The 162,742-nt window shown below is 72.0% G+C and carries 150 protein-coding genes and 10 pseudogenes; 82 read left to right on the forward strand and 78 right to left on the reverse strand.

Annotated elements, in window-relative coordinates:
* From ABTX60_RS27750 to ABTX60_RS27770, 5 genes are all read left to right on the forward strand, one after another.
* Window positions 1-555, forward strand: a 555-nt coding sequence (locus tag ABTX60_RS27750; protein ID WP_352099742.1) for an alpha-glucosidase C-terminal domain-containing protein, incomplete at its 5' end; no start/stop codon positions are given.
* Entirely contained in the window at window positions 552-2,270 is a 1,719-nt protein-coding gene (gene treS / locus ABTX60_RS27755) for a maltose alpha-D-glucosyltransferase (protein WP_352099743.1), read from the forward strand. The genes ABTX60_RS27750 and treS, both read left to right, overlap by 4 nt.
* A gap of 28 nt (window positions 2,271-2,298) precedes the next feature.
* Window positions 2,299-3,669, forward strand: coding sequence for a maltokinase N-terminal cap-like domain-containing protein (locus ABTX60_RS27760; RefSeq protein WP_352099744.1), 1,371 nt, complete (start codon window positions 2,299-2,301; stop codon window positions 3,667-3,669).
* Window positions 3,670-3,672: 3 nt separating this feature from the next.
* On the forward strand, window positions 3,673-5,880 hold the full coding sequence (glgB, locus tag ABTX60_RS27765) for a 1,4-alpha-glucan branching protein GlgB (protein WP_352099745.1): 2,208 nt from the start codon (window positions 3,673-3,675) through the stop codon (window positions 5,878-5,880).
* Between the two features lie 110 nt (window positions 5,881-5,990).
* Complete coding sequence (locus ABTX60_RS27770; protein ID WP_352099746.1) at window positions 5,991-7,079, forward strand: glutamate--cysteine ligase 2; 1,089 nt, start codon at window positions 5,991-5,993, stop codon at window positions 7,077-7,079.
* A 27-nt stretch (window positions 7,080-7,106) separates the two neighbouring features.
* Here ABTX60_RS27770 and ABTX60_RS27775 read toward each other — a convergent pair whose 3' ends face one another.
* The gene (locus ABTX60_RS27775; RefSeq protein WP_352099747.1) at window positions 7,107-7,340 is read right to left on the reverse strand and encodes a DUF6480 family protein; all 234 of its coding nucleotides are present in this window, start codon (window positions 7,338-7,340) and stop codon (window positions 7,107-7,109) included.
* 151 nt (window positions 7,341-7,491) lie between these two features.
* Between ABTX60_RS27775 and ABTX60_RS27780 the strand changes: the two genes are divergently transcribed.
* Together ABTX60_RS27780 and ABTX60_RS27785 are read left to right on the forward strand one after the other, a co-directional pair.
* The gene (locus tag ABTX60_RS27780) at window positions 7,492-9,390 is read left to right on the forward strand and encodes an AMP-dependent synthetase/ligase (protein ID WP_352099748.1); all 1,899 of its coding nucleotides are present in this window, start codon (window positions 7,492-7,494) and stop codon (window positions 9,388-9,390) included.
* A gap of 117 nt (window positions 9,391-9,507) precedes the next feature.
* The gene (locus ABTX60_RS27785) at window positions 9,508-9,942 is read left to right on the forward strand and encodes an ATP-binding protein (RefSeq protein ID WP_352099749.1); all 435 of its coding nucleotides are present in this window, start codon (window positions 9,508-9,510) and stop codon (window positions 9,940-9,942) included.
* A gap of 68 nt (window positions 9,943-10,010) precedes the next feature.
* Here ABTX60_RS27785 and ABTX60_RS27790 read toward each other — a convergent pair whose 3' ends face one another.
* The gene (locus ABTX60_RS27790) at window positions 10,011-10,382 is read right to left on the reverse strand and encodes a PRC-barrel domain containing protein (RefSeq protein WP_352099750.1); all 372 of its coding nucleotides are present in this window, start codon (window positions 10,380-10,382) and stop codon (window positions 10,011-10,013) included.
* Between the two features lie 346 nt (window positions 10,383-10,728).
* Here ABTX60_RS27790 and ABTX60_RS27795 point away from each other — a divergent pair, with 346 nt between their 5' ends.
* The 9 genes and pseudogenes from ABTX60_RS27795 to ABTX60_RS27835 all read left to right on the forward strand — a co-directional run bounded on the left by ABTX60_RS27795 (window position 10,729) and on the right by ABTX60_RS27835 (window position 20,338).
* Window positions 10,729-11,130, forward strand: coding sequence for an STAS domain-containing protein (locus ABTX60_RS27795; protein ID WP_352099751.1), 402 nt, complete (start codon window positions 10,729-10,731; stop codon window positions 11,128-11,130).
* Window positions 11,131-11,394: 264 nt separating this feature from the next.
* On the forward strand, window positions 11,395-12,282 hold the full coding sequence (locus ABTX60_RS27800) for an STAS domain-containing protein (RefSeq protein ID WP_352099752.1): 888 nt from the start codon (window positions 11,395-11,397) through the stop codon (window positions 12,280-12,282).
* The gene (locus tag ABTX60_RS27805; RefSeq protein ID WP_352099753.1) at window positions 12,279-12,698 is read left to right on the forward strand and encodes an STAS domain-containing protein; all 420 of its coding nucleotides are present in this window, start codon (window positions 12,279-12,281) and stop codon (window positions 12,696-12,698) included. Before ABTX60_RS27800 ends, ABTX60_RS27805 begins: the two co-directional genes overlap by 4 nt.
* A complete protein-coding gene (locus ABTX60_RS27810; protein WP_352099879.1) occupies window positions 12,698-13,138 on the forward strand; it encodes an anti-sigma regulatory factor in 441 nt (146 codons plus the stop codon). Before ABTX60_RS27805 ends, ABTX60_RS27810 begins: the two co-directional genes overlap by 1 nt.
* Window positions 13,138-13,611, forward strand: a pseudogene (locus ABTX60_RS27815) (anti-sigma regulatory factor); the annotation flags it as partial. The gene ABTX60_RS27810 and the pseudogene ABTX60_RS27815, both read left to right, overlap by 1 nt.
* A 417-nt stretch (window positions 13,612-14,028) precedes the next feature.
* A pseudogene (locus tag ABTX60_RS27820) lies at window positions 14,029-14,700 on the forward strand (SpoIIE family protein phosphatase); the annotation flags it as partial.
* Entirely contained in the window at window positions 14,697-16,424 is a 1,728-nt protein-coding gene (locus ABTX60_RS27825; RefSeq protein WP_352099754.1) for a PP2C family protein-serine/threonine phosphatase, read from the forward strand. The pseudogene ABTX60_RS27820 and the gene ABTX60_RS27825, both read left to right, overlap by 4 nt.
* Before the next feature lie 217 nt (window positions 16,425-16,641).
* Window positions 16,642-18,012: an NAD(P)/FAD-dependent oxidoreductase gene (locus ABTX60_RS27830; RefSeq protein WP_352099755.1), complete on the forward strand. Its 1,371-nt coding sequence runs from the start codon at window positions 16,642-16,644 to the stop codon at window positions 18,010-18,012.
* 82 nt (window positions 18,013-18,094) lie between these two features.
* Window positions 18,095-20,338: an FUSC family protein gene (locus ABTX60_RS27835; RefSeq protein WP_352099756.1), complete on the forward strand. Its 2,244-nt coding sequence runs from the start codon at window positions 18,095-18,097 to the stop codon at window positions 20,336-20,338.
* A 52-nt stretch (window positions 20,339-20,390) separates the two neighbouring features.
* Here ABTX60_RS27835 and ABTX60_RS27840 read toward each other — a convergent pair whose 3' ends face one another.
* The 7 genes and pseudogenes from ABTX60_RS27840 to ABTX60_RS27870 form a co-directional block, all read right to left on the reverse strand.
* Window positions 20,391-20,825 carry a hypothetical protein gene (locus ABTX60_RS27840; protein ID WP_352099757.1) on the reverse strand — a complete coding sequence of 145 codons (435 nt, stop codon included), beginning with the start codon at window positions 20,823-20,825 and terminating at the stop codon, window positions 20,391-20,393.
* A gap of 28 nt (window positions 20,826-20,853) precedes the next feature.
* On the reverse strand, window positions 20,854-21,690 hold the full coding sequence (locus ABTX60_RS27845) for a DUF1206 domain-containing protein (protein WP_352099758.1): 837 nt from the start codon (window positions 21,688-21,690) through the stop codon (window positions 20,854-20,856).
* A 348-nt stretch (window positions 21,691-22,038) separates the two neighbouring features.
* Entirely contained in the window at window positions 22,039-22,500 is a 462-nt protein-coding gene (locus ABTX60_RS27850) for a hypothetical protein (RefSeq protein WP_352099883.1), read from the reverse strand.
* 9 nt (window positions 22,501-22,509) lie between these two features.
* Window positions 22,510-22,572 (reverse strand): annotated as a pseudogene (locus tag ABTX60_RS27855) (hypothetical protein); the annotation flags it as partial.
* 202 nt (window positions 22,573-22,774) lie between these two features.
* On the reverse strand, window positions 22,775-23,038 hold the full coding sequence (locus tag ABTX60_RS27860; protein WP_352099759.1) for a DUF5133 domain-containing protein: 264 nt from the start codon (window positions 23,036-23,038) through the stop codon (window positions 22,775-22,777).
* Between the two features lie 30 nt (window positions 23,039-23,068).
* Window positions 23,069-23,932, reverse strand: a complete 864-nt coding sequence (locus ABTX60_RS27865; RefSeq protein ID WP_352099760.1) for a SigB/SigF/SigG family RNA polymerase sigma factor — start codon at window positions 23,930-23,932, stop codon at window positions 23,069-23,071.
* 199 nt (window positions 23,933-24,131) lie between these two features.
* A complete protein-coding gene (locus ABTX60_RS27870; protein ID WP_352099761.1) occupies window positions 24,132-24,566 on the reverse strand; it encodes an ATP-binding protein in 435 nt (144 codons plus the stop codon).
* A 269-nt stretch (window positions 24,567-24,835) separates the two neighbouring features.
* On the opposite strand from ABTX60_RS27870, the gene ABTX60_RS27875 reads away from it, so the two are divergent.
* The 3 genes from ABTX60_RS27875 to ABTX60_RS27885 all read left to right on the forward strand — a co-directional run bounded on the left by ABTX60_RS27875 (window position 24,836) and on the right by ABTX60_RS27885 (window position 27,340).
* A complete protein-coding gene (locus ABTX60_RS27875) occupies window positions 24,836-25,057 on the forward strand; it encodes a hypothetical protein (RefSeq protein WP_352099762.1) in 222 nt (73 codons plus the stop codon).
* Window positions 25,058-25,126: 69 nt separating this feature from the next.
* Window positions 25,127-26,596 (forward strand): aminotransferase class I/II-fold pyridoxal phosphate-dependent enzyme, encoded by a 1,470-nt coding sequence (locus ABTX60_RS27880; RefSeq protein WP_352099763.1) that lies wholly within the window; start codon window positions 25,127-25,129, stop codon window positions 26,594-26,596.
* A 288-nt stretch (window positions 26,597-26,884) separates the two neighbouring features.
* Window positions 26,885-27,340: a cyclic nucleotide-binding domain-containing protein gene (locus ABTX60_RS27885; RefSeq protein WP_352099764.1), complete on the forward strand. Its 456-nt coding sequence runs from the start codon at window positions 26,885-26,887 to the stop codon at window positions 27,338-27,340.
* Window positions 27,341-27,353: 13 nt separating this feature from the next.
* Here ABTX60_RS27885 and ABTX60_RS27890 read toward each other — a convergent pair whose 3' ends face one another.
* A complete protein-coding gene (locus tag ABTX60_RS27890; protein WP_352099765.1) occupies window positions 27,354-28,646 on the reverse strand; it encodes an MFS transporter in 1,293 nt (430 codons plus the stop codon).
* A gap of 83 nt (window positions 28,647-28,729) precedes the next feature.
* Complete coding sequence (locus tag ABTX60_RS27895) at window positions 28,730-29,347, reverse strand: LysE/ArgO family amino acid transporter (protein WP_352099766.1); 618 nt, start codon at window positions 29,345-29,347, stop codon at window positions 28,730-28,732.
* Window positions 29,348-29,416: 69 nt separating this feature from the next.
* Between ABTX60_RS27895 and ABTX60_RS27900 the strand changes: the two genes are divergently transcribed.
* Window positions 29,417-30,316 (forward strand): LysR family transcriptional regulator ArgP, encoded by a 900-nt coding sequence (locus ABTX60_RS27900; protein ID WP_352099880.1) that lies wholly within the window; start codon window positions 29,417-29,419, stop codon window positions 30,314-30,316.
* 4 nt (window positions 30,317-30,320) lie between these two features.
* Here ABTX60_RS27900 and ABTX60_RS27905 read toward each other — a convergent pair whose 3' ends face one another.
* Window positions 30,321-31,028, reverse strand: coding sequence for a TetR/AcrR family transcriptional regulator (locus ABTX60_RS27905; protein ID WP_352099767.1), 708 nt, complete (start codon window positions 31,026-31,028; stop codon window positions 30,321-30,323).
* Window positions 31,029-31,133: 105 nt separating this feature from the next.
* On the opposite strand from ABTX60_RS27905, the gene ABTX60_RS27910 reads away from it, so the two are divergent.
* Together ABTX60_RS27910 and ABTX60_RS27915 are read left to right on the forward strand one after the other, a co-directional pair.
* The gene (locus ABTX60_RS27910; RefSeq protein WP_352099768.1) at window positions 31,134-32,351 is read left to right on the forward strand and encodes a saccharopine dehydrogenase family protein; all 1,218 of its coding nucleotides are present in this window, start codon (window positions 31,134-31,136) and stop codon (window positions 32,349-32,351) included.
* A gap of 103 nt (window positions 32,352-32,454) precedes the next feature.
* Window positions 32,455-32,709: a WhiB family transcriptional regulator gene (locus ABTX60_RS27915; protein ID WP_352099769.1), complete on the forward strand. Its 255-nt coding sequence runs from the start codon at window positions 32,455-32,457 to the stop codon at window positions 32,707-32,709.
* Between the two features lie 122 nt (window positions 32,710-32,831).
* On the opposite strand, the gene ABTX60_RS27920 is transcribed toward ABTX60_RS27915, so the two are convergent.
* Window positions 32,832-33,275, reverse strand: coding sequence for a DUF6098 family protein (locus ABTX60_RS27920; RefSeq protein WP_352099770.1), 444 nt, complete (start codon window positions 33,273-33,275; stop codon window positions 32,832-32,834).
* Window positions 33,276-33,430: 155 nt separating this feature from the next.
* Between ABTX60_RS27920 and ABTX60_RS27925 the strand changes: the two genes are divergently transcribed.
* The gene (locus ABTX60_RS27925; RefSeq protein WP_352099771.1) at window positions 33,431-33,781 is read left to right on the forward strand and encodes a DUF488 domain-containing protein; all 351 of its coding nucleotides are present in this window, start codon (window positions 33,431-33,433) and stop codon (window positions 33,779-33,781) included.
* A 30-nt stretch (window positions 33,782-33,811) separates the two neighbouring features.
* On the opposite strand, the gene ABTX60_RS27930 is transcribed toward ABTX60_RS27925, so the two are convergent.
* Together ABTX60_RS27930 and ABTX60_RS27935 are read right to left on the reverse strand one after the other, a co-directional pair.
* Window positions 33,812-35,485: an FAD-binding dehydrogenase gene (locus ABTX60_RS27930; protein WP_352099772.1), complete on the reverse strand. Its 1,674-nt coding sequence runs from the start codon at window positions 35,483-35,485 to the stop codon at window positions 33,812-33,814.
* Between the two features lie 16 nt (window positions 35,486-35,501).
* Window positions 35,502-36,140, reverse strand: a complete 639-nt coding sequence (locus tag ABTX60_RS27935; RefSeq protein ID WP_352099773.1) for a TetR/AcrR family transcriptional regulator — start codon at window positions 36,138-36,140, stop codon at window positions 35,502-35,504.
* A 118-nt stretch (window positions 36,141-36,258) separates the two neighbouring features.
* On the opposite strand from ABTX60_RS27935, the gene ABTX60_RS27940 reads away from it, so the two are divergent.
* From ABTX60_RS27940 to ABTX60_RS27950, 3 genes are all read left to right on the forward strand, one after another.
* Window positions 36,259-36,882 (forward strand): alpha-ketoglutarate-dependent dioxygenase AlkB, encoded by a 624-nt coding sequence (locus ABTX60_RS27940; RefSeq protein ID WP_352099774.1) that lies wholly within the window; start codon window positions 36,259-36,261, stop codon window positions 36,880-36,882.
* A gap of 114 nt (window positions 36,883-36,996) precedes the next feature.
* Window positions 36,997-37,743, forward strand: a complete 747-nt coding sequence (locus ABTX60_RS27945; protein WP_352099775.1) for an MBL fold metallo-hydrolase — start codon at window positions 36,997-36,999, stop codon at window positions 37,741-37,743.
* A 41-nt stretch (window positions 37,744-37,784) separates the two neighbouring features.
* Window positions 37,785-39,017: a DUF4032 domain-containing protein gene (locus ABTX60_RS27950; protein ID WP_352099776.1), complete on the forward strand. Its 1,233-nt coding sequence runs from the start codon at window positions 37,785-37,787 to the stop codon at window positions 39,015-39,017.
* A gap of 13 nt (window positions 39,018-39,030) precedes the next feature.
* Here ABTX60_RS27950 and ABTX60_RS27955 read toward each other — a convergent pair whose 3' ends face one another.
* The gene (locus ABTX60_RS27955) at window positions 39,031-39,912 is read right to left on the reverse strand and encodes a universal stress protein (RefSeq protein WP_352099777.1); all 882 of its coding nucleotides are present in this window, start codon (window positions 39,910-39,912) and stop codon (window positions 39,031-39,033) included.
* 184 nt (window positions 39,913-40,096) lie between these two features.
* Here ABTX60_RS27955 and ABTX60_RS27960 point away from each other — a divergent pair, with 184 nt between their 5' ends.
* The 4 genes from ABTX60_RS27960 to ABTX60_RS27975 all read left to right on the forward strand — a co-directional run bounded on the left by ABTX60_RS27960 (window position 40,097) and on the right by ABTX60_RS27975 (window position 46,602).
* Window positions 40,097-41,773: an NAD(P)/FAD-dependent oxidoreductase gene (locus tag ABTX60_RS27960; RefSeq protein WP_352099778.1), complete on the forward strand. Its 1,677-nt coding sequence runs from the start codon at window positions 40,097-40,099 to the stop codon at window positions 41,771-41,773.
* The gene (locus ABTX60_RS27965; protein WP_352099779.1) at window positions 41,770-43,215 is read left to right on the forward strand and encodes an ATP-binding protein; all 1,446 of its coding nucleotides are present in this window, start codon (window positions 41,770-41,772) and stop codon (window positions 43,213-43,215) included. The genes ABTX60_RS27960 and ABTX60_RS27965 overlap by 4 nt, the downstream gene beginning before the upstream one ends.
* Window positions 43,212-43,565: a UBP-type zinc finger domain-containing protein gene (locus ABTX60_RS27970; RefSeq protein ID WP_352099780.1), complete on the forward strand. Its 354-nt coding sequence runs from the start codon at window positions 43,212-43,214 to the stop codon at window positions 43,563-43,565. The genes ABTX60_RS27965 and ABTX60_RS27970 overlap by 4 nt, the downstream gene beginning before the upstream one ends.
* Window positions 43,566-43,677: 112 nt before the next feature.
* On the forward strand, window positions 43,678-46,602 hold the full coding sequence (locus ABTX60_RS27975; RefSeq protein WP_352099781.1) for a helix-turn-helix transcriptional regulator: 2,925 nt from the start codon (window positions 43,678-43,680) through the stop codon (window positions 46,600-46,602).
* 115 nt (window positions 46,603-46,717) lie between these two features.
* On the opposite strand, the gene ABTX60_RS27980 is transcribed toward ABTX60_RS27975, so the two are convergent.
* Entirely contained in the window at window positions 46,718-47,971 is a 1,254-nt protein-coding gene (locus ABTX60_RS27980; RefSeq protein ID WP_352099782.1) for an SGNH/GDSL hydrolase family protein, read from the reverse strand.
* A gap of 213 nt (window positions 47,972-48,184) precedes the next feature.
* On the opposite strand from ABTX60_RS27980, the gene ABTX60_RS27985 reads away from it, so the two are divergent.
* The 5 genes from ABTX60_RS27985 (at window position 48,185) to ABTX60_RS28005 (ending at window position 54,408) form a co-directional block, all read left to right on the forward strand.
* Complete coding sequence (locus ABTX60_RS27985; RefSeq protein ID WP_352099783.1) at window positions 48,185-48,862, forward strand: AIM24 family protein; 678 nt, start codon at window positions 48,185-48,187, stop codon at window positions 48,860-48,862.
* Window positions 48,863-49,034: 172 nt separating this feature from the next.
* Window positions 49,035-50,090, forward strand: a complete 1,056-nt coding sequence (locus ABTX60_RS27990; protein ID WP_352099784.1) for a tetratricopeptide repeat protein — start codon at window positions 49,035-49,037, stop codon at window positions 50,088-50,090.
* A gap of 251 nt (window positions 50,091-50,341) precedes the next feature.
* Entirely contained in the window at window positions 50,342-51,322 is a 981-nt protein-coding gene (locus tag ABTX60_RS27995; RefSeq protein WP_352099881.1) for a polyprenyl synthetase family protein, read from the forward strand.
* A gap of 125 nt (window positions 51,323-51,447) precedes the next feature.
* Window positions 51,448-52,407, forward strand: coding sequence for a threonine/serine dehydratase family protein (locus ABTX60_RS28000; protein ID WP_352099785.1), 960 nt, complete (start codon window positions 51,448-51,450; stop codon window positions 52,405-52,407).
* A 333-nt stretch (window positions 52,408-52,740) separates the two neighbouring features.
* Entirely contained in the window at window positions 52,741-54,408 is a 1,668-nt protein-coding gene (locus ABTX60_RS28005) for a serine/threonine protein kinase (protein WP_352099786.1), read from the forward strand.
* On the opposite strand, the gene ABTX60_RS28010 is transcribed toward ABTX60_RS28005, so the two are convergent.
* Window positions 54,400-55,851, reverse strand: coding sequence for a serine hydrolase domain-containing protein (locus ABTX60_RS28010; RefSeq protein WP_352099787.1), 1,452 nt, complete (start codon window positions 55,849-55,851; stop codon window positions 54,400-54,402). The two genes, ABTX60_RS28005 and ABTX60_RS28010, sit on opposite strands and share 9 nt — an antisense overlap.
* 72 nt (window positions 55,852-55,923) lie before the next feature.
* On the opposite strand from ABTX60_RS28010, the gene ABTX60_RS28015 reads away from it, so the two are divergent.
* Window positions 55,924-56,895: an LLM class F420-dependent oxidoreductase gene (locus tag ABTX60_RS28015; protein ID WP_352099788.1), complete on the forward strand. Its 972-nt coding sequence runs from the start codon at window positions 55,924-55,926 to the stop codon at window positions 56,893-56,895.
* Here the strand turns inward: ABTX60_RS28015 and ABTX60_RS28020 are convergent.
* Window positions 56,792-57,487 (reverse strand): hypothetical protein, encoded by a 696-nt coding sequence (locus ABTX60_RS28020; protein ID WP_352099789.1) that lies wholly within the window; start codon window positions 57,485-57,487, stop codon window positions 56,792-56,794. The two genes, ABTX60_RS28015 and ABTX60_RS28020, sit on opposite strands and share 104 nt — an antisense overlap.
* Window positions 57,488-57,647: 160 nt before the next feature.
* Between ABTX60_RS28020 and ABTX60_RS28025 the strand changes: the two genes are divergently transcribed.
* The 3 genes and pseudogenes from ABTX60_RS28025 to ABTX60_RS28035 form a co-directional block, all read left to right on the forward strand.
* Complete coding sequence (locus ABTX60_RS28025; RefSeq protein ID WP_502992413.1) at window positions 57,648-58,676, forward strand: hypothetical protein; 1,029 nt, start codon at window positions 57,648-57,650, stop codon at window positions 58,674-58,676.
* A gap of 62 nt (window positions 58,677-58,738) precedes the next feature.
* Complete coding sequence (locus ABTX60_RS28030; protein ID WP_352099791.1) at window positions 58,739-59,164, forward strand: SsgA family sporulation/cell division regulator; 426 nt, start codon at window positions 58,739-58,741, stop codon at window positions 59,162-59,164.
* 82 nt (window positions 59,165-59,246) lie between these two features.
* A pseudogene (locus tag ABTX60_RS28035) lies at window positions 59,247-59,801 on the forward strand (DUF2238 domain-containing protein); the annotation flags it as partial.
* 78 nt (window positions 59,802-59,879) lie between these two features.
* On the opposite strand, the gene ABTX60_RS28040 reads toward ABTX60_RS28035, so the two are convergent.
* Window positions 59,880-60,377, reverse strand: coding sequence for a DUF6328 family protein (locus tag ABTX60_RS28040; RefSeq protein ID WP_352099792.1), 498 nt, complete (start codon window positions 60,375-60,377; stop codon window positions 59,880-59,882).
* A 147-nt stretch (window positions 60,378-60,524) separates the two neighbouring features.
* Between ABTX60_RS28040 and ABTX60_RS28045 the strand changes: the two genes are divergently transcribed.
* The gene (locus ABTX60_RS28045) at window positions 60,525-60,893 is read left to right on the forward strand and encodes a hypothetical protein (RefSeq protein ID WP_352099793.1); all 369 of its coding nucleotides are present in this window, start codon (window positions 60,525-60,527) and stop codon (window positions 60,891-60,893) included.
* A 9-nt stretch (window positions 60,894-60,902) separates the two neighbouring features.
* Here ABTX60_RS28045 and ABTX60_RS28050 read toward each other — a convergent pair whose 3' ends face one another.
* A complete protein-coding gene (locus ABTX60_RS28050; protein WP_352099794.1) occupies window positions 60,903-61,886 on the reverse strand; it encodes an aldo/keto reductase in 984 nt (327 codons plus the stop codon).
* Window positions 61,887-62,025: 139 nt separating this feature from the next.
* Here ABTX60_RS28050 and ABTX60_RS28055 point away from each other — a divergent pair, with 139 nt between their 5' ends.
* Both ABTX60_RS28055 and ABTX60_RS28060 read left to right on the forward strand, forming a co-directional pair.
* On the forward strand, window positions 62,026-63,750 hold the full coding sequence (locus ABTX60_RS28055) for a cholesterol oxidase substrate-binding domain-containing protein (RefSeq protein WP_352099795.1): 1,725 nt from the start codon (window positions 62,026-62,028) through the stop codon (window positions 63,748-63,750).
* Between the two features lie 224 nt (window positions 63,751-63,974).
* Window positions 63,975-64,067: pseudogene (locus ABTX60_RS28060) on the forward strand (IS5/IS1182 family transposase); the annotation flags it as partial.
* Here the strand turns inward: ABTX60_RS28060 and ABTX60_RS28065 are convergent.
* The 3 genes from ABTX60_RS28065 to ABTX60_RS28075 all read right to left on the reverse strand — a co-directional run bounded on the left by ABTX60_RS28065 (window position 64,066) and on the right by ABTX60_RS28075 (window position 67,407).
* Entirely contained in the window at window positions 64,066-65,097 is a 1,032-nt protein-coding gene (locus ABTX60_RS28065) for a S66 peptidase family protein (protein WP_352099796.1), read from the reverse strand. The pseudogene ABTX60_RS28060 and the gene ABTX60_RS28065 sit on opposite strands and share 2 nt — an antisense overlap.
* A gap of 214 nt (window positions 65,098-65,311) precedes the next feature.
* The gene (locus tag ABTX60_RS28070; protein WP_352099797.1) at window positions 65,312-65,920 is read right to left on the reverse strand and encodes a TetR/AcrR family transcriptional regulator; all 609 of its coding nucleotides are present in this window, start codon (window positions 65,918-65,920) and stop codon (window positions 65,312-65,314) included.
* Entirely contained in the window at window positions 65,917-67,407 is a 1,491-nt protein-coding gene (locus ABTX60_RS28075) for an MFS transporter (protein WP_352099798.1), read from the reverse strand. Before ABTX60_RS28075 ends, ABTX60_RS28070 begins: the two co-directional genes overlap by 4 nt.
* Window positions 67,408-67,825: 418 nt before the next feature.
* Between ABTX60_RS28075 and melC1 the strand changes: the two genes are divergently transcribed.
* Together melC1 and melC2 are read left to right on the forward strand one after the other, a co-directional pair.
* The gene (melC1, locus tag ABTX60_RS28080) at window positions 67,826-68,194 is read left to right on the forward strand and encodes an apotyrosinase chaperone MelC1 (protein WP_352099799.1); all 369 of its coding nucleotides are present in this window, start codon (window positions 67,826-67,828) and stop codon (window positions 68,192-68,194) included.
* Window positions 68,195-68,226: 32 nt separating this feature from the next.
* Window positions 68,227-69,048 carry a tyrosinase MelC2 gene (gene melC2 / locus ABTX60_RS28085; protein WP_104786365.1) on the forward strand — a complete coding sequence of 274 codons (822 nt, stop codon included), beginning with the start codon at window positions 68,227-68,229 and terminating at the stop codon, window positions 69,046-69,048.
* On the opposite strand, the gene ABTX60_RS28090 is transcribed toward melC2, so the two are convergent.
* Together ABTX60_RS28090 and ABTX60_RS28095 are read right to left on the reverse strand one after the other, a co-directional pair.
* A complete protein-coding gene (locus ABTX60_RS28090) occupies window positions 69,049-69,762 on the reverse strand; it encodes a ribonuclease H family protein (protein ID WP_352099800.1) in 714 nt (237 codons plus the stop codon).
* Between the two features lie 42 nt (window positions 69,763-69,804).
* Complete coding sequence (locus ABTX60_RS28095; RefSeq protein ID WP_352099801.1) at window positions 69,805-70,602, reverse strand: VOC family protein; 798 nt, start codon at window positions 70,600-70,602, stop codon at window positions 69,805-69,807.
* A 165-nt stretch (window positions 70,603-70,767) separates the two neighbouring features.
* Between ABTX60_RS28095 and ABTX60_RS28100 the strand changes: the two genes are divergently transcribed.
* Both ABTX60_RS28100 and ABTX60_RS28105 read left to right on the forward strand, forming a co-directional pair.
* On the forward strand, window positions 70,768-71,667 hold the full coding sequence (locus tag ABTX60_RS28100; protein WP_352099802.1) for an SGNH/GDSL hydrolase family protein: 900 nt from the start codon (window positions 70,768-70,770) through the stop codon (window positions 71,665-71,667).
* Window positions 71,668-71,684: 17 nt separating this feature from the next.
* Window positions 71,685-72,575, forward strand: a complete 891-nt coding sequence (locus ABTX60_RS28105; protein WP_352099803.1) for an aminoglycoside phosphotransferase family protein — start codon at window positions 71,685-71,687, stop codon at window positions 72,573-72,575.
* Between the two features lie 48 nt (window positions 72,576-72,623).
* Here ABTX60_RS28105 and ABTX60_RS28110 read toward each other — a convergent pair whose 3' ends face one another.
* Window positions 72,624-73,106 carry a VOC family protein gene (locus ABTX60_RS28110; RefSeq protein WP_352099804.1) on the reverse strand — a complete coding sequence of 161 codons (483 nt, stop codon included), beginning with the start codon at window positions 73,104-73,106 and terminating at the stop codon, window positions 72,624-72,626.
* A 123-nt stretch (window positions 73,107-73,229) separates the two neighbouring features.
* Between ABTX60_RS28110 and ABTX60_RS28115 the strand changes: the two genes are divergently transcribed.
* From ABTX60_RS28115 to ABTX60_RS28125, 3 genes are all read left to right on the forward strand, one after another.
* Window positions 73,230-74,435: an epoxide hydrolase family protein gene (locus ABTX60_RS28115; protein WP_352099805.1), complete on the forward strand. Its 1,206-nt coding sequence runs from the start codon at window positions 73,230-73,232 to the stop codon at window positions 74,433-74,435.
* 136 nt (window positions 74,436-74,571) lie between these two features.
* Complete coding sequence (locus tag ABTX60_RS28120) at window positions 74,572-75,213, forward strand: ATP-dependent Clp protease proteolytic subunit (RefSeq protein WP_142166043.1); 642 nt, start codon at window positions 74,572-74,574, stop codon at window positions 75,211-75,213.
* A complete protein-coding gene (locus ABTX60_RS28125) occupies window positions 75,213-75,815 on the forward strand; it encodes a ClpP family protease (RefSeq protein WP_352099806.1) in 603 nt (200 codons plus the stop codon). Before ABTX60_RS28120 ends, ABTX60_RS28125 begins: the two co-directional genes overlap by 1 nt.
* A 22-nt stretch (window positions 75,816-75,837) precedes the next feature.
* Here ABTX60_RS28125 and ABTX60_RS28130 read toward each other — a convergent pair whose 3' ends face one another.
* Window positions 75,838-76,251: a helix-turn-helix domain-containing protein gene (locus tag ABTX60_RS28130; protein ID WP_352099807.1), complete on the reverse strand. Its 414-nt coding sequence runs from the start codon at window positions 76,249-76,251 to the stop codon at window positions 75,838-75,840.
* A 214-nt stretch (window positions 76,252-76,465) separates the two neighbouring features.
* On the opposite strand from ABTX60_RS28130, the gene ABTX60_RS28135 reads away from it, so the two are divergent.
* On the forward strand, window positions 76,466-77,353 hold the full coding sequence (locus tag ABTX60_RS28135; RefSeq protein WP_030844182.1) for an RNA polymerase sigma factor SigF: 888 nt from the start codon (window positions 76,466-76,468) through the stop codon (window positions 77,351-77,353).
* A gap of 145 nt (window positions 77,354-77,498) precedes the next feature.
* Here the strand turns inward: ABTX60_RS28135 and ABTX60_RS28140 are convergent, their stop codons facing one another.
* Window positions 77,499-77,963 carry an ATP-binding protein gene (locus ABTX60_RS28140; protein WP_352099808.1) on the reverse strand — a complete coding sequence of 155 codons (465 nt, stop codon included), beginning with the start codon at window positions 77,961-77,963 and terminating at the stop codon, window positions 77,499-77,501.
* 188 nt (window positions 77,964-78,151) lie between these two features.
* Between ABTX60_RS28140 and ABTX60_RS28145 the strand changes: the two genes are divergently transcribed.
* From ABTX60_RS28145 to ABTX60_RS28155, 3 genes are read left to right on the forward strand one after another with little or no spacing between them, the layout of a single operon-like run.
* Window positions 78,152-78,292, forward strand: a complete 141-nt coding sequence (locus ABTX60_RS28145) for a hypothetical protein (protein ID WP_352099809.1) — start codon at window positions 78,152-78,154, stop codon at window positions 78,290-78,292.
* On the forward strand, window positions 78,289-78,873 hold the full coding sequence (locus ABTX60_RS28150; protein WP_352099810.1) for a PRC-barrel domain-containing protein: 585 nt from the start codon (window positions 78,289-78,291) through the stop codon (window positions 78,871-78,873). Before ABTX60_RS28145 ends, ABTX60_RS28150 begins: the two co-directional genes overlap by 4 nt.
* On the forward strand, window positions 78,870-79,286 hold the full coding sequence (locus tag ABTX60_RS28155) for a PRC-barrel domain-containing protein (protein WP_352099811.1): 417 nt from the start codon (window positions 78,870-78,872) through the stop codon (window positions 79,284-79,286). The genes ABTX60_RS28150 and ABTX60_RS28155 overlap by 4 nt, the downstream gene beginning before the upstream one ends.
* A gap of 60 nt (window positions 79,287-79,346) precedes the next feature.
* Here the strand turns inward: ABTX60_RS28155 and ABTX60_RS28160 are convergent, their stop codons facing one another.
* Window positions 79,347-80,519, reverse strand: a complete 1,173-nt coding sequence (locus tag ABTX60_RS28160) for a DUF6777 domain-containing protein (RefSeq protein ID WP_352099812.1) — start codon at window positions 80,517-80,519, stop codon at window positions 79,347-79,349.
* 179 nt (window positions 80,520-80,698) lie between these two features.
* Here ABTX60_RS28160 and ABTX60_RS28165 point away from each other — a divergent pair, with 179 nt between their 5' ends.
* Window positions 80,699-81,997: a streptophobe family protein gene (locus tag ABTX60_RS28165; protein ID WP_352099813.1), complete on the forward strand. Its 1,299-nt coding sequence runs from the start codon at window positions 80,699-80,701 to the stop codon at window positions 81,995-81,997.
* A 9-nt stretch (window positions 81,998-82,006) separates the two neighbouring features.
* Here the strand turns inward: ABTX60_RS28165 and ABTX60_RS28170 are convergent, their stop codons facing one another.
* Genes ABTX60_RS28170 through ABTX60_RS28185 form a run of 4 tightly spaced genes read right to left on the reverse strand, consistent with a single transcriptional unit; the run spans window position 82,007 to window position 87,055 of the window.
* Window positions 82,007-83,002 carry a serine/threonine-protein kinase gene (locus ABTX60_RS28170; RefSeq protein ID WP_352099814.1) on the reverse strand — a complete coding sequence of 332 codons (996 nt, stop codon included), beginning with the start codon at window positions 83,000-83,002 and terminating at the stop codon, window positions 82,007-82,009.
* Complete coding sequence (locus ABTX60_RS43305; RefSeq protein WP_502992411.1) at window positions 82,999-84,240, reverse strand: hypothetical protein; 1,242 nt, start codon at window positions 84,238-84,240, stop codon at window positions 82,999-83,001. The genes ABTX60_RS28170 and ABTX60_RS43305 overlap by 4 nt, the downstream gene beginning before the upstream one ends.
* Window positions 84,241-84,249: 9 nt before the next feature.
* The gene (locus ABTX60_RS28180; RefSeq protein WP_352099815.1) at window positions 84,250-86,589 is read right to left on the reverse strand and encodes an FHA domain-containing protein; all 2,340 of its coding nucleotides are present in this window, start codon (window positions 86,587-86,589) and stop codon (window positions 84,250-84,252) included.
* A gap of 55 nt (window positions 86,590-86,644) precedes the next feature.
* Window positions 86,645-87,055, reverse strand: coding sequence for a hypothetical protein (locus ABTX60_RS28185; protein ID WP_351642770.1), 411 nt, complete (start codon window positions 87,053-87,055; stop codon window positions 86,645-86,647).
* Window positions 87,056-87,391: 336 nt separating this feature from the next.
* Here ABTX60_RS28185 and ABTX60_RS28190 point away from each other — a divergent pair, with 336 nt between their 5' ends.
* Together ABTX60_RS28190 and ABTX60_RS28195 are read left to right on the forward strand one after the other, a co-directional pair.
* The gene (locus ABTX60_RS28190; RefSeq protein WP_352099816.1) at window positions 87,392-87,775 is read left to right on the forward strand and encodes a nuclear transport factor 2 family protein; all 384 of its coding nucleotides are present in this window, start codon (window positions 87,392-87,394) and stop codon (window positions 87,773-87,775) included.
* Window positions 87,776-87,859: 84 nt separating this feature from the next.
* Entirely contained in the window at window positions 87,860-88,147 is a 288-nt protein-coding gene (locus ABTX60_RS28195; RefSeq protein ID WP_352099817.1) for a DUF1905 domain-containing protein, read from the forward strand.
* A gap of 82 nt (window positions 88,148-88,229) precedes the next feature.
* Here the strand turns inward: ABTX60_RS28195 and mgrA are convergent, their stop codons facing one another.
* Entirely contained in the window at window positions 88,230-89,222 is a 993-nt protein-coding gene (mgrA, locus tag ABTX60_RS28200) for an L-glyceraldehyde 3-phosphate reductase (protein ID WP_352099818.1), read from the reverse strand.
* A gap of 117 nt (window positions 89,223-89,339) precedes the next feature.
* On the opposite strand from mgrA, the gene ABTX60_RS28205 reads away from it, so the two are divergent.
* From ABTX60_RS28205 to ABTX60_RS28215, 3 genes are all read left to right on the forward strand, one after another.
* Window positions 89,340-90,257 (forward strand): LysR family transcriptional regulator, encoded by a 918-nt coding sequence (locus tag ABTX60_RS28205; protein ID WP_352099819.1) that lies wholly within the window; start codon window positions 89,340-89,342, stop codon window positions 90,255-90,257.
* A gap of 67 nt (window positions 90,258-90,324) precedes the next feature.
* Entirely contained in the window at window positions 90,325-91,821 is a 1,497-nt protein-coding gene (locus tag ABTX60_RS28210; protein ID WP_352099820.1) for a carotenoid oxygenase family protein, read from the forward strand.
* Between the two features lie 97 nt (window positions 91,822-91,918).
* The gene (locus ABTX60_RS28215; protein WP_352099821.1) at window positions 91,919-92,434 is read left to right on the forward strand and encodes a mycothiol transferase; all 516 of its coding nucleotides are present in this window, start codon (window positions 91,919-91,921) and stop codon (window positions 92,432-92,434) included.
* Here the strand turns inward: ABTX60_RS28215 and ABTX60_RS28220 are convergent.
* Window positions 92,416-93,495, reverse strand: coding sequence for an adenosine deaminase (locus tag ABTX60_RS28220; RefSeq protein ID WP_352099822.1), 1,080 nt, complete (start codon window positions 93,493-93,495; stop codon window positions 92,416-92,418). The two genes, ABTX60_RS28215 and ABTX60_RS28220, sit on opposite strands and share 19 nt — an antisense overlap.
* 42 nt (window positions 93,496-93,537) lie before the next feature.
* Window positions 93,538-93,930: a VOC family protein gene (locus ABTX60_RS28225; RefSeq protein WP_352099823.1), complete on the reverse strand. Its 393-nt coding sequence runs from the start codon at window positions 93,928-93,930 to the stop codon at window positions 93,538-93,540.
* A 129-nt stretch (window positions 93,931-94,059) separates the two neighbouring features.
* Here ABTX60_RS28225 and ABTX60_RS28230 point away from each other — a divergent pair.
* From ABTX60_RS28230 to ABTX60_RS28240, 3 genes and pseudogenes are all read left to right on the forward strand, one after another.
* Window positions 94,060-94,422, forward strand: a pseudogene (locus tag ABTX60_RS28230) (tautomerase family protein); the annotation flags it as partial.
* Between the two features lie 7 nt (window positions 94,423-94,429).
* A complete protein-coding gene (locus ABTX60_RS28235; protein WP_352099824.1) occupies window positions 94,430-95,296 on the forward strand; it encodes a GNAT family N-acetyltransferase in 867 nt (288 codons plus the stop codon).
* Window positions 95,297-95,391: 95 nt separating this feature from the next.
* Complete coding sequence (locus ABTX60_RS28240) at window positions 95,392-95,850, forward strand: pyridoxamine 5'-phosphate oxidase family protein (RefSeq protein ID WP_352099825.1); 459 nt, start codon at window positions 95,392-95,394, stop codon at window positions 95,848-95,850.
* Window positions 95,851-95,857: 7 nt separating this feature from the next.
* On the opposite strand, the gene ABTX60_RS28245 is transcribed toward ABTX60_RS28240, so the two are convergent.
* The 4 genes from ABTX60_RS28245 to ABTX60_RS28260 all read right to left on the reverse strand — a co-directional run bounded on the left by ABTX60_RS28245 (window position 95,858) and on the right by ABTX60_RS28260 (window position 99,845).
* A complete protein-coding gene (locus ABTX60_RS28245; protein ID WP_352099826.1) occupies window positions 95,858-96,766 on the reverse strand; it encodes an oxidoreductase in 909 nt (302 codons plus the stop codon).
* Between the two features lie 41 nt (window positions 96,767-96,807).
* Window positions 96,808-98,175 (reverse strand): phosphoinositide-specific phospholipase C-related protein, encoded by a 1,368-nt coding sequence (locus ABTX60_RS28250; protein ID WP_352099827.1) that lies wholly within the window; start codon window positions 98,173-98,175, stop codon window positions 96,808-96,810.
* A gap of 69 nt (window positions 98,176-98,244) precedes the next feature.
* Entirely contained in the window at window positions 98,245-99,135 is an 891-nt protein-coding gene (locus tag ABTX60_RS28255; RefSeq protein ID WP_352099828.1) for a glycoside hydrolase family 19 protein, read from the reverse strand.
* A gap of 272 nt (window positions 99,136-99,407) precedes the next feature.
* Complete coding sequence (locus ABTX60_RS28260; RefSeq protein WP_352099829.1) at window positions 99,408-99,845, reverse strand: MarR family winged helix-turn-helix transcriptional regulator; 438 nt, start codon at window positions 99,843-99,845, stop codon at window positions 99,408-99,410.
* A gap of 79 nt (window positions 99,846-99,924) precedes the next feature.
* Between ABTX60_RS28260 and ABTX60_RS28265 the strand changes: the two genes are divergently transcribed.
* Window positions 99,925-101,034, forward strand: a complete 1,110-nt coding sequence (locus ABTX60_RS28265; protein WP_352099830.1) for a substrate-binding domain-containing protein — start codon at window positions 99,925-99,927, stop codon at window positions 101,032-101,034.
* 67 nt (window positions 101,035-101,101) lie between these two features.
* Window positions 101,102-102,151, forward strand: a complete 1,050-nt coding sequence (locus tag ABTX60_RS28270; protein ID WP_352099831.1) for an acyl-CoA dehydrogenase family protein — start codon at window positions 101,102-101,104, stop codon at window positions 102,149-102,151.
* On the opposite strand, the gene ABTX60_RS28275 is transcribed toward ABTX60_RS28270, so the two are convergent.
* The 5 genes from ABTX60_RS28275 to ABTX60_RS28295 form a co-directional block, all read right to left on the reverse strand.
* Window positions 102,148-103,341 (reverse strand): serine hydrolase domain-containing protein, encoded by a 1,194-nt coding sequence (locus tag ABTX60_RS28275; protein WP_352099832.1) that lies wholly within the window; start codon window positions 103,339-103,341, stop codon window positions 102,148-102,150. The two genes, ABTX60_RS28270 and ABTX60_RS28275, sit on opposite strands and share 4 nt — an antisense overlap.
* 103 nt (window positions 103,342-103,444) lie before the next feature.
* Window positions 103,445-104,596, reverse strand: coding sequence for an LLM class flavin-dependent oxidoreductase (locus ABTX60_RS28280; RefSeq protein WP_352099833.1), 1,152 nt, complete (start codon window positions 104,594-104,596; stop codon window positions 103,445-103,447).
* 45 nt (window positions 104,597-104,641) lie between these two features.
* Window positions 104,642-105,196, reverse strand: coding sequence for an NADPH-dependent FMN reductase (gene ssuE / locus ABTX60_RS28285; RefSeq protein WP_352099834.1), 555 nt, complete (start codon window positions 105,194-105,196; stop codon window positions 104,642-104,644).
* Between the two features lie 189 nt (window positions 105,197-105,385).
* Complete coding sequence (locus ABTX60_RS28290; protein WP_350710819.1) at window positions 105,386-105,469, reverse strand: putative leader peptide; 84 nt, start codon at window positions 105,467-105,469, stop codon at window positions 105,386-105,388.
* 168 nt (window positions 105,470-105,637) lie between these two features.
* The gene (locus ABTX60_RS28295; protein ID WP_502992414.1) at window positions 105,638-105,802 is read right to left on the reverse strand and encodes a DUF8839 family protein; all 165 of its coding nucleotides are present in this window, start codon (window positions 105,800-105,802) and stop codon (window positions 105,638-105,640) included.
* A 238-nt stretch (window positions 105,803-106,040) separates the two neighbouring features.
* Between ABTX60_RS28295 and ABTX60_RS28300 the strand changes: the two genes are divergently transcribed.
* Window positions 106,041-106,481, forward strand: a complete 441-nt coding sequence (locus ABTX60_RS28300) for an SPW repeat protein (RefSeq protein WP_352099836.1) — start codon at window positions 106,041-106,043, stop codon at window positions 106,479-106,481.
* A 370-nt stretch (window positions 106,482-106,851) separates the two neighbouring features.
* Here the strand turns inward: ABTX60_RS28300 and ABTX60_RS28305 are convergent, their stop codons facing one another.
* Window positions 106,852-107,628, reverse strand: a complete 777-nt coding sequence (locus tag ABTX60_RS28305; protein WP_352099837.1) for a GNAT family N-acetyltransferase — start codon at window positions 107,626-107,628, stop codon at window positions 106,852-106,854.
* 148 nt (window positions 107,629-107,776) lie between these two features.
* Between ABTX60_RS28305 and ABTX60_RS28310 the strand changes: the two genes are divergently transcribed.
* Window positions 107,777-108,262, forward strand: a complete 486-nt coding sequence (locus ABTX60_RS28310) for a nucleoside deaminase (RefSeq protein WP_352099838.1) — start codon at window positions 107,777-107,779, stop codon at window positions 108,260-108,262.
* Between the two features lie 158 nt (window positions 108,263-108,420).
* Window positions 108,421-109,155 (forward strand): class I SAM-dependent methyltransferase, encoded by a 735-nt coding sequence (locus tag ABTX60_RS28315; RefSeq protein ID WP_352099839.1) that lies wholly within the window; start codon window positions 108,421-108,423, stop codon window positions 109,153-109,155.
* A 10-nt stretch (window positions 109,156-109,165) separates the two neighbouring features.
* Here ABTX60_RS28315 and ABTX60_RS28320 read toward each other — a convergent pair whose 3' ends face one another.
* A complete protein-coding gene (locus ABTX60_RS28320) occupies window positions 109,166-109,843 on the reverse strand; it encodes a chaplin (protein ID WP_352099840.1) in 678 nt (225 codons plus the stop codon).
* Window positions 109,844-110,140: 297 nt separating this feature from the next.
* On the opposite strand from ABTX60_RS28320, the gene ABTX60_RS28325 reads away from it, so the two are divergent.
* Both ABTX60_RS28325 and ABTX60_RS28330 read left to right on the forward strand, forming a co-directional pair.
* Complete coding sequence (locus ABTX60_RS28325; protein ID WP_352099841.1) at window positions 110,141-111,709, forward strand: alpha/beta fold hydrolase; 1,569 nt, start codon at window positions 110,141-110,143, stop codon at window positions 111,707-111,709.
* A 50-nt stretch (window positions 111,710-111,759) separates the two neighbouring features.
* Complete coding sequence (locus ABTX60_RS28330) at window positions 111,760-112,854, forward strand: baeRF3 domain-containing protein (RefSeq protein WP_352099842.1); 1,095 nt, start codon at window positions 111,760-111,762, stop codon at window positions 112,852-112,854.
* 32 nt (window positions 112,855-112,886) lie between these two features.
* On the opposite strand, the gene ABTX60_RS28335 is transcribed toward ABTX60_RS28330, so the two are convergent.
* Window positions 112,887-113,390, reverse strand: coding sequence for an SMI1/KNR4 family protein (locus tag ABTX60_RS28335; protein WP_352099843.1), 504 nt, complete (start codon window positions 113,388-113,390; stop codon window positions 112,887-112,889).
* 378 nt (window positions 113,391-113,768) lie between these two features.
* Here ABTX60_RS28335 and ABTX60_RS28340 point away from each other — a divergent pair, with 378 nt between their 5' ends.
* Window positions 113,769-115,178, forward strand: coding sequence for a PP2C family protein-serine/threonine phosphatase (locus ABTX60_RS28340; protein WP_352099844.1), 1,410 nt, complete (start codon window positions 113,769-113,771; stop codon window positions 115,176-115,178).
* A 5-nt stretch (window positions 115,179-115,183) separates the two neighbouring features.
* On the opposite strand, the gene ABTX60_RS28345 is transcribed toward ABTX60_RS28340, so the two are convergent.
* Window positions 115,184-116,677 carry a DNA-binding protein NsdB gene (locus tag ABTX60_RS28345; RefSeq protein ID WP_352099845.1) on the reverse strand — a complete coding sequence of 498 codons (1,494 nt, stop codon included), beginning with the start codon at window positions 116,675-116,677 and terminating at the stop codon, window positions 115,184-115,186.
* A 232-nt stretch (window positions 116,678-116,909) separates the two neighbouring features.
* On the opposite strand from ABTX60_RS28345, the gene ABTX60_RS28350 reads away from it, so the two are divergent.
* On the forward strand, window positions 116,910-118,049 hold the full coding sequence (locus ABTX60_RS28350) for an aminoglycoside phosphotransferase family protein (protein ID WP_352099846.1): 1,140 nt from the start codon (window positions 116,910-116,912) through the stop codon (window positions 118,047-118,049).
* Between the two features lie 66 nt (window positions 118,050-118,115).
* Here ABTX60_RS28350 and ABTX60_RS28355 read toward each other — a convergent pair whose 3' ends face one another.
* The 8 genes from ABTX60_RS28355 to ABTX60_RS28390 all read right to left on the reverse strand — a co-directional run bounded on the left by ABTX60_RS28355 (window position 118,116) and on the right by ABTX60_RS28390 (window position 124,989).
* The gene (locus ABTX60_RS28355; RefSeq protein ID WP_352099848.1) at window positions 118,116-118,613 is read right to left on the reverse strand and encodes a glycosyltransferase family protein; all 498 of its coding nucleotides are present in this window, start codon (window positions 118,611-118,613) and stop codon (window positions 118,116-118,118) included.
* A 118-nt stretch (window positions 118,614-118,731) separates the two neighbouring features.
* Window positions 118,732-119,469 carry a CGNR zinc finger domain-containing protein gene (locus ABTX60_RS28360; protein ID WP_352099849.1) on the reverse strand — a complete coding sequence of 246 codons (738 nt, stop codon included), beginning with the start codon at window positions 119,467-119,469 and terminating at the stop codon, window positions 118,732-118,734.
* 40 nt (window positions 119,470-119,509) lie between these two features.
* Window positions 119,510-120,415 carry a universal stress protein gene (locus ABTX60_RS28365; RefSeq protein ID WP_352099850.1) on the reverse strand — a complete coding sequence of 302 codons (906 nt, stop codon included), beginning with the start codon at window positions 120,413-120,415 and terminating at the stop codon, window positions 119,510-119,512.
* 159 nt (window positions 120,416-120,574) lie between these two features.
* Window positions 120,575-120,817, reverse strand: coding sequence for a DUF397 domain-containing protein (locus ABTX60_RS28370; RefSeq protein ID WP_104786506.1), 243 nt, complete (start codon window positions 120,815-120,817; stop codon window positions 120,575-120,577).
* An 82-nt stretch (window positions 120,818-120,899) separates the two neighbouring features.
* Entirely contained in the window at window positions 120,900-122,066 is a 1,167-nt protein-coding gene (locus tag ABTX60_RS28375; RefSeq protein ID WP_352099851.1) for a thiolase family protein, read from the reverse strand.
* On the reverse strand, window positions 122,063-123,133 hold the full coding sequence (locus ABTX60_RS28380) for a thiolase family protein (protein WP_352099852.1): 1,071 nt from the start codon (window positions 123,131-123,133) through the stop codon (window positions 122,063-122,065). The genes ABTX60_RS28375 and ABTX60_RS28380 overlap by 4 nt, the downstream gene beginning before the upstream one ends.
* The gene (locus ABTX60_RS28385) at window positions 123,130-124,071 is read right to left on the reverse strand and encodes a Zn-ribbon domain-containing OB-fold protein (RefSeq protein ID WP_352099853.1); all 942 of its coding nucleotides are present in this window, start codon (window positions 124,069-124,071) and stop codon (window positions 123,130-123,132) included. Before ABTX60_RS28385 ends, ABTX60_RS28380 begins: the two co-directional genes overlap by 4 nt.
* Before the next feature lie 117 nt (window positions 124,072-124,188).
* Entirely contained in the window at window positions 124,189-124,989 is an 801-nt protein-coding gene (locus ABTX60_RS28390) for a crotonase/enoyl-CoA hydratase family protein (protein WP_352099854.1), read from the reverse strand.
* A gap of 173 nt (window positions 124,990-125,162) precedes the next feature.
* On the opposite strand from ABTX60_RS28390, the gene ABTX60_RS28395 reads away from it, so the two are divergent.
* Both ABTX60_RS28395 and ABTX60_RS28400 read left to right on the forward strand, forming a co-directional pair.
* Window positions 125,163-126,782: an acyl-CoA synthetase gene (locus ABTX60_RS28395; RefSeq protein WP_352099855.1), complete on the forward strand. Its 1,620-nt coding sequence runs from the start codon at window positions 125,163-125,165 to the stop codon at window positions 126,780-126,782.
* Window positions 126,783-126,898: 116 nt separating this feature from the next.
* On the forward strand, window positions 126,899-128,776 hold the full coding sequence (locus ABTX60_RS28400) for an alkaline phosphatase family protein (RefSeq protein WP_352099856.1): 1,878 nt from the start codon (window positions 126,899-126,901) through the stop codon (window positions 128,774-128,776).
* Here the strand turns inward: ABTX60_RS28400 and ABTX60_RS28405 are convergent.
* The 5 genes from ABTX60_RS28405 to ABTX60_RS28425 form a co-directional block, all read right to left on the reverse strand.
* Window positions 128,748-129,461 carry an alpha/beta fold hydrolase gene (locus ABTX60_RS28405; RefSeq protein WP_352099857.1) on the reverse strand — a complete coding sequence of 238 codons (714 nt, stop codon included), beginning with the start codon at window positions 129,459-129,461 and terminating at the stop codon, window positions 128,748-128,750. The genes ABTX60_RS28400 and ABTX60_RS28405 overlap by 29 nt on opposite strands.
* Before the next feature lie 74 nt (window positions 129,462-129,535).
* On the reverse strand, window positions 129,536-130,369 hold the full coding sequence (locus ABTX60_RS28410; protein WP_352099858.1) for an alpha/beta fold hydrolase: 834 nt from the start codon (window positions 130,367-130,369) through the stop codon (window positions 129,536-129,538).
* 90 nt (window positions 130,370-130,459) lie between these two features.
* Window positions 130,460-131,113 carry a serine hydrolase domain-containing protein gene (locus ABTX60_RS28415; protein WP_352099859.1) on the reverse strand — a complete coding sequence of 218 codons (654 nt, stop codon included), beginning with the start codon at window positions 131,111-131,113 and terminating at the stop codon, window positions 130,460-130,462.
* The gene (locus tag ABTX60_RS28420; protein WP_352099860.1) at window positions 131,110-131,562 is read right to left on the reverse strand and encodes a serine hydrolase domain-containing protein; all 453 of its coding nucleotides are present in this window, start codon (window positions 131,560-131,562) and stop codon (window positions 131,110-131,112) included. The genes ABTX60_RS28415 and ABTX60_RS28420 overlap by 4 nt, the downstream gene beginning before the upstream one ends.
* A gap of 296 nt (window positions 131,563-131,858) precedes the next feature.
* A complete protein-coding gene (locus ABTX60_RS28425; protein WP_352099861.1) occupies window positions 131,859-133,361 on the reverse strand; it encodes an acyl-CoA synthetase in 1,503 nt (500 codons plus the stop codon).
* A gap of 186 nt (window positions 133,362-133,547) precedes the next feature.
* On the opposite strand from ABTX60_RS28425, the gene ABTX60_RS28430 reads away from it, so the two are divergent.
* Entirely contained in the window at window positions 133,548-135,986 is a 2,439-nt protein-coding gene (locus ABTX60_RS28430; RefSeq protein WP_352099862.1) for a penicillin acylase family protein, read from the forward strand.
* 166 nt (window positions 135,987-136,152) lie between these two features.
* On the opposite strand, the gene ABTX60_RS28435 is transcribed toward ABTX60_RS28430, so the two are convergent.
* Together ABTX60_RS28435 and ABTX60_RS28440 are read right to left on the reverse strand one after the other, a co-directional pair.
* The gene (locus ABTX60_RS28435; RefSeq protein ID WP_352099863.1) at window positions 136,153-137,703 is read right to left on the reverse strand and encodes an acyl-CoA synthetase; all 1,551 of its coding nucleotides are present in this window, start codon (window positions 137,701-137,703) and stop codon (window positions 136,153-136,155) included.
* Complete coding sequence (locus ABTX60_RS28440) at window positions 137,700-138,827, reverse strand: NAD(P)H-dependent flavin oxidoreductase (protein ID WP_352099864.1); 1,128 nt, start codon at window positions 138,825-138,827, stop codon at window positions 137,700-137,702. Before ABTX60_RS28440 ends, ABTX60_RS28435 begins: the two co-directional genes overlap by 4 nt.
* A gap of 149 nt (window positions 138,828-138,976) precedes the next feature.
* Here ABTX60_RS28440 and ABTX60_RS28445 point away from each other — a divergent pair, with 149 nt between their 5' ends.
* The gene (locus ABTX60_RS28445; protein WP_352099865.1) at window positions 138,977-140,758 is read left to right on the forward strand and encodes a serine hydrolase domain-containing protein; all 1,782 of its coding nucleotides are present in this window, start codon (window positions 138,977-138,979) and stop codon (window positions 140,756-140,758) included.
* A 4-nt stretch (window positions 140,759-140,762) separates the two neighbouring features.
* Here ABTX60_RS28445 and ABTX60_RS28450 read toward each other — a convergent pair whose 3' ends face one another.
* The 3 genes from ABTX60_RS28450 to ABTX60_RS28460 all read right to left on the reverse strand — a co-directional run bounded on the left by ABTX60_RS28450 (window position 140,763) and on the right by ABTX60_RS28460 (window position 145,543).
* Window positions 140,763-142,340 (reverse strand): phytoene desaturase family protein, encoded by a 1,578-nt coding sequence (locus ABTX60_RS28450; protein ID WP_352099866.1) that lies wholly within the window; start codon window positions 142,338-142,340, stop codon window positions 140,763-140,765.
* A gap of 61 nt (window positions 142,341-142,401) precedes the next feature.
* Window positions 142,402-144,633, reverse strand: coding sequence for a serine/threonine-protein kinase (locus ABTX60_RS28455; RefSeq protein ID WP_352099867.1), 2,232 nt, complete (start codon window positions 144,631-144,633; stop codon window positions 142,402-142,404).
* A gap of 61 nt (window positions 144,634-144,694) precedes the next feature.
* On the reverse strand, window positions 144,695-145,543 hold the full coding sequence (locus tag ABTX60_RS28460; RefSeq protein WP_352099868.1) for an oxygenase MpaB family protein: 849 nt from the start codon (window positions 145,541-145,543) through the stop codon (window positions 144,695-144,697).
* Window positions 145,544-145,715: 172 nt separating this feature from the next.
* Here ABTX60_RS28460 and ABTX60_RS28465 point away from each other — a divergent pair, with 172 nt between their 5' ends.
* A complete protein-coding gene (locus ABTX60_RS28465; protein ID WP_352099869.1) occupies window positions 145,716-147,227 on the forward strand; it encodes an ABC transporter substrate-binding protein in 1,512 nt (503 codons plus the stop codon).
* Between the two features lie 5 nt (window positions 147,228-147,232).
* Window positions 147,233-148,990 carry an ABC transporter permease subunit gene (locus ABTX60_RS28470; RefSeq protein ID WP_352099870.1) on the forward strand — a complete coding sequence of 586 codons (1,758 nt, stop codon included), beginning with the start codon at window positions 147,233-147,235 and terminating at the stop codon, window positions 148,988-148,990.
* Window positions 148,991-149,107: 117 nt separating this feature from the next.
* Here ABTX60_RS28470 and ABTX60_RS28475 read toward each other — a convergent pair whose 3' ends face one another.
* The 8 genes from ABTX60_RS28475 to ABTX60_RS28510 form a co-directional block, all read right to left on the reverse strand.
* The gene (locus ABTX60_RS28475; protein WP_352099871.1) at window positions 149,108-151,480 is read right to left on the reverse strand and encodes a glycoside hydrolase family 65 protein; all 2,373 of its coding nucleotides are present in this window, start codon (window positions 151,478-151,480) and stop codon (window positions 149,108-149,110) included.
* Window positions 151,477-152,352 (reverse strand): universal stress protein, encoded by an 876-nt coding sequence (locus ABTX60_RS28480; protein ID WP_352099882.1) that lies wholly within the window; start codon window positions 152,350-152,352, stop codon window positions 151,477-151,479. The genes ABTX60_RS28475 and ABTX60_RS28480 overlap by 4 nt, the downstream gene beginning before the upstream one ends.
* Window positions 152,353-152,510: 158 nt before the next feature.
* The gene (locus tag ABTX60_RS28485; protein ID WP_352099872.1) at window positions 152,511-153,188 is read right to left on the reverse strand and encodes a helix-turn-helix domain-containing protein; all 678 of its coding nucleotides are present in this window, start codon (window positions 153,186-153,188) and stop codon (window positions 152,511-152,513) included.
* A gap of 22 nt (window positions 153,189-153,210) precedes the next feature.
* Window positions 153,211-154,284 (reverse strand): zinc-dependent alcohol dehydrogenase family protein, encoded by a 1,074-nt coding sequence (locus ABTX60_RS28490; RefSeq protein WP_352099873.1) that lies wholly within the window; start codon window positions 154,282-154,284, stop codon window positions 153,211-153,213.
* A 953-nt stretch (window positions 154,285-155,237) separates the two neighbouring features.
* Window positions 155,238-155,609 (reverse strand): VOC family protein, encoded by a 372-nt coding sequence (locus ABTX60_RS28495; protein WP_351368425.1) that lies wholly within the window; start codon window positions 155,607-155,609, stop codon window positions 155,238-155,240.
* Window positions 155,610-157,202: 1,593 nt separating this feature from the next.
* Window positions 157,203-158,084: a helix-turn-helix transcriptional regulator gene (locus ABTX60_RS28500; RefSeq protein WP_352099874.1), complete on the reverse strand. Its 882-nt coding sequence runs from the start codon at window positions 158,082-158,084 to the stop codon at window positions 157,203-157,205.
* Window positions 158,085-158,153: 69 nt separating this feature from the next.
* A complete protein-coding gene (locus ABTX60_RS28505; protein WP_352099875.1) occupies window positions 158,154-158,948 on the reverse strand; it encodes an SDR family NAD(P)-dependent oxidoreductase in 795 nt (264 codons plus the stop codon).
* Window positions 158,949-159,154: 206 nt separating this feature from the next.
* Window positions 159,155-159,409: a hypothetical protein gene (locus ABTX60_RS28510; protein WP_352099876.1), complete on the reverse strand. Its 255-nt coding sequence runs from the start codon at window positions 159,407-159,409 to the stop codon at window positions 159,155-159,157.
* 521 nt (window positions 159,410-159,930) lie between these two features.
* Between ABTX60_RS28510 and ABTX60_RS28515 the strand changes: the two genes are divergently transcribed.
* The 3 genes and pseudogenes from ABTX60_RS28515 to ABTX60_RS28525 form a co-directional block, all read left to right on the forward strand.
* Window positions 159,931-160,617, forward strand: coding sequence for an HAD-IA family hydrolase (locus ABTX60_RS28515; RefSeq protein ID WP_352099877.1), 687 nt, complete (start codon window positions 159,931-159,933; stop codon window positions 160,615-160,617).
* Window positions 160,618-160,624: 7 nt separating this feature from the next.
* Window positions 160,625-160,800: pseudogene (locus ABTX60_RS28520) on the forward strand (IS5/IS1182 family transposase); the annotation flags it as partial.
* A 3-nt stretch (window positions 160,801-160,803) separates the two neighbouring features.
* A pseudogene (locus tag ABTX60_RS28525) lies at window positions 160,804-161,625 on the forward strand (alcohol dehydrogenase); the annotation flags it as partial.
* Window positions 161,626-161,767: 142 nt separating this feature from the next.
* Here the strand turns inward: ABTX60_RS28525 and ABTX60_RS43310 are convergent.
* Window positions 161,768-162,004: pseudogene (locus tag ABTX60_RS43310) on the reverse strand (hypothetical protein); the annotation flags it as partial.
* On the opposite strand from ABTX60_RS43310, the gene ABTX60_RS28530 reads away from it, so the two are divergent.
* Window positions 161,945-162,133, forward strand: a complete 189-nt coding sequence (locus ABTX60_RS28530; RefSeq protein ID WP_352099878.1) for a hypothetical protein — start codon at window positions 161,945-161,947, stop codon at window positions 162,131-162,133. The pseudogene ABTX60_RS43310 and the gene ABTX60_RS28530 sit on opposite strands and share 60 nt — an antisense overlap.
* Window positions 162,134-162,327: 194 nt before the next feature.
* Here ABTX60_RS28530 and ABTX60_RS28535 read toward each other — a convergent pair whose 3' ends face one another.
* Window positions 162,328-162,585: a hypothetical protein gene (locus ABTX60_RS28535; protein WP_033314328.1), complete on the reverse strand. Its 258-nt coding sequence runs from the start codon at window positions 162,583-162,585 to the stop codon at window positions 162,328-162,330.
* A gap of 80 nt (window positions 162,586-162,665) precedes the next feature.
* Between ABTX60_RS28535 and ABTX60_RS28540 the strand changes: the two are divergent.
* Window positions 162,666-162,742, forward strand: a pseudogene (locus tag ABTX60_RS28540) (IS5/IS1182 family transposase); the annotation flags it as partial.

A 162,742-nucleotide genomic window follows, 5' to 3' on the forward strand; every position in this document is an offset into this window, starting at 1 on the left:
GCCTTCGAGGTCCGGGCCGTGCTCGCCGCGACGCTGTCACCGTCCTGGGGCATCTACTCCGGCTACGAACTGTGCGAGAACACCCCGCTCAGGGAAGGCAGCGAGGAATACCTCGACTCGGAGAAGTACCAGCTCCGCCACCGTGACTGGGAAGCCGCCGAACGCGAGGGCCGCACCCTCGCCCCGCTGCTCACCCGGCTCAACACCGTCCGGCGCGAGCATCCCGCGCTGCGCCGGCTCAGGAACCTCCGCTTCCACCACACCGACAACAACGAAGTCCTCGCATACAGCAAGCGCAGCGGCTCCGATGTGGTCCTGGTGGTCGCCAACCTCGACCCGCACCACACCCAGGAGGCCACGGTCTCGCTGGACATGCCGCAACTCGGCCTCGACTGGCACGAGTCGGTGCCGGTGCGCGACGAGCTCACCGGCGAGACCTACCACTGGAGCAGGATCAACTACGTGCGGTTGGAGCCGGGGCGGGCTCCCGCTCACGTCTTTCACGTCGCGTCTCCGCCCGCCGCGCACGCGAACGGAGGGGCAGAGACATCATGACCGTGAACGAGCCCGTGCTGGACACCTTCGAGGACACTCCGGCGAGGGACCGCGACCCGGAGTGGTTCAAGCGCGCCGTTTTCTACGAGGTGCTCGTCCGCTCGTTCCAGGACAGCGACGGCGACGGTGTCGGCGACCTCAAGGGCCTCACCTCCAAGCTCGACTACCTCCAGTGGCTGGGCGTCGACTGCCTGTGGCTGCCGCCCTTCTTCAAGTCGCCCCTGCGCGACGGCGGCTACGACGTCTCCGACTACACGTCCGTGCTCCCCGAGTTCGGCGACCTGGCCGATTTCGTGGAGTTCGTGGACGCCGCCCACCAGCGCGGCATGCGCGTGATCATCGACGTCGTCATGAACCACACCAGCGACCAGCACCCGTGGTTCCAGGAGTCGCGCAAGGACCCCGACGGGCCCTACGGCGACTACTACATGTGGGCCGACGACGACAAGGGCTATCCGGACGCGCGGATCATCTTCGTCGACACGGAGACGTCGAACTGGACCTTCGACCCGGTGCGTGGCCAGTACTTCTTCCACCGCTTCTTCTCCCACCAGCCGGACCTCAACTACGAGAACCCGGCCGTGCAGGAGGAGATGATCTCCGCCCTGAAGTTCTGGCTGGACCTGGGCATCGACGGCTTCCGGCTGGACGCGGTGCCCTATCTCTACGCGGCCGAGGACACCAACTGCGAGAACCTGCCCGCCACGCACGCGTTCCTCAAGCGCGTCCGCCGCGAGATCGATGCACAGTATCCGGACACGGTGCTGCTGGCCGAGGCCAACCAGTGGCCCGAGGACGTCGTCGACTACTTCGGCGACTACGCGAACGGCGGCGACGAGTGCCACATGGCGTTCCACTTCCCGGTCATGCCGCGCATCTTCATGGCCGTACGCCGCGAATCCCGCTACCCCGTCTCGGAAATCCTGGCCAAGACCCCGGCCATCCCCTCGGGCTGCCAGTGGGGCATGTTCCTGCGCAACCACGACGAGCTGACGCTCGAGATGGTCACCGACGAAGAGCGCGACTACATGTGGGCCGAGTACGCCAAGGACCCCCGCATGCGCGCCAACATCGGCATCCGCCGCAGGCTCGCCCCGCTGCTGGACAACGACCGGCACACCATCGAACTGTTCACCGCACTGCTGCTGGCCCTGCCCGGTTCGCCGATCCTGTACTACGGCGACGAGATCGGCATGGGCGACAACATCTGGCTCGGCGACCGGGACGCCGTGCGCACGCCGATGCAGTGGACACCCGACCGCAACGCCGGCTTCTCGACCTCCGACCCGGGCCGTCTCTTCCTGCCCGCGATCATGGACCCGGTCTACGGCCACCAGGTGACCAACGTCGAGGCGTCGATGTCGTCGCCGTCGTCGCTGCTGCACTGGACCCGCCGGATGATCGAGATCCGCAAGCAGAACCCGGCGTTCGGACTCGGCTCGTACACCGAGCTGCCCTCCTCCAACCCCGCCGTGCTGGCGTTCCTGCGGGAATACGAGGACGACCTGGTTTTGTGCGTCAACAACTTCGCGCGGTTCGCGCAGCCCACGGAGCTGGACCTGCGCGAGTTCGCGGGCCGGCACCCGGTGGAGCTGTTCGGCGGGGTCCGCTTCCCGGCCATCGGCGAGCTGCCGTACCTGCTGACCCTCGGGGGCCACGGCTTCTACTGGTTCCGGCTCACCCGGGTCGCCTCCCGCATCGGCCGGCGACTGTGAGCCAGCGCCGACGAAAGGAGGCGTGACCATGCCGAAGACCGCATTCCTCCACCCCGACCTCCGGCGTCTGGCCGAGCCCATGGAATCGCTCGGCGGGCTGCTGCGCGAGTGGCTGCCCCGGCAGCGCTGGTTCGCGGGCAAGGACCGGCCGGTCACGGAGCTCGGCCTGCTGTCGATGACCGAGCTCTTCCCGGGCTGTCTGCATCTGCTCATCCACGCCGGACACGCCGGCCACACGGGCGTGCCCTCGCCCGGCGGGGCTCCCCCGGCAGGCGACTGCTACCAGCTCCTGCTCGGCGTACGGGAGCACCCGTCGCCGCGGCTCGGGCGGGCGCTCATCGGACGGGTGCAGGAGGGGCCGCTGGCCGGGCTGACGGTGTACGACGCGCTGCACGACCCCCGTTCCGCCCAGCTCCTGCTGAACCGGCTGCGGCAACCGGGCACCGCGGGCCCCCTGCGCTTCGACTGCGACCCGGACCAGCAGGTGCCCGCCGGACTGGTGCCGCGGCTGCTGGACGCCGAGCAGTCCAACTCCTCGCTGGTGTACGGCGACGAGTACATCCTGAAGGTCTTCCGGCGCATCCAGCCGGGCGTCAACCCGGACCTGGAGGTGCCCGGTGCCCTGGCCCGCCAGGGCTGTCATCGCGTTCCGGCCCCCGTGGCCTGGTTCCAGACGAGGCATCCGTTCAGGGCCACCCTCGGCGTGCTCCAGCCGTATCTGCGGGACGCCTCGGACGGCTGGACGCTGGGGCTGAACGCACTGACTTCCGGGGACGACTTCACGGTCCAGGCGCGTGCGCTGGGCGGAGCCACCGCGGAGGTGCACCTCGCGCTGGCGTCGGCGTTCCCCTTGGGCGGGCCCGGGGAGAACGGGCAGACGGCGGCCGCGATGACCGAGCGGCTGGACGCCGCCGCCCACTGCGTGCCCGCGCTGCAGCCGTTCGTGCCGGGCCTGCGGACCGCGTTCGCCGCCCTCACGAGTTGCGACCCGGGGCCGCCCGCCCAGCGGATCCACGGCGACCTGCACCTCGGTCAGGTGCTGCGGGCCGGGCGCGAGTGGTTCGTCATCGACTTCGAGGGCGAGCCGTCCCGGCCGCTCTCCGAACGGCGCAGCGCCCACTCCCCGGTGCGGGACATCGCCGGGATGCTGCGTTCCTTCGACTACGCCGCCCGGCAGCGCCGCCCCTGGCGCCCCGAGTGGGCCCGGCGCTGCCGCGAGGCCTACTGCGCGGGCTATGCCGCCCGCGCCGGCTGGGACCCCCGGAAGAAACACGGACTGCTCCGCGCCTATGAGACGGACCGGGCCGTGTACGAGGTGCTGTACGAGGCACGGCACCGCCCCGACTGGCTGCCTGTACCGATGGCGGCGATCGAGCGCCTCGCCGTGAGAGGAGACTGAGCCGTGGCCCTGCGAGACACCTCAATCCCGGAGCCGTCCGGCCCGGTCCCGAGCACGACCGCGCCCGCCCTGAGCCCGCAGGACCGGGGGCGCCTGCTGGCGGGAGCCCACCACGATCCGCACGCGCTGCTGGGCGCCCACCCGGTGCCGGGCGGGGTCGCGTTCCGGGCGCTGCGTCCCTTCGCCCGCGCGGTGAGCGTGGTCATCGGCGGCAGGCGTACGGCCCTCGCCTCGGAGGGCGACGGCCTCTTCTCGGGCGTGCTGCCGCTGGACGCGATCCCCGCGTACACGCTGCACGTGGCGTACGAGGAGGGTGAGCAGGAGACGCACGACCCGTACCGCTTCCTGCCGGCGCTGGGCGAGCTCGACCTGCACCTGATCCGCGAGGGCCGCCACGAGCAGCTGTGGCAGGCGCTTGGCGCACAGCCCATGACCCACGAGGGCGTGAGCGGCACCCGGTTCACGGTGTGGGCGCCGAACGCGCAGGGTGTGCGGGTCGCCACGGACTTCACCCACTGGGACGGGACACAGTTCCCGATGCGGTCGCTGGGCGCCTCGGGCGTGTGGGAGCTGTTCCTGCCGGACGTGGGCGAGGGAACGCCGTACAAGTTCGAGATCCACTCCCGGTACGGCCACCGCTTCCTCAAGGCCGACCCGATGGCCCGGCGCTGCGAGGAGCCGCCCAACACGGCGTCGATCGTGACGGCCTCGCACTACGAGTGGGGCGACACCGAGTGGATGGCGCACCGCGCCGACACACCCGTGCACGAGGCGCCGTTCTCGGTGTACGAGGTGCACCTGGCGTCGTGGCGGCCGGGGCTGACCTACCGGCAGCTCGCCGAGGAACTCCCCAAGTACGTCAGGGACCTGGGCTTCACGCACATCGAGCTGATGCCGGTCGCCGAGCACCCCTTCCACGGGTCGTGGGGCTACCAGGTCACCGGGTTCTACGCCCCGACGGCCCGGCTCGGCACGCCGGACGACTTCCGCTTCTTCGTCGACGCCTGCCACCGGGCCGGCCTCGGCGTGATCATGGACTGGGTGCCGGCGCACTTCCCGAAGGACGACTGGGCACTGGCCCGGTTCGACGGGGAACCGCTCTACGAGCCGGGCGACGACCGGCGCGCGGAGCACCCGGACTGGGGCACGTACGAGTTCGACTTCGGGCGCACCGAGGTGCGCAACTTCCTGGTCGCGAACGCCGTGTACTGGTGCGAGGAGTTCCACATCGACGGCCTGCGCGTGGACGCCGTCGCCTCGATGCTCTACCTGGACTACTCCCGCGAGGACGGGCAGTGGGAGGCCAACGCGTACGGTGGCCGGGAGGACCTGGCGGCGATGCGGTTCCTGCAGGAGATGAACGCGACCGTGTACCGGCGCGCTCCCGGGGTGGTGACCATCGCCGAGGAGTCCACCGCCTGGGGCGGGGTGACCCGGCCGACCGACACCGGCGGGCTCGGCTTCGGCCTGAAGTGGAACATGGGCTGGATGCACGATTCGCTGGAGTACATCGCCCACGAGCCGGTGCACCGCAAGTACCACCACCACGAGATGACGTTCTCGATGGTGTACGCCTACAGCGAGAACTATGTGCTCCCGATCTCGCACGACGAGGTCGTGCACGGCAAGCAGGCCCTGGTGTCGAAGATGCCCGGCGACTGGTGGCAGCGGCGCGCCACGCACCGGGCCTACCTCGGCTTCATGTGGGGCCACCCCGGAAAGCAGCTGCTGTTCATGGGGCAGGAGTTCGCGCAGGGGGCCGAGTGGTCGGTGGAGCACGGCCCGGAGTGGTGGCTGCTCGACGACGGGTACCACTCCGCGGGTGACCACCGGGGCGTGCGCGATCTGGTCCGTGACCTGAACGCCGCGTATCGGGCGACGCCGGCGCTGTGGCAGTGCGACACCCGCCCGGAGGGCTTCCGGTGGGTGGCGGTGGACTCGGCGGACGACAACGTCTTCGCCTTCCTCCGCTACGACGCCGAGGGCCGTCCGCTGCTGGCGGTGTCGAACTTCTCCCCCGTCGTCCGGCAGGACTACGGCCTCTGGGTGCCGGGGGACGTCGTCGCCTGGGAGGAGCGCCTCAACACCGACGACACGCGCTACGGCGGCAGCGGCGTGACCAACCCGGATCCGGTCAAGCCGGAGGACGGATGTGTCCGGATCACGTTGCCTCCGCTGGCCACGGTGTGGCTGACGCCGTTCGCCGTGTGAAGTCCCGCCGTCCCACCAGGTGTCCCACCCGCTGATAGGGGCACTGGGGGTCGTACCACCGGGAGCACCCGGTGGTACGACGCGGCAGGGCACAGAAGGGCGGGCATCAGGTGCGCACCGTGGGAGTGGAGGAGGAACTCCTCCTGGTCGATCCGGAGACCGGTGAACCGCGGGCGCTGTCCGCAGCGGTACTCGCCCGGGCGGAGAAGGACGACGCGGATCAGGACGTTTTTGAGAAGGAACTCCACGAGCAGATGCTGGAGTTCGCGACCCATCCGCAGTCGTCCATGGAGAGCCTGCGCGAGGAGATCGTCCGCTGCCGCAAGGAGGCCGCCCGGCACGCGGGGGAGATCGGCTGCACCGTGGCGGCGCTCGCCACCTCACCGCTGCCGGTCAGCCCCGCCGTCAGCGTCAACCGGCGCTACCAGTGGATGGCGGACCAGTACGGCATCGCCACCCGCGAGCAGCTCGTCATGGGCTGCCATGTCCATGTCTCGGTCGAATCCGACGACGAGGGCGTCGCGGTCGTCGACCGGCTGCGGCCGTGGCTGCCGGTTCTGAGGGCGCTCAGCGCGAACTCGCCGTTCTGGCAGGGCAAGGACACGGGGTACAGCAGCTATCGCAGCCGGGTGTGGCTGCGCTGGCCGTCGGCCGGTCCGACCGAGATCTTCGGCTCGCCCGAGCGGTACCACCGTCTGATCGCGGACATGGTGGCCACCGGTGCCCTCCTCGACGATGGAATGATCTACTTCGACGCGCGGCTTTCGCAGCGGTACCCGACGGTGGAGCTCCGCGTCTCGGACGTCTGTCTGCACTCCGGCACGGCCGTGCTGATCGCCACGCTCGTCCGCGGACTGGTCGAGACCGCCGCGCGCGAGTGGCGGGAGGGGCGTGAGCCGCTCGGCCACAGTGTCAGCCTGTTGCGGCTGGCCGACTGGCAGGCCGCCCGGTCCGGCCTCTCGGGCGAGCTGCTGCACCCGGCGACCATGCGGCGCATGCCCGCCGAAGCCGTCGTGCGTGCCCTGCTGGACCACGTCGAGGAGGCCCTCGACGGCACGGGCGACCTGGAGCGGGCCCGGGCCGCGTGCGACGAGCTGCTGCGAGACGGCAACGGCGCTCAGGTGCAGCGCGCGCTGATGGAGCGCACGGGGAGCCTGCGGGACGTCGTCACCGAGTGCGTCCGCCACACGCAGTCGTGAGGCGTCCCGGCTGTCACGGGTAGGGGGTCAGAGGATCAGGACGAGGGCGTAGGCCAGGAAGAACGCCGCGATCAGCACCGTGACGATGATGATCACGGCCAGCGGGGCCTTGGACCAGCCCTTGGTCGGGTTGTGGGTCTCCCGGGGCAGCGTCTCCGGCATGCTGCTCTCCGCGGGTGGGGTCTCGCCCGGCGGTACACCGCCGCCGGGCTCCAGACCGGTGGTGCGTTCGGGTTCGGGATCGGGACTGATGTGAGTCATGCCACCCGGGTCCCCCGATCACGCCGAGATCACCAGTGGGTCGACTTCCGTATTTTCCGACCCCGAAGGGTCTCGACTCGACTACATTCGAGCACCGCCGATGACGGTACCCGTCGGCAATGTCACACCCCGTACACGTCAGGAGCAGTGCATGCGCGACCTCGCCCTCGCTCCCCCGGCCGTGGCGCCCCTGACCGGCGGGCTCGCCGACAGCGTCTTCGAGACGGCGGACCGCGAACCGGCCCGGCCGATGCTCGCCCGGCGGGCCGACCCCGCCGCCGCGACCTGGGAGGAGGTGACGGCGATCGAGCTGCGCGACGCGGTGGTCGACGTGGCCAAGGGGCTGATCGCCTCCGGGATCGCGCCGGGCCACCGCGTGGCGATCATGGCGCGCACCCGGTTCGAGTGGACGGTCCTGTGCTACGCGCTGTGGGCCGTGGGCGCCGAGGTCGTCCCGGTCTACCCGACGGCCTCACGCGATCAGGTCGAGTGGATCCTGCGGGACGCCGGCTGCGTGGCCGTGGTCGTGGAGGACGAGCAGGGCGTCATGACCGTCGGCTCGGTATGCGCCACGCTGCCGCTGCTGCGGCACGTCTGGCAGCTGGACGCGGGCGCCCTCGAGGAGCTCACGGTGCGGGGGGAGTTCGTCCCGATCGCCACGGTCGACTCGATGCGCCGCATCGTGCTGCCGGACTCCACGGCCGTCATCGCCTACACCTCGGGCACCTCCGGCCATGCCATGGGCTGTGCGCTCAGCCACCGCAATCTGGCCGGCCCCTGCGACACGCTGCTGACGGGCTGGGGGCACACGGCGGCGCCGCGCGGGGAGCAGGGCTCCGTGCTCGCGTTCCTGCCCTTCTCCCACGTCTACGGGCTGATGATCCAGGGGCTGTGCGTGCGCGGCGGGCTGTTGATGGGGCACCAGGCCGATCTGAGCGGGGAGGCGCTGGCGTCGGCGCTGCGCTCGTTCCGGCCGACGTACCTCTACGCGGTCCCCTCGGTCCTGGAGAAGATCTACAAGAACTTCCTGCGCACGGCGCAGCAGGGGGGTCACGGCGCGTTGTTCGAGCGGGCCGCCGAAACGGCCCGGGACTTCGCCGCGGCCCTGGAGCGCCAGCGACTGGGCCGTGGCCGCGGACCCGGCTTCGATCTGCGGCTCCAGCACGCCCTGTACGAGCGGACGGTGTACCGCAGGCTGCGGGCGGCACTGGGCGGCCGGGTGCAGCGGGCGACGTCCGGCGGCTCCCCCCTCAGCCGCGATCTCTCCCTCTTCTACGAGGGCATCGGCATCTACGTGCACGACGGGTACGGCCTGACGGAGACCTCCGGCGGGGTGACGATGCAGCCGCTGGGCCGGGAGAAGTCCGGCACGGTCGGGCAAGCGCTGCCGGGCACCGAGATCCAGGTGGCCGAGGACGGGGAGATCCTGGTGCGCGGCCCGTCGGTGTTCCAGGGGTACGTGGGCGACCAGGCCGCCACCCGGGCCGCCCTGCGCGGTGGGTGGCTCGCCACCGGGGACCTCGGGCTGCTGGACTCGGAGGGCTATCTGACGATCACCGGCCGCAAGAAGGACATCATCATCACCAGCAGCGGCAAGAGCGTCGCCCCGCTGGCCCTGGAGCAGCGGCTGCGGATGCATCCGCTGATCCACCAGGCGGTGGTCGTGGGGGACAACCGGCCCTGCGTCGGAGCCCTGATCACGCTGGACCCGGAATTCCTCGCGCACTGGCGGGCCGGACTGGCCCTGCAGGGCGAGATGCGGGAGGCGCGGGAGGAGAACGCGCTGCGGGAGGAGGTCGCCCGGGCCGTGGCCGCGGCCAACAGCGTGGTGTCGCCCGCGGAGTCGATCCGGGTGTTCCGGGTCCTGCCGGAGGCGTTCGACGTGACCAACGGGCTGCTGACGCCGTCGATGAAGCTGCGGCGGGACGAGATCGTGCGGCACTACGCTTCCGAGATCGACTCGATGTACCAGTCCCGCAGGCGTCCCGGACGGCCGAGTGCCCCGGCCGAACCGTCGAGCTGGGACGATTCCGACAATGTGTTCCGCTGAGCGTGCGCCGGGACGCGTAGGCCTCGCCCCCTCGGGAACACGCAACAGTGGCGACGCAAGAGAAAGGACGACAGCCCTGACGACAGCCGTAGCTGACGCCCGGGCCGGAAAGGCGATATGTCAACCGAGCCGCGTGGGGACGATGCCCTGACCTCCGAGGAGATCCCGAGCCGCACGAACACCTTCGTGGGCGAGCCGCATGATGTGACCGGTGCGCGCTTGGCCGCGGAGGAGTTCCTCCGCGATCTGGCGCGCTCCTCCCCGCCCTCTGCCCCCGAGTACTGGGACGACATCCTGCTGGTGGTGACGGAACTGGCCGCCAACGCGGTGCAGTACGCCCCCGGGCCGTTCGCGCTGCGGATGCGCCGGACCTTCGACGGGGTGCATGTTGTTCTGCACGACACCAGCACCACCGAGCCCGCCCCCCGCCCCTTCGATCCGCGCAGCGGCGGCGGAGGCATCGGCTGGCACCTCGTCCACACGCTGTGCGACCAGGTCAGCGTGGTGGCCGACGACCGGGGCAAGGACGTGCATGTGTTCATGCCCTGGTGAGCCGGGAGAGTCACGGGCGCGAGGCGCCCGTGACCGGCTCGGACCACGGCCGCCCCGGCCGTGGGGTCTCAGACCGTGGCCGTCTCGCGCGGCGGCAGCCGGTCGTAGTAGTCACCCACGGCCCGGAGGTACTCCCGGTCCCTCGTCTCGCTGTCTGTCTGGAAGCGGGGGGCCGCCTTGGCGTCCGCCCTGCTGCAGGCCAGTGTGACCTTTCTCCCCTGGGTGTCGACGCCCGTGACGACTCCGGCCGGCACCAGGACGCTGCGGCCGAACACCCAGACCCCGGTGTCGACGACCAGGTGCCGCATGGCGTGCGGGGCGGCCTCCCGGTCCACGTGCCCGATCGTGCCGTCGGTCGCGGCGACGGCGAAACCGGTCAGGTCCTGCTCCTCGGTGTGACCGCTGTCCGGCGCGTACGACCAGATTCTGTCGATGGCCACGCTGTTCCATCCTCCCTGGCGATGTGCTGATCGCGATGTCATCGGGCGGACTCCCGCGCCCACCCCGTTCCACAGCAGCAATTACCCTGCTGCCGCAAGCGCATTCGGCGCACAGGCCTGCTACCGCACAGGACTTCCGGCAGCCGGTCCCGGCGATGTTCCGTCGAGGGGGCATGGAGAGTGGTTTCCGGGGTAATCGCGGGGGCGCGGTGACATCCGAAGCCCGTCAGTGAAGGGAGGCACATGAGAAACGGCATTCGAGTCCGGAGAACGACCGGGTTCCCCTCGCACCGCGGTCATCCCCAGAGGTGACCAGCCCAGGCCGTAGCACTTGTTGGAGGTATCCGTGCCCCTCGCCCAGAACCCGCTGTCCGTGGAAGTCGAGCTGCCCCGGGAGGACGTGGCCCTGATCACGGTCGACGGCTACCTGGACGTCGACACCGCGACCGAGTTCCAGGCCCATCTGGCCAACCAACTCCACCACGGCCGACGGCACTTCCTGCTCGACCTCTCGTCCGTACCCTTCATGGACTCGTCCGGGATGAACATCATCCTGCGGGTGTACCAGGAGACCCGTAAGACCGAGGGCAGTGTGCACGTCATCAGTCCGACGCCGGCCGTGCGGCGCATCCTCGATCTGACCGGTGTCAGCATCACCGTGCCGATATCGGAGAGTGTCGACGAGGCCCTGACCCGTGTCGACGCAGGACCGGAGTACCCCGAGGAGCCGGGGGGACAGAGCCTCTGACGGCCGGAGTGCCCCATCGGGCCCGGCGCCGGGGAAGATCGGCGGCCCGGCCTCGCTCCGCCCTGCCCGCACGATGGCTCACCCCTCGCACACTCGGCGACGGCGGCCCCCAACCGCCGTTCGCCCGGACCGGATCACTTGCCCGGGAGCAGGTGTCGTGCGAGGTCGGCGCATGGTTAGAGTTGTCGCCCGGCAAGTGTCACATCGCCGTCTCGTTGCCAGAAGCGGGCTCGGTCGACGCAACGCGGATGAGGAGAGAACCAGGTGCCGGAGCACGAAGCGGACGGACAGCTCGCGACGCCCACCCACGAGGTCAGGGACTTCCTGCACCGCCGGCGTGAGCAGATCGCCCAACGGTGGGCGGACGAGGCCCTGTTCCGCACCGTGTTCACCGTCTCGCGCGACGAGGCGGTGGAAGCGAGCAAGGCCGTCGTGGACGCGCTGGCCCAGGTGGCCGACTCGGAGCAGGTGGAGGACCCGGACGCCGCGGGATTCAGCGGGGTGCGCGAGCAGCTGGCTCGGATGGGGGCGGCCCGCTCGCGAGCGGGGTTGTCCAACACTCAGGTCTCCAGCGAGCTGGCCGCCCTGCGTCCGCCCGTGGAGAACCTACTGGCCGCGGATCTGGAGCAGGCGCCCCTCGAGCACCTGCGGGCGTGTTCCACCGCGCTGACGGTACTCATGGGCACCCTGCGCTTGGTGGCCATGCAGACGGCGCTCAGCGAGTGGCAGGCGCTCAGCGACCGGCAGCGGCTGCAGCTGATGGAGGTGGCCACGCCCGTCATCCGGCTGTGGGACGGCATCGTGGCCGTGCCGCTCATCGGCACCCTCGACAGCGCCCGCAGCCAGATCGTGATGGAGACGCTGCTGAACGCCGTCGTCGACCAGCACGCGCGGTTCGCGATCCTCGACATCACCGGGGTGCCGACGGTCGACTCGCTGGTGGCGCAGCACCTGATGAAGACGGTCGCCGCGGCGCGCCTCATGGGCGCCGAGTGCATCGTCTCGGGCATCCGCCCGGCCATCGCGCAGACCATCGTGCATCTCGGCCTGGACCTGGACGTGATCACCCGCGCCAGCCTCGCCGACGCGTTGGGGTACGCCCTGCACCAGCTGGGCGCGGACATCGTGAAGCCGGGCGCGGGTCAGCGGTGAACGACGCGTACCCCCGTCCCGCGACCGGCCATGTGCCGGTGCTCCGGATCGGCGACGTCCTGCTGGTGACGCTCCAGGGGGACCTGCACGACAGCACGGCGCAGCAGCTCCAGCAGGACCTCGCCGAGACCATCTCCCGTACCGGCGTGCGCGGGGTCCTCATCGACATCTCCGGTGTCGAGATCGTCGACTCCTTCCTCGGCCGGGTGCTGGCCGAGATCGCCGCACAGGTCAAGCTGCTGGCGGCGCGCACCGTGGTGGCCGGGATGCGCCCGGCGGTCGCGATCACCCTGGTCGAACTGGGTCTCACGCTGCCGGGGCTGAGCACCGCGCTCAGCACCGAGGCGGGCATGGAGCTCCTCGCGCAGCAGGCCCCGGCGCCCCGCCCCGGCAGCCCGCGTCAGGAGAGTCCGTGATGCACACCGCCTCGGGCGTGGAGGCCTGCTTGCCCATCCGGTCGGACCTGGACCTGGTGTGGGTGCGACAGCACGTACGGCAGGCCGCTGCCCGGCTCGGCTTCGGGCTGGTCGACCAGACCAAGCTCCTCACCGCGGCCAGCGAGCTGGCTCGCAACACCCTGGTGCACGGCGGTGGCGGACAGATGGAGGCGAGGCGGGTCGGCGGTGCGGGCGTGCAAGGGCTGCAGCTGGCCTTCACCGACGAGGGGCCTGGCATCGCCGACCTGGACCTGGCGCTGAGCGACGGCTACACCTCCGGCGGCGGTCTGGGCATGGGTTTGAGCGGTGCGCGGCGCCTGGTGCACGATTTCGACATCGACACCACGCCGGGCTCGGGCACCACGGTGCGGGTGACGTGCTGGGTGGGACGGCCGCCGCGTCCGCGCGAGGGGGTCTGATGCCCCGCGTGTGGGACGTGCCGGTGCGCGACTCGACCCGGGTGCGCGACGCACGGGTCGCGGCGGAGGGCGCTGCCGCGCTGGCCGGGCTCGACGAGCGGCGTACCGCTGCGGCCGCGCTGGTCGCGACCGAGCTCGCCACGAACCTGCTGAAGCATGCCGAGGGTGGTCAGGTACTCATAGACGTCGTGGCCCCGCCGGTGCTGCGGGAGGGGCTGTGGGGGTCACGGGTGGTGCAGATCGCCGCGGTCGACCACGGCCCGGGCATCTCCGACGTGCCCGCGGCGCTGCGTGACGGCTTCTCCACCTCCCGCTCGCTCGGCGCCGGCCTCGGCACGTGTCTGCGCCTCTCCGACGATTTCGCCCTGCACAGCGTCCCCGGCCGCGGCACGGTCGCGGTGGCCCGCGTGAGTTCGACGCCCCGGGCCACCGAGGGACCGGCCGGGTCCGGGGGCCGGGCCGCCGCAGGGGGACAGTGGCCCGGCGGTTCCCCGCCGTTCGGCACGGTGGCCTGCGGCGCCTCGACGGGCCACGCGCCCGAGCCGGCCGCTGCCCCCGGTCACCCCGGACAGGCCCCTTCGATTCCCGGCGGTCCCACGCGACGGGCCGACCCCGCCCGGGGGACCGACCTCTCGCTCCGCGCAGCCCCCGGCCACGACCTCCCGGCAACCGGCACACCGGGGACCAGGACGACACCTCCCCATGGCCGGGCCGACGCCGGTGCGCCGGGGGACGACGGCGCGTCCCGGACAGCACCGGGCCACAGTCTCGCGGACTCCGGTACCTCGGAGACCGACCCGGCCCCCCGAACCCCCGCAGCCCACGGCCTCGCGGACGCCCGGGCCGCCGGCGGTGATCCCTGGACGAGTCCAGGAGAGCGCCGCGGGGCGACGGCCCCCGGTCTTGCGGCCACCCGGGTCACCTCCCCGCAGAGCCGTTCCTTGCCGGTTTCCGGGGTGCGGGCCGGTGGGGTGAACATCCCCTACGGCGGAGCCGAGTACTCGGGGGACGCCTGGGCGTGGGTCCGGGCCGGGGGCCGGGTGACGTTGATGCTGGCGGACGGGCTGGGGCACGGGCCGGAGGCCGCCCGGGCCTCGTCGGCTGCGGTCACGGCGCTGTACCGCTGGGCTCACCTGTCCCCCGCCGAGTCGCTGCACCGGCTGCACGACGCGTTGCGGGGCACACGGGGCGCGGCCGTCGCGCTGGCCCAGCTCGACCTGGCGGCCGGGCGGCTGCGGTTCGCCGGCATCGGCAACGTCGGGGCGCGACTGCGCACCGACGGCACCTGGCGCCCCCTGCTGTCGCGGCCCGGCATCGTCGGGGTCCACCGGCCCGGCACCCTCCGCGAGGAGGAGGCCGACTGGGTGGGCGACCCGATACTCATCCTGCACACCGACGGCCTGCCCAGCCGCTGGACGCCGCCGTCCGACCCCGGTCTGCCCGCCACCGACCCGGCCGTGACGGCCGCCGTGACGATACGTGACGCCAGCAGTCCCGCCCGGCCGGTGCGGGACGACACCGCCGTGGCCGTGCTGACCTCGAACCCGCCGGAACGCCCATGATGCGCACTTGGCAGATCACCACCGTCACCGACGCGGCCCGCGCCCGCATCTCGCTCGCGCGCCTGGCCGCCGCGTACGGTGTGCCCACCGTCGAACGGACCCGGCTCGCCGCCGACCTCAGCGCCCACCTGCGGCAGTGCCTCACCAAGGGCGGCACCTGGCGGCTCACGATGGACCTCGCGGGCTCCCCCGCCGAGGAAGGCCTGCTGCACGTCGTGGTGACTCCGTCGCCGGAGGCGTGCGCCGCCGGGGAGCCGCTCTGGGAGGTCACGGTCCCCTGTCCCGAAGCGGCCGAGGCCACCGAGGACGGCACCGTCCCCGACGACCCGGCGGCCCTGTCGGAGGCCCTGCTCGGCGCCGACGAGGACACGGCCGTGGTGCTGGACAAACTCACCGAGCAGGAGGACCTGGTCTCCTTCCACCGCGAGGAGCTGCACCAGACCAACCAGGGCGTCCTCGCCCTGCACGCCGAGCTGGACGCGGCCGGGCGGGCCCAGCGGGAGGCCTTCGCCGCCGAGCGCAGCGCCCGCAACGAGGCGGAGAGCGCCCGGCGCCGGCTGACGTTCCTCGCGGACGCGAGCGCGGTGCTGACGGCGTCGCTCAACCACGAGGAGATCGTGCGCCGGCTGCCGGACCTGCTGGTGCCGGAGTACGCGCGCAGTGTCGACGTCTGGCTGTTCGACCACGAGGAGGACAAGCACCGCTCGGCGCCGCATCCGGCCGCCGCGGTGGTCGCGGCCCGCACCGGGCGGCCCCAGTACGCCGCCGACCATCCCGGCAACCTGCCCGGTGTCGAGGACCAGCCGCCGTCGGCCCTAAATCCCGGACGGCCGTTGCTGTGCGTGCCGCTGCCGACGCGGCGGGCTCCACTGGGGATCCTGACGCTCTCGCCGCCCGGGGAACGCTGGGACCCGGACGACGCGGTGATGCTGATCGAGCTCACCCGGCGTGCCAGCATCGCGATCGACAACGCCCGGCGCTTCGAGCACAACCGCGACATCGCCGAGACGCTGCAGCGTGCCCTGCTGACGGATCTGCCTGCCACGCCGGGACTGAGTCTGGCGGCACGCTACCTTCCGGCCACCCACGGGCTGAACATCGGCGGTGACTGGTACGACGCGTTCCCCCAGCGGGACGGCGGCCTCATCACCGTCATCGGCGACGTGACCGGACACGGTCTGCACGCGGCGGTCATGATGAGCCAGCTGCGCACCGCGCTGCGGGCGTACGCCGTCGACGGCGACAGCCCCGGCCGGCTGCTGACCCGGCTGCACCGGTTCCTGCACCATCTCCAGCCGGATCTGTACGCCACCGCCGTCATCGCCCGGTTCCACCCGGACGAGCCCACGCTGACCTGGGCCGCCGCGGGGCATCCCCCGCCGGTGCTGCGGCTGCCCGACGGCACCGTGCGCACCCTCGACGCCAAGCCCGGTGCGATGCTCGGCATCCCGCTCACCCAGGAGATCGCCGACCACACGGAGGACCTGGAGCCCGGCTCGACCCTCGCGCTGTACACGGACGGGCTGGTGGAGCGGCGCGCCCAGGGCATAGACCCCGGGATCGAGCGGCTGGCCACGGCACTCGGCGGGTTCCGGTCCGCGGAACTGGACGCGGACCTGGAGGGTTCGGCGGACCGGCTGCTGCATCCGCTGCTGAGCGATTCGGAGCGGGACGACGACGTGTGTCTGTTGCTGTGTCATGTCCAAGGAGGCGTGGACTCCTGACGGCGGGTCCGGCCGTCCGGGTGTGCACGCGTTCTTCACTCCCACCCGGTGCTTTTCGGCCAGGGTGCGGGCATGGTGGTGATCGACGCGTTCGTCTGCCTGCCGCGTCCGGCTGGCGCGCCGGCCGGAGACACGGTGGGATCGAAAGGGTGCGAACCAGCGATCCAGGGGCAGTCGGAAGGCGTTCGAGGCAGACCGCCTGGAGCCGCAGAAAGGGATGAACACCGTGACACGACCCAGGATCCTGGTGGTTGGCGCAGGCTTCGCCGGCGTGGAGTGCGTCCGCCGTCTGGAACGGAAACTCTCCCCGGACGAGGCGGACGTCACGCTCGTGACGCCGTTCGCCTACCAGCTCTACCTCCCGCTGCTCCCCCAGGTCGCCTCCGGTGTGCTGACGCCGCAGTCGATCGCCGTCTCCCTGCGCCGCAGCAAGAAGTACCGCACGCGCATCATTCCGGGCGGCGCCATCGGCGTGGACCTGAAGTCCAAGGTCTGTGTCATCCGCACCATCACCGACGAGATCGTCAACGAGCCGTACGACTACATCGTGCTGGCGCCCGGAAGCATCACCCGGACCTTCGACATCCCGGGGCTGACGGACCACGCGTTCGGGATGAAGACGCTCGCGGAGGCGGCGTACATCCGTGACCACGTCATCTCGCAGCTGGACCTGGCCGACGCGAGCCAGGACGCCGCGGAGCGGGCCTCGCGGCTGCAGTTCGTGGTGGTCGGCGGCGGCTACGCGGGCACCGAGACGGCGGCGTGCCTGCAGCGGCTGACGCACGCGGCGGTCAAGCGCTACCCGCGCCTTGACCCGAGCCTGATCAAGTGGCATCTGATCGACATCGCACCGAAGCTGATGCCGGAGCTGGGCGACAAGCTCGGCAGCAGCGCGCAGGAGATCCTGCGCCGGCGGGGCATCGAGATCTCCCTGGGCACCTCCATCGCCAAGGCCGGACCCGAGGAGGTCACCTTCACCGACGGACGGGTGATCCCGACCCGCACGCTCATCTGGACCGCCGGGGTCGTCGCCAGCCCGCTCATCGCCACGCTCGGGGCGGAGACCGTCAAGGGCCGGCTCGCGGTCGCCCCGGAGATGAACCTGCCGGGCGACGACGGGGTGTTCGCGCTCGGCGACTCGGCCGCCGTGCCCGACCTGGCCAAGGGTGACGGGGCCATGTGCCCGCCCACCGCGCAGCACGCCCTGCGGCAGGGCAGGCACGTCGCCGAGAATGTCATCGCGTCGCTGCGGGGCCAGGCGCTGAAGCCGTACGTGCACAAGGACCTCGGGCTCGTCGTCGACCTCGGCGGCACCGACGCGGTCTCCAAGCCGCTGGGCATCGAACTGCGCGGGCTGCCCGCCCAGGCCGTGGCCCGCGGCTACCACTGGTCGGCGCTGCGCACCAACGTGGCCAAGACTCGGGTGATGACGAACTGGCTGCTCAACGCGGTCGCCGGTGACGACTTCGTACGGACGGGGTTCCAGGCCCGCAAGGCCGCGCGGCTGAAGGACTTCGAGTACACCGACGCCTATCTGACGCCGGAGCAGGTGCGGGAGCGCGTCGTGGGGTCCGGCGGGCCGGAGTAGGACGGCCCGGACGGGAGCTTCCGCTCGCGGCATGTCATGCTGAGATACGGATCTTGGTGTGAGCAGGGAGAGAATGCGGCGGGTGAGGGCAGCAGGACGCGCGGTGCGGGCACGACTGCGGGACCGGATCGCAGCGTCCGACCCCGGACTGCTGCGTCTGACGGCCGGGTTGCGAACGGTCGGCGCGATCGCCCTCACCCTGGCCGTGCTGTCCCTGCTGCGGGCCGATGTGCACCTGCTGGTGGCGGGGGCCATGGCGGCGATGGTCGCCACCTTCGCCATCCGCGAGAAGCAGCTCGGTCCGCAGGCGGTGACGCTGGCCCTGGGACTGCCGGTGGCCCTGGCCTCGGTCTCCCTGGGGGCGGTCCTCAACACGCGTGTCGTCGTCGGTGACGCGTTCTTCGTCGTCCTGATTTTCTGTGCGGTCTACGGCCGCCGGTTCGGCGACCGGGGCACCGCGCTCGGGCTGATCGGTTTCCAGATCTACTTCCTGTCCCTGTTCGTCGGCGCCACCCTCGCCACGCTGCCCGCGCTGTGCGGTGCCATGGCGGTGGCGTTCTGTTCCAGTGCGCTGATGCGCTTCGCGGTCGTCCCCGCGACGCCCACGGGTGTGCTGCTGCGGCTGCGCCTGGCCTTCCGTGCCCGGCTGGCCCAGCTGGTGTCCGCGCAAGCAGAACTCCTCGACGCCTCCGCGGACGAGATGGACAAGGCGCTGCAGGCCTTGCGCGAGGGGACCGCCCGGCTCCACGAGACGGCGATGATGATCCAGGGACGGCTGGAGGAGGGCACCCCGGACGAGTCGGCGGCACGGCTGGTGCAGCGCAGGATCGCGGACGCCGAGATCGCCGCGGAGCGGCTCGGCCTGCTGCTGCTGACCGCCCGCACCGCCGAACGGGCCGACACGCTGACCTTGCACCTGCCGGGCGCGCCCGTCCCGTCGCTCACCGGGCCGGAGATGCCGGACGAGGCGGGCGCCACGCTGCGCCGCGATCTGCGGGCGCTGCACGCTCTGGTGCTGCGGGCCGGCAGCGGCGACACCGGCACCGGCCTGGCCCATGTGCGCAACCGGCTCCTCGGCTACCGGGACGAGGAGAACCTGCCGCCCGCCTCGGCCGCCGTCCAGGACGTCTTCCGCGGCATCGGCGAGTCGGCCCGCTCGGTGCTCGGGCTGCGGATCGCCTTGGACGGCCCGCAGGACGAGTCGGACGACACCCCCGCAACGGCCCGCTCCCGCGAGGAACTGGACGCCGAGGACGCGGCGATCGACGGCGGCGGCGAGGAGCCGACTCCGGAGGAGCAGACGGGGCTGCAACGGCCCACCACGCGTGCGGCCGTGCAGGTCGCCGTCGGGTCCGCGCTGGCCATCGTGGGCGGCGAGCTGCTGTCGTCGCAGCGCTGGTACTGGGCGGTGCTGACGTGCTGGATCGTCTTCCTCAACACCGCCTCCACGGGCGAGATCCTGGTCAAGGGGTACCGGCGGCTGCTGGGCACGGTGTTCGGCGTGGTGGCCGGGATCGTGCTGGCGGGGCTGGTCGGCAACCACACCTGGACGGCGTTCGCCCTGGTCCTGGTGCTGATCTTCGCGATGTTCTACTCGGCGCCCCTGTCGTACACCCTGATGTCGTTCTTCGTCACCGCGATGCTGGGGCTGCTCTACACGCTGCTGCACACCTACAGCCTCGACGTGCTCGTGCTGCGCATCGAGGAGACGGCGCTCGGCGCGGCCTGCGGGGTGGTCGCGGCGGCGCTGGTGCTGCCGGTGCAGACGGACCGCCGTACGAACGAGCTGCTGGGGACCGTACTGGAGCGACTCGCCGAGGTCACCGAGGCCGCGGTCGGCCAGCTGAGCGGCGGACCCGCGGACGAGCTGCTGGACAAGGCGCGCGATCTGGACCAGTCGCTGGCCGATCTGCGGGCCGCGACCCAGCCGCTGATCCACCCGGTCACACCCCTGCGGACGCGGCGGAACACGGCCCGCTACGTGGTGGCGCTGCTGGAGACGTGCGCGTATCACGCACGGACACTGGCGGCGACCGCCGAACTGCTGCCCACGCATCCCTCGATCGCGGCGGATCCGCGACTGCGGGGGGCCGCCGGGCGCACGGTGCGCAACATCGAGACGATCGCGGCCCGGGTGGCCGACGAGCACGCGGTCGCGCGGGTCGAGACCGGGCCGAGCATCGCCTCCCTGCTGGGATCCGACGCCGGCACGCCGCGCTACGGCCGCATCACCGACCGCGTGCTGCGGCATCTGGAGCGGCTGGACGAGGCCGTGGTGGGTCTCGCCCGGCCGCTGGACGTGCCGGTGGCGGAGCCCAAGGGCTGAGGGCCGCCAAGGGGCGAGAGCCCTCCGGGGAGGACCACGGAGCCGCCGCCCGTCAGAAGTCCGTGGGCAGCCCGCTCACCTCGGCGATGCCCCGCAGCTCCTCGGTCTGCCTGTGCCGGTCCCGGATGTAGTCGGCTATCTCGCCGAGGCGGATCGGGTCGGACGCGGTGGTGGCGTCCGTGACGATCCTGACCGGGCCGGTGTCGTCGACGTCGAGTTCGACCACCTCGTTGTCGAGGCGGCCGGTGACGGCGGTGGCGATGACGAGCGCCACCTCGTCACGGACCTCCTGGGGCAGTTCGTCGTCGCCCCCGGAGTCGAGCGCGAAGTCGAGGCTGGACAGGCGTTCCTCTTCGATCGCCTCCAGGACGGGTTCCACCGCGCGCATCAGCAGGCGGTAGTCCTCCGTGTCCATCCGGATGCGCAGGAGGTCCAGGTACATGTCCACGGGCCGGCCATCGCCATGCGGAATCTCGGAATCGCTCATTGGCATCGTGTTCCCCACGAAACGCGGCTCAGACGCGCCGCCAGCGGGCCATGGCGAAGGAGAACACTCCGAAGAGCACCAGCCCGGCCGCGACGCACACCAGCAGCCAGGGGCCGAGCGGGGTGTCGGCGAAGGTGCGCAGGGTGTCGTCCAGGCCCTTGGCCTTGTCGGGTTCGTAGTCGACGGCCGCGCGGACGGCGAAGACACCGGCCACCGCGAACACCAGCCCTCGGGCCGCGCCGCCGGCCACGCCCGTGACGTCCACCAGCTGCCGCGTCCGGTGGCTCATCTGACCCAGCCGGAGCTTGTCGTGGTACTTGCGCAGCACCGCGCGGACGGCGATCCAGCCGCCGGCCGCCACGATGCCGATCCCCGCGGCGCCGACCAGCCACTGGCCGCCGGGAATCTCCAGCACCTTGGCCGTGGCGTCCCGGGACTGCTGGTCGCTGGATCCGCCGCTCTGGTGGCGGCTGACCGCGAAGGTCAGCACCGAGTAGGCGACGAAGACGTAGAAGACGAAGCGAACCGCCGCCATGAGCCGCTTGCGTGCGCTGCGGCCGTCCTTGCCGATCGAGCCGAAGAGGGCTTCGGACAGCCGCCACAGGGCCATGCCGACGAGCCCTATGCCCAGCGCCCACAGCAGCACCGCGCCGAACGGCTTCTGTGCCAGTTCCTGCAGGGCTCCCCCGCGGTCGGCCTGGTGGCCGGTGTCGCCGAAGGCGATCTGCAGGGCCAGCGCTCCGACGAGCAGATAGATCACGCCCCGGGCGGCGAAGCCCGCCCGTGCCGCCCCCTCGGTCACCGAACCCCGCGCCATCCGCCGGGCCCGCACCTGACCGCCCTGTGCCGTCGCACTCGTGTTCATGTAGACCTCCCGGCAGTCCGGATGCCCCGGGTCGGCGTTCACACACCCTGCACAACCGCCGGACCAGGGGATACCGGTTGTCGGACGGGAGCTGTCTCCCCCAGCGGTACGGCGGAGCCACTCCCGTCACGGGCTCAGGACCGGCGCAGTCTCGTTCCGTGTGCGGCGCGGCCGAGGGCGTGCAGGTGCTCCAAGGCGTCCAGGACGACCGTGCGGTCATGCCAGGCGAGCCATCGGCCCGCCTGGCCGCCGACGGTGTCCAGCGCCTTGTTCTGGCCGTGGTCAGTCCGTTCAGGGGCCGGTCCAGGTGGGCCGAGACCATGCCGACGCACAGCCCGGACGCGGTCGTCAGGGGCACGCTGTGGCAGGCTCTGCTGCCCGGGCCAGGCGGGCCGGTTCGGAGAACACCGGATCGCTCTCCACGTCGTGCACGGTGACCTGGGCGACGTCCCGGGCGGCTTGCGCGCAGGACGTGCCGTCCTCGCCGACGTGGGAGAAGAAGTCGACGAAGTCGGCCGTGAGGCCGGTGTGCTGCTCGATGCTCAGGCCGCCCCGCGCCCGGTCGGTCACCTGCATGTTGCCCATGTCGGTGCCGACCACCGTCAAGGTGGAACGCAGTACGGCCTTCAGGACGGCGCTCCGGCTGCCGGAACCGGACCGGTGCGCCTGTGTGAAGGTCAGCTCCGGTTCCGCCTCGCGGACCCGCCGCGGGAACCACAGGGCGTCCGAGCCGTCGGGCCTCGGTGCGGCCACCAGGACGCCCGCCGGCGTGCGCAACTTGACGTTGTGCAGCTGGGACGCCCGCTGCATCAGGGCGAAGGCGCTCTCCCCGTCCGGCAGCGCGTACCGCTCCTGCAGGATGCCCTGTGCCTGCGAGATCAGCGGGCGCGGGCCCGCAGATCGCGCAGCTGCGCGCGCAGGCGCTCCAGCTCGCCGTCGTCGGCGCCCGCCTGACACCCCGCTGTGGACATGGAAACTCCTGGCGTGTCGATGTCATGGCACGAAGGGGCCCGGCCACGGCTTGCGCCGTCGGCCGGGCCCTCGTTCGGCCTCGTCCTCCCCGTCGCTCAGTGGCGCACCAGGATCAGGCGGGCTCCGTGACCGGCATACGCTGCCCGGCCATCGGCGCGGCGGGCTCGCGAACCGGTGCGGGCGCGATCGCGAGCCACCGGTGGGCGGCCTCCAGGGCGCGCTCGACGTCCCGGGTGCCGGTGGACACGCACAGCGTGTACGCCAGGTCGCGCATCCTGGGGTTCGGCTCCGCCGGTCCGTGGGCGGCCTCGGCGGCCGTCAGGGCCTGGTACTCGTCGACGAGCCGGCGCAGCACGGCGGGGTGGGGCCTCAGCATGTTCGTTTCGCTCCTCGTTGGGTCGGATGGTCAGGCCGTCGTGGAGGGGCCGCCGCTGCCCCGGTTGCCCGTCCGCTGCCCCATGACCTCGTCGCGTACCCGGGCGCAGCTGCGGCTGATGAGGCGGGAGACGTGCATCTGTGAGATGCCGAGGTGGTCGGCGATGCGGCTCTGGGTCATGTCCTCGAAGAAGCGCATGTAGAGGATGGCCCGTTCGCGCTCCGGCAGTCGGCGCAGGCCCTCCTTGGCGGACTCGCGGTCCACGACGACGTCGAAGGACGAGTCGGCCGCCCCGAGGGTGTCCGCGAGGCTGTAGCCGTCGTCGTCGGCCGAGAGTTCGGCGTCCAGCGACAGGGTGCTGAAGCTGTCCAGGGCCTCGAGCCCGGCGTTGACCTCTTCCTCGGTGAGGCCGGTGTGGGTGGCGAGATCCGCCACGGAGGGCTCGGGGCTGCCCGGGTTCTGGGTGAGTTCACGGCGTGCCACCCGCACCTTGTTGCGCAGTTCCTGCACACGGCGGGGCACCCGCAGGGCCCACATGCGGTCCCGGAAGTGCCGCTTGACCTCGCCGGTGATGGTCGGGACGGCGTAACTCTCGAAGGCACCCCGGCTCGGGTCGAACCGGTCGATGGCCTTCACCAGGCCCAGCGCGGCGACCTGCCGCAGATCCTCGATCGACTCTCCGCGGTCGCGGAAGCGGCCGGCGATGCGGTGGGCCATGGGCAGCCACAGGGTGACCAGTTCGTCGCGGACGGCCTCCCGTTCGGGACCCTCCTCCAGCTCCGCCATCCGGGCGAAGAGGGCGGCGGTGTCGGGGGCGTCGTCGTGACGCCGCCGGGAAGCGGGGGTCGTCGTTTCGGGCGTGCCGGGACGGTGGGTGGGCGTTTCGATGAGCATGCGGATTCGCTCCTGAACGGTGGTTTCAGGGACTGACCGCGGGAAGGATGCTGCCCGGATCGCCTGGAGGGCCTCCGGGGCAGCCATACCGCTCCCGCTGGGGCGCCTCCGGTCCGAAGCACGAATTTGCGTCTGCCCTGGGCCCGGGGGAACAAACTCCGCTTTGCAGTGCAATCTGTCGGGCGCTGCCTCACCGGCGTCAGAACAGGGGCACGACGGCGGTGATGCACTTGCCCCCGGAGGGCAGGTCCGACACCCGGACGTCGCGGGCGAGCCGGCAGACGATGGGCCAGCCGTGGCCGCCGTGCCGCATGCGTCCGTGCGGATCGGTGCGGGGCGCGGTCACGGGCAGCGCGTCACTGCGGTCGCTGACCGACACGCGCACGCCGGGATCGTCGACGTCCACGCGGAAGTCGGTGACACCGCCGCCGTGCAGGATCGCGTTGGTCGTCAGCTCCGAGGCCACGAGCAGCGCGTCGGACAGGGCGTTCGTGTCGCACGGGGTGTGGGTGGCCCGGCAGCGTTCGGCCACGGCCAGCTCCACCGCCCGGCGCGCCTCGGCGGGCTTGCACGGCCGGGCCCGGTGAGCGCCGGGCGGCTCGCCTACGGATTCGATCATGTGCTCCTCGCACATTCTGCAGCTCCCTGAAAACACGGACGGATGAACGGGTCCGGACCGCGTTCCGGGGCCGCCCGCAGGGGCCTGCCCGGGTCCTCGGACCCACTGCTTGCTCGACCTGCCGCGGCGTTCGGGGCGCGCACCGCGTGAGCGCCGCGGTCTTACTCTTCGGCTCACCTCTGACCGCACCTGCAAACCTCCGGTCCACCCGGAAGACCCGTGAAACGCGTCGAACGGCCGGTGCCGGTGCCATTTCCGCGCGCTGGGCGGGTACGCGGGGGTGCATGACCGATGTGGTGGATTCTGACGAGCTGTTGCGTCGCATCCGGCGTGCGAGGGAGTGCGCGGTGCAGGAGGAGCGGACGTGGCGGTCCAGGAGCGAGGAACTGGACGCGACCGACCCGCAGGGGGCCAGGGACGCGGCCGTGCGGCGGATGTCCTACGAGGCGGTGCTGCGGGTGCTGGACGAGATCGTGACGCCGGGCAAACACACGCCGGAGGGCTGACCGTACCGACGCCGGGGGCCGTCCGGGTGAGACCGGATTGCGGGGGCACACGCCGGGAACCCGGTGCGCATGACAGCCGACCACACGCGAGCACCGGTTCTGGATGCCCTGGACGAGTACCGACGCAAGGGGCATCTTTCGTTCACACCGCCCGGGCACAAGCAGGCCCGCGGCGCGGACCCGGCGGTCCGGGAGATCCTCGGTGACGCGGTGTTCCACGGGGACGTGCTGGCCTCGGGCGGTCTGGACGACCGGCTGACCCGTGGGCGGGTGCTGCAACGCGCGCAGGAGCTGATGGCCGACGCTGTGCATGCCGAGCACACGTTTTTCAGCACGTGCGGCAGCTCCCTGTCGGTCAAGGCCGCGATGCTGTCGGTCGCGGGACCGCACGAGAAACTCCTGGTCGGGCGTGACGCGCACAAGTCGGTGGTGGCGGGCCTGATCATCTCCGGTATCGAGCCGGTCTGGGTCGAGCCCCGCTGGGACGCCGAGCGGAACATCGCCCATCCCCCGTCGGCCGAGGAGTTCGACCGGGCCTTCGAGGCGCATCCGGACGCGCGCGGCGCCCTGGTCACGAGTCCCACGCCGTACGGGGGCTGTGCGGACCTGCGGGCGATCGCCGATGTGTGTCACCGGCGCTCACGGCCGCTGATCGTCGACGAGGCGTGGGGCGCGCACCTGCCCTTCCATCCCGATCTGCCGTCGTGGGCGATGGACGCGGGCGCGGACATCTGCGTGACCAGCATCCACAAGATGGGCAGTGGTCTGGAACAGGGGTCGGTCTTCCACCTCCAGGGCGATCTGGTGCCGCCGGAGCTGCTGGGGATGCGTGCGGACCTGCTGGGCACCACCAGCCCGTCGGTGCTGATCTTCGCGGGTCTCGACGGCTGGCGGCGGCAGATGGCGCTGCACGGCAAGGAACTGATGGGCGGTGCGCTGGCCCTCGCGGCCGAGGTCCGGGCCTCCATCGAGGAGATCGACGGTCTGCACGTGAACGACCGGGACGACTTCTGCGGTCCGGGTCTGGCCGACGACCTCGACCCGCTGCCCGGCGTCATCGACCTCACCGGACTCGGGATCACGGGTTTCCAGGCGGCGGACTGGCTGCGCGAGCACCGGCGGATCGACGCGCATCTGGTGGACCACCGCCGTATCGGCGCGCAGATCACCCACGGCGACGACCGGGAGACCACCGGGCAGTTGCTGGAGGCGCTGCGGGACCTGGCGCGGGTCGCGCCGGATCTGCCCCGGGCGCCGCGGGTGGAGGTGCCGTCGCCGGCGGAGCTGCGGATGGAGCAGGCGGTGCTGCCCCGGGACGCGTTCTTCGGCCCGGCCGAGGCCGTGCCGGTGTCCGAGGCGGCCGGGCGGGTCGCGGCCGAGATGATCACGCCGTATCCCCCCGGTATCCCCGCCGTCCTCCCCGGTGAGCGTCTGACCGAGCCGGTGCTGGCGTACTTGCGGACGGGGCTGGAGGCGGGCATGCACCTGCCCGACCCCGAGGACCCGGAGCTGGAGACGGTGCGGGTGCTCGCGCGGTGACCCGGGCGTGAAACGGGTCACGCAACCCGGTCTTCGGGTGCGCGTCCGCCCCCCGAATGGTTTACGGTTCATATACGTGGTGACGGAGTCGACTCCTGGTCCTCCGTGCATCACCGCTTACGGCCCTGGCTGGTCCCCCCCCGTCCAGCCAGGGCTTTTTCATGCCCGGGCGACCCCTCCGAAGAAGTCGCGTACGCCGAGGTGCCCACGGCCCCCGCAGCGGCTGAAATGGGCTTAGGACCCTGGACACAGCACCGCAGTCGACCGCCCGGCGAGGAGCTCCGCGTCATGACCAAAGCGATCAAACTCCTGACCGCCCTGCCTCCGCCCCAGCGGCAGCGCCTGATGACGCTCGCCCGGGAGGTGTCCTTCCCCGAGGACACCCGGATCTTCGAGGCGGACGGCACGGCCGACCGCTTCTGGGTCATCCGCTCCGGCGCCGTCTCCCTGGACCAGCAGGTGAACTCCCTGCAGCGGGTGACCGTGGCCAGCCTCGGCGCGGGCGACCTGCTCGGCTGGTCCTGGCTGTTCCCGCCGTACACGTGGGACTTCGGCGCGGTGGCGTTCAGCCCGGTGCGGGCCTACGAGTTCGACGCGGGGGCTGTGCTGGAGCTGTGCCGGGAAGACCCGGAGCTCGGGATGATGCTGGTGCGCAACGTCGCCGAGGTGCTCGCCCACCGGCTGGAGATGACCCGCGGAAAGCTGATGGAGCAGTACACGCTGCACCGGCGCGGAGTCCTGTGAGCCGCGTGGGGCCTCACACCCGGTAGCGGCGCAGCGCCGGTACCGCGGTGGCCAGCACCAGCATCACCACGACGACCAGCAGCCCGCCGCCCGCGACGGCCGTGCGGGGGCCGACGGCGGAGCCGGCGGTGCCGTGCAGCACATCGGCCAGGCGTGGCCCGCCCGCCACGACGACCGTGAAGACGCCCTGCATGCGGCCGCGCATCTCGTCGGTGGCGGCGGACAGCAGGATCGCCCCGCGGAAGACCATGGAGACCATGTCGGCCACCCCGGCCACGGCGAGGCAGGCCACCGCCACCCAGAGGTTGCCGCTCAGCCCGAAGCCCATGATGGCCACGCCCCAGACGACGACCGCCCCGATGACCATCAGGCCGTGCCGCCGGGCCCGGGAGAAGGTGCCGGAGAACAGTCCGCCCAGCACGGCGCCGACGGGGATGGCCGCGAACAGCAGGCCCAGCGCGAGCCCTTCGCCGTACGAGGCGTAGGTCTGGGAGGCGAGCTGCGGGAAGAGGGCACGGGGCATGCCGAGGACCATGGCGACGATGTCGGCGAGGAAGGACAGCAGCAGCACGGTGTGGCCGGAGATGTAGCGGAAACCGGCGGCGATCTCCTTCACGCCCGCGCGCCGCGCCACCGTGCCGGCCAGGGGCGGCAACGCGGGCAGCCGGTACACGGCCCAGACCGTCACGCACAGCGCCAGCGCGTCGATGAGGTACAGCTCGGGCAGGCCGACGACGGGGATGAGGGCGCCGGCGAGCAGCGGGCCGGCCACCTGGCCGGTCTGCATCACCGTCGAGCCGAGGGCGCCCGCGGCGGGCAGTTCGTCCGCGGGGACCAGCCGGGCGATGGAGGCGCTGCGGGCCGGTGCGTTCAGGCCCCAGAAGGCCTGCTGCACGGCGAGCAGCAGCATCAGAGCGGCCACCGATTCCACGCCGGCGAAGGCCTGGAGCCAGAACAGCAGCGAGGTGACGGCGATGCCGCTGTTGGTGAGCAGCAGCAGCTTGCGCCGGTCCATGGTGTCGGCGATGGCCCCGCCCCACAGCGCGAACACGATCAGGGGCACGAGGCCGGCCAGGCTCGCGGCGCCCACCCAGGCCGATGAGCCGGTGATGTCGTAGACCTGCTTGGGGACGGCGACGGCGGTGAGCTGGCTGCCGACGGCCGTGACGACGGTCGAGCCCCACAGCCGGCGGTAGGCGGGGCGGCGCAGGGGGCGGGTGTCCATCGCCCAGCGCCGCAGGCCGCGCCGCCGGGGCGCCTGAGGTTCGGGTTCTCGCTCTTGTGTTGTGTTCTCGCTCGTGTCCACGCGCCGCTTCCTGGATGCTCGCTACATCTTTCCGGGCGGGGATCACTATCGCACCGGCCCGTCGGCGGCCCGCGTCCGAGGTGTCAGCTGCCGACGATGAGCACGGCACCGAGCACGATCATGGTGGCGGCGACCAGGCCGTCCAGGACGCGCCAGGCGGCGGGCCTGGCGAGGAATCGGCCGAGCATGCGGGCGCCGAACCCGAGGGCGGTGAACCAGCACAGGCTGGCCAGCACGGCGCCGAGGCCGAAGGTCCAGCGCAGCGCACCGTGGTCGGCGGCGACGGACCCCAGCAGGAACACGGTGTCGAGGTAGACGTGCGGGTTGAGCCAGGTCATCGCCAGGCAGGTGAGCACGGCCCGGCGCACCGACCCGGCCGCCTCCCCCTCGGTCCGCAGTGCGCCCCCGTCCGGCCGGAACACCCGGCGGGCGGCCAGGGCGCCGTAGCACAGCAGGAAGGCGCCGCCGATCCAGCCGACCACCGTGAGGGCACCCGGCCACTTCACCACCACCGCGCCGACCCCGCCGACCCCGAGCGCGATGAGTGCCGCGTCGGACAGGGCGCAGATCCCGACGACGGCGAGGACGGCCTGGCGGCGGATGCCCTGCCGCAGGACGAAGGCGTTCTGGGCGCCGATGGCGACGATGAGGGACAGTCCGGTGCCGAAACCGGCGGCGCCGGCGGTGAAGGTGCTGGTCATGGCATCGACGCTAGGGGGACTCGCAGGTCGGGTCCAGCTAAGGATTCTTACGTATCATTAGCCCACATGATGATGACCGATCTCCCCCTGGACCAGGTGCGGACCCTGCTCGCCGTCGTGGACGAGGGGACGTTCGACGCGGCGGCGGCCGCGCTGCACGTGACGCCGTCGGCGATCAGCCAGCGGGTGAAGGCGCTGGAACAGCGCACGGGGAGGGTCCTGCTGCTGCGGACCAAGCCGGTGCGGCCGACCGAGTCGGGCGAGGTCCTGGTGCGGCTGGCCCGCCAGGTGGCACGGCTGGAGCACGACGCCCAGGCGGAGCTCGGACTGAGCGGTGCCGGGGAGCCGACCCGGGTGTCGGTGGCGGTGAACGCCGACTCGCTGGCCACCTGGTTCCTCCCCGTACTCACCCGCGTACCGCAGGAGCTGCGGCTCTGCTTCGAGCTGCGCCGCGAGGACGAGGACCACACGGCGGCCCTGCTGCGGGAGGGTGCGGTGATGGCGGCGGTGACCTCGTCGCCGGATCCCGTGCCGGGCTGCTCCGTGCGGCCGCTCGGCCGGATGCGCTATCTGCCCGTGGCCGCGCCGGCCTTCGCCGCGCGGCACCTCGGCGGGCCCCTGGCGCAGGCACTCGGTGAGGTGCCGGTGGTGGTCTTCGACCGGCGTGACGACTTCCAGGACGGTTTCGTGCGCGGGCTCACCCGGGGGCGCGGCGGCGCGAGCGCGCTGCGGCACTACGTGCCGACCTCGGAGGGCTTCGTCGAGGCCGTCGCCGCCGGGCTGGGCTGGGGCCTGGTGCCGGAACCCCAGGCGGACCCCCTGCTGCGTGACGGCCGGCTCGTCGGCATCGCCCCGCGCCGCACGGTCGACGTGCCGCTGTACTGGCAGCAGTGGAAGCTCGACTCGCCGGCGCTCGCGCAGGTGGCTCAGACGGTGACGGCGACCGCGGCGCAGGCACTGCGGGCGTGACACCTCAGTCCCGCGAGGACTCCAGCCGGGCCGCCGCGCTGTCCAGCAGCATCTCCAGGGCCGTCGGATAGGCGCTGGTGAGCATGCGGGTGGCCAGCAGCGGCGCCGCCTCGGCGATGCGGGGGTGGGTGCCGGCGGGCAGGCGGGCGTAGGTGGAGCGCCACATGTCCTCGTCGGCGTGCAGCGCGTCGCTGGGCAGGGCCAGCGAGGCGGCGTCCAGGGCGGCGAAGGCCAGCGTCTGGTCGATGAAGGCGTGGTAGATGCGCACGGTGTCGGGCAGCGGGAAGCCGGCCGTGCGCAGGACGTCCAGGACGGCCTCGTCGGCGGCCAGCTCATGGGCCCGGCCCGTGACGCGGTTCGTCGTCAGCAGGGCGGCCTGCGGATGGGCGAGGTACGCGGCGTGGATGCGCAGTCCGAAGGACCGCAGGTCCGCCCGCCACTCCCCCGTGCGCCGCCAGCCCTGAAGCGCCTGGCCGATGAGCGCGTCGCCGATGGCGAGGGTCAGCTCGTCCATGCCCCGGAAGTACCGGTAGAGCGTGCTCGGGTCGGCGTCGAGCGCGAGGCCGAGCCGGCGGGCGGTCAGCCCCGCGCTGCCGTGCTCGCGCAGCATGCGCAGCGCCGTCTCGACGATCAGCTCCTCGGACAGCACGGTGCCGCTCTTGGTCGGCCTGCGTCGTCGGCGTTTCTCCTCGGGCACCACGGGCTTGGGCACGACGGGCTCCTCCCCTTATGCCAACGCCATTGACCTTATGTCACGGGGCGGCGTTTCATCTCTCCAAGGGCGCGTCACGTTCTTCGTAAATAGGGAGTTTCTGTCATGCGTGTACTGCTCGTGGGAGCCGGTGGTGTCGGCGGGGCCATCACCCGGATCGCGGCCCGGCGGCCGTTCTTCGAGGCCATGGTGGTGGCCGACTACGACCCCGGCCGCGCCGAGGCGGCGGTCGCGGCGCTCGGCGGCGACACGCGTTTCACGGCGGAACAGGTCGACGCGGGCGACGAGAGTGCCGTCGCGCGCCTGCTCGCCCGGCACCGCTGCGACGTCCTCCTCAACGCCACCGACCCCCGCTTCGTGATGCCGCTGTTCCACGCGGCCCGCACCGCGGGCGCCACCTATCTCGACATGGCGATGTCGCTGTCCCGTCCGCACGCCGAGCGACCGTACGAGGAGTGCGGGGTCAAGCTCGGCGACGAGCAGTTCGCTCAGGCCGCGGACTGGGAGAAGGAGGGGCTGCTGGCCCTCATCGGCATGGGCGTGGAGCCGGGCCTTTCGGACGTCTTCGCACGGTACGCCGCCGACGAACTCTTCGACGACATCGAGGAGATCGGCATCCGCGACGGCGCGAACCTGGCCGTCGACGGCTACGACTTCGCACCCTCGTTCAGCATCTGGACCACCATCGAGGAGTGCCTCAACCCGCCGGTCGTCTACGAGGGCGGGAAGGGCTGGTTCACCACCGAGCCGTTCAGCGAGCCCGAGGTCTTCGACTTCCCCGAGGGCATCGGACCGGTCGAGTGCGTGAACGTGGAGCACGAGGAGGTGCTGCTCGTCCCGCGCTGGGTCGACGCCCGCCGGGTGACCTTCAAGTACGGCCTGGGCCGGGAGTTCGTCGAGACGCTGCGGACGCTGCACCTGCTGGGCCTGGACCGCACCGAACCGGTCACCGTGCCCGGGCCGGACGGGCCGGTGAAGGTCTCGCCCCGGGACGTGGTCGCAGCGTGCCTGCCCGACCCGGCGACGCTGGGCGAGCGGATGCACGGCAAGACGTGTGCGGGCACCTGGGTGCGGGGCGTGAAGGATGGTGAGCCGCGCGAGGTGTACCTCTACCACGTGGTCGACAACCAGTGGTCCATGGCCGAGTACGGCTCCCAGGCCGTGGTGTGGCAGACGGCGGTCAACCCCGTCGTCGCGCTCGAACTCCTCGCGACGGGTGCCTGGTCCGGTGCCGGAGTACTCGGCCCGGAGGCCTTCCCCGCCCGGCCGTTTCTGGACCTGCTGACGGACTACGGCTCCCCCTGGGGCATGCGGGAGCAGTGAACGACTGTCCGGGAACGCCCTGTTTCACCGGGCATCGACAGGTCACCCGAAAGAGAGTAAGCATCCGAGAGAGCACGTTTCTACTGCGATGCAGGTGACTTCGATGGACAACTGGCGAGACCACGCTGCCTGTCGGCGCGAGGACCCCGAGCTCTTCTTCCCGATCGGCACCTCCGGCCCGGCTCTGTTGCAGACGGAGCAGGCCAAGGCCGTGTGCCGACGGCGCTGCCCCGTCCAGGAGCAGTGCCTGCAATGGGCCCTGGACACGGGGCAGTCCATCGGCGTGTGGGGCGGGACGAGCGAGAACGAACGGCGCGCGCTGAAGCGCCGCACGGCCGCCCGCCGCCGCTCCGGCTGACACCGGCCACCACCCCTGGGGGTCCTGGTGCCGCGGTGGGCGACGTTCGCCACTCCTTGACGGCGAACGTCGCCCGCCGCGGCACCAGCCGTGCTGCGCCGCATCGGCTGCGCCACGCCGCACTAGCCGCGCCGCAGCGGCCCCCAGGGGTTTCCCTGCCGGGCCACCTCCGCCTTCGCCTCGTCGATCACCCGCTGGTCGAGCCGGCACACCGGGCGGACGTCGGTGACCAGCGGTTCGTTGTCGGGCCCGCGGGCGGTCTCCTTGCCGACGAGCACCCAGGGGTGCACGCCCGGTCCCTTGTCGTGCGGAAGATGCGCGTAGTCGTGCAGACGGCGGGCCACCCAGACCCGCACCGGCCGGCCCTCCCACCACTCCTCGACGCCGAGCGGGCTGGCGGACAGCCCCGGCAGCGGCACGCCCGTCAGGTCGTCGGTGCTGGACACCTCGCGGAGATCGGTCTCCGGGCCGCGCGACCAGCGGACGTACAGGCCCCGGTGCCGTTCGACGAGCTCGGCGAGTTCGTCGAGTGACCGTACGACCCGCAGATCGTCCTGTGCGCTCATGCCATGACCTCCTTTCTCGAAGCGTTCGACGTGGTCAGGCGGACGGAGTACCCGCCCGGCACCAGCGGAACCGGCCGTTCGGTACCGAGCGGTGCGGGCGCCCGGCCGGGGTTAGGCTCGCGGCACACCCGTACCGCCGTGGAGAGGAGCCGACCATGAGCGTGCGCGTGCGCCGTGTCTACGATCCCGCCGAGCCGGAGGACGGTGCTCGGGTCCTGGTCGACCGGCTGTGGCCGCGCGGCCTGGCCAAGGACGCGGCGCGGGTGGACGAGTGGCCGAAGGCGCTCACCCCCTCGACGGAGCTGCGCCGCTGGTACCACGCGGGCGGTGCTTCGTACGAGGAGTTCGCCGAGCGGTACGAGGCGGAGCTCGCCTCGGAGGAGGCGTCCGCGGCGCTCGACGGTGTGCGTGAGCTGGCCCGTGCGGGCGACGTGACCCTGCTGACCGCCTCGAAGACGCCCCAGCAGAGCCACGCCACCGTGCTGGCCCGCCTCCTCGCATCCTGAGGTCCCGAGGAGACGGTCCGTCGCTCCGGGTCAGGCGGTCTGCTTGGCGGCCGCCCGCCCCGCCGCCCGGCCCGAGAAGAGGCAGCCGCCGAGGAAGGTGCCCTCCAGGGCGTTGTAGCCGTGGACGCCGCCGCCGCCGAATCCCGCCACCTCGCCGGCCGCGTACAGTCCGTCGATCGGCTTGCCGTCGTTCCCGAGGGCGCGCGAGTCCAGGTCGGTCTGGATGCCGCCGAGGGTCTTGCGGGTGAGGACGTGCAGCTTGACGCCGATCAGCGGTCCGGCCGCCGGGTCGAGGATGCGGTGCGGGGTGGCGACCCGGCCGAGGCGGTCGCCGATGTAGCGGCGGGCGTTGCGGATGCCCTGCACCTGGGCGTCCTTGGCGTAGGGGTTGGCGATCTGCAGGTCGCGGGCCTCGATCTGGCGCTTGATCCCGGCCGCGTCGAGCAGCGGCTTGTCGGTGAGCGCGTTCATCTTCTCGACGAGCTGCTCGACACCGGCCGCGGTGACGAAGTCGGCGCCCTTGCGCAGGAACGCGTCGACCGGTCCGGGCGCGCCCTTGCCGAGAATGCGTTCCTTGAGGAATCCGGCACGGTCCTTGGCGGTGATGTCGGGGTTCTGCTCGGAGCCCGACAGGGCGAACTCCTTCTCGATGATCTTCTGCGTGAGGATGAACCAGGAGTGGTCGTACCCGGCGATGTCCTCGGTGGTGCGCAGGTGCTTCAGGGTGCCGAGGGTGTCGTAGCCGGGCAGGAAGGGCCCGGGCAGGCGGCGGCCGAGGGCGTCGAACCACATCGAGGAGGGTCCGGGCAGGATGCGGATGCCGTGGCCGGGCCAGATCGGGTCCCAGTTCCGCAGGCCCTCGGTGTAGTGCCACATGCGGTCGCGGTTGACCAGCCGGACGCCCGCCTCGGCGCTGATGTCGAGCATCCGCCCGTCGACGTAGGCGGGGACGCCGGTGACCATCTCGCGCGGCGGGGTGCCGAGGCGCTCGGGCCAGTAGCGGCGGACGATGTCGTGGTTCGCGCCGATGCCGCCGCTGGTGACGATGACGGCCTGGGCGGTCAGTTCGAAGTCGCCGATCGCGTCGCGGTTGGAGGCGACGCCCCGGGGTGCGCGGTCCTCGGCCAGGACGGTGCCGCGCACGCCCCGGGTGGTGCCGTCCTCCACGACGAGCGCGTCGACGCGGTGGCGGTGGTGGAAGGTGAGCAGTCCGTCGCGGGCGGCCTGCTCGGCGTACCGAACGAACGGTTCGACCACGCCGGTGCCGGTGCCCCAGGCGACGTGGAAGCGGGGCACGCTGTTGCCGTGCCCGTGGGCCGTGAGGTCGCCGCGTTCGGCCCAGCCGACGGTGGGCAGGAACGTGATGCCGTGCCCGTCGAGCCAGGACCGCTTCTCCCCCGCGGCGAACTCGACGTAGGCGCGGGCCCAGCGCACGGCCCAGGAGTCCTCGTCCTCCAGCCGGTCGAAGCCGGCACTGCCGCGCCAGTCGCTCCAGGCGAGGTCGAAGGAGTCCTTGACGCCCAGGCGGCGCTGCTCCGGCGAGCCGACGAGGAACAGGCCGCCGAAGGACCAGAAGGCCTGGCCGCCGAGGTTGCCCGCGTTCTCCTGGTCGACGAGGGCGACCCGCCGGCCCCTGCTGGTCAGCTCGTGCGCCGCGACCAGGCCGGCGAGACCTGCTCCGACGACGATGACATCGGCATCCATGCCGACCGTCCCTTCCTCAGTGCTTCGTGTGATCGGGGGTGCCGCTGCCGTCGGTCAGCAGGGCCGTGAGCAGTTGCTTCAGCCAGGCGCGGGCGTGGTCCAGGTCCCGGTCCAGCAGCAGTTGCGTGGTGACACCGTCGTACGCGGCGACCACGGCACGGGCGGCGCCGTCGGTGTCGCCCAGCACGGCGGGCAGTGCGGTGTGCCCGCGGGCCCGGCCGAGCCGGTCGGCGATGGCCAGCCGCAGCCGCGCGCGGTGTTCGAGCAGGCTGCGCGCCACCTCCGGGTCTCGGGCGGCGTGCACGAGGAAGTCCGTCTTCACCAGGAGCCAGTCGCGGTCGAGGAGCAGCACGTCGGTGACGCGGTCCACGGCGGCGGGTACGTCGAGGCCGGGTCCGTCGAGAGCGAGCACGCCGGACACCTGCTCGGCGATCAGGTCGGCCCGCTCGCGGTAGAGGGCGAAGAACAGCTCGTCGAGGCTGGAGAAGTTGGAGTAGAAGGCACCCCTGCTGTAGCCGGCGGCCTCGCAGACCTCCTCGATCGAGACGTGGCCGAAGCCTTTGGCCGCGAACACGGAGAACGCCGCGCGGAGGAGGTTGGCGCGGGTGTGGACCCGGCGCCTGGTCACGCGTCCGGTGGTTTTGTCGGCCGCCACGCCCGGCCTCCTTTCGATCCCGTGAGCCTTCGATACAGGACTGTATTGGATACATGAACGTATCGAAAGAGGGGCCTCACCATGGAACATATTTTCGATTCCGAGGTACGCTGGCAGCATGCACCTCCAGGGCTCCCTCTTCGACCAGGCCGACGAGCTGCGGCTCGGCCCTCTGGACGGGATCCGCCGTACCGACCTCGGCTTCGGCGCCTGGCTCGACGTGCTTTCCGGGTGGCTCAGCGGTTCGGACGAACTGTTCGAACAGCTGGCGGCCGGGGTCCCGTGGCGGGCCGAGCGGCGCACCATGTACGACAACGTCGTCGACGTGCCCCGGCTGCTCGCGTTCTACGCCGCCGAGGATCCCTTGCCCCACCCGGTGCTTACCGAGGCGCGCAACGCGCTGAGCGCCCACTACGGGGAGGAACTGGGCGAGCCCTTCGCGACGGCCGGGCTGTGCTACTACCGCGACGGCCGGGACAGCGTGGCCTGGCACGGCGACCGCATCGGGCGCGGAGCCCGCGAGGACACGATGGTCGCGATCCTGTCCGTGGGCGCGCCCCGCGATCTGCTGCTGCGCCCGATGCGGGGCGGCCGCGACACGGTGCGCCGTCCGCTGGGCCACGGCGATCTCGTCGTGATGGGCGGCTCCTGCCAGCGCACCTGGGAGCACTCCGTGCCCAAGAGCACGCGTGCCGCGGGCCCGCGCATCAGCATCCAGTTCCGTCCGCACGGCGTGCACTGAGCCTGCCGAACGCCCGCGCTCCCCAGGGCCGTTGAGACGGACCCGGCGATTCCGCCTGCCGGGGGTTCTGCTTTGCTACTCCGGTCGGGCCGGGACCATGCAAGGCGGGCGATCATGCGGGCGGACGTACACCACGTCGCGGACGGCACCTATCTGGTGCACGGCTCCGACACCAACTGGGTGATCCTCACCGAGGGGGACGCCGTGACGCTGGTCGACACCGGGTACCCCGGCGACCGGGAGCAGGTCCTCGGCTCGCTCGCCGAGGTCGGCCACTCCCCGGAGGCGGTCGCCGCCGTGCTGATCACCCACGCGCACAACGACCACCTGGGCTCCGCCGAGTACCTGCGCACCGCCTACGGCACGCCCGTGTACCTGCACGAGGCCGAAGTGCCGCACGCCCGGCGCGACTTCCTGCACCAGGTGTCCCTGGGGACAGTGCTGGGCAACGGCTGGCGACCGGGTGTGCTCCCGTGGGCGGTGCGCGCGCTGCGCTCCGGCGGCACGGTGCACAACCCGGTCACGGCCCCCGAGCCGTTCCCGCGCGCCGGCGCCCTGGACCTGCCCGGGCGGCCGGTGCCCGTGCACACACCGGGTCACACCGGCGGGCACTGCGCCTACCACCTGCCCGGCACCGGGGTGCTGATCTCCGGGGACGCCCTGGTCAGCGGGCACCCCACGGCACGCGTCGAGGGGCCGCAGCTGTTGCCGGAGATGTTCCACCACGAGCGGCCGCGGGCCCTGGCCTCATTGGACGTCCTGGCGGAGCTGGAGGGCGAGCTGCTGCTCCCCGGGCATGGACCCGTCCATCGTGGGCCGGTGCGGGACGCCGCCCTGAGGGCCCGCGAACGCGCCCTCTAATCTGATGTGACGATCGGCGGCGAGACAAGGACACCCGGCCCATGGCACTGCAGATCAGCGCGACCAACCCGGAGCACCCCGCGCTCCTGCTCGAACTGCCGTGGGACGTGCCTCTGGAGGAGTGGCCGGAGGAGTACCTGGTGCCGCTGCCGCGCGGCATCTCCCGGCACGTGGTGCGCTACTCCCGGGCGGGCGACGAGGTGATCGCCGTCAAGGAGCTGGCCGAGCGCCCGGCCCTGCGCGAGTACGACATGCTGCGCGATCTGGACCGGCTCGGCATCCCGTCGGTGGACCCGCTGGCCGTGGTCACCGGCCGCACCGACGCGAGCGGCGCCCCGCTGGAGAGCGTCCTGGTCACCCGGCACCTGGGCGGCTCGATGCCCTACCGCTCCATGTTCGAGACGACCATGCGCCCGGCCACCATGCACCGGCTCATGGACGCGCTCGCCGTGCTCCTGGTACGGCTGCACCTCGCCGGGTTCGCCTGGGGCGACTGCTCGCTGTCCAACACCCTGTTCCGGCGTGACGCGGGCGCCTACGCCGCGTACCTGGTGGACGCCGAGACCGGTGACCTGCATCCGCAGCTCAGCTCCGGGCAGCGGGAATACGACCTCGATCTCGCCCGGGTGAACATCAGCGGGGAGCTGCTGGACCTGGAGGCGTCCGGGGCGCTGCACCCGTCGGTGGACCCGATCGAGTTCGGCATGGAGATCTGCGCCCGCTACCGCGGCCTGTGGGACGAGCTGACCCGGGCCTCCGTCTACCCGGCGGGCAAGTACCACTACATAGAACGCCGGATCCGCCGCCTGAACGACCTCGGGTTCGACGTCGCCGAGATGCAGATCGAGCACGCCTCCAACGGCGACACGGTCAGTTTCGTGCCCAAGGTCGTCGACGCGGGCCACCACCAGCGGCAGTTGCTGCGCCTGACCGGGCTGGACACGGAGGAGAACCAGGCCCGGCGGCTGCTGAACGATCTGGAGAGCTGGATGGCGACCCAGGACGACTACGCGCCGGGTGACCCCCTGGGCGCGCGCCCCGAGGTCCTGGCCCACCGCTGGGTGCGGGAGGTCTTCCGGCCGACCGTGCGGGCCGTGCCGCTCGAACTGCGCGGCGCGATGGACCCGGCGGAGATCTACCACCAGCTCCTCGAACACCGCTGGTACATGTCCGAGCGGGCCCAGCACGACATCGGCCTCGACGCGGTGGTCGAGGACTACATCCAGCACATCCTGCCCAAGGCCAGGAAGACGCTGCAGCCGACGGCGGAGTGAGGGGCCGGCGCCCTCACATGGGCGGCACCACCGCCACCGGGCAGTCGGCGTGGTGCAGCATCCCGTGGGCCACCGAGCCGATGCGCGCCCCGACGGCCGTGCGATGGGCCCGGCGGCCCACGACCATCAGCTGCGCCGTCCCGGCCACCGACAGCAGCACCTGGCCGGCGCTGCCCATCTCCACGTGCTCCTCCACCGGCACGTCGGGGAAGCGGTCACGGAACGGCCGCAGCGCGGCGGCCAGGCTCTTCCGCTCGTACGGCTCCAGTCCCCCGGCCTCGTCGAGAAGCTTCAGCGAGCCGGGGCTGTAGGCGAAGACGGGCGGCAGGTTCCAGGCCCGTACGACCCGCACGGTGGCCCCCCGCGCGGCGGCCGTCTCGAAGGCGAAGCGCAGGGCGTCGGCGCTGTCCTCCGGGTCGCCCTGCTGGCCCACGACGATCTCCCGCCCGGCGGCCTCGGACGAGGGCCGGTCGCCGGACCGGACCAGCACCACGGGCCGGGTGGCCTCGGCGATCACCTGCCGGCCGATCGAGCCGAGCAGGAATCCCACGATGCGGCCGTGCCCGCGCGAGCCGAGGACCAGCATCTCGGCGTCGGCCGCGGCGGCGACCAGCGTGCCGGCGACCGGACCCTCGATGACATCGGTGGTCACCGCGAGCTCCGGGTGCTGTTCGGTGACGGTCCCGACGGCCTCGGTCACCGCGCTGTGCACCCACTCGGCCTGGCTGTCCGCGTCCGTGGCGACCGCGGTCTCGACCAGCTCCGGCGTCTGGACCCGCCAGGCGTGCACCACGCGCAGCGGCCGGTCGCGCCGGACGGCCTCCCGCGCCGCCCAGGCGAGGGCCGCGAGGCTCTCCTGCGATCCGTCGACCCCTGCGGTGATCGGGCGTGTCATCCCGCTGCCTCCCTGTGAACGTCACTGTGCCGCCCAGTCTTCACCACCGCCGCGGTTGCCCGCGCCCGTCGGAGCCGATCTCCGTATCGGAGCGCGGCACCGCGATCGAACATACGATGGGCTGAGGTCGGCGCGGTGCTCCGGGACGCCGTGCCGTGAGTCGACCGCCCGGCGTGGGGGACGTATGGCACAGGCCGCCGATTCGGCGCGGACCGTCATCATGACCGTGGACGACGACCCGGGTGTCTCCCGGGCCGTGGCCCGGGACCTGAGGCGGCGGTACGGCGCGTCGTACCGGATCGTGCGGGCGGAGTCCGGCGCGTCCGCGCTGGACGCGCTGCGGGAGCTGAAGCTGCGCGGTGATCTCGTGGCCGTGATCCTGGCCGACTACCGGATGCCGCAGATGAACGGCATCGAGTTCCTCGAACAGGCCCTCGACGTCTACCCGGGCGCGCGGCGCGTGCTGCTGACCGCGTACGCGGACACGAACGCCGCGATCGACGCGATCAACGTCGTCGACCTCGACCACTACCTGCTCAAACCGTGGGACCCGCCCGAGGAGAAGCTGTACCCGGTCCTCGACGACCTGCTCCAGGCCTGGCGGTCCAGCGACTACAGGCCGGTGCCCAGCACGAAGGTCGTCGGGCACCGCTGGTCCTCGCGCTCCTCGGACGTACGGGAGTTCCTGGCCCGCAACCAGGTGCCCTACCGCTGGTACTCCTCCGACGAGCCGGAGGGGCGGCGGCTGCTGGCCGCGGCCGGCGAGGACGGGTTGCGGCTGCCGGTGGTGATCACGCCGGACGGGACCCCGCTGGTCGAACCGGAGGCCGTCGACCTCGCCACCCGCGTCGGGCTGGCGACGACCCCGACGGCCGACTTCTACGACCTGGTCGTCATCGGCGGCGGCCCTGCGGGGCTCGGCGCGGCCGTCTACGGCGCCTCCGAGGGCTTGCGGACCGTGCTGGTGGAGCGGTCGGCGACCGGCGGGCAGGCGGGACAGAGTTCGCGCATCGAGAACTACCTCGGCTTCCCCGACGGCGTGTCGGGAGCGCAGCTGACCGACCGGGCCCGGCGGCAGGCGACGAAGTTCGGCGCCGAGATCCTCACCGCGCGCGAGGTGACGGCCCTGGAGGTCAACGGCGCCGCCCGGATCGTACGGTTCTCCGACGGCTCGGCGGTGGCGGCGCACAGCGTGATCCTGGCGACCGGCGTGTCCTACCGTCAGCTGGCGGCGCCCGGCTGCGAGGAACTGACCGGCTGCGGGGTGTACTACGGGTCGGCCCTGACGGAGGCGCCCTCCTGCCAGGACCAGGACGTGTACATCGTCGGCGGCGCCAACTCCGCCGGACAGGCGGCGATGTACCTGTCCCGGGGCGCCAAGTCGGTGACGCTGCTGGTGCGCGGCGAGTCACTGGCGGCGTCGATGTCGCACTACCTGATCCAGCAGATCGAGGAGTCGCCCAACATCCAGGTCCGGGCCCGCACGGTCGTCGAGTCGGCGCACGGCGACGGCCGGCTGGAGCGGCTGACCCTGCGGGACGTGGACAGCGGGCAGACCGAACAGGTCGACGCGCAGTGGGTGTTCGTGTTCATCGGGGCGGCACCGCTGACCGACTGGCTGGACGGGACGGTGCTGCGGGACGAGCGCGGGTTCATCCTGGCCGGGCCCGACCTGAGCCCCGACGGCCGGCCGCCCGAGGACTGGGAGCTGGACCGGCCGCCTTACCACCTGGAGACCAACGTGCCCGGCGTGTTCGTGGCGGGCGACGCCCGCTCGGAGTCCGCCAAGCGGGTCGCGTCCGCCGTCGGAGAGGGAGCCATGGCCGTCATGCTCGTCCACCGGTACCTGGAGCAGTCATGAGCGGGCAGGCGGTGCCGTGCAACCCGCAGGAGATCGGGGCGCTGTTCCTGTTCGAGAAGCTCACGCCGGAGCAGCTCGGCCGGTTGTGCGCCGAGGGGCGGGTGGAGCGGTTCGAGCCCGGGCCGGTGTACACCGAGGGCGAGCCCGCGACCTGCTTCTACGTGATGCTCGAAGGCACGGTGGTGCTGTACCGCCGGGTCGGGGCGGACGACGTGGAGGTGACCCGGACCTCGCAGCGCGGGGTGTACGCGGGGTCCATGCAGGCGTATCTGGGCGACCGGGTGCGGCAGGTCTACAACAACTCCATGCGCGTCACGGAGCCGACGCGGTTCTTCGTACTGCCCGCCGGCACGTTCGCGGACATCATGCAGGAGTGGTTCCCGATGGCGGTGCATCTGCTGGAGGGGCTGTTCTTCGGTTCGAAGAGCACCCAGCGGGCCATCGGGCAGCGTGAACGGCTGCTGGCGCTGGGGTCGTTGTCCGCGGGGCTCACGCACGAGCTCAACAACCCGGCCGCGGCGGCCGTACGGGCGACCGCGACGCTGCGGGAGCGGGTCGGCAAGATGCGCCACAAGCTGGCGATCATCGCGCAGGGTTCGTACTCCCCGGAGGTCATGGCGAACCTCATCGACATCCAGGAGCGCACGGCCGAGCGGGTCGCGAAGGCACCCGCGCTGAGTCCGCTGGAGGCCTCCGACCGGGAGGACGCCGTGACCGACTGGCTGGACGACCAGGGCATCCCGGAAGGCTGGCGGATCGCGCCCACCTTCGTCCAGGCCGGCCTCGACGTCGACTGGCTGGACCAGGTCGCGGCGGCGGTGGACGAGGACATCCTGCCCAGCGCGATCGGGTGGCTCAACTACACCGTCGAGACCGAGCTGCTGATGGACGAGATCAACGACTCGACCACCCGCATCTCCCATCTCGTCGACGCGGCGAAGCAGTACTCGCAGCTCGACCGCGCGCCCTTCCAGAACGCCGACGTGCACGAACTCCTCGACTCCACCCTGCTGATGCTGTCCGGCAAGATCGGCAAGGAGATCAAGGTCGTCAAGGACTACGACCGTGCGCTGCCGAAGATCCCCGCGTATCCCGCGGAGCTCAACCAGGTGTGGACGAACCTCATCGACAACGCGGTCGCGGCGATGAACAGTACGGGCGGGGAGGGAACGCTGACCGTGCGGACGGCCGCGGAACACGACCGGCTGCTGGTCGAGTTCCGGGACACGGGCGTCGGCATTCCGGCACAGGACCGGGAGCGGATCTTCGATCCCTTCTTCACCACCAAGCCGGTGGGCGAGGGGACCGGGCTGGGGCTCGACATCTCCTGGCGGATCGTGGTCAACAAGCACCATGGCAGCATCCGGGTGGAGTCGGAGCCGGGGAACACGCGTTTTCAGGTGCTGCTGCCGCTGACAGCGGTCGAGGAGGAGTCTGCATGAGTGGCGAGAACGGGATCGACCCGAGTGCGCGGCCCAGCGGCAGCGGGTGTGCCGAGTGTGACGCGGCCGGCGGCTGGTGGTTCCATCTGCGGCGGTGTGCGCAGTGCGGGCACGTGGGGTGCTGTGACAGTTCACCGGCGAAGCACGCGACGGGGCACTTCCGGGAGACCGGGCATCCGTTCGTGCAGAGCTTCGAGCCGGGTGAGGACTGGTACTGGAACTATGAGACCAACGAGCTGTACGAGGGCGGGCCGGAGCTGGCGGAGCCGGTGAGTCATCCGGCCGATCAGCCGGCGCCGGGGCCGGCGGGGCGGGTGCCCGCTGACTGGGCGAAGGTCCTGCGCGCCTGAGCGCCCGGGGTTCGCTGTCCGGTGGCGGCCGCGGGTCGTGTGCGGTTGGTCGCGCCCCCGCGGCGGAGCCGCACCCTGTCCACGTCCCGCGCATGAAAAGAAGGTTGGTTCTGTGCCACAGGCATCATCCGCCACGCCGGTGGTCGGGCGGGATCCTGAACTCGATCGGCTTTCCGGCGTGCTGGGGCGTGCGCGCGCCGGCGAGACGCGGGCCGTACTCGTGGGCGGGGATGCGGGAGTCGGCAAGACGCGATTGCTGGACGAGATCTCGGTTCGGGCCGCCGACTCCGGCATGACCGTGCTCACCGGGCACTGTGTGGATCTCGGAGACGTGGGTCTGCCCTATCTGCCGTTCACCGAACTTCTCGGGGTGCTCGCCACTGACGAACGGTTCGCCGGTGCTCTCGCCGCTCATCCTGTGGTCGAGCGGCTGCTGGGGTCCGGGACCGACTCCGTACGGGACGTGGACGGGCGGCTGCGGCTGTTCGAGGGGATGGCGGGCCTGCTGGCGGAGGTCGCGGAGTCCGCGCCGCTGCTGCTCGTGCTGGAGGACCTGCACTGGGCGGATCAGTCGTCGCGGGATCTGCTGCGGTTCCTGCTGGGCCGGGGCGTGCTCCGGCACCGGCTGGCGGTGTTCGCCTCGTACCGGGCCGACGACCTGCACCGCCGGCATCCGCTGCGGCCGCTGCTGGCGGAGCTGGTGCGGTTGCCCGTCGTCGAGCGGCTGGAGCTGCGGCCGCTGGCCGATCCCGACGTGGACCGGCTGGTGCGGGCCCTGGAGCCCCGGCCGCTACCGGACGCCACGGTGCGGCGGATCGTGGAGCGGGCCGAGGGGAACGCCTTCTACGCGGAGGAGTTGCTCGCGGCCACCGACACCGAGTCGGGCGGTGTGCCCAGCGGACTCGCCGACGTGCTGCTGATCCGTTTCGAGCAGCTCTCCGAGAGGGCGCAGCAGGTGCTGCGGACCGCCTCCGTCGCCGGGCGCCGGGTGGAGCACGACCTGCTGCGGGAGGCGGCCGGGCTGCCGGAGGCGGAGCTGGAGTCGGCGCTGCGTGAGGCGGTGGGGCGGCAGCTGCTCGTCGCCGGTGACGGGGACACGTACTCCTTCCGGCACGCGCTCGCCCGCGAGGCCGTCTACGCCGATCTGCTGCCCGGGGAGCGGGCGAGGCTGCACGGCGCGTTCGCACGGCTGCTCGCCGGCCGCGGGCGGGCCGAGAGCGCCGCCGAACGCGCCCATCACTACCGGGAGAGCCACGACCTCCCCGAGGCGCTGGCCGCATCGCTGGAGGCCGCCGATCACGCCCAGCGGGTCGGTGCGCCGACCGAGGAGCAACGGCATCTCGAAGCGGCCCTGGACCTGTGGCCGGCGGTCGGTCCCGGGTCCCGGCCCCCGGGCGTCGAACGGGTGACGCTGACGCTGCGGGCGTCGGCGGCGGCCGCGCACGCCGGGGAGCTGCACCGGGCGGTGTCCCTCGCCCGGTCCGCGCTGGCCGGACTCGGCCAGGACGCCGAGTCCGAACTCGCCGCGCGGGTCCGCTACACCCTCGCCGGGAACCTGCTGAGCGTGGACAGCCTGACGGCGGCGTTCGCCTACAGCAGCGAGGCACTGGCGATGATCCCGGAGGACCCTCCGTCCCCGACGTGGGTGTGGGCGGCGGCCACGCATGTCCTGGCGGCACGTCACGTCGGGGAGAACGAGACCGCGCTCGAGGTCGCCCGCCGGGCCCTGGGGGTGGCGGAGCGGCTGCGGGTGTCGGACGCCCAGGCGGACCTGCTGATCTCCCTGGCCGTTTTCGACGGCGAGGGGCGGCGGGGCTCGGAGGGCCGGCAGCGGCTGGTCAAAGCCCGGGAACTGGCGCGGAGTTCGGGCAACGCGCCCGTGGAGCTGCGCGCCCTGTTCAACCTGGCCATGGGCTGTTACGAGTCCGGCGCCCTGGCGGAGTGCGTGCCCTGGCTGACGGAGGGCCTGGACCGGGCCCGCCGCGCCGGGCTGCTGTCGTCGACCTATCCGCTGGAGATGCGCTACCTGCGGCTGTTGGTGCTGAACGTGCTGGGCCGCTGGGACGAGTGTCTGCGCGCGGCGGCGGCCGACGCCGACGTGCTGCCGGCCGCCGGCGGCTACACGATGGGTCCCGCCCTGTACGTCACCCTCGCGCGCGGTGACTTCGCGGCCGAGGACCGGGCCCGTGCCCTGCTGGACGGGCCGTTCGACTGGATGGCCACCCTCGTCGCGGGCATCGTGCTCACCGACGCGGCGGCGTTGCGCTCGGACCCCGAGGACGCGGTGCGGTGGATGCGGTCGACGGTCGAGGGCCTCATCGACGAGGCGGGTGTCCGCCCGGACGTCACGGTGCGGCTCGCCGCGCTGGCGCTGTCGGCGGTGGCCGACGCGGCGGCCGGACTGCGGTCGGCCGGCGACGAGGCCGGAGCCCGTCGCTGGACGGACACCGCGACCGAACTGGTGGACGTGGCGCGGACGATGGCGACCCGTGACGACGGCACGCCCCAGGGCCCCGAGGGACAGGCGTGGCTGGCCCGGGCCGAGGCGGAGTGGACCAGGGCCGTGTCGGGGCCGGACGCGGCCGCCTGGTCGAGGGTGGTGACGGCGTTCGGCTACGGCGACGTCTACGAGCGGGCGCGGTGCCGGCTGCGGTACGCCGAGGCTCTGGTGGCGGCCGGGCGGCGCGAGGAGGCGGCGTCCGAGGCCCGGGCGGTACGGGAGACCGCGGACCACCTCGGTGCCACGCCGCTGCGCGAACGGGCGGACGACCTGATCCGGCGCGGCCGGCTGTCGGACAGGCCCGGCAGCGACGACCGGGCGGCCGTCCTCACGGCGCGCGAGCAGGACGTGCTGCGGCTGCTCGCCCTCGGCCGCAGCAACCGGCAGATCGGCGAGGAGCTGTTCATCAGCGGCAAGACGGCAAGCGTCCACGTCTCCAACATCCTCGCCAAGGTGGGCGCGTCCAACCGCGGCGAGGCCGTGGCGATCGCCTACCGCGAGGGTTTGATCGCCCCGGAGCCGACGGCGTCCGGCTGACCGCCCGGGCAGCTGAACGAGGCGGCCTGCGGCCGTGGTCCCCTCGTTCGACCCTGTCGTCGTCACGGGGCGTGGCACGCGCATCTGCCGCGTCGCCGCCGGCCGTCGGCAGGTCCTAGCCGGCCCGGCAGTCGAGGCTGTCCAGGTCGACGGCGTCGGCCATCGCCCGCATCCCCTGGTCGTTGGGGTGCAGATGGTCGCCGCCGTCGAAGGCGGGGCGGATGCGCTCGGGGTCGTCGGGGCTGCGCAGGACGCGGTCGAAGTCGGTGACCCCGTCGAACTCGCCGCTGTCCCGGATGAAGGCGTTGACCTGCCGTCGTACCGCCTCCCCGGCGGGGTCCCACTCCTGCCAGCCCTTGTAGGGGGCGATGGTGGCTCCGACGACGCACTTCCCGGCCGCGTGCGCTCGGCTGATCAGCCTGCGGTACCCGGCGATCAGCCCGGCACCGGTGGCGCCGGGTTCGGCCTTGATGTCGTTGACGCCCTGGAAGAGGAAGACCGTGCGCACGCCCGGCAGCGAGAGCGCGTCGCGCTGCACGCGGTTGAGGGTGCTCTGCCCGGGGCCGTCGAGGAGAACCTTGTTCGCGGCGATGCCCGCGTTGGCCACCCCCTCGACGCCCGTGCCGGTGGAATCGTTCAGGCGGCGGGCCAGGAAGTCGGGCCAGCGGCGGTCCCGGTCGGTGGTGGAATGCCAGCCGTCGGTGATGGAGTCGCCGAGTGCGACCACGGCCCCCGTCTTCTCGCGGGGCCGTACGGTGACGGCGTCGAGGTAGAACCAGGAACCGGTCCGCTGCTTCCAGTGGGTCGCGCCCTCCTCCGCGGCATGGTCGCCGACGGTCTTGTAGGACGTCTGCATCGCCAGCCAGTGTCCGGTGAGCGCGCCGCCCGCCCGGGGTACGTACATGCTGACGGCGAGGGTGCGCCCGGCCGGAACGCGGCCGGGCAGCGGGTCACTGTAGACGATGCCGCCGGCGGGGACGGTGACGGAGCGAGCGCCGTCGAAGGTCAGACGCTTGTTGGTGCCGGGGACGAGTGCGGCACCGGCCCGTCGCAGGCCGGCGTGGACGTTGGTGAACGTCGCCGGCCGGTCGCCGAAGGCGTTGGACAGCCGCACCCTGAGGCCGCTGCCGCCCACGCTGGTACGCACCATCAGCCGGTAACCGCGGCCGTCGGCCGCCCCGTCGGCCGCCTCGCTCAGATGGCCTGCGGACGAGGCCCAGGTGACCACACTGGGCCCGGCCGCCCTCGGCGGACTGGGCGGTGGGCCGGGCCGCTCCTGGGGCACCGTGCCGGTCCCGCAGCCCAGCGCGACGCAGCAGGTGAGGGCGGCCAGGGCGGCTCGGCAGCGGGGGCGGGCGGTGCGGGACATCTTCGGCTGCGCTCCTTCGGCCGGTCGGGGCGGGTGCGGGCGGAGGTCGTCCCGGCGTACCTCACCGTAGTGGTGCGGTCGGCAGCGCTGTGCAGGTGGTCCCGACGGGCGTGCCGTCCCTTGCGGTCTGTGAAGCGGCATGAGCCGTGGGTGGCGGAAGCGGCCGCCCGCGTGTTCTTGGCGGAGGGAGACGCTCCGGGCGAGGATGCCCGGATGAAGGGTGACCTCTTTTCAAGTGAGCACGTGGTGCAGCCGGCCGTGGCGCCGGGCATGACGGTCGAGAACGCCAAGTGCGTCCGCTACACGGTGAACGGCGAGATGCTCGCCCGGCAGGGAGCGATGATCTCCTACCGCGGCGACCTCCAGTTCGAGCGCAAGGGCCAGGGCGTGGGCGGCATGCTCAAGCGCGCGGTCACCGGGGAGGGCCTGCCGCTGATGGCGGTGCGCGGGCAGGGCGAGGCCTGGTTCGCGCACGAGGCACAGAACTGTTTCATCGTCGACGTCGAGCCGGGCGACGAGTTCACGGTCAACGGCCGCAACGTCCTGTGTTTCGACGCCACGTTGTCGTACCGCATCGCCACCGTGAAGGGCGCCGGCATCACCGGCGGCGGCCTGTTCAACAGCGTCTTCACCGGGCACGGCAAGCTGGGCCTGGTGCGCGAGGGCAACCCGCTCGTCATCCCGGTCTCGTCCCGGTACCCGGTGTACGTCGACACCGACGCGATCGTGGGATGGACCGCGGGACTGCAGACCTCGCTGCACCGCTCGCAGTCCATCGGGTCGATGCTGCGCGGCGGCTCCGGCGAAGCGGTGCAACTGGTGCTCCAGGGCGAGGGGTACGTCGTCGTCCGGCCCAGCGAGGCGACACCGCACAAAGCCGGCCAGCACTGAACGCCCCTCAGGTGATCTGCGCCTCAGAGGCAACCCGGTCCGTACCGCCGACGTCTTGATCGGCAACAGGTGCTGCCCTGGCCCTTGTGGCCAGGGCAGGTTCTCACCCTTCTATGCACACCATGTATACGCGCTGTGTATACATGGTGTGCATACGGACCGAAAGGCATCGATGTACGGCAAGGCATTCGCCCCGGAGTACCAGGGCGCGCTCACCACCCTGTCCGTCAACTCCTCGCTGACCGACGTCCTGGCCGCAGGCACCGAGCAGCTGAGGGCCGCGGAGCGTGCGGGACAGCCGGGGGAGGCGGCGCGCTCCGGACTCGCGGTGGCCGAGGCACACCGCCGGCTGGGCCGGGTCGAGGAGGCGGAGCGGGCCTGGAAGGCGAGCTACCGCGCGGCCCGGCAGGCCGGGGACCTCGGGGCGATGGCCTGGGCGTTGTGGAGTGGCGGCACGCTGGCCCGGCAGCGCGGCGCGCTCCCGCTGGCCCGCAGGCTGCTTCAGCTGGCGGCCGACCTGGGCGAACGCGGTGGGGACGTCGTCGTCCGGGGCTATTCGCTGGCCGGGCTGGCCGAGACCGGCCGCATCCAGGGCGACTACGAGGCCGTCGGCAGACTGCACGAGCAGCTGCTCGCCGAAGCCCGGCGGCGCGGCGAGGCGCGGCACACGGTGTGGGCCCTGGAGGGCATCGCGCAGATGCACCGCAACACCGGCCGCTACGACTCGGCGTACGCGCTGTTCGAGGAGGCCGCCGGGATCGCCGCTCGTGCCGACGACCACCGCGGCCACGCCTGGGCGCTGCGCGGGCTGGCCGATGTGGTGTCGGTGCGCGACCAGGACACCGAGCGGGCCCTGGGGCTGCTGACCGAGGCGGAGGCGACGTGCCGCACGATGCGGCTGTCCAGTGCTCTCGCCTACAACCACAAGATGCGCGGCAACGTCCTTTACCGGGCGGGGCGTTACGAGGAGGCGCGTGAGCTGTACGAGGAGGCGCTCGCGGAGTTCCGCGAGATGAGCGAGCCGCGCGGGGAGGCACTCTCCCGGCTGGGACTCGCCAAGTCCCTGGCCCGCCTGGGCCGCGATCGTGAGGAGACGGCGGCCGAACTGGCCGACCTCGCCGTCCTGCTGGAGCGCATCGGCCTGCAGCACGCCCGCCGGATGGTGGCCCGGGCCCATGAGGAGCTCGGCATACCGTCGGCCGGGCAGGCGACGGGGGCGGCCCTGTGACGGCGCTGCCGACGACGGTGGAGACAGCCCGCAGGAGCGCCACGGCGGCACCGGCGCCGGTCACGCAGGCGCCGCCGGCCCGGGAAGCCGGACAGGCGGCGCACGAGGGCACGACGACACCGGCCCCGGCCCCGGCCGCCGCGCGGCCGTCACGCCAGGGCACGGCGCCCGAGGCGTCCGCAACGGCACGGACGGCGCGCCGGGGCGAGCCGCACGATCGCGCGGCCGACGCCGGTGACGTCCCCGCGGTTCTGGGCCGCTGCCGCGCCCTGGTCCGGCCCGCCCTGGAAGAAGCCGTGGGGCGACTGCACCCCTGGGTGGGCGAGATGGCCGCGTACTCCTTCGGCTGGTGCGAGGTCGGGGGTGCGCCGGCCGTGGCCCCGGGTGGCAAGGGCGTGCGGCAGGCACTGGCTGTGCTCGGCGCGGAGGCGGCCGGTGCGCCGGGCCGGACCGGGGTGGCGGCGGCGGTCGCGGTGGAACTGGTCCACACCTTCTCCCTGCTGCACGACGACATCATGGACGGCGACGCGGACCGGCGCAGCCGCCCCACCGTCTGGAAGGCCTATGGCACGGGTCCCGCGGTGCTGGCGGGCGACGCCCTGTTCGCCTTGGCCGTCGAGACGCTGGCCGCGCGGCCCGGTGGTGCGGCGGGCGTGCGGACGCTGTCCGCGGCGCTGGGTGACCTGGTGCGCGGACAGGCGGACGACCTGCTGTTCGCCGACCGCCCGTGGACCGGCCCGGAGCGGGTACGACCCGAGGAGTACCGGGCGATGGCGGAGCACAAGACGGGCGCGCTGCTCGGCTGTGCGGCGGCGCTCGGTGCCGTGCTCGGCGGTGCCCGTCCCGAGACGGCCGCCGCGCTCGACCGGGCGGGCCGGCACCTGGGGGTCGCGTTCCAGATCGTCGACGACGTGCTGGGCATCTGGGGTGACCCCGATGTCACCGGCAAACCGGTCCACGGTGATCTGCGTGAGCGGAAGAAGACGTTTCCGGTGCTGGTGGCCCTCGGTTCCCCGATGGGCGGCCGGATCGCGTCACTCCTGAAGTCGGGTGCGGCGACCGGCACGGCGGCCGCGCTCATCGAGGAGGCCGGCGGCCGTGCAGCGGCCCTCGCGGAGGCCCGCCGGCACCTCACCGCCGTCGAGACCTCACTCGCCGGAGCTCCGTTGGCAGCGGAGGCCGCCGGGGACCTGCGGTCGCTGCTGGAGTACCTGGTGCGGCGCGACGTCTGAGCCGCCGGGCTCGGGTGCGCCGGTGGCACAGGGCGTACCCGCGCACCGCTTTGACCTCGGCACCCTCGGCACGCCAGGGTTCGATACGGCGCGTTCCGCGACCCCGCGCCGGAAGGACACCTGCCATGATCGGCATGCTGGAGATCGAAGCCGCGGCCGCGCGAATCGCCGGGCACGTCGTGCGCACCCCGACCGTGGACAGCCCGGGGTTGTCGGCGCTGCTCGGTGCACCGGTCACCGTGAAACTCGAACTGCTGCAGCGCACCGGCTCGTTCAAGGCACGCGGAGCGGCGGCGAAGCTGCTGTCGCTGGGCGCGGCCGAGCGGGCCGCCGGGGTCGTGGCGGTCAGCGGCGGCAACCACGGGATCGCCGTCGCGACCATGGCCGCGGCCCTCGATGTGAAGGCCACGGTGGTGATGCCCCGTTCGGCACCCGCCCGTGCCGTGGAGATCGCGGAGGAGGCCGGCGCGTCGGTGCGGCTGACCGACGACATGGACGGCGCGTTCGCGCTCATGACGCGGCTTCAGCAGGAGGGTCTCACCCTGGTCCATCCCTTCGACGATCCCGCGGTGATCGCCGGGCAGGGCACGGTCGGGCTGGAGTTCGCCGCCGACGCCGGTGAACTCACGGACGTGCTCGTGAGCATCGGGGGCGGCGGCCTGATCGCCGGTGTCGCAGCCGCGCTGCGGGCGTGCCGGCCCGGCGTGCGGGTGTGGGGCGTGGAGACCGAGGGCGCCCAGGCCATGTCCGAGGCGCTGGCGGCGGGCGGCCCGCGACCGGTCGACCTGTCGTCGATCGTCTCCACCCTCAGCGCTCCGTCCGTGTCGCAGCTGACGTACGACCATGTATCCGCGCTGGTCACCGAGGTCCTCGTCGTTCCGGACCGGGAAGCCGTGCGGGGCGTGCTGGACCTGGCCGAGCACGCCAAGGTGTGGGCCGAGCCGGCAGCGGGCTGCCTGCTGCCCGCGGCCCGGCAGGTCCTGGAACGGGTCGGTGACGGTGCGCGGCTCGGCCTGGTGGTGTGCGGGGGCAACGCGACGACGGACGACGTGTTCGCCTGGTCGCGTCGCTTCGGGCTGCGCTGACGCTCCGGCCCCTCCCGGGAATCCGTCGCGCAATTCATCGGAGGGCTCCGAGTTCAGACGTTGCACCCCTCCGCATTTACCGCCGGTTACCACCAGGCAGGGCTCGAATTCGCGGATCAACGGGCCGCGGCGGGCGAATTCCTCGCGCCCGTCGTGCCCCGGCCCGCCGAGGTGAGCCGCGCCGGGGACTCGAAAAACCCTCTTTCTTCGCACACTTGCTCCCACCCTTTGAACAAAAGACAGGAACGAGGACCGAGTTGCGATCCGTTTGAACGCAGGCCGCCTCACCCCTCGTACTTCTGGAAAAGGTGAGAGCCAGGTTTCCAGCGAGGGATGGCCATGGGCAGGGCGCACGTCTCCACACACCAGTTGGTCGCCGGCCGGTACCGGCTGCTCGAGATCATTCACCGCGAGACCAACCGCATCTGCTGGTACGCCGAGGACACCGGGGCCGGCGAGATCCCCCGCCCGTGCCTCGTGACCCAGATCGGGCTTCCGGAGGACCCCCGCGGGGCCGAGCGCCGGGCCGCCGCCCGCCTGCTGCGCACGACCGAGAACATGGCGCTGCTGTGCCCCGGCCGGATCGCCGCGGTCGTCGACGCGGTCGAGGAGGCCGGCGCCCTGTGGACGGTCAACGAGTGGATCGACGGCACCCCCCTCGGTGAACTCCTCTCCGAGCAGGGCACGTTCAACTACGTGCGGGCGGCGCGGATCGGCCTGGAGCTGCTCGACGTGCTGGACGCCGCGCACGCCGAGGGCATCACGCACGGCGAACTCAGCCCCGGACAGGTGTTCGTGCGCGAGGACCACTCGGTCGTCGTCACCGGCTTCGGCCTGGCCGGCGCGACCCTCGCGCCCCGCCTGACGGCACCCGCGTTCGCCTCCCCGGAGCAGGCCCGCGACCAGCGCATCGGCCCCGCGGCCGATCTGTGGGCGCTGGGCGCGATCCTGTACACGACGGTCGAGGGGCGCCCGCCCTTCCGGGACCGGGGGCGCCCGGAGAACACACTGAAGGGCGTGGACCGGCTTCCGCTGCGCACGCCGGTGCGCGCCGGGCCGCTCACCCAGGTCGTGCAGGGGCTGCTCCGCAAGGACTCGCGAGAGCGGCTGACCCGCCCGGTGGTGCGTGAGGCGCTGACCCGCGCCCTCAGCGAGGACCCCGAGGCCGCCCTGGCCGCGGCACCGGTCCCGCGGCTGCGCGGCGCGTACGCCGCGGTGCGGACCGGGAACCCTGCGTGGAGCAGACGGACCGTGGTGGCGGGAACGGCCCTGGCCGTCGTCACCGTGGCGGTCGCCGTGCTCGCCGCGACCCAGGGGCTGCCCGGCACGGACGGCGGCAGCGACGCGGCCGAATCCCCGGCCCGGCCCCCGGCCTCCGCCGCCACTCCGGGCGAGGGCACCGGCGGCGACAGCGCCGAACCGTCCGGGGCGCCCAGCCCGCCCGCGTCCCCCTCCCCCACATCCACTCCGTCCTCCCCGGCCCCCCCGCCGCCCGAGCCCACCCCCACACGCACCCCCTCCTCCCCGGCCACGGCCCTGCCGGCCGGCTTCCAGCGCTACCGGGCGGCGGAGGGCTTCTCCGTCGCGCTCCCCAAGGATTTCGAGCGGCTGGACACCGACCGCGACGGCGAGGTGTACCGCGTCGTCTTCGGCGCCGAGGACGACGACCGCACGCTGGCCGTCACCTACAGCGACCAGGCGGGCCCGGACCCCGTGGCCGTGTGGCGGGACGACGTCGAACCCAACCTCAAACAGGCGGACGGTTACGACCGGATCGGCGCGATCCGCGCGACGACGTACCAGGGCCGCAAGGCCGCCGACATGGAGTGGACGGCATACGTCGACGGCACCCGGGTGCACACCTACGGCCGGGGCTTCCTGCTCGGTGGGGGGCGGAGCTTCTCGCTGCGCTGGACCACGCCGGACGCCGACTGGGACACGGCCGCCAACCAGGAGGCGTTGCGCACCTTCTTCAAGACCTTCCGGCCGGAGTCAGACTGACCGGCGCGGGGCGCGCAGGGCGGTGAGGGGGCCGGGGTGCAGCGGAGGGGTGCGCCAGTGCGCGGTGAGGGTCCCCTCCGCGAGGGAGCAGGTCAGCGCCAGGCGGTGCGGGGTCTCCAGGAAGAGCACGTCCACGGCCAGCGTGCCGCCTTCGGTCCAGCCGCCGCTCACCGCTGTCGGGACGGGTTCCTCGGCGACCGTCCAGCCCTCCCGCGCGATCCGCAGGTCGAGCCGGTCCGGACGGTCCGGCCGGTCCCCCTCTCCGGTGAGGGTGAGCGTCCAGCCGCCGGTGTGCCGGGTGAGCGCGGCCGAGCGGACCGGTCCGGCCGCATCGGCGGGCGTGAACGCGGCGCCCGCCCAGTCCCGCTCCCTGCCGGAGGGTGCGGGACGGCCCGGGGCGGGCGGCAGCGCGAGCCGGCCGAGACGCTCCCGCAGCTCCGCGTCGGCGGCCTCGCGGCCGGTCAGCGGCTTGGAGCCGAAGGCGGGCAGCAGATGCGTCCAGACCAGGTTCAGGTACTCCTGCATCCGCTCGGTCGCCGAGGTTGCCGCGATCACCACGTCATGCTCCGGCAGCACCAGGCAGAACTGGCCGAACGCGCCGTCGCCCCGGTAGCCGTGCCGTGACGTCCAGAACTGGTAGCCGTAGCCCTGGTCCCAGTCCTGCCGGTCCACGTCTCCCATCTGGCCGGCGGTCGGTGTGCGGGGGTGTGAGGCGCGGGCCGCCCACCCCTCGGGCAGCAGCCGCTCGCCCTCCCAGAGCCCGTCGCGCAGATACAGCTGTCCGAACCGGGCGATCGCGTCGGTGGTGGCGTGCAGGCCGCTGAAGCCGAGCTCGCGGCCCGTGCGGTCCCACAGCCAGGCCACCTCGCCGATGCCCAGCGGATCCAGCAGCCGAGGCCGCAGGTACGCGGTGAGCGGCTGCCCCGTCACCCGCTGGACGATCGCGGCGAGCGTGTAGGTGGCGGGCTGGTTGTAGGCGAAGACGGTGCCCGGGTCGGCGTCCGGGGGCAGCAGCAGGAATTGCCGGACGGGCTCGGCGACGCCCCGCCGGAAGGCCTCGTCGACGGTGTCCCGCCGGTGGCCGCTCGCCATGGACGCCACGTGCCGCACCAGCATGGCCCGGCTGCGCGGGTCGGTGATGTCGGCCTGGAACTCCGGGAAGTACGAGGTGACGGGCGCGTCGAAGTCGAGCAGCCCCTCGGCCTCGGCCAGGGCGGCGGCGGTCGCGGTGAAGCTCTTGCTGAGCGAGTACAGCAGGTGGCGGCGTCCGGCGGTGTACGGCGCCCACCAGCCGGCGGCGACCAGCTGCCCGTGCCGCATGATCATCAGGCTGTGCGGCTCGATGTCGGGCGCCGCTTCGAGGGCGTCGAGGAAGGCGAGCACACCGCAGGCGTCGACGCCTTGTGCGGCGGGGGTGGAGTGCGGCAGGGCCGGGGCGCTCATGCAGGCATCCTGCACCCGCCGGCGACCTTGATCGAGCCGTTTTCAAGTCCTGTGTCAGGGGACTCGCCGGTTATGGTGCAAATCGGATACACGATGATGACCGAGCAGGCCGGCCCCCGAGAGCTCGTGGACCATGTGGTGCGGGCCGAGGAGGCGGGCTTCGACTTCTCGGTGACCTCCGACCACTACTTCCCGTGGCTGCGCTCGCAGGGCCACTCGCCCTACGCGTGGGCCGTGCTCGGTGCGGCGGCCCAGGCCACGTCACGTATCCCGCTGATGACGTACGTGACGTGTCCGACGTTCCGCTACCACCCGGCGGTGGTGGCGCAGAAGGCCGCGACGCTGCAGTTGCTGTCCGAGGGCCGGTTCCGGCTGGGGCTGGGATCGGGCGAGAACCTCAACGAGCACGTGGTGGGCGGCGGCTGGCCGTCCGTCGACGTGCGGCACGAGATGTTCGAAGAGGCCGTGGAGATCATCCGGGCCCTGTTCCAGGGCAAACACGTCAACCATCGCGGCACGCACTTCGACGTGGAGTCGGCCCGGCTGTGGGACCTGCCGGACGAGGCGCCGCCCATCGGCATCGCCGTCTCCGGGGAGCGGTCCTGCGAACTCGCGGGCCGGCTCGGCGACCTGGTCATCGCCACCGAGCCCAAGGCCGGGCTGCTGGAGTCGTTCGACCGGCACGGCGGCCGGGGCAAGCCCCGCGTGGGCCAGCTGCCGGTCTGCTACGACCCCGACCGGGACGCTGCCGTTGAGCGGGCGCACTCCCAGTTCCGCTGGTTCGGCAGCGGCTGGAAGGTCAACTCGGAGCTGCCGCACCCGGATTCCTTCGAGGCGGCGACCCAGTTCGTCACGCGGGACGACGTCGCCGACGCCATCCCGTGCGGTGACGATCCCGGCGCGTTCGTCGAGGCCGTCCGACCGTACGCCGAGGCCGGATTCACCGAGGTCGCCCTGGTGCAGATCGGCGGTGAGTCGCAGCCGGCGTATCTGGACTGGTCGGAGAAGACCCTGCTGCCGGCGCTGCGGGACGCGTTCGGCTGAAGTCCTCGGCCAGCGCCTGCACGATCTGCTCGACCAGTTGAGCCCTCCGCCCCGGGGGGCTCTTCTTCACGAGCGCGCTGATCCGCTGGGCCTCCTCGGTCGTGGGCAGGTACCCCGCCAGGAGCAGGGGCAGCAGCAGGCGCCGGACGAGCACTTCGCTGGCCGAGCTGACCTGCGGCCTGCGCAGCACCGAGACGTTGACCCGGATCGCGTGCTCGTTGCCCGGCGGGACTCCCGGCCGGTCCGTCTCGATCGCGGCATAGCGGTAGCCGTGCGCCCGGTCGCAGGGAGGGCAGCCGGCCGGGCCGCGCGTGAGCCGGTCGCCGCAGTCGGGGCACCGGAGCCGGTCGAAAGCGGCGTCCACCAGCCGCCAGTCGTGCCGGTCGGGTTCGGCGACGACCATCTCGGCCAGTGCCCGCTCCTGGTCACCGCCCCCCGTCGTGTCCCACTGCCGCAGGAAAGCGGCCCACTCCCCCTCGACGATGCCGTCCACCAGGTCGCGGCAGACGCCGCAGTCGGGGGCACCGCCGTACTGGTGACCGCCGCACTCGACACAGCGGCGCAGTGCCTCGTCCTCACCTGTTCGCACCATGCCCGGCATCCTCGCGCACCCGCGCCCGGGTGCGACAACGGTTTTCGCGCAGGCCGCACGGGCGGTGAACGGCGAGGTCAGCCGGTGCCGCTAGGCTTCCGTGCGCACCTCGTGCCATCCGATCTGCCCCGCCTCAGGAGAGTCGTCCGTGACCGTAGCCATGACCCCGCCCGAGACGTCCCCCGCCCCGCCGGCGCCCGTGTCCGACCTGGTCGCGCGGGACGCGCGGGAGTTCGGGGCGTACGCCCGGACCGGAGGGTGGGCCTTCGGGCTGAAGGTGGCGCGCAGTGTGCGGCCCGGCGGGCAGGGTGCGGACGAGACGCCGAAGGTGTCCGCGAAGGAGTTCGCTGAGCTCGCGGGCTGCTCCCCGGAGCGGGTCATGCGCTACTACAAGGCGTGGGACCGGGCGGCGGACGACGGGATGGTCCCGCAGTTCGAGGCGCTGACGCCGGGTCAGGAGGTGGACCTGCCGGACGCCGACGTGTGGCTGAGCTACTACGTCTCCCGCAACAGCGCCACCTCCGAGCGCGGCACCGCCATCTCCGAGGCGGCCGAGGCAGAGGGCATCCGGCCCACGAAGGCACTGGAGGTCGCGGAGAACCCCACCGCCCTGCGGGCCGCGATCCTCGCCGACCCCTCCACCGCCCGCGCGGCCCGCCAGGCCCTGCTGGACCGGGTCCGTGAGGACGCGGACCTCCAGTCGGAGCTGGCTCGCGACGTCGTGCGCACCGACGAGCTGAAGAAGGCAGTCGCCGGTGAGAGCAGGGCGGCCGACCGGATCGGATACGTGCGCCAGATCGCCGAGTCGGGGCAGATCAAGACGCCCGCCGGACAGACCGTCGACGCGCCCTCCGACCTTCGCCAGGAGGCCGAGCGGCACCTGTCGCTGATCGACGAGCTGGACGAGGGCGAGGACGCCGGCGAGTGGGCCGCCGAGGCGTACGACACCATGAAGTCCCTCGTGGTCGAGGCCGTGGAAGCGGACCCGGGGCTGCGGGTGCAGGAGCGGCGCACGAAGTTCTACAGCAGCCTGCAGAAGGCGACCAAGGTGTTCGAGGAGCTGACCTTCGACGACGCCGGGGAGTTCTACGAGGACGACATGGTGCAGCGTCTGGAGGACCTCCAGCGGGCGGTCGCCGTCTGCATCGAGTCGCTGCGGGGTGCCCGCGGGAATCACCCGGCCGGCTGAGCATTTCGGCGGAATCGGGGGTACTAGAGGGCTCTACGTCGGTTCTTTCCGGAGGCCCCCTCGTGAACTCGTTCGTCCACAAGACCCTGGTGGTGCAGCTCCAGGCGGGTGACACGGAACGTTTCTCCGTGCTCGCCCACCTGAGCTACGACGCCGCGGACCCGTTCGCCGTCACCGTGGTCTTCAGCCATGACGGCCGTGTCCTGGCCCGGTGGCAACTGGACCGGGAGATGCTCGGCGAGGCGCTGCGCCGTCCGGTCGGGGTGGGCGATGTGCGGATGCGCCCGCAGTCCCGGGGGATGTGGCAGGAGCTGCGCATGGAGTTCCTCGGCGATGCCCGTCCCGACGGCGGCCGGCACCACGCGGTGGTGTTCGGGTGGGCGCCCGGGTTCGCGGCGTTCCTGCGGGAGACCCACGACATGGTCCCCCCGGGCCATGAGGAGGTCCACGTCGACGACTTCCTGGAGGGGGTCCTCGCCGGGGGCTGACCGCGGCCGGGATGAGTAGGCGTACTCATGCCGGGGGCCCGCCCCCGCCACGACGATGGGCTCCCCTGAAGAGGAGCCCGCCATGTCCGCTGTGTCCGACGTACGCCCGGGTCGCCGGCCGTCGCTGCCCACCGCCCTCGCCTGGGGCGTGCTCGTGGTGCTGGTCCTGTCCGGATGGCACCCGCACGACCGCATGACCTGGTTCCTGGAGGTCGTCTGGGTCGTCGTGGGCCTGCCACTGCTGGTCCTGACCCGGAGGCGTTTCCCGCTCACCGGCCTGCTGTGCTGCCTGCTGGCGGCCCACGCCGTGGTGCTGATGGTGGGCGGCCATTACACGTACTCCGAGGTGCCGCTCGGCGACCTGGTCCGGGACGCCTTCGGTCTGGACCGCAATCCCTACGACCGGTTCGGCCACCTGATGCAGGGCTTCGTCCCGGCCGTGCTGGTGCGCGAACTGCTGGTGCGCACCTCGCCGCTGCGCGGCAGCCGCTGGCTCGCGCCGCTGACCGTGTGCGCCTGCCTGGCCTTCAGCGCCGTCTTCGAGATGCTCGAGTGGGCGGCCGCCGTGGCCGGCGGGCATGCGGCGGACGCCTTCCTGGCCACCCAGGGCGACGTCTGGGACACGCAGTGGGACATGTTCTGCGCGCTGATCGGGGCGATCACGTCGCTGCTGCTGCTCAGCCGGCCGCACGACCGGCAACTGGCCGCGTTGCCGTCACCGCGAGGTGTAGCGGTGGCGGGTCCACAGCGGCAGGACGAACCAGCACAGCAGGTACCAGCCGACGACACCGGCGACGAGGTAGGGCACGAAGCCGTCGTGCGTCGCCACGCGCAGGATCAGCAGCAGTGACGCGGTCGTCGTGGCGAGCAGCAGCACGAGGCCGAGCAGGGTGAGCCGTGAGGCCAGCTGGACCGCCTGGGGTTTGACGCGCCGCCCGGAGACAAGGCGGTGCAGGGACACCGGTCCTATCAGCGCCCCGGTCGCGCAGGCGCCCAGGACGACCGTGACGAGGTAGATCGTCTGGTCGGTGCCGGAGAGATCGTCGTACTTCGCGGTGAACACCACGGTGAGCAGGAAGCCGAACAGGATCTGGACGCCCATCTGCGCCACGCGGACCTCCTGGATGAGCTCCTGCCACATCCGGTCCGCTCTCTCCTCCTCCGTCTCGTTGCGCCCCCGGCGCATGGCCCCACCCTCAGCCGCGTCCGCCACTGTTCCTCCCGGTGTGAGATCCGAGCCCTCCTCCTTCCCGGGTTCCCCGGAACGACTCCCCGTCCCGGGAGCGCGGCGGTTTGAGCGATCAGGGGACGGTTACACGGACGGCGCGAATGACGCAGAGTCCTAGGAGGTCGTGGACGCATGTCCGGTACGCAGCTCACCGTGACACTCAGTGGCGGAGGCCCCGACGACGCACGGGCGGTCGTCCGGGCCCTGGAAGGCACGTTCGGTGCGCCGGACGAGCTCCCCGCCGACGGGAACGCGACGGTCCACACGGCGACCTTCGACGGGGAGAGCGGCGCGGGTTCCGCCGGGAGCGGCGCGGGTTCCGCCGGTGGTGACGGAAAGGCCTCCCGGCGGCTGTCCGCGCCGGTGACCGTCACCGTGCAGGGCAGCCCCGAGGCCGTGCGGCGGGCGAGCGACACGCTCACCCAGGTCTTCACGGCTCGCGACGACGGTGCCGCCTCCGGCGACCAGGAGCAGGAGAGGCAGCTGCTCCTGGAGCCGTGAGAGCCGGCTTCACCAGCGGGATTCGACCTGGTCCTTGATGCGCCGGTCGTACAGGTCGCGGATCGCCGCCAGGGTCTCGCCGGGCAGCTCCGGGAGGCGGGCGGCGGCCGCGTTGGCCCGGGCCTGCTCGGGCGAGCGCGCGCCGGGGATCACGGTCGTGACGCCGGGCTGCTCGGCGATCCAGCGCAGGGCCAGCTGGGCCGGGGTGTATCCCTCGGGGGCGAGTGCCGCGAATTCGGCGGCCGCCTCCACGCCGGTCGCGTAGTCGACGCCGGAGAAGGTCTCGCCCTGGTCGAAGGCCTCGCCGTGCCGGTTGTAGGTGCGGTGGTCGTTCTCCGGGAAGACGGTGTCCCGGGTGTACTTGCCCGACAGCAGGCCTGAGGCCAGCGGTACCCGGGCGATGATGCCGACGCCCGCCGCACGGGCGGCCGGGAGCACCTCGCGCAGGGGCTTCATGCGGAACGGGTTGAGGATGATCTGCACGCTCGCCACGTTCGGCCGGGCGATCGCGGTCAGCGCCTCCGCACAGGTCTCGACGCTGACGCCGTAGGCGGCGACCCGCTCCTCCTCGACCAGGGTGTCGAGGGCGTCGAACACCTCGTCGGCTGAGTAGACGGGGGTGGGCGGGCAGTGCAGTTGCACCAGGTCGATCCGGTCGACGCCGAGGTTGCGCCGGCTGCGGTCGTTCCAGGCGCGGAAGTTGTCCAGGACGTAGTTCGCGGGGATCTGGTCGACGCGGCGGCCCATCTTCGTGGCGACCATGACGTGCAGGTCCGGGCGCCCGCTCAGGAACGTGGCGATGGTCTGCTCGCTGCGGCCGTCGCCGTACACGTCGGCGGTGTCGAAGAAGGTCACCCCGGCCTCGGCCGCCGCCTCCAGCACTGTGAGGGCTTCCTTGTCGTCGACGTCTCCCCAGTCGGCCCCCAGCTGCCAGGTGCCCAGACCGATGACGGAGGCGTGCTGACCCGACCTGTCGAATGTGCGCTCGTCCATGTGCGTCAGTCTGTCACCTGTCACGACACCGCGCGGAGCGTATCCATCCGGCCCGTCGAGTCCACCTAATTCACTCACACGAGTGAATCAACGCGACAGGAACACGTCACGTGTCAACCGGCCCCTAGCGTGACCTCACGTGACCACCGGTTCAGCGAACAACCACCCGCCGGGCGCCTCGTCCTGGACGCGCCGACGCCTCCTCCTCACCGCCGCCGCGCTGGCCGCCGTACCCGGTCTGCCGGCGGATCCGGCGGCCGCCGCCGAAGAGCTGCCCGACTTCCCCGCGGACGTCGCGCTGTACCGCTCGGCGTACCGGAACTGGGTCGGCGAGATCACCGCCGACGGTCTGTGGGCCTGTGCGCCGGACGGCCCGGACCAGGTGGCCGCCGTCGTCAACTGGGCGTGGCGGCACGGGTGGCGGGTGCGCGCCCGGGGCGCCTCGCACGGCTGGTCGCCCCTGACGGTCACGGAGGGGACGCCGTCCGGTGCGCCGGTCCTCCTCGTCGACACCACGCCCCACCTCACGGGCCTCGCCCTGGACTCCCCCACCGCCGTGCGCGCCGGAACCGGGGTGACCATGGAGGCCCTGCTGACCTTCCTGGAGGAGCACGGCCTCGGCGTCACCGCCGCTCCCGCCCCCGGCGTGCTGACCCTGGGCGGCGCGCTCGCCGTCGACGCGCACGGCACCGCGGTTCCAGCGCGGGGTGAGCGACGGCGGTCCGGGCACACGTACGGCTCGCTCAGCAATCTGATCCTGTCCCTGACCGCGGTCGTGTGGGATTCCGGGGCCGGTGCGTACGTGCTCCGCACGTTCCGCCGCGACGAGGCGGACTGCGCCGCGCTGCTGACCCACCTCGGGCGGTCCCTCGTGACCGAGGTGGTGCTGCGGGCGGGCGCGAACACCGACCTCAGGTGCGTGAGCCGTACGGACATCCCGGCCGGGGAGCTGTTCGCCGCGCCCGGATCGGGCGAGGGGCGGACCCTCACGCGTTTCCTGGACGAGGCGGGGCGGGTGGAGGCGATCTGGTTCGCCTTCACCGAGCACCCCTGGCTGAAGGTGTGGAGCGTCTCCCCCACCCGGCCGCTGACCTCGCGGAAGGTGACCCGGCCGTACAACTACCCGTTCTCCGACAACGTCCCGGGGCCGGTGGCGGAGCTGGTCGGGCGGATGACGTCGGACGCGGCCTGGTACCTGGCGCCGGTGCTCGGCACCGCGCAGTACGAGGCCGCGGCGCTGGGGCTGGTGACGACGCTCTCCGCCGATCTGTGGGGGCCGTCCAAGAACACGCTGCTGTATCTGAAGCCGAGCACGCTGCGGGTGCACGCCGACGGCTACGCGGTCCTCACCTCGCGGGACGGGGTGCAGCGGGTGGTCTCCGAGTTCGCCGCCTTCTACCGCGAGCGGCTGGCCGCGTACGCCGCCCGGGGCAGCTTCCCGGTCAACGGCTCGGTGGAGATCCGAGTGACAGGTTTGGACGACCCGAGCGACGTAGGGGTGCCCGGGGCCCGCCCGCCGCTGCTGTCGGCGCTCCGGCCGCCCGACGACCACCCCGAGTGGGACACGGCCGTGTGGCTGGATGTCCTCACGCTGCCGGGCACGCCGGACGCGGAGGCCTTCCTGCGCGAGATCGAACGGTTCCTCCTGCGCAGGTTCGACGGCGGTTTCGCGCTCACCCGCGTGGAGTGGTCCAAGGGGTGGGCGTACACGGACGACGGAGTGTGGAGCGACGAGGAGGTGCTGGGCGACGTCGTTCCGGCGGCGGTCGGCTCCGCCGAGTGGGCCGAGGCGGACACGGTGCTGGACCGGCTCGACCCGCACCGCGTGTACGGCAACGCTTTCCTGGACCGGCTGTTCGACTAGGAGCTGTCCGGGCGGGCGGTCATGTGACTGCCCGGTGCCCGGGTCGTCGTCGCGAGCACGGGGCGGGGCGATGTGGCGTCTACGTCGCACCCCGCTCGGCGAGGCGCTGGTCGCCGGTTCGGGCTGAGGGCTCGGATCAGCACTGCTCCTGACGTGCCGCCAGCAGACGATCGCGCGGCCGAGGATGAAGAAGACCTGGTGGATGTCGGCGCGGATTTGCAGCGGATACACAGTCGGCGGCACCAGAAGGCCGGAAGGCCGTCAATCGCGCTCACGCAAAGATCCGCGCGCTCGGCGAGCAAGCCATGGCGACTCTCACTGATCCGCGTGGCTCAACCGACCGGTCCCGTCGCCACGAGCACGTACTACCGGTTCGAGCAGCGACAACGTTTTCTCCTCCGCGTCGAGGGCGACGCGCAGGCCGACCGGCATCGGCAGATTCGGGCCTGCGTGCCCGACCTCGAAGTTGCCCAGGATGGGGATGTCGCGGTCCCCGACGACGTCGAGGACGATCTCGGCCAGGGTCGGGGAGCCGTCTGGTGAGTCGAGCCCGTCGATCGCCTCCGGAACTCCCACGACCATGCCGGCGATCCGATCGAGGATGCCGCTGTGGCGCAGTATCTGCAGGTAGTTCCACACGTACGATGCCTGGCCGCCCGCCTCCTCCCAGAACAGGACCGCGCCGTCGAAGCATTCGAGCGGCAGCGCGAAGGGCGTCGCCTGCGCCAGCACGATGCGGTTGATGACGCCGCCGATCAGCGGACCTTCGGCACGCCCGGTACGCCAGCATTCCCACGACGGACTGGCAGGCAGCGCACCGATCGGTTCCGTGTCGGTCAGCAGCGTCGCGTACAGCTTCCCCAGCTCCGTTCGGCGGGCCGCGGACGCTCTTTGCCAGTGCCCGCCGAGTCCGGGCGTGGCCACGTCGGCATGGAATCCGACCAGGCCCGTGCGCGCGTAGAGCACCAGGTGCAGCAGGGAGATGTCGCTGTAGCCGAGGATCGGTTTGGGGTCGGCCCTGATCGCGTCGAAGTCGATCAGGTCGAGGTATCCGAATACTGTCTGGCCACCGTCGTGCGCGACGATCGCGCGCACCTCGGGGTCACGCAGCAGACTGTTGAACTCCTTGGCGATCTCGTCCGGCCGCGCCGCGCTCCACCAGCGGTGACGTCCGGCTTCGAGGAGCGGCGCGAGACGCACACGGAATCCCATCCGTTCGATCTCGGCCACGGCCCGTTCGAGAGCGGGCGCGTATCTGGCATCGAGCGGCCCCGACAGCGCCGCGACGACGACAAGGTCTCCGGGCACGAGGGCCCGAGGCCGCAGCAGCTGGGACGGCTGGGGCACTGCGGTGACAGTCACCGAGGAAGTATCCCGGCGCCTGCAACGACGCGCGACACATTTACCGATCGGCTCCCTCCCCAGGTTGGAAAGAGATGGTCCTCACGTTGCTGAGCACGCGTCACGTTGTTTCCGCTGACCGCCAGGACGACCGGCACGCCTTGCACTCGCTGGGCAGCAATGGCATCGACAGGTGCCACCGTTCGCCGGCGGTCTACGGCTACGAGCCCTTGGACTCATTCATCTGGGGCGTGAGATACGCCTGGACGGTCGGGGCGTACCGGTCCGTCAGGGCGTCGACGGTGCTCGCCCTCAGCTCGGGGCCGCGGGCGATGCCGTACATCACGCCCAGGCCGAGCAGGGTGGCGACGGCCAGTTCGGCGCGCAGGGCCGCGTCGGGGCCGGTGAGACGGTCGGTGAGACGGTCGGTCACCTGGGTACGGAAGTTGGCGCGCAGGATGTCGCCCTGCTCGCCGTGCAGGGGCGCGAAGACGATCCGCAGCAGCGGGTCGGCGCCCTGCTCGGACTGGCTGACCAGGACGTGCCGGACCATGTGCGGACCGAGGCCGTCGAGCGGCGCGGCGAGCAGCGCTTCGGCGTCGGTCTCGAAGGACATGACCCGGGCGAACAGCGTGTCCTTGTTGCCGAAGTACTTCAGGATCAGCGGCGGGCTCACTCCGGCGCGGTCGGCGACGGCCTTGAGGGTGATGTCGCCGTGTGCGTGCCTGGCCAGCAGGTACCGGGCCGCTTTCAGGATCGCCGTCCTGGTCGACTCGGCGTCCCTGCGGGCCGGTGAGGGCTTGACGGGTGGAGTGCTCACGGCACTCATGCTCCCTCCATCGCCTCGTCGCGCGCGCCCCGGGTGCGGCCCCGGGCCCGGTCCGGGCCGTCCCCGGCGTCCTCGGCGGAGTCGCCGGGGATGCACAGGGCCGCAGCGGCGGCCAGCAGGGCGACCGCTCCGGCCATCGCGAACGCCAGCAGATAGCCGTGCAGGGTGGGTACCGGCGCGCCGCCGACCGGGCTGGTGTGGTGGACCAGGACGGCGGCCACGGCGGCACTGGAGCCGGCCTGGCCGATCGTGCGCATCAGGACGTTGACGCCGTTGGCGGAAGCGGTCTGCCCGGGCGGTACGGCCCGCAGGATGAGGGTGGGCAGCGCCGAGTAGGCGAGGGTGGTGCCGATCGCGACGACCGTGGCCCCCGTGATGATCATCCACAGCTCACGGCTGTCGGCGATGCGGACGGCGTACCCGGCGGCGATGACCGTCGCCCCGAGGGCCAGGGTGATGCGCGGTCCGCGGGAGGCGGAGATACGGGCGGAGACGGGTGACAGCAGCAGCATGACGATGCCGCTGGGCAGCAGGCACAGCCCGGTGGCGACGATGGACAGCCCGAGCCCGTACCCGGTGGCCGCGGGCGCCTGCACCAGCTGGGCGGTGACGAGGGTGTTGGCGTAGAACGCGAACCCGGCGAGCAGCGCGGCCACGTGGGACAGGCCCACCCGGGGCCGGCCCGCCAGCCGCAGGTCCACCAGCGGCCGTTCGGCCCGCAGCTGCTGCCACGACCAGAGCGCGAGCACGACGAGGGCGGCGGCGAACAGACCCACGACACGGCCGCTGCCCCACCCCCACTGCCCGCCCTGCGACACCCCGAGCAGCAGGCACACCAGCCCGGTGGCCAGCCCGATCGTGCCCGGTACGTCGAAGCGGCCGGGCTCGCGCACCGGTGATTCGCGCACCGCCCACCACACCGAGGTCACGCCCGCGGCGCCGAGGGCGCCGGTCACCCAGAACATCGTGTGCCAGTTCGCGTACTGCACGATCACCGCGGCCAGCGGCAGGCCGAGCGCGGCGCCGATGCCGACGGTGGAACTCATCAGCGCCACAGCCGAGCCCCGGCGTTCCGGCGGCAGCTCGTCCCGCAGGATGCTGATGGACAGCGGAACGACCGCGGCGGCGGCACCGGACAGGGTGCGGGCGGCGATGAGCACGGTGATGTCGGAGGTCAGGGCACACAGGACCGAACCGGCGGTCATCAGCCCGAGGGCCGCCATGAGCACCCGCCGCTTGCCGTACATGTCGCCGGCCCGGCCCAGGACCGGCGTGAGGACGGCGCCGGAGAGCAGGGTGGCCGTCACCATCCAGGAGACCGTGCCCGCCGAGGCGCCGGTGAGCCGGGGCAGGTCGGGCAGCAGGGGCACGACCACGGTCTGCATGACGGCCATGAGGATGCCGCCGAACGCGAGCACCGGGACGGTGAGCCGTTCCCGCAGGGTGCTCGCGCCGGGCGGCTTGCGTATCGCGGGTGTCTGGTCCATAGGTGCTCCAGCGGGCCGACGCGCCGGTCGAGGGCGCGAGTGAATTGTCATTCACCATAACCGGTGAATAGTAATTCACCCAAGCTTATTACGCTGTGCAATTTGTCGTACACCCAGAGTGTCGCCGAGGATCAATGGGGACCCGACCGCCGGATCGCGCCAGTTTCGTGGCGTGACGCGCACCACGAGCAGGGGATCGCACCGGCAGAAACATCCGCCACTGCACCCTTCGCGGGTGGAATTTCCCCTTCCGCACTCGCACGGGCCCCTCGTGGAGCAAGATCATCTTCGTTCAACCTTGCACGACATAAGGGGAATTGCCCGGATCGCAGCCAACCGGCTCGCGTGGATTTCTCCCGGCAGCGGGCGGGCCGGTAGGCATGCGGGGTCATCAGCCGAACCCACCCAGGAGGTCCGTATGCCGGAACTCAGCCGTCGCAGCGCGCTCACCGCCGCGGCCGTCCTCGCCACGAGCGCGGGGGCCTTGTCAGCCGCCACCCCGGCCTCCGCCGCCGGGCACCACGACTCCCCCGGCACCTTCGACGAGGTCTACAAGGGCCGCCGGATACAGGGCCGTCCGGCCACCGGGTCCGGCCACCACGGCCATCACGGCGCGGGATACGCGGTGTTCGTCGACGGGGTGGAGCTGCACGTGATGCGCAACGCCGACGGCAGCTGGATCAGCGTCGTCAGCCACTACGACCCGGTCGCCACCCCGCGCGCCGCCGCCCGCGCCGCGGTGGACGAGCTGCAGGGCGCGCCCCTGCTGCCCTTCCCCGCCAACTGACCCTCCCCGAAAGGCATCTGGAGCACCCGCACATGGCTGTCCGCAAGAACCAGTCCACCCTGACCGCCGACGAGAAGCGGCGTTTCGTCGCCGCGCTGCTGGAGCTGAAGCGCAGCGGCCGCTACGACGAATTCGTCACGACGCACAACTCGTTCATCGTCTCCGACACCGACAACGGCGAGCGAACCGGGCACCGCTCACCGTCCTTCCTGCCCTGGCACCGAAGATTCCTCCTGGAGTTCGAGCGGGCACTGCAGTCGGTGGACGCGTCGGTGACGCTGCCCTACTGGGACTGGACGGTTGACCGTACGCCGCGCGCCTCACTGTGGGCGCCCGACTTCCTCGGGGGCACCGGACGGGAGCGGGACGGCCGGGTGACGGACGGACCGTTCTCCGCGTCCGGCGGGAACTGGCCGGTCGACGTGCGGGTCGACGGCCGTACGTTCCTGCGGCGCTCCCTGGGTTCCGGTACACGCGAGCTGCCGACGCGGGCCGAGGTCGAGTCGGTGCTGGCGATGCCGACGTACGACATGGCGCCCTGGAACAGCGGCTCGGACGGCTTCCGCAACCACCTCGAGGGGTGGCGGGGCGTCAATCTGCACAACCGCGTCCACGTCTGGGTCGGTGGGCAGATGGCCACCGGGGTCTCCCCCAACGACCCGGTGTTCTGGCTGCACCACGCGTACATAGACAAGCTGTGGGCGGAGTGGCAGCGCCGTCACCCCGGCTCGGGCTACCTGCCCACCGCGGGGACGCCGAACGTCATCGACCTGAACGAGACGATGCGGCCGTGGCACGACATGAGCCCGGCGGACCTTCTGGACCACACGCGGTTCTACACGTTCGACGTCTGATCAGACGCTCGCGCCCGAGCGGCACTCCGGGTGGCCCCAGCCGCTGTCGTTCTTGGCGATGGGCTCACCGGCCGCGTAGGAGCGGCCGCACTGGCAGCGGCCGGGGAACTTCGCCTTGATGGTGCGCGAGGAACCCTTGCCGCCCGCGGCCTTGGCCGTGCGGGCCGCGCCGCCGCGCGGGCGGGACCGGAGGGTCTTCGCCGGGGTGTCCGGGGAGGGCGGCGGCTCGGGAGAACCGAGGCCGCTGCCCGCGGGCTCCTGGACGACGGCGGCCTGGCTGGCGGCGCGGTCGGCGAAGTCGTTGAGCCGGTCGCCGTCGACCTGGTGGGCGGGGACGTAGCGGAACTCGACCGAGCGGCCGTCCAGGAGCTCGTCGATGCGCACGACGAGGTCCTGGTTGGCGACCGGCTTGCCGGCGGAGGTCTTCCAGCCGTTGCGCTTCCAGCCCGGCAGCCAGGTGGTGACGGCCTTCATCGCGTACTGCGAGTCCATCCGGACCTCGAGCGGCACGTCCGCATCGGTCGCCGCCAGCAGGCGCTCCAGCGCGGTGAGTTCGGCGACGTTGTTGGTGGCCTTGCCGAGCGGCCCCGCCTCCCACCGCTCCGGCGTCTCGGAGGCGTCGGCGATGACCCAGGCCCAGCCCGCGGGCCCCGGATTTCCCTTCGAAGCCCCGTCACACGCGGCCACAACACGTTCACGCATGCGCTCGATCATGCCATGGCCGCGGGGGGCCGTCCGGCCGGGAGGTCCGGCTGCTCAGGACACGTCGGTCAGCTTCGGCATCTCGCCCTCGGTCTTCGTGATGTCGATCACCGAGAAGTTCGCGCCCTGCGGATCGCTGATCGCCGCGAACCGGCCGAACGGGGTATCCATCGGACCGAACCGCGGCACGCCGCCCAGCTTGGTGGCCTTCGCGACGGCCTCGTCGCAGTCCTCGACGGTGAAGTAGACGTTGATGTAGGGCTGCATCTCGGGCGGGAACTCCTCGCCCATCCTCATCCGCCCCAGCACGGTGCGCTCACCCAGGTCGTAGACCCGGAAGTCCATCTCGCCGTCCTCCATGTCCCGCTGCCGGTAGGAGAACACGGCGGGGAAGAACGCGTCGGACTTCTCCGGCTCGCGGGTGAAGACCTCAGCCCAGGTGTACGCACCGGGTTCGGCCATCGCCTGGAAGCCCTCGTGGGTGCCGGCCTGCCAGACGCCGAAGACGACACCACCGGGGTCGCGGGCCAGGCACATGGTGCCGAGGTCGGCGACCCGCATCGGCTCCATCAGCACCTCACCGCCGTGATCACGGATCCGGGCGGCGGTGGCGGCGGCGTCCTGGGAAGCGAAGTAGAGGCACCACTGCGACGGCCCCTCCTGGCCCGGCATCGGCGGGACGACGGCGGCGACCGCCTTGCCGTTCACGGAGGCCTCCGTGTAGTTGCCGAACTCCGCCGCCGCCTCGGCGAAGGTCCAGCCGAGGACCTCGCCGTAGAAGTTCTTGGCCCCTTCGAGATCACCGAACATCGCGTCGGCCCAGCACGGGGCTCCTTCAGGTTGCACGGCCATGGCCACGGCCCTCCCCGCATGAGTGGAATCGTCTGTTTCCTCACGCTAGTCACCCGGGCGCGGACGCGCGCGTCGAGTGGGCCTACCCGCGGCGCACGTCTTCCCCTCGGCGCCCGGTTGTGTTTGCCTGAGTGCCATTTCGGTGGCCGGGGCGGGAGTTGCCGTATGCGCAAGCCGTGGGTCGTGGGGGTACTGCTGGCCGGGGTGCTCCTCGGCGGGTGCGGGGATCCCGCGTCCGCACCCGAGGAACCGGCACCGGCCGCACCACGCGCGTCGGCCACCACCCACCAGCGCGCCCCCGCCTCCCCAGGTCCGGAGCCGGAACGGGCGCCCACGGTGCTGTACCTGGGCGACTCGCTGGCGATGGAGGGGCACAAAGTCCTGGGCGAGGAGTTACGCCGGGACCTGAAGGCGAAGTACACCGCTGCCCCGTACTCCGGCACCACCCTGTGCGACTACCTGGAGGGGACGGCCGACCGCTCCCTGGTACCGGCCGCCGAGAAGGCCGCCGCGCTGGTGCGCAGGCTGCGGCCCGACGTCGTCGTCCTGCAGTTCTGGGGGAACTCCTGGGGCTACACGCCGTGCATGGACGGCATCACCTACGGCAAGTCCCCGGCCCGTTACTTCAGCCGCTACGACGCCGACGCGCGCCGGCTCTCGGAGCAGATCGCCGCGGCCGGGGGCGAGAGCCGCCCGCGGATCGTCTGGGTGTCGCAGGGGCCGGACCCGATCACCCCCGAGCGGGTCCGGCGCGTCAACGCGCTGTACGAGAGGCGTGCCGCGGCCTCGGGCGGCCTCGTGGCGGACGCCGGGAAGGCGGTGAGCCCGGCCACCGGCCGTTACACCTGGTCGCAGTACCTGCCGTGCACCGCTTATGAACGCGCCCGCCCCGGCTTGTGCACACAGCCCGGCCGCGACCGCACGGCCCTGCACCGCGACGACGACTATCTCCACTTCTGCCTGGCCCCCACGACCTCCAGGCCGAAGCCCTGTCCGGTCCGCTCCCCCGGGATTCTGCGCCTGGCCCGGGAGATCACCAAAACCGTTCGACAGGCGGCGCGTTGACCGCTCGAATGGGCGGCATGTGTGCGGTGCGAATGCATGAGGACGAGCTGGACATCGACGTCTCGGTCGTCGGCCGGCTGATCGCCGGACAGTTCCCGCGGTGGGCCGGGCTGCCGTTGCGGCGGCTGGAGTCCTCCGGGACGGAGAACGCCATGTTCCGCCTCGGCACGGACAAGGTCGTTCGGCTCCCCCGGCACCCCCGTGCCGTGGAGGCCATCGCGCACGAGCTGCGCTGGCTGCCCCGGCTGGGCCCGGCGCTTCCCGTCGCCGCCCCCGCGGCCCTCGGGCGGGGCGAGCCCGGGGACGGCTTCCCCTGGCCCTGGTCGGTGTACGGCTGGCTGGACGGCCGCAACCCGGTTCCCGGCGCGCTCGAGGAACCCGCACTGCTCGCCGAGGACCTGGCGGCTTATGTCACGGCCCTGCGCCGTGTCGACGCGTCGGAGGGCCCCCCGGGCTACCGGGGGGTGCCGCTGGCGACCCGGGACGCCTTCATGCGTGAGGCCCTCGCGCAGCTCGCGGGCCGGGTGGACACCGCCGTGGTGACGAGGGTGTGGGAAGAGGCCCTGCGCGCTCCGGAGCACACCGGGCCGCCGGTCTGGGCCCACGGCGACCTGATGGCCGGGAACCTGCTGGTCGAGGGCGGGCGGCTCAGCGCCGTGATCGACTACGGGACGGTGGGCGTCGGTGATCCCGCCGTCGACCTCGTCGGCGCGTGGTGCCTGCTGCCGGCCGCGGCCCGCGGGGTGTTCCGCGAGGCGGTGGGCGCCGGCGAGGCCGAATGGGCCCGGGCCCGGGGCTGGGCCCTGTCGATCGCGGTCATCGCGCTGCCGTACTACTGGGACACGAACCCGCCGGTCGCGGCGAACTCCCGGTATGTGATCGGGGAGATCGCGGCCGAGACGGCGTAGGGGCCGCGCCGGCGGGGTGCGGGACCGCTCCGCGCCTGTGGGGGCCTGTCATCCGCCCGCGTACGCCTTGTCCAGGGCGGCGATGTCGAATTTGCTCATCGCCATGAACGCCTGGGTGACGCGGGCGGCCTTCGCCGGATCCGGGTCGGTGATCATGTCGTCGAGCCGGTCCGGGACGACCTGCCAGGACACGCCGAACCGGTCCTTGAGCCAGCCGCAGGGGCCGGGCTCGCCGCCGTTCTCGGTGAGCCTGGCCCAGTAGTGGTCGATCTCCTCCTGGTTCTCGCAGAAGATCATGAAGGAGACCGCCTCGCTGAACGTGAACTGCGGTCCGCCGTTGAGGCCCAGGAACCGGTGCCCGTTGGCCGTGAACTCGACGGTCATCACGCTTCCGGCGGGCTGCGGCGCTCCCTCGGGGTAGCGGGCGATCTTTCCGATGCTGGAGTTCTTGAAGACCGAGACGTAGAAGTGAGCCGCCTCCTCGGCCCGGCCGTCGAACCAGAGGCAGGTGGTGAATCCGTCGGTGGTCATGAGTCCTCCCGGGTGCGTGGAACGCTGTCACCACTGTCGACCGGTACTTGCCCCGGAACTCATCGGCCGGGCGGCCGGAAAATCAAGGTGGCCACTACACCGTTCGGAACTAGCATCGCGGCCATGACGTCCACGCCCGCCGACAGCGGCATCCGTCCCTTCCGTGTCGACATACCGCAGAGCGACCTCGACGACCTCCACGACCGCCTCGACCGCATCCGGTGGCCCGACGAGCTGCCGGGCGTGGGCTGGACGTACGGCGTTCCCTCGGGCTATCTGCGGGAGCTGGTGCGGTACTGGCGGCACGACTACGACTGGCGGGCCGCGGAGGCGCGGCTGAACGCGTGGCCGCAGTTCGTCACCGAGATCGACGGCGCGCAGGTGCACTTCGCCCACATCCGCTCCCCCGAGCCCGACGCGACCCCGCTGATCGTCACGCACGGGTGGCCGGGTTCGATCGTGGAGTTCCTCGACATCGTCGGGCCGCTGACGGATCCGGCCGCCCACGGGGGCGATCCGGCCGACGCCTTCCACGTCGTGCTGCCGAGCATCCCCGGCTTCGGGTTCTCCGGGCCCACGCGGGAGACCGGCTGGGAGGCGCGCCGGATCGCCGACGCCTGGGCCGAACTGATGACGCGCCTCGGCTACGAGCGGTTCGGCGCGCAGGGCGGCGACTGGGGTGCGGCGATCTCCCGCGAACTGGGCCGCGTCCACCCCGGACGGGTCACCGGCATCCACCTCAATCTGCTGCCCGGCGCCCAGGCGGCCACCGAGCCGACCGCCGGGGAGCTCCAGGCCCTGAGCCCCGCGGAGCGGGAGCGCACGCTCGCCTCCTGGCGGCGGTGGGCGGAGTGGTCCCGCGACGGCACGGGCTACTTCCATGTGCAGTCCACCCGGCCGCAGACCGTGTCCTACGCGCTCACCGACTCCCCCGTGGGCCAACTCGCCTGGATCGTCGAGAAGTTCCAGGAGTGGACGGACTCCGGGGAGCTGCCCGAGGAGGCCGTCGACCGGGACCTGATGCTCACGAACGTGATGCTCTACTGGCTGACGGGCACGGCGGGCTCGTCAGCCAGGGTCTACTACGAGCGGGCCCACGCCCGGGGCGAGCGGATCGCCGCCCCGCAGGAGCCCTCCGCCGCGCCGACCGCGGTGGCCGCCTTCGCCGCCGACCCCCAGATTCCGCTGCGGCACAAGGCGGAGCGCACGGAGAACATCGTCCGCTGGACGGAGTTCGACCGCGGCGGGCACTTCGCCGCGATGGAGCAGCCGGAGCTGCTGGTGGGTGATGTGCGGGCGTTCTTCGGCCAGTTGCGCGAGAAGGGCTGAGCCTTCGGTCTCTGCCGGTAGCGGATCTGCCGAGGGCAGAGAAACCGTTCGCGGGCATCGCCTGAGGTCAAGAGTGGAGTCGACGGCACATCCCCCACACATCGGCGGCACCCGTCGCCGCACACGAGGAGAACCGATGACTCCACTCACCACGCTCGCCCCGCGGGCGGAGGAGGGCGACACCCCTCCGACCCGTTTCGACGACCATCTGGCCGCCCAGCTGCTCGCGCAGCGCATCGTGCTGCTGGGCACCCAGGTCGACGAGGTCTCCGCCAACCGGGTCTGCTCACAGCTGCTCATCCTGTCCGCGGAGGACGCCCACACCGACATCAGCCTGTACATCAACAGCCCGGGCGGCGCGGTGCACGCGGGCCTCGCCATCTACGACACGATGCGGCTCATCCCGAACGACGTCTCCACGCTGGCCATGGGGTTCGCGGCCAGCATGGGCCAGTTCCTGCTGAGCGTCGGCGCACCGGGCAAGCGCTACGCCCTGCCGAACGCGCGGATCATGATGCACCAGCCGTCGGCGGGGATCGGCGGCACCACCGCCGACATCGAGATCCAGGCGGAGAACCTGGAGTTCACCAAGCGGACCATCGAGCGGATCACCGCCGAACACACCGGACAGAGCCCGGAGACCATCTCCCGGGACGGCGACCGGGACCGCTGGTTCACGGCGGAGGAGGCCAGGGAGTACGGCATGGTGGACCGGGTCGTGGAGTCCCTCGCGGACGTCCGTCCGGCGGCCACCCGGCGCAGGATGGGGCTGCAGTGATGGGTACGTACACGATCCCGAACGTCGTCGAGCGCACTCCGCAGGGCGAGCGGTCCTACGACGTGTTCAGCCGGCTGCTGTCCGAGCGGATCATCTTCCTCGGCACGGAGATCGACGACGGCGTCGCCAACGTCGTCATCGCCCAGCTCCTTCACCTGGAGTCGTCGTCGCCGGAGAGCGAGATCGCGATCTACCTCAACTCTCCGGGTGGCTCGTTCACCTCGCTCATGGCCATCTACGACACGATGACGTTCGTGCAGGCGCCGATCTCCACGTTCTGCGTGGGGCAGGCGGCCTCCACCGCGGCCGTGCTGCTGGCCGGCGGGGATCCGGGGCGGCGGTTCGTGCTGGAGCACTCACGGGTGCTGCTCGGCCAGCCGGCTGCCGGGGGGCAGCGCGGCATGGTCTCCGATCTGGCGCTCCAGGCCAAGGAGATGGTGCGCATCCGCTCCCAGGTGGAAGAGGTGCTGGCGCGGCACACCCAGCACGACGTGGCGACCCTGCGGGCCGACATGGACCGCGACAAGGTGTTCACCGCGCAGGAGGCGGTGGGCTACGGGCTGGCCGACGAGGTGCTCAGCCGGCGCCTCGTGCGGGTGTGAGGCGCCGGCCGGTCGGCACGGCTCAGGCCGCCAGGCACAGTCCGTCGCGCGAAGAGGTGGAGGCGCCGCGGCGGCCACCGTCCGCGTAGTGCGAGGTGAGACGGGTCAGTTCGCCGTGCGCCCTGGTCAGCAGGGCGCCGAGGTTCAGCCCGAGGGCGTGGGCGGCGGCCGCGAGGACCTCCGAGGAGGCCTCCTTGCGGCCCCGCTCCACCTCCGAGAGGTAGGGCATGGAGATCCGCGCCTCGTCGGCGACGTCCTTCAGTGTGCGCTCCTGCGCGAGGCGTTCGCGGCGCAGGACGTCACCCACCAGGTCCCGCCACAGCGGCTCCTTCACGGCGGGGACCGGCGGCGCCTGGCGCGGAGGTGCGGCGGCGGGACGAGCGCCGTGCGGGCGCAGCGGAATGACTCGGGCTTCTTTCGGCAGGTGGTTGCTCACTTCTCCAGCCTAGGAATGCCGGCCGCCGGGGGAAGGGCCCTGCGTTCCGCCCTGAGGGGAATCACCGCGCGCAGGACGGGGACCGAGGGCGGAGGGTGACATTCCACTCTATTTCGCCCATGGGAAAATCGGAGGGCATGGTGCGCGTCAACCCGGGTACCCGCAACTCGGGAGTACCTATGCAGATGTCGCCGTGACGTTCGTGGGAGAGGTAATGGAGACCGCCGTGATCCGGTCGAAGGCACAGGTCGTCGAAGAGAACGCCGAGGCCAGCGCGGGTGACGGAGCACTGCCAGGAGTCGTGGACCCGCGGTCCGTGGCTCCGCGGGACGCGAGGCAGCTGTCCCGCCAGTTCTTCCAGCGCCTGACGGAACTCGAAGAGGGAACGCACGAGTACCAGTACGCGCGCAACACCCTCATTGAGATGAACATGTCCCTCGTGCGTTTCGCCGCCGGCCGGTTCCGCGGTCGCGGTGACGACATGGAGGACATCGTCCAGACCGGCATGATCGGCCTGATCAAGGCCATCGACCGGTTCGAGCTCTCGCGCGAGGTCGAGTTCACCTCCTTCGCGCTGCCGTACATCGTCGGCGAGATCAAGCGGTTCTTCCGGGACACGACGTGGGCGGTGCACGTGCCCCGGCGGTTGCAGGAGCTGCGCGTCGAGCTGGCCAAGGCCCGTGAGGAGCTCGCCAGCCGACTGGACCGTGAGCCGACGGTCGCCGAGCTGGCCACGCTGATGAACATCTCCGAGCGTGAGGTCGTGGAGGGGCAGATCGCGGCGAACGGGTACAACTCGTCGTCGCTGGACGCCGCGCTGACCGGGGACGGCCCGGAGGGTGGCGAGGCGGTCCTGGCCGACTTCATCGGCGTGGAGGAGGACGGGCTGCGGCTCGTCGAGGACTTCCACTCGCTCGCCCCGCTCATGGCGGAGCTGAGCGAGCGCGACCGGCAGATCATCCACATGCGGTTCGTGGAGGAGGCCACCCAGGCGGAGATCGGTGAGCAGCTCGGCTGCTCGCAGATGCACGTCTCCCGCCTGATCAAGCGGATCATCACGCGACTGCGCGAGGGCATGCTGGGCGAGCTGGGCTGCGCCTGACGGAGACGTCCGACCAGCGGGTGCCGTCCCCCATGCGGGAGTGGGGCGGCACCCGCGAACGTTGCACCGACGAGTTCGTCGACGAGGTATGGACGAGGTGGGGGACGATTCGTTCTGTCCGGGTGACGCATATCACCCGGACGGCTCACCCTTCGGTTCCGCCGGAGAGCGGCAGAACGGCACGCACCCGCTTCCCCACCGGCACCCGCTCCACGCTGACCTGCTCAGCGAGCGCGTGGACGATCTCCAGGCCGTGCCGGCCGATACGCTCGGGGTTGCGGGGGAAGATGCGGGGCAGCGCGGAGCTGCTGTCGTAGACCGACACCGCCACCGCGGCGTCGGTGCCCACGAGCTCCAGGATGTACGGCCCGTTGCTGTGCCGGTCGGCGTTGGTGATCAGCTCGCTCACCACCAGCAGTACGGCACCGTCGACCCGCTCGTCGATACGCGCGCACCACTCGGTCTTGAGCTGATCGAGGAAGAGCGCGGCGAAGGACCGCGCCTCGGCGATGCATCCCTGCTCGCCGGTGTAGTGTGCCGCCCGCCTCAGCGGTTCCACGGGCACGTCGAAACCAGTCGGTATCACTGCCCCGTCCAGGTGGTCGATCATTCTTTTCTCTCCGTGGAAGCCGGACTGGCCGGACGCTCTGCACCAGTGCTCGTACCCCGGCCCCGGCTTCACAGTCCTGACAGATTCTCCCCCATTCCATGACGCGGGCATTGTCCCCCCTTCGCGGGGCACCCGTGAAGAATCAGGACCGGCCGAGGGCGGCCGGGCCGGATCGCCGGAGGTGCGCGGTGGCCTGGTGGACATGGCTGGTCGTGGTGATCGCGGCGCTCGCCGCCGTCGCGGCGGTGACGCTCGCCGTGCAGGCGGGGCGACGGTCGGGGACCGTCATCGCGGTCCGGCGCCGGCCCCGCGGGAAGGGCCTGCGATGAACGAGCTGCTGGCCGCGCGCAGCCTGACGACCCTCCCGGTGGTCACCCTGGGCGGCGACGCCGTCGCGCAGGTCAAGGACACCGTCTTCGACGCCGCCGCCGGCCGGATCACCGGTTTCACACTGAGCGGGCGCGGACTGCTGAGCGGGCCGCTGAAGCAGAGCCTGCCCTGGCCGGCGGTGCACGCGCTGGGTCCGCACGCGGTCATGATCCACGACGCCCTCGCGCTGCAGGACACCTCCGTCGTAGTGGCCCGCCGCGAGGCTCAGCAGGGCCGGGTGCTGCACGCGAAGGTACTGACCGACGAGGGCGCCGAGGTGGGCACGGTGCTCGACGTGATCGTCGAGGGCGGAAGCAGCGGCCGGGTCGTCGGCTTCCGGATCGCCGCGGCCAAAGCACTGGTACAGGGCTCCCGACGCCACCGGCACCGGGTCTACGTACCGCGGGGCGAGACGCTCGCCGTCTCGGGCCGTGCCCTGGTCATACCGGCGGACGCCACCCGCTACGTCGCCGACGACCTGCCGGCCTTCGTGGCCCGGGTCGGGGCCTTCCAGGCCGGGCAGGAGGGGTCGGAGCCGTGATGCTGTTCTCCGAAGCGCGGGGCCTGCCGGTGCTGACGCTGACCGAGGCGGAGGACATCGGCGCGCTGAGGTCGCTGACGGTCGACGCCGTGTCCGGTGTGGTGACGCACGTCCGGGTGCGAAGCCGGCACTCCCGCAAGGACCTCGTGCTGGCCTGGGGCGCCCTGCACGCCATCGGCCCGGACGCGGTACTGGTCCGCACGACCGCCGAACCGGCCGAGGCGCCGCCGCACCACGAGCTGCCGGGCCTCAGGATCCTCACCGAGACGGGTGACACGCTCGGCACGGTCCAGGACGTCGCGTTCGAACCGGAGACGGGCCGCGTCGAGGCGGTCGTCACCGCCCACGGCGATCTGCCGGGCGACCGGCTGCTCGGACTCGGGGACTACGCCCTGGTGGTCCGCGCCGCGTGAGCCGGCCGGGTCGGCTCGGCGACTGCGCCCGGGCGGTCCGCGCCGCGTGAGCAGGCCGGGTCAGGAGGCCGGGGCCTGGTCCGTCGTGCCACCGCCGGTTTCGCTCCCGGTGTCGCTCCCGGTGTCGGTCCCGGTGTTGCTGTCGGGCGGCGACGGCTGGGAGTCGGACGACGGCGGCTCCTGCGTCGTCGGCCCCGACGTGTCCGAGTCCGAGGTCGGCGGCTCACTCGTGGGCGGCTTCGACGACGTCGAGCCGGTCGGTGCCGTCGGCGTGGTGACGCTCGCGGACGGGGACGGCTTGTCGGGCTTCTTCGTCTTGTGGTCCTTCTTGCCCGTGTCGCCGGCCTGGCGCTCGAACCACTCGCCGTCGGGTTCGCACATCACGAAGACGTCCACCGGCTCCGGCGCGGGCGCCACCGCGACGACGTTCGACGCCTTGTACCCCGGCCACGGGGCGCCGGTCGTCTTCGGCGCGCTCTGCTGGGCGACCGGTGGGGTCAGCGGGTTGCCGCAGGCGCAGCGCACCCGGGGCACACCGCGGTCGTCGACGAGGACGGCCGTGCCGGCCTGGAGGACCGCCTGATAACTGGTCGCGGCACCGTTCTTGTAGCCGTGGTTGGTGACGCGGGTGTCCATGCGCAGTTGCACGGGGGTGAGCGAACGCAGGTAGGCGGGGACATCGGACGGCTGGATCCGGACGACCGAGGCGAACGCACGCTGCTTGTCCGGGGCGTCCTCGAAGTACGTGATCTGCTTCTCCACGTCACAGCTGGCGACGTTGCGGGTGCCGCCGTACAGGCCCGGCGCGTCGCCGTTCACGCCTCGTACGGCGTTCTGCGGGGCCGACTCGGTGGCCCCCGAGGGGGTGACCGGGGAGGCGGAGCTGTCCTCCTGGGCCGTCGACTCGGTGAACTCGTCCGGGCCCGTGTCGGCCGCGGGCTGGAGGAAGACCTCACCGGTGGACGTGCTGGTGCCGCCGTCGGACGCGCCGCTGCCGCCGCCGTCGGGACGGGAGAGCACCACGGCCAGGACCACGGCTGCCACCACGGCGGTGGCGATGATCGCGACCCGGGGTACGGAGCCCCACCACGGGCGGCGGGGCTCCGGCTCCTCGCCGCCTCCGCTCGGCGGTTCCGACGGCGGGCCACCACCCGAGGGTGGCTGCGAGGGGCCCGACAGCGGGCCCGAGGGAGGTCCTGTGGGGCGACCGGACGACGGTGGATCGACGCTCACGAGCTCTTCTCCCGCGTGGGTTCTCTGCGGCCTTCACACACCACGGACGATTCATCCCGGTGTCTACCGCTTTTTCCACTACGGGTTCATTGTGTGCCCCGGTCCCGTGCGCCCCGCAAGCCGACGCGGACGGACCTCTCCGGCAGGCGCCCTGCACGGGGGCTGCTTAGCGTGACACCGTGAGTTCGCGCACCCCCTCCGGCCCGGCACGTACCTCCGGCGAGCCTGCCGTGTCCCGCCACGGCTGGGCGCATGCCCTCGTCACGGTGCTCGCCGGGCTGCTCGCCATGGCGGTGGTGGCCGCCCTGGGCCTGTGGGCGGCCGGGGCCGGTGACCTTCCGGACGGGTCCTTCGGCCCCGTCGTCGCGGCCACCGTGGTCACCGCGGTCGGCGGCACGGTGAAGCTCACCGGAAGCGCGGGCGACCTCGCTTCGACGCAGGCGGGCCTGACGGTGATTCCGCTGTCGGTCACGCTCACCGGGGCGCTGGTGCTCGCCTGGGGGTTCCTGCGGCCGCTGCGGCATCGGGCGGTCGCCGGCGCGGCGGAGCTGGCCGGCTGGGCCGGCCGGGTGGCGGCCCTGTGGCTGATCGCGCTGATCGGCCTGACTCTCGCGGCCCGCCACACCTTCGACATCCCCCTCGGGGACGACACGCTCGGCGAACTCGGCGACCTGTTCGGCGCCTCGCCCGAGGTCGGCTTCACGACCGACGTCCCCCTGTCCGTGTTCGTCGGCGTGGTGTGGCTGGCCGGCGTGCTGGTGCTGGCGCTGCTGGTGTCACGCGGGGCGCCGTTGCCCGCGGGACTGCTGCGCTTTCAGGCTTCGGTGCGGCCGGCCGCGTACGCGATGGTCGCATTGCTGCTGGCCTGCGTCGTCATCGGTGTGATCGTCGCCCTGGTCGTCGCGGTGGCCAAGGGGCACGCGCGGGAGACGTTCGCGGTGATCCTGCTGGGCATCCCCAACCTGGTGTGGCTGGCGCTGACGATCGGGCTCGGCGCCACCTGGAACGGCAGGGTGGAGGGACCGTTCGGGCTGCCCATGCCGCATGTGCTCGACGAGGTGCTGCGCACCCCGGACGTCTCCGAGCTGAACCTGCGGACCCTCGCCGAGCACGACGGCCGGGTGTGGTGGCTGCTGGTCGTCGACATCGTGCTGCTGCTGGCCGCCGCGTTCGTGATGGCGGCCCGGTCACCGGCCCGGGTGCGGGCCTGGCAGCACGCGGTGCACATGGCACTCGCCCTGATGCTCACGGTGTTCACGATCTGCCTCGTCGGGCGGATCTCCGCGCACTTCGGCCTGTCCGTGCTGGGCATCGGTGATCTGGGCGGCGGTCTGGGAGGCGAGCTGTTCCTGAGACCCAAGCTGTGGGGTGCCGTGGGCCTGGCCGTCCCCTGGGGGCTGGCTGCCGGGTTCGCCGGGGCACTGCTGGCGCGTCGCGTACGGCGGCGGGGCGAGGTGGGCACCGGCGGCGAGAGCTGACGCCGCGCCCTACATCCGCTGCACGAAGACCGGTTCGGCCCAGCGGGGCGGCTGCCTGGGCCGCTCCTCCCCCGTGCCCGGCAGCTGCCGGTCCACGCGCGTGGGCGTCCTGGGGGTGCCGGTTTCGCCGCCGGTCGTCGCGGCGCGCAGTGCGGCCACGAACGCGAGGCAGGACGGGTAGCGGTCGTCGGGGCTCTTGGCGAGGGCCTGGGCGAAGACGGGATCCACCCGCGGGCCGAGCTCGGGCCGGTCCTCGGTCAGCGGGGGCGGTTCGTCGTACTGGTGGGCCCAGAGCAGGGCCATGTCGTCGTCGCGGAGGAAGGGCGGGTGGCCGGACAGGGTCTCGAAGACGACGCAGGCGAAGCCGTACACGTCGCAGCGGGCGTCGACCGGCTTGCCGGAGATCTGCTCGGGGGCGACGTAGTCGAGCGTGCCGACGAACTGGCCGACCGTGGTGAAGCCGGTCAGGGACAGGGACTTCTTCGTCAGGCCGAAGTCGGTGAGGTAGACGTGCTCGGGGTGGTCGCTGTCGGTGCCGCGGGCCACCAGGATGTTGCCCGGCTTGACGTCCCGGTGGACGAGTCCGTGATCGTGGGCCGCGTCGAGTGCGGAGGCGACCTGGGCGGCGACCCGCAGGGCGGTGGGGGGCGGCATCGGGCCCTCGCGGTCGAGGACGTGCCGCAGGTCGCTGCCGGGGACGTACCGCATGGCGATGTACAGCACGCCGTCCGTCTCGCCGGCCTCGAACACCGGCACGATGTGCGGGTGGTCGATCGCCGCGGCGGCCCGCGACTCGTGCGTGAAGCGGCGGCGGAAGGTGTCGTTGCGGGCGAGCTCGGGGGCGAGCAGCTTCAGGGCGACGGTGCGTTCCAGACGCAGGTCGCGGGCCCGGTACACGACGGCCATGCCGCCGCGCCCGATCTCCTGCTCGATCCGGTACCCGGCGATCTGCTGCCCGACCAGCTCGGAGGGCCGCCCGGAGAACAGGCTCGTCTGGCGGGTCAACGCCCGTCACCCTCGGGCGAGACGACCCGGGTGGGCTCCTGCCCCACGACCCGCGTGGGCGGCGCCGCGCCCGGCCGCTCCTCATCCCCCTCGCCTTCACCCTCGCCCTGCCCGTCCTCCGGGGACACGAGCCGGGTGGGCTCGGGGACATCGGCGGTGACGACCCTGGTGGGCTCGGGAGCATCAGCCACCCGGGTGGGCTCGGGAGGCGTCGGGCCCTCCGCCCGTGCGGACTCGGAGACCTCCGGCGCCACCACTCTCGTGGGCTCCGGGGCTTCGGCAGGAGCAACCCCCTTCGACTCGGGCCTTTCCGGAGGCGTCACCACCCGGGTCGGCTCAGGCCCCTCCGCAGGCGCCACCACCCGGGTCGGCTCAGGCCCCTCCGCAGGCGCCACCACCCGGGTCGGCTCAGGCCCCTCCGGAGGCACCACCCGGGTCGGCTCAGCAGCAGCCGGAGTCATCACCCGCGTGGGCTCCGCAGCCTCGGAGGGCACGGCCTCCGTCGTCGGTTCGGGGACCTGGGACGGGGTCGCTGCTGAGGGCGAGGGCGCCTCGGGCGGGGCCACCGCCGCCGGTGATGGCGTCTCGGGTGGGACCACTCGCGTAGGCCCGGCGGGCGCGCTCCGTGCCGGTGGGGGTGACTCGGCCGGGCCGGGGGCCTGTCGCGCACGGGACGGTTCGGCGGGGCCCTCGGGCGGTACCACCCGCGCCGGGGGACGCGCGGGCGCCTCGACCGGGCGGGACGCCGGTTCCGCTTCGGGCGTCTCGTCCGTCGCGTACGTGGTCATCCGGGTTCCGTCGGCGTACACCCAGTGCCCGTGGGCGGAGTCGTAGAGCCACACGGACTCACCGTCGACGACGACGCCGATCCGCGTGCCGTGCGTGCGGGTGCGGAACGACTCCCGGTCGAGGCCGGCCGCGAGCTCCTCCACCGCGGAGCGGTAGCGCGCCAGGGCTTCCTGTGCCCGCCCCAGCAGCGGCCGCGGATCCGCGGCGCGGGTGAGCGGCCCGTCCGCGGCGGGCGGATCCTGCGGTACGGCGACCAGACGGCGGCCGTCGACCCAGGCCGACCAGCCGTTGAAGCACAGCACGTGCCCCCAGTCACCCTGCCGCTCCAGCAGCTGCACCGGCAGCAGGGGGTCGAGGTCCACGGTGGGCCGGGCCGGGTCGGGGGCCTCCCAGGCGGGCATCCCGTGCTGAGGGACGACGTGCGTGGGCCGGAATACGGGGGTCGTCATCGGCGCTCCCTACTTCCGCATGACGGCCGGTTCGTGCCGACGCAGCAGCCTCGACACGAGGAACCCGAAGAGCACCGACAGCACGACCAGCATCCCCACGTCCAGCAGCCACGTGGCCACCGCGTGCTCGAAGAGCGGGTCCTTCGTCAGGTCGTCGGGAACGATCCGGGCGAGCCCCACGGTCCCGGCCATCGCGGCCAGCGCCCAGCGCGCCGGCACCAGCCAGCCCAGCTGCTCGAGCCCCGGCGTGTCGGCCAGCTTCAGCAGGGCCCCGCAGAAGACGACCTGGACGATGGCGATGAGCACCAGCAGCGGCATCGTCACCTCTTCCTTGCGCACCAGGGCCGAGACGAGCAGGCCGAGCATCATGGCCGTGAACGCGAGCAGGGCGACGGCGACCGTGATCTCCACCAGGGGCGGCATCAGCACGCCCTCGCCGCCCGGGGCGCCGAGGTCCACGCCGAGCAGGGCGACCAGCGTCAGCACCACCGCCTGGAGCACGGTGATGACGCCCAGGACGATGACCTTGGACATCAGGTACGCCGATCTGGACAGGCCCACCGCCCGTTCGCGCTGGTAGATCACACGTTCCTTGACGAGTTCGCGCACGGCATTGGCGGCCCCGGTGAGCACCGCGCCGACACACAGGATGAGCAGCGCGTTCATCGCCGTGTCGAGGGTCAGCTTGCCGCCCGCGAGGGCGCGGGCCATCGCGCCCATGACGAAAGGCAGGGCGATCATGATGATCAGAAAGGTGCGGTCGGCGCTCAGCGCGGCCGCGTACCGGCGTACCAGCGTGCCGAGTTGGGCGCCGCGGCTGCGCGGCCGGGGCGGGGCGGTGATGACGACGGGCTCGGAGCGGGGCCGCTGGGGCTGGACGGAGGCGTCGGCCACGTACCGTCCGTGGAAGGGCGAGGCGAGGTACTGCCCCGCCCAGTCCCGGTCCGTGTCCCGTTCGAAGGCCTCGAAGGCCTCCGGCCACTCCTCGAAGCCGAAGAAGGGCAGGGCCTCCTCCGGCGGCCCGTAGTACGCGATCTTCCCGCCGGGCGCGAGGACGAGGAGCCGGTCGCACACGTCCAGGCTGAGCACGCTGTGGGTGACGACGATGACGGTCCGGCCGTCGTCGGCGAGGCCGCGCAGCATGTGCATCACCGAGCGGTCCATGCCGGGGTCGAGGCCGGAGGTCGGCTCGTCGAGGAACAGCAGCGACGGCTTGGTCAGCAGTTCCAGTGCCACGCTCACACGCTTGCGCTGGCCGCCGGACAGGCTGTGCACGTGCTGGTCGGCGCGCTGTTGAAGGCCCAGTTCGCGGATGACCTCGTCGACCCGGGCACGCCGCTCGGCCTTGGCGGTGTCCTGCGGGAAGCGCAGTTCGGCGGCGTAGGAGAGGGCTTTGCGGACGGTCAGCTGCGCGTGCAGGATGTCGTCCTGCGGTACCAGGCCGATGCGCTGGCGCAGTTCGGCGTAGTCGCGGTAGAGGTCGCGGCCGTCGTACAGGACGGTGCCGTGGCCCGCGGGCCGCTGACCGGTGAGGGCGTTGAGGAGCGTGGACTTGCCGGCGCCGCTCGGGCCGACGACGGCGAGCAGGCACTTCTCCCCCACCGGGAAGGACACGTGGTCCAGCAGCGTCTTGCGGCCACGGTCCACGCTGACGGCGAGGTCCTGCACGTCGAGCGAGACCTCGCCGGTGTCGACGTACTCCTGGAGCTGGTCGCCGACGAGGCAGAAGGCCGAGTGGCCGATGCCGACGATGTCACCCGGGCCGACGGGGGCGCTGGTGACGCGGCTGCCGTTGAGGTAGGTGCCGTTGTGGCTGCCCAGGTCGGTGATCTCGTAGGTTCCGTCGGCCAGGGCCCGCAGTTCGGCGTGCCGGCGGGAGACCACCAGGTCGTCGATGACCAGGTCGTTGTCGGTGGAGCGGCCGATGCGGACCGTGCGGGAGGGCAACGGCCGTACGGTCGTGGGCCGCCGGTAGGTGCCGGTGTGGGCCGGCATGGAGACGGCGGAGGGGCGTTCCGGCCCGGGTGCGGCGGGGGCGGGGCGTCCCGTCAGAATCATGCGGGGTCCGTCGGCCGGGTTGCCGAAGCGGATGACGCTGCCGGGTCCGACGTCCCGTTCACGGATGCGGCGGCCGTCGGCGTAGGTGCCGTTGGTGCTGTCCTCGTCCTCGATGGTCCAGTGACCGTCCTCGGGCTTCAGCACCGCGTGGTGCCAGGAGACCCGGTCGTCGTCGATGACGATGTCGCACAACGGGTCGCGCCCCACGTGGTAGTCGCGGCCCGGCATCATCACGGTGGTGCCCGTCTCCGTCTCCAGGACGAGCTCTGGTGCTACCGAGGGTTGAGCCATGGTCAAGATTCTACCGATATGGCCTGGTGTGCGCCTGGGCGAGGAGGGCCGGAGGTCAGCCGACGGTGATGCCGACGAAGGGGGCGGTGCGCTGCATCCGAAGGGCGTCCACGGACTCGGCGAGCAGTTCGTACTCGGTGGTGTCGTCGCTGGTGGCGATGCGCACCAGCCGTCCGGCCGCCAACTCCTCGGCGACCCGCTCCTGCTGGGCGGGATCGGCGCACCAGGCGCGCAGCAGCATGGGCACGTCGGGCACGGTGGGGGCGACCGGCACGAGCGAGCCCGGTGGTAAGTGTTCGGCGTCCGGCCGGGGGTCGAGGCGCTGGGCGATCCAGGAGGCGCGGTCGCGCAGCCACCACAGGGCGAGGGCGAGGGTGGGCGCCCGGTAGGTGCCGAGGGGGACTCCGATCCGGCGGCCGTCGCAGACTCCGTACGCCGTGACGTGGCACAGAAACTCGTCGTGCACGTGACCCTCCCCCGTTGCCCTGCCCGTCTGCCGGCCGGCCTCGCCCCTTCTGCGGTTCGCGTGCTGTGCGTGAGGGCGCCGTCGCTCGATGTGAAAAGCGCTCTCGCAGGTCAGTATGTTCACTACTGAATCACTGTCACCACGACTTTCCGGCCACTCTCCTGGCATATTCACACCACGAGTTGGCCGAAATCCGGCGAGTGGTGGCGACGGCCCATGACTCCGGAGGTAATCGACGGTCCCGGCGGGTGCGGGCAAGGTGGTCGTACCGGGTCGGCAGAGCGCGGAACCCGGCTCCTGACCAGCGTTGACGACCTTTCCGGAGGCTGATCGCCCATGTCCGAAACCGCCCACCGCCACGAGGACGCCGTGGCCCGCTACTTCGAGGCCTGGAACGCCGACGACCCGGCGGCACGCGCCAAGGCGGTCGCTGCCGCCTGGACCGAGGACGGCCGTTACACCGATCCGCTGGCCGACGTCAGCGGCCACGAGGGGATCACCGCAGTGATCGCGGCGGCCCGGGAGCAGTTCCCGGGGTTCGAGTTCCGGCTCACCGGCGGCGTCGACGGGCATCACGACATCGCCCGCTTCTCGTGGGAGCTGGTGAGCGCGGCCGACGGCTCGGCACCGGTCGCCGGGTCGGATGTGATCACGCTGGACGGGCAGGGCCGGATCAGGACCGTGCTCGGCTTCCTGGACCGGGTGCCCGTCGGGGCGTGAATCCGGCGCCCGCGATGAGTTCTCCGGTGTCCGGCGGTCTGTCCCTGTGGATGTGGGAACGGCAGCCGAGCACCGGAGGACGTCATGGCGAGCACGGGAGAACTGGACGCGGAGTTCACCGCGGTCCTGCGCAAGAGCCCCGCCGAGGGCGGCTGGACCTATCTGGTCTGGCCCCGGTCCGTCGCGTTCTTCGGCACCCGTGGCCTGGTCAAGGTCCGCGGGACGATCGACGGGCACCCCTTCCGCAGCTCCTTCATGGCCCTGGGGGACGGCACGCACAAGCTGCCCGTGAAGGCCGGCATCCGCAAAGCCATCGGCAAGGAGGAGGGCGACAGGGTGACCGTGCACCTCGAGGAGCGGATCAGTTCGTAGGGGGCGTCGTCCGGACCAGGTCACGGACCCGCGCCCCGGCCGGTGTGCCCGGAGGCGGACGCCCCCGGGCACACGAGGCCCGCTACTGCTTGACGATCGCGTCGATCCGGGCCAGCTCCTCCGCGTCGAAGTCCAGGTTGGCGATCGCGCCGACGCTGTCCTCGATCTGCCGCGCGCTGCTCGCGCCGACCAGCGCGGAGGTGACCCGGCCGCCCCGCAGCACCCAGGCCAGGGCCAGCTGGGCCAGGGTCTGGCCGCGGGACTTCGCGATGTCGTTCAGGTCGCGCAGCCGGCCCACCAGGTCCTCGGTGAGGGCGTCGGAGTTCAGGAAGGGGCTGTCGCTCGCGGCCCGGGAGCCCTCGGGGATGCCGTCCAGGTAGCGGGCGGAGAGCACCCCCTGCTCCAGCGGGGAGAAGACGATGGAGCCGACCTCGAGCTCGTCGAGGGCGTCGAGCAGGCCCTCGTCCTCGGGACGGCGGTCCAGCATCGAGTAGCGCGGCTGGTGGATGAGGAGCGGCGTGCCCAGCTCGCCCAGGATGCGGGCGGCCTCGCGGGTCTGCTCGGCGGAGTAGTTGGAGACACCGACGTACAGCGCCTTGCCCTGCTGCACCGCCGAGTGCAGGGCGCCCATCGTCTCCTCGAGCGGGGTGTCCGGGTCGGGGCGGTGCGAGTAGAAGATGTCGAAGTAGTCGAGACCCATCCGCTTCAGGCTCTGGTCCAGCGAGGACAGCACGTACTTGCGCGAGCCCCACTCGCCGTACGGCCCCGGCCACATCAGGTAGCCGGCCTTGGTGGAGATCACCAGCTCGTCGCGGTACGGCGCGAAGTCCGTCTTCAGGAACTCGCCCAGCGCGGACTCGGCGGCTCCGGGCGGCGGGCCGTAGTTGTTGGCGAGGTCGAAGTGGGTGACTCCGAGGTCGAAGGCACGACGCAGGATGGCGCGCTGCATCTCGACGGACCGGTCCGGGCCGAAGTTGTGCCACAGGCCGAGCGACAGCGCGGGGAGCTTCAGACCGCTGCGTCCGGTGCGCCGGTAGGGCATGTCCGCGTAGCGGTCGGGGTGTGCGGTGTACAACGCGACTCCAGAGGGGTTGGCACAGTCGGGAGGAAACCGGTGTCCACTCTGTCGTGACCTGCGCCCATGCGTCCAACAGAAGAATCCGATGGAATTCAGCGGCTACGCTTCTCAGTCATGGAACTGCGTCACCTGCAGCACTTCGTCGCGGTCGCCGAGGACCAGCACTTCACCCGCGCGGCGGAACGCCTCCTGGTGTCCCAGTCGGGCCTGTCGGCGTCCATCCGGGCCCTGGAGCGGGAGCTGCAGACGCCGCTGTTCGTGCGCACGACCCGCCGGGTGACGCTCACCCCGGCCGGACGGGCGCTGCTCGGTGAGGCGGAGCGGATCCTCGCGCAGGTCCGCTCGGCCCACGAGGCGGTGGCCGCGGTGCAGGGCGTGCTGCGCGGGATGCTCGCGCTCGGCTCCGAGCAGTGCATCGCCGGGGTGCACGTGGCGGGGCTGCTGGCGGCCTTCCGCCGGCGCCATCCGGATGTGGAGATCTGTCTGCGGCAGGCGGGCTCGGGGGCCCTCGCGGAGGACGTCGCGGCCGGGCGTCTGGATCTGGCGTTCGCGGTGCGCGCCGCCCAGGAGGATACCGACCAGCTGCGGACCGTGCCGCTGACCTGCGAGCCGATGACCGTGCTGTGCCATCCGAGCCACCGGCTCGCGGCGGCCGGGGCCGCGGTGACGCCGGAGGATCTCGGCGGTGAGGTCTTCGTCGACTTCCACCCGGACTGGGGGCCGCGGCGCACCACCGACGCCGCGTTCGCCGCGGCGGGCGTCCGCCGGAGCGTCGCCCTGGAGGTCAACGACGTGCACAGCCTCCTCGACCTGGTGGACGAGGATCTCGGCATCGCCGTCGTGCCGCGCCACTTCCGGCACAAGCGCGCCTCGCTGGCCGCCCTGCCGGTGAAGGGTGCCGAAGACGCCGTGTACGAGACGGTTGCCCTGCTGCCGCCCGAGCAGGCGACCAGTCCGGCGGCCCGGGCGCTGATGGCCCTGCTGAAAACAGGGGGCCTGACACCACCCCAGGAGGGTGTCCAGCCCTCCTGACCCGATCCGTCCCGCGCACGAGACTCGTGACCGTTCCCGAAGGCGACTGCGGTCAGGAGTGGGCGAGATGACGGATCACACACGACGGAACGTACTGCGCGGCGCCGCGGCGGTCACGGCGGCGGGGGCGCTCGTCGGCACCGGCACGGCAGTGCGGCCGGCCGTGGCGGCGCCCTCGGCTCCACGGCGCTTCCCGTTCCTGGAGGGCGCGTTCGAGCCGGTCACCGAGGAGCTCACGGCCTTCGACCTCCCGGTCACCGGCCGCGTTCCGCGTGAACTGAACGGCCGCTTCCTGCGCAACGGCCCCAACGTCCTGGGCCTGGAGGACCCGCGCGCCCACCACTGGATGCTCGGCGACGGCATGGTGCACGGCGTGCGGCTGCGCGAGGGCCGGGCCGAGTGGTACCGCAACCGCTGGGTGCGCTCCTCCCAGGTGGCGAAGAAGCTCGGCGAGCCCTACCCGGGTCCCGTGCCGCCGGACGACTTCCCCTGCAACACCCATGTGATCCCCTACCGCGGGCGGATCCTCGCGCTCCAGGAGAGCGGGCCGCTGCCGTACGCACTCGACGACGAGCTGAACACCGTCGGCACCCACGACTTCCGGGGCACCCTCAAGGGCCCGCTCACCGCGCACACGAAGTTCGACGCGCAGGCCGGCGAGCTGCACGCGATCGCCTACTACCCGACGTGGGACCACGTCCGGCACCTGGTCGTCGGACCGTCGGGCCGGGTCGTGCGGACCACGAGGATCCCGGTGGCGGACGCGCCGATGATCCACGACTTCGCGCTCACCGAGCACCACGTGGTCATCCTCGACATGCCGGTGACCTTCGACCCGGCGGGCGCCGAGCGCGGCGACATCGTGCCCTACGTCTGGAACGACCGGCATCCGGCCCGGGTCGGCGTGCTGCCCCGCGAGGGCGGCGCGGTGCGCTGGTTCGAGGTCGACCCGGTCTACTACTCGCACACGCTCAACGCGTACGAGGAGGGGCCGCACATCGTCGTCGACACGACGAACTTCGACGCGCCGTTCCTCGTGGCCGGCAACGGCTCGGGCGGTCCCCACACGGCGGGCACCCCCCGTCTCGACCGCTGGACGATCGACCTGCGGCACGGGCGGGTGCGGACCAGGACCCTCGACGACCGCCCCCAGGAGTTCCCGCGGGTGAACGAGGCGCTGGTGTCCCGCCGGCACCGGTACGGCTACGCGGCCGCGGCCGCGGAGATGTCGCTCGCCTACCAGGCGGTAGACGGCACCCCGCCCGACCGGGCCTTCGCCAACGCGCTCATCAAGCACGACCTGCTGCGCGGCACGTCCGAGGTCCACCGGCTGCCCCCGGGCGCGGCGGCGAGCGAGGCCGTCTTCGTGCCGTCCGACCCACGCGACGGGAGGGCCGCGGAGGACGACGGGTACGCGATCGCGTACGTGCACGACCCCGACCGCGGGGCGTCGGACCTGGTGATCATCTCGGCCCAGGACTTCACCGGGGAGCCGGTGGCCCGGATCCATCTCCCGGGCCGGGTGCCGCTGGGCTTCCACGGGAGCTGGATTCCCGACGCGTGACCGCCCGCGTGTGCCCTCCCGCGTGTGGTCCCCTTCGCGTGATCCGAGGCGCGCACTCCCCGGCGCGTGATCCCCGGCGATGCGCGATGGTGGAGCTATGCATGCGAAGGACATCCTCATCGACGGTTTCAACCGCATCCGCGAAGAAGTCCACGCCACCGTCGAGGGGCTCGGGCCCGACGAGCTCAGCGCCCGCCCCTCCCCCGACACCAACTCGATCGCCTGGCTGGTCTGGCACCTCACCCGCGTCCAGGACGACCACATGGCCGACGCCTTCGGCCTGGACCAGGTGTGGCTGTCCCAGGACTGGGAGAAACGCTTCGGACTGGACCTCTCCCGCCGCGACACGGGCTACGGGCACAGCCCCGCCAAGGTCGCCCGGGTCCGGGTCGACTCGGCGGATCTGCTGTCCGGCTACCACGACGCCGTGCACGAGCAGAGTCTGGAGGCCCTGCGGGGCCTCGCCGCCAAGGACCTGGAACGCGTCATCGACGAGCGCTGGGACCCACCGGTCACCCTGGGCGTCCGGCTGGTCAGCGTCCTGTCCGACGACCTCCAGCACGTCGGACAGGCCGCCTACCTGCGGGGGCTGCTTCAGAGCGCGGCGGCGTAACCGGGCAGCACCACGTCCCGGATGAGTGCGTTGCGCTCGTCGAACGGGATGAACGCGTTCTTCAGGGCGTTGACGGTGACCGTGCGCAGATCCGCGACGGTCCAGCCCGCCTGCTCGACCAGCAGGGACATCTCGCGGGTCATCGTGGTGCCCGACACCAGGCGGTTGTCGGTGTTGAGGGTGACGCGGAAGCCGAGGTTCTTGAGCGCGGTGATCGGGTGCTCGGCGATCGAGGTGGCAGCGCCCGTCTGGAGGTTGGACGTCGGGCACATCTCCAGGGCGATGCGCCGGTCGCGCACCCAGCCCGCGAGGCGGCCGAGCTTGCCGGACGCGAGGTCCGGGATGTCGTCGGTGATCCGCACACCGTGCCCGATGCGCTGGGCGCCGCAGACCTGCAGGGCCTGGTGGATGCTGGGCAGGCCGTGCGCCTCACCGGCGTGGATGGTGAACGGCACGTTCTCACGCCGCAGGTGCTCGAAGGCCGCGAGGTGGTCGGCGGGCGGGAAGCCGTCCTCGGCACCGGCGATGTCGAAACCGACGACACCGGCGTCGCGGAACGCCACGGCCAGATCGGCGGCCTCGCGCACCCGGTCGAACATCCGCATCCCGCACAGCAGGGTGCCGACCCGCACCGGCGTGCCCGCGGCGGCCGCCTTGGCCATGCCCGCCGCCAGACCCTCCTGGACGGTCTCCACGACCTCGGCCATGGTCAGCTCGCCGTTGGTGTTCAGCTCGGGGGCGTAGCGGACCTCGCCGTACACGACACCGTCGGCGGCCAGGTCGAGCACGTACTCCTCGGCCGTGCGCAGCAGGCCCTCGCGGGTCTGCATGACGGCGAGGGTGTGCTCGAAGGTGGCTATGTAGCGCACCAGGTCGCCGGAGTTGGCGGCCTCGTAATACCAGGCGGCGAGCTCGTCCGGGTCGGTGGTGGGCAGGGTGTGGCCGACCGCCTCGGCCAGCTCCACGACGGTGGCGGGGCGCAGACCGCCGTCGAGGTGGTCGTGCAGCACCACCTTGGGGAGGCGGCGGATCAGGTCGGCGTCTACGCGCGTAGCAGTCATGGCGGTCTTTCCTCGGGCGGGTGGTTCTGAGGGGCGGGGAGGTCAGCCGGCGGGCTGGAGCAGGTCCCAGCGGTTGCCGTACAGGTCCTGGAAGACGGCGACGGTCCCGTAGGCCTCGCGCCGCGGGTCCTCCAGGAAGGTCACGCCCGCCGCGGTCATACGGGCGTGGTCGCGGGTGAAGTCGTCGGTGTGCAGGAAGAAGCCGACCCGCCCGCCGGTCTGGTCGCCGACCCGGGCTGCCTGGGTCTCCCCCTTGGCGCGGGCCAGCAGCAGACCCGTGCCGGACCCCGGGGTGCCGGGTTCGACGACGACCCAGCGGGATCCGTCGGGCCGGGGCGTGTCCTCGGCGAGCCGGAAGCCGATGGCGCCGGTGTAGAAGCGGATCGCCTCGTCGTAGTCGTCGACGACGAGGGTGACCAGGGCGATACGTCTCATCGGGGCCTCTCGGAGCGGGCGGTTGACCGGTGAGGTTATACGTAAAACTCGACGGATGCCAACTACTCGGGCGGCTTTCGCCGACAGTACTGTAACTACTAGTATGTACAGACCATTCAGCCCCATCCGGAGGTCCTCGTGGACCACGACGGCACGAGCGGCACCCTGCGCTACGACGACTACCTCGGCGTACACCGCGACGAGGGCATCGTCTACATCGCGATCACCCTGCGCTCGGGTCGTGCGCCCGCCCGGAAGCAGGCGCTGTACCGCCGCACCGCCGAGCTCGCCCACGCGTACGCGGGCACCGAGCCGCGGAACGTGTTCGTCGTGCTGACCGAGAACGAGTCGGCCGACTGGTCGCTGGGTGAGGGCCGGGCGCAATACCTGGCCGGCCCTGAGTCTCCGGCGGCCCAGGGTCCTCTCGCCGTGCCGGATGCGCCCCGGCCGGGAGGCGCACAGGATGGAAGCGAGGGGTGCGGGGTGTACTGAGAAAGGGATGGCGATCGTGGATCTCATACTGCGCCCGGGCACTGCGGACGATGCCGCAGAGTGCGGAAGGATCTGTTACGAGGCCTTCGCCGGCATCGCCGAGGAGCACGCGTTCCCACCCGACATCCCGAGCCCCGACGTGGGTGTCGCGTTGATCGAGGGAGCCCTGACCCACCCGGGCTTCCACAGTGTCGTCGCCGAGCTCGACGGGCGGATCGTGGGCAGCAACTTCCTCGACGAACGCTCGACCGTCGTCGGGGTCGGGCCCGTCACCGTCGACCCCACCGTGCAGAACGCGGGCGTGGGCCGCCGCCTGATGCTGGCCGTGATGGAGCGGGCCGACGAGCGGGGGGCGCCGGGCATCCGGCTGTTGCAGAGCGGCTACCACAACAGGTCTTTCTCCCTGTACGTGAGCCTGGGCTTCGTGCACCGGGCCACGGTGGCCTGCGTGCAGGGCCCGCCGATCCTGCGTGCGATGCCCGGGTACGAGGTGCGGGAGGCGACGGACGCGGACCTCGGCGCCTGCAACGACGTGTGCCGGCAGGTCCACGGCGTCGACCGTGGCGGCGAGGTCGCCGACGCACTCAAACAGGGCACCGCCCGGGTCGTCGAGCGTGCCGGACGGGTCACGGGATACGCCACCGACCTGGCCTTCTTCGCACACGCCGTGGGCGAGAGCGCCCCGGACCTCCAGGCCCTGATCGCAGCGGCCCCGCAGTTCGGCGGCCCGGGCATCCTCGTACCCGCGGGCGACAGCGCGCTGCTCAGGTGGTGCCTTTCCAACGGCCTCAAGGTCGTACAGCTGATGAGCCTGATGACCATCGGCCTGTACAACCGGCCCGACGGGGCTTACCTGCCCTCGATCCTCTACTAGGTCTCGCGGTCCTGGGCGCCGGACGAAAGTTCTGGGCCCCGGCCTAGGACCGTGGCCCGAGGCGCCGGGCGCCGCCGCTCGCTACCGTCGCGTGCATGACGATCACCGAGCCACCCCGCACCCCCGAGCAGCGCAAGACCGACCTGCTGGGCCGCCTGGAGCGGGAGACCGACATCTGGGTCGCGACGGCGGATGCCGGAGGGAGCCCCTGCCTGGTGCCGCTGTGGTTCGTGTGGCACGACGAGGCGGTGTGGCTGTGCACCCGGCTGACCAACCCCACCGGCCGCAACCTGCGGGACGGCGGCAAGGCCCGGCTGGCTTTCGGGGACACCCGGGACGTCGTGCTCGTCGACGGTGAGGTGCGGACCTACCCGATGCGGGAGGTGCCGTCGGCGGCGGCCGAGGCGTTTCACGCGAAGACCGGCTGGGATCCGCGCACGGACCACGCGTCGTACGCGTTCTTCCGGGTGCGGCCGCGGGCGGTGCAGGCGTGGTGCGAGCAGCACGAGCTGCCCCGCAGGCACCTCATGCGGGAGGGCGTCTGGGCCGTGTAGAGATCGCTCAACCGGCCTGGTGGCGACACGAGTCGAGCCGCTTCAGTTCCTCGTCGGTGAGGCGGATCGCGCCCGCCGCCACGTTCTCCGTGAGGTGGTCGGGGTTGCCGGTACCGGGTATGGCGAGGACGTGGGGACCCTGGTGCAGCGTCCAGGCGATGCGGATCTGGGCGGGGCTCACGCCGTGGGCCCGGGCGACGGCGCGGACGGCATCGTCGTGGGCGGTGGTGGCGCCCTGCTCACCGGCCTCACCGGCGACGGCGTAGAACGGCACGAAGGCGATGCCCTCGGCGCCGCAGACGCGGAGCAGTTCGTCGGCGTCTTGGTCGGGTCGGTCGAGGGCGTACCGGTTCTGGACGCAGACCACGGGTGCGATGGCCCGGGCTTCGGCGAGATGGCGGGACGTCACGTTGGAGATGCCGAGGTGCCGGATCAGGCCCGCGTCACGCAGCTCGGCGAGGGCTCCGAAGTGCTCGGCGACGGAGTCGTACTTCGGCATCCGGCGCAGGTTGACCACGTCCAGGTGGTCGCGGCCGAGCTGGCGCAGATTCTCCTCCACGTGGCCGCGCAGGTCCTCGGGGCGAGCCGAGGTGCCCCACTCTCCGTCGTAGGCCCGGTACGGGCCCACCTTGGTGACGATGACCAGGTCGTCGGGGTAGGGCGCGAGGGCGCTGTTGATGAGTTCGTTGGCGGAGCGCAGCGACGAGAAGTAGAAGGCCGCCGTGTCGATGTGGTTGACGCCGAGGTCGATCGCCCTGCGCAGGACGGCGATCGACCGGTCGCGGTCGCTCGGTGTGCCGTGGTGGAAGGCGGCACTGCCCGTCAGCCGCATCGCGCCGAAGCCGAGGCGGTGGACGGGCAGGTCGCCGAGTTTCCAGGTGCCCGCGCTCTCCGCGGTGATCTTCTGTGAGCTCATCGGCGGAGTCTCACACACGGCGCTCGGGCCAGTGAAACGGCTTACGGGTACGTGTACGAGTTGAGCGTGGTGACGGCGGAGGCCGGGTTGCCGCGGTCGTAGTGGTCCACGGCGAGGAAGTTGGGCTTCTTCCGGGCGGCCGGCTGGCAGAACCTCTGGGCGCGGTCGGCGAGTTTGGTGTTGTCCGTGCCGGCGGTGCCGGCGAGGGGGACGTCACGGAAGTGGTTCATGACGAACAGCGGGCGGAACCCGGGTTCGGTGCGGGTCAGCGGGATGCTGGTGTCGCCGCCGTACCAGCGGCTGTAGCAGGACCAGTCGGAGGTGCCGACGCCGGAGCCCATCGACCAGTAGTTCTCGACGGTCCATTCCCGCTGGTACATGACCCCGAAGCTGTCCCGGGTCAGTCCCGCGGCCTGGTCGGCGGAGCGACTGTGGTCGGTGAAGATCAGCAGCCGGTCGCCGGCGGCGGCCAGCTCCGTCATCGTCGGCCAGCCGCTGTGCCGTACGCCGGCGAGGTCGGGCCGGTAGAGCACGTCCGACAGGCCGTCGACACGGGCGAGTTCGGCGCGCAGGACGGCCGGGTCGACGTAGTCCTCCAGGAAGACGGTGACGAACTGGTCGGGGTGGGCCTTCAGGAAGTCGACCATGCGCTGGAGGTCGACCCACAGGGCGACGGGCCTGCTGACGAGGGTGCAGCTGTTGTGACACAGGATCGCGCCGTCGGGGGTCTGGTGGATGTCCAGCATGAATCCGCGCACTCCGTCGGCGAGTTGCTGCCGGATGCCGCGGGTCTGATTGGGCACGAGGTTGACGAAGGGCGGGGCGAAGCCGCCGTCGACGCCGTTGGCGTACGCGTTGTGCGTGGTGAGGAATGTGACCTGGTCCAGGGTGCGACGGTCCGGCGGGGGCATGGGCCCGGTGACGGGGGCGACCGGGGTCAGGTACCAGGCCGCGAGGTCGCCCGCGCCTCCCAGGGTCAGGCGCGCGGGAAAGTCGGCTCCGGAGGGCTTGGGCGCCACGGTGAGGTGGCGGGCGGTTCCCGGAACCCTGAGTGTGTAGCGGTCGGCGTCGAGCGGGGTGATCTCCCAGGGGGCGTCGGCGCTCGCGCAGGCGACGGTCGCGGCCTGGTCACCGTTGCGGCCGAGGCAGCTGCCGGGGGCGTCGGTGCTCTCCAGGAGATGCGTGGAGCCGTTCGGCTTCAGCCGCCACTGCTGCCGGTCCTCGTTGCCCCGGGGTCTGTGCTGCTCGACCGCTCCGCCGTTGTCGGCCGCGTTGAGCCCGGTCGTGACGCTCTGGACGTAGTAGGTGCCCGCAGCCGGAGCGGCGGCGGCAGCGGGCTGGGGGGCCATGACCGCGGCGGCGAGCGCCGCGGCCGTGGCGGTCAGGGCGTGGGGGGTGCGTAGGCGCATGAGGGAGGCCCTTCGTCAATCAGTCAGGTCCATGACATCCCGCATGACACCACGCCGGCCGGCCCGGCGTCAGCAGTACAGGTTGCCGCCGGGTGACGTCCCGAGGATCTGGGTGAAGCGCTGGTAGTTGTTCACCCGGCTCTGCACCTGCGCCGGGTTCTTGCCGTCGCACTCCAGGGAGCCGTTGATGCTGCGGACGGTCTGGCCGAAACCGGCACCGTTCACCATGGCGTTGTGCGGGGTCATGCTGCCGGGGCCGGTCTGGGTGTTCCAGTACCACAGGGCCGTCTTCCAGGCGACGGCCGAGTCGTTCTGCACCAGCCAGGGGTTGTTCAGCAGGTCGATGCCGAGCGCGTCGCCCGCCGCCTTGTAGTTGAAGTTCCAGCTCAGCTGGATCGGGCCACGCCCGTAGTAGGCGGCCTGCCCGGCCGGACAGCCGTAGGGCCGGCTCCAGTCGCAGTAGTGCGGATAGTTGGCGGTGTTCTGCTCCACCACGTGCACCAGGCCGCCGGTCTCGTGACCGACGTTGGCGAGGAAGGCCGCGGCCTCCTGCTTCTTCACCGTGTCGCTGCCGGTGTTGGCGAAGCCGGGGTAGGCGCTCAGGGCCGCGGTGAGGCCGCTGTAGCTGTAGAACGCGTTCCGGTTCGGGAACATCTGGTTGAACTGCGCCTCGCTCACGACGAAGCGCGCGTTCGGCGTGCCGGGACCGTTGTCGCAGGCGTACGGCTCCCAGTACCAGGTGCTGATGACCGGGTCGTAACCCGGGTTGGCGTGCTCGGCGATGTACGCCTTGCCGTCGGTGTAGCGGACGATGTCGCCGGCGGCGTACGACTTCCCGGCCGTCCAGTTCGGATAGCTCGAGCACGCGGCTGCCGAGGCGTTCGTGGCGGGCAGGAGTACCGGCGCGGTGCCGGCGAGGGCGAGGGTGGCCAGGACTGCGGAGATGCGGCGTCTCGACACGGGTTCAACTCCTTCGCGGAGCACGACCGCACCCTGACCGGGCAGGGTGAAGCAGACCCTTGACCGCACGCGCCGGTGGTTCGGTCACGGCGTTGGGGGCGGCCGTGGTGGGGGGCTGGGAGGCACACTCAACCGCTTTGGTCTGTACCAGTCAAGGGTGTAGACCAGTCAGGTACAGACCAGTCAGGGGCAGACCTGCCGGGGACGGACGCCTCGGGTACAGACCTGCCGAGTTCGCGCCGGATGACGGTCCGCCCTGCCTCGCGACGGGCTCACACGTGCGCCGAGCCCTCCAGCGTCGCCGCCAGCCGGTCCAGCAGGGAGCGCAGCAGGTCGTCGTCGCCGTCGTCGAGCGGCGGCCAGTCGGCACGGACGGCGCGGTCGACGCGCTGCCGGTACTCCTCGCCGCGCGGGGTGAGATGGGCGAGGACACGGCGCCGGTCGAACGGATCGACCCTGCGGTGCACCAGGTTCTGGTCGACGAGCTGGTCGACCAGTTTGGTCAGCGTCGGAGGCGGCAGGAAAGCGGCCTCGGCGAGCCCCGTCATGTGGTGCCCCTCGCCGTCGGACAGCGCGGCCAGCACCCGCCACGCGTCGAGCGAGCAGCCCTCCGCCTCCAGCACACCCTGCAAACGCCGCGCCGCCAGCCGTTCGGCCCGCGTCAGCAGTTGCACGAGGTCGTCGGGACGACGCGGGGTGGGGCTGGGCATCCCTGCTCCTAGGTCACGAGGGGTGTCCATCGTAGGAGACGCACTGGAGTTCGTCCGATGGAGCCGGAATCATGACGCCATGTTCCGGCACCACCTCCCAGGGCGCGAGTGGTTCACGGCCGACGACTCCGTGCTCGGCGTGGCCCTCGTCTTCCCCCTGCGGGGCCCGGCCGGGATCTTCGGGCCCACCTGCGAGCTGTGCGCCCGGCTGGCCGCCGAGGAGGTCAACCGGGACGGCGGCGTGCTCGGCAGGGAGCTGCGGCTGGTGCCGGTCGACGGCTCGGGCCCGCCCGACGGGATCGCGGACGAGGTCGAGGCCCTGGTGGACCTGGGCGCCGTGCAGGGCGTCACCGGCTGGCACATCTCATCTGTACGGCAGGCGCTGGCGCCGAGGGTCGCGCACCGCGTCCCGTACGTGTACACCGCGCTGTACGAGGGCGGCGAGGACACGGCGGGGGTCTTCATGACCAGCGAGACCCCGCGCGAACAGCTCCGGCCGGCGATGGAGCTGCTGGCGCGCGAGCGCGGGGTGCGACGCTGGTTCGTGGTGGGCAACGATTACGTGTGGCCACGGCAGACGGCCCGCTCGGCCCGCGACTACGCCCGGGACAGCGGCGGACGCATTGCCGGTGAGGTTTATCTCCCGTTCGGCACCGAGGACTTCGAGCCGGTGCTGCGCCGCGTCGAGCGCTCGGACGCCGACGCGGTGCTGATGCTGCTCGTCGGCAGTGACGCGGTGCGCTTCAACCGGGCGTTCGCGGCATACGGCCTGCCCGCGCGCTGTCTGCGGCTGAGCACGCTGATGGACGAGAACATGCTGGTGGCGAGTGGCCCCGAGGCGACGGAGGACCTCTACAGCACCGCCGGGTTCTTCGCCTCGCTGGCCAATCGCGACACCCTCGACTTCCACGGGCAGTACGCGGCGCGCTACGGCGTCCAGGCGCCCGCCCTCGGCAGCCTCGGCGAGTCCTGCTACGAGGGGGTGCTGCTGCTGGCCGCGCTGCTGAGGCGGGCCGGGACGCTGGACGTCTCTGCGATCGGCGCGACGGCGGGAGCCGGGGCGGTGTCGTACGAGGGCCCGCGCGGGCTGCTGCACCTGCGGGACGCCCATGTGCGCCAGCGGATCTACCTGGCGCGGGCCGACGGGCTCGACTTCGACGTGCTCACGGAGCTGGACGCGCCGCGCTGACCGCGAGGAAGCGGCCGACACACCCCCGGATCCGCACCCCGCGCCGCCCGGCCGCGAGAATCCCCCCATGACCACCACACCGCACCCTCTCGTCACCCACGCACAGCGGCTGGCGCGCGATCTCCTCCTCCCGCAGGCCGAACGCGTCGACCAGGAGGGGGTGCCCGCGAGCCACGTGGAGGAGGTGAAGCGGGCCGGGCTGCTCGGGGTGGTCGCGCCGCAGGAGTACGGCGGCGCCGACGCGCCCGTGGCCGTGGCGCGGGAGACCGCGGAGATCCTGGCCGGGGCGTGCTGCTCCACCTGGTTCGTGCAGACACAGCACCACACACCCGTGAAGCTGCTCGCCACCCACGACTCGCCCGTCCGGGAGAAGCTCCTGCGTCCGCTGGCGACCGGCGCGCAGATGGCCGGCATCGCCTTCGCCCATGTCCGCGCCTTCCCCCGGGTGCCGGTGCGGGCCGTCCGGCAGGAGGGCGGCTGGCGGTTCGAGGGAAGGGTGCCCTGGTACACGGGGTGGGGTCTGAACGACGTGATGCTGCTGGCCGGGGTGACCGACACGGCCGAGGTGGTGTTCGGGTTCGCCGAGGCCCGCGAGCAGCCGGGGCTGACGCCGTCGGCGCCCATGCGGCTCGCGGCCCTGACCGCCGCCCGTACGGTGTCCCTGCGGCTGGACGGCCTGTGGCTGCCGGAGGAGGCCGTCGTACTGCGCACCTCGCAGGAGGAGTTCGCCCAGGTCGACCTGCCCCGGGCCGCCAACGCCAGTCCGGCCGTGTTCGGGGTGGCGTACGCGGCGCTGGACCTGGTGGCGCAGACCCCGGACGGCCGGGACACGGCCCGGTCGTTGCGCTCCCGGCTCGACGAGGTCCGCACGGATGCCTACGCCCTGGCCGACCGGCCCGCCTCGCATGACTGCGTCCCGGAACGCCTGGCCGTGAAGACGCGCGCGTACGACCTCCTGCGCGCGGCCACGACCGCGGCGATCGTGGCCGGGGGCGGCCGGGCCATGGACCTGGGCAGCCGGGCGCAACGGCTGGCGCGCGAGGGGATGTTCCTGCTGGTGCAGGGCCAGACGGCCGAGGCACGCCGGACGCACCTCGGCTCGCTGGCGTCCGGCTAGCCGAGGCCGGGCACGGCAGGCGTCCGGGACGGGGTCTTCCCGCAGAACTCCGCTTCGATGACGTCGACGTAGAGTGAGGAGCTCGGAAGCCAGTCGCCGTTGATGTTGAACGTGAGCTGGTGTTCGCCGTCCGGGGTGCCGACCATCGCGGACAGGGAGCCGTTCGTGCGGCCGCTCTTGCCCACCACCTTCACCCCGCAGGACAACCGCGCGAACTCGATTCCGAGTCCGTACCCGGTGCCGTGCCCGGCCGGAACCTCCTCGAACATCTCCTTCATCTGCCGCTGGGGCAGCAAGTGGCCCTTGACCAGAGCCCGTTGGAACCGGTTGAGGTCGCCGCTGGTGGAGATGACGTCGCCGGCCGCGCCGAGCCAGGTCATGTTCTGTTCGGTGGCGTCGTGGATCTCGGCGCCGGGGGCGTCCTGGTGAAGCCGGGAGTAGCCGACGGGATGGGGCTTCGGCATGTGGGGTGACATGCCGGGGAACGACGTCCCGCGCAGTTTCAGCGGCCGGAGGATACGCCGGGTTATCTCCTGGGCGTGACTGCGGCCCGTCGCCTTCTCGATGACCATGCCCGCGATGACGAAGTTGGTGTTCGAGTACGACGGCTCGCTCTCCGGGCCGGCCTGCGGTGGGCGCCGCAGAGCGATCGCCACGAGCTCCTCGGGCGTGTGGGTGTCGTACCGGTGCTCCGGGAAGCCGGGTCCCGCGCTGTTGTGGAGGAAGGCGGGGTCGTCGGTGTAGTTGGCGATACCGCTGGTGTGGTTGAGGAGCCGGCGCAGGGTGACCTTGCCGCCGTCGTAGCCGTTGCCGCGCAGCAGTCCGGGCAGCCATCGCTCGACCGTGTCGTCCAGGTCCAGTCTGCCTTCCGCCTCGAGCTGGAGCAGGACGGTCGCGACGAACGTCTTGGTGATGCTGGCACCGCGGAAGTGCTCGCCGGCCGACCGCTCGCGGCCGGTCGCGGTGTCCGCGTGGCCCGCCGTGCCGACCCAAGTCCCCTGCCCGTCACGGACCTTGGCCGCGACTCCGGGAAGTCCGCCCTTCTCGACCAGCGCGCGTAACGCGGTCCGGGTGGCCTCGTGGCCGTGCTGCCGATCCGCCGCCTGCGCTGCCGGGGCCAGTGCCGCCGTGCCGACGGACAGTGCCACGGCCAGGGCGATCGAGACGGTGCGTGCGGCGCGCTGCTTCATGTGTGTGCCTCCTGGTCACCGCGGGGCGGTCGTGCCCACTCGATGACCAGGACGCCCGTGCGCCGCACCAGGGTTGATCTCCGGTGACGAATGCGGCGGGGTGTCAGCTCGCGACCGGCACGAAGGGGGCCGCGGCGGCGGGCGTGTCCCGACGGCCCGCGGGGTGTCGCCACAGTCCCTGCGCGGCGAGGCGCGGCAGGACTCCCTCGCCGAACCAGTAAGCCTCCTCCAGGTGCGGATAGCCGGAGAGGATGAACTCGTCGATGCCCAGGGCGTGGTACTCCTTGATCCTCTCGGCGACCTCGTCGTGGCTGCCGACCAGGGCGGTACCCGCCCCGCCGCGCACCAGGCCGATGCCGGCCCACAGGTTGGGGTGGATCTCCAGGCGGTCTCGGCGGCCGCCGTGCAGGGCGAGCATGCGCTGCTGCCCCTCGGACTCGCTGCGGGAGAGACCGGCCTGCACGGACGCCACCGTCTCCGGATCGAAGCCGTCGAGCAGCCGGTCGGCCTCGGCCCAGGCCTGCTCGGCGGTGTCGCGGGTGATGACGTGCAGCCGGATACCGAAGCGCAGGGTGCGGCCCTGGGCGGCGGCCAGCGACCTGATCCGGGCGATCTTCTCGGCGACCTGGGCCGGGGGTTCGCCCCACGTGAGGTAGACGTCGACGTGCCGGGCGGCGATCTCTCCCGCGATGGGCGAGGAGCCGCCGAAGTACACCTCGGGCACGGGATCGGGCACCCGGGCCAGCGCCGCCTCCTCCACCCGGACGTGCTCGCCCCGCAGGTCGACGGTGCCGCCCTCCCACAACTCCCGTACGACCTGCAGGAACTCACCGGTGCGGCGGTAACGGGCGTCCTTGTCGAGGAAGTCACCGAAGGCGCGCTGCTCCTTGTTCTCACCGCCGGTGACGACGTTGAGCAGCAGCCGCCCGCCGGTCTGCCGCTGGAAGGTGGCGGCCATCTGCGCGGCGAGCGTGGGCGAGATCAATCCGGGCCGGAAGGCGACGAGGAACTTCAGGCGTTCGGTGTGCTGGGCGACCATCGCGGTGGTGAGCCAGGCGTCCTCGCACCAGGCACCGGTGGGCGTGAGGGCTCCCGCGAAACCCACTTCCTCGGCGGCCCGGGCGATCTGGCTCAGGTAGGCGACCGTCGGCGGCCGGTCCCGCCCGGACGCGGTGGCCGGGGTGCCGTGACCGCCGCCGACGACATGCCGGCTGTCGCCGTTGGTGGGCAGGAACCAGTGGAAGGTGAGGGACACGGGTGACTCCGATCGGGGGGAACGTACGTGCGGCGGCGGGTGGTGTCAGCCCGCCACGGCCAGCAGCGGGGTGCGGCCCAGCGCCGCGGAGAACTGGTCGACCACCTGGTCCAGGGCCTCGGTGGCGTCCGGCGCGACGGTCAGGGAGCCGTCCTCGTGCGCGGTGAGGTGCTTGTCGAGGGTGAACCAGCCCTGCACGATGTGGTCCGCGCCCATGGAGTTGAGGACCGGGCGCAGGGCGTAGTCGATGGCCAGGACATGGGCGACGCTGCCGCCGGTGGCGAGCGGCAGCACGGTCTTGCCGGTGAGGGCGTACTGCGGGAGCAGGTCCAGCAAGGCCTTCAGGACACCGGAGTAGGACGCCTTGTAGACGGGTGTGCCGATGACGACGCCGTCGGCCCGGGCGAACAGTTCGGTGGCCTCGACGATGGCGGGGTGCCGGAAGTCGGCGCCGAGCAGGGCCTCGGCGGGGATGGTGCGGACGTCGAGCGGGATCACGTCATGCCCCTGGGCCGCCAGCCGCTTGTCCAGGTGGCGCAGCAGTCGGCTGGTGCGGGAGGAGGCGGAGGGGCTGCCGGAGACGGACAGGACGGTGGCCATGGGCTCTCATTTCCTGGAGAAGGCACGACTGCGCGAGGAACCGCCGAATTCGGGGACGCCTCGTTCAACGGGCGTGCGAGGGTGCCGAATTCAGGCGGGGGAACATCACCGCTCAGGGCATGCCGCCGACACGGCGGACGAAGGCCGGTGGAGGGAAAGGCGGTGAGGGGAAGCGGCGAGCCGGGAGACTCAGGCTGCGGCGCGACAGGAAGCGCTGGAGACGCGTGCGAGGTCGACGTGGCGTCGCCGCGTGAGGTCCAGTCGCATGGTCATGCCATGGATCGTGGCAGTGGAGGCCGAGGGCCGTCAAGGAAAACGCGGCTCATCTCGTATCCCGGACCGGCCCGTTCACCGAAGGCACCCCGGAAGAACCGGGCGCGCCCTCCTGGTTCGGTACGAGCCGGGAGGACACGCCGCGTTGCTGCGTGAACGGTGCCGGTCTCAGTCGCCGTCCGCCGGGACGACCACGAGGAAGGCATCCGACTCCAGGTCCATCACGACGGTGGCCGGCTCCCCCTCGGCGCGGCGGCGTGCCGCGTACTCCTCCGCGGGCCAGGATCCGCGCGGGGACCCCGCCGGGAACCGCTCCAACACCTTCGCGCCGATGGCCGTGGTCACGTCCGCTGCCCTCCTCGTCCTACGCCGCCCGCCGGACGACGTCGCCGGTCGCTGTCGTACGCATCCGGATGCCCCCGATCCGTCCGTACATGTACCGCGGGGTAGATTCCGCGCCCTCCCTCGAGGCCTACACATAAAGGGGAAATAAGAGCAGAATGACGCTTACGCGGCGTTTACCGCACACCCTTCCAGACGCGGTCGCCCTGCACCATGAAGGAGACGAGTCATGGCCAACGTCTCGCCCACCAGAGGTGACATCAGCACCCACCCCGACGCCTCCGAGATGCGGGACCGCTACGCCCGCGTGCTCGGCGGCCGCGATGTGGCGCTCGTGGACGGACCGGTGTTCCTGCTCGGTCTGTACTGCGCCGCCTCCCCGTGGATAGTCCACTACACGACCAGCCAGCCGGCACTCGTGACCCACAACCTGATCATGGGCATCGCGATCGGCCTGCTGGCGCTCGGCTTCACTCGCGCTCCGGAGCGCATGTACGGCCTGAGCTGGGCCATGTGCGCCCTCGGGGTGTGGATGATCATCTCGCCGTGGGTCGTCGGCGAGAGCCCCGACGCCGGTGTCGTGTGGAACAACATCATCATCGGTGCACTGGCCGTGATCCTGGGGCTGGTGTGCGCCGGAACGGCGGCGAAGGCCACGCCCAGGCCGTAGCACCGACCGGAAGGAACCGAAGGCCGGTCCACGCCCAGGACCGGCCCGTTCACGCCCGCCCCGCTGCCGCCGGAGAGTTCGTGCGACGCCCTCCAGCGCCCGCGCCTCACAGGCGAGTCGCTCCTTGGTCCGCATGGCCGCGAGGTGCCGTTCGCGGCGCGGTGTGCTGCCGGGCGGCCGAAGGGGCAGTCCTCGGTGAGCGCGCGGTCGCCGTGGTCGCCGTGGCCCTACCCGAAGGCCGCCGACTCCACGACGAACCGTCGGGCCCCGGTGGCCGGCTCTTGCCGTTCGTCGTCATGACAGTGCGACGCAGCGGACGGACGCGCAGGTGACATGCCGCCGGGCTCGGTCGGGATCTGTGCGCGTACGGCTAGGTCGTGTACACGTACGGCGTCGTGGTCGTCAGCGCCGCGAAACCGAGCCGTTCCAGGATCGGCCGGCTGTCACTGGAGGCGTCGACCTGCAGGTAGCGGTAGCCGCGGGCAGCGGCGGCCCGGGCGCGATGGGCGACCAGGGAGCGGTAGATGCCCCGGCCGCGCCAGCCCGGGACGGTGCCGCCGCCCCACAGGCCTGCGAAGGGGGTGCCGGGCACGAGTTCCATGCGGGCCGCGCTCACCGGCTGGTCGCCGGCCAGAGCCACGACGGCGACGACGGTGTCCGGGTCGGCCGACAGCCGGGCGAGGAGCTGCTGTCGCAGCCAGGAGCTGTCCGCGCCGAACGCCTTCTCATGGACGTCGGCCACGCGATCGACGCCCGCCGGGTCGGTGACCGGCACGACGCGCACACCCTCGGGCAGTTCGCTGTCGAGGTCGAGAGCGCCGACCTCGCCGATCATCAGCGTCTCCTCGGCCTCGGGTGTGAACCCGGCCGCGCGCAGCCGCCGCCCGAGGTCGGCCGGCCCGTCGTGTCCGTACAGCTTCCACTCGAAGTCGAGACCGAGCCCGGTGTAGTGACGGATCTGCCCGGTGATGGCCGCGTCCGCCCCGGCCTCGTCGAGAGCGGACCACACGATGCCGTTCCAGCCCCCCGCGGAGGCGACCTGACGGACGACACCGCCGGTCCGCTCGACCCGGGCACCGGGACCGTCCGGCCGGGCCCCCGCGCGTAGGTCGTGGTCGAAGAGGGCGAGCAGCTCCGCATGATTCATGAGCAGACCTCAGCAGGCATGGGGCCGGAAGGCAAAGGATTTTGCGGCGCAGCGGCCGCCCCACCGGCCCGCAGCCCCGCTCTTTTCCTCGTGTGCACAGGCGCCATGAGGTCCTGGTGATCACGTCGTCTCGCGAAGGGCCGGTCCCATGGTCGTGCAGGACACGGAACTGCCGTATCTGCGCCACTGCGTGGAACTCGCGGCCGAAGCCCTGGAGGCGGGGGACGAACCGTTCGGTTCGGTCCTCGTGGGCGGTGACGGCACCGTCCTCGGCGAGGACCACAACCGGGTGGCCTCGGGCGACCGCACCCGGCACCCCGAGTTCGAGCCGGCCCGCTGGTCGGCGGCGCACCTCACGCCCGGGGAACGGGCGGCCGCCACGGTCTACACCTCCGGCGAGCACTGCCCGATGTGTGCGGCCGCCCATGCCTGGGTCGGCCTCGGCCGGATCGTCCACGTCGCCTCGTCCGACCAACTCGGCTCCTGGCTGAGCGAGCTGGGTGCCCCCGCGCCGCCGGTCCGGCCACTTCCCGTGCGCGAGGTGGCACCCCATGTAACCGTGGACGGCCCGGTACCCGAGCTGAGCGGCCGAGTGAGGGAGTTGCACGTCAGGTTCCACCTTGGCCGCGCCTGAAGACCTGGACGCACCCGGCCCGGTGGGCGGCCACCCGAGATGCAGGGCCGCCCTGACGAACTTATGATCGATTTCAACTGAACCCAGACGTAAGACCAGGCCTGTGACCCGGTCTCCGTCCGCACGCTTCCCTCCTGCGGCTGAAGGACTGGCCGGCCATGACGACGCACAACGACGACGTGGACTGGGACCGCTGGCCGGTCGCCGACTACCTCGCGGAGAACTACCGCGAGGTGCACCCCTGGGACGCTGCGGTCATCGCGCACCACAGCGCCTACTACCGGCACCTTCCGCCGGGCGGCATCGCCCGCTCGGTGGAGTTCGGGGCGGGGCCCAACCTCTACCCGCTGATGCTCGCGTCCGCCGCGAGCCGCGGGATCGACGCCGTCGAGGCGGGAGCGAGCAATGTCGCCTACCTCACAGACCAGATCTGTCACCGTCCCGACGCGAGCTGGCTCCCGTTCCACGCGCTGTGTCGGGAGCTCAACCCCGAGGTGCCGGCCACCCTGGCCGGGGCACTGGCGCCGGTCAACGTCGTCCACGCCGATGTCCGGTCCCTGCCCCGGGGGACCTACGAACTCGCCTCCATGCACTTCGTCGCCGAGGGCGCGACGGAGGACTTCGCCGAGTTCGCCGACTTCTGCCGCACCTTCGTCCGTACGGCCCGGCCGGGCGGCCGCCTGGTCGCCGCCTTCATGGAGGACATGCCGACGTACCGCATCGGGCCGGCCTCCCGCTGGCCGGGCTGTCCGGTGAACCCGGCCACCGTCACGGAGGTCTTCGCGCCCCTGACCCGGGAGCTGGACGTGACCCACATCGACATGGACCCGGCCCTGCCGGGCCACGGCGATTCGGGGATGGTGCTGCTCACGGCGGTGGCGGAGGCCGTGTGACCCGTGCGGGTCAGCCGTCCGCCCCCGGACGGAACCTCCGTCGCAGCACCACTCCCCCGGCGACCAGTGCGGCGCTCGCCGCGACGGCCTGGAGGGCATGGTCCGTGCCTGTGTGGGCCAAGGCGCCCCTGGCGTGCGGGACGGTGCGCGGAGACGGTTCGGGGGCCGGGTTCGGCCGGGGCGGCGGAGTCGGCTTCGGGACCGGCTTCGGCACCGGCTTCGGCGGATGCTGGGGACGGACCGGGCGGTGCTCGCCCGGGGTGTTCGAGGACTCGTTGCCGGTCACCGCGTTGCCGATGCCCACCACGTCGACCGAGTTGCCCGTGACGTTGACGGGGAGGTCGACCGGCAGCTGCACGCCGTTGCCGGAGATCACTCCAGGTGAGTCCTTTGCGCTGCCCTCGGCGACCGCGCCGCCGGAGCCGCCCGGCCGGCCGCCCCGCCCCTCGTCCCGGTTCGCGCAGCTGTTGGCGGCGGCGGGGTTCAGGAGCCCCACCACGTTCACGGTGTTCCCGCACACGTTCACCGGGACGTGCACCGGCAGCTGGACGGTGTTGCCCGAGACCACCCCCGGTGAACCGGCCGCCGAGCCGTCCGCACCGGAACCGGCGTACGCGGGGACGGTCACCGCCATCGCGCCCGAGGCGGCGGCGACGGCGATCACTCCGTTTCGGGTCATCCTTCGCATGGACCCCTGCCTTCCAGACATCATCGCGGGCACTCGCCCGCACCGGGGAGAACGCCGGGCGCCCGGTCCGAGTTATGGCTTATCGGCCTTTCACTCCATCGAGCGGGCCGGTTGTCGAACTAGCGGTAAAGAGCTTCGTATAACGGCTCCGTTCCTGCCCCGTACGGGGGCAGGCCTCGCGGGGCGGGGCCCGCCGCGTGGCCCCGCCCGCCCGGAGGCGAGGCCTGCGGGGCGCGCCTATGGTGAGCGAGGGCGTCCCGGTCCGCTGCGGGTCGCCCCGCGTCCCTGGAGGCATCGATGCTGGCCAAGCTGTCCACGCGCCCCTCGATACGGCGCTGCGCGGTTACCGGCACGGCCGGGCTCGCCCTGCTGGGCACGGCACTGCCGGCCGCCGACGGCCCTCCGCCCGGCCTGTCGCGCTTCTACGACCAGAAGGTCGCGTGGTCCGGGTGCGAGGGCATGGACATGCCGAAGGACCTCCAGTGCGGGAAGGTCACCGTCCCGCTCGACTACGCCAAGCCCGGCAAGGGCACCCTCGACCTCGCCGTGGCCCGCTACCGGGCCACGGGCGGGTCCCGGGGGTCGGTCCTGCTGAACTTCGGCGGCCCCGGCGGCCAGGGGGTGGCCCAACTGGCCATGGGCGGCAAGGACTTCATGGGCCTGACGAACGGCTACGACGTCGTCTCCTTCGACCCTCGCGGAGTGGGCCGTTCCTCGCCGGTCAGCTGCGGAAACGCCTCGGACAACGCCCTGGACGCGACGGACGGCGACACCGCGGCCGATCCCGGGGCCGTGCTCGAAGAGCTGCGCGCGGCGGCGGCCGAGTGTACCGAGCACTCGGGCCCGGTCCTGCCCCACATCGGCACGGTCGACGCCGCCCGCGACCTGGACGTCATGCGCGACGCGCTCGGCGACGACAAGCTCAACTACCTGGGCTTCTCCTACGGGAGCCGGCTCGGCGCGGTGTACGCGGCCCAGTACCCCGACAAGGTCGGCAGGATGGTGCTGGACGGCGTCGACACCCTGACCGAACCGCTGGCCGACCAGGGCGTGGCGAGCGCCCGGGGGCAGCAGACCGCGCTGGAGAGTTTCCTGACCTGGTGCACCGAGGACATCGCGTGTCCGTTCGGACGAGATCCACGAGCAGCCCGGGAACACGTTGTAGAGGTGGTCGAGTCGCTCGACAAGGACCCGCTGCCGACCGACTTCGGTGAGGCGTTCACCGGTCAGGACTTCGCGGGTGCCCTCGCGCAGGGCCTCTACAGCAGGGAGCTGTGGCCGTCGCTGCAAAGGGCCGTCGGCCAGTTGCTGGAGGACGGCGACACACGCGGCCTGGAGGCGTTCCTGTCCGGGGGCTTCACCCTGCCGCTGCGGCGCGCCCCGCACGCCGGACTCACCGATCCGGCGGACATCCCCCTCGACAACCTGCCGGCGGCGCTGATGGCGGTCAACTGCGCGGACGACCCGGACCGTCCCGCCGCCGCGCGGGTCACCGAGGACCTCGGCCGGCTGCGCGCCCGCTACGAACAGGCGTCACCGGTGTTCGGACGGTACCGGCTCACCGAGGTGCTGATGTGCTACGGCCGCCCCAAGGGCACCGACTACATCCGCGACGACGTCAAGGACGTCGCGACGCCGAGGATGCTGCTCGTCGGCACCCGGGGCGACCCGGCCACGCCGTACCGCTGGACGGTGGAGACGGCGAGGCGGCTCGGATCGTCGGCCGTGGTGCTCGACAACCGGGGCGAGGGCCACACCGGCTACGGCTCCTCCAAGTGCGTGCACAACAAGGTCGACGCCTTCCTGCTGTACGGGACGCTCCCGCCGGACGGCAGCTCCTGCGGCTCCGACCGCGACGACGAATGAGATCGACTGCCCCAAATGCCCTCGTCGTGAATTCGCTCTATCGTTCTGTCATGGAGAGCGTTCTGAGTCCCGCGACCCTTGCCGAGCTGCGGCGCCCGCGGCCCTACCCCGCGGTCTCCGTACTGACGCCGACCCATCGGCGCGACCCTTACAACACCCAGGACCAGGTCCGGCTGCGCAACGTGGTCGCCGAGGCCAAGCGGCAGCTGGAGGCCGATCCGGCCGTCACCCGCGAGCGACGCACCGAGGTCGCCGGGCACCTCGACCGGGCTCTGACCGAGGTCGACCTGACACACGCCGAGGACGGCCTGGCGATCTTCGCCGCTCCGGGTGAACACCAGGTGTGGTCGCTGGCCAGATCCGTACCCGAGCGCGTGGTGCTCTCCGACACCTTCCTCACCCGCAACCTCGTCTCCGCGCAGACGGCCGGGCGGCCTTTCTGGGTCCTCTCGCTCGCCGCCGACCGCGCCACGCTGTGGAACGGCGGCGTCGACCGGGTCGCCGCGGCCCGTCTCGGCGGCTTCCCGCTGACCCGGCGCGTGGAGAACTTCGACCCGGAGCGGCAGCAGCGGATCGGCGACACCCCGAGCGCCTTCCGGGAGGAACGCACGCGCCAGTTCCTCCGCGAGGCCGACACGGCGATGAGTGCCGTGCTGCGCGACCATCCGAGGCGGCTGTACGTCACCGGCGAGCCGGCCGCCCTCTCCCTGCTGGACGAGGTCGGCGGCACCGCCCGGAGCGCGGTGCACATCCCGCACGGCGGGCTCGCGCACGGAACCCCGGAGGTCGTGTGGCAGGCCGTACGGCCGGTGGTCGAGGCGGAGGCCCGCAGGAGCACGGACGCCGTGACCCGCGCCCTCGAAACGGCCCGTGGACGACGGGAGTTCGCAGCCGGTGTCGACGAACTGTGGCAGAGCGCCCGGGACGGCCGCGTCCGGCTGCTGGCCGTCGAGGAGAACTACCGGGTGACGGTCCGCGACGCCGGGGATCATCTGATCCTCGCCGAGACCGGCGACCTCGACTCCCGCGAGGACATCGTGGACGAGATCGTCGAGCAGTGCCTGGAGACCGGGGCCGACGTCCGCTTCGTACCGGACGGCACACTCGGTGAGGCGGCGGGCCTGGCCGGGGTGCTGCGGTACTGACCGAGACGTCGTCGAGATCCACGGCGACGGCATCACCGCCCGGCCGCTCCGAGGGCCTGGTCGGCCGTCGCGAAACGGTGCTCCGTCGGCTTCAGCCTGTCGTGGAGGCCGCCGAAGTACTCCGTCTCCGCTGTTCCGGTGAGCACCGCCAGGAGAAACGCGAGACACCCCATGTCGTGGTGCTCCCACAGGGGGCCGCGCCCCTCGTTGTACAGCACGGTCCAGTCGTCGGGGGACTGCCCGGGCCGCGCCAGCCAGTACAGGAACGCTCCCGTGCCCTCCTCGAACGCCCACGGCAGGACCCTCGCCCCCGCCTCCCGCAGGCCGGCCGGCTTGTCCTCGAACTCCCACAGGCCGGCCAGGATCTCCTCTCGTTCCGTCGTCTGTGCGTGCAGGTCGCAGTCGTCGTGGGCGGAGCCGGGGGCGAGCAGCCAGATCGTCTCGTCGAAGATGCCGTCGCCGTAGATCTCGACGAGCTGCTTGTAGTCGGTGGGCAGAGCCGTACCGAGGTCGCTCTCGGCTCGTGCCCAATCCACCGGAGGTGGTGACCCAGCGGGCGGTGGACAGAGTCGAACAAGCGTGTCGAGGGCGATCATGAAACGGACCCTACCGGCACACCGGCGAGTTCCAGGCGCCTGCTCGCCATGCTCGAACACAGGGCCGTCGAACACCCGAAGCAGCCTCGCGCCGACGTCCCGACGGGCCGTCAAATGCCGTGTGTAATCTACGACTTGGATCTCCGGATGGCACACTCCACACCTACCTCGGAGTAACTCCGTGAGACTGTGACATATGCCAGAAGCACCACCGTATCGTGTGTCGTCGAATCCCTTACAGGGCGTCGCGGGCTGTGCAACAGTCGTAACGGTCCCTCCGTCCGCCTTGGTCGTACCGTCCCCGCATCGGAGTGCGTCATGCCGTCCCACCTCTCCGCGGACCGCCCAGCCGCCCCGCCGCCCCGCCGCGGCTCGGTCGAAGCGCTCATATCGCAGACGCGGCGGCTCAAGGGCGACGTGGACGCGGTGCGCCGCGACGCCGAGGGGGAAGGAGCGGACCACCCGCGCGAGCGCTGGCAACGCGCCCTGTACGACCTGGCCCTGCACCAGCTCAACGACCTCGACGAGCACCTGGCCCAGTTGCGGGACGGCCCCCTGCCCACGGCGGCGGACCCGGCCCCCGACGCATCCGCGCCGGGCTCACTGCTCAGCCGGGTCGGCAGCGCCGAGTGGAACCTTTTGACGGACGAGGCCAGTTGGTCCGGCGAGCTCTACCGGATCCTGGGCCGCGACCCGGCCGCTCCCCCGCTCACTCTCGACGAGCTGCCGTCGCTCGTGGTGGACGAGGACCGGCCGAAGCTGACGGCGATGGTCACCGACTGCCTCGTCGACGCGAGGCCCATCGACGGCGAGTTCCGCATCGCCCGCCGGGGCGGTGACGTACGGACCGTCCACATGATGGGCGAACCGGTGCTCGACGCCGACGGCAGCACCGCCTCGATGTGGGCCGTGCTGCGTGACGTCAGCGAACTGCGCCGCAGCCAGCGGGCGGTGAGCGAGACCCGTGACTCGCTCCACCACCGGCAGGAGGCCGCGCGGAGCGAGCAGCGGCTCGCGGCCGAGCTGCAGGAGGCCGTGCTGCCGCAGTGGCGCGGCTCCCTGCGGCTCCCGCACAGGGGCCCGGGAACCCTCGACCTCGCCTCCCACCACCTGCCGGCCTCCACGAACACACTCATCGGCGGCGACTGGTACGACGCACTCGAACTGACCGGCGGCGAAACACTCCTCAGCGTCGGCGATCTCACCGGCCAGGGCGTCGGCGTCACGTCGAACATGACGATGCTGCTCGGTGCCGTACGCGGTATGGCGATGGCCGGCGCACTACCGGGGCAGTTGATGGCCTGGCTGAACCAGTTACTCGACGCCACCGTGCAACCCGCCCTGGGCAGCGCCGTCTGCTGCCGCTACCGGCCGGCGACCCGGACCCTGGTATGGGCGCAGGCCGGACACCCCGCCCCGCTGCTGTTCCGCGACGGGACGGGACGCGTGCTGAACGCACCCGACGGCGTCCTGCTCGGCGCCACCTCGGGCGCCGTCTACGGGCAGGCCGAAGAGACGCTCGAGGCGGGTGACCTGCTGCTCCTGCACACCGACGGGCTGGTGCCCGGGCACACGGGATCGGCGGCCGCACAGCTGCTCCTCGGTCTGGCACCCCGCCTGGCCGGGAACCGCACCGCGCAGGACTGCGTACGGACCGTGCTCCAGGAGTTCGGCGAGGGCGCTCGCGAGGACAACGCCTGCGTGCTCATGGCCAAGGTGACGTCTTAGGAAGCTCAGGCCTGTGCGTGGTGGGCACCCCTGCCCTTCGTCCTCGGCAGGGCGAGCTTGATCTCCTCCCGCAGCTCCTCGATCCTCGGGTAGCCGGAGTACTCGGCCGTGAGCCGGTACATCTGACGCAGCCGGTCCCACGTGCGATGGGAGGAATTGGACCCCATCGACACCAGGGCCAGCCGCGCGTACCGGTCGGCCTGTTCGGGGTCGTCCGCGATGAAGCAGGCCGACGCCATCGACAGGTAGTCGAAGATCTTCGACCGCTGCCGGCCGTCGACGCGCAGGGCGAGGGCCTTATCCGCATAGTGCTGGGCATGCGCCGCCGCGCCCGGTTCGAACTCGGCGAGCGTGCGGTAGGCCAGGGCCTGCATGCCGTACAGGTCCTCCTCCTTGAAGGTCTGCATCCAGTCCGGCGGCGGGACATCGGCCTTGTCCGAGACGAACAGGTCCTCCGCCCGCCCGAGAGTGCGGCGCATCGCCTGGCCCTTGCCCATCGAGGCCTGTGCCCAGGCCTCGACGGTGTAGAGCATCGCCCGGGTGCGGGGCAGCACCTCGTCACCGGAACCGGACGTGGCGAGCTTCATCAGGTGCAGGGCGTCGTCCGGCCTGCCCAGGTGCACCATCTGACGGGCCGCCCGGGACAGTGCCTCACCCGCGCGGGGCCGGTCCCCGCCCTCTCTCGCCGCGTGCGCGGCGATGACGAAGTACTTCTGGGCCGTGGGCTCCAGACCGACGTCGTGCGACATCCAGCCCGCGAGGACGGCCAGGTTGGCGGCGACGCCCCACAGGCGCCGCTGGAGATGGGGTGGGTGACGGTAGGCGAGCATGCCGCCCACCTCGTTGAGCTGACCCACCACGGCCTTGCGCTGGAGCCCGCCGCCGCGGGCCGCGTCCCAGGCGCGGAACACCTCGACCGAGCGCTCCAGTTCCTCGATCTCCTGCGACCCGATGGGGGCGGCCTCGTAGCGGTCGAACCCAGCGGGGTCGGCGTGCAGGGGATGGTCGAGGTCGGGGGCGTCGGCAGCCAGGGAAGGGTCGGTGTGCAGCCAGTCGTACATGGCGCTGCTGAGTGCGGATCCCGCGGCGAGCGCGGCGCCCGCGCCCACCAAGCCGCGTCGGTTGAGCATGAGGTCCATTCCCGTGAATTCGGTGAGGACCGCAGCCGTCCGCTCGGGCGCCCACGGCACGCCGTCGGGAGCGTCCTCGCTCCCGCCGCCCTGCCGTTTCCCCGCACGCCCGTGCCGGACCAGACCGAGGTCCTCGATGGTCACGACACGGCCGAGACGCTCGGTGAACAGAACCGCCAGCACCCGCGGCACCGGATCGCGCGGGATCTCTCCCGTGTCGATCCACCGCCGCACCCGGGAGGTGTCGGTCGACAGCTGGGGGTGGCCCATGGCCGCCGCCTGTCGGTTGACCAGCCTCGCGAGTTCGCCCTTGGACCAGCCGGCCAGGCCGAACAGGTCCGCGAGCCGGGTGTTGGGTTGTCCGCTCACGTCAAGCCCCCAGGTTCTCGGCTGAGTTGACAGTAGCCCGGGGAGACTTGCCGGGCGACTATTCGCCAGGGTTCGCCAGGGTGCGCCAGATGGTGTGCCACCGGCCATCCGGTGTCAGGTAGGAACGCGCCACCCCGACCCGGTCGCCAGGGACACTCCCCAGGGTTCTCCCGGGCATCCGGGCCGGCTGGTGCGCTGTCGTCGCAGGCACACGAAGGGATCTGTCTCGCCCATGTACGCAGCATCGTCCTCCGTGTCCGCACCGCCCCGGTCGCTGCACCCGCGTCCCACGGACAGCGGCCCCTACCTCGCCCCCGCGCGGGCGGCGGCCCCCGTGCTCGGTGCGGGCAGGGCTCGGCGCGGCGCGGTCCTCGGCACCCAACCGCTCAGCGGGAGACTCGACTTGTCCGGCCCCCAGGGCGCGCAGCTGCGCACGGCGATCGCGTCCGTGCACCGCATCTGCCCGGAGTTCGCCCCGGTGCAGGTGCTGCGCCGCAACGGACGGTCCGTGCTCCTGGTCGGCACGACCGGTCGCAGCACGGCTGTCGCCAAGTGTTTACTGGACCACTCGCCCGCCTGGTCGGAGCGGATCCGCCACGAGATAGCGGCATACCGCTCGTTCGTCCGGCACCGCCCGCCCGTGCGGGCGCCGAGACTGATCGCGGCGGACCCGGACAACTGCACGCTGGTGATCGAGCGGATGCCGGGCCGGGTGGCGGCGCTCCAGCGGCACCCGGCGGAGGCACCGCCCCGCGCGGACATCAGAGCGGCACTCGGCGCGATCTGCCGGCTGAACGCCTGGCGGCCGCCCGCGGGTACGTTCGACGCCCCGCTCGACTACGCAACCCGGATCTCCCGGTACCACGAGCTGGGCCTGCTCACCGACCGGGACCTGGGCGACCTGCAGAAACTGCTGCACGGGATCGCACAGGCCTCCGGGCGGCAGGGCATGGGCCAGTTCTGCCACGGCGACGCGCTGCTGTCGAACATGCTCCTGTCACCGGCCGGTCCAGTGCTGGTGGACTGGGAGCACGCGGGCTGGTATCTGCCGGGATACGACCTGGCGACCCTGTGGTCGGTGCTCGGGGACGCACCGGTCGCCCGTCGTCAGATCAGCCAGATCGCGCAGTCGGCGGGGCCGGCGTCCAGGGATGCCTTCCTGGTGAACCTGATGCTGGTGCTGACCCGTGAGATCCGGACCTACGAGACGGCCGTGCAACGCTCGATGCACGATCCGGCCCCGGCGGCACCGGGCATGGGCCACCCGGGCGCTGCGCCGACCGGCGAGGAGCAGCGGCTGCTGCTGCGGCGGCTGCACGACGACTGCCAGTTGGCCCGGCGCGCCGTGCGCGCGGCGGTCGGCACTCGCTGACGGGGACGAAGGGGCCCTGGACACCTGGTCAGGTGTCCAGGGCCCCTTCGTGCGCCGCGGTTCGGCTCAGCCCTGCTGGAAGAGTTCCGCGGGCAGCGGTTTGAGGAGGGCGTAGAGGTCGTCCGTGATGGGACGGTCCCAGGCGGCGATGGTCACGAGGACGTTGTCGCTGCGGTCGAACTGCACGCAGGAGATCCGGCTCTCGGAGAGCTTGACGCGGCGCACGATCAGAAGGTTGTCGCCCTGCATCACCGGCGCGTCCTCGGTACTGACGACGGTGACCTCCTCGTCGTTCTCCAGGGCCAGCAGCAGCTGGGCCACCTCGAAGGGGATGTCCCCCTCGGGGACCTCACGGGCCGGAGAGCCCTCCGGCAGATTGCCGATGATCATCGCGGGGCCGCGGCCGCCGAACAGGTCGTAGCGCAGGAAGACGCCCTGGCAGGTGCCGTCGGGCGCGGGCAGCAGTCCCGCACCGAGGTTGCCGGGCCAGTCGCCCGGGTCCATGGCCAGTACGTCGAAGTCGGGCCCGGCGGGAGTGGCGCTGCGGCGGCGGAGGAACGACATGTCGCCCATGGTACGTGCCCCGGCCTGCGCAGTGCGGGGCGGGCGGCGGACCGGTGGCCGGGTCGTCGCCCCTGTGCCCGGGAGTGGTGCCGGACCACTCGGGCGGGGCTTCGCCGGTCTAGGTCGTCGCCTTGTGCCGCTGGTGGTGGCGTGCCACGCGGGCGCGGTTGCCGCAGGAGGGCTTGCACCACTCCTGGCGGGGGTGCTCCTTGAGGAAGTACCGCACGCAGCGCGGCGCGTGGCAGGCCCGCAGCCGGTCGCGCTCGGGGCTCGCCAGGAACGCGATCACGGCGTGGGCGAGGGTCGCGGTCAGGTCGTCACCGGCGCCGGCGGGCGTTCGGTGGACGATCGGGGTGGCGCCCTCGGGCCAGTCGAGAACCGGCACGGTGGGAGTGCGGGCGGCCGCCTCGTTCAGGTGCCGCACCGCTTCCGGCAGGGGCATGAGCCGGGCCGCGTCCGCGGGGCTCGGCTCGCCGGGGCGCACGGCCCGGGCGAAGAGCGCGCGGACGGCGGCCCGCAGCGCGCGGACGGCGGTGAGCTGCTCGGCGGCGGACAGCTGCGCGGCGTCGGCGGTGAATCCGACAGCGCGACGGTCGCCGTCGCCGGGCTGCGGCCCCGTGCCCTGGGCGTCCGTACCCGCGGCGCGACGGTCACCGTCAAGGGGCCGTACAGCCGCGCCTCGGTCGTCGGCTCGGCCGCGAGCATCGGCCGCCAGGGCTTCTTGGTGGGCCCGGACCCAGGCGGTCAGATCGGCTGGGTCGGTCAGGTCGTCGACGACTCCGCCGTTGCCGTCGTGGCGGATGGTGAGGGCCAGGTCCAGGGCGAGCCGGGCGTCTCTGCTGATCGGTTCCCGCATGCGGTTAATGATAGGCCCGACCGTATCCATTACGGCCGGGTCAGTCCTCCGGGGGCGACGGTGGCACGACGGCGACCGGGCTCACGGCGTGCAGCAGGACGGCGTGGGTGACCGAGCCCATCATGCGGACGGGCGAGAGCAGACGCCGCCGGTGGCGGCCGACGACCACGAGGTCGGCGTCCCGGGAGGCCGCGACGAGGTGCCCCGCCGCGTCGCCCGCCGATGGGAGCGGCTCGATCCTCACCTCGGGGTGCCGCTCGCGGTACGGGGCGAGAAAGCCCTCGGCGAGGACCCGGGTCTCGTCCTCGATGACGTCCTGGTCGACGATCGGCGGGGGCATGTCCCCGGGCATCATCCAGGGTTGCGCGGGCCAGGGATAGGCGGCGACCGCCTGGAGCCGGGCACCGCGCCGGGCGGCTTCGGCGAAGGCGAACTCGAGTGTGGCCTCGTCGGGGCCGTCCACCTTCAGGCCGACGACCACGCGCGAGAAGGGACCTCCCGGCGTCTCGCCGTCGGCCTCGCGTCCGGGCCGGGGCACCACGACGACGGGGCACTCGGCGTCGCGGGCGGCGGCCATGCCGGTGGAGCCGAGCAGCAGACCGGCGAAACCGCCGCGGCCCCGGGATCCGAGGACCAGCAGCCGGGCCGTGGCTCCCAGTCCGGGCAGAACCGCGCCGGCCGCGCCCTCCAGGCCGACGTACTCCGTGTCCGACTGGTCGGCGCGCCCCTCCAGGTGGGCGCGGACCCGCTCGAGAACGGGGTCGTCCTGCGGGTCCGCGTGCAGGGCGGCGAGCACATGGGACCGCTGTGCCCAGTGCGCGTACTGGCGGACATGCACCACACGCAGGGGCAACGCGCGCCGGCGGGCGGTGTCGACGGCCCACTCCAGGGCACGCAGGCTGTCGTCCGAACCGTCGACCGCCGCGACGACGGGCAGGGTGCTCATGGGTTCCTCACCTCCGGGGCTCCGGCCGTCCCCTCCGGGGCCAGCCTGACTCAGGCGGTGGCTCCGGGGAGACGCCTCCGGTCGCGTGTCCGGAAACGCGGACGGAACACCCCCGGATCGGCCGTCGGGTCCCGGCCGTCCGGAACGGTCGCCCCGTCCTCAGGTGAGGTCGAACTCCCCTTCCCGCGCTCCCGACACGAACGCGCCCCACTCGGCGGGCGTGAAGATCAGCGAGGGGCTCTCCGGGCGGGCACTGTTGCGCATGGCGATGAAGCCCTCCACGAAGGCGATCTGGACATCCCCCCGCCCTCGGCTGCTGGACTGCCACTGTGCGTCTGTGAGGTCAAGCTCCGGCTTGTCCCAGCCTGTGAGCGGGCGCTGCTGGGTGGTGGTCTCGGCCACGTCCGTGCTCCTCCCGGTTCGTCGTCCGCGGCCAGCCTAGCGATCGTGTCCCACGGCCGACAGGGCACGTGAGGGGGACCTTTCAGGAGTCCGGGGGACGGTCGCCCACGAGCCACATCGAGAAGAACTGCGATCCGCCGCCGTAGGCGTGTCCGAGGACCCTGCGGGCCCCGTCCACCTGGTGTTCCCCGGCCTGCCCCCGCACCTGGAGCGCCGCTTCGGCGAAGCGGATCATGCCGGAGGCGCCGATGGGATTGGTGGACAGCACACCGCCCGACATGTTGACCGGCAGGTCCCCCTCCAGTTCGGTCACGCCCGCCTCGGTGAGCTTCCAGCCCTCGCCCTCGCCGGCGAATCCCAGGTTCTCCAGCCACATGGGTTCGTACCAGGAGAACGGCACGTAGATCTCGGCGCCGTCGATCTCGCGGCGGGGGTCGGTGATCCCGGCCTGCCGGTAGACGTCGGCGGCGCAGTCCTGTCCGGCCTGAGGGGAGACGAAGTCCTTGCCGGCGAAGAGGGTCGGTTCGCTGCGCATCGCACCGCCGAGCATCCAGGCGGGCGGCCGTGGCGCCCGGGCGGCGCCGGCGCGGTCGGTGAGGATCATGGCGCAGGCCCCGTCGGAGGAGGGGCAGGTCTCCGAGTAGCGGATCGGGTCCCACAGCATGGGCGAGGCCATGACCCTGTCGAGGGTGATGTCGTGTTCGTGCAGGTGGGCGTAGGGATTCTTGAGGGCGTTGCGGCGGTCCTTGTAGGCGACCAGGGCCCCGATCGTCTCGGGCGCGCCGCTGCGGCGCATGTAGGCGCGGATGTGCGGTGCGAAGAACCCGCCGGCCCCGGCCAGCAGGGGCTGCTGGAAGGGGATGGGCAGGGACAGGCCCCACATGGCGTTCGACTCGGACTGTTTTTCGAAGGCGAGGGTGAGGACCGTACCGTGGACGCGGGCCGCGACCAGGTTCGCCGCGACGAGCGCGGTGGAACCGCCGACGGAGCCGGCGGTGTGCACGCGGAGCATGGGTTTGCCGACGGCGCCGAGGGCATCGGCGAGGTAGAGCTCCGGCATCATGACGCCCTCGAAGAAGTCGGGCGCCTTGCCGATGACGACGGCGTCGATGTCGGCCCAGGTCAACTCGGCGTCGTTCAGGGCGCGTTGCGCCGCTTCCCGAACCAGTCCCGCGAGGGACACGTCCCGGCGTGCCGCGACGTGCCTGGTCTGACCGATGCCGACGACGGCCACGGGCTCCTTGCTCATCGGGGTTCCCCTTCGAGTACGGCGACCAGGTTCTGCTGGAGACAGGGGCCGGAGGTGGCGTGGGCGAGGGCACGGTCGGACGCGCCGCGGTGGATGCGGGCGGCGGCCTCGCCGATGCGGATGAGGCCGGCGGCCATGATGGGGTGGGCGGCGAGCGCCCCGCCGGAGGGGTTCACGTCCACGTCGTCGCCCAGTCGGAGCGTCTTGCGCAGGACGATCTCCTGCGCGGTGAAGGGCGCGTGCAGTTCGGCGGTGTCGACGGGCCGCTCGAAGGCTCCGGCCCGCTCGGCGGCCAGGCGGGTCGACGGCGAGTCGGTCAGGTCGCGCACGCCCAGGGCGTGGGCCTCGATGCGGTGGTCGATGCCGCGGATCCAGGCGGGGCGTGCGCACAGTGCTCTGGCCCGGTCTCCCGCCGCGAGGATCACGGCGGCGGCGCCGTCACCGATGGGCGGGCAGTCGCCGGTGCGCAGGGGCTGTACGAGGTAGTCGCCCTGCGGCACGGGGCCGCGCAGCTGTGCGTGCGGGTTGGCGCGCGCCGCTTCGCGGTTGCGTGCGGCGACGGCGGCGAGGGCGGGCTCGTCGGCGTCACCGGCGTCGATGAGGGCCTGCGCCTGGAGAGCGGCGAGGGCCACGGAGTCGGGCCACAGGGGAGCGAGGTAGTACGGGTCGAGCTGGCGGGTCAGGACGTCGCGGACCGGGCCGGGCGAGGACTTGCCGTACGAGTAGACCAGGGCGGTGTCTGCGTCGCCGGCGAGGAGTTTCGTCCAGGCCTCGTACAGGGCCCAGGCGCCGTCCATCTCGACGTGCGACTCGGAGATCGGGGGCCAGGCGCCGACGCCGTCGAGGGCGAGGGTGAAGGAGAAGGCGCGGCCGGCGAGGTAGTCGCTGGAGCCGGAGCAGGTGAAGTCGATGTCGGCGGTCTTCAGGCCGGTCCGGTCGAGGACCTCGTGCAGCACCGGCATCAGCATCTCCACCTCGGAGAGCTCGTCGCTGGTGCGCCGGTGGCCGGTCTGGGCGAAGGCGACGACGGCGATCTCGCGGTCCCGCGGTGCGCTCGCGCTCGTCACAGAAGCTCCTTGTAGGTGTCGTAGTCCGCGTCGGGTTCGCCGGTGGGCCGGTAGTGGTCGGGGTAGCGGGCGTCCTCGGTCCACACGGGTTCGACGCGCAGGCCCATGCGGACCTCGTCGTAGGGGATGCCGCCGATCCGGCCGTGCAGCGCGAGAGAGGCGCCGTCGAGGGCGATGTGGGCGTAGACGTACGGCACCTCGATGTCGAGGTTCCTCGCTTTGATGTTGACGATGCAGAACGTGGTCACGGTGCCGCGCGGACCCACCTCGACCTGCTCGGATGTGGCGACGCCACATGTGGGGCACGCACCCCTCGGGGGGACGTACACCTTGCGGCAGGACGGGCAGCGTTCGCCGACGGTCCGTCGGCCGGAGAGGGCGTTGATGTAGGCGGTCTGGGCGCGGCCGGGCGAGTAGGTGTAGTCGAGGCGGGCCTCGGCGACGATGCCGCTGACCGGGTCCTCGAACTCGCCCGCGTGGACGGTGACGGTGGAGGCCTCTCCGTCGTACGGTTCGAAGCAGGCGATGTCCGTGATGGCACCGGTGCGTTCCTCCGCCCAGCGGACGCGGACGCGCATGCCGGTGTGGACGGCGTCGGGGCCGGGGGCGTCGAGGGCGTGCAGGAGGGCGGTGTCGGCGCCGTCGAGTCGTACCAGGACCCAGGCGAAGGGGGTGTCCAGGGGCTGGCCTCGGCGGGGTGCGTGGTTCCAGGCCCAGGTGGTGACGGTGCCCGTGAGACCGACGTGGACGAGGTCGTGGATCTCCTCGGCGGTGACGGGGTCGTACTCGACGGGAGGGACCAGGGTACGGCCGTCGCGGGTCTTCACCCCGAGGATCACACGCTCCCGCAGACCGGTCAGGAAGGCACTTTGGACGGACCCGAGCGAGCGGGTGAAGGGAAATTCGACGACGAGCGGCGCCTTGAGAACTGCGGACATCGAGGGCCTGCCTCCTTCGAGATCGGCGTGCACGGAGCGCCCCCTCGGGGGCGCGGGGAGCTGCGCGCTCGGCCACCGACGACCCGCGGCTCCGCACCGGCCGGAGCCGGCACGGCGTTACGCGCGCTTGTAGACGGGTGGCCGCTTCTCCGCGAAGGCGCGGGCGCCCTCCTTGGCGTCGGCGGTGTCGAAGACGGGCCAGCCGCGGGTGAGTTCGGCGGCGAGGCCCTCGGTCTCGGTCATCTCGGCGCTCTCGTAGACGGACGCCTTGACGGCCTCGACGGCCAGCGGGCCGCAGGCGTTGATCTGTTCGGCGATCTCCAGCGCCCTGCTCAGTGCCGTGCCGTCGGGGACGACGTGACCGACCAGGCCGATGGCGGCGGCCTCGCGGGCGCTGTAGGGGCGGCCGGTGAGGAGCATTTCCAGGGCGTGGGTGCGCGGGATCTGGCGTTGCAGCCGGACCGTGGAGCCTCCGATGGGGAACAGGCCGCGCCTCACCTCGAACAGACCGAAGGTCGCGGACTCGGCGGCGACACGGATGTCGGTGCCCTGGAGCATCTCGGTGCCGCCGGCGACGCAGTACCCCTCGACGGCGGCGATCACCGGCTTGCGCGGACGGTGATGGCGCAGCATCGCCTTCCAGTGCAGGTCCGGGTCGGCCTTGAGCCGGTCCCGGTACTCCTCTCCGGCCATGCCGTTCCCGGCGAGGGCCTTGAGGTCCATGCCGGAGCAGAACGAGCCGCCCGCGCCGGTGAGGACGACCGAGCGGACCGAGTCGTCCACGTCGGCCTCCAGCCACCCGTCGTGGAGGCCGACGAGCATCGGCAGCGAGAGCGCGTTCCTGGCCTGTGGCCTGTTGAGCGTGAGCACCAGTGTGGCGCCTTCGCGCTGCACGGTGAGGTGTTCCGTCCCACCCATGGCGAACTCCCCTCTCGTGAACGAGAACAGGTTGCAGTAGGGCGGGAAGCACTTCAAGGGTTTTCTGACAGACAGTCAGATTCTTTCGCGCGGACCCTTCACACTTGGACCGCCCTTTGCTCTGATGACCGCGAACCGTCCGATGCCAGGCACGCCCGGGGTCAGGAGGAGCGGTGGAGTACAACCTTGCCGACCTGTTCGAGTCGGTCGTCGACGTCGTCCCCGGCCGTGAGGCGCTGGTGTACGCCGACCATCCCGGCACGGGCGCGGAGCGCCGCCTGACCTACGCGGAGCTGGACGCCGCGGCCAACCGCGTCGGCCACCATCTGCTCGACAGCGGGATACGCCCCGGTGAACACCTCGGGCTCCACCTCTACAACGGCGTGGAGTACCTGCAGACGGTGCTGGGGTGCCTCAAGGCACGGATCGTGCCGGTCAACGTCAACTACCGTTACGTGGAAGAAGAGTTGGTCTACCTCTACCGGGACGCGGACCTGGTGGCGCTGGTCTTCGACGCCGAGTTCACGGACCGGGTGACGGCGGCACGGCCGCGGGCGGAGAAGCTGCGGCATCTGATCCGGGTGGGCGCTCCGGCGCCGGGGGCCGCGGAGGTGCCCTGCGTTCAGTTCGCACAGGCGGAGGCCGCCGGGTCGCCCGAGCGCGGCTTCCCGGCCCGTTCGGCCGACGACCAGTTCATCATCTACACCGGCGGCACGACCGGGATGCCCAAGGGCGTGATGTGGCGGCAGGAGGACCTGTTCTTCGCGGGTCTCGGCGGGGGCGCCCCGACCGGGGAGCCGGTGAAGAAGCCGGAGGAGCTCGCCGAGCGGGTCGCGGGCGGCGGTGCGGGGATCACGTTCTTCCCGACGCCTCCGCTGATGCACGGCACCTCCACCCTCACGGCGTTCATCGGCTTCAACTTCGGGCAACGGGTGGTGATCCACCGCAAGTTCGTGCCCGAGGAGGTGCTGCGGACCGTGGAGAAGGAGAGGGTCAGCAGCATCTCGCTGGTCGGGGACGCCATGCTGCGGCCGCTGATCGACGCACTGAGCGGCCCGTTGCGGCACATCGACCGCTCGTCGCTGTTCAGCGTGTCGTCGTCCGGCGCGATCATGTCGGACACGGTGCGCCGGCAGTTCCGGGAGCTGGTGCCGGACGCCATGCTGCTCAACAACTTCGGCTCCTCGGAGTCGGGCTTCAACGGCACGGCGACCGAGGACTCCGGCCCGGAGCGGGGCTTCCGGGTACGGGTCAACGCCCGTACCCAGGTGGTCGACCCGGGCACGTACGCGCCGGTGGCGCCCGGCGAGGTGGGCCGGATCGCACAGTGCGGACATGTGCCGCTCGGCTACTACAACGACCCGGTCAAGACCGCCGCGACCTTCTTCGTGAGGGACGGGGAGCGGTGGGTGCTGCTCGGCGACATGGCCACCGTCGACGAGGAGGGCGTGGTCACCGTCCTGGGCCGGGGCTCGCAGTGCATCAACACCGGCGGCGAGAAGGTGTACCCGGAGGAGGTCGAGCAGGCCCTCAAGTCCCATCCGGACGTCTACGACGCGCTGGTGGCCGGGGTGCCGGACTCCCAGTGGGGCCACCACGTGGCGGCGGTGGTGCAACTGCGCGCGGGCGCGGCGCGGCCGTCGCTGGAGGACATCCGGGCCCATTGCCGCGACCGGCTCGCCGGTTACAAGATCCCGCGCCAGCTGGTGATCACCGAGTCGATCCGGCGGTCGCCGAGCGGCAAGGCGGACTACCGGTGGGCGCGGGAGGTCGCGCTGACGGCGGACGGGTGAATCTCCGGCCGGGACATTGAACCTAAGGTGACGTGCGGACGTACTGGTGGTGGCAGGCAGGCCCACGTGGGCTCTGTTCGGCATGCCATCGCAAGACCGCACGGAAGGACCACCGGGTGTCGCTCTTCACTCGCTCCCGACAGCTTTCGGACGACACGGCCGGGGGCGGGGCGAAACCCGGTGAAGAGACGGGCACGGCGGATCCGGTGGAGGGCGAGGACGGGGCGAAACCCGAGGAGGACGCCGACACGGCGGATCCGGCGGACGGCACAGCCGCCGACGACGCCCCCGGCAGCGCCACCCTGGCACAGGAGCCCCCGTCCGGGCAGCCCCCGGCGTCGAAGCCCGGCTGGTTCGGCTGGCGGCACCGTTACCCCCGCGCGGCACGAGGCGTCTCCATCGGTACGACGGTGCTGGCAGGCGCCCTGGTGCTGTTCGCGCTGCTGGTGCCGAACCGCATCGAGCGCGTCGAGTTCGCCTCGTTCGTCCGCATCCCCGCCGAGGGCGTGCTGCTCGCCGGGCTGCTGCTCGCGCTGCCGCCGAAGCCCCGCCGGATCACGTCGGTGGTCACGGGTGCCTTCCTCGGGCTGCTCACGGTCCTGAAGTTCGTCGACATGGGCTTCTACCAGATCCTGGCCCGGCCGTTCGACCTGGTGCTGGACTGGATCCTGATCGAGAACGGCACGGACTTCCTGAGGGAGACCTTCGGGCGCACCGGCCAGGTGCTGGCCGTGGCCGGGGTGATCGCCCTGTTCATCGCGCTGCTCGTCCTCACCACGCTCGCGGTGGTGCGGCTGACGAACCTGATGGTCCGGCACCGGCCCGCGGCCGGCCGTACGATCCTGATCCTCGGCACGGCGTGGATCACCTGCATGACCCTGGGCGTGCAGCTCGGTACCGTGCCGGTCGCCACCAAGGGCAACGCCGAGTTCCTGGGCAATCGGGTGGAGCAGGTGCGCGCGGGGCTCGCGGACGCCCGGGTCTTCGAGAAGCAGGCCTCGGTGGACGCCTTCGCGAAGACGCCGCCCGATCAGCTGCTCACGGGGCTGCGCGGCAAGGACGTGCTGTTCACGTTCATCGAGAGCTACGGCAGGGTCGCGATCGACGACCCGGCGATGGCGCAGCAGACCGACGCCGTACTCAAGGAGGGAACCGGCAGGCTGAAGGCGGCCGGTTTCGAGTCGCGCAGCGGCTGGCTGCAGTCGCCGGTGACGGGCGCGGGCAGCTGGCTCGCCCACTCGACGTTCCTGTCGGGGCTGTGGATCAAGAACCAGCAGCGGTACCGCAGTCTGACCACGAGCGATCGCATGACCCTGACGAAGTACTTCGGGAAGACGGGTGCCTGGCAGACCGTCGGCATCGTGCCGGGTGTGCGCCGGGCCTGGCCGGAGGGGAAGTTCTTCGGCCTGGACCACATCTACGACTCCGAGCACCTCGGCTACCACGGCCCGTACTTCAGCTGGACGCCCGTGCCCGACCAGTTCAGCATGGAGGCCTTCCAGCGGCTGGAGCACGGCAAGAAGGACCGCGAGCCGATCATGGCGGAGATCATCCTGGCCTCCAGCCACAACCCCTGGTCCCCCATCGCCCACATGATCGACTGGAACGAGCTCGGCGACGGCTCGGTCTTCCACCGGATCAAGAAGGAGGGCACCGACCCCGCGGAGGTCTGGAAGGACCCGCAGAAGGTGCGCGCCGAGTACCGCAAGGCCATCGAGTACTCGATCCGCAGCCTGACCGAGTGGGTCGAGCGCTACGGCGACGACGACACGGTGCTGGTCTTCCTCGGCGACCACCAGCCGGTGCCGACGGTCCTCGCCGGGGACACCGGCAAAGACGTGCCGGTGACGATCGTCGCCCACGACAGGAAGGTCCTGGACCGGGTCGCCGACTGGGGCTGGACGGACGGCCTCAAGCCGGCCGCGAACGCGCCCCGCTGGGGCATGGACTCGTTCCGCGACCGCTTCATGACGGCGTACGGTCCGCAGGGCTGAGGAACTCCTCGACTGCTGCGAGGAACTCCTTCGGGCGGGTCTCGTGCACGAGATGCCCCGCATCGACGGTGATGTACCGGGCGTCGGGGAGCAGTCCCGCGAAGGCGGCGATCTGGTCCTGAGGGATCGGACTGCTCGGTCCACCACCGATCAGCAGCGTGGGCATGGTGATCCGCCCCATGTGCTGCCACCACACAGGGTCGGGGGCGTTGCGCTGTTCATCGGTGGCGAGGATCATCGCCCAGTCGTACGGGAGGTCCCCGCCCGGCCGTTCGGCGGGCGGGCGTGGTGGGTCGAGCGGGAAGGGCGCGGGCACGTCCTCCAGGACGAGTCGCCGTACGAGTCCCGGACTGTGCTGGGCGAGCAGGTAGGCGACGGCGCCGCCCAGCGAGTGGCCCACGACGTCGGCCCGGTCGACGCCGAGCGTCCCGAGAAGGGCGTGGATGTCGTCGCGCATGATCTCGTAGGCGTATTCACCGGGCCGGTCGCTGCGGCCGTGCCCGCGCAGATCGGGTGCGTACACCCGGCGGGGCGCGGCGGCCAGGGCGGGGGCGATCTCCGCCCAGTCGGCGCCGTCGGCACCGCGGGCGTGCAGCAGGACGAGGGGCTCCGCGTCCTGCGGCCCCCAGACGCGGTATGCCTGCGTGATGCCGTTCGCCTGTACGGTGCGCGGTGCTGTGTCCATGGCGTGCACGGTAGGCGAAGTGCGTGAAGGGACCGGGCCCGCTCTGCCGACAGCAGAGGCGCCTGCGGCCGCGGTCAGGAGAAGAAGGCGGCCACGCGCCTGGTGAACCACTCCGGGTCGTCGAGCCACGGGTAGTGTCCGGCTCCCGGCTGCACCGTGAACTCGGCCTGGGGGAAGGCCTCTGCGGCACGCCGGGCGAGCACCGGCCTCGGGCCTCCGTCGACTTCGCCGGCGAGGACGAGCACGGGGGCTCGCACCCGGGCGAGCGCCTCCCGTGTCACGTCGGGGTCGTAGGCGCCGTCAGCGCCGTAGAGGTCCCCCGCGTCGTCGTTGGTCTCGGCCTCCTCGCGGTCGGCGTGGGCCCGGGCTGTGTCGTCCCAGCGCCCGTAGAAGAACGGGAGGAACACCGGGTCGAAGTCGCCCCTGGCGCCCAGCCAGGCCTCGAACGCCGGGAAGGCGTCCGCGAACCAGGGTTCCGACGCCCGCGACCTGGCCGCCGCCAGCCGGTCTTCGGCTGTCGCCGGACACCCCAGCGCCCACGGCGTGGCGGTGACCAGCGCCAGCCGCCCCACCCGCTCCGGGTGCCGGGCCGTGTACAGCAGGGCGAGGCTTCCGCCCGCCGAGTGCGCGAGCAGGTCCATCCGCTCCAGGCCCAAACGGAGCCGCAGCGCCTCGACGTCGTCCACGAGCCGGTCACAGCGGTAGGTCGCCGGGTCCGCCGGCAGCTCGGACTCCCCCGTACCGCGCAGGTCGAGCAGCACCAGCTGCCGGTGGGCGTCCAGTCCGCCCAGGCTCCCGAGATAGGCGGAGGCCCGCATGGGCCCGCCGGGGAGCACGACGAGCGGCTCACCCTCACCGCGCAGGTGGAAGGCGAGGCGGGTCCCGTCCGGGGCACTGAAGATCGGCATGCCGCCGATCCTGGTGTCCGGGGCGGTCCGGCACAACCAGGATCGGCATGCCGCCGATCCTGGTGTCCGGGGCGGTCCGGCACAACCGCGTCAGTCGGCGAGCGCGGCGTGGACGATGGCCTTGATGTACGGGAGGTCATTACCGGCCCCCGTCGGGTTGAGGGAGTACACCACGCGGTGCCTGAGGTCGCGGGTGGCGAAGTACCCGTTGTCCCAGCCGGGGCGGGAACCGGTCTTGCCCCACGCGTACTCGCCACTGGGGAGCTGGTAGCGCAGGAGTCCGCCGATGCTGTAGCAGGCCGCCTGGCCGACGCAGTTCGTGTTGTCGACGGCGCCCTTCACGTTCGGCACCTCGAATACCAGCCTCTGCTGGGCGGGTGGGAGCAGTCGGCCCCGGAACAGTGCGGTCATGAAGCGGTCCAGGTCGGCGGCGGTGGAGATCATGCCTCCCTCGGCCCACGGGTACGGGCTCTGCTCGGTCACGTCCTGCCCGTCCAGGTACACCTCCGCGTGAGGCGAGGGGATCGTCGGGTCGTCGGCGGCGGGCAGGCTGGTGTGCCTCATATGCAGCGGCCAGATGATCCTGCGCTGCAGTTCGTCGGTGAAGGAGTGGCCAGTGACCTTCTCGACGATCAGGCCGAGGACGAAGGAGTTGAGCCCGTTGTACTGCTGCTCGGAGCCGGGCGCGGGCGGCGTGTCAGTGGCTGCGGCGAACGAGTTGCGCAGGAAGTCTTCGGGCGTCACAGATTTGAGTTGCCATCCGGGTCCGTCGGCGGGGCGGGGGTCGGGGCGGGCTTGGGCAGGCCGCTCGTGTGGTCGAGGAGCTGACGCACGGTGACGCGGCTGTACGCCTCGGGGACCTGGGGGACGTACCTCCGCGCCGGTGTGTCCAGGCCGACCCGGTGCTCGGCGACAAGTTGGAGCACCACCGTGTTGGTGAACGCTTTGGTGACACTGCCGATCCGGACATGGGCGTCAGCGGTGACCGGGCCGGCGGTGGCGCCCACGCCGTCCCGTCTGATCAGCGCGCCCGCAACGACGTCGTTCGGCAGGTGGTCGAGGATGTCCTGGATGCTGGTGTTCGCGGACGCCGGGGCGCTGGAAGCAGGCGTGGCGGCGGCCGTGGGCAGGGCCGCGCCGGCAGTGAGAGCGGTGGCCAGGGCAAGGGTGGTGACGGCGAGGCGGATGCGCATCGAAGTTTCTCCTCCACGGCGCGGATGGGCTTCGTTGACAACGCCAACTCTGCTGCGCGCAGCCGCTGTCGCCCATCAGTGATCACCCTGATCACAACCCTGGGCTCCCCCTGACAGATGCGATAGCGCAGGTCTGGGTGAAGCACAGCTCGACGTAGTTCTTGTGCGCCCAGCGACGGATGTCCGCGCCGGTGTGCACGGCAAGGTTGTCCAGATGATGTAGCTCGGGGCGCCGTGGGACCGGTACTGCCCCGGCGCACGGTCTGCCGCAGCTTCTGCCCTTCCTGATCACAGCACTAGCCGTTCCCGAGGTCGTTCCTCAGCTCGCGCTTGAGGATCTTCCCGCTGGCGTTGCGTGGGAGTTCGTCCACGAACACCACCCGCTTCGGCGCCTTGAAGGGGGTCAGTCTCTCCCGGACATGGTCGATCAGTTCCGCTTCCGAGACCTCGCCCCGTGGTACGACGACGGCTGTCACCGCCTCGATCCAGCGCTCGTCCGGCAGGCCCACGACCGCCGCCTCGGCGACGCCCGGGTGGGTGTACAGCGCGTCCTCGACCTGCCGTGAGGCGATGACGACGCCGCCGGAGTTGATGACGTCCTTCACCCGGTCGACGATCGTGAAGTAGCCGTGCGCGTCGCGCACCGCGAGGTCGCCTGAGCGGAACCAGCCGTCGCGGAAGGCCGCGGCGGTCTCCTCGGGCTTGTCCCAGTAGCCCTCGCACAGTTGCGGAGAGCGGTAGACGATCTCGCCAGGCGTGCCGTCGGGTACGTCCGTGCCGTCCTCGTCGACCACCCGGGCGTCGACGAACAGGACGGGCCGGCCGCAGGAGTCCATGCGGCCCTTGTGTTCGCCGGGCGCGAGAACCATCGCCAGCGGGCCGATCTCGCTCTGGCCGAAGCAGTTGTAGAAGGCCAGGCCCGGCAGCCGCTCCCGCAGCCGTTCCAGTACCGGGACAGGCATGATCGACGCCCCGTAGTAGGCCTTGCGCAGACCGCTCAGGTCGCGGGTGGCGAAGTCGGGGCGTCCGGACAGGGCGATCCAGACGGTGGGCGGCGCGAACAGGCTGTCCACGCGGTCCGCTTCGATCAGGTCGAAGAGCCGGTCGCCGTCGGGTGCGTCGAGGATGATGTTCGTCGCGCCCACGGCGAGGTAGGGGAGCAGGAAGACGTGCATCTGAGCCGAGTGGTACAGCGGCAGGGAGTGCGCGGGTCGGTCGCCCGCACTGAGATCGAGAGCGGCGATCGCGCTCAGGTACTCCTGCACCAGGGCCCGGTGCGTCATCATCGCGCCCTTGGGCAGGGCGGTCGTACCCGAGGTGTAGAGCAGTTGCACGAGGTCCTCGGGGCGCGGCTCGGGGCCGTCGTGGGCGGGTGCCCCGGGCAGTCGTGCGAGCAGCGAGTCGTCGGCGTCGCGCAGCGGCAACGTCCGTACGCCGCTCGGCAGTCGCGCCGCCAGGTCCGGGTCGGTGAGGACCAGGGAACTGCCGGACTGGCCGAGGATGTAGGCGAGGTCGTCGCCGGTCAGGTTCTGGTTGACGGGTACGTGCACCAGACCCGCCCGGGCACAGGCCAGGAAGGCGATCAGATAGGCGTCGGAGTTGTGGCCGTAGGCGCCGACCCGGTCCCCGGGGGCGAGCCCCTGGCCGAGGAGGACGCTCGCCGCGCGGGAGACGGCGCTGTCGAGTTCCTCGTACGTCCAGCTCCGCTCGGCGTACTCCACGGCGACGCGCGCCGGTGTGCGGTGGGCGCTGCGCCGCAGGACTCCGTCGACCGTGCTGCCATGTCCGGGCGTCGTCATGGCACATGATCCTCGGTCGACCGCCCGGGGAGGTCAAGGACCCCGGGCCTGGCCGGGCCGGGTGCGGTGACCGGCCACGAGCAACCCTGCCGCGGCCGACGGCGTCCGGTGTCATGAAACCGACGAACGTTCGAAGCAGGTTCCTACACACGTCACTCCTTTCCCTCGACGATGTTGGAGGGCACGATGCGCAGCCGTCTGAGACGACTCGTTCTCGGGGCCACGGCCCTGTTCACCGCCGCGTCCGCGTTACCCGCGGCGGCCGCCACGACCCAGCAACGAGCAGAGCAACATGCCTCCGGCGGCGGCCACTCCGCCGTCATCCGCTACACCGAGTACGGCATTCCGCACATCCTCGCCAAGAACTACGCCGACCTGGGCTTCGGTACGGGCTGGGCGCAGGCCGCCGACGAGGTGTGCACGCTCGCCGACGGGTTCGTGACCCTGCGGGGCGAACGGTCCCGCTACTTCGGCTCCGACGCGCCCGCCGGCGGCGACCTCTCGGCGGCCAGGACGAACCTCGCCAGCGACCTCTACTTCGGCGGGGTCCGCGAGAGCCGCACCGTGGAGAAGCTGCTCGCCGAGCCCGCGCACGCGGGCCCCAGCCGTCAGGTCCGGGACATGATGCGCGGCTGGGCCGCCGGTTACAACGCCTGGCTGAAGCAGCGGAAGATCACGGATCCTTCCTGCGCGGGCGCGTCCTGGGTCCGGCCGGTCTCCGAACTGGACGTGGCGGCCAGGGGGCTGGCGATCGCCTCGATCTCCGGCGAGGGGCGTTTCGTGGAGACGATCACGACCGCGCAGCCACCGGCCGGAGCCACCACCGCCCCCGGTGCCCCGTCCGCCCGCACGCCGGGCGGCAAGGCAGCGGCGAAGGCCGTGGCGGACGCGGCGGAGGAGCTGTGGGGCGACCCCGGCATGGGCTCCAACGCGGTCGCCTTCCGCGGTGACACGACGGCGAACGGCCGGGGCCTGCTGCTGGGCAACCCGCACTACCCGTGGGACGGCGGGCGGCGGTTCTGGCAGTCGCAGCAGACGATCCCCGGCGAGCTGAACGTGTCCGGCGGTTCCCTGCTCGGCACCCCGGCGATCTCCATCGGGTTCAACGCACACGTGGCGTGGAGCCACACCGTCTCCACCGGCATTCCGGCCAACTTCCACCAGCTCGCACTCGATCCGGCCGATCCCACGACCTACCTGGTGGACGGCAGGGCGGAGCGCATGAAGAAGCGGACCGTGACGGTCGCGGTGAAGGACGGCGCCCCGGTCACCCGCACCCAGTGGTGGACCCGCTACGGCCCCGTCGTCACCTCCCTCAGCTCCCAGGTCCCGCTGCCGTGGACCACCCGGACGGCGTACGCCCTGAACGACCCGAACGCGGCGAACCTCCGGTTCTCCGACACCTCGCTCGGCTTCGGCAAGGCGCGGAGCACGGCCGACGTCCTCGCCTCCCTCGACCGGCACCAGGGCATCCCCTGGGTGAACACGCTCGCCGCCGACCGCGCGGGGCACTCCCTGTTCACCCAGTCCCAGGTACTCCCCCGCATCACCGACGAGTTGGCGCAGCGCTGCTCGACGGATCTCGGCAGGACCACGTACCCGGCGTCGGGGATCGCGATCCTCGACGGCTCGCGCGGTGACTGCGCGCTCGGCCGTGATCCCGGAGCCGTCGCGCCGGGGATCTTCGGCCCGTCGAGGATGCCGACGCTGAAGGACGCCCCGTACGCGGAGAACTCCAACGGCACCGCGTGGATGACCAACGCCGACCGGCCGCTCACCGGGTACGAGCGGATCTTCGGCACGGTGGGCACACAGCTCGGCCTGCGCACCCGCGGCGCGGTCGAGGACGTCGCGGCCATGACGGACAGGGGCGGACTGACCGTGCGCGACCTGCAGCAGCAGCAGTTCGCCAACCGGGTGCCCGCGGGCGACCTCGCCGCCGAGGACGTGGCACGGGCGTGCGCCGCGCTGCCCGGCGGTACGGCGACGGGCAGCGACGGCAAGGCCGTCGATGTGTCGGCGGCCTGTGGGGTGCTGCGGGCGTGGGACCGCACCATGGACACCGGCAGCCGGGGAGCGCTGCTCTTCGACCGGTTCTGGCGCAGGCTCGAACAGGCGGTGCCCGCCGACCGGTTGTGGAAGGTGCCGTTCTCGGCGGCGGACCCGGTCCGTACGCCGAACACCCTGAACACGGAGGTGGCCGGCTTCCCGGCCGCTCTGGCCGACGCGGTGGCCGAGCTGCGGAGCGCGGGCATCGCGCTCGACGCGCCGCTCGGCGCGCACCAGTTCGTCGTCCGCGACGGCGAGCGCCTGCCCGTGCCGGGCGGGGCGGGGCGGCTCGGGGTGTGGAACGTGATCGAGCCGACGTGGGACGCGGCCGGCGGCGGGTACACGGAGGTGCCGTTCGGATCCAGTCATCTGCAGGCGGTGGGCTGGGACGGCAGCCGCTGTCCGGTGGCCCGCACGCTGCTGACGTACTCCCAGTCGTCGAACCCGAAGTCGCCGCACTTCGCCGACCAGACCCGGCTGTTCTCCGGTGAGAAGTGGGTCGCGTCGCGCTTCTGCGAGAAGGACATCCTGTCCTCGCCGAAGCTGAAGGTCGTGCGGGTGCACGAGCGCCGCTGACCTGTGCTCGGGGTGCCGCCCGCCGTGGGGGCGGCACCCCGAGCGCGGCAGGCGGGCGGCTCGGAGCAGGACGCAGGGCAGTACCTCTGCGGCCCGCAGGGACCGCAGCGTGACGCCGGGCAGTGCCCCTGCGGCCGGCCTGCCCGTGGCCGCAGGCCGGGCGGGCTCACACCGGTCGCGTCCGGCCCTCCCAGTACGGCTCCCGCAGTCGCCGCTTGTACAGCTTGCCGTTGGGGTCTCGGGGCATCTCGGTGATGAAGTCGATGCTCCGGGGCCGCTTGTACCCGGCGAGCCGGTGGGCGCAGTGGTCGAGGAGGTCGGCCGCGAGGACGGGCCCGGGCCGGTGGCCGGGGGCCGGTTCGACGACCGCCTTGACCTCCTCGCCCCAGTCGTCGTGCGGGATGCCGAAGACGGCGGCGTCCGCGACGGCCGGGTGGGCGAGCAGGGCCGACTCGATCTCGGCCGGGTAGATGTTGACCCCGCCGGAGATGATCAGGTCGATCTTGCGGTCGCGCAGGAAGAGGTAGCCGTCCTCGTCGAGGTGGCCCAGGTCGCCGACGGTGAAGAAGTCACCGATGCGGTTCTTGCGGGTCTTGGCCTCGTCCTTGTGGTACGAGAAACCGCCGGTGGTCATCTTCATGTAGACGGTGCCGAGTTCGCCGGGCGGCAGCCGGTTGCCGTCGTCGTCGAAGACCGCGAGCTCGCTGATGGGCCAGGCCTTGCCGACCGTGCCGGGCTTCTTCAGCCAGTCCTCGGCGGTGGCGAAGGCGCCGCCGCCCTCGCTGGCCGCGTAGTACTCCTCCACGCAGGGGCCCCACCAGTCGAGCATGGCCCGCTTCACGTGGTCGGGGCAGGGCGCGGCACCGTGGATGGCGTGCCGCATGGAGGAGACGTCGTAACGGTCCTTCACCTCGCCCGGGAGAGCCAGCAGGCGGTGGAACTGGGTGGGGACCATGTGCGTGTGGGTGCAGCGGTGGGCGTCGATGAGCCGGAGCATCTCCTGGGGCGTCCACTTGTCCATGAGGACGAGCCGGTGGCCGATGTGCAGGGACGCGCCGGCGAACTGCAGGACGGCCGTGTGGTAGAGCGGCGAGCACACCAGGTGCACGTTGTCGTCGAACGGCCGGATACCGAAGATGCCGAGGAAACCGCCGAGGTAGGCCTCCTCCGGCGGCTTGCCGGGCAGCGGGCGGCGGATGCCGCGGGGGCGGCCGGTGGTGCCCGAGGTGTAGTTCATGACCCAGCCGAGCGTGCGGTCGGCGGGCGCCGACTCGGGCTGCCCGGCGAGGAGTTCGGCGTACGGGCGGAAGCCCTCGACCGTGCCCGCGGCGTACCGGTGGGTGGCCGGCAGGCCGGCCTCGTCGGCGGCGTGGCGGGCCGCTTCGGCGAAGCGCTCGTGGGCGAGGAGCACCTTGGCGCCGGAGTCGGAGACGATCCAGGCGATCTCCGGTCCGACCAGGTGGTGGTTGACGGGGACGAGGTAGAACCCGGCCTGACTGGCGGCGAGATAGGCGGTGAGGAACTCGACGCCGTTGGGCAGGACCACCGCGAAGGTGTCGCCGCGTTCCAGTCCGGCCGCGCGCAGGCCGTGCACTAGCCGGTTGGCCGCGGCGTGCAGGCGTCCGGCGGTCCAGTCCTCGCCGTCGGGCGCGACGAGTACCGTGCGGCCGGGATCCTCGGTGGCCTGGGCCCAGAAGCCCACGGGGGGTGTGCTCACGACTGTCCGCTCCTTCCGGCGATGCGGTTGACGCGGTCCACGGCCTGCTCGAAGCCGCGGGTGAGGTCGTCGAAGACGGCCCGGACGCTGCGCTCGCTGTTCATCCGGCCGACGATCTGGCCGACCGGGGTGCCGAGCAGCGGGTCGACCTCGTACTTCTGGATGCGTGAGACGGCCTCGGCGACCAGCAGTCCCTGCAACGGCATGGGCAGGGTGCCGGGCCCGGCCGGGTCGTCCCAGGCGTCGGTCCACTCGGTGCGCAACTGGCGGGCGGGCTTGCCGGTCAGCGCACGGGAGCGGACGGTGTCGCCGGAGCCGGCCGCGAGGAGCTTGCGGGTCAGGGCGGGCGAGTGCAGGTCCGCTTCGGTGGTGGTGAGCCACAGGGAGCCCAGCCACACCCCCTGGGCCCCCAGGGTGAGGGCGGCGGCCACCTGCTGTCCGCTGCCGATGCCGCCCGCGGCCAGGACGGGCAGCGGGGCGACGGCGTCGACCACCTCCGGGGTGAGCACCATGGAGGCGATCTCGCCGGTGTGGCCGCCCGCCTCGTAGCCCTGCGCCACGACGATGTCGATCCCGGCGTCCCGGTGCTTGCGGGCGTGCCGGGCGCTGCCCGCGAGGGCGGCGACGAGCACGTCCTGGTCGTGGGCGCGGGCGATGACGTCGGCGGGCGGGGAGCCGAGGGCGTTGGCGAGGAGCCGGATCGGGTAGTCGAAGGCGACGTCCAGCTGGCTGCGGGCGACCTGCTCCATCCAGCCGGTGATGCGCCAGCCGGACGCCTCGCCCTCGGCGAGTTCGGGCACGCCGTGCTGGGCGAGGGTGTCCCGGACGAACTGCCGGTGGCCCTCGGGGATCATCGCCTCGACGTCCGCCTCGGTCAGTGTTCGATCGTTCGGGGCTTCGACCTTCTTCGCCGGCATCACGACGTCCAGCCCGTACGGCCTGCCGTCGACGTGGGCCTCGATCCAGTCCAGGTCGCGTTTGAGTTCGTCGGGGGCGGTGTAGCGGACCGCACCGAGCACACCGAAGCCGCCGGCCCGGCTGATGGCCGCGGCGACGGCCGGAAACGGCGTGAAGCCGAAGACGGCGTGCTCGATACCCAGGGTCTGGCTCAGCTCCGTCTGCATGGGCGCAGGATGCCGGAGTCCCCTGGAGGACGGAAGGGGTTTTCTGATGCTCCGTCAGATTGGTTGGGCTGTCTCCGCCGGATTCACGGCGACGGCCGGGGGACATACTCTCCGGGACATGCGAGGCGGTTGAGGCGAAGGGGTGCGCGGTGACCGGCAGAGCGGCGAACGGCGAACCGACCCGGCGTCAACTGGCCCGAGCGGGCCTGGCCCTGGGCGGTGCGCTCGCCCTCGCCCCGCTGCCCGCGGGACCGGCCGAGGCCACTCCGGCAGGCAGCGGCCGCCACCCCACCCTGCGGCACGGCTCCGCCGCCCGCGCCGGGCTGCTTGCCTCCCACCTGCGCCGGCTCGTCACCGACGCGGAGGCGTTCCTCGCCCCCTCCCCCAAGCACCCCTGGTACGCGGGCGCCGTCCTGCTCGCCGGACGCGGCGGCACCGTCGCGCTGCACCGGCCGATCGGCATGGCGGTGCGCTACCGGGCCTACGACGAGAAGACCGACACGGGCGTCGAGTTCCCGCCCGGCGAGCAGATCCCCATGGCCGAGGACACCGTCTTCGACCTGGCGTCGGTGTCGAAGCTGTTCACCTCGATCCTCGCCGTGCAGCAGATCGAGCGGGGCGCACTGGGGCTGGAGGCGAAGGTCGCCTCCTACCTGCCGGACTTCGCCCGCGCGGGCAAGCAGGACATCACGGTCCGTCAGCTCCTCACGCACACCTCCGGGTTCCGTGCCTGGATCCCGCTCTACAGTGCGCCCACGCACGAGGACAAGCTCCAGCTCATCTGGAACGAGAAGCCGGTCAGCGCGCCGGGCACGGCGTACCTGTACTCGGACCTGAACCTCATCTCGCTGCAGCTCGTGCTGGAACGCATCACGGGCCGGGCCCTGGACACCCTGCTGCGCGACGAGATCACCGCGCCGCTCGGCATGCGCCGCACCCGCTACAACCCGCCCGCGTCCTGGCGGCCGAAGATCGCTGCCACGGAGGACGCGCGCGCACCGTGGTCCGGCCTCGACCGAGGCCTGGTGTGGGGCGAGGTGCACGACGAGAACGCCTTCGCTCTGGGCGGCGTCGCGGGTCACGCGGGTGTGTTCTCCGACGCGTGGGACCTCGCGGTCCTCGGCCGTACGCTGCTCAACGGCGGCCTCTACGGGCGGGCCCGGATCCTGAGGCCGGAGTCGGTGGAGCTGATGTTCACCGACTTCAACACCGCGTTCCCCGGGGACGAGCACGGCCTCGGCTTCGAGCTGTACCAGCACTGGTACATGGGTGCGATGGCCACGCCGCGCACGGCCGGGCACACCGGCTTCACCGGCACCTCGCTGGTGCTCGACCCGACGACCGACTCGTTCCTGATCGTCCTCGGCAACTCGGTCCATCCGGTGCGGAGCTGGCGTTCCGGTTCGGCTCCCAGGGTCGCCGCGGCGAACCACATGGCGCGGGCCGTACCGGTCCGGCCTGCGCGGGGACGCACGGCCTGGTTCTCCGGGACGGCCCTCGCCACGACGGCGACTCTGGCGCTGCCCACGCTCGACACGTCCGCCGGCCGGGCGCGGCTGCGCTGTGCGCTGTGGTGGGACACCGAGCCGGCGGCCGACGTGCTGGTCCTGGAGGCGTCGACCGACGGCGGCGCCCACTGGCAGCCGGTCCCCTTCACCACGTCCCGCCGCGGCCAGGACCCCGAACAGCACCCGTCGGGCTCGGTCACCGGCTGGTCCGGCCGCGTCTGGCACGGGCTCACCGCCGACGTACCCGCCGCACGGCAGCTCGCCCTGCGCTGGCGGTACGCGACGGACCGGCTGTACGTGGGGCGCGGCTGTTACGTCGACGGGCTGCGCGTGGAGGCCGCCGGGCACGTCCTGTTCGACGAGCGGCGCCCGGCGGACGCGGCGCGCCTGACGGTGGTGGGGTGGACGCGCGAGGCCGACTGAGGGGTCACTCGGGGGTGTTCTCCAGCACCGCCATGGCGGCGTTGTGCCCCGGCACCCCGCTGACCCCGCCCCCGCGCACCGCGCCCGCCCCGCACAGCAGCACGTTCGCGTGGCCGGTCTCCACACCCCAGCGGCCGGTGCCGTCCTGGATGTAGGGCCAGCTCAACTCCCGGTGGAAGATGTTGCCGCCGGGCAGCCCGAGGTCCCGCTCCAGGTCGAGGGGGGTCCTGGCCTCGATGCAGGGGCGTCCGTCCGCGTCGGTGGCCAGGCAGTCGGCGAGGGGTTCGGCCAGATGGGCGTCGAGCTGGGCGAGAGTGGACTTCAGCAGGTCCTCGCGTACGGCGTCGTTGTCCCGCTCGAACAGGCGGGCCGGGGTGTGCAGGCCGAAGAGGGTGAGTGTCTGGTAGCCCTGCTCGGCCAGGCCGGGGCCGAGGATGGTCGGGTCGGTGAGCGAGTGGCAGTAGATCTCGGAGGGCGGCGCGGCGGGCAGGTGGCCGGTGGCGGCCTGGGCGTGGGCGGTGGCCAGTTGCTCGTAGCCCTCGGCGATGTGGAAGGTGCCGGCGAAGGCCTCGCGCGGGTCGACGGCGCTGTCGCGCAGTCGCGGCAGCCGCTTCAGCAGCATGTTCACCTTCAGCTGTGCGCCCTCGGCGGGGGCCGGGGGCGTGTCGCCGGTCAGTTCCGCGAGGGCCCGTGGTGATGCGTTCACCAGGACGTGCCGGGCCGCGACGGTGGCTTCGCCGTCGGCCGTGCGATAGGCGACCTCGGCGGTTCGGCCGTCCGTGGCGATGCGCAGCGCCTCGTGGCCGGTGGCGAGGACCGCGCCCGCCGCGCGCGCCGCGTCGGCGAGGGCGTCGGTGAGCGCCCCCATGCCGCCGACGGGCACGTCCCAGTCGCCGGTGCCGCCGCCGATCACGTGGTAGAGGAAGCAGCGGTTCTGCTTCAGGGAGGGGTCGTGGGCATCGGCGAAGGTGCCGATGAGGGCGTCGGTGAGGACCACACCGCGCACCAGGTCGTCCTGGAAGTGCTCCTCCACGGCGGCACCGATCGGCTCCTCGAACAGCATCCGCCAGGTCTCCTCGTCGTCGAGGCGGCGGCGCAGCTCGTCGCGTGCGGGCAGCGGCTCGGTGAGCGTCGGGAAGATCCGCCGGGCGGCGCGGCCGGTCCTGCCGTAGAACTCCTGCCAGGACCGGTACTCGCGGTCGGAACCGGTGAGCCGGGCGAACGCCTCCCGGGTGCGCCGCTCGCCGCCGCCGACGAGGAGTCCGGTGGGCCGGCCGTCACGCTCGGCGGGTGTGTAGGAGGAGACGGTGCGGGTGCGGACCCTGAAGTCCAGCCCGAGGTCCCGGACGATCTTCTTCGGCAGCAGGCTGACCAGGTACGAGTAGCGGGACAGCCGGGCGTCGACCCCGGCGAAGGGCCGGGTGGACACCGCCGCGCCGCCGGTATGGTCCAGCCGCTCCAGGACCAGCACGGAGCGCCCGGCCCGGGCCAGATAGGCGGCGGCGACCAGGCCGTTGTGGCCGCCACCGACGATGACGGCGTCGTACGTCCGGTTGGTGCGGGGTCCCTCGGGTGCGGTCATGGTTCTTGGTAACACGGGGTGATCCGGGTCGGCCAGACGGCGCCTGCCCGCCCTGCCGGGGTCAGCGTCCGGCCGCGGCCCGCTGCTCGCGCAGGGCCGCCACTCTTCGGTACAGGGCCATGGCCTCGGCGCTGCGGCCGAGCTGTTCGAGGCAGTGGGCCTCGTCGTTGCGGCTGGCGAGGGTGTCGGGGTGGTCGGCGCCGAGGACGCGCTCGCGGGCGCCGGCGACGCGACGGTACTCGGTGAGCGCGTCGGCCCAGCGGCCCAGCCAGCCGAGGCCGACGGCGACCTCGCGGCGGCTGACCAGGGTGTCCGGGTGGTCGGCGCCGAGGACCTGCTCGCGGAGCGCGGCCACGTCACGGGATTCGGTGAGGGCCTCCTCCCAGCGGCCGAGCCGGCCGAGGTTGACGCAGCGGCCGTGACGGGCGCGCAACGTCTCGGGGTGGGTGGGGCCCTGGCTGCGGGTGCGGTCGGCGACCAGGCCGCGGTAGAGGTCCAGGGCTTCCGCGCTGCGGCCGAGGCGGCCCAGGCTGATGCCGATCTCGTGCCGGGCGGCGAGCGTGTCGGGATGGTCGGGGCCGAGGGCCCCGCCACGGGCCTCGGCGACGTCCCGGTAGGTCTCCAGGGCTTCGGCCCAGCGGCCCAGCTGGCCCAGCGTGTAGGCGACTTCGTAGCGGGTGACGAGCGTGTCGGGGTGGTCCGTGCCGAGCACGCGGGCGCGGGCGTCGGCCACCTCGCGGGCCATGCGGTACGCGTCCTCCAGGCGGCCGAGCCGGCTGAGGTTGAAGGCGAGGTTGTGGCGGCAGCGCAGGGTGTCGGGGTGGTCGGGGCCCATGAGCTGCTCCCGGGCGGAGAGCACCGACGTGTAGACGCGGTGGGCGTCGAAGGGGCGGCCCAGCTGGCCGAGGACGTAGGCCATCTCCTGGCGGGCGGCCAGGGTGTCGGGGTGATCGGCGCCGAGGGTGCGGATCCTGGCCCCGGCGACGTGCTTGTACTCGCGCAGGGCGTCCGTGGATCGGCCGGTGCGGCTGAGGGTGAAGGCGACCTCGTAGCGGCTGGAGAGGGTGTCGGGGTGGTCGGGGCCGAGGAGGTGCTCGCGTTCGGCGGCGACGGCCCGGTGCACCTCGCCCGCTTCCGTCCAGCGGCCGAGCCGGCCGAGGCTCAGTCCCGCGTTGTGCCGGCCGGCGAGGGCGGTCAGGACCTCCGTGGGCGGGGCGGGCCGCTGCGCGGGGACCGGTTCGGCGACGACGGGGCCGGTGGCGGGCCGTGCGATCCACTCGCCGGACAGCCCGGCCGCCGGGTCCGGTGGAGTGGTGCGCAGCCCCGTGCCGGTCGCCTTGTGGCCGGTCGTCATGCCGCGCGTCCAGGACGGCAGCCGGGCCGGGCCCGCCGCCCCGCCGGGGGCCGGGCGGGCGGCCGCACCTGCGGGCGCGTACGCGGGCGCGGCCCGGTGGGCGCTGATCCGGCGGGCCAGTTCGCGGGCGTCGCCGGGGCGCTGCGCCGGTTCCTTGGCGAGCAGGTCGAGGATGATCCGCTCCAGGTACCCGGGCAGGTCGGGCCGGTGCTCGCGCGGCGGGTGGGGCGGGGTGTCGCGGTGGCCGACGAGGATCGCCCAGGCGTCGCCGAGGTCGAACGGCGGTACGCCGGTGGTGATCTCGTAGAGCACGCATCCGAACGAGTACAGGTCGCTGCGCTGGTCGACCTCGGTGCCGGCGATCTGCTCCGGGGACATGTAGTGCGGTGTGCCCATGGCGATGCCGGTGCCGGTCAGCCGGGAGGTGAAGCCGATGTCGTGGCCGAGGCGGGCTATGCCGAAGTCGCAGATCTTCACGGTGCCGTCGGCGAGCCGCATGATGTTCGCGGGCTTCAGGTCCCGGTGGACGATGCCCTGTTCGTGGCAGTAGGCGAGGGCGGCGGCGACCTGCTCGGCGATCTCCTCGACGTCCGCGACGGGCAGCGGGTGCTGCTTGTTGTCCTCCAGGAGCTGGCTGAGGTTGCGGCCGTCCAGGAGCTCCATGACGAGGTGGAGGACGCCGTCGGACTCGCCGAAGTCGTGCACGACGGTGATGCCCCGGTGCTGCAGCGCGGCGGCCACCCGGGCCTCGCGGCGGAACCGCTCCCGCAGGACGCGGGTGAACGCGTGGTCGTGGTTCGGGCCCAGCGGTTTGAGGCACTTGACGGCGACGTGCCGGCCCAGGGACTCGTCCCGGGCCCGCCACACCTCGCCCATGCCGCCCCGCCCGATCAGATCGAGCAGCCGGTACCGGCCCTGGATGAGCCTGTTGTCCCCCATCTCGCGCGACGCTCCCCCCGGTAGCTGTCCGCCCGCCCCTCGGCCCACCCAGTATGGCGGCCTATCGTCCGAGTTTGTACGGTGCCGGGCGCGCGTCGGGGCCGAGCCTCGCCATGGCACGCAGAATGTGTTTGGGCGGGAGTTGCCAGCGCACACGTGCGGGAACGCGGCGCAGCAGGAGGCCGGCGAGGCGCAGTTGACGGGTGACGGCGGCTGGGGCTGGGGCCGGTCTGCCGTACAACTCGTGGGCGTACGGCGGCAGGGAGGCGTACGCCAGGTGTGCCACGCGCCGCCATAGCACCTCGCGCGCCGGTACCAGCAGCGGATGCGTCGGCGGGCGGAGCAGGAAATCGTCCACCTCACGTGCCTCGGGCCCCGCGGCGAGGTCCGGGCGCACCTTCTCGAAGTACGCGGCCAGCTCGGCCCGGTTCCCCGGTACGGCGTCGGGGTGGAGGCCCACCAAGCGCGCGCTCTGCCGGTGTTCGGCGATGTAGCGGTCGGCCTCCGCGTCGGTGAGCCGGAATCCGGACCGGCGTGCGACGTGCAGGTACGAGTCGATCTCGGCGCAGTGCACCCACATGAGCAGGGCGGGTTCGTCGACGCCGTAGCGCTCACCGGTGTCGGGGTCGGTGGCGGTCAGCATGCGGTGGATCTTCCGGACCCGGGCGCCGGCGCGTTCGGCGGCCTCGGTGGTGCCGTACGTCGTCGTGCCGACGAAGCTCGCGGTGCGCATCAGCCGGCCCCAGGCGTCCCGCCGGAAGTCGGAGTTCTGCATGACCCCGCGGACCGCGCGTGGGTGCAGGGCCTGGAGGTAGAGCGCCCGGACGCCCGCGATCCACATCACGGGGTCGCCGTGCAGCTGCCAGGTCACCGATTCCGGACCGAACAGCCCCGGGTCCGCGCCCGTCATACGCCTCACCTCCGCCCCGGCGGACACGATGACACAGGTCGAACAGCGGGTCGAGAGGCTCTCGTTCGAACCGTGACCGTCCAGTCGTTGAGCATTCACCTACCCGGTGCGAGTTTGGTAAGGCTCGCCTTATATGCTGACGCCGCCGATCTCCCGCACGACAGGATCCGACATGCGCACCACCTCCCGCGGCCTCATAGCGGCGCTCGCTCTCACCCCCCTGCTGGCCGGCTGCTTCGCGCCCGGCGAGAGCGACACCGGCGCGGGACCGGGCGGGCGGCTGCGGGTCGCGCTGGCCGTGCCGCCGGTACAGGCGCTGTCCCCGTACAGCAACGACGCCACCGTACTGAGCAAGCTGTCCGTCGCCGAGGGCCTCACCGCCCTCGACAGGAACGGCAGGGCCAAGCCCGCTCTGGCGACGTCCTGGAAGCAGCAGAACGACACCACCTGGACCTTCCAGCTGCGCAAGGCCGAGTTCCAGGACGGCACCGAGCTCACCGCCCGGGCCGTCGTCAACGCACTCGACCACGCGAACGCGGCCAAGCCCAAGCCCCGCGTCCTGAGCGACGTGTCACTGACCGCCGAGGCCGAGGACGCCGACACCGTCACCCTCACCACCAAGTCGCCCGACCCGGTGCTGCCGCTGCGGCTGGCCAGTCCCGCGCTGGCGATCCTGTCGGCGAAGGCGTACGCGAAGGACGGCGCCGTCAGTCCCGTCGGCACCGGCACCGGTCCGTTCGAGATCGCACGGCTGAACGGCAAGACCAAGGCCACGCTCGACCGCTTCGACGGCTACTGGGGCGGCAAGGCCAAGGCACCCGGCATCGACGTCAGCTGGATCGCGGACGGGACGGCCCGTGCCAACGCACTGCGCGGCGGCGAGACCGACATCGCCGAGTGGATCCCCACCGCCCAGGCGAAACTGCTCGACAAGGGGACCCGGCACGAGGTCCCCTCGGTACGCACCGACAGCCTGATCCTCAACACCGGCGGCGGCCTGTTCGCCGACGCCGGTCTGCGCGCCGCCGCCCGCGAGGCCGTCGACGGCTCCGCGCTGGTCGACTCCGTCTTCGGCGGCTACGCCGACGCCGCGCAGGGCCTGTTCGGGCCGGCCGTCCCCTGGGCGGCCGGCAAGCGCGTCGAGGTGACGGGGCGTGCCAAGGCCGCGACCGCCGCCGAGGTGAGGACCGGCACCAAGGGCAGGACACTACGGCTCGCCACCTACACCAACCGGGCCGAGCTGCCCGAGGCGGCGACCGTGCTCCAGCAGCAGCTGGAGAAGGCCGGGTTCACCGTGAAGCAGGACGTGCGCGAGTACACGCAGATGGAGGGCGACCTCCTCGCCGGGAAGTACGACGCCCTCGTCTTCTCGCGGGTGACGCTCCTCGACACCGGTGACGCGGTCGACTATCTCGCCAGCGACTTCACCAGCGACGGCGTCTACAACATCGCCGGCCTGAAGAACGCCGCGGTGGACAAGGCCATCCGTGCCGCCGCAGCCGAGCGGGACACCGCCGGGCGGCAGGAGAAGATCATGCGGGCGGAGGCGGAGATCCTGCGCACCGACGCGGTGGTGCCGCTGGTCCACGAGCAGGCCGTGCAGGGCATCGCGGACGACGTCGAGGGTGTGATCCTCGACCCGCGCGAGCGGTCCCTGATCGACGTCGACACCCGCCTCAAGTAACCCGCATGAGCCTCACGCGCACTCCCGCCGCCGCCCGCTCGTCCCTCTGGACGGCGGCGGCCGGCCGTGTGCTCGCCGGTACGGCCCTGTTCGGCGCGGTGGCCCTGCTCCCCTGGCTGTCCGGGGCCGACCCGGCCCGTACGGTGCTGCGCGCGCGTTCCGCCGACCAGAGCCCCACGCCGACGGAACTCGCCGCCGTGCGCCACCAGTTGGGTCTGGACGAGGGGCCTTGGGTCCATCTCGCGCACTGGCTGGGCGGCCTGCCGCGCGGCGACGCGGGCGTCTCGTGGGTCTCCGGCGCACCGGTCATGCGGCAGGCGGGGACGGCCCTGTCGGTCTCCCTGACGCTGATGCTGGGCGCGTTCGCGGTCACGGTGCTGGTCGCCGGACTGGTGTGTGCCCGCACGGTGTTCCTCGGGTCCCGGCGCCGGCTGCGGCAGGACCGGGCGGGTACCACGGCCGCCGTCCTCGCGTCGCTGCCGAAGTTCCTGCTCGCCTCGGTGCTGGCCACCGTGTGCGGGGTGTGGTGGGGATGGTTCCCGTCCAGCGGGTGGGAGGGGCCGCGGTCGATGGTGCTGCCCTCGCTCGCCCTCGGCATCCCGTCGGGCGCGATGCTCGGCGGCATGCTCGACCAGGCGCTGCCCGCCGCCTTCCACGAACCCTGGGCGCGCACGGCCTACGCCGTCGGGCTGCCGTCCGGCCACATCGGCAGGGGGGCGTTGCGCCGCACCCTGCCCGGCGTGTTGCCCCAGCTGCTGCCGACCGTCGTGGCCCTGGTCGGTGGTGCGGTGGCCGTGGAGAAGATCTTCGACATCCCCGGACTCGGCCGGCTCGCCCTGGACGCGGCCGTCGCGCAGGACCTCCCGGTGCTGCAGACCGCGACCCTGGCGCTGGTCCTGCTCGGCGTCGCCGCGGGCGTCCTGATCCGGGCCCTGCGTCACACGCTCCTCGGGCGGCCCCTGCGTGACGGCGCCCTGCCGGCCCTGCACCGGCCCCCGCTCACCGTGCCACGCTCCCTGCGCCTGCTCACCGCGGCCTGCGCCCTGCTCCTGCTCGCCCTGGTGACGGCGGGTCTCCTGCGCGATCCCCTCCAGGTCGACACGGCGGCGCGGCTGCTGTCGCCGTCTGCCGAACACCCCCTGGGCACGGACGCGCTGGGCCGTGACCTCTTGGCCCGGCTGGGCCACGGGGCGCTGCGCACGGCCTGGGTCGCCCTCGTCGTGACAGCGGTCAGCGCCGTCACCGGACTGCTGCTGGGCATGGCTCCGAGGGCGAGCGCGGGCCCCACCGAGGTCGTGTCCACCCTGCCCGCCGTTCTCGCGGGTCTGCTGATCGCGGGCGTGACCGGACCGTCCGTGTGGGGCGCCGCCTGCGCGGTCTGCGTGGTCGGCTGGAGCCCGTACGCCGCCCAGACCGCGGCCCTGCTGGAACAGGAACGCGCGAGCGGGCACATCGCCGCGTCCGTCGCGCTCGGCGCGGGACGGCTGCACCTCCTGCGCCGCCACCTGCTGCCCTCGGTGGTCCCGGCCCTCCTGCGCAACGCCCTGCTCCGGCTGCCCACGACCGTGCTGGTCCTGGCCTCCCTCGGCTTCCTGGGCCTGGGCGAACAGCCGCCCACCCCCGAGTGGGGCCGCCTGCTGTCGGAGAACCAGCCGTACGCCGAACTGGCCCCCTGGACCGTCCTCGGCCCGGCCGCCGCGCTGGTGGTGCTGTCCGTACTGGCGGTCACGGGCAGCGTGCTGGGACGGCGGAAGGGCGAGTAGCACGCGCTCCGGCCGGAAGGAGTCACCGGCCAGGGCGTGTGCCGCTCACCCTTCAGGCGGGGTGCGTCTCGTCGTTCACGTATCCGCGCCCGTGAGGGCACCCGCGTGCGGCCGGTCTCAGCGCTCCGTGAGAACCAGCCGGCACGTCTCCCCCGGTTCCACCCCGACCGCCCGGTCGGGCAGCTCGACGTCGATCGGCGGGAGGCCGGACGGCGGCACGGTGATCTCCAGCCGCCCGCTCGTCAGCCGCAGCCGTATGCCCCAGTGGCCCTGGTAGCGGATGGAGAAGCCGTACGAGGACAGCTCCGGCAGCGGCACGGGGTCCAGCCACAAAGACCCCGCCCGGGTCTCCAGACCGGGCAGTCCCCGCTGGACCAGGTCGAGGGTGCCGGCCATGGCACCCAGGTGGATGCCCTCGCCGGTGGTGCCGCCCTGCAGGTCGGCGATGTCGCCGCGCAGGGCCTCCTGGCAGTACCGCCATGCGTCGGCCCGTCGGCATCGCGCCAGGACCCAGCCGTGGACCAGTCCGCTGAGGGTGGAGCCGTGGCTGGTGCGGGCCAGGTAGTGGTCGACGGTGCGCCGCCAGGTCTCCTCGTCCAGCCGGTGGCCCAGCCGGCCGAGGAGGCCCTGGAGTTCGGACGGCGAGAAGAGGTAGCCGAGCATCAGTACATCGGCCTGCTTGGAGGCCTTGTAGCGGTTGGCGCTGTCGCCCTCGGCCTCCAGGATCCGGTCCAGGCGCCGGATGTCGCCGTAGCGTTCGCGGTAGGCGGCCCAGTCGAGTTCGGCGAGGTCGCCGTACCCCTCGAACTGGCTGATGACCCCGTCGTGGAACGGCACGTGGAGCGTGCGGGAGACCTCCTGCCAGCGGTCGGGTTCACCGTCGTCCAGGGCGATGCGTTCGACGAGTTCGCGGCAGCGCGGTTCGGGCAGGGTGCGCAGCACCTCCAGGGCGCGGGCGAGGACCCAGGCCGCGGTGACGTTGGTGTACGCGTTGTCGTCCAGTCCCGGCCGTGCGGCACCCGGGTAGGCATCGTGGTACTCGTCGGGTCCGACCACGCCCCGGATGCGGTGCCGCCCCAGGTTCGCGTCCCAGGTGGCCGAGTCGGCCCAGAAGCGCGCGATCTGGACCAGGGTCTCGGCGCCCTCGGTGTGCAGGAACTCCGCGTCGCCGCTGGCCTCGCAGTACTGCCACACGTTGTACGCGATCGCCGAACCGACGTGGTGCTGGAGATGGGTGTGGTCGGGCAGCCAGCGGCCCGAGCGGGGGTTGAGGTGCAGCCGCTGGGTCTCCTCCCGCCCGTCGCTGCCGCTCTGCCAGGGATACAGCGCGCCCCGGCGACCGGCGGCCCGTGCCGCGGCGCGGGCCCGGTCCAGGCGCCGGTGGCGGTAGTGCAGCAGGGCGCGGGACACCTCGGGGAAGTGCAGGTTCAGATACGGCAGGACGAACAGCTCGTCCCAGAAGACATGGCCGCGGTAGGCCTCGCCGTGGAGCCCGCGGGCCGGTACGCCCACGTCCAGGTCGGCGGTGTGCGGTGAGAGGGTCTGCAGGACGTGGAAAAGGTGCAGGCGCAGGATGGCCCCCGCTTCCCCGGGGACGTCGATCTCGGCCCGCCGCCACAGCCGACGCCAGGCCGTGCGGTGTGATGCCAGCAGTCCGTCGAAGTCCGGTGCCGCGCCCACCCGGTCCACGGCTGCCCGCAGCGGGTCGCTGATCGCCGGATCGCGTGAGGTGTGCAGCGCGACGGTCTTGTCGACGGTGACGGTACGGCCGGGGGCGAGGGCCAGCGTGGCGCGCTGTACGGCGCGTGCGGGTTCGGGCACGTCCGTGATCGGCTCCCGGGCCGTCAGCCGGGCGGCCATCCCGATCCGGATGTCCGAGGTGCGAGTGCGGCAGCGCAGCCACGCCGTGCCGGGTACGGCGGTGCCGGTGTGCACGTGGGTGAGGTGACGGCCGTCCAGGTCGCGGTAGCGCGGCACCCCGGCGTTGACGACCGCCCCGTCGAGCGCGGCCTCGATCTCCAGCTCGCCGGTGAAGTTCTCGGCGGTGACGTCGGTGCGCAGCGCCGCGAGGTGCGGATCGCCCATGTGCACCAGCCGTCGCTGCCGCAGGGACAGCGCCCGCCCGTCTCCGAGGGCGTACCGGGTGCTGCGCTCCAGCAGTCCCGAGTCCAGGAGGAGGATCTGGCGGTGGTCGAGGACGGTCACCGAGTCGGGGGTGAGCCACGGCCCGCCTGCCGGGCGGGCGCGCAGGGGAAGCCAGTTGGGGAGGTTGACCAGGTCCTCGTTCTCGACGCGGCGTCCCGCGACCTCGGAGGTGAGGCGGTTGTAGCAGCCCGCCGCGTAGGTGCCCGGGTAGTGCACGTCGTCCGCCGTGCACTCGGGCAGCGCCCCGCGGGTGGCGAAGTAACCGTTGCCCAGCGTGCACAGCGACTCCCGCAGCCGTTCCTCCGCGGGGCGGTACCCCTCGTACGCCCAGGACCGGTCCGTCACGGGAGCGGCTCCCGCTCCACCTGTTGCGGCACGACGGTCACCGGGCACGCGGCGTGGTGCAGCAGTGTGTGGGCGACCGTGCCGAGCTGGAGCCCGAAGTGGCCCTGGCGGCGTCGTGCTCCGACGACGACCAGGTCGGCCGCGGCCGAGCGGTGCACGAGCACCTTGCGGGCCGGGCCCTCGACCGTGCTGCGGTGCACCCGGACCCGGGGGTGGTCGGCCATGGCGGGGCCGAGCAGGCCGTCGAGTTCGGTGCGGGCCCGCTCCTCGTGGTCCGGGCCGGACGTCTCGGCGGTTTCGTGCGCGGCGCGGCGCCAGGCCCGGACCGCGTCCAGGGCGGCTCCGCGGGCCTCGGCCTCACGGAGGGCGAAGCGCACCGCTTCCTCGCCGGTGGCCGGGTTTCCGGCGCCGAGCAGGATCCGCCGGTGGGTGCCCGCCAGGCCGGCCCGGTCGCCGCGGACCACGATGACCGGGCAGTGGGCGCGGGCCGCGACGGCCAGGCCGACGGAGCCGAGCAGCAGTCCCTTCAGCCCGCCGCGGCCCCGCGAACCGGTGATCAGCGCGGTGGCGTTGTTGCCCTCGTGCAGGAGGGCCTCCGTCGCGTCGGCTAGGAGGACGTCGGTGGACACCTTCACATCGGGGTTGCGCCGCCCGGCGCGTTCCGCCGCGGAGGCGACGATGTGGTCGGCCGGCACCCACCCGGAGGGGCGGTCCGGACCGGTCGAGGGGATGCGGCCTTCGTATCTCTCCCACAGGGAGCCGTGGACCAGCCGCAGCGGAAGCCCGTGGCGGGCCGCCTCGTCCACCGCCCAGTCGATCGCGGACAGGCTGCCCTCGGATCCGTCGACCCCCACGACCAGGGGAAGTTCCATCGTCATCGTTCCCACCGCCTCGTGCCCGGCATGGTGCGGACCCACTCTCACCGTCGCATCCGGGGCAGCCCGGCGCGAGGGGCGAGGTCCCCTGCTCGACCTGTACGCCCCCCTACGGCAGCGGCAGCGTGCTGTGAGCGGCCGGGGCGTCGACGCGTTCAGGCCACGGTGATCCGGCGCCCGGTGACGGTGACGGGTTCGATGCGCAGCCACAGGTCGCGTCGGCCTCCCGCCCACGGGGTGCTGTACGCCTGCTCTTCGAGACGGGCGGCCTCCTCCGGATCCGTCACGGTCGTCGCGGGCCCCCGCACCAGCACGCTCCAGCCCTCGCTGAACGCCTCGTCGATGCGGTCGACCTCGAAGGCGACCCGGTGACCGTCGGCCTGTGCCGGGGCCGTTCCGGGCGCGGTGCGGAAGACGATGCCGCCGTCGACGACGCTGTAGTTGACCGGCACGACGACCGGCCCGGAGTCCGCGGGCACGGCGAGGCGCCCCACCCCGTGTGTGGCGAGCAGGGAGCGGCACTCCGCTTCGGTCAGCTCCGTGAAGCGGGGTGTGCGGGCGGCCCGGCCGAGGCCGGGAGGCAGCTGGGTGTCGCCACCGGTCAGGTGCCACACGGTGGTCTTGAGCGCCCCTGCCAGCCGGAGGAGGGTGCCCGCGCCCGGGTCGGCCGGCGGTCGCTCCTCCAGGTACTGCAGGTAGGCCGGCGACATGCCCGCCCGTGCGGCCGTCTCCTGCCGGCTCAGGCCGAGTTCGGTGCGCCGCTGGGATATCCGCCGCCCGAGGTCGCCCGTCGGGCGGCCTTCCACGGCATGCGACGAGGCCCGTTCGGTCATGACGCGTCACCTCTCTCGTTCGTCAGGCCGCCCGGTAGGGGACGACTTCCTCGTGCGGCTCCTCGCCCAGCACGACCTTGAGCGCCCCGGTGTCGGCGGCCCGGGCGAAGACGTCGTAAGCCTCTTCCATGTGGGTCAGCGGGAAGGTGTGCGTGACCAGGTGCCCGGTGGGCAGGCGGCCTGCCGTCGCCATCCGGAGCAGGGTGGGGGTGGAGTACGTGTCCACCAGCCCCGTGGTGATGGTGACGTTCTTGATCCACAGGTCCTCCAGATGGAGGGTCGCGGGTTTGCCGTGCACACCGACATTGGCGACGTGACCGCCGGGCCGCACCATGCGCGTGCAGAGTTCGAAGGACTCCGGGGTGCCTACCGCCTCCACGACCACGTCCGCGCCCAGTCCCCCGGTGAGGTCCGCGACCAGCTGTTCGGGGCTCTCCCGGGCGTCCGCCACGGCGTCCGCGCCGAGGTGCTTCGCCGCTTCCAGCCGCGCGGCGGCGAGATCCACGGCGACGATGCGCTCCGGCGAGAACAGCCGGGCCGTCGCGACGGCCGCGAGCCCGACCGGGCCGGCGCCGACGACGGCGACGGTGTCTCCGGGCCGTACGTGCCCCCTGAGCACGCCGACCTCGTAGGAGGTCGGGAAGATGTCGGCCAGCAGCACGGCGTCCCTGCCGTCGAGCGTGCTGGACAGCGGGTGCACGGAGAGGTCGGCGTACGGCACGCGGACGTACTCGGCCTGGGTGCCGTCGATCAGGCGGCCCAGGATCCAGCCACCGCCGCCGCGGCACTGGCCGTAGGTGCCCGCACGGCAGGAGGGGCAGCGGCCGCAGGCGGTGATGCAGGAGACCAGCACCCGGTCGCCCGGCCGCACCGTGCGGACGTCGGCGCCGACGTCGACGATCTCGCCGACCGCCTCGTGCCCCAGCACGGTGCCCGGGCGGACCTCGGGGACGTCGCCTTCGAGGATGTGCAGGTCCGTTCCGCAGATGGTGACGGCGTCGACGCGCACGATGGCGTCGGTCGCCTCCTGGACACCCGGATCCGGGACGTCCTCCCATGCGGACTGTCCGGGGCCGTGGAAGACGTAGCCCTTCATGGCGGTACCCCCTGACTGGCGCGACTGACATGTCCGTTTTGCTCCGCAGTTCCAGCTTGGCGCGGATCGGCGGGACGCGCTCGGGCCGACCGGCCCCGGCCACCGGCTCCTCGGGGCTCTGCGGTGGCGTGGCGATCCGGCTGCCTGCGGCGGCTTCCGGGTCCGGGGGCCAGAAGGGACGGATGTACGGCGTGGTCGACGTCCACCACGACGCGATCGGGGTGCAGCGGGGCGGCGTCGGCACGGCCCGCGCGCAGGCAGGCGGAGAGGGTGCCGCTCGTCGCCGGTCTCGTGTACGTCGACGACCCGGGCGCCGAGTCCGTCGGTGCGCGCGCAGTGAGGGCGGCAGCGGCACCGCGGTCAGCATGTGAAGGAGTCGCGGAGGACGTCGTCGAGACGCCCCGTCGTCCGTCCTCGGTCGTCACCCGGGGCTGCGGGCAGAAGGTCCCGCCGAGACGGCTGCGGCGTACGGGCGAACCGACGCGCAGCGGGCGGCCGAGGTCACGACTCGCCCTGCCCGTCACCCCCGGGACGCGGCGGATCGCGGCGAGGGCGTGTCACCCCGCGCCGATCGCGTCGCGGGTGAGGCCGCCCGCGCCGTCGCAACCGAGGACGGCGTCCGCGAGCAACAGGTGCTCGTCACGGATGCTGGGCGCTCCATCGGATGACGCCCACGAGGTCGCCCGGCGCCCGCTGCCCGATCCGGGCTGACGAGCGGCACCTCAGGAAGGCCACCTCATTCCTCCCGCGGCCGGGCCGCAGGCCACGCTGAGGAAGCGCGCCGGCGGAGCGGAGTCGCGGCAGCGCATCCTCGTCACACTCAGGGACTTCGTTCTGATCGGTGCACCTTGGTCGGAGCACATGATCAGACGAAGGCCGCCTCAGCGTCCGGAGAATCACCAGGTCAGCGACCCAGTTCAAGTCATTTCGACGCCGGACCCTAAATGGCAGGGTCAGGCTCCCTCGGGAGTGATCAGGCAGAAGGGATGGCCGACGGGGTCCTCGTAGACGCGGTAACCGATCGGCTTGTCCGAACCATCCAGCAGCGTCGCGCCGAGGGCGAGCACCTGGGCCTCAGCCGTATCGAGGTCCGTGACCATCACGTCGATGTGCATTTGCTGAGGACGCGCGGAATCCGTCCACCGCGGCGCGCGAAAGTCGTCTACCCGCTGGAAGGCGACCACCGGGGTGCCCGCCGCGTTCTGGAGGACGACGAAGTCGCCGGTGTCCGCCTGCCGTGAGAGCGACAGCAGCTTCTCGTAGAAACCGGCGAGTTCATCCGGGTCGGGGCAGTCGATGACAACGGTGTACAGGCGTCCGATCATCCGGCTCACTCTGCCACTGGCCCGCGAGCGGGCCAAACGGCAGGAGCCCAGGTCAGACAACAAGCTGAGCGACCGCAGGACACCACGCGGGACGGTCGCGGGGCAGATACCCAACTGCGTACAGAAGGCTTGCCCACCGCCCGACATGAAATGTCCGTGGGCCGAGGGGCGCGGGCGTCGCTTGCCCGGGCCCACGCTCATCGGACCTGGGTCCGGGCGTGGTAGCGCTCCTGCAGCCGGCGCAGCATGATGCGGCAGTACTCGGCAGCCCAGGTCACTGCGGCCCGGGCTGTCGTGCGCGGCAAACCCTTGACCGCCCACGACCTGAAGGACCCTGGAGAACCCTGACCACCGCGCCGGGTCTCCGCCATGCCCGACCACCGAAATGGCGAGGCTAACTGTTCCCCTTGGCATGGCGGAGCAATAGCAAACCGAAACCCGCCGCGACCAGTGGGGCCACGTGAATGACTGCAGGCCTCGCTCCCATGGCGAGCATAACAATGACCGACACAGCCATGACGGTCGCACATCCAACGAGGAAGTAGGCCAGGATTCGCAGGATTTGCTTGGATTCGTTTCTCATTTACATGTCTCACTTCCGACGCCAACGGGCGACAGCAGCCATTACGAACACAACGACCATTGAGCCAAGGAATATTGGAATCTCTCATCCGCCAGGTATCCAAGCTCCTTTTCCTGAAGCCGGGCCAAGCGCTGATGAGGTGTCAGGCCACCGACCCCGAAAGGCGAGGCAGTCGATGGGGTCTTCTTCGCGTAGCCGAGCGGTCCGCTTGCGATCGGGGTGGCGCCTGCCGACGGAGCCATCCGACCACTGCACTTGCCTTAGTCCGCCAGCGAACCCGCCCATGATCAGTACTGCCGCCGCGTGGCAGTCCAGGGCGAACCCAGCGAGGCACCAAGCACCAGTACCGTTGTGCTACCCGGCCGAGGGCGGCCTGGCGCCGACTCACTCTCCGGTTGCAAGGGGGGCGGCGCAGGAGTGTCCAGCAGCCCAATCAGAATAGATTCAGTGCCTTCTGCCGGAAATAATGAGAGCCCCAAAATAGAATGGCGCATGGCGCATGGCGATGTCGGCGAGATGCCTGGGCTCATGGCACTTTATCGCCGCGCTTCTCGTCGCCGAGCGCACCTCACTTCGGGAATCCACCACCCTTTACCCTCTGAGGCGATCTGAATCACACTCTCTCCCTGAATTGAGCGGGGCGGCGTATCCCCTGCGCCGGGCCGAGGGTTTCTCAGCCCAGCGGTGACGTTGCCGATGCGATACGGGGCATCTGAACCCGGCACAGGCCATTTCTTCAACCGCATGCGCTCGGTGGCGCTCGGGACTACCGGGCAGGTCGGGGCAACGGGCATGGTGGGCGGCCGATCGGGAGGGGTGGATCACGCCACCCCGTCGTGTGCGGCACTCGCCTCGGCGAGCGGGGCTTGCCACGCGACACGCATCCGCCGGGACCGGGCCTGTCGGTCTACCGTTCTCTGTTCGCCGATGTGCTGGTCGGGGCATTGACCGATGGCGCCTGTGACGCGGGTGTGGGTCCGCCGGCGGTAAGGCCCGGACTGCCCAGAAGATCAGCGCTCGCGGTCGTCGTCCGGCATCGTTGAGGGGGCGTCCGTGGCCCAGGCCAGGAGCATCCGCAGGGCGTCGTGCGATGGGCTTCCTGGCTCGGCGGCATACGTGATCAAGGCCTGATCGGGGTCGTCCGTTGCGCGCAGGGTCTCGTATGCCAGTTCCAGATCGCCGACCACCGGATGGTGGAATCGCTTGGTTCCAGAGGTCTTGTCCTGCACCGGGTGCTCGGCCCACCAGTGACGGAAGTCCTCGCTCTTCATCGACAGTTCGCCGATCAGGCTCGCCAACTCAGGGTCCCCGGGGTGCCGTCCCGCGTCCAGGTGGAGGTAGGCCACGTTCTCGCGGGCGCAGGAGGTCCAGTCGGCATAGAGTTCCCGGGACGTCTCGTCGAGGAAGGTGATCCGGGCGATGTTGCGCTCGGCTCGGTGCAAGGGTGCGTAGTCGCCGAAGAGGGCGGCCGCTGCTGTGTTCCAGGCCAGTATGTCCATGCGCCGGCCCATCACCATCGCTGGCATGTCCACCAGATCGTCCAGCAACCGCTGGAGCATGGGGCGTACGCGTTGCGGCCGGGTCGGGCACCGGGGAGCGTGCCGGGCGGAGGGCTGCGGTCGGGCGAGGCGGTGCAGGTGCCGGGTAGCGTCCGCGTCCAGCTGCAGTGCGCGGGCGAGGGCGTCGAGTACCGCGCCTGAGGGGTTGGGCACGCGGCCCTGTTCCATCCGGGTGTAGTAGTCGACGCTGACTCCGGCGAGCTGAGCGATCTCCTCTCGGCGCAGGCCCGCGACCCGGCGCTGGCCTCCGAAATCCGGCAGGGCAACGTCCTCGGGGTGCAGGAGGGAGCGGCGGGTGCGGAGGAACTCGCCCATGTTGATCGCTGTGCTCATACGACGATTGTGGCCGGTCGAATGGATGGCTGCCTGGCCCTGCCGGGGCCAGGCAGCCACCACCCGCCGTCAGGAGGCGGGGATGGCGGTCACAAGGCCGCCGTCGACGGCGATGTCCTGGGCCGTGATGTACGACGACCGCTGGGAGAGAAGGAAGGCCACTGTCTCGGCTACGTCCTGGGCCTGGCCGAGTCGCCTCAGCGGCACCTGGGAGCGGATGGCATCGTGCGAGGTGGGGTCCGGGTTGGCGGCATCGAACATCTCGGTGACGATGTAACCCGGGCTGATCGAATTGACCCGGATGCCGCGCTCGGCAAGATCACTGCCCAGCGTGCGGGCCAGATTGTGGACGGCGGCCTTGGTGGCCGCGTACACCGGTGCGACGGCCAGACCCCGGTGCAGTGTCCACGAGGCGTTGATCACGATGGAACCGCCACCCGACGCCTCGATCAGCGGCAGAACCTTCTGGACCGTGAAAAACACCCCCTTGAAATTGACGTCGACACTGAGGTCGAAGTCCTGCTCAGTGACCTCTCCACTGCGCTGGAACACTCCGACCCCGGCATTGGCGAACACCCCGTCCAGACGGCCGTGGCGTTCACGGATCAGGGCAGCCAAGCGGTCGAGATCGGTGAGACTGGCGGAGTCCGCCCGGACTGTGAACAGCCGGGCACCCTGGTCGGACAATTTGTCCAGTTGTTCGGCCGCGAGGTCGAGGCGGGCATCGTCGCGGCCGGTGATGACGATATGGGCGCCGGCTTCCAGGAGCAGACGCGCGGTGGCCAGGCCAATTCCGCTGGTTCCGCCGGTGATCAGGACGACACGGTTGTGGAAGCCGGTCACATCGCTGTTGCTGTCGGTCATGACCACAGCCTCGCCACCAACCTTCGGGCCAACCAGGCCCAGAACAACCTGGGTCTCCCAGAGCCCCCTTCTGCAGGCAGCCGAGACAGCCACCACTCTGGACGTCCGACAATGCGACACGCACCTGCTGCCAGCAACGTCTGGCAGTGGAGGTACACCACCCACTCGGCGGCGCCACGTAGAGCTGCTGGCAACAATTCTGGTGGTCACCGCCAAGATGCCGAATCCGGGCTGATGGCCCCGTGTTCTCGCACCGCTTCGAACACGTCCTCGAGGCCTGTGATAGCCAGCAACCGGCATAAAGCCGGCCGAGCGCCCGTCAGTACGAAATGCGTCCCGGTTTGCAGGCTGGCCTCCCTGGCAGGTGGGCCCGTCAGCAGGTCCAACTCCCCGACGCCGCCCGGCAGGTCAGTGCCGTCTTCGTGAACGGCCAGCGTGGTAACCGAAGCCAGGCCGCTCATCGTGCGCCTTCCCCGATCACAGTGGCAGAGCCGGGCGCGGCTTCGGCTATGGATGCCCCTGGACCGCTGACGAACTCGTAGGTGCTCTTGCCGCCGCAGATCCGCCTCCGCCTGTCCATGCCTCTCTTGTGCCCTGGCACGCCGGCCTCTCCCCGGACATTCACACTATCGGGCAATCAGCACCGGTGCTCAACAGACCGAAGGGCGCACGCCAGCGTCCGCTGGGGGCGAGACTTCACCAGCTCACTCCCCAGAGCGGCCCTCGCAGAACGGACGACGATCGGCGTGCCGAAGCCGGTGACGAGGCGGACGGTACAAGCCCCCCGCGGGCGCTGGGGGTGCCGCCCCGGCTCGAGCGGAAGCGTGACCAGCCGATCGCGGTAGTCGCCGATTCGGACACCGCACCTGAACGTCCCGCTCCGCGCGGATGCGCGAATCGGGGCCCAGGCACGCCCCGTCATCCGCCTAAGGCTTGTCCCGCAAACTGCCTCCTACTCAGGGCCTGATGGCATGATCGAAGCGTGATCAGTGAACCCGGCCGTCCTGGGGCGTTGAGGTTTGTCCTGTTTGACGTTGATGGCACGTTGATCGACGCCGTGGACAATCAGCGCCTGGTTTGGCGAACGTGGGCAGAGCGATACGGACTGGACCCCGATGAGGTCTACCGAGTGGCGCTGAGGACGAGGCCGATGGAGACCTTCGCGCAGGTTGCTCCGGACCAGGACTCCGGGGAGTGCCTTGCTGCACTGCACGCCTTGGAGGACGAGGATGTCCGGTCCGGTGCCTATACGGCCTTCGGCGGTGCCTCGGAGCTGCTGAGTGCTCTGCGGCCCGGGTCCTGGGCACTAGTGACTTCGAACTATGAGCACCGGGTGCGTGGACGTTTCGCACGGACGGGCTTGCCGGTCCCGGAGGTCCTCGTGGATGCGGCCGCCGTGGCGGAAGGCAAGCCGTCGCCTGTGCCGTATCTGCAGGCAGCCTCGCGACTTGGTGCCAAACCAGAGGACTGTCTGGTCATCGAGGACGCCCCTTCCGGGGTGGAGTCCGGGCTGCGTGCCGGGATGACGGTCTGGGGTGTCAACGCCCCTACGGCGGTGGACGGCGTGCATCGTCACTTCGGCAGCCTCCGCGAAGCGGTCCGCGACGTCCTTGCCTTCGTGTCCGGACCCCGCCCTCACGGGCTGGAGGGATCAGCCGCGATGGAATGATCTTGATGTGGCTGGTGTGATCACGGCGTTGGAGAGCCGTCTTGGATAGTCCCGTTCTCCGGGTTGAGCCCGCGCCAGTTCATGAAACTGGTGACGGCGCTGCGTCGCGAGGGGGTTGACGCGACTCGCCGGGGCAGGCCGTGGAGCCTGCCGCTGGCAGACAGGACACTGCTGGTCACGGCGTAGCGCTCGCGGGACGACGCCCTGACGCCCGACATCACGCTTCAGGGCTGGAGCTCCCGCGGCGAGGGCGGCGCGCGCCTCGCCCGGTACCTGCACGACGGGTCGTTCGCCGAGCTCATGCGGATCCCGACGGAGAACGTCTTTCCGCTTCCCGCAGCGGCGGGGGACGACCCTGCCCGCTGGGCCGCGCTCGCCGTGCACATCATCCCTTACGGCGGGCTGCTGGCCGGCGGGCTCGCAGCCGGTGAGACGCTGCTCGTCAGCGGGGCCACCGGCAACCTCGGCAGCAGTGCGGTCGCGCTCGCGCTCGCCATGGGGTCGGGCCGCGTGGTCGCCCCGGGCCGCAACCGGGCCACGCTCGACCTCCTCGCCTACCGGTTCGGTCCGCGTCTGCGTCCGGTCCCGCTCACCGGGGACGAGGCCGGCGACCGTGCGGCGATGTCCGCGGCGGCCGACGGCCCGATCGACATGGTGATCGACCTGCTACCGCCGAGCGCACCCAGCTCGGCAGCGCGCACGGCAGCCATGACCGTGCGTGAATACGGCCGCGTCGTTCTCATGGGCGGCGTCGGCATGCTCGGTGGCGACGACCTCGCCCTCCCGTACCCATGGATCATGCGCAACTCGATCACCGTGCGCGGCCAGTGGATGTACCCGCGTACAGCGAACGTCGGCATCATCCGGCTCCTCGCCTCGGGCACCCTGGACCTCGCCGCCGAACGGGTCCGGTCGTTCGGCCTCGACGCCGTCAACGACGCCGTCGCGTACGCCGCCTCCCATGGTGGCCCGTTCGACCGCACTGCCCTCACACCACCGGCTCGCTGACGAGACCGACAGATCCCCACATGTCAGCGCCACGCCCCCCGCCCTCACGAGGGCAGGCCGCCACACTGCTGCTGCTATTTCTCGTGAACGATCATGAGCCTCAAGATCACCAACTGCTGCCCGAACGGACGAACATACGTTGCTATTTGAAATGAACGAAGCCACCCCAGGGCGCAAACGGCGTCCACCAGGGGTGCCTTGGGATCAGACAGGAGGGAACCGACTGAAACGGGCCGACGCGCGATGTCACTGGGCACAGGGCGCCTGCGGCCGGGGTGGAGGCGGTGAAGCTGTAGCAGCCGAGCAGGCTCAGGCTGCGGTGCTTGAGCGGGGAGAGCCGGGTGGTGTTGTCCTCGTCCCGAATCTCGTGGCCTTCGGCCTCGTTCTCACCGCCGTCGTGCTCTGGAAGACCCGCTACGAGGAGGATGCGCTCGGCGATCCCGAGGGCGCGGGCCTGTACATGAGGTCAGTGCAGGGGCTTTTCGCCGACAGGAGTGGGGAGACGTAGGTGGGTTGGCGCTTGTTCGCGCGGGCGAGTGCGCGCTGCGTGGCTCGAGCACATATGGCCTCGATGTGCGGCTGCACGCCGACAACCTCGCCGGGCCGCAGGCGACGTCCGCCGCGCCTTCGAGTGGCTCTCGACCACCACCTACGGGGCCGCCGCGCGGCGCGCTGGATCGAGTGACGGCGCACCCCGCCGCATCAGTCCTCCTCGTCGTCCCCGAAGGAGAAGTAGACCCTCAGCCCGTAAGGCTCGTCCTCACCGTGAAAGACCTTCCACGAGGTGTCGATCACGTTGATCTCCACACTGTCGTAGCCCGCAAGCCATCGGGCGGCCTTTGCGAAGGGCTCCGTCGGATTGTCGCTGGTGAACAGCATCGAAGCCATCGGCTGGACCGGGTCGACATCCCAATCCAGGTCGCTGGGAACGAGCAGACAAGTATCCGGGTCGTGCTTCATGCGTACCCCTTTTGCGTGCTGTGCCGACGTCGCTACCTAAAGGGTGTTGCAGAAGGCTTGGCGGCGGGCATTTTGCCTGTATGGGTGGGGTGTTGAGGGCTGAGCCGGTGTGGGTGGAGACGTTCACCGGGTTGCCGATGGGGCGCTTTGAGAAGCT

Source organism: Streptomyces sp. NPDC126510 (genome assembly GCF_040302345.1).
Lineage (GTDB): Bacteria > Actinomycetota > Actinomycetes > Streptomycetales > Streptomycetaceae > Streptomyces.

What these genes read in the sequence shown, in the direction of transcription:
- ABTX60_RS27880 (WP_352099763.1), top strand. Translation starts at nt 25,127, where the DNA reads ATGACAGCCGACCACACGCGAGCACCGGTTCTGGATGCCCTGGACGAG.
- ABTX60_RS28320 (WP_352099840.1), bottom strand. Translation starts at nt 109,843, where the DNA reads ATGCGAAGGATGACCCGAAACGGAGTGATCGCCGTCGCCGCCGCCTCG.
- ABTX60_RS27850 (WP_352099883.1), bottom strand. Translation starts at nt 22,500, where the DNA reads ATGCAGCGGGCGTCCCAGCTGCACAACGTCAAGTTGCGCACGCCGGCG.
- ABTX60_RS28000 (WP_352099785.1), top strand. Translation starts at nt 51,448, where the DNA reads ATGATCGGCATGCTGGAGATCGAAGCCGCGGCCGCGCGAATCGCCGGG.
- ssuE (WP_352099834.1), bottom strand. Translation starts at nt 105,196, where the DNA reads ATGGCCACCGTCCTGTCCGTCTCCGGCAGCCCCTCCGCCTCCTCCCGC.
- ABTX60_RS28245 (WP_352099826.1), bottom strand. Translation starts at nt 96,766, where the DNA reads ATGAGCTCACAGAAGATCACCGCGGAGAGCGCGGGCACCTGGAAACTC.
- ABTX60_RS27865 (WP_352099760.1), bottom strand. Translation starts at nt 23,932, where the DNA reads ATGCTCATCGAAACGCCCACCCACCGTCCCGGCACGCCCGAAACGACG.
- ABTX60_RS28180 (WP_352099815.1), bottom strand. Translation starts at nt 86,589, where the DNA reads ATGGCTCAACCCTCGGTAGCACCAGAGCTCGTCCTGGAGACGGAGACG.
- ABTX60_RS28450 (WP_352099866.1), bottom strand. Translation starts at nt 142,340, where the DNA reads ATGACCGCACCCGAGGGACCCCGCACCAACCGGACGTACGACGCCGTC.
- ABTX60_RS28045 (WP_352099793.1), top strand. Translation starts at nt 60,525, where the DNA reads ATGTCCGGTACGCAGCTCACCGTGACACTCAGTGGCGGAGGCCCCGAC.
- ABTX60_RS28260 (WP_352099829.1), bottom strand. Translation starts at nt 99,845, where the DNA reads ATGCCCAGCCCCACCCCGCGTCGTCCCGACGACCTCGTGCAACTGCTG.
- ABTX60_RS27970 (WP_352099780.1), top strand. Translation starts at nt 43,212, where the DNA reads ATGAGTGGCGAGAACGGGATCGACCCGAGTGCGCGGCCCAGCGGCAGC.
- ABTX60_RS28105 (WP_352099803.1), top strand. Translation starts at nt 71,685, where the DNA reads ATGTGTGCGGTGCGAATGCATGAGGACGAGCTGGACATCGACGTCTCG.
- ABTX60_RS27845 (WP_352099758.1), bottom strand. Translation starts at nt 21,690, where the DNA reads ATGAACACGAGTGCGACGGCACAGGGCGGTCAGGTGCGGGCCCGGCGG.
- ABTX60_RS28025 (WP_502992413.1), top strand. Translation starts at nt 57,648, where the DNA reads ATGACCCCGCCCGAGACGTCCCCCGCCCCGCCGGCGCCCGTGTCCGAC.
- ABTX60_RS28500 (WP_352099874.1), bottom strand. Translation starts at nt 158,084, where the DNA reads ATGAGCACAGCGATCAACATGGGCGAGTTCCTCCGCACCCGCCGCTCC.
- ABTX60_RS27775 (WP_352099747.1), bottom strand. Translation starts at nt 7,340, where the DNA reads ATGACTCACATCAGTCCCGATCCCGAACCCGAACGCACCACCGGTCTG.
- ABTX60_RS27940 (WP_352099774.1), top strand. Translation starts at nt 36,259, where the DNA reads ATGCACCTCCAGGGCTCCCTCTTCGACCAGGCCGACGAGCTGCGGCTC.
- ABTX60_RS27985 (WP_352099783.1), top strand. Translation starts at nt 48,185, where the DNA reads ATGAAGGGTGACCTCTTTTCAAGTGAGCACGTGGTGCAGCCGGCCGTG.
- ABTX60_RS28275 (WP_352099832.1), bottom strand. Translation starts at nt 103,341, where the DNA reads ATGAAGCAGCGCGCCGCACGCACCGTCTCGATCGCCCTGGCCGTGGCA.
- ABTX60_RS27980 (WP_352099782.1), bottom strand. Translation starts at nt 47,971, where the DNA reads ATGTCCCGCACCGCCCGCCCCCGCTGCCGAGCCGCCCTGGCCGCCCTC.
- ABTX60_RS27965 (WP_352099779.1), top strand. Translation starts at nt 41,770, where the DNA reads ATGAGCGGGCAGGCGGTGCCGTGCAACCCGCAGGAGATCGGGGCGCTG.
- ABTX60_RS28190 (WP_352099816.1), top strand. Translation starts at nt 87,392, where the DNA reads ATGTCCGAAACCGCCCACCGCCACGAGGACGCCGTGGCCCGCTACTTC.
- ABTX60_RS27910 (WP_352099768.1), top strand. Translation starts at nt 31,134, where the DNA reads ATGCGTGTACTGCTCGTGGGAGCCGGTGGTGTCGGCGGGGCCATCACC.
- ABTX60_RS28240 (WP_352099825.1), top strand. Translation starts at nt 95,392, where the DNA reads ATGACGATCACCGAGCCACCCCGCACCCCCGAGCAGCGCAAGACCGAC.
- ABTX60_RS28220 (WP_352099822.1), bottom strand. Translation starts at nt 93,495, where the DNA reads ATGACTGCTACGCGCGTAGACGCCGACCTGATCCGCCGCCTCCCCAAG.
- ABTX60_RS28210 (WP_352099820.1), top strand. Translation starts at nt 90,325, where the DNA reads ATGACGGATCACACACGACGGAACGTACTGCGCGGCGCCGCGGCGGTC.
- ABTX60_RS27920 (WP_352099770.1), bottom strand. Translation starts at nt 33,275, where the DNA reads ATGAGCGCACAGGACGATCTGCGGGTCGTACGGTCACTCGACGAACTC.
- ABTX60_RS27945 (WP_352099775.1), top strand. Translation starts at nt 36,997, where the DNA reads ATGCGGGCGGACGTACACCACGTCGCGGACGGCACCTATCTGGTGCAC.
- ABTX60_RS28010 (WP_352099787.1), bottom strand. Translation starts at nt 55,851, where the DNA reads ATGAGCGCCCCGGCCCTGCCGCACTCCACCCCCGCCGCACAAGGCGTC.
- ABTX60_RS28440 (WP_352099864.1), bottom strand. Translation starts at nt 138,827, where the DNA reads ATGCAGACGGAGCTGAGCCAGACCCTGGGTATCGAGCACGCCGTCTTC.
- ABTX60_RS28070 (WP_352099797.1), bottom strand. Translation starts at nt 65,920, where the DNA reads ATGAGTGCCGTGAGCACTCCACCCGTCAAGCCCTCACCGGCCCGCAGG.
- ABTX60_RS28390 (WP_352099854.1), bottom strand. Translation starts at nt 124,989, where the DNA reads ATGGGTGGGACGGAACACCTCACCGTGCAGCGCGAAGGCGCCACACTG.
- ABTX60_RS27860 (WP_352099759.1), bottom strand. Translation starts at nt 23,038, where the DNA reads ATGCTGAGGCCCCACCCCGCCGTGCTGCGCCGGCTCGTCGACGAGTAC.
- ABTX60_RS27760 (WP_352099744.1), top strand. Translation starts at nt 2,299, where the DNA reads ATGCCGAAGACCGCATTCCTCCACCCCGACCTCCGGCGTCTGGCCGAG.
- ABTX60_RS28090 (WP_352099800.1), bottom strand. Translation starts at nt 69,762, where the DNA reads ATGATCGAGCGCATGCGTGAACGTGTTGTGGCCGCGTGTGACGGGGCT.
- ABTX60_RS27785 (WP_352099749.1), top strand. Translation starts at nt 9,508, where the DNA reads ATGTCAACCGAGCCGCGTGGGGACGATGCCCTGACCTCCGAGGAGATC.
- ABTX60_RS28465 (WP_352099869.1), top strand. Translation starts at nt 145,716, where the DNA reads ATGCGCACCACCTCCCGCGGCCTCATAGCGGCGCTCGCTCTCACCCCC.
- ABTX60_RS28050 (WP_352099794.1), bottom strand. Translation starts at nt 61,886, where the DNA reads ATGGACGAGCGCACATTCGACAGGTCGGGTCAGCACGCCTCCGTCATC.
- ABTX60_RS28305 (WP_352099837.1), bottom strand. Translation starts at nt 107,628, where the DNA reads ATGAATCATGCGGAGCTGCTCGCCCTCTTCGACCACGACCTACGCGCG.
- ABTX60_RS28225 (WP_352099823.1), bottom strand. Translation starts at nt 93,930, where the DNA reads ATGAGACGTATCGCCCTGGTCACCCTCGTCGTCGACGACTACGACGAG.
- ABTX60_RS28310 (WP_352099838.1), top strand. Translation starts at nt 107,777, where the DNA reads ATGGTCGTGCAGGACACGGAACTGCCGTATCTGCGCCACTGCGTGGAA.
- ABTX60_RS27825 (WP_352099754.1), top strand. Translation starts at nt 14,697, where the DNA reads ATGATGCGCACTTGGCAGATCACCACCGTCACCGACGCGGCCCGCGCC.
- ABTX60_RS28215 (WP_352099821.1), top strand. Translation starts at nt 91,919, where the DNA reads ATGCATGCGAAGGACATCCTCATCGACGGTTTCAACCGCATCCGCGAA.
- ABTX60_RS28360 (WP_352099849.1), bottom strand. Translation starts at nt 119,469, where the DNA reads ATGCGGGAACCGATCAGCAGAGACGCCCGGCTCGCCCTGGACCTGGCC.
- ABTX60_RS28410 (WP_352099858.1), bottom strand. Translation starts at nt 130,369, where the DNA reads ATGCCGATCTTCAGTGCCCCGGACGGGACCCGCCTCGCCTTCCACCTG.
- ABTX60_RS27870 (WP_352099761.1), bottom strand. Translation starts at nt 24,566, where the DNA reads ATGTGCGAGGAGCACATGATCGAATCCGTAGGCGAGCCGCCCGGCGCT.
- ABTX60_RS28340 (WP_352099844.1), top strand. Translation starts at nt 113,769, where the DNA reads ATGCCGTCCCACCTCTCCGCGGACCGCCCAGCCGCCCCGCCGCCCCGC.
- ABTX60_RS28315 (WP_352099839.1), top strand. Translation starts at nt 108,421, where the DNA reads ATGACGACGCACAACGACGACGTGGACTGGGACCGCTGGCCGGTCGCC.
- ABTX60_RS28375 (WP_352099851.1), bottom strand. Translation starts at nt 122,066, where the DNA reads ATGAGCAAGGAGCCCGTGGCCGTCGTCGGCATCGGTCAGACCAGGCAC.
- ABTX60_RS28135 (WP_030844182.1), top strand. Translation starts at nt 76,466, where the DNA reads ATGGAGACCGCCGTGATCCGGTCGAAGGCACAGGTCGTCGAAGAGAAC.
- ABTX60_RS27885 (WP_352099764.1), top strand. Translation starts at nt 26,885, where the DNA reads ATGACCAAAGCGATCAAACTCCTGACCGCCCTGCCTCCGCCCCAGCGG.
- ABTX60_RS28195 (WP_352099817.1), top strand. Translation starts at nt 87,860, where the DNA reads ATGGCGAGCACGGGAGAACTGGACGCGGAGTTCACCGCGGTCCTGCGC.
- ABTX60_RS28495 (WP_351368425.1), bottom strand. Translation starts at nt 155,609, where the DNA reads ATGATCGGACGCCTGTACACCGTTGTCATCGACTGCCCCGACCCGGAT.
- ABTX60_RS28385 (WP_352099853.1), bottom strand. Translation starts at nt 124,071, where the DNA reads ATGTCCGCAGTTCTCAAGGCGCCGCTCGTCGTCGAATTTCCCTTCACC.
- ABTX60_RS27955 (WP_352099777.1), bottom strand. Translation starts at nt 39,912, where the DNA reads ATGACACGCCCGATCACCGCAGGGGTCGACGGATCGCAGGAGAGCCTC.
- ABTX60_RS27960 (WP_352099778.1), top strand. Translation starts at nt 40,097, where the DNA reads ATGGCACAGGCCGCCGATTCGGCGCGGACCGTCATCATGACCGTGGAC.
- ABTX60_RS28430 (WP_352099862.1), top strand. Translation starts at nt 133,548, where the DNA reads ATGCGCAGCCGTCTGAGACGACTCGTTCTCGGGGCCACGGCCCTGTTC.
- ABTX60_RS28425 (WP_352099861.1), bottom strand. Translation starts at nt 133,361, where the DNA reads ATGACGACGCCCGGACATGGCAGCACGGTCGACGGAGTCCTGCGGCGC.
- ABTX60_RS28490 (WP_352099873.1), bottom strand. Translation starts at nt 154,284, where the DNA reads ATGAAGGGCTACGTCTTCCACGGCCCCGGACAGTCCGCATGGGAGGAC.
- ABTX60_RS28140 (WP_352099808.1), bottom strand. Translation starts at nt 77,963, where the DNA reads ATGATCGACCACCTGGACGGGGCAGTGATACCGACTGGTTTCGACGTG.
- ABTX60_RS28460 (WP_352099868.1), bottom strand. Translation starts at nt 145,543, where the DNA reads ATGACGGGCGCGGACCCGGGGCTGTTCGGTCCGGAATCGGTGACCTGG.
- ABTX60_RS28330 (WP_352099842.1), top strand. Translation starts at nt 111,760, where the DNA reads ATGGAGAGCGTTCTGAGTCCCGCGACCCTTGCCGAGCTGCGGCGCCCG.
- ABTX60_RS27915 (WP_352099769.1), top strand. Translation starts at nt 32,455, where the DNA reads ATGGACAACTGGCGAGACCACGCTGCCTGTCGGCGCGAGGACCCCGAG.
- ABTX60_RS28125 (WP_352099806.1), top strand. Translation starts at nt 75,213, where the DNA reads ATGGGTACGTACACGATCCCGAACGTCGTCGAGCGCACTCCGCAGGGC.
- ABTX60_RS28265 (WP_352099830.1), top strand. Translation starts at nt 99,925, where the DNA reads ATGTTCCGGCACCACCTCCCAGGGCGCGAGTGGTTCACGGCCGACGAC.
- ABTX60_RS28005 (WP_352099786.1), top strand. Translation starts at nt 52,741, where the DNA reads ATGGCCATGGGCAGGGCGCACGTCTCCACACACCAGTTGGTCGCCGGC.
- ABTX60_RS27900 (WP_352099880.1), top strand. Translation starts at nt 29,417, where the DNA reads ATGATGACCGATCTCCCCCTGGACCAGGTGCGGACCCTGCTCGCCGTC.
- ABTX60_RS28205 (WP_352099819.1), top strand. Translation starts at nt 89,340, where the DNA reads ATGGAACTGCGTCACCTGCAGCACTTCGTCGCGGTCGCCGAGGACCAG.
- ABTX60_RS28355 (WP_352099848.1), bottom strand. Translation starts at nt 118,613, where the DNA reads ATGTCGTTCCTCCGCCGCCGCAGCGCCACTCCCGCCGGGCCCGACTTC.
- ABTX60_RS27925 (WP_352099771.1), top strand. Translation starts at nt 33,431, where the DNA reads ATGAGCGTGCGCGTGCGCCGTGTCTACGATCCCGCCGAGCCGGAGGAC.
- treS (WP_352099743.1), top strand. Translation starts at nt 552, where the DNA reads ATGACCGTGAACGAGCCCGTGCTGGACACCTTCGAGGACACTCCGGCG.
- ABTX60_RS28095 (WP_352099801.1), bottom strand. Translation starts at nt 70,602, where the DNA reads ATGGCCGTGCAACCTGAAGGAGCCCCGTGCTGGGCCGACGCGATGTTC.
- ABTX60_RS28505 (WP_352099875.1), bottom strand. Translation starts at nt 158,948, where the DNA reads ATGACCGACAGCAACAGCGATGTGACCGGCTTCCACAACCGTGTCGTC.
- ABTX60_RS28480 (WP_352099882.1), bottom strand. Translation starts at nt 152,352, where the DNA reads ATGGAACTTCCCCTGGTCGTGGGGGTCGACGGATCCGAGGGCAGCCTG.
- ABTX60_RS27810 (WP_352099879.1), top strand. Translation starts at nt 12,698, where the DNA reads ATGCACACCGCCTCGGGCGTGGAGGCCTGCTTGCCCATCCGGTCGGAC.
- ABTX60_RS28075 (WP_352099798.1), bottom strand. Translation starts at nt 67,407, where the DNA reads ATGGACCAGACACCCGCGATACGCAAGCCGCCCGGCGCGAGCACCCTG.
- ABTX60_RS28150 (WP_352099810.1), top strand. Translation starts at nt 78,289, where the DNA reads ATGAACGAGCTGCTGGCCGCGCGCAGCCTGACGACCCTCCCGGTGGTC.
- ABTX60_RS28535 (WP_033314328.1), bottom strand. Translation starts at nt 162,585, where the DNA reads ATGAAGCACGACCCGGATACTTGTCTGCTCGTTCCCAGCGACCTGGAT.
- ABTX60_RS28015 (WP_352099788.1), top strand. Translation starts at nt 55,924, where the DNA reads ATGGTGCAAATCGGATACACGATGATGACCGAGCAGGCCGGCCCCCGA.
- ABTX60_RS28290 (WP_350710819.1), bottom strand. Translation starts at nt 105,469, where the DNA reads ATGACCATGCGACTGGACCTCACGCGGCGACGCCACGTCGACCTCGCA.
- ABTX60_RS28270 (WP_352099831.1), top strand. Translation starts at nt 101,102, where the DNA reads ATGACCACCACACCGCACCCTCTCGTCACCCACGCACAGCGGCTGGCG.
- ABTX60_RS27895 (WP_352099766.1), bottom strand. Translation starts at nt 29,347, where the DNA reads ATGACCAGCACCTTCACCGCCGGCGCCGCCGGTTTCGGCACCGGACTG.
- ABTX60_RS27930 (WP_352099772.1), bottom strand. Translation starts at nt 35,485, where the DNA reads ATGGATGCCGATGTCATCGTCGTCGGAGCAGGTCTCGCCGGCCTGGTC.
- ABTX60_RS28250 (WP_352099827.1), bottom strand. Translation starts at nt 98,175, where the DNA reads ATGCGCCTACGCACCCCCCACGCCCTGACCGCCACGGCCGCGGCGCTC.
- ABTX60_RS27950 (WP_352099776.1), top strand. Translation starts at nt 37,785, where the DNA reads ATGGCACTGCAGATCAGCGCGACCAACCCGGAGCACCCCGCGCTCCTG.
- ABTX60_RS28115 (WP_352099805.1), top strand. Translation starts at nt 73,230, where the DNA reads ATGACGTCCACGCCCGCCGACAGCGGCATCCGTCCCTTCCGTGTCGAC.
- melC2 (WP_104786365.1), top strand. Translation starts at nt 68,227, where the DNA reads ATGGCTGTCCGCAAGAACCAGTCCACCCTGACCGCCGACGAGAAGCGG.
- ABTX60_RS28020 (WP_352099789.1), bottom strand. Translation starts at nt 57,487, where the DNA reads ATGGTGCGAACAGGTGAGGACGAGGCACTGCGCCGCTGTGTCGAGTGC.
- ABTX60_RS28470 (WP_352099870.1), top strand. Translation starts at nt 147,233, where the DNA reads ATGAGCCTCACGCGCACTCCCGCCGCCGCCCGCTCGTCCCTCTGGACG.
- ABTX60_RS28235 (WP_352099824.1), top strand. Translation starts at nt 94,430, where the DNA reads ATGGCGATCGTGGATCTCATACTGCGCCCGGGCACTGCGGACGATGCC.
- ABTX60_RS28365 (WP_352099850.1), bottom strand. Translation starts at nt 120,415, where the DNA reads ATGAGCACCCTGCCCGTCGTCGCGGCGGTCGACGGTTCGGACGACAGC.
- ABTX60_RS27830 (WP_352099755.1), top strand. Translation starts at nt 16,642, where the DNA reads ATGAACACCGTGACACGACCCAGGATCCTGGTGGTTGGCGCAGGCTTC.
- ABTX60_RS27780 (WP_352099748.1), top strand. Translation starts at nt 7,492, where the DNA reads ATGCGCGACCTCGCCCTCGCTCCCCCGGCCGTGGCGCCCCTGACCGGC.
- ABTX60_RS28325 (WP_352099841.1), top strand. Translation starts at nt 110,141, where the DNA reads ATGCTGGCCAAGCTGTCCACGCGCCCCTCGATACGGCGCTGCGCGGTT.
- ABTX60_RS28110 (WP_352099804.1), bottom strand. Translation starts at nt 73,106, where the DNA reads ATGACCACCGACGGATTCACCACCTGCCTCTGGTTCGACGGCCGGGCC.
- ABTX60_RS27875 (WP_352099762.1), top strand. Translation starts at nt 24,836, where the DNA reads ATGACCGATGTGGTGGATTCTGACGAGCTGTTGCGTCGCATCCGGCGT.
- ABTX60_RS27990 (WP_352099784.1), top strand. Translation starts at nt 49,035, where the DNA reads ATGTACGGCAAGGCATTCGCCCCGGAGTACCAGGGCGCGCTCACCACC.
- ABTX60_RS28300 (WP_352099836.1), top strand. Translation starts at nt 106,041, where the DNA reads ATGGCCAACGTCTCGCCCACCAGAGGTGACATCAGCACCCACCCCGAC.
- ABTX60_RS28455 (WP_352099867.1), bottom strand. Translation starts at nt 144,633, where the DNA reads ATGGGGGACAACAGGCTCATCCAGGGCCGGTACCGGCTGCTCGATCTG.
- melC1 (WP_352099799.1), top strand. Translation starts at nt 67,826, where the DNA reads ATGCCGGAACTCAGCCGTCGCAGCGCGCTCACCGCCGCGGCCGTCCTC.
- ABTX60_RS28350 (WP_352099846.1), top strand. Translation starts at nt 116,910, where the DNA reads ATGTACGCAGCATCGTCCTCCGTGTCCGCACCGCCCCGGTCGCTGCAC.
- ABTX60_RS28120 (WP_142166043.1), top strand. Translation starts at nt 74,572, where the DNA reads ATGACTCCACTCACCACGCTCGCCCCGCGGGCGGAGGAGGGCGACACC.
- ABTX60_RS28405 (WP_352099857.1), bottom strand. Translation starts at nt 129,461, where the DNA reads ATGGACACAGCACCGCGCACCGTACAGGCGAACGGCATCACGCAGGCA.
- ABTX60_RS28485 (WP_352099872.1), bottom strand. Translation starts at nt 153,188, where the DNA reads ATGACCGAACGGGCCTCGTCGCATGCCGTGGAAGGCCGCCCGACGGGC.
- ABTX60_RS43305 (WP_502992411.1), bottom strand. Translation starts at nt 84,240, where the DNA reads ATGACGACCCCCGTATTCCGGCCCACGCACGTCGTCCCTCAGCACGGG.
- ABTX60_RS28420 (WP_352099860.1), bottom strand. Translation starts at nt 131,562, where the DNA reads ATGCGCATCCGCCTCGCCGTCACCACCCTTGCCCTGGCCACCGCTCTC.
- ABTX60_RS28510 (WP_352099876.1), bottom strand. Translation starts at nt 159,409, where the DNA reads ATGAGCGGCCTGGCTTCGGTTACCACGCTGGCCGTTCACGAAGACGGC.
- ABTX60_RS27840 (WP_352099757.1), bottom strand. Translation starts at nt 20,825, where the DNA reads ATGAGCGATTCCGAGATTCCGCATGGCGATGGCCGGCCCGTGGACATG.
- ABTX60_RS28100 (WP_352099802.1), top strand. Translation starts at nt 70,768, where the DNA reads ATGCGCAAGCCGTGGGTCGTGGGGGTACTGCTGGCCGGGGTGCTCCTC.